Source organism: Alphaproteobacteria bacterium, from assembly GCA_016699735.1.
Classification (GTDB): Bacteria; Pseudomonadota; Alphaproteobacteria; order Micavibrionales; family Micavibrionaceae; genus JAGNKE01.
The window spans coordinates 515,162-745,847 of sequence record CP065008.1; the positions used below are offsets into that span (position 1 = coordinate 515,162).

General features: G+C 53.4%; 220 protein-coding genes, 4 tRNA genes, 1 pseudogene, 1 CRISPR repeat array and 1 riboswitch (2 of these 227 cut by a window edge). Of the genes and pseudogenes, 141 read left to right on the forward strand and 84 right to left on the reverse strand.

What is annotated here, in order from left to right; genetic code table 11:
- Positions 1-956, forward strand: the 3' portion of a protein-coding gene (locus tag IPN28_02510; protein QQS57714.1) for a hypothetical protein. Its footprint begins 106 nt before the window's first position; the window shows 956 of its 1,062 coding nt (coding positions 107-1,062); its start codon lies beyond the left edge, outside the window; the stop codon is at positions 954-956.
- A gap of 13 nt (positions 957-969) precedes the next feature.
- Here the strand turns inward: IPN28_02510 and clpA are convergent, their stop codons facing one another.
- A complete protein-coding gene (gene clpA, locus IPN28_02515) occupies positions 970-3,300 on the reverse strand; it encodes an ATP-dependent Clp protease ATP-binding subunit ClpA (GenBank protein QQS57715.1) in 2,331 nt (776 codons plus the stop codon).
- A 186-nt stretch (positions 3,301-3,486) separates the two neighbouring features.
- Between clpA and IPN28_02520 the strand changes: the two genes are divergently transcribed.
- Together IPN28_02520 and IPN28_02525 are read left to right on the forward strand one after the other, a co-directional pair.
- Entirely contained in the window at positions 3,487-5,814 is a 2,328-nt protein-coding gene (locus tag IPN28_02520) for a fused MFS/spermidine synthase (protein ID QQS57716.1), read from the forward strand.
- A gap of 110 nt (positions 5,815-5,924) precedes the next feature.
- Entirely contained in the window at positions 5,925-6,686 is a 762-nt protein-coding gene (locus IPN28_02525) for a hypothetical protein (GenBank protein ID QQS57717.1), read from the forward strand.
- A 25-nt stretch (positions 6,687-6,711) separates the two neighbouring features.
- Here the strand turns inward: IPN28_02525 and clpS are convergent, their stop codons facing one another.
- Positions 6,712-7,113: an ATP-dependent Clp protease adapter ClpS gene (gene clpS, locus IPN28_02530; protein QQS58513.1), complete on the reverse strand. Its 402-nt coding sequence runs from the start codon at positions 7,111-7,113 to the stop codon at positions 6,712-6,714.
- Between the two features lie 199 nt (positions 7,114-7,312).
- Here clpS and IPN28_02535 point away from each other — a divergent pair, with 199 nt between their 5' ends.
- On the forward strand, positions 7,313-7,837 hold the full coding sequence (locus IPN28_02535; GenBank protein ID QQS57718.1) for a hypothetical protein: 525 nt from the start codon (positions 7,313-7,315) through the stop codon (positions 7,835-7,837).
- Here IPN28_02535 and IPN28_02540 read toward each other — a convergent pair.
- Positions 7,834-8,994, reverse strand: coding sequence for a glycosyltransferase family 4 protein (locus IPN28_02540; GenBank protein QQS57719.1), 1,161 nt, complete (start codon positions 8,992-8,994; stop codon positions 7,834-7,836). The genes IPN28_02535 and IPN28_02540 overlap by 4 nt on opposite strands.
- A gap of 185 nt (positions 8,995-9,179) precedes the next feature.
- Between IPN28_02540 and IPN28_02545 the strand changes: the two genes are divergently transcribed.
- Together IPN28_02545 and IPN28_02550 are read left to right on the forward strand one after the other, a co-directional pair.
- On the forward strand, positions 9,180-10,091 hold the full coding sequence (locus tag IPN28_02545) for a sulfotransferase (protein ID QQS57720.1): 912 nt from the start codon (positions 9,180-9,182) through the stop codon (positions 10,089-10,091).
- 1,012 nt (positions 10,092-11,103) lie between these two features.
- Positions 11,104-11,265, forward strand: a complete 162-nt coding sequence (locus IPN28_02550; GenBank protein QQS57721.1) for a hypothetical protein — start codon at positions 11,104-11,106, stop codon at positions 11,263-11,265.
- A gap of 5 nt (positions 11,266-11,270) precedes the next feature.
- On the opposite strand, the gene IPN28_02555 is transcribed toward IPN28_02550, so the two are convergent.
- The gene (locus IPN28_02555) at positions 11,271-11,819 is read right to left on the reverse strand and encodes a hypothetical protein (GenBank protein QQS57722.1); all 549 of its coding nucleotides are present in this window, start codon (positions 11,817-11,819) and stop codon (positions 11,271-11,273) included.
- A 376-nt stretch (positions 11,820-12,195) separates the two neighbouring features.
- On the opposite strand from IPN28_02555, the gene IPN28_02560 reads away from it, so the two are divergent.
- Together IPN28_02560 and IPN28_02565 are read left to right on the forward strand one after the other, a co-directional pair.
- On the forward strand, positions 12,196-14,394 hold the full coding sequence (locus IPN28_02560; GenBank protein ID QQS57723.1) for a hypothetical protein: 2,199 nt from the start codon (positions 12,196-12,198) through the stop codon (positions 14,392-14,394).
- The gene (locus IPN28_02565) at positions 14,394-15,137 is read left to right on the forward strand and encodes a hypothetical protein (GenBank protein ID QQS57724.1); all 744 of its coding nucleotides are present in this window, start codon (positions 14,394-14,396) and stop codon (positions 15,135-15,137) included. Before IPN28_02560 ends, IPN28_02565 begins: the two co-directional genes overlap by 1 nt.
- Positions 15,138-15,430: 293 nt before the next feature.
- Here the strand turns inward: IPN28_02565 and IPN28_02570 are convergent, their stop codons facing one another.
- The gene (locus IPN28_02570; GenBank protein ID QQS57725.1) at positions 15,431-15,580 is read right to left on the reverse strand and encodes a hypothetical protein; all 150 of its coding nucleotides are present in this window, start codon (positions 15,578-15,580) and stop codon (positions 15,431-15,433) included.
- A 40-nt stretch (positions 15,581-15,620) separates the two neighbouring features.
- Here IPN28_02570 and IPN28_02575 point away from each other — a divergent pair, with 40 nt between their 5' ends.
- Complete coding sequence (locus IPN28_02575; protein ID QQS57726.1) at positions 15,621-16,688, forward strand: hypothetical protein; 1,068 nt, start codon at positions 15,621-15,623, stop codon at positions 16,686-16,688.
- Between the two features lie 749 nt (positions 16,689-17,437).
- Here the strand turns inward: IPN28_02575 and IPN28_02580 are convergent.
- Entirely contained in the window at positions 17,438-19,174 is a 1,737-nt protein-coding gene (locus tag IPN28_02580) for a ShlB/FhaC/HecB family hemolysin secretion/activation protein (protein ID QQS57727.1), read from the reverse strand.
- A gap of 699 nt (positions 19,175-19,873) precedes the next feature.
- Between IPN28_02580 and IPN28_02585 the strand changes: the two genes are divergently transcribed.
- The 14 genes from IPN28_02585 (at position 19,874) to IPN28_02650 (ending at position 36,002) form a co-directional block, all read left to right on the forward strand.
- Positions 19,874-25,381: a right-handed parallel beta-helix repeat-containing protein gene (locus IPN28_02585; GenBank protein ID QQS57728.1), complete on the forward strand. Its 5,508-nt coding sequence runs from the start codon at positions 19,874-19,876 to the stop codon at positions 25,379-25,381.
- A 206-nt stretch (positions 25,382-25,587) separates the two neighbouring features.
- Positions 25,588-26,208 (forward strand): hypothetical protein, encoded by a 621-nt coding sequence (locus tag IPN28_02590; protein QQS57729.1) that lies wholly within the window; start codon positions 25,588-25,590, stop codon positions 26,206-26,208.
- A gap of 69 nt (positions 26,209-26,277) precedes the next feature.
- On the forward strand, positions 26,278-27,501 hold the full coding sequence (locus IPN28_02595) for a UbiH/UbiF/VisC/COQ6 family ubiquinone biosynthesis hydroxylase (protein ID QQS57730.1): 1,224 nt from the start codon (positions 26,278-26,280) through the stop codon (positions 27,499-27,501).
- A 139-nt stretch (positions 27,502-27,640) separates the two neighbouring features.
- Positions 27,641-27,775 carry a 50S ribosomal protein L34 gene (rpmH, locus tag IPN28_02600; GenBank protein QQS57731.1) on the forward strand — a complete coding sequence of 45 codons (135 nt, stop codon included), beginning with the start codon at positions 27,641-27,643 and terminating at the stop codon, positions 27,773-27,775.
- A gap of 35 nt (positions 27,776-27,810) precedes the next feature.
- The gene (gene rnpA / locus IPN28_02605; protein ID QQS57732.1) at positions 27,811-28,176 is read left to right on the forward strand and encodes a ribonuclease P protein component; all 366 of its coding nucleotides are present in this window, start codon (positions 27,811-27,813) and stop codon (positions 28,174-28,176) included.
- A 10-nt stretch (positions 28,177-28,186) separates the two neighbouring features.
- The gene (yidD, locus tag IPN28_02610) at positions 28,187-28,486 is read left to right on the forward strand and encodes a membrane protein insertion efficiency factor YidD (GenBank protein QQS57733.1); all 300 of its coding nucleotides are present in this window, start codon (positions 28,187-28,189) and stop codon (positions 28,484-28,486) included.
- 24 nt (positions 28,487-28,510) lie between these two features.
- Positions 28,511-30,454, forward strand: coding sequence for a membrane protein insertase YidC (gene yidC, locus IPN28_02615; protein QQS57734.1), 1,944 nt, complete (start codon positions 28,511-28,513; stop codon positions 30,452-30,454).
- A gap of 29 nt (positions 30,455-30,483) precedes the next feature.
- Positions 30,484-31,119 (forward strand): YihA family ribosome biogenesis GTP-binding protein, encoded by a 636-nt coding sequence (locus tag IPN28_02620; GenBank protein ID QQS57735.1) that lies wholly within the window; start codon positions 30,484-30,486, stop codon positions 31,117-31,119.
- A gap of 122 nt (positions 31,120-31,241) precedes the next feature.
- Entirely contained in the window at positions 31,242-32,513 is a 1,272-nt protein-coding gene (locus tag IPN28_02625) for a DNA recombination protein RmuC (protein ID QQS57736.1), read from the forward strand.
- A 70-nt stretch (positions 32,514-32,583) separates the two neighbouring features.
- Positions 32,584-33,126, forward strand: a complete 543-nt coding sequence (locus IPN28_02630) for a peptide deformylase (protein QQS57737.1) — start codon at positions 32,584-32,586, stop codon at positions 33,124-33,126.
- Positions 33,126-34,067: a methionyl-tRNA formyltransferase gene (locus IPN28_02635; protein QQS58514.1), complete on the forward strand. Its 942-nt coding sequence runs from the start codon at positions 33,126-33,128 to the stop codon at positions 34,065-34,067. Before IPN28_02630 ends, IPN28_02635 begins: the two co-directional genes overlap by 1 nt.
- 8 nt (positions 34,068-34,075) lie before the next feature.
- A complete protein-coding gene (gene truA / locus IPN28_02640; GenBank protein ID QQS57738.1) occupies positions 34,076-34,846 on the forward strand; it encodes a tRNA pseudouridine(38-40) synthase TruA in 771 nt (256 codons plus the stop codon).
- 2 nt (positions 34,847-34,848) lie between these two features.
- The gene (locus IPN28_02645; GenBank protein ID QQS57739.1) at positions 34,849-35,172 is read left to right on the forward strand and encodes a hypothetical protein; all 324 of its coding nucleotides are present in this window, start codon (positions 34,849-34,851) and stop codon (positions 35,170-35,172) included.
- Between the two features lie 68 nt (positions 35,173-35,240).
- Positions 35,241-36,002, forward strand: coding sequence for a hypothetical protein (locus tag IPN28_02650; protein QQS57740.1), 762 nt, complete (start codon positions 35,241-35,243; stop codon positions 36,000-36,002).
- Here IPN28_02650 and dapE read toward each other — a convergent pair.
- The 3 genes from dapE to dapD all read right to left on the reverse strand — a co-directional run bounded on the left by dapE (position 35,990) and on the right by dapD (position 39,207).
- Positions 35,990-37,117, reverse strand: coding sequence for a succinyl-diaminopimelate desuccinylase (gene dapE, locus IPN28_02655; GenBank protein QQS57741.1), 1,128 nt, complete (start codon positions 37,115-37,117; stop codon positions 35,990-35,992). The genes IPN28_02650 and dapE overlap by 13 nt on opposite strands.
- A gap of 11 nt (positions 37,118-37,128) precedes the next feature.
- Entirely contained in the window at positions 37,129-38,235 is a 1,107-nt protein-coding gene (locus IPN28_02660) for a hypothetical protein (protein QQS57742.1), read from the reverse strand.
- Between the two features lie 123 nt (positions 38,236-38,358).
- Positions 38,359-39,207, reverse strand: coding sequence for a 2,3,4,5-tetrahydropyridine-2,6-dicarboxylate N-succinyltransferase (gene dapD, locus IPN28_02665; GenBank protein QQS57743.1), 849 nt, complete (start codon positions 39,205-39,207; stop codon positions 38,359-38,361).
- Between the two features lie 74 nt (positions 39,208-39,281).
- Here dapD and IPN28_02670 point away from each other — a divergent pair, with 74 nt between their 5' ends.
- From IPN28_02670 to IPN28_02705, 8 genes are all read left to right on the forward strand, one after another.
- A complete protein-coding gene (locus IPN28_02670) occupies positions 39,282-40,268 on the forward strand; it encodes a GNAT family N-acetyltransferase (GenBank protein ID QQS57744.1) in 987 nt (328 codons plus the stop codon).
- A 22-nt stretch (positions 40,269-40,290) separates the two neighbouring features.
- Positions 40,291-41,109, forward strand: coding sequence for a DUF3108 domain-containing protein (locus IPN28_02675; protein ID QQS57745.1), 819 nt, complete (start codon positions 40,291-40,293; stop codon positions 41,107-41,109).
- An 18-nt stretch (positions 41,110-41,127) separates the two neighbouring features.
- Positions 41,128-42,492, forward strand: a complete 1,365-nt coding sequence (gene glmU / locus IPN28_02680; protein QQS57746.1) for a bifunctional UDP-N-acetylglucosamine diphosphorylase/glucosamine-1-phosphate N-acetyltransferase GlmU — start codon at positions 41,128-41,130, stop codon at positions 42,490-42,492.
- 1 nt (position 42,493) lies between these two features.
- The gene (locus IPN28_02685; GenBank protein ID QQS57747.1) at positions 42,494-43,417 is read left to right on the forward strand and encodes a hypothetical protein; all 924 of its coding nucleotides are present in this window, start codon (positions 42,494-42,496) and stop codon (positions 43,415-43,417) included.
- 653 nt (positions 43,418-44,070) lie between these two features.
- Positions 44,071-44,955 (forward strand): hypothetical protein, encoded by an 885-nt coding sequence (locus tag IPN28_02690; GenBank protein QQS57748.1) that lies wholly within the window; start codon positions 44,071-44,073, stop codon positions 44,953-44,955.
- An 87-nt stretch (positions 44,956-45,042) separates the two neighbouring features.
- Positions 45,043-46,872, forward strand: coding sequence for a glutamine--fructose-6-phosphate transaminase (isomerizing) (gene glmS / locus IPN28_02695; protein ID QQS57749.1), 1,830 nt, complete (start codon positions 45,043-45,045; stop codon positions 46,870-46,872).
- Positions 46,873-47,027: 155 nt separating this feature from the next.
- Positions 47,028-48,056 carry a DNA cytosine methyltransferase gene (locus IPN28_02700; GenBank protein ID QQS57750.1) on the forward strand — a complete coding sequence of 343 codons (1,029 nt, stop codon included), beginning with the start codon at positions 47,028-47,030 and terminating at the stop codon, positions 48,054-48,056.
- A 90-nt stretch (positions 48,057-48,146) separates the two neighbouring features.
- Positions 48,147-49,139 (forward strand): restriction endonuclease, encoded by a 993-nt coding sequence (locus tag IPN28_02705; protein ID QQS57751.1) that lies wholly within the window; start codon positions 48,147-48,149, stop codon positions 49,137-49,139.
- 66 nt (positions 49,140-49,205) lie between these two features.
- Here IPN28_02705 and IPN28_02710 read toward each other — a convergent pair whose 3' ends face one another.
- On the reverse strand, positions 49,206-50,012 hold the full coding sequence (locus tag IPN28_02710) for a hypothetical protein (protein ID QQS57752.1): 807 nt from the start codon (positions 50,010-50,012) through the stop codon (positions 49,206-49,208).
- 449 nt (positions 50,013-50,461) lie between these two features.
- Here IPN28_02710 and IPN28_02715 point away from each other — a divergent pair, with 449 nt between their 5' ends.
- On the forward strand, positions 50,462-51,331 hold the full coding sequence (locus IPN28_02715) for a hypothetical protein (protein ID QQS57753.1): 870 nt from the start codon (positions 50,462-50,464) through the stop codon (positions 51,329-51,331).
- Here the strand turns inward: IPN28_02715 and IPN28_02720 are convergent.
- Entirely contained in the window at positions 51,328-52,146 is an 819-nt protein-coding gene (locus tag IPN28_02720; GenBank protein ID QQS57754.1) for a 50S ribosomal protein L11 methyltransferase, read from the reverse strand. The two genes, IPN28_02715 and IPN28_02720, sit on opposite strands and share 4 nt — an antisense overlap.
- A gap of 110 nt (positions 52,147-52,256) precedes the next feature.
- Positions 52,257-52,730: a TIGR02300 family protein gene (locus IPN28_02725; protein ID QQS57755.1), complete on the reverse strand. Its 474-nt coding sequence runs from the start codon at positions 52,728-52,730 to the stop codon at positions 52,257-52,259.
- A gap of 157 nt (positions 52,731-52,887) precedes the next feature.
- Between IPN28_02725 and IPN28_02730 the strand changes: the two genes are divergently transcribed.
- From IPN28_02730 to IPN28_02750, 5 genes are read left to right on the forward strand one after another with little or no spacing between them, the layout of a single operon-like run.
- Positions 52,888-54,030, forward strand: coding sequence for a thiolase family protein (locus tag IPN28_02730; protein QQS57756.1), 1,143 nt, complete (start codon positions 52,888-52,890; stop codon positions 54,028-54,030).
- A 39-nt stretch (positions 54,031-54,069) separates the two neighbouring features.
- Positions 54,070-54,828, forward strand: a complete 759-nt coding sequence (locus IPN28_02735) for a hypothetical protein (protein QQS57757.1) — start codon at positions 54,070-54,072, stop codon at positions 54,826-54,828.
- A gap of 16 nt (positions 54,829-54,844) precedes the next feature.
- Positions 54,845-55,108: a hypothetical protein gene (locus IPN28_02740; protein ID QQS57758.1), complete on the forward strand. Its 264-nt coding sequence runs from the start codon at positions 54,845-54,847 to the stop codon at positions 55,106-55,108.
- Positions 55,101-55,874: a DUF2806 domain-containing protein gene (locus IPN28_02745; GenBank protein QQS57759.1), complete on the forward strand. Its 774-nt coding sequence runs from the start codon at positions 55,101-55,103 to the stop codon at positions 55,872-55,874. Before IPN28_02740 ends, IPN28_02745 begins: the two co-directional genes overlap by 8 nt.
- The gene (locus IPN28_02750; GenBank protein ID QQS57760.1) at positions 55,861-58,275 is read left to right on the forward strand and encodes a 3-hydroxyacyl-CoA dehydrogenase/enoyl-CoA hydratase family protein; all 2,415 of its coding nucleotides are present in this window, start codon (positions 55,861-55,863) and stop codon (positions 58,273-58,275) included. Before IPN28_02745 ends, IPN28_02750 begins: the two co-directional genes overlap by 14 nt.
- 4 nt (positions 58,276-58,279) lie before the next feature.
- On the opposite strand, the gene IPN28_02755 is transcribed toward IPN28_02750, so the two are convergent.
- Positions 58,280-59,416: a hypothetical protein gene (locus tag IPN28_02755; protein ID QQS57761.1), complete on the reverse strand. Its 1,137-nt coding sequence runs from the start codon at positions 59,414-59,416 to the stop codon at positions 58,280-58,282.
- 199 nt (positions 59,417-59,615) lie between these two features.
- Here IPN28_02755 and IPN28_02760 point away from each other — a divergent pair, with 199 nt between their 5' ends.
- Together IPN28_02760 and IPN28_02765 are read left to right on the forward strand one after the other, a co-directional pair.
- Entirely contained in the window at positions 59,616-60,197 is a 582-nt protein-coding gene (locus IPN28_02760; protein ID QQS57762.1) for a hypothetical protein, read from the forward strand.
- Positions 60,198-60,285: 88 nt separating this feature from the next.
- Positions 60,286-60,930 (forward strand): ceramidase domain-containing protein, encoded by a 645-nt coding sequence (locus IPN28_02765; protein ID QQS57763.1) that lies wholly within the window; start codon positions 60,286-60,288, stop codon positions 60,928-60,930.
- Here IPN28_02765 and IPN28_02770 read toward each other — a convergent pair.
- The 3 genes from IPN28_02770 to IPN28_02780 all read right to left on the reverse strand — a co-directional run bounded on the left by IPN28_02770 (position 60,927) and on the right by IPN28_02780 (position 62,228).
- Positions 60,927-61,304 (reverse strand): hypothetical protein, encoded by a 378-nt coding sequence (locus IPN28_02770; protein ID QQS57764.1) that lies wholly within the window; start codon positions 61,302-61,304, stop codon positions 60,927-60,929. The two genes, IPN28_02765 and IPN28_02770, sit on opposite strands and share 4 nt — an antisense overlap.
- Positions 61,305-61,371: 67 nt before the next feature.
- Positions 61,372-61,827 carry a hypothetical protein gene (locus tag IPN28_02775; protein ID QQS57765.1) on the reverse strand — a complete coding sequence of 152 codons (456 nt, stop codon included), beginning with the start codon at positions 61,825-61,827 and terminating at the stop codon, positions 61,372-61,374.
- Positions 61,828-61,829: 2 nt separating this feature from the next.
- A complete protein-coding gene (locus tag IPN28_02780; GenBank protein QQS57766.1) occupies positions 61,830-62,228 on the reverse strand; it encodes a hypothetical protein in 399 nt (132 codons plus the stop codon).
- Positions 62,229-62,370: 142 nt separating this feature from the next.
- On the opposite strand from IPN28_02780, the gene IPN28_02785 reads away from it, so the two are divergent.
- From IPN28_02785 to IPN28_02795, 3 genes are all read left to right on the forward strand, one after another.
- Positions 62,371-64,161, forward strand: coding sequence for an acyl-CoA dehydrogenase C-terminal domain-containing protein (locus tag IPN28_02785; GenBank protein QQS57767.1), 1,791 nt, complete (start codon positions 62,371-62,373; stop codon positions 64,159-64,161).
- Between the two features lie 81 nt (positions 64,162-64,242).
- Positions 64,243-65,907, forward strand: coding sequence for a sel1 repeat family protein (locus IPN28_02790; protein QQS57768.1), 1,665 nt, complete (start codon positions 64,243-64,245; stop codon positions 65,905-65,907).
- A 111-nt stretch (positions 65,908-66,018) separates the two neighbouring features.
- On the forward strand, positions 66,019-67,932 hold the full coding sequence (locus IPN28_02795; protein QQS57769.1) for an AAA family ATPase: 1,914 nt from the start codon (positions 66,019-66,021) through the stop codon (positions 67,930-67,932).
- 162 nt (positions 67,933-68,094) lie between these two features.
- On the opposite strand, the gene IPN28_02800 is transcribed toward IPN28_02795, so the two are convergent.
- Entirely contained in the window at positions 68,095-69,954 is a 1,860-nt protein-coding gene (locus IPN28_02800; GenBank protein QQS57770.1) for a hypothetical protein, read from the reverse strand.
- A gap of 181 nt (positions 69,955-70,135) precedes the next feature.
- Between IPN28_02800 and IPN28_02805 the strand changes: the two genes are divergently transcribed.
- The 3 genes from IPN28_02805 to IPN28_02815 are packed head-to-tail and all read left to right on the forward strand — an operon-like array spanning position 70,136 to position 71,373.
- Positions 70,136-70,462, forward strand: a complete 327-nt coding sequence (locus IPN28_02805) for an SCP2 sterol-binding domain-containing protein (GenBank protein ID QQS57771.1) — start codon at positions 70,136-70,138, stop codon at positions 70,460-70,462.
- Positions 70,463-70,511: 49 nt separating this feature from the next.
- Positions 70,512-70,925, forward strand: coding sequence for a hypothetical protein (locus IPN28_02810; protein QQS57772.1), 414 nt, complete (start codon positions 70,512-70,514; stop codon positions 70,923-70,925).
- Positions 70,915-71,373, forward strand: a complete 459-nt coding sequence (locus IPN28_02815) for a TIR domain-containing protein (GenBank protein ID QQS57773.1) — start codon at positions 70,915-70,917, stop codon at positions 71,371-71,373. The genes IPN28_02810 and IPN28_02815 overlap by 11 nt, the downstream gene beginning before the upstream one ends.
- Positions 71,374-71,432: 59 nt before the next feature.
- Here IPN28_02815 and IPN28_02820 read toward each other — a convergent pair whose 3' ends face one another.
- A complete protein-coding gene (locus IPN28_02820; GenBank protein QQS58515.1) occupies positions 71,433-71,924 on the reverse strand; it encodes an SCO family protein in 492 nt (163 codons plus the stop codon).
- A gap of 313 nt (positions 71,925-72,237) precedes the next feature.
- Positions 72,238-72,338: riboswitch (TPP riboswitch) on the forward strand.
- Here IPN28_02820 and thiC point away from each other — a divergent pair.
- From thiC to IPN28_02870, 10 genes are all read left to right on the forward strand, one after another.
- Positions 72,334-74,190, forward strand: coding sequence for a phosphomethylpyrimidine synthase ThiC (gene thiC / locus IPN28_02825; protein ID QQS57774.1), 1,857 nt, complete (start codon positions 72,334-72,336; stop codon positions 74,188-74,190). (Overlaps the previous riboswitch by 5 nt.)
- Before the next feature lie 2 nt (positions 74,191-74,192).
- Entirely contained in the window at positions 74,193-74,552 is a 360-nt protein-coding gene (locus tag IPN28_02830) for an alkylphosphonate utilization protein (protein ID QQS57775.1), read from the forward strand.
- Between the two features lie 23 nt (positions 74,553-74,575).
- Positions 74,576-75,136 carry a hypothetical protein gene (locus tag IPN28_02835; protein QQS57776.1) on the forward strand — a complete coding sequence of 187 codons (561 nt, stop codon included), beginning with the start codon at positions 74,576-74,578 and terminating at the stop codon, positions 75,134-75,136.
- Positions 75,133-75,369 (forward strand): hypothetical protein, encoded by a 237-nt coding sequence (locus IPN28_02840; protein QQS57777.1) that lies wholly within the window; start codon positions 75,133-75,135, stop codon positions 75,367-75,369. The genes IPN28_02835 and IPN28_02840 overlap by 4 nt, the downstream gene beginning before the upstream one ends.
- Before the next feature lies 1 nt (position 75,370).
- The gene (locus IPN28_02845; protein QQS57778.1) at positions 75,371-75,841 is read left to right on the forward strand and encodes a hypothetical protein; all 471 of its coding nucleotides are present in this window, start codon (positions 75,371-75,373) and stop codon (positions 75,839-75,841) included.
- Positions 75,842-75,957: 116 nt separating this feature from the next.
- Entirely contained in the window at positions 75,958-76,656 is a 699-nt protein-coding gene (locus IPN28_02850) for a hypothetical protein (GenBank protein ID QQS57779.1), read from the forward strand.
- The gene (locus IPN28_02855; protein QQS57780.1) at positions 76,653-77,294 is read left to right on the forward strand and encodes a hypothetical protein; all 642 of its coding nucleotides are present in this window, start codon (positions 76,653-76,655) and stop codon (positions 77,292-77,294) included. Before IPN28_02850 ends, IPN28_02855 begins: the two co-directional genes overlap by 4 nt.
- 83 nt (positions 77,295-77,377) lie before the next feature.
- Entirely contained in the window at positions 77,378-78,007 is a 630-nt protein-coding gene (locus IPN28_02860; protein QQS57781.1) for a LysE family translocator, read from the forward strand.
- Positions 78,007-78,219, forward strand: a complete 213-nt coding sequence (locus tag IPN28_02865) for a hypothetical protein (GenBank protein QQS57782.1) — start codon at positions 78,007-78,009, stop codon at positions 78,217-78,219. Before IPN28_02860 ends, IPN28_02865 begins: the two co-directional genes overlap by 1 nt.
- Positions 78,220-78,238: 19 nt before the next feature.
- A complete protein-coding gene (locus IPN28_02870; protein QQS57783.1) occupies positions 78,239-78,568 on the forward strand; it encodes a hypothetical protein in 330 nt (109 codons plus the stop codon).
- 11 nt (positions 78,569-78,579) lie between these two features.
- Here the strand turns inward: IPN28_02870 and IPN28_02875 are convergent, their stop codons facing one another.
- Positions 78,580-79,815, reverse strand: a complete 1,236-nt coding sequence (locus IPN28_02875; protein ID QQS57784.1) for an MFS transporter — start codon at positions 79,813-79,815, stop codon at positions 78,580-78,582.
- Between the two features lie 132 nt (positions 79,816-79,947).
- Between IPN28_02875 and IPN28_02880 the strand changes: the two genes are divergently transcribed.
- Complete coding sequence (locus IPN28_02880; GenBank protein ID QQS57785.1) at positions 79,948-80,433, forward strand: peroxiredoxin; 486 nt, start codon at positions 79,948-79,950, stop codon at positions 80,431-80,433.
- Positions 80,434-80,443: 10 nt separating this feature from the next.
- On the opposite strand, the gene IPN28_02885 is transcribed toward IPN28_02880, so the two are convergent.
- Both IPN28_02885 and IPN28_02890 read right to left on the reverse strand, forming a co-directional pair.
- Entirely contained in the window at positions 80,444-81,238 is a 795-nt protein-coding gene (locus tag IPN28_02885; protein QQS57786.1) for a hypothetical protein, read from the reverse strand.
- Positions 81,239-81,247: 9 nt separating this feature from the next.
- Positions 81,248-81,742 carry a hypothetical protein gene (locus IPN28_02890; GenBank protein ID QQS57787.1) on the reverse strand — a complete coding sequence of 165 codons (495 nt, stop codon included), beginning with the start codon at positions 81,740-81,742 and terminating at the stop codon, positions 81,248-81,250.
- A 142-nt stretch (positions 81,743-81,884) separates the two neighbouring features.
- Between IPN28_02890 and IPN28_02895 the strand changes: the two genes are divergently transcribed.
- The 4 genes from IPN28_02895 (at position 81,885) to IPN28_02910 (ending at position 84,721) form a co-directional block, all read left to right on the forward strand.
- Entirely contained in the window at positions 81,885-82,283 is a 399-nt protein-coding gene (locus tag IPN28_02895; protein QQS57788.1) for a hypothetical protein, read from the forward strand.
- A gap of 82 nt (positions 82,284-82,365) precedes the next feature.
- Positions 82,366-82,887 (forward strand): hypothetical protein, encoded by a 522-nt coding sequence (locus IPN28_02900; GenBank protein QQS57789.1) that lies wholly within the window; start codon positions 82,366-82,368, stop codon positions 82,885-82,887.
- 12 nt (positions 82,888-82,899) lie between these two features.
- A complete protein-coding gene (locus IPN28_02905; GenBank protein ID QQS57790.1) occupies positions 82,900-83,592 on the forward strand; it encodes an SCO family protein in 693 nt (230 codons plus the stop codon).
- 328 nt (positions 83,593-83,920) lie between these two features.
- Positions 83,921-84,721, forward strand: a complete 801-nt coding sequence (locus tag IPN28_02910) for a dihydrodipicolinate reductase (GenBank protein ID QQS57791.1) — start codon at positions 83,921-83,923, stop codon at positions 84,719-84,721.
- 64 nt (positions 84,722-84,785) lie between these two features.
- On the opposite strand, the gene IPN28_02915 is transcribed toward IPN28_02910, so the two are convergent.
- Genes IPN28_02915 through IPN28_02925 form a run of 3 tightly spaced genes read right to left on the reverse strand, consistent with a single transcriptional unit; the run spans position 84,786 to position 86,498 of the window.
- Positions 84,786-84,899: a hypothetical protein gene (locus IPN28_02915; GenBank protein ID QQS58516.1), complete on the reverse strand. Its 114-nt coding sequence runs from the start codon at positions 84,897-84,899 to the stop codon at positions 84,786-84,788.
- A gap of 39 nt (positions 84,900-84,938) precedes the next feature.
- Positions 84,939-85,715 carry a hypothetical protein gene (locus IPN28_02920; GenBank protein QQS57792.1) on the reverse strand — a complete coding sequence of 259 codons (777 nt, stop codon included), beginning with the start codon at positions 85,713-85,715 and terminating at the stop codon, positions 84,939-84,941.
- Positions 85,716-85,754: 39 nt separating this feature from the next.
- On the reverse strand, positions 85,755-86,498 hold the full coding sequence (locus tag IPN28_02925) for a PhoH family protein (GenBank protein ID QQS57793.1): 744 nt from the start codon (positions 86,496-86,498) through the stop codon (positions 85,755-85,757).
- A gap of 351 nt (positions 86,499-86,849) precedes the next feature.
- Here IPN28_02925 and IPN28_02930 point away from each other — a divergent pair, with 351 nt between their 5' ends.
- The 3 genes from IPN28_02930 to IPN28_02940 all read left to right on the forward strand — a co-directional run bounded on the left by IPN28_02930 (position 86,850) and on the right by IPN28_02940 (position 89,358).
- Positions 86,850-87,290 (forward strand): hypothetical protein, encoded by a 441-nt coding sequence (locus IPN28_02930; GenBank protein QQS57794.1) that lies wholly within the window; start codon positions 86,850-86,852, stop codon positions 87,288-87,290.
- 99 nt (positions 87,291-87,389) lie between these two features.
- Positions 87,390-88,601: a threonine ammonia-lyase gene (locus IPN28_02935; protein QQS57795.1), complete on the forward strand. Its 1,212-nt coding sequence runs from the start codon at positions 87,390-87,392 to the stop codon at positions 88,599-88,601.
- A gap of 76 nt (positions 88,602-88,677) precedes the next feature.
- Complete coding sequence (locus tag IPN28_02940; GenBank protein ID QQS57796.1) at positions 88,678-89,358, forward strand: histidine phosphatase family protein; 681 nt, start codon at positions 88,678-88,680, stop codon at positions 89,356-89,358.
- A gap of 32 nt (positions 89,359-89,390) precedes the next feature.
- Here the strand turns inward: IPN28_02940 and IPN28_02945 are convergent, their stop codons facing one another.
- Both IPN28_02945 and IPN28_02950 read right to left on the reverse strand, forming a co-directional pair.
- Positions 89,391-90,812, reverse strand: coding sequence for an ammonium transporter (locus tag IPN28_02945; GenBank protein ID QQS57797.1), 1,422 nt, complete (start codon positions 90,810-90,812; stop codon positions 89,391-89,393).
- A 179-nt stretch (positions 90,813-90,991) separates the two neighbouring features.
- Positions 90,992-92,071, reverse strand: coding sequence for a ribonucleotide-diphosphate reductase subunit beta (locus tag IPN28_02950; GenBank protein ID QQS57798.1), 1,080 nt, complete (start codon positions 92,069-92,071; stop codon positions 90,992-90,994).
- Positions 92,072-92,317: 246 nt separating this feature from the next.
- Here IPN28_02950 and IPN28_02955 point away from each other — a divergent pair, with 246 nt between their 5' ends.
- A complete protein-coding gene (locus IPN28_02955) occupies positions 92,318-92,713 on the forward strand; it encodes a hypothetical protein (protein QQS57799.1) in 396 nt (131 codons plus the stop codon).
- Position 92,714: 1 nt separating this feature from the next.
- On the opposite strand, the gene IPN28_02960 is transcribed toward IPN28_02955, so the two are convergent.
- The 3 genes from IPN28_02960 to IPN28_02970 all read right to left on the reverse strand — a co-directional run bounded on the left by IPN28_02960 (position 92,715) and on the right by IPN28_02970 (position 95,834).
- A complete protein-coding gene (locus IPN28_02960; GenBank protein QQS57800.1) occupies positions 92,715-93,140 on the reverse strand; it encodes an EamA family transporter in 426 nt (141 codons plus the stop codon).
- Between the two features lie 64 nt (positions 93,141-93,204).
- Positions 93,205-93,798: a peptide-methionine (R)-S-oxide reductase MsrB gene (gene msrB, locus IPN28_02965; protein ID QQS57801.1), complete on the reverse strand. Its 594-nt coding sequence runs from the start codon at positions 93,796-93,798 to the stop codon at positions 93,205-93,207.
- A 188-nt stretch (positions 93,799-93,986) separates the two neighbouring features.
- Positions 93,987-95,834 (reverse strand): ribonucleoside-diphosphate reductase subunit alpha, encoded by a 1,848-nt coding sequence (locus IPN28_02970; GenBank protein ID QQS57802.1) that lies wholly within the window; start codon positions 95,832-95,834, stop codon positions 93,987-93,989.
- Between the two features lie 360 nt (positions 95,835-96,194).
- Here IPN28_02970 and pyk point away from each other — a divergent pair, with 360 nt between their 5' ends.
- The 4 genes from pyk to IPN28_02990 all read left to right on the forward strand — a co-directional run bounded on the left by pyk (position 96,195) and on the right by IPN28_02990 (position 99,732).
- Complete coding sequence (pyk, locus tag IPN28_02975; protein ID QQS57803.1) at positions 96,195-97,610, forward strand: pyruvate kinase; 1,416 nt, start codon at positions 96,195-96,197, stop codon at positions 97,608-97,610.
- Positions 97,611-97,716: 106 nt separating this feature from the next.
- A complete protein-coding gene (locus tag IPN28_02980; protein QQS57804.1) occupies positions 97,717-98,325 on the forward strand; it encodes a hypothetical protein in 609 nt (202 codons plus the stop codon).
- An 89-nt stretch (positions 98,326-98,414) separates the two neighbouring features.
- Positions 98,415-99,062 (forward strand): DedA family protein, encoded by a 648-nt coding sequence (locus tag IPN28_02985; protein ID QQS57805.1) that lies wholly within the window; start codon positions 98,415-98,417, stop codon positions 99,060-99,062.
- Between the two features lie 61 nt (positions 99,063-99,123).
- Entirely contained in the window at positions 99,124-99,732 is a 609-nt protein-coding gene (locus IPN28_02990; GenBank protein QQS57806.1) for a hypothetical protein, read from the forward strand.
- On the opposite strand, the gene IPN28_02995 is transcribed toward IPN28_02990, so the two are convergent.
- The gene (locus IPN28_02995; protein ID QQS57807.1) at positions 99,719-100,399 is read right to left on the reverse strand and encodes an HAD-IA family hydrolase; all 681 of its coding nucleotides are present in this window, start codon (positions 100,397-100,399) and stop codon (positions 99,719-99,721) included. The two genes, IPN28_02990 and IPN28_02995, sit on opposite strands and share 14 nt — an antisense overlap.
- A gap of 51 nt (positions 100,400-100,450) precedes the next feature.
- Here IPN28_02995 and IPN28_03000 point away from each other — a divergent pair, with 51 nt between their 5' ends.
- Positions 100,451-100,780, forward strand: a complete 330-nt coding sequence (locus IPN28_03000) for a hypothetical protein (protein ID QQS57808.1) — start codon at positions 100,451-100,453, stop codon at positions 100,778-100,780.
- Positions 100,781-100,868: 88 nt separating this feature from the next.
- On the opposite strand, the gene IPN28_03005 is transcribed toward IPN28_03000, so the two are convergent.
- Positions 100,869-101,348, reverse strand: coding sequence for a GIY-YIG nuclease family protein (locus IPN28_03005; protein ID QQS57809.1), 480 nt, complete (start codon positions 101,346-101,348; stop codon positions 100,869-100,871).
- Complete coding sequence (gene fabG / locus IPN28_03010) at positions 101,349-102,086, reverse strand: 3-oxoacyl-[acyl-carrier-protein] reductase (protein ID QQS57810.1); 738 nt, start codon at positions 102,084-102,086, stop codon at positions 101,349-101,351.
- Positions 102,087-102,498: 412 nt separating this feature from the next.
- Between fabG and IPN28_03015 the strand changes: the two genes are divergently transcribed.
- Positions 102,499-102,930 (forward strand): hypothetical protein, encoded by a 432-nt coding sequence (locus tag IPN28_03015; protein QQS57811.1) that lies wholly within the window; start codon positions 102,499-102,501, stop codon positions 102,928-102,930.
- A gap of 6 nt (positions 102,931-102,936) precedes the next feature.
- On the opposite strand, the gene fabD is transcribed toward IPN28_03015, so the two are convergent.
- On the reverse strand, positions 102,937-103,884 hold the full coding sequence (fabD, locus tag IPN28_03020) for an ACP S-malonyltransferase (protein ID QQS57812.1): 948 nt from the start codon (positions 103,882-103,884) through the stop codon (positions 102,937-102,939).
- Between the two features lie 302 nt (positions 103,885-104,186).
- Between fabD and IPN28_03025 the strand changes: the two genes are divergently transcribed.
- The 6 genes from IPN28_03025 (at position 104,187) to alr (ending at position 108,788) form a co-directional block, all read left to right on the forward strand.
- Positions 104,187-104,501, forward strand: coding sequence for a hypothetical protein (locus IPN28_03025; protein ID QQS57813.1), 315 nt, complete (start codon positions 104,187-104,189; stop codon positions 104,499-104,501).
- Positions 104,502-104,678: 177 nt separating this feature from the next.
- Positions 104,679-105,062 (forward strand): 30S ribosomal protein S6, encoded by a 384-nt coding sequence (rpsF, locus tag IPN28_03030; protein QQS57814.1) that lies wholly within the window; start codon positions 104,679-104,681, stop codon positions 105,060-105,062.
- Positions 105,062-105,334, forward strand: coding sequence for a 30S ribosomal protein S18 (locus tag IPN28_03035; GenBank protein ID QQS57815.1), 273 nt, complete (start codon positions 105,062-105,064; stop codon positions 105,332-105,334). Before rpsF ends, IPN28_03035 begins: the two co-directional genes overlap by 1 nt.
- Positions 105,335-105,360: 26 nt before the next feature.
- The gene (gene rplI, locus IPN28_03040; protein ID QQS57816.1) at positions 105,361-106,095 is read left to right on the forward strand and encodes a 50S ribosomal protein L9; all 735 of its coding nucleotides are present in this window, start codon (positions 105,361-105,363) and stop codon (positions 106,093-106,095) included.
- A gap of 86 nt (positions 106,096-106,181) precedes the next feature.
- Positions 106,182-107,675: a replicative DNA helicase gene (locus tag IPN28_03045; protein QQS57817.1), complete on the forward strand. Its 1,494-nt coding sequence runs from the start codon at positions 106,182-106,184 to the stop codon at positions 107,673-107,675.
- 18 nt (positions 107,676-107,693) lie between these two features.
- Positions 107,694-108,788 (forward strand): alanine racemase, encoded by a 1,095-nt coding sequence (alr, locus tag IPN28_03050; GenBank protein ID QQS57818.1) that lies wholly within the window; start codon positions 107,694-107,696, stop codon positions 108,786-108,788.
- 48 nt (positions 108,789-108,836) lie between these two features.
- Here alr and IPN28_03055 read toward each other — a convergent pair whose 3' ends face one another.
- Complete coding sequence (locus IPN28_03055) at positions 108,837-110,045, reverse strand: hypothetical protein (protein ID QQS57819.1); 1,209 nt, start codon at positions 110,043-110,045, stop codon at positions 108,837-108,839.
- 190 nt (positions 110,046-110,235) lie between these two features.
- Positions 110,236-110,895, reverse strand: a complete 660-nt coding sequence (locus IPN28_03060) for a D-alanyl-D-alanine carboxypeptidase family protein (GenBank protein QQS57820.1) — start codon at positions 110,893-110,895, stop codon at positions 110,236-110,238.
- 107 nt (positions 110,896-111,002) lie between these two features.
- Between IPN28_03060 and IPN28_03065 the strand changes: the two genes are divergently transcribed.
- From IPN28_03065 to IPN28_03080, 4 genes are all read left to right on the forward strand, one after another.
- Complete coding sequence (locus tag IPN28_03065) at positions 111,003-111,842, forward strand: ABC transporter permease (GenBank protein ID QQS57821.1); 840 nt, start codon at positions 111,003-111,005, stop codon at positions 111,840-111,842.
- Positions 111,839-112,675 (forward strand): ABC transporter ATP-binding protein, encoded by an 837-nt coding sequence (locus IPN28_03070; protein QQS57822.1) that lies wholly within the window; start codon positions 111,839-111,841, stop codon positions 112,673-112,675. Before IPN28_03065 ends, IPN28_03070 begins: the two co-directional genes overlap by 4 nt.
- Before the next feature lie 108 nt (positions 112,676-112,783).
- Positions 112,784-115,375 carry a penicillin-binding protein 1A gene (locus IPN28_03075; protein ID QQS57823.1) on the forward strand — a complete coding sequence of 864 codons (2,592 nt, stop codon included), beginning with the start codon at positions 112,784-112,786 and terminating at the stop codon, positions 115,373-115,375.
- 29 nt (positions 115,376-115,404) lie between these two features.
- Positions 115,405-115,752, forward strand: coding sequence for a DMT family protein (locus IPN28_03080; GenBank protein ID QQS57824.1), 348 nt, complete (start codon positions 115,405-115,407; stop codon positions 115,750-115,752).
- A 6-nt stretch (positions 115,753-115,758) separates the two neighbouring features.
- Here the strand turns inward: IPN28_03080 and IPN28_03085 are convergent, their stop codons facing one another.
- From IPN28_03085 to IPN28_03095, 3 genes are read right to left on the reverse strand one after another with little or no spacing between them, the layout of a single operon-like run.
- The gene (locus IPN28_03085; GenBank protein ID QQS57825.1) at positions 115,759-116,403 is read right to left on the reverse strand and encodes a hypothetical protein; all 645 of its coding nucleotides are present in this window, start codon (positions 116,401-116,403) and stop codon (positions 115,759-115,761) included.
- A gap of 1 nt (position 116,404) precedes the next feature.
- Complete coding sequence (locus tag IPN28_03090) at positions 116,405-117,382, reverse strand: zinc transporter ZntB (protein QQS57826.1); 978 nt, start codon at positions 117,380-117,382, stop codon at positions 116,405-116,407.
- The gene (locus IPN28_03095) at positions 117,375-119,723 is read right to left on the reverse strand and encodes a mechanosensitive ion channel family protein (GenBank protein QQS57827.1); all 2,349 of its coding nucleotides are present in this window, start codon (positions 119,721-119,723) and stop codon (positions 117,375-117,377) included. Before IPN28_03095 ends, IPN28_03090 begins: the two co-directional genes overlap by 8 nt.
- A 221-nt stretch (positions 119,724-119,944) precedes the next feature.
- Between IPN28_03095 and IPN28_03100 the strand changes: the two genes are divergently transcribed.
- Positions 119,945-120,397, forward strand: a complete 453-nt coding sequence (locus tag IPN28_03100; GenBank protein QQS57828.1) for a hypothetical protein — start codon at positions 119,945-119,947, stop codon at positions 120,395-120,397.
- 77 nt (positions 120,398-120,474) lie between these two features.
- On the opposite strand, the gene IPN28_03105 is transcribed toward IPN28_03100, so the two are convergent.
- From IPN28_03105 to IPN28_03125, 5 genes are all read right to left on the reverse strand, one after another.
- Positions 120,475-120,984 (reverse strand): host attachment protein, encoded by a 510-nt coding sequence (locus tag IPN28_03105; protein QQS57829.1) that lies wholly within the window; start codon positions 120,982-120,984, stop codon positions 120,475-120,477.
- Between the two features lie 137 nt (positions 120,985-121,121).
- Positions 121,122-121,838, reverse strand: coding sequence for a VIT family protein (locus IPN28_03110; protein ID QQS57830.1), 717 nt, complete (start codon positions 121,836-121,838; stop codon positions 121,122-121,124).
- Positions 121,839-121,890: 52 nt separating this feature from the next.
- Positions 121,891-122,448, reverse strand: a complete 558-nt coding sequence (locus IPN28_03115) for a glutathione peroxidase (protein ID QQS58517.1) — start codon at positions 122,446-122,448, stop codon at positions 121,891-121,893.
- A gap of 162 nt (positions 122,449-122,610) precedes the next feature.
- Entirely contained in the window at positions 122,611-123,342 is a 732-nt protein-coding gene (locus IPN28_03120) for a hypothetical protein (GenBank protein QQS57831.1), read from the reverse strand.
- A gap of 112 nt (positions 123,343-123,454) precedes the next feature.
- Positions 123,455-123,883, reverse strand: a complete 429-nt coding sequence (locus IPN28_03125; protein QQS57832.1) for a hypothetical protein — start codon at positions 123,881-123,883, stop codon at positions 123,455-123,457.
- Between the two features lie 463 nt (positions 123,884-124,346).
- On the opposite strand from IPN28_03125, the gene cas3 reads away from it, so the two are divergent.
- Genes cas3 through cas2 form a run of 7 tightly spaced genes read left to right on the forward strand, consistent with a single transcriptional unit; the run spans position 124,347 to position 131,953 of the window.
- Entirely contained in the window at positions 124,347-126,629 is a 2,283-nt protein-coding gene (gene cas3 / locus IPN28_03130; protein ID QQS57833.1) for a CRISPR-associated helicase Cas3', read from the forward strand.
- Between the two features lie 10 nt (positions 126,630-126,639).
- On the forward strand, positions 126,640-127,296 hold the full coding sequence (cas5c, locus tag IPN28_03135; GenBank protein ID QQS57834.1) for a type I-C CRISPR-associated protein Cas5: 657 nt from the start codon (positions 126,640-126,642) through the stop codon (positions 127,294-127,296).
- Entirely contained in the window at positions 127,293-129,044 is a 1,752-nt protein-coding gene (cas8c, locus tag IPN28_03140; protein QQS57835.1) for a type I-C CRISPR-associated protein Cas8c/Csd1, read from the forward strand. Before cas5c ends, cas8c begins: the two co-directional genes overlap by 4 nt.
- Positions 129,044-129,961 carry a type I-C CRISPR-associated protein Cas7/Csd2 gene (gene cas7c / locus IPN28_03145; protein ID QQS58518.1) on the forward strand — a complete coding sequence of 306 codons (918 nt, stop codon included), beginning with the start codon at positions 129,044-129,046 and terminating at the stop codon, positions 129,959-129,961. The genes cas8c and cas7c overlap by 1 nt, the downstream gene beginning before the upstream one ends.
- A 26-nt stretch (positions 129,962-129,987) precedes the next feature.
- Positions 129,988-130,617, forward strand: coding sequence for a CRISPR-associated protein Cas4 (cas4, locus tag IPN28_03150; GenBank protein QQS57836.1), 630 nt, complete (start codon positions 129,988-129,990; stop codon positions 130,615-130,617).
- 3 nt (positions 130,618-130,620) lie between these two features.
- On the forward strand, positions 130,621-131,661 hold the full coding sequence (gene cas1c, locus IPN28_03155; GenBank protein QQS57837.1) for a type I-C CRISPR-associated endonuclease Cas1: 1,041 nt from the start codon (positions 130,621-130,623) through the stop codon (positions 131,659-131,661).
- A 1-nt stretch (position 131,662) separates the two neighbouring features.
- Complete coding sequence (gene cas2 / locus IPN28_03160; protein QQS57838.1) at positions 131,663-131,953, forward strand: CRISPR-associated endonuclease Cas2; 291 nt, start codon at positions 131,663-131,665, stop codon at positions 131,951-131,953.
- A gap of 203 nt (positions 131,954-132,156) precedes the next feature.
- Positions 132,157-136,119: direct repeats of the CRISPR family, unit length 37 nt; unit sequence CTTTCTGCCATCCTTCGGGGTGGCAGTGGATTGAAAC.
- Between the two features lie 63 nt (positions 136,120-136,182).
- On the opposite strand, the gene IPN28_03165 is transcribed toward cas2, so the two are convergent.
- From IPN28_03165 to IPN28_03210, 10 genes are all read right to left on the reverse strand, one after another.
- Positions 136,183-137,271: a tyrosine-type recombinase/integrase gene (locus IPN28_03165; protein QQS57839.1), complete on the reverse strand. Its 1,089-nt coding sequence runs from the start codon at positions 137,269-137,271 to the stop codon at positions 136,183-136,185.
- Positions 137,250-137,756: a helix-turn-helix domain-containing protein gene (locus IPN28_03170; protein ID QQS57840.1), complete on the reverse strand. Its 507-nt coding sequence runs from the start codon at positions 137,754-137,756 to the stop codon at positions 137,250-137,252. The genes IPN28_03165 and IPN28_03170 overlap by 22 nt, the downstream gene beginning before the upstream one ends.
- Positions 137,749-137,940, reverse strand: coding sequence for an AlpA family phage regulatory protein (locus IPN28_03175; protein QQS57841.1), 192 nt, complete (start codon positions 137,938-137,940; stop codon positions 137,749-137,751). Before IPN28_03175 ends, IPN28_03170 begins: the two co-directional genes overlap by 8 nt.
- Before the next feature lie 139 nt (positions 137,941-138,079).
- Positions 138,080-138,802, reverse strand: a complete 723-nt coding sequence (locus IPN28_03180; GenBank protein ID QQS57842.1) for a hypothetical protein — start codon at positions 138,800-138,802, stop codon at positions 138,080-138,082.
- A gap of 364 nt (positions 138,803-139,166) precedes the next feature.
- Complete coding sequence (locus IPN28_03185) at positions 139,167-140,393, reverse strand: tyrosine-type recombinase/integrase (GenBank protein QQS57843.1); 1,227 nt, start codon at positions 140,391-140,393, stop codon at positions 139,167-139,169.
- Between the two features lie 170 nt (positions 140,394-140,563).
- Positions 140,564-140,638 (reverse strand) — tRNA-Gly (locus tag IPN28_03190).
- A gap of 130 nt (positions 140,639-140,768) precedes the next feature.
- The gene (locus IPN28_03195) at positions 140,769-142,001 is read right to left on the reverse strand and encodes a CoA transferase (protein ID QQS58519.1); all 1,233 of its coding nucleotides are present in this window, start codon (positions 141,999-142,001) and stop codon (positions 140,769-140,771) included.
- 15 nt (positions 142,002-142,016) lie between these two features.
- Positions 142,017-142,082, reverse strand: a tRNA-Gly gene (locus tag IPN28_03200).
- 95 nt (positions 142,083-142,177) lie between these two features.
- On the reverse strand, positions 142,178-142,462 hold the full coding sequence (locus tag IPN28_03205) for a hypothetical protein (GenBank protein ID QQS57844.1): 285 nt from the start codon (positions 142,460-142,462) through the stop codon (positions 142,178-142,180).
- The gene (locus IPN28_03210) at positions 142,462-142,716 is read right to left on the reverse strand and encodes a hypothetical protein (protein QQS57845.1); all 255 of its coding nucleotides are present in this window, start codon (positions 142,714-142,716) and stop codon (positions 142,462-142,464) included. Before IPN28_03210 ends, IPN28_03205 begins: the two co-directional genes overlap by 1 nt.
- Before the next feature lie 182 nt (positions 142,717-142,898).
- On the opposite strand from IPN28_03210, the gene IPN28_03215 reads away from it, so the two are divergent.
- From IPN28_03215 to IPN28_03235, 5 genes are all read left to right on the forward strand, one after another.
- Positions 142,899-143,447: a prolyl-tRNA synthetase associated domain-containing protein gene (locus IPN28_03215; GenBank protein ID QQS57846.1), complete on the forward strand. Its 549-nt coding sequence runs from the start codon at positions 142,899-142,901 to the stop codon at positions 143,445-143,447.
- An 87-nt stretch (positions 143,448-143,534) separates the two neighbouring features.
- Entirely contained in the window at positions 143,535-144,506 is a 972-nt protein-coding gene (locus IPN28_03220; protein ID QQS57847.1) for a co-chaperone YbbN, read from the forward strand.
- 7 nt (positions 144,507-144,513) lie between these two features.
- Positions 144,514-144,684 (forward strand): Trm112 family protein, encoded by a 171-nt coding sequence (locus tag IPN28_03225; GenBank protein QQS57848.1) that lies wholly within the window; start codon positions 144,514-144,516, stop codon positions 144,682-144,684.
- A 19-nt stretch (positions 144,685-144,703) separates the two neighbouring features.
- Positions 144,704-145,672, forward strand: coding sequence for a hypothetical protein (locus IPN28_03230; protein QQS57849.1), 969 nt, complete (start codon positions 144,704-144,706; stop codon positions 145,670-145,672).
- Between the two features lie 80 nt (positions 145,673-145,752).
- Positions 145,753-145,983: a hypothetical protein gene (locus IPN28_03235; protein ID QQS57850.1), complete on the forward strand. Its 231-nt coding sequence runs from the start codon at positions 145,753-145,755 to the stop codon at positions 145,981-145,983.
- A 23-nt stretch (positions 145,984-146,006) separates the two neighbouring features.
- Here the strand turns inward: IPN28_03235 and IPN28_03240 are convergent, their stop codons facing one another.
- Positions 146,007-147,209 carry an acyltransferase gene (locus IPN28_03240; protein ID QQS57851.1) on the reverse strand — a complete coding sequence of 401 codons (1,203 nt, stop codon included), beginning with the start codon at positions 147,207-147,209 and terminating at the stop codon, positions 146,007-146,009.
- Between the two features lie 354 nt (positions 147,210-147,563).
- On the opposite strand from IPN28_03240, the gene IPN28_03245 reads away from it, so the two are divergent.
- The 9 genes from IPN28_03245 (at position 147,564) to IPN28_03285 (ending at position 156,601) form a co-directional block, all read left to right on the forward strand.
- Positions 147,564-149,147, forward strand: coding sequence for a 2-isopropylmalate synthase (locus IPN28_03245; GenBank protein QQS57852.1), 1,584 nt, complete (start codon positions 147,564-147,566; stop codon positions 149,145-149,147).
- 7 nt (positions 149,148-149,154) lie between these two features.
- Positions 149,155-149,388: a hypothetical protein gene (locus IPN28_03250; GenBank protein ID QQS57853.1), complete on the forward strand. Its 234-nt coding sequence runs from the start codon at positions 149,155-149,157 to the stop codon at positions 149,386-149,388.
- A 157-nt stretch (positions 149,389-149,545) separates the two neighbouring features.
- Positions 149,546-151,132, forward strand: coding sequence for a polyhydroxyalkanoate depolymerase (locus IPN28_03255; GenBank protein ID QQS57854.1), 1,587 nt, complete (start codon positions 149,546-149,548; stop codon positions 151,130-151,132).
- A 70-nt stretch (positions 151,133-151,202) separates the two neighbouring features.
- Entirely contained in the window at positions 151,203-152,585 is a 1,383-nt protein-coding gene (locus IPN28_03260) for a YdbH domain-containing protein (protein ID QQS57855.1), read from the forward strand.
- The gene (locus tag IPN28_03265) at positions 152,582-152,767 is read left to right on the forward strand and encodes a YnbE family lipoprotein (protein ID QQS57856.1); all 186 of its coding nucleotides are present in this window, start codon (positions 152,582-152,584) and stop codon (positions 152,765-152,767) included. The genes IPN28_03260 and IPN28_03265 overlap by 4 nt, the downstream gene beginning before the upstream one ends.
- 14 nt (positions 152,768-152,781) lie before the next feature.
- Entirely contained in the window at positions 152,782-153,108 is a 327-nt protein-coding gene (locus IPN28_03270; GenBank protein ID QQS57857.1) for a YdbL family protein, read from the forward strand.
- A 120-nt stretch (positions 153,109-153,228) separates the two neighbouring features.
- Positions 153,229-153,633, forward strand: coding sequence for a hypothetical protein (locus tag IPN28_03275; protein QQS57858.1), 405 nt, complete (start codon positions 153,229-153,231; stop codon positions 153,631-153,633).
- 129 nt (positions 153,634-153,762) lie between these two features.
- On the forward strand, positions 153,763-155,052 hold the full coding sequence (locus IPN28_03280) for a hypothetical protein (protein QQS57859.1): 1,290 nt from the start codon (positions 153,763-153,765) through the stop codon (positions 155,050-155,052).
- Positions 155,053-155,305: 253 nt separating this feature from the next.
- Positions 155,306-156,601: an RNA-directed DNA polymerase gene (locus IPN28_03285; GenBank protein ID QQS57860.1), complete on the forward strand. Its 1,296-nt coding sequence runs from the start codon at positions 155,306-155,308 to the stop codon at positions 156,599-156,601.
- On the opposite strand, the gene IPN28_03290 is transcribed toward IPN28_03285, so the two are convergent.
- From IPN28_03290 to IPN28_03300, 3 genes are read right to left on the reverse strand one after another with little or no spacing between them, the layout of a single operon-like run.
- Positions 156,602-157,393: a hypothetical protein gene (locus IPN28_03290; protein QQS57861.1), complete on the reverse strand. Its 792-nt coding sequence runs from the start codon at positions 157,391-157,393 to the stop codon at positions 156,602-156,604. It lies immediately after the preceding gene.
- A gap of 18 nt (positions 157,394-157,411) precedes the next feature.
- Positions 157,412-158,092 carry a uracil-DNA glycosylase gene (locus tag IPN28_03295; GenBank protein ID QQS57862.1) on the reverse strand — a complete coding sequence of 227 codons (681 nt, stop codon included), beginning with the start codon at positions 158,090-158,092 and terminating at the stop codon, positions 157,412-157,414.
- Between the two features lie 5 nt (positions 158,093-158,097).
- Positions 158,098-158,697 (reverse strand): NYN domain-containing protein, encoded by a 600-nt coding sequence (locus tag IPN28_03300; protein ID QQS58520.1) that lies wholly within the window; start codon positions 158,695-158,697, stop codon positions 158,098-158,100.
- Positions 158,698-158,967: 270 nt separating this feature from the next.
- Here IPN28_03300 and IPN28_03305 point away from each other — a divergent pair, with 270 nt between their 5' ends.
- Positions 158,968-159,405, forward strand: coding sequence for a DNA-directed RNA polymerase subunit omega (locus IPN28_03305; protein ID QQS57863.1), 438 nt, complete (start codon positions 158,968-158,970; stop codon positions 159,403-159,405).
- A 143-nt stretch (positions 159,406-159,548) separates the two neighbouring features.
- Complete coding sequence (locus tag IPN28_03310) at positions 159,549-161,708, forward strand: bifunctional (p)ppGpp synthetase/guanosine-3',5'-bis(diphosphate) 3'-pyrophosphohydrolase (GenBank protein ID QQS58521.1); 2,160 nt, start codon at positions 159,549-159,551, stop codon at positions 161,706-161,708.
- 13 nt (positions 161,709-161,721) lie between these two features.
- On the opposite strand, the gene IPN28_03315 is transcribed toward IPN28_03310, so the two are convergent.
- Complete coding sequence (locus tag IPN28_03315) at positions 161,722-162,270, reverse strand: adenine phosphoribosyltransferase (GenBank protein ID QQS57864.1); 549 nt, start codon at positions 162,268-162,270, stop codon at positions 161,722-161,724.
- A gap of 81 nt (positions 162,271-162,351) precedes the next feature.
- Between IPN28_03315 and IPN28_03320 the strand changes: the two genes are divergently transcribed.
- The 9 genes from IPN28_03320 (at position 162,352) to IPN28_03360 (ending at position 173,251) form a co-directional block, all read left to right on the forward strand.
- Complete coding sequence (locus IPN28_03320; protein ID QQS57865.1) at positions 162,352-162,753, forward strand: holo-ACP synthase; 402 nt, start codon at positions 162,352-162,354, stop codon at positions 162,751-162,753.
- Between the two features lie 50 nt (positions 162,754-162,803).
- Positions 162,804-163,664, forward strand: coding sequence for a signal peptidase I (lepB, locus tag IPN28_03325; protein ID QQS57866.1), 861 nt, complete (start codon positions 162,804-162,806; stop codon positions 163,662-163,664).
- A gap of 3 nt (positions 163,665-163,667) precedes the next feature.
- Complete coding sequence (gene rnc, locus IPN28_03330) at positions 163,668-164,345, forward strand: ribonuclease III (GenBank protein ID QQS57867.1); 678 nt, start codon at positions 163,668-163,670, stop codon at positions 164,343-164,345.
- Positions 164,342-165,247 carry a GTPase Era gene (gene era / locus IPN28_03335; protein ID QQS57868.1) on the forward strand — a complete coding sequence of 302 codons (906 nt, stop codon included), beginning with the start codon at positions 164,342-164,344 and terminating at the stop codon, positions 165,245-165,247. Before rnc ends, era begins: the two co-directional genes overlap by 4 nt.
- Before the next feature lie 168 nt (positions 165,248-165,415).
- Positions 165,416-165,946 carry a gcrA cell cycle regulator family protein gene (locus IPN28_03340; protein QQS57869.1) on the forward strand — a complete coding sequence of 177 codons (531 nt, stop codon included), beginning with the start codon at positions 165,416-165,418 and terminating at the stop codon, positions 165,944-165,946.
- Positions 165,947-166,301: 355 nt separating this feature from the next.
- On the forward strand, positions 166,302-167,516 hold the full coding sequence (locus IPN28_03345; protein QQS57870.1) for a hypothetical protein: 1,215 nt from the start codon (positions 166,302-166,304) through the stop codon (positions 167,514-167,516).
- A 25-nt stretch (positions 167,517-167,541) separates the two neighbouring features.
- Complete coding sequence (locus tag IPN28_03350) at positions 167,542-169,713, forward strand: prepilin-type N-terminal cleavage/methylation domain-containing protein (GenBank protein QQS57871.1); 2,172 nt, start codon at positions 167,542-167,544, stop codon at positions 169,711-169,713.
- Between the two features lie 18 nt (positions 169,714-169,731).
- Complete coding sequence (locus tag IPN28_03355) at positions 169,732-171,894, forward strand: prepilin-type N-terminal cleavage/methylation domain-containing protein (protein ID QQS57872.1); 2,163 nt, start codon at positions 169,732-169,734, stop codon at positions 171,892-171,894.
- A 40-nt stretch (positions 171,895-171,934) separates the two neighbouring features.
- A complete protein-coding gene (locus tag IPN28_03360) occupies positions 171,935-173,251 on the forward strand; it encodes a type II secretion system protein (GenBank protein QQS57873.1) in 1,317 nt (438 codons plus the stop codon).
- A 49-nt stretch (positions 173,252-173,300) separates the two neighbouring features.
- Here IPN28_03360 and IPN28_03365 read toward each other — a convergent pair whose 3' ends face one another.
- Entirely contained in the window at positions 173,301-173,756 is a 456-nt protein-coding gene (locus IPN28_03365; GenBank protein ID QQS58522.1) for a cold shock domain-containing protein, read from the reverse strand.
- Between the two features lie 268 nt (positions 173,757-174,024).
- Between IPN28_03365 and IPN28_03370 the strand changes: the two genes are divergently transcribed.
- Positions 174,025-175,719, forward strand: coding sequence for a long-chain fatty acid--CoA ligase (locus tag IPN28_03370; GenBank protein ID QQS57874.1), 1,695 nt, complete (start codon positions 174,025-174,027; stop codon positions 175,717-175,719).
- Here the strand turns inward: IPN28_03370 and IPN28_03375 are convergent, their stop codons facing one another.
- The 4 genes from IPN28_03375 to IPN28_03390 are packed head-to-tail and all read right to left on the reverse strand — an operon-like array spanning position 175,720 to position 179,673.
- Positions 175,720-176,187 (reverse strand): hypothetical protein, encoded by a 468-nt coding sequence (locus tag IPN28_03375; protein QQS57875.1) that lies wholly within the window; start codon positions 176,185-176,187, stop codon positions 175,720-175,722.
- Between the two features lie 9 nt (positions 176,188-176,196).
- Entirely contained in the window at positions 176,197-176,721 is a 525-nt protein-coding gene (locus tag IPN28_03380; GenBank protein QQS57876.1) for a GNAT family N-acetyltransferase, read from the reverse strand.
- A gap of 14 nt (positions 176,722-176,735) precedes the next feature.
- Positions 176,736-177,269, reverse strand: coding sequence for a GNAT family N-acetyltransferase (locus IPN28_03385; protein ID QQS57877.1), 534 nt, complete (start codon positions 177,267-177,269; stop codon positions 176,736-176,738).
- The gene (locus IPN28_03390) at positions 177,262-179,673 is read right to left on the reverse strand and encodes a phenylalanine--tRNA ligase subunit beta (GenBank protein ID QQS57878.1); all 2,412 of its coding nucleotides are present in this window, start codon (positions 179,671-179,673) and stop codon (positions 177,262-177,264) included. Before IPN28_03390 ends, IPN28_03385 begins: the two co-directional genes overlap by 8 nt.
- A 222-nt stretch (positions 179,674-179,895) precedes the next feature.
- Here IPN28_03390 and IPN28_03395 point away from each other — a divergent pair, with 222 nt between their 5' ends.
- On the forward strand, positions 179,896-180,855 hold the full coding sequence (locus IPN28_03395) for a hypothetical protein (GenBank protein QQS57879.1): 960 nt from the start codon (positions 179,896-179,898) through the stop codon (positions 180,853-180,855).
- Here IPN28_03395 and IPN28_03400 read toward each other — a convergent pair.
- Both IPN28_03400 and pheS read right to left on the reverse strand, forming a co-directional pair.
- Positions 180,852-181,292, reverse strand: a complete 441-nt coding sequence (locus IPN28_03400; GenBank protein ID QQS57880.1) for a GNAT family N-acetyltransferase — start codon at positions 181,290-181,292, stop codon at positions 180,852-180,854. The genes IPN28_03395 and IPN28_03400 overlap by 4 nt on opposite strands.
- Positions 181,289-182,401, reverse strand: coding sequence for a phenylalanine--tRNA ligase subunit alpha (pheS, locus tag IPN28_03405; protein ID QQS57881.1), 1,113 nt, complete (start codon positions 182,399-182,401; stop codon positions 181,289-181,291). Before pheS ends, IPN28_03400 begins: the two co-directional genes overlap by 4 nt.
- Before the next feature lie 98 nt (positions 182,402-182,499).
- On the opposite strand from pheS, the gene IPN28_03410 reads away from it, so the two are divergent.
- Together IPN28_03410 and IPN28_03415 are read left to right on the forward strand one after the other, a co-directional pair.
- Positions 182,500-182,757, forward strand: a complete 258-nt coding sequence (locus IPN28_03410; GenBank protein ID QQS57882.1) for a hypothetical protein — start codon at positions 182,500-182,502, stop codon at positions 182,755-182,757.
- On the forward strand, positions 182,750-183,259 hold the full coding sequence (locus IPN28_03415) for a putative toxin-antitoxin system toxin component, PIN family (protein QQS57883.1): 510 nt from the start codon (positions 182,750-182,752) through the stop codon (positions 183,257-183,259). Before IPN28_03410 ends, IPN28_03415 begins: the two co-directional genes overlap by 8 nt.
- A 10-nt stretch (positions 183,260-183,269) precedes the next feature.
- Here the strand turns inward: IPN28_03415 and IPN28_03420 are convergent, their stop codons facing one another.
- The 4 genes from IPN28_03420 to rpmI form a co-directional block, all read right to left on the reverse strand.
- Complete coding sequence (locus IPN28_03420) at positions 183,270-183,953, reverse strand: HAD family hydrolase (GenBank protein QQS57884.1); 684 nt, start codon at positions 183,951-183,953, stop codon at positions 183,270-183,272.
- The gene (locus IPN28_03425) at positions 183,950-184,717 is read right to left on the reverse strand and encodes a DotI/IcmL/TraM family protein (GenBank protein ID QQS57885.1); all 768 of its coding nucleotides are present in this window, start codon (positions 184,715-184,717) and stop codon (positions 183,950-183,952) included. Before IPN28_03425 ends, IPN28_03420 begins: the two co-directional genes overlap by 4 nt.
- Before the next feature lie 69 nt (positions 184,718-184,786).
- A complete protein-coding gene (gene rplT / locus IPN28_03430) occupies positions 184,787-185,164 on the reverse strand; it encodes a 50S ribosomal protein L20 (GenBank protein QQS57886.1) in 378 nt (125 codons plus the stop codon).
- Positions 185,164-185,412 carry a 50S ribosomal protein L35 gene (gene rpmI, locus IPN28_03435; GenBank protein QQS57887.1) on the reverse strand — a complete coding sequence of 83 codons (249 nt, stop codon included), beginning with the start codon at positions 185,410-185,412 and terminating at the stop codon, positions 185,164-185,166. Before rpmI ends, rplT begins: the two co-directional genes overlap by 1 nt.
- A 285-nt stretch (positions 185,413-185,697) precedes the next feature.
- On the opposite strand from rpmI, the gene IPN28_03440 reads away from it, so the two are divergent.
- Entirely contained in the window at positions 185,698-186,567 is an 870-nt protein-coding gene (locus IPN28_03440; GenBank protein QQS57888.1) for a DUF1223 domain-containing protein, read from the forward strand.
- 247 nt (positions 186,568-186,814) lie between these two features.
- Here the strand turns inward: IPN28_03440 and polA are convergent, their stop codons facing one another.
- Complete coding sequence (gene polA, locus IPN28_03445) at positions 186,815-189,619, reverse strand: DNA polymerase I (GenBank protein QQS57889.1); 2,805 nt, start codon at positions 189,617-189,619, stop codon at positions 186,815-186,817.
- Between the two features lie 80 nt (positions 189,620-189,699).
- Here polA and IPN28_03450 point away from each other — a divergent pair, with 80 nt between their 5' ends.
- On the forward strand, positions 189,700-190,905 hold the full coding sequence (locus IPN28_03450) for an NAD(P)/FAD-dependent oxidoreductase (GenBank protein QQS57890.1): 1,206 nt from the start codon (positions 189,700-189,702) through the stop codon (positions 190,903-190,905).
- 12 nt (positions 190,906-190,917) lie between these two features.
- Positions 190,918-191,649, forward strand: a complete 732-nt coding sequence (locus IPN28_03455) for an rRNA pseudouridine synthase (protein ID QQS57891.1) — start codon at positions 190,918-190,920, stop codon at positions 191,647-191,649.
- Positions 191,650-191,651: 2 nt separating this feature from the next.
- Here IPN28_03455 and IPN28_03460 read toward each other — a convergent pair whose 3' ends face one another.
- Both IPN28_03460 and rlmB read right to left on the reverse strand, forming a co-directional pair.
- A complete protein-coding gene (locus tag IPN28_03460; GenBank protein QQS57892.1) occupies positions 191,652-192,104 on the reverse strand; it encodes a hypothetical protein in 453 nt (150 codons plus the stop codon).
- Between the two features lie 421 nt (positions 192,105-192,525).
- A complete protein-coding gene (gene rlmB / locus IPN28_03465; protein ID QQS57893.1) occupies positions 192,526-193,335 on the reverse strand; it encodes a 23S rRNA (guanosine(2251)-2'-O)-methyltransferase RlmB in 810 nt (269 codons plus the stop codon).
- A 101-nt stretch (positions 193,336-193,436) separates the two neighbouring features.
- Here rlmB and IPN28_03470 point away from each other — a divergent pair.
- Positions 193,437-193,522: transfer RNA gene (locus IPN28_03470), tRNA-Tyr, on the forward strand.
- Here IPN28_03470 and IPN28_03475 read toward each other — a convergent pair.
- Positions 193,494-195,029, reverse strand: a pseudogene (locus IPN28_03475) (recombinase family protein). The gene IPN28_03470 and the pseudogene IPN28_03475 sit on opposite strands and share 29 nt — an antisense overlap.
- Positions 195,026-195,319, reverse strand: coding sequence for a hypothetical protein (locus IPN28_03480; GenBank protein ID QQS57894.1), 294 nt, complete (start codon positions 195,317-195,319; stop codon positions 195,026-195,028). The pseudogene IPN28_03475 and the gene IPN28_03480 overlap by 4 nt, the downstream one beginning before the upstream one ends.
- A 429-nt stretch (positions 195,320-195,748) precedes the next feature.
- Between IPN28_03480 and IPN28_03485 the strand changes: the two genes are divergently transcribed.
- The 4 genes from IPN28_03485 to IPN28_03500 all read left to right on the forward strand — a co-directional run bounded on the left by IPN28_03485 (position 195,749) and on the right by IPN28_03500 (position 198,774).
- Positions 195,749-196,237, forward strand: a complete 489-nt coding sequence (locus tag IPN28_03485; GenBank protein QQS57895.1) for a hypothetical protein — start codon at positions 195,749-195,751, stop codon at positions 196,235-196,237.
- 94 nt (positions 196,238-196,331) lie between these two features.
- Positions 196,332-196,631 (forward strand): DUF3768 domain-containing protein, encoded by a 300-nt coding sequence (locus IPN28_03490; protein QQS58523.1) that lies wholly within the window; start codon positions 196,332-196,334, stop codon positions 196,629-196,631.
- Between the two features lie 659 nt (positions 196,632-197,290).
- Positions 197,291-197,569 carry a helix-turn-helix transcriptional regulator gene (locus tag IPN28_03495; GenBank protein QQS57896.1) on the forward strand — a complete coding sequence of 93 codons (279 nt, stop codon included), beginning with the start codon at positions 197,291-197,293 and terminating at the stop codon, positions 197,567-197,569.
- Positions 197,566-198,774 carry a type II toxin-antitoxin system HipA family toxin gene (locus tag IPN28_03500; protein ID QQS57897.1) on the forward strand — a complete coding sequence of 403 codons (1,209 nt, stop codon included), beginning with the start codon at positions 197,566-197,568 and terminating at the stop codon, positions 198,772-198,774. Before IPN28_03495 ends, IPN28_03500 begins: the two co-directional genes overlap by 4 nt.
- A gap of 475 nt (positions 198,775-199,249) precedes the next feature.
- On the opposite strand, the gene IPN28_03505 is transcribed toward IPN28_03500, so the two are convergent.
- Positions 199,250-201,439, reverse strand: coding sequence for a copper-translocating P-type ATPase (locus IPN28_03505; GenBank protein ID QQS57898.1), 2,190 nt, complete (start codon positions 201,437-201,439; stop codon positions 199,250-199,252).
- A complete protein-coding gene (locus IPN28_03510) occupies positions 201,436-201,660 on the reverse strand; it encodes a DUF2933 domain-containing protein (protein QQS57899.1) in 225 nt (74 codons plus the stop codon). The genes IPN28_03505 and IPN28_03510 overlap by 4 nt, the downstream gene beginning before the upstream one ends.
- Positions 201,661-202,264: 604 nt before the next feature.
- Between IPN28_03510 and IPN28_03515 the strand changes: the two genes are divergently transcribed.
- From IPN28_03515 to IPN28_03540, 6 genes are all read left to right on the forward strand, one after another.
- The gene (locus IPN28_03515) at positions 202,265-203,563 is read left to right on the forward strand and encodes a TolC family protein (protein QQS57900.1); all 1,299 of its coding nucleotides are present in this window, start codon (positions 202,265-202,267) and stop codon (positions 203,561-203,563) included.
- Positions 203,563-204,522 (forward strand): efflux RND transporter periplasmic adaptor subunit, encoded by a 960-nt coding sequence (locus IPN28_03520; protein ID QQS57901.1) that lies wholly within the window; start codon positions 203,563-203,565, stop codon positions 204,520-204,522. The genes IPN28_03515 and IPN28_03520 overlap by 1 nt, the downstream gene beginning before the upstream one ends.
- Before the next feature lie 2 nt (positions 204,523-204,524).
- Positions 204,525-207,662, forward strand: coding sequence for an efflux RND transporter permease subunit (locus tag IPN28_03525; protein ID QQS57902.1), 3,138 nt, complete (start codon positions 204,525-204,527; stop codon positions 207,660-207,662).
- A gap of 4 nt (positions 207,663-207,666) precedes the next feature.
- A complete protein-coding gene (locus tag IPN28_03530; protein QQS57903.1) occupies positions 207,667-208,836 on the forward strand; it encodes a hypothetical protein in 1,170 nt (389 codons plus the stop codon).
- A 438-nt stretch (positions 208,837-209,274) separates the two neighbouring features.
- Complete coding sequence (locus IPN28_03535) at positions 209,275-209,580, forward strand: hypothetical protein (GenBank protein ID QQS57904.1); 306 nt, start codon at positions 209,275-209,277, stop codon at positions 209,578-209,580.
- 24 nt (positions 209,581-209,604) lie between these two features.
- The gene (locus IPN28_03540; GenBank protein QQS57905.1) at positions 209,605-210,105 is read left to right on the forward strand and encodes a hypothetical protein; all 501 of its coding nucleotides are present in this window, start codon (positions 209,605-209,607) and stop codon (positions 210,103-210,105) included.
- Positions 210,106-210,187: 82 nt separating this feature from the next.
- Here the strand turns inward: IPN28_03540 and IPN28_03545 are convergent, their stop codons facing one another.
- The 3 genes from IPN28_03545 to IPN28_03555 form a co-directional block, all read right to left on the reverse strand.
- A complete protein-coding gene (locus IPN28_03545; protein ID QQS57906.1) occupies positions 210,188-211,459 on the reverse strand; it encodes a relaxase in 1,272 nt (423 codons plus the stop codon).
- On the reverse strand, positions 211,456-211,836 hold the full coding sequence (gene mobC, locus IPN28_03550) for a plasmid mobilization relaxosome protein MobC (GenBank protein ID QQS57907.1): 381 nt from the start codon (positions 211,834-211,836) through the stop codon (positions 211,456-211,458). Before mobC ends, IPN28_03545 begins: the two co-directional genes overlap by 4 nt.
- A 268-nt stretch (positions 211,837-212,104) precedes the next feature.
- The gene (locus IPN28_03555) at positions 212,105-214,396 is read right to left on the reverse strand and encodes a fused MFS/spermidine synthase (GenBank protein QQS57908.1); all 2,292 of its coding nucleotides are present in this window, start codon (positions 214,394-214,396) and stop codon (positions 212,105-212,107) included.
- 442 nt (positions 214,397-214,838) lie between these two features.
- Between IPN28_03555 and IPN28_03560 the strand changes: the two genes are divergently transcribed.
- The 3 genes from IPN28_03560 (at position 214,839) to IPN28_03570 (ending at position 218,694) form a co-directional block, all read left to right on the forward strand.
- Positions 214,839-214,928 (forward strand) — tRNA-Ser (locus tag IPN28_03560).
- A 43-nt stretch (positions 214,929-214,971) separates the two neighbouring features.
- Positions 214,972-216,021 (forward strand): NAD(P)-dependent alcohol dehydrogenase, encoded by a 1,050-nt coding sequence (locus tag IPN28_03565; protein ID QQS57909.1) that lies wholly within the window; start codon positions 214,972-214,974, stop codon positions 216,019-216,021.
- A 174-nt stretch (positions 216,022-216,195) separates the two neighbouring features.
- Positions 216,196-218,694 (forward strand): HD domain-containing protein, encoded by a 2,499-nt coding sequence (locus IPN28_03570; GenBank protein QQS57910.1) that lies wholly within the window; start codon positions 216,196-216,198, stop codon positions 218,692-218,694.
- Between the two features lie 16 nt (positions 218,695-218,710).
- Here the strand turns inward: IPN28_03570 and IPN28_03575 are convergent, their stop codons facing one another.
- On the reverse strand, positions 218,711-219,205 hold the full coding sequence (locus IPN28_03575) for a hypothetical protein (protein QQS57911.1): 495 nt from the start codon (positions 219,203-219,205) through the stop codon (positions 218,711-218,713).
- A gap of 115 nt (positions 219,206-219,320) precedes the next feature.
- Between IPN28_03575 and IPN28_03580 the strand changes: the two genes are divergently transcribed.
- Positions 219,321-220,253 carry a cation transporter gene (locus IPN28_03580; GenBank protein ID QQS57912.1) on the forward strand — a complete coding sequence of 311 codons (933 nt, stop codon included), beginning with the start codon at positions 219,321-219,323 and terminating at the stop codon, positions 220,251-220,253.
- Between the two features lie 14 nt (positions 220,254-220,267).
- Here IPN28_03580 and IPN28_03585 read toward each other — a convergent pair whose 3' ends face one another.
- Positions 220,268-221,173 carry a transglutaminase-like cysteine peptidase gene (locus IPN28_03585; GenBank protein QQS57913.1) on the reverse strand — a complete coding sequence of 302 codons (906 nt, stop codon included), beginning with the start codon at positions 221,171-221,173 and terminating at the stop codon, positions 220,268-220,270.
- A 256-nt stretch (positions 221,174-221,429) separates the two neighbouring features.
- Here IPN28_03585 and rfaE1 point away from each other — a divergent pair, with 256 nt between their 5' ends.
- On the forward strand, positions 221,430-222,938 hold the full coding sequence (gene rfaE1, locus IPN28_03590) for a D-glycero-beta-D-manno-heptose-7-phosphate kinase (GenBank protein QQS58524.1): 1,509 nt from the start codon (positions 221,430-221,432) through the stop codon (positions 222,936-222,938).
- A gap of 66 nt (positions 222,939-223,004) precedes the next feature.
- Here the strand turns inward: rfaE1 and IPN28_03595 are convergent, their stop codons facing one another.
- Positions 223,005-223,658, reverse strand: a complete 654-nt coding sequence (locus tag IPN28_03595; GenBank protein QQS57914.1) for a hypothetical protein — start codon at positions 223,656-223,658, stop codon at positions 223,005-223,007.
- Between the two features lie 160 nt (positions 223,659-223,818).
- Between IPN28_03595 and IPN28_03600 the strand changes: the two genes are divergently transcribed.
- The 3 genes from IPN28_03600 (at position 223,819) to IPN28_03610 (ending at position 225,424) form a co-directional block, all read left to right on the forward strand.
- Complete coding sequence (locus IPN28_03600) at positions 223,819-224,055, forward strand: hypothetical protein (GenBank protein QQS57915.1); 237 nt, start codon at positions 223,819-223,821, stop codon at positions 224,053-224,055.
- Positions 224,056-224,155: 100 nt separating this feature from the next.
- Complete coding sequence (locus IPN28_03605; GenBank protein ID QQS57916.1) at positions 224,156-224,809, forward strand: hypothetical protein; 654 nt, start codon at positions 224,156-224,158, stop codon at positions 224,807-224,809.
- Between the two features lie 6 nt (positions 224,810-224,815).
- Positions 224,816-225,424 (forward strand): hypothetical protein, encoded by a 609-nt coding sequence (locus IPN28_03610; protein ID QQS57917.1) that lies wholly within the window; start codon positions 224,816-224,818, stop codon positions 225,422-225,424.
- 4 nt (positions 225,425-225,428) lie between these two features.
- Here the strand turns inward: IPN28_03610 and IPN28_03615 are convergent, their stop codons facing one another.
- Positions 225,429-226,910: a D-alanyl-D-alanine carboxypeptidase gene (locus IPN28_03615; protein QQS57918.1), complete on the reverse strand. Its 1,482-nt coding sequence runs from the start codon at positions 226,908-226,910 to the stop codon at positions 225,429-225,431.
- Between the two features lie 307 nt (positions 226,911-227,217).
- On the opposite strand from IPN28_03615, the gene IPN28_03620 reads away from it, so the two are divergent.
- A complete protein-coding gene (locus IPN28_03620) occupies positions 227,218-227,892 on the forward strand; it encodes a phasin family protein (GenBank protein QQS57919.1) in 675 nt (224 codons plus the stop codon).
- A gap of 79 nt (positions 227,893-227,971) precedes the next feature.
- Here the strand turns inward: IPN28_03620 and IPN28_03625 are convergent, their stop codons facing one another.
- Positions 227,972-230,107, reverse strand: a complete 2,136-nt coding sequence (locus IPN28_03625; GenBank protein ID QQS57920.1) for a M10 family metallopeptidase C-terminal domain-containing protein — start codon at positions 230,105-230,107, stop codon at positions 227,972-227,974.
- A gap of 161 nt (positions 230,108-230,268) precedes the next feature.
- On the opposite strand from IPN28_03625, the gene IPN28_03630 reads away from it, so the two are divergent.
- Positions 230,269-230,686, forward strand: partial view of a methylthioribulose 1-phosphate dehydratase gene (locus IPN28_03630; protein ID QQS57921.1) — the 5' portion only. 212 nt of this gene lie beyond the right edge of the window; 418 of the gene's 630 nt are visible here — the first part of the coding sequence; its start codon is at positions 230,269-230,271; the stop codon falls past the right edge of the window.

Consider the following 230,686-nt stretch of genomic DNA (forward strand, 5'->3'; position numbering starts at 1 on the left):
ATTATAGAAATCTGGATCCGGCCCAGCAGGAAGCATACGTCAACGAACTTGTACGCTTTGCGACCGCAACAGGAGGAGCAGGGAATATAACGGATAAAATACGTGTTATTGCTGATGCCGCACTAAGCAACCCGAATTACGCCGGCAATCAAGGTTACGAACAATACCATTTTGCGGTGGTCAATACTGAATACTCTCTTGTCGATTTTTTGATAAAAGATACTGACTTTTCACGAGATTACAGGGATGTAAATACTGAAACCTTGAGGGATATATACTCCTTTGACTTCAGTGAAAGGCAAAACGAGGTATTTACAAATTGGCTGGCCCATCACGAAGGCTCCCATGCTCTAGGCCTCTCGGAAGCGGGGGCGGATTTTTTCGGGGCCGCAAAGGCGCTTCAGATTAATCCTGATGGTGCCGAAACCCTGCAATTCATCGCCGACACAAGGATGATGCACACTCTGTTCTTTGATCCTGTTAGACTGGGAGAAGACAGCGAGGGTTTTTTTCAAAATTATCGTTACGGTTATAAAACCTCTCAGGCGATAGAGCAGGTGCTCGATATGCCCGCAGAGCAACTCGCCTCCATGTCGGATCAGGATTTATTAAGGGAGGCCTCTTCTTTCGAAGCCCGTATGCAAAGTCTCACGAATGCGGGTGCTACGGAATTCGCCGTGCATCAGGCGCTGTGGAATTATAATCCCCAAAACTCTGAATATCCCGTGGGAACCGAAATCATGCGGAGCGGTGATATGAATGCGATCCGAAATTTAGCACAACGTGTCCTTGAAACCTCTGACTTTGTTGCAGGCTCGCATGAGGAACAGCTTCTGAAAGATTTTATCGGCACCATGAACCGCAGAACGGGAATCGAATGTCAGAACACAAGAGAGAATGAACTATCAGCCCCGGCAAATGATGTAAGCGTCCCACAACCGAACAGGTTCAGATAGCGCACCAACCCCCCTACTCAGGCAGCTTCTCGGCCTCGAGCCTCTTGGAGCTTTTCTTCAGCTTGGCCTTGAGCTTGGCCGCTTCCTTGTCGTCCTGATATTTGAACGTCAGAGCCTTCCCGTCGAAATCGATATAAACCAGCCCGCCTTTTTCCAGCTTCCCGAACAGGATTTCCTCGGCCAGCGGCCGCTTGACCTTCTCCTGAATGATCCGCGCCAGCGGCCGTGCCCCCATGGTCACGTCATAGCCCGTCTCGGCCAGATATTTCCGCGCCTCGTGCGACAACTCAATGGACACGTTCCGGTCCGCAAGCTGCGCCTCAAGCTGAATGATAAACTTATCGACCACCTTCTCGACCGTCGCGGGCATGAGGTTCTGGAACGGCACGATGGCATCCAGGCGGTTGCGGAACTCCGGCGAGAACATCTTGGTGATCGCCTCGTTCTCCGCGTAATCCATGCTGCCGACCTCGCGCCCGAACCCGATGGGCTTCCGCGCCATGTCCTGCGCCCCCGCGTTGGTGGTCATAATCAGAATAACGTTGCGGAAATCCACGCTCTTGCCGTTATTATCCGTCAGCTTCCCGTAATCCATGACCTGCAGCAAAATATTAAACAAATCCGGGTGCGCCTTCTCGATCTCATCCATCAGCAGGACGCAGTGCGGATGTTGATCCACCTTGTCGGTCAAAAGCCCGCCCTGATCGAACCCCACATATCCCGGCGGCGTTCCGATCAGGCGCGACACCGAATGCCGCTCCATATATTCCGACATATCGAACCGGATCAGCTCGACCCCCAGCGATTTCGCCAGCTGCCGTGCCACCTCGGTTTTTCCGACCCCCGTCGGGCCGGAGAACAAATAACATCCGATGGGCTTCTCCGCATCGCGCAACCCCGCCCGCGAAAGCTTGATCGCATTCGCCAGCGCCTCGATAGCCGGCTCCTGATCGAACACCATGGTCTTGAGATCGCGCTCCAGCGTCTGCAACGCCTCGCGGTCATTCTTGTTCAGCGTGGTGGAGGGGATGCGCGCAATCGCGGCCACGACCTCCTCGATATCCTTGACCCCGATGGTCTTCTTGCGCTCGCCTTCCGCCACCAGCATCTGCGCCGCGCCGACCTCGTCGATGATATCGATGGCTTTATCGGGCAGCTTCCGGTCGCCGATATATTTCGCCGACAGCTCCACGGCAGCCTGAATCGCTGTATTGGTGTACTTCACATTGTGATGCTCTTCGTAATAGGGCTTCAACCCCTTGAGAATCTTGACCGCATCCTCGATGCTCGGCTCATAAACGTCGATCTTCTGGAACCGCCGCACCAGTGCCCGGTCCTTCTCGAAATGGTTGCGGTACTCCTTATAGGTCGTGGACCCGATGCACCGCAGCCGCCCGCTCGAAAGCGCAGGCTTCAAAAGGTTTGAGGCATCCATCGCCCCGCCGCTCGTTGCCCCCGCGCCGATCACGGTATGAATCTCGTCGATAAACAGGATGGACTCATCGATATTCTCAAGCTCGGTCAGCACCGCCTTGATCCGCTCCTCGAAATCGCCGCGGTACCGCGTCCCGGCCAGCAGAGACCCCATATCCAGCGCGAAGATCACCGCATCATGCAACACGTCCGGCACCTGCTTCTCAACGATGCGCTTGGCCAGCCCTTCCGCAATCGCGGTTTTCCCCACGCCGGGGTCGCCGACATAAAGCGGGTTGTTCTTGGACCGGCGGCAGAGAATCTGGATCGTGCGTTCAACTTCCTTCTCCCGCCCGATCAGCGGGTCGATCCGCCCGCCCCGCGCCTTTTCATTCAGATTGATACAATACGCGTCCAGCGCCTCGCGCCCCGTCTTGGTCCCGTCTTTCGGCGGCTCTTCAACGCCCGTCGGCGTCTTGTCCGTCCGCGCCTGCGTCGGGACTTTGGCAATGCCGTGTGATATATAATTGACCGCGTCGAACCGCGTCATGTCGTTTTCCTGCAGGTAGAACACCGCATGGCTCTCCCGCTCGGAAAACATGGCCACCAGCACATTCGCGCCCGTCACTTCCTCGCGTCCCGAGGATTGCACATGGATGGCCGCCCTTTGCAAAACACGCTGGAACGTATTGGTCGGCTTGGCCTCCTCGGTCTCGAAATTCACCAGATAGCTGAGGTCCGTTTCTATATAATGCATGATCTTGGATTTCAGATCGTCCAGATCGACCCCGCACGACCGCAGGACGGCCATCGCATCCGGGTCGCTCGCCAGCGCATACAAAAGATGCTCCAGCGTCGCATACTCATGATGCTTCTCATTGGCGACAGCCAAAGCGCGGTGGAGGGTCTGTTCAAGATTGCGGGAGAGCATGGTTTCCGCCTTTTATATACCTAACCAACAAGTCTAACTGATTAAGTATACTGCAAAAAGCCTTTAGGAAAAAAGAATTCACTAAAAACAGCTTGAATTAGCATGGAAGAACCGATAGTCCTAGTTAAAATGCCCCGTAAACCTCTAGAATAAAAAGAAATAATGACCCAAGAGACACTTCATTCGATGAAACGCAAATCGTCCTCAATCTATCTGATGGTTTTTTTTTCAGGGCTGGCGGCACTGTCATGGACCGTGATCTGGCAGATAGAATCGTCTCTGGCTCTTGGAGTTTCAGCATGGGGAGCGGCCTTGACCTTGGCGGTGACTATGGGAGGAATGTGTATCGGTGCGCTGGCGGCGGGTTATGCGTTAAGAGCCAATGAACGGATTAATCCCTCCCGTGTCTATGGGGTTCTCGAAATACTTATCGGAATATCAGGTCTTTTTCTCATTCCTGCCCTTCAAATCGCTGAGAATATGGATACGTCCGCCTATCGCCAGATGGCCGGAAGCCATTACGGCGTTCACCTGATAGGCATAATTTTATCTATGGGATTTCCGGCTATATGCATGGGAGCAACAACTCCTGTGTTTGGCTTGATGGCTCGACAACACGGAACTTCAATCTCGGTACTTTACGGCTTGAATACGATTGGCGCAGCTTCAGGCTCTGTAATAGCGGCCTTCGCGATCATTCCTCTGCTGGGAGTACAGGCAACAGCAGCCCTGATCGCTGCTGTAAATCTGATGGTGGGTATATATGCGATAATGTGCTTTAGCGAAAAATTCGATTTGTCCCTGGGGTTCGTGGACATGAAATCTGCCCCAGCTCAAAAGAATATCCCAGGCAGTCACGAATATATGCTGGTTTTTTTAACCGGATTCGCGACCCTAGCCTTGGAGGTGGCGTGGTTTAGATCTTTTACAGCTACTTTTTGGAGTACGACGGCGGCGTTTTCAATCATGCTCTCCTCGGTCCTCATTTCCTTGGGGTGCGCGGCGCAACTGGTCCCTCTTTTAAAAAGAAAGGGCGTCAGTCTGGCGCTGTGCGTTTCTCTGGCCGGTATTGCTATTCTTCTGGCAACGCCTGTTGTAGAACGTTTTGATTGGCTGACGACTACGAACAGCAGAAAACCGGCAATTCTTTTTCTGAATTGGTTCTTTCTGACACTGTATATCACGGGACTTCCGATGCTCCTCTTGGGGCTTGGCTTACCCTGGGTTCTGGACAATCAGACATCCACGCGTCGTTGGGGGACTCTCTACGGCGTGAATACTTTGGCGGCTGTTCTGGGTTCGATAACGGCGGGATGGATTCTTCTCCCCACCATCGGCTTTGCAAGGACGTCTTGGCTGATAGGTGCAGCTGTGACAATTTTAGGAATCCTGATCCTTCACAACTCGGCAAAAACAAGGATCAGGATTTTTCTTGTAGCTGCAGCTGCTTTGTCTTTGGCGGTGGTATTTGAATCCGGCGTGGGGAGGACAAGGATTCAATCACATCTTAAGCAAACTCCCGATAACACGATTTCAATTTTGTCCAGTCACGAAGGGCCGGACGCAACCGTATCCGTAATTGAGTTTTCCAAAAATAAGGAAAGAGCCCTCGTCATCGACGGATTCGTTGCGACTTCGCAGATGTCGGAAGGGAAAGAATCAACTCTTATGACCCAATACATGCTCTGGATGGGGCATCTGCCCATGCTATTGCATCCCGACCCCAAAAAGGCTTTGGTTATCTGTTTTGGCACCGGCCAGACGGCCAACGCTCTGCGCCGCGAAAATCCGCAGGCTTTGACCATAGTGGATATCAATAGAAATGTTTTTAATATGGCCCCTCTTTTTTCGAGTAATCAGGGCATTTTGGAAGATAAAAGAGTAACCCCGGTGGTGATGGATGGTCGGGCGTTTTTGCGCCGGACGCAGGATATATACGACGTCATCACATTGGAGCCGATGCCACCGACATTCGCTGGCGTCAACGCCCTCTATTCGAAGGAGTTTTATATTACGGCGAGGAAAAAAATGTCCCCGCAGGGCGTGATCGCACAGTGGTTACCCTTTCACCTTCTCTCTCCTTACCACACGGCCTCCATCTCAAGAACCTTTAACGAGGTTTTTCCGAATTCGGTCCTCTGGATCGACCCGCAATCAATGACCGGAATTCTTCTCGGCTCGAACGATGACAAAGCGACGTTGGGCGAAAACTTTCCCGGCTTTGAAAGAAATAAAATGGAAAGGCTTTTACCGGACGAAAAGGTCAAAAAATCAGTTTATCTGAAAAAAGAGGCTTTAAAAGCCTACGGCGAACAGGGCGGGGATATGGTCACGGACGACAACCAGCTGCTGGCCTACGGCTCGGCCAATTTTAGCACGCACGGAAACACAATGGAAATTACGAAGGAAAACTATGACAGCCTCAAGGCCTTTAAGGCTTCCTTTTACAAGACACAAGACGCAGCAGGGGATGGCGCTGACAAAAATGAACCGCCTCTCGCTTCTTCTCCATAATCGAAAGAAACACTGCTTTGATACGCCTATTCCTTGCCTTTAGTCTGCTTCTTTTCACGTTCCCGGCTCAAGCGGCGGAGAAAATCACGGCCGCTCCGGTGCAGACCCGTATGTCTCAGGACGTTGCGGCCGGAAAGCCGCTGGTCGCCCACGTCATCGTCGCCTTATGCGACAACAAATATCAGGGGATAGTGCCCGTCCCGGCGCATCTCGGCGATGGGGACGACCCGCGCTCGAACCTCTATTGGGGCGCTATGTTCGGCCTGAGGACGTATTTCTCGCGCATGGATGGCTGGTCAGAGGTCGAGATAACCGGACCACAGGATGAAGCCGTCCTTGACCGCGTAGCGTTCAAAGCGACCTTGAAACGGGACGGGAAGTCCGTCGATGCGATCGTCATTGCGGAAGCTTGGCGGGGAAGGCAAATCAAGGCGGCCACTGCGCGTTTTTTAACACTGTCGGGAGGTGAGTCCGCAGAAAAATACATAATCGGTTCCAGCGAAGACAAACACGAAATTGAGGCAGGCGGCGCTTCTCATTTGATCGCTTATATTGGGCACAACGGACTCATGGATTTCGCCCCGCCCCCTGTATCAGAACCTCAGGCAAACGCTGCTCCGCGCTCCTCCATGATCTTGGCGTGTTATAGCCGCAACTACTTCGCGGAACTTCTCCTAATCCGGCAAGCGCACATCTTGCTGACGACAAACGGCTTTATGGCCCCGGAGGCTTACACGCTGGAGGCGGCTGTTTCGTCTTGGTTTTCCGGGGGTTCGTCTGAAGAAACGCGCAACGCGGCGGGTGACTCTTACGCAAAATTCCAGAAGGCGAACCGGAAATGGTCGCGCAAATTGTTCGCAGCGGACCCTTAAGGGAAAGGGCCGCAATCCACACCCCTCACTCCTTCTCCATCGTGCACTGCAAGGGCTGCTCATTGGCCCGGGCGAAATCCATGACCTGCGCCACTTTCGTTTCGGCGACCTCAAACGTGAACACGCCGCACACGCCCACCCCGCGCCGATGGACCGTGAGCATGATATCCGTGGCCTCCTGCCGGCTCTTGTTGAAAAACCGCTCCAGCACATGGACCACGAACTCCATCGGCGTGTAATCGTCGTTCAGCAGCAGGACTTTATACATCGAGGGCTTCTTGGTCTTCGGTCGTGTCTTCAGGATAATGCTGGTGTCCGGCTGCCCGTTGTCCGGCCCGCGTCCCGGCGCGTTCCCGTCATCGTCGGAAAGCCGGATAATCCCCCGGATAACCTTCTGCTTGAAGCCGTATCGTTCGGCGGAGTGCATCGAAAAAATCTCCATGAACCTGAAACCCGCGAACCAAAAAACCCGAGTCCCTGAAAAAGAACCAGCGGATAATATATTATCGCACGGATTCTTTTCCAGCTAAAAAATGGCCTTCGGCGTCAGCAAGACCCGAAAATACCATTGGCCAAACCCTTGTTTTTATTATAAATACGCTCACGGAAAGAAAAGGAAACCCCTAATGTCGCAAGACGCTCAGCAGAAAAAATGGGAAGCCATGTTGCGCGGCCAGGTGATCGGCGCCACCGTCAACAAATTCGCCATCATCTTGCGGATGATCGACCAGAAGGCGCAGGTCATGATCTTCCTGAATTCCATCCTGATCCCCGTCTGCATCCGGGCGATCGAGGAGGGCGCCTTCGTCGAGGCCTCGAAAATCTCGATCACTGCGGCGGTGCTCAGCATCCTCTCCGCCATGATCTGCATCTACCCGAAGCGCAAATACCGCAAATCCGGCGACCGCCGTCTCAACCTCCTGCATTTCAACGATATCGGCCATTTGGCGGAGGAGGATTATCTGGACAGAATCTCGCAAGTCTTGAACGATCCCGCAAAACTCTCAGCGACCGCCGCCTATGATCTCTACGATACCGCCCGCTTTTCCATCATCCCGAAATTTTTCTGGCTGAAGATTTCCTACGCGACTTTTACGATTGGCAACTTGCTCGCCATCGTCGTGGCCCTGTACGGTATGAAAATCGCTTAAGCGGCCTTGTTCCCGACCACGGACGTCCGCCGCCCGGACGCGAAATCCAGCACGATCTCAACCCGCTTTTCCCATGTGAAGTTTTTCTTCAGGTCCGCGAACGCGCTCTCGGAAAGTTTCTGGCGCAGCGCCGGATCGTTTTTGAGCCGAGAGATGGCCTCGATCCACGCGATCGGATCGCCCGGGGGCACCAGCAACGCGTTCTGCTCGTTCGTCAAAAACGCCCGCAGGATCGGCAGGCTCGAGGCGACGATCGGCTTCTGCGCCGCCATATATTCGAACACCTTCATCGGCGAAATCCAGCGCGAGATATTTTTCCCTGACTTGATCAGCGCCTCATGCTGATAAGGCGCAAGAACGATATCAAAGGCTTTCAGGTAACTGGCAACATCGGAGTGAGGCTGATGCCCATAGAAAATTACATTCTCCGGAGGCTTGCCTTTTTTGTATTTGGCGATCTCCTCCTTGGAGCCACCCACGATGTGGAAATCGCAATCGGGCAGCTGCGGTGCCAGCTTCAGGATCATCGAAATCCCCTTGCCCTGATGCATGGTTCCCGCATAACCCACGCGGAAGGCCTTTTCACGCCCCTTCAGCGTCTGCGCGGGCGCGGCGGTGCCGGAGATGTTATGCGGAACCTCCGCTGCGTCGTGCGCCACAAAAATCTGCTCGGACCGCAAGGTGGGATATTTCTTGAGCAGATCCTGCTTCAGTGGGTCCGAAAGCGCCACGATCCCCGAAAATCCGGGTTTTTTAATAATGCGCGCAATCGCCGCGGACTGCGATTTGTTCTGCGGCATTTGCGAGGCTTCGAACACGATGGTCGAACGCGGCGGGGCAAAAAGCGCGATCGCGATGGGATCGCGCCCGAACACCATGTCCGGCTCACCCATCGCCTTGATCTTCTCCGAGATATGCCGCATCCGCTTGTACCCGGACAGCACGGGGATATTGACGTCATGAGAAAGCGAAAGCTTGAAGCAACCGCTCACGTCATAGCTCTTGAAAATCTTGTCGTGATCAAGCCGCGGGTTGCCCATGGCGAACAGCGTGACATCATGCCCGGCCTTGCCGAACGCCTCGCACATCTTCATGACATGGACCGAGCGGGACTCGGGCGAGGGGAACGACGCCCCGGAAAAATAATAAATTCTCATGGTTTCAAACCCTTAAACACAAACAGGGCGTACACCCGCCTCCGCTTTTTTGCAAGAAAATTCGCCCTCTGAAACAACCATACGCCCCCAGCCCCGTCAAAGAATTTCTCGGAGGCCGAATAGATTATTCTGGATTATTCAGGTCTTGCGCCGATCAGACGGTGGAATTTTCCGCTCCGCAGCGTATGATAACAACTGCGGTCGGTCAGTGCCGCGTAATTGTCCATGTCCGCAGCATTTTCGAACCCCCTATGTCCTTGTCCGTCCTGAAATCGATCCGCAGCCCCGAAAAAATCCCCCATGTGAACAAGGTTCTCGCGGGCTGCCTCTCCGCACCCGCTTCGTGGGAAATCGAGCAGATTAAAGCCTTGGCCATTCTCATCGGCGGCCAGTGGAGCGGCGGCACCCTCATCGGCGCGATGCTCGACGCCCACCCCGATATCGTGATTGCCACCGAATTCAACTTGCTCCAGCAATTCAAAAACGGCCTTTCCCTCAAACAGGCCGCCCGCCTCATGCTCTTCAACGCCCGGATGTTTGTCCGCAACGGCGCCCGCTGGACCGGCTATAAATATGACATCCCCGGCCAGTATCAGGGCCGCTACCGGACCCTCAAAATCATCGGCGACAAGAAGGCCCAATCCTCGGCGCAGCTTCTCTATGCGAATATCGGCCTGATCGGGGAGTTGCAGGAAAAATACGGCCGCCCCGTCCGCCTCATCCACGCCGTCCGCAACCCCTACGACACGCTGGCCATGATGGTCCTCAAGCAAGGGGTCTCGATGGATCAGGCCTTGGAATCCTTCGAAAAAATCTGCGACGGCGCCGCCTTCGCCTACCGCCGCTATCCGGGGCAGGTGCTCCTGATCCGGCAGGAGGATCTGAAGAAGGAACCGCGCCACACCATCCGCCGCCTGATGGCCTTTCTGGAGACCGAATGTATGGACGACTACGTCAAGGCCTGCGCCGCCAAAATCTACGCCGAACCCAGCCGCCCGCGCTTGTCCGTCCAATGGACCCAGGCCCAGCGCAGCCGCATCGACGACCTCATCGACCGCCACGAATTCCTGAACGGCTACGCCTTCGACGAACGCTGACTGTTTTCCCTCTCCCCACCTCCTATGTCATCCCCGCGCACGCGGGGATCCAGAAAATGGACAACATAGAACACGGGAAGAAAGAGGACGTCCGCATTTTTTCCCTCTCCCCGTTTGCGGGGAAAGGGATCAAGGGACAGGGGCATGAAAACACTGCAAACTACCTCCTCCCTTGTGATTCCCGTTTTTTATTGCATCCCCGTCCCCCTCTTGTTATCCCCCGCGCCCCCTTTGTCATCCCCGCGAAAGCGGGGATGCAGTAAAAAACTGTGAAGAACACAGGAACAGACAAAGATTTCCGCACCGTCGATCTCTGTCTTCCTCTGTCTATCTCTGTAGTTTTTTATAAGGTGGATTCCGGCCTCCGCCGGAATGACAGCAAACCAACCCCCCGTCACCCCGGCGCAGGCCGGGGTCCACGATGAAGCATTGACCGAAACGACACGATGTAGCGCCGCCCGCGTTGTGCTCGCCGTGGCCGTTGTGTTTTAAAAACCCTTCGCGTCTTCGCGATTCAAATGAACCCTTCACGTTCGTAGCCTTGAATCGCAAAGCCGCAAAGCATTCGCGCCCCTCTTTGTCATGCCCGCGCAAGCGGGCATCGAGTAAAGAAGCGAAGCAACACAGGAACAGACAAAGATTTCCGCACCGTCGGTCTCTGTCTTCCTCTGTTTGTCTCTGTAGTTATTCTAAAAATGGATTCCGACCTGCGCTGGAATGACGGACCACCCAACGTCACCCCGGCGCAGGCCGGGGTCCACGATGAAGCGCCGCCCGCGTCGTGATCGTTGTGGCCGTTGTGTTTTAAAAACCCCTCCGCGTCTTCGCGATTCAAATGAACCCTTCACGTTCGTAGCCTTGAATCGCAAAGCCGCAAAGCATTCGCGCCCCTCTTTGTCATGCCCGCGCAAGCGGGCATCGAGTAAAGAAGCGAAGCAACACAGGAACAGACAAAGATTTCCGCACCGTCGGTCTCTGTCTTCCTCTGTTTGTCTCTGTAGTTATTCTAAAAATGGATTCCGACCTGCGCTGGAATGACGGACCACCCAACGTCACCCCGGCGCAGGCCGGGGTCCACGGCCAAGCCTTCACCGAAAGGACAGGTTTAAGCACCGCCCGCGTCATGCCCGCCGTGCCCCCTGTGTTTCAAAAAAATCCCTTACCGTCTTCGTGATTCCTTCAGGATACAGGACCGGAAACCCTGACTCTCTCGGCTCCTTTAATCAGGATATAGACTTGCGTGACGACGACTCCCACGGGAAAGAGGACCGTAAATAAAACGGCGAAAACAACCCGATTATAGGCGCTGTGGAAAGCTTGGAATAAAAGAAACAAGAACATAAAATATGTATGAATGAATAGAAAATAAGTGAGATAGAAGACAGGCTGAAACATAATTGCGCTTCCGCCAAATAAGACAGTAAGTAAAAAAATCAGAAAAGGGCAAAGCAGGGCGAGGATACTAAGACTTTGAAACACTCTGCCATGCTTTTTCCCGATAGAAAGCTCGGTAAAATACGCCCAGACGAGCAAGGCGTACAACATGAAAAAATTCAAAAAAATTTGATTGATTGCGCCGTCCGAAACGGAATACCAGGGGAATTCTAGGGTCGAAAACGTATTTTGTTTTGGTAAGAAAGCGGCGGGGTTTAGAGTATCGACAACAAAAGGAGCCGCACAGAAAGCGAAAACCAGAAGCGTGGTAAAAAATTTTAGAAAACGATCCATCTTGCCTTGAAATTGCTCCGCACTCTGGAAGGGCTGAGGACAGAATATCATAAAAATAACGACAGAAAACGCAAAGACAAACGGAGATTTCTGCCCGTATGGTCTCTGTTTCCCTCTGTCTGTCTCTGTAGTTATTTAGAGAGGTTCCTGCTTTCGCAGGAATGACAAGATGAAGCGCAGACCACGTTGTACCCGTAATGCCCGCTGTGTTTCAAAAAGCCTCTGCGCCCTCTGCGTCTCTGCGGTTAAGCCCCCGCAGTTAAAAATATTCCTTGCATTCTTCAAAAAATAGACTTATATTCCTATCATAAGGGCCACGACTCCGTCCGCCCCGATCCCCTCACATAAAGACACTCTATTATTAAGGAGAGCCCTGATGCTGATCCGTTTAGGCCGCATGATGAATGTTGGCGGCCAGATTTCCGTTCCCGTTATCGACCCCGTCATCACCGACACGCTGGACTTCCTCGGCCCGTCCATGCCGTCCCCCTTCCAGTATTTCCGTTCCGACACCGTGGCGACCTACCGCGACTCCACCCCCAAATGGGTCAAATCCGCCGCCGCGAACGAACCGCGCTTCGACCATGACGCATCCGGCAACCCACTCGGCCTGCTCATGGAACCCACCCGCACCAACAAGACCACCCAGCGCAACTTCGCGCCGACCGATACCACGGGCATCACGATCATCTCCGGCACCGTCACCGCCTCGGCGGTCGATTACGCCCCCGTCTCCGCCGCCGCCATCGACGGCGTCTCCATATCCGGCCTCACCAACGGCAAGGCCATCCGTCTCGAAAACACCGGCGCAGGCAGCGCCGTGATCCAGCTCTCTGAACAGGCGGGCAACACCAACACCCATGCCTACCGTATTCTCGTCGCGGGTTCAGCAGGCGGCGGCGCCAGCCACGGCAACGTCGCACTGTCCGACGGCACGGGCATCACGAACTTCACGCCCTCCGCCGCCGATACGTTTTACGAACTCACCCGCGACAATGTGGTTGTCGGCAATTCCATCCGCTACCTGCGCTGGTCCCTCCCGGCGGGCCGGATCATCTACATCCTCGGCACCCAGTTCGAGGAGGGGGAATACGTAACCTCCCCCATCGTCACCGACGCCGCCACCGCCACTCGCGCCCACAACCGGATATTGCTGACCACGATCGCCAGCCTTGCTGCGTGGAACGAAACCGAAGGCGCAATCGTCGGCGAATTCACGCCAAGGCGCGATGGGCGCGACACGCTCACCTCCGACCAGTTTTTCCTCATTGCCTCGAACGGCACCGGAGTCAATGACGCCTTCGGCGTCAACATGATCACGCCCAGAGGAAAAGGCCGCGCCCGCGTCGCCGCCGCAGCCACCCAGTTCGCCAACAACGACATCGACGGCGGCTTCGTGCGCGGCAAAATCTACCCGGCGGGAATCTCCTGGCAGAACGGCGTGACCGCGAAGGCCTTCGTCGGGGCAGGGGTCTTTGAAAACTACACGATGTCCGCCCCGGCCACCGGCTTCACCCGGATGTATGTCGGCGGCCGCGACACGGGCAACTCTCTCGTCGGCCACGTCCGCAGGGTGAAAATCTACAACCTCTCACGCACCCTCGCGCAAATGCTCAGCGGCTGGATCACCACGAACGACCGCGCCATCGCCTTCGCGGGCCAATCCAACAGCGTCGGCTATTTCAGTCAGCAGACCAACAGCACGAACGGCGGCGAACGCGCGATGCAGCCCATACTGGATACAATCTGGAACGCAGGGACCAGAAACTGGCTGATTAACGGCGGCACCAACGGCACCAGCATCGCCGAATGGACCGCTCCGTCCGGCACCGCTATCGCACGCTGGAAGGAAATCATCGGCGCCTTCATGGAGGCGGGCGGGCAGCTCAAGGCCATCGTCTGGGATCAGGGCGAAGCCAATAACGGCGACAGCGTCTCCGCCCTCAAATCCGGCTGGCTGGCGGTCTTTAACGATATGCGCGCCTTCCTGGCCGCGAAGGGCGGCACAGGCAACGAACCCGTCATCATCATCCCCATCGGCCGCCGCACCGACAGCGACCACGATTACCGCAACCTCCGCGAAGCGCAAAAGCAGCTCGATGAGGAAAACGCATGGATTCACCGCGCCCCGGAAAAATTTCCCCGCGACCTCGCCGACGGCATCCACCTCACCGATCCCGCCTACGCCCTGCACGGCCCGCACGTCGTGCGAAAGGTTCTGAAGGTGCTGGGGGAGACAATCTCCGGCGGCGTGGACGGCCCGCGCATCACCAATGCCGTGCGCTCGGGAACAACGGTGACCGTGACCATCGCCCACGACGGCGGCACCGACTTCACCCCAACGACAGGCATCGAGGGTTTCACCGTTCTGGACGGCGGCACGCCCATAACAATAACAGGCGCCGTCCGCACCAACGCAACCACGATCACCCTGACTCTGGCCTCCGCCCCGTCCGGCGTGGCGGAGCTTTACTACGGCTACCGCGCCCTCTTTGGCGTGAACCCGGCCAACCTCGTGGTGGACAACGAAGCCACTTACCCCAAACCCCTCAGTTATTACGTTCAGGTGCTCTAATGCAGATAATATTATCAAAGGAAGAACAGGATACTTTTGCAACCCTCCTGAAGGACATCGCCGACATGAAAAGCGGCCTTGCCGAAATCCGCGCCCTCCTGCAGAACAACACAAACCCGCCGGACATAATCTGGCCCTACGGCAACTGGGAAAATTGTAAATACACCTTCCCCGACGCCTCGGAACGTCCCGCGCCAGATATCCGCAAAACCGATTTTGAAAATCCCTACATCAAATTCGCCCCGGACGGGTCCATCGGCTTCGATCTGCCCGAAGGCATGGACTTCACCCCCACCCCGAACGCGAAATATCCGCGCATCGAACGCCGCGAATACAAAAGAATTGCGGCAAAGACGAACTTCACGAAGGGCGACATCATCACCCGCGGCTTTGTCGTCATCTTCCACAAACTGAATCTCGGCGTGGCCGATGTGGTGTGGACGCAAATGCACGGAGAGAAAGACCCGTATTACAAGGTCGTAGCGGGCAAGAACGGCATCCGTGTGCAATGCAAGACGAAGGAGGCTCTCAGCGGCGATGATAGCGTCCGGCAACTTTTGCCGCACACGGAACTCGAATACGAACGCCCTTATCGTTTTGTGTCCGCATTCGACGGCGCGACCCTTAACATCGCCCTCGACGGAAATATGTTCACCATCCCCTTCGCCCGCACGGACGGCTACTACCCGAAGGACGGCGCCTACGGCCCCCCCGGCGCCAGCCTGACCCACAAACCCGCCTGACCTTTTCCCTCTCCCCATTTATGGGGAGAGGGACCAAGGGAGAGGGGCAAAAAAGACCTGACATAGATCATTTGACTCAGACAGAAATGAGAACTCCGCCCGCTTCGCGCCTTCGCGATTCAAATGAACCCTTCGCGCTTGTGGCCTTGAATCACAAAGCCGCGAAGACTCAAAATTTTCCGCGCCATCGGTCTCTGTTTTCCTCTGTCTGTCTCTGTAGTTTTAAAGATTCCCAACGTCCGCAGGAAGGACAAGGGATTCAAAAAAACTCTGCGCCCTCTGCGTCTCTGCGGTTAAAAAATATAGATTCCGGCTTCCGCCGGAAGGACGGAACGCACCCATCCGTCACCCCGGCGCAGGCCGGGGTCCACGATGAAGCATTGACCGAAAGGACTCGACGAAACGCCGCCCGCGTTGTGGTCGCCGTGCTCGTTGTGTTTCATTTTTCTGGCCCATCGCGGAAGGAGAGACTAAACTCTGCCCATGAGATTCCTCCTGCTCCTCCTCGCCGCCCTGACCCTCTCCGCCCCGCCCGCATGGGCCATGCAATGCGACGAGGAAGCGTTTTCAGAAGAAAACAGCAGAGAAAACATCGAAACCGCCGACTACATTTTCAGCGGAAAAGTTATTGAAGTTTCTCCGCCTCCCTATTTAGGCGAGAACCTTCCCGAAGAGTTAACGGGACTCTACCCGCCGCCGGGAAACCCGTATGTCATTAAAATAATTTATAAAATCGAAAAGCTCTACAAGGGAAAAGAAGGAACAGACACAATAACAATTTATGATGGTCTGACTGGGTTTTTTCTCAAAAATGACCCACAGGAAATGAAAAAAATAATAAAGCGTTACCCGGACCTCATAAATGAAAGCGAAAGAAAAATTTTCTATGCGTACAATTTCGGCGAAATGTGGCCTATAAATCCTGCAAAAGAACCTTTCTACACCATTCCTATGCTTTGTTTTCACGTGGATGAAAAACATGAAGCGCAAATAAAAAACGGCACATATAAATTTCCAGAAAAAGCCGAAAAACAAACGATTTACGAACCTGAAAAAACACAAGAAGACGAAAAATTCGAGAACCTTGAAAACCTGAAATCATGGAGTCAAAAAAACCACCCGAAAGCCGAAATAAAAACGATTAATTTCAAAGGCGAGCAAGTAATCTCAATATACGAATACGATCCCGGTCCGATTGAAGGTTACGAAGGTCAGGACGTTCAACAGTATTTTTTAGCCCTCTATCATCAGCAAAAGAACGGTTCCTATAAAAGGATAGGGGAGTACGACGGAACAATAAAAACAGCAGGGGCATCGTTAGCCGTCGAAGGCGATATCTTAAGAATGACGGCCGATGACAGGGGAAAGAAACAATACGTCGATTATGCCATCACCGACCTCCTCGGCCAGTCCTGCCAGAAGGATGAACACTGCCTCGACGGCTACTACTGCCTGAAGAACGACTATTTCAAACCGCGTGGCCTGTGCTCCCCCTGCGCGGATTCGGACCCCGCCACCCCGCCCGCCACCTGCAAGGTAAATAAGCCTTAAGCCGTTTAAAGCATCCCCGCGCACGCGGGGATCCAATAAAAATACCGGAGAAAGCTTATAGGCGCAGACGCACGACTAGGCTTAGGCCGCTTCGCGCCTTCGCGATTCAAATGAACCTTCGAGTTTGCAGCCTTGAATCGCAAAGACGCGAAGACTCAAAGATTCCCGCACTTAAAGTCTCTGTCTTTCTCAGTTTATCTTTGTATTTTTAAACAGATTCCTGCTTTCGCAGGAATGACAGTTCCTTTATTGAAACTCTGCGCCTCTGCGGCAAAAAATGGATTCCGGCCTCCGCCGGAATGACAACAGAATCACCGTCCGCGTTGTGTTCGCCGTGCTCGTTGTGTTTCAAAAAACCCTTCGCGTCTTAGCGATTCAAATGAAACCTTCGCGCTTGTGGCTATGAATCGCAAAGCCGCGAAGACTCAAAGCCTCCCGCGCACATTGTCATGCCCGCGTAGGCGGGCATCCAGAAAGCTAAACGACAGAGAACGCAGGGATAAACAGAGAGTTTCGCGCCTATGGTCTCTGTTTTCCTCTGTTTATCTCTGTAGTTTATTTAAAAACAGATTCCTGCTTTCGCAGGAATGACAACAGAAGCGCCGCCCGCGTTGTGCCCGTTGTGATCGCCGTGTTTCAAAAAACACACACCGACACCCGCCGGACTTAGTCCACATCGTGTTTCCTTTTCTTTCAACAACTTGAAAGAAAACAACCGGACCAACTGAGCCCGCTCAACCGGACTAACTTCAGAATTTGTGATTGACGTTCACATAATACCGCGGGTCGGTATCGTCCCGTGCATCCACATCGCGTGTGAGCGGAAACGCCACGGCCAGCCCGGCCTGTGTCTTCTCGGTGATATCGGCTCTTACGCCCAGACCCGTGGAGCTGAGCGACTCCCGCTTGTCCGCCGAAGACGTCGCATCCTCGTTCCACACCCGCCCGATATCGAAGAAGGCGTAAAGCTGGTAATCCTCAATACCCTTGAGGGCGTAAGGCTCGTTCCAGTGCAACTCGGCCTTGCCCGCAATCCCGTCGTCTCCGACGATCTCGGATGGATCGTAACCGCGGCCCAGATTGATGCCGCCCACACCAAATTCCTCCGAGGACAGCAGCGGATCGTTCGACCATTGCCCCTGTCCGGCCACGAGCAGATTAACCTTCGACGTCACGCGCTGCAGCCGCTGCAAATTCAGCTCCGCCTTGAAATAGCGCGGATCGCCCCGCTCACGCGTGAGGTTGGAATCGCCCTTGTCGCTGGCCCCGAACCACGACACGCCTTTGGAAACCTCAAGGCTGGCGGAATTCACGCCCACGCCCAGCAGCGTATCGACATACTGCACGTTGCCCCCGGCCCGCACGGAAGTGATGCGGTCCTCCCGCGTGGGTTCAAGATTGTTCTGGCTGTCCACCTTGCGTTGATCAAGGGTGGCATAGCCGTTAAGATTCAAATTCCGCGAACGGATAAACGGATGATTGATCGTGCCGGACAACAGCGAGGAACGCCCCTCGACATCGAATTCCCGCAGCGTATAGCCCGGTTCCGTAGAGGTCAGGCTGGTCAGAAGCCGCACACTCGTCCCCTCCGACCACACCGGAATTTCATAAGAGAGGGAGCCAAAAAGAAGCTCGTCCACTTCGTCCTTCTGGTCACCCGCCATCACGAATTGCGCCGCGATCCGGTCGTTATACCCGAGAAAGGAATTGATCGCCGCGCTGGCCTGCCCCTCATATTCCCCGAGGAATCGGCTGCCGAAATTATCGAACCCGATCGCGGCCTCAACCTTGTCGCGCTCGACGATCACCGTCAGATCTGCCGCACCCGTCGTGGTTTTGGAAGGGCTGAGCACGGACCGCGCCGTCACCCCCGGCAAATCGTTAATGAGCAGCAGGTTGCGCTCCAGATCCTTGACATTCATCGCCCCGCCGCCTTGCAGGTGTCCGGCCAGCCTCTGGATCAGGTTGACTTCCGTTTCCTTGTCCACGCCCTGTACATTGACCTTATCGATAAACCCTTCAACGACCTGCAGCCGAACCGTTCCTGTTTCAATGGTCTGCGGCGGCACGACGACCTGCGTCAGCACAAAACCGTCATTGCGGTATTTCGTGGTCAGCGCCCCGGCAATCGCATAAATATCCGCCAGACTGACATTCTTGCCCAGCTTGTCGCGGTATAGCGGGTCGATATCCTCGGCCTTGTAAGTCGTCACCCCGTCGATCTGCAGCGTTTGCAGATCAAACCGGATAGTCTCCGCGCCTTCGGGCGCCTGCGCCGGCGGCGCACTCTTCACTTCGACATTGGACGACACGTCCGGCAATTTTTGCCCCTCGAGGAAACGCTCCTGCGCCCGCCCCGGATCGGCACTGCCCGTGGCGTCCGCCACCTGCGCGAAAGCCGGAGCCGGAATGAACCCAAGCGCACCCAGAACGGTGCCGCCGATGAGAGCCAGCCGGACGGAGGAAAACAATCGTATGCCTGTCATATCCTTACACCTTAGCCATAACGCCCCGGCGCAAAAGCGAATCATCGGAGCGCATGAAAAAATTTTCCAAAAATAAAAATACGCAGGGGGATAAGTAGAATAAAGTGACGCAGAAGAAGGGGTTATAAAGAAAAGCTGATAAGCGACCCCAGCAAAACCGAGAATATCTATTTTATCGAAACTTGCAAGGGCTTTTCTTTTGACCCGCGGTTGGGTTTGCAAAAACGAGTCCAGAAAATAAAAAATTTTATATTTTCATAAACACAAAAACATTTTCTTCTAATAAAACGAAAACGCAGGTCTGGCGCGAAGAAAAAAGAATTTGCACGTCATTTGCATAAAGGTTGATCCGGTGCATAAACCACAGAAGGGCGTCTAAAGATTTGTTTGCATCCTATTGAAAGCTTTTAAAAAAGATGCAATATAAGCGCAATGCACTCAAAAGAGTTCTGGAAAGACTTCTCTGGCAAGGCCGCAAGCGGCGCAGACAGTTTGTAACAGAGCGGCTTTGAAGGCTTTTTCAAATCTGGCGCATAAACGAGTCATGCGCCTCCGCCGTTAAAAACGGCAGACCCTTACTGCGTAAACACTGCTGCGTAAAAACCTGAACCCATACTGCGTAAACAGAGCAACGCGACAATCTTCGCGTCCGGTAAACGCTATTCTTTTGTAAAGTTTTATAAATAGAGGGACCAAAAAATGACAAAAATATCCGTGACCGCCATTCGCAAAACCGCCAGACTCCGTTTTCTTTTGACAACCACGGCGGTCTTGGCCTCCGGTTCCCTCATAAGTGCAAACAGCGCCTTAGCGGTCGATGACCACGCGGACTGGGACGGGGTGTCGATTGTCGAAGGGCAGGGCACGGTCACGGACACGGGCGTCGGAACGACGACCATCGACCAGATCTCCAACCGCGCCATCGGCGAGGCGCAGGAACTGCACATCGGCAAGATGGGCGAAGTCACCATCAATCAGAATTCCAAGGACTCCCTCTTTGTCGGCCGCGTTATCGGCGACCATTCTGACCCGACCCAGATCCTCGGCAAGCTCTCCGCCGATGGCCGCGTCATGATTATCGACCGCAACGGCGTGTTTTTCGGCCAGGATTCCACCGTCGATGCCTCCGGCATTGCCGTGACCACGGGCGACGTCGCCAACACCGACATCATGGATGGAAATGAAAACTACACGTTCCAGAATTTCGGCAACGGCGAGATCGTCCTCGAAGGCACCGTGAACGTCAATGACGCGGGTCTGGCCGCCTTCGTTGCGCCGACCGTCAAGAACCGCGGCGTGATTAACGCCAAGATGGGTAACGTCGTGATCGCCGGCGGCGAGAAGGCCACGCTTGACCTTTATGGCGACGGGCTGGTTGAAGTGGCCGTGGACGGCGCACTCGGCAACACGCTTCTGGAAAACAAGGGCTCGATCAACGCCGAAGGCGGATCGGTCGTCATGACCGCGCAATCCGCGAAGGACGTCGTGGACAATGTGATTAACAACGAAGGCCTGATCAACGTCAGCGCTGTCACCCAGCAGGGCGGCAAAATTATCCTCTCCGGCGGCGACAAGGGCAAGGTCAGCAATACCGGCAAACTCGACGCCTCGGGCACCACGGGCGGTTCCGTCAAAATCACCGGACAGGCGGTTGAACTGGGATCGGCTTCCGAAATCAAGGCCAACGCCTCAGGCGGCGAAGCCGGAAAGATTGAAACCCTCGGCGCTGAAAAACTGGCCGTGAACGGCAAGCTTCAGGCGCAGGGCGAAGGCAAGAGCGGATTCATCGAAACCTCCGCGCCGGACGTCTCTGTGGACGCCGGAACGGAAATCCGCGCCGGTAAATGGCTTCTCGACCCCACCAGCATCGTGGTCGATAACGCCCTCGCAGGCGTGATTGAAGGCCAACTCACCGTCGGCGACGCCGAAATCACCACCCCGGCGGCGGGTGTTCAACTCGGCCGTATCGACTTTAACAGCACGGTGGACTGGGCGACGGCCAACACCTTCACCGCCAACGCCATCGACGATATTTTCTTCAACGGCGGTGGTGGCCTCAATGCCACGGGCGGCGGCAATATCGTCCTCAACGCGGGCGATGATATCCGGATGTTCAACACCAGCACCGGCATCAACACCAACGGCGGCGACGTGACCCTGAACGCGTTTCAGGAAGTCGCCCTGCGCGGCGGCGCGGGCATCGACGCCAATGGCGGCGATATCGTCATCAACAACCAGACCGGGGGATTCTACGGCTTCGCCAACTCCCTGAACACCACCGGAACCGGAACGATTACCCTCAACCAGTTCAAGGACAATATTGAAAACCCCCCCGGCACCGTCTCGACCATCCAGAACGCGATTGACGCGCTCAACAACACCGGAACGGGCCTCAACACCATCAATGTCAAATCCGGCACCTACAATGAGCAGGTGAACATCGACCACGACCACATCGCGCTGATTGGCAAACCCGGCGACCCGCTGGTCCCCGGCGCGGCGGCGGATGCGCCCCTCGTGCAAGGAACCTCACCGACCGACGGCGTCGGCTTTAATGTCGTCGGCGACCTCTCCGATGTAACGGTCAGCGGCTTTAGAATCGACAACTTCAAAACGGGCGTCCGCGCCGATATCGGCGGCGGCACTGTCCATCCCGGCACGGGCCTCAAGGTAAACAACAATACGATGACCAATGTCGATCAGGGCGTATTTTCGGACGAAGTTGCAGACGTGCTGATCAGCTACAATGACATCGACGCCAAGAATCTCGGCGTTCACCTCGAGGATTCGGGCAGCAGCTTCTCCTTGATCGACAACAACATCTTCAGGAACACCCGCGGACCGCTGACCGGAACCGCCGTGTCGATCCGCGATACCTTCTCGGACGACGAGATGGCGGTCTACGTCGAAAGAAACGACATCAGCGGCTTTGATACAGGCATCGCGCTCGAGGAAGTAACGGAACTCACGCCGGATCTGATAAGAATTTACCAGAACAACATCACGGGGAATGACACCGGAATCCTAGCCGTGATCGGCTCGGATGCCGGAACAGCAAAAGCGTTCAACAACAACATCTCCGGCAATTTCTTTAAAAACATAGACAATTCCGGTTCGGGCGTATTCGACGCTTCCGGCAACTGGTTCGGCACCACCGATGAGGCCAGCGTGATCGCAAGCAACCTCGGTCTTGTCGATGTCTCGCCCTATCTCGCCAGCGGCACGGATGCGGATCTTGGCCTGAATGGCTTTCAGGGAGATTTCAGCACGCTTTATGTCACCGATGAGGGCGCGCAGACCCACGGTATCATCGACGAAGCCATTGGCCTTGTGAATCCTCATGGCCAGATTTTCGTCAATGACGGCCTCTACACCGAAAACATTCTGGTCGATAAATCCCTCAAGCTGACGGGCCTCGGCACGGCGGTCCTCAACCCTGAATTTGCCGGCGAGGCGCTGATGACCATCACGGCCTCCGACGTGAATATCGACCCGCTGGTCTTTGATGGCCTCGGCATCGTCAAGCACGGCATCGTCTCCAACAACACGGGCAACCACGGCCTCATCGTCGAGGGCAACACCTTCCGCAACTTCAAGAAAAGCGCGATTTTGCTGAAAGCCACCCAGGGCGGCAATATGCTGATCCGCGGCAACACCATGGAAGGCTCAATGAATCAGGGCATTCAGACGGGAACCCTCCAGAAGGGAACCTACATGACGATCGATAACAACAATTTCGGCTCGGAGGCCGATCCCCTGAACTATATCGGGGTCGATATCGGACGTCTCCGCAACTCTTCGGTGTATATTTCCGGCAACTCTGTGTACGCCAAGGACCGCGGCATCAGCGTCACCAACACGAAGGGCAGCACGGTCGAAATCGACCACAACCTCGTCAGAAGCACTCTGGCCGCCGTGAACTTCCACGGCATCGAGGGCGGATCGGAAGTAGCCATCCACGACAACGATCTTGTCTCCTCCCACGGAACGGGCATCCAGTTTAATACCGGCCCGGTCAACCCCTCGAACAACGTTTCGGCCTCGACGGTTTCCGTTTACGATAATATCAAAATCGAAGGCAACGGTGGTTTCGGGATAGATTTCTTCCCCGGCGATCTGAGCGGCGGTGCGGTGATCAACATCACCAATAACGAAACCATCAAGGGCTTATTGGACGGCATTTATGTCGGCGATGACACGCTCGGCGGCGCCACTGTGAATATTACAGACAACGGCACAATCACCGATACGCCGGACGGTCTGGTCGGCTCGAACGGCATTACCGGCCTTCAGGGCAATGGTATTAGGCTGAACAATATCGCCTCCTCGAACATCTCTGGAAACTATATCCATGATGTCGGTCAGGACGGTGTTGGCCTGTTCAACTTTAATAACACCGAAATCGGCCACAACCTGATTGAAAACACCGGCGATGACGGCATCGAGGCCGTGAACGGCGGGACGGTCAATATACACGACAACACCCTGCGCAACATCGGCGGAACGCCGGTTCTCCCGATCGCCCCGGCGGCCAAGGCCGAGATTTCAAGTGGCGATGAATGGGGCGCGGATGGCATCCACGTCCGCAACGTCGGCCTTCCGGTCCTGATGGATAGTGCCCCTGAATCCTCAGCCGGCCCGTCCGAGATTCCCTTCTACCCGGTCCTCATTCAGGGCAACAAGGTGGATACAACCACGGATGACGGGATCCAGGTGCTCTACAGCGGCGACGCCTATATCGCCAACAACAACCTGAGCAACATCGGCAGCCTCTTCGTTCCCTCCGCCGCCGCGCCTGAAGGGGCCACGGAAATCTCCGGTGTCGGTTTCGATACCTGGGGGGCCGACGGCATCCATGTCATCGCTCAGGAATCTGTAATTCCCTCGACGATTGAGGCTGAGGAAACCGCTGTCGGAACAGTTAACAAGACTACGATCATCAACAACACGATGAACGGGGTTTTGGACGACGGCATCGAGACGGTCGGCGTCAACGACCTTCTGATCGACTCCAACACGGTCAACAATGTCGGCGATGACGGGATCAACATCCTCGGTTTCGGGGGCTTCAGTGTCGATCCGCCGACCTCTTCGGGAGGGGACTCTGAATTTCTGGTCCTGCCCGGATCGTCCTACAACGCGGTCGTGACCAACAACACGGTCAGCGACGCCGGGGGTGACGGCATCCAGTCTGCGGGTTATGACACGCTGGACGTCAGCGGCAACAACGTCAGCAACGCCTTCTTCAATGGCCTCTATATCTCCGGCCCCAACAATGGCAGCGTTCTGATGCAGGACAACACCTTCACTAACAACGGCCATGTCGAAAGCGATGCTTTGGTTGGCGCGGGCGCCCGTTTCGAAAGCGGCGATATCGACATGAGCGATCTCACTCGCCCCAACTTCTTCGTGAACACGACGGGAGGCAAGGCGCTGGGGATGCAGTTCGATCCCGCCGAGAGCGTCATATTTACAAGTGCGGAATACGGCGAACTCTTCGCCGAGCCGCTCGTTCCGGTGACTCTAGCCAACCTGACCATCGTCAACGAAACCCTGGGCGCGACCACGTTTGATGGCTACACGCCGGAGGACAGCTTCTACGTCCGTTTTGAAGACGGGGCGATTCTGAATGATCTGGGCGAAGTCATCGTCATCGATGGCACCGACGCCACCTTCGACGGGATTCTGCCGTCCTCGACTGGAGACATCCTCTCGGCCGACGACCTGAATTTCATCGAGCAGCGCCTCTGGGATGCCGATGACCCGCTGCTCGATGGCCGCGGCCAGATCTTCGTGGGCGACCCCGCACAGCTCAGCCTCAACAACATCCAGGATTTCTTTAATGATTTCCGGGCTGGCGAAGGGCAGGGCAACGGACTGAACGTCACCATTCTGGGACTTCCGCCCGTCGGGCCGCTCGCTCCGCAGAATCTGAGCGCCCCGAATATTAACCTTGCGGACATCAGCCCGCAGGCGGGTGGAAGCGGAGAGCAGCAGACTCCCGACCAGCCTGTTGAGGTCGCCAATATCGACCCGGCGGCCGGTGGGGAAAATGAAGCTCCCGCAGCCGGAAGCTCCGAGCAGGTGGGGTGCTGGTCCGACCTGACCAATGTTCTGGGAACCGGCAAACCGGCCTCCATCAGCGACGATGGTTCCGCCGAAACCGCTATGGAGCAGGCCGTGAGCTGCGGAACCCAGCAAATCTGATAATTTCATAGAAAAAAACACAAAAAGCCCGTAAATGCGGGCTTTTTCCTTTATTAACCTTTTTATGTGATAAAAGACTTGCAAAGACCCTGGAATTTGGGCTTAAGTTAAAAAAATTTTTGAATAACAGGGGGTTGCACTCGCGTTATTTTCTGTCAAAATAAGGCGTTTTAAGACCCTTGGTTCGAAGGTAAGGTTTTTCTGAGATGTATGAAGACAATAACTGGAATGCAGTAACGGGTGACGAACTGGCCGGGTTTCTGGATCAAATCAACCCGATCGACGGAAAATACCGCACCTCCCCGCAAAGCACACAAGTATTCTGGCGCACCCTTCCCTTTTATGAAACGGTGGCCCTCATCCGCGTCAAGGATCCGAACTGGGTCAACAAGAAACTCAATATCTATTATCTGACCGACCAGGGCAGCCTGTTCCGTCTGAACGGAACCTCGCCCCCGATCCATGAGGTCAACAGCAAGGCACCCGTCAAGCTGAACGAAGCCAACGTGATGGAATATCTGCGCTTCTTCTGTTTCTTCGTCCGCGGCGAGGAAGGCCCATTCTACATCGCCGAATCCATCGAAGACCCCAATATGCCCAAGGAGATGGACGAGGTCACCCGCTCCGTCATCGAGGGGACCGTTCGCCCCGCCAGCTTCGAGGGTCTGAACGAACACGGCCATTTCCTCTGCGATGCGGTGGTCTTCTACTCGAACGCCCTCTTTATCGCCAACTTCGCCATCCAGCACACCGGCATGATCGAAATGCTGAACGATGAGCCGATCGCGGGCGACCTGAAGGCGAAGATCGAAACCCCGATCGCTTAATCCTCCCGTTTTAGGACAGGACCAATCTTCCGTTGCCGCGAAAGCGCAGCGGTGCTATAGCCTTGTTCCATGTCCGCTCGAAAAAAATCATCCTCGAAATCCAGCAGGAAAACCTATGACATCGTCATCGTCGGGGGCGGCCTTGCGGGCCTTTCCCTCTCCTGTTTGCTCGGCGAGACAACAGACCTGACCATCGCCTGCCTCGACCGCGAAAGCGTGGAGCACCATCTCCAGAACGACTCGCGCACGACCGCCATCTCTTATGGCTCCGGCCAAATTCTGGAACGGGCGGGGATTTGGAAGGCTCTGGAGCCGCTGGGCTGCCCGATCCGCGATATCCGCATCCTCGACGGCGACACCCCCGTCCTTCTGCAATTCCTGAGCGGTGAAATGCAGGGCCGCTCCTTCGGCTGGATTTTCGCCAACCGCGACCTGCGGACCGTCATGCTCAAAAAAATAGCCACCCTCAAAAACGTCAATCACATCGCCCCGGAGCAGGTCACGGGCTTTGAGCCGGACGAAGATCAGGTGAACATCGACCTGCGTTCGGGCAAAACCCTCAACGCCCGCCTTCTGGTCGGCGCGGACGGGCGCGGCTCCTTTGTGCGCGAGGCTCTCGATATCCCGGTGCGCGGCTGGGATTACGGCCAGCGGGCGGTCATCTGCAACATCGCCCATGAATTTCCACACGAAAACCGCGCCATCGAGAATTTCTGGCCCGAGGGTCCGTTCGCCCTCCTGCCCATGAACGACGATCCGCAGGGGCGGCACCTCTCCGCGCTGGTCTTCACCGAACACGGCCCCAAGCGCCGCTCCCTGATGCGCCTGAGCGACGAGGACTTCCGGCGGGAAGTCGCGGATAAATGCCCCGCCAGCTACGGCAGAATCGAACTCGCCTGCCCGCGCCAGTGTTATCCCCTCTCCCTGATCCACGCCGCCCGCTACATCGGCCCACGTACCGCGCTGGTGGCCGACGCCGCCCATGGCATCCATCCCGTTGCGGGGCAGGGGCTGAATCTGGGCTTCCGCGATATCGGCGAACTCGGCGCCCTCATTCAACAGGCCGCGGAGCCAGGACAGGATATCGGGGCACCCGAGCTTCTGGAAACCTACCAGCGCCGCCGCCGCCCGGACAATACGGCCATGATCGCGGTCACCGACGCGCTCGTGCGTCTGTTCTCCAACAATCTGCCCCCCGTGCGCCTCCTGCGCCGCCTAGGGCTGAAGGCCGTGGCCAAACTCCCCCCCGCCAAGCGTTTTTTCATGGCCAACGCGATGGGCCGAGAAGAGTAATCCTTCAAAAAGGCGGGCGAACCCTCTGAACCGACGGGATTTGACAACCCCCGCCTGAAAGGTTATAAACCAGCTTCTTTTTAAGAAAAGACAGAGATTCCGCCCCTGAAAAGTGGGCCAATAGTTTGAAGGTGAAAATATGAAAAGAACATTCCAGCCCAGCCGCATCGTCCGCAAGCGCCGCCATGGCTTCCGCTCACGCATGGCCACGAAGAACGGCCGGATCGTTCTGGCCCGCCGCCGCTCCAAGGGCCGCAAGCGCCTGAGCGCTTAATCAAGGGCGCGGGCCTTGAACGGAGGCTCGCCCTCATGCACGCGACCAGAGAACAACTCAAATCCTTAAAGACCCTCAAAAAACGTAACGAATTTCTGAAAATGAGAGCGGGCCGGAAGTGGGTGTCGCATGGTCTGATCCTGCAGATTTGCAATAACGACCTCGGCATTACACGGATCGGCTACACGGTTACAAAAAAAACGGACAAATCCGCCGTAGGCCGCAACCGCATCAAGCGCCGTCTGCGGGCGGTCGCCGCTGACATCCTGCCACTTTATGCCCGAACAGGGGTGGATTATGTGCTGATCGGGCGGGAGCAGACCGCAACCCGCCCCTATCATTTGCTGCAGAATGATTTAAAGTGGTGCCTGCAAAAAACAGGCTACATCAAGGAAGAATGAGCGCTCAGCGATGGACCGGGCATTAACCCGTTTTTTTCAGTGTCTGATCCGTATTTATGCCCTCGCGGTGTCGCCTCTTATTGGGCGCAACTGCCGCTTTGAGCCGACCTGCTCGTGCTATGCCCACCAAGCTCTGGAGCGGCACGGAACGCTCAAAGGGCTATTACTGACTCTCCTGCGCCTGCTTCGCTGTCACCCCTGGTCGAACGCGGATTGGAGCGATCCAGTTCCCGAACGGTTTACACTCCGCTCTCTCTTGCGCTATAAACGCCAAGGCCCGACCCGGAGCGGACGGATCGAAATCGAATAACACCTACAGGGACGAGCTTTTCCGATGAACAACAAAGAACAAATGCACCCGGAAGATTTCCGCAATCTCGTTCTTTTTGCGGTTTTGTCCCTGATGCTCTGGTTTGTTTGGGATAATTATATCACCCGTCCCCAGATGGAAAAATTGGAGAAGGCGAAGAAAGCCAAAGCCGAATTGATCGTCAACGCACCTGAAGTCATGCAGCCTGTGACTTTGATCGAGCGGCAGGATGCGATTGACAAAACCCTGTCCGAGCGCGTGATTTTCGAAAACGATCATCTGATCGGCTCCCTGCAGCTTAAGGGCGGGCGGATCGACGACGTCAAACTCAAGGATTACTTCCAGACCCTTGAAAAAAAGGACAAGGTCATTTTGCTCTCCCCGGACCAGACCGAAGGGGCGCGCTATATTGACTATGGCTGGGTCTCTGAGGATAAAAACCTCAAGCTGCCGGATGCGGAAACGCTCTGGGCCGTCAAGTCCGGCGGCAAGCTTACACCCGGGCAGGCTTTGGTTCTCTCGTGGGACAACAGTCAAGGGGCTGTGTTCGAAAAGCACATCACGCTTGATGAGACCTACGGCATTAAGATCGAACAAAAAATCACCAATAACACGCAAGCGCCGCTCTCCGTCCTGCCATATGCATTGATCGCTCAGATTGGCATCCCGAAGGATTTTACCGGGCGCTGGACGGCCTACGAAGGGCCGATCGCCTTTGTCGGCGGGGAACTGGTCCACGCGGATTACGCGCATATGCTCAAGGAACGTAAAATCACGCGGGAGGCTGAAACCGGCTGGATCGGCATCACCGATAAGTACTGGCACACCGCGCTGGTGCCCACGCAGGCGCTGAACGTCAAGTACCGTTTCCTGTTAACACCCGACCCGATCCACCCGGAGATGAATCGCTATCAGACGGATTTTACGGGAAGTCCCAAGACTATCGGCGCGGGGCAGACCTTGGGCAGCGATTTCAATCTCTATCTGGGAACAAAAAAGCTTTCGGCATTGGAGCAATATGAAGCGGAGTTTAAGGTCGCAAACTTCGACTTGGCCGTGGATTTCGGCTGGTTCTGGTTCTTCACCTACCCGTTCTACTGGGCGCTGCATTTCCTTGGCCTGTGGGCGGGCAATATGGGCGTCGGGATCGTCCTCCTGACGATACTCCTTCGCACGGCCGTTTTTCCCTTGACGAAGACAACCTTTCACTCCTTTGCCAAGATGCGCGTGGTCCAACCCCAGATCGTCGAAATACGCGATAAATTCGGCAACGACAAGGAGCGGATGCAGCAAGAGATCGTTGAGCTTTACCGCAAAAACGGCGTCAACCCGCTTTCGGGCTGTCTGCCCGCTTTGGTCCAGATTCCGATTTTCTTTGCGCTGTATAAAATCATATTGGTTTCAATAGAATTACGTCATGCGCCCTTCTTCGGCTGGATTCAGGATCTCTCCGCCCCTGATCCAACCTCGGTCTTTAACCTTTTCGGCTTGATCCCCTGGACACCGCCGCATGCCCTGATGATTGGTGTCTGGCCGTGCCTGATGCTCGGTGTCATGCTGATCCAGAAACGCCTGACCCCGCCGCCGCAGGATCCCATCCAGCGCGATATGCGGAATTACTTTCCCTTCATCATCACTTACATCATGGCGCAGTTTGCTTCAGGTCTCGTTGTGTACTGGACGTTCAGCGGCCTCCTCTCGGCGATGCAGCAGGCCTACATTATGAAGTCAGTCGGCGTGCCGATCCATCTGTTCAGCAAGGACGAGGCCGAGAAGGAACTGGAAAAGAAAGTCGAGGAAGGCCCGGAGGCCCATCCCTTGATCGACATGGCGGAGCAGGACGCAGAACAAGCGCTGTTCGGTGAGGAAAACGAAACGCCCTCGGTTCTGCCCGGACCCGGCGACGAAGGCGGATCGAACGTGGTTTCACTGAAACCGCCCAGGCCGAAAAAGAAAAAGAAGAAATAGCGGCTACCCAAAGATAAGGCATCAGATATATGCAGCAGCCATTCACCGACCAGCAGATCGAGGCGGCGCGGATTCTCTTTTCCGGCCCCTGCGACTTCATGCTCGGCGTCGCGGGATTGGAGCAGTTGCCGGAGACGGACCGACCCGAAGTGGCCTTCGCCGGCCGTTCGAACGTCGGTAAATCCTCCCTTGTGAACGCTCTGACCGGACGCAAGACACTCGCCCGCACGTCAAACACACCGGGCCGCACACAGCAGCTCAATTTCTTCAACCTCGGCGATGCGCTGAACCTCGTCGATATGCCGGGTTACGGTTATGCCAAGGTGTCGAAAACCCAGATCGCGGACTGGACGAAACTGATTTTTAAATATCTGCGCGGCCGCGCGAATTTACGCTGCGTGTTCGTGCTGGTCGATGCCCGCCACGGCCTGAAGGACAGCGACGGGGAGTTGATGGATATGCTCGATGAGGCCGCCGTGTCTTACCGCGTTGTCCTGACCAAGATCGACAAGATCAAGGATCAGGAACGCGAGACAACAGCGCAGGAAACTCTGGCCGCCCTGAGCAAGCGCGCCGCCGCCTTTCCCGGAATTTCCCTGACCAGCGCGGAAAAGGGAACGGGAATCCCCGATCTCCGGGCTGTGATTGCGGGTTATGCCGGATAACGGAAGATTATCCACAACAAACGTTCACTCTTTGTTTCCTTTTTCGCAAAGCTTGTGTAGGATGGGGGCAGGGAATCGAATCTCTCTCCCGGACCGATAGACAATTAAATCAAACGGACACCATGGACTCCTTCGCGCAACAGATCGCCCGCCTGCAGGAAATAATGAACGCGCATCCCGAAATCGGGATGGCGGTCGGTGGCTTCGGCCTCGGACTTGTGATCGCCAGCCTGTTCGCGCTTCTCTCGCGCCAGAAACTTCTAGCCCGCGCCATTTCCGCAGAGGCGCAGTTGGAGGCGCAGAAGGACGCCCTGCAGCAGGCCGGGGAAATCCTCGACCAGCGGTTCCGCGTCGCCGCGCAGGATGCGCTGATGACCAGCAACGAACAATTCCTGCAACTCGCCCGCGAACGCCTCGGCGCCCAGCAGACCGAAAGCGCCCACGATCTCGAAAAACGTCAGAAGGCCATCGCCGAACTCATCAATCCGGTGCAAGAACACCTCAAGGCGCTCTCCGGCGCGATCGAGCAGGTCAAGGGCACGGACCTCGCCCTGCGCGAAGACCTCAAAAACCTGGGCCGCGAAACCGCGAAGCTGGTCGGCGCATTGCGCGACCCGTCCGCGCAGGGACTCTGGGGCGAATTCATCCTCGAAGGGGTTCTGGATAAATCCGGCCTGATCAAGGGAGTCCATTACGAAACGCAGGTCACAATCCATTCCGAAACGGGACGCCAGCGGCCCGATGCCGTCATTCGGATGCAGGACGGATTCAACATCATCGTGGATGCCAAGGCGCCCATCAACGAATTCGTCCAGCGCCTCTCCGAAGATCTGAGCGCGGAGGAAACGCAAGCCGTCATGCATAACCTCGCCCGTCAGGTGCGCGAACACGTCAAGGCGCTGGGCGGTAAAACCTATTGGGAGAATATCGAAAGCCCGGATTTCACCGTCATGTTCCTGCCCTCCGAGCATCTCTATTCCATGGCTCTGCGCGCTGATCCCTCCCTTGTTGAATACGCCGCGCAGAAGGACGTCATCATCGCCTCCCCGACTCTCCTGATGTCCCTGCTGCGGGTTGTCTCGCTGAGCTGGCGGCAGGTCGAACTGGCCCAGAACGCGCAGGAGATTTCCGAGCGCGGTCTTGATCTCTATAAGCGCCTCGTGACCTTCTCCGGCCATATGGAGAAAATCGGCAAAGGACTGAAAAACGCGCTGGAGGGTTATAACTTCGCGGTCGGCTCCCTGGAACGCAACGTCCTGCCCGCCGCCCGCAAGTTTAAAGACCTGCAGCGCCAGACCCACGGCGCCGAACTGCCCGCCTTCGAGCCGCAGGACGACAATATCCGCCACCTGACCCTCGCCGCCGAGGACGAGCCGGAAAAGAAGCGGGCGTAACGCCTTCTATTCCGGCCTTTTCCCCGCGAATTCTTGACCTTAAAGGCAAAAACCGATACGTCTTTTCCCCATGACCACGATCAAAACCTATGAAATCATCACGGTCCCCGACCCGGTCCTGCGCGAAACCGCGCAGCCCGTCAGCCGCATGGACGACGCCATCCGCAAACAGATGGACCGGATGCTCCAGACCATGTACGACGCGCCGGGCATCGGCCTTGCTGCCAATCAGGTGGGGCTTCTCAACCGCGTGCTGGTGATGGACCTCAGCAAGCGCGAGGAAAAGGAAACCGGCAAAAGTAATCAGGTGCCGATCTTCATGGCCAACCCGGAAGTGATCTGGGAATCCGAGGAAATCAGCGTTCTGGAAGAGGGCTGCCTCTCGATCCCGCAGCAATACGCCGAAGTCGAGCGCCCCGCGCAGGTGCGCGTCAAATATATCGACTACCACGGCAAGGAGGCGGAACTGACCGCCGAAGGCCTGCTCTCCCATTGCGTCCAGCACGAAATCGACCACCTGAACGGCGTTCTGTTCGTGGATTATCTTTCCCGCCTCAAGCGCAACATGATGCTCCGCAAGGTCGAGAAAATGAAAAAGCAGCAGGTTCTGTGATGGACAAACCCCTGCGGCTCGCCTTCATGGGAACGCCCGCTTTCGCCGTTCCCGCCCTTGAGGCGATTGTGAACAGCCATCACAAAGTCGCCTGCGTCTATTCCCAGCCGCCGCGCCCGAAGGGAAGAGGAAATAAAATCCAGCCCTCCCCCGTCCACGCCTTCGCGGAGGAACGCGGCATCCCCGTCTACACGCCCGTCAGCCTCAAGAAGGCGGACATCCAGAAGGAATTCGCCGCGCATCAACTGGATATCGCCGTGGTCGCCGCTTACGGTTTGATCCTGCCTAAGGAAATATTGCAGACACCAAAATATGGCTGCCTGAATATCCACGCCTCGCTTCTGCCGCGCTGGCGCGGCGCATCGCCGATTCAACGCGCCATCTGGGAGGGCGATAAATATAGCGGTATTACGATCATGCAGATGGACGAGGGGCTGGATACCGGCCCGATGATCGACCACACCTCTATCCCGCTCAAAGACGACATGACGGTCGCGTCCCTCCAGGACTCTCTCGCCAAAATGGGCGGAGAGCTGATTGTAAAGGTTCTGAATAAACTGGCGAAGGAGGGCGAATTGAAATCAACGCCTCAGGATAACGCCAAGGCGACATACGCTCATCTTCTGAAAAAGGAAGACGGAAAAATCGACTGGCAGAAGGATGCGGCATCCATCGACCGCCAGATCCGCGCCCTCAATCCGTGGCCGGGGACATGGACGGAATGTGGCGAGCGGAGATTTAAAATTATCTCCGCCCACAAGACGAAGCAGACGACGAAAGAAAAGCCGGGAACCATCATCGACCGCCTCGGCGATGTTTCCTGCGGTAAGGGCACCGTCCTCAAAATCCAAAAACTCCAGCCCGACGGCAAGCAGGCGATGGACTTTATCTCCGCCCTCAATGGCGGTTATATCGGCGATCAGTCGAAGGTTTTTAAATAAGGCCGCCGATGCCCACGCGCTGGAAATTCACGATTGAATATGACGGCAGCGGATTTTCCGGCTGGCAGCGGCAGGAGGAGGGCATCCCGACCGTCCAGAACGCTATCGAGCAGGCGATCAAAGCCTTCAGCGGCCAGAGCGTGACCCTTCATGTCGCGGGCCGCACCGACGCGGGCGTCCATGCAAGGGGGCAGGTCGCGCACGTCGATTTGGAGGAGTTCTCAAAGAAGATGGAACCCTTCGAGGTGGCCAAGGCGATCAACGCGCTTCTGCGCCCGCAGGCGGTCAGCATCCTGCAGGCCGAGCCCGTTGCGCCGGATTTCGAGGCGCGCTACCACGCGAAAAGCAAGACCTACCGCTATCGCATCATTAACCGTTATCCGCCGTTGGCGCTGGATCGGGACTTGGCCTGGAATATCAAAAAGCCGCTCGATGTCGCCGCCATGCGCGAAGGCGCAAAGCTTCTGATTGGCCATCACGATTTTTCCACCTTCCGCGATGCGGAGTGTCAGGCGGCCTCCCCCGAGAAAACCCTCGATAAAATCGAGATCACGGATCGTGAGTATGACTCTTGCGGCGGACGGGAAATTTTTTTTGAATTGAAGGCCCGCTCCTTTCTTCACCACATGGTGCGTAATATCGCAGGAACGCTCTCTTTGGTCGGCGAAGGGAAATGGAAGCCGCAAGACGTCAAGAAGGCTTTGGACACCAGAGATCGAACGAAAGGCGGACCCACGGCCCCCGCTTACGGGCTTTATCTCATGCGTGTGGAGTATTGAGCATGAAATGGCTGGACACCTATCGCCTGACGGTTTTTGTACCCGAAGAGGCGCTTGAGAGTTTTGTTAAAGCCGTCAGCCCGAAAATTCCAGCCTTTCTTGGAAATTACGATCATGTCTGCTGGTGGTCGGAGCGGGGGACCGAGCAGAGCCGTGAGAGCGTGCAGGGCAAGATCGAAAGGGTGCCGTGCGTGAAATTTGAATGTTCCCTGCCGAAGGATACCAACCTGCTCGAACGTTTTATTGAGGAAAGAGTAAGGCCCGCGCACCCGTGGAAGGAGCCGGTGATCCTGATCGCAGAATATAAAATTATGAAAAACAAATGAGTCGGGAATTGTTTTTTACTGGCCGATCCGATATGAATGAAGAACCACCCCAAAACAGGATGAACCCCATGAAACATCTTCTTCTCTGCGCAGCGGCACTTGGTTTTATCTCTTTTTTATCCGGCCCGGCTTTCGCGGTAAGCTACACGGCGACTCCGCAAGAATCTGAATCCGAGTCCAGTTTGGATGCATCAGATCAGAAAAACGAGGAGGAAGAAAGGAAGAGTACCGAAGGGTTGACCTTTGAAGAGAAGATGAAGGAATTCAATTCGACCAAGGCGTTTTTGACCGAGTCAAGAAAGCTTTTCGCCGGACAAGTCAGCGACAACGAAGACCGGGCGATAGGGGAAATAAAGGACATTATCATAGCAGAAGGGGGAGAGGTTTTGGGAGTAATGGCCGTTTTGGGGAGGCTTTCCATGGGGAATGCCTATTTAAACGCACAGGATATGAAACTTGAGGGCGCACAAAAGGGCTATAAAATTGGCTTTTCCGGGGATGACGTAAAAAAAATATTTATAGAGATGCCCAATAAACCGCCACAAAGCCCCGAAGGAAAAATTCTTTCGGCTAAGGCCCTCTACAAGCAGGATGTAATCACTCTTAAAGGGGATAGTTTCGGAGAAATCGTAGATATACTCTTTTCAGAGGACGCTATGCGAGTAGAAGCGGTTTTAACCGAGGTGAATTTTGGACCTGTAAGAAAAACCTTGGTCGCAGTCCCTGTAGAGGCTTTATCATTTAGTCAAAAGCGCACGAAGCCGATCTTCACGATCGATTCAAAAATGGCGGCCAAAGTTATGGACTTCGCAATCGCTCAAAAAAAATAAAGCATCAAAATCCGCTCATAAATCCGGGTAAGGTCTTCAAGGTCTTTGACGGAAGCGTGTTCGTCGATCTGGTGGATGCTGGCGTTGATCGCGCCGAACTCGACGACCGGGCAGTAATTCACGATAAACCGCGCATCCGACGTGCCGCCGTTGGTCGTGTATTCGGCCTTTTTCCCGGTAATATCCTGAACGGCTTTTAAGACAAGCGCCGACCAGTCTCCCGGCCGGGTGATAAAACTCTCCGCCCCGCAGGACAGCTCCAGTTCATAGGGGTGTTTGACCTTGTCGAGGATATCGACGATTTTTTGACTGATGGTTTCCGAACTCCAGCGGTCGTTAAACCGGATATTGAACGTGGCCCTGCCTTCGGAGGGGATCACATTGCTGGCGGGATTACCCACATCGATCGTCGTGACCTCCAGATTGGTTTGCGGAAAATAGGCCGAACCTTTGTCGAATACGTGATCGCTGAGCGCATCCAGCATTTTGATCAGCGGAGGCAGCGGATTATGCGCCAGATGCGGGTAGGCCACATGGCCCTGTTTTCCGGCAACTCTTAAAGTTCCCGAAAGCGAGCCGCGCCGCCCGATTTTGATTTCCTGTCCCAGCGTATCGGGATTAGTGGGTTCGCCCACCAGCGCAACATCGGGGAGATGCCCGTGTTCCTTCATCCATTCCAGAACCCGCACCGTGCCGTTGACAGCCGGCCCCTCTTCATCTCCGGTTATAAGCAGGCTGATGCTCCCGTCGAAATGTTTCTTCCGCTCGATAAATGAAACGGCGGCGGCGGCGAAGGCGGCTACAGCGCCTTTCATATCGGCGGCTCCGCGTCCGTAGAGAATGCCGTTATGGACTTCAGCGCCGAACGGGGTGTGGGTCCATTTTTGCTCCGGCCCCGTCGGCACGACATCGGTATGTCCGGCAAAGCACAGATGCTTGCCCCCTGTGCCGTAGCGGGCGAACAGGTTCGGTACGTCTTCGAACTGTAAATGCGAACAGGAAAAACCGACAGCGGAAAGCTTTTGAGCCAGAAAAGCCTGCGCCCCCGCATCTTCGGGGGTCACGGACGGGCAGCGGATCAGACCCTGCGCGAGAGAAAGGACGTCATAACTCATGCACGGGTAGCTTAACGGTTAAAGTCGGGAATGTCATCAGTGCCGGTTCGGGAACCGGCGGCTCCGCCTGCTGAGTCGCCAGACCCTGAACCGGAACCTTTTGAGCCGCCGGAACCAGAAATTATTCCGCGGTCAATATCTGCGTCTTTTGCCGGAGTTTTAGCCAGATGAGTTTCGGGATAGGTGTGCCGGATGCGCTCGGCGGCGAAGATCAACGGATGAAAACCTTTCGGAAGCTTCTTAAAGCCTTTATCCGGCATTTCGCTTCGCAGATCGTTATCATCCGTGATCTTCTTACCCGTATCGACGATATAATAACGGCAGACCTGTGATTCCTGCTGGATAACAAATTCAAGAGCCTTATAGATTTCCGCCTGAGAGGGAAAGGCCAGAGAAGCATCGCGCACATAATCGCTTTGGAGCTGAAGAGTTTTGGCAACATAAAAAGTCATCCTCATTTTATCTTCCGGGCCTTCGTTTTCCTTCACGCCGATCAAGGTCATGATGTTATGGGCGCGGTCAATCATCTTGGCAACGGACGCGTTTCGCATCTTCTGAATGGCCAGATAATATTCGTAATCGTTTTTGTAGCGTGGCGTACCCGTTTTTCCATATCTTTTGGAAATAACATCAAAATTTTCAAGGAATTCGTCTATCGCTGAGCTATCCATAAACCCCTTTTCGTTACGGAGATACCGTGAGAGATCTTCTGGGATGACGCCGAAATCTTCACCCAGGTCATGGGAGAAAATCACGGCGAGGATGCCCTCAGGGTCATCGACATGAAGCCCGTCCTCAATACAGCTGATGAACCAGATGGCCTGGGTGATTTCGTGCAGAGAACTCGGCGTTTTACCGTCTTTGCGGACAAGGCCGATTTTGCGATCAAGGGTAAAGTCGAGCAGGGCTTCGGCAAAACTATAATGTTTGGCGTGCAGCCAGCCGCGTAAATCTTTTACGAGAGGCATAAAATTCTTAATGACGTCATCTTCGGAATTATAACGGCCCGTGCTGGTCAGGTATTCGGCAAAGGTGTCACGCCACCGAAACAAATCGCCGCTTGCTACGCGCCGGAAAAACGCAGGCAGACTCTGCCAGTCAGGAACATTTAAATTCATAAAATAAACAACCTAAAATAAACCCGTTCTCGCTCGAGGCTGAGAATGGATATCACATTGAAATATTATTATCCAGAAAAACGTTGTGCAATGCAATAAAATAATTGCAAATCAAGAGGTTATCTAGTCTCTGAGCAGATCGTTTACCGCCGTCTTACTGCGGGTTTTTTCATCCACCTGCTTGACAATCACCGCGCAGGCAAGACCGGGTCCGGGGCTGCCGTCCGGAAGAGGCTTCCCCGGAAGGGTTCCGGGGATCACAACGGAATAGGCCGGAACGCGGCCCATATGAACCTTGCCGGTGGCGCGGTCCACGATTTTGGTCGAGGCGCCGATGAAGACGCCCATGGACAGCACCGCGCCCTGTTCGACGATCACACCCTCGGCCACTTCGGAGCGGGCGCCGATAAAGACGTTGTCCTCGATGATAACCGGCTCGGCCTGCAGAGGCTCCAGAACGCCGCCGATCCCGACGCCGCCGGAAATATGACAGTCCTTCCCGATCTGGGCGCAGGAGCCGACCGTGGACCATGTGTCGATCATCGTGCCGGAATCGACGTAGGCGCCGACATTCAGAAAGCTGGGCATCAAAACGGCCCCGGGCGCAACATAGGCCGAGCGGCGCACAACGCAATCCGGCACGGCACGGAAACCCGCCGCCTTGAATTCTTTCTCGCCCCAGTTCTTGAATTTGCTGTCCACCTTGTCGTACCAGTGCCCGCCGCCCGCGCCGCCGGAAATCAGCTTGGTGGCGTTCAACCGGAAGGAGAGAAGTACGGCTTTTTTCAGCCACTGATTGACGACCCACGCGCCGTCATTTTTCTGGGCAACCCGCACTGAGCCGCTGTCCAGCAGGGAAAGCACCTCCTCGACGGCTTCCTGAATCTTCCCGCCCGTATCGGGTCCGATATTGGCGCGGTCGTCCCATGCTTGATCGATTGTGGTCTGCAAATGAGCATGAAGAGCGGACATGGCGGCAACCTTCCTGTGAATGATGGGCGTAATCCGATTGAATTGACCATGCCGGACCTGCAAAATCAAGCATCATGCAAGAAAAAAAGGCACATTCGGTTACCTTGTCTGAGGCTTCATCCTGCCGCCTGATCTGGAGTTCCGGCGTAACGCCGGAAGGGGAGAAGATTTTCAACCGCATCCCGCGATCAAACCTGTTGCAGAGTTCGGCCTACGGGCAGGCGATGGCCCGCCTGAACAACCAGCGCCTGCGGCAGGCGGTCATCCTGCTGGATGGTGAGCAGGCCGGGATCGTTCAAATTCTGGAAGCAGGGTTGTTTAACAACAGGATTCTGGGTGCCCATCTCGACCGCGGACCGCTCTGGCTTGAAAACAAGGGCAGACCGGAACATTTTGAAGCGTTTTTAGAGGCGCTCAGACGGGATTATCCAAAAAAATTCGGCCGAAAGATGCGCTTCATTCCCGAATGTGAAGACATCCCTCCTAACACTAAGATTTTGGAAGAGAGAGGGTTTAAAAGAGCCTCGGCCCCCTACCGGACCCTTTGGCTTGATCTCCGGCCTTCTATGGAGAGGCTTCGCGCCAAAACGGCCAAAAATTGGCGCGGCGCCCTGAAAAAGGCGGAAAATCAGGGGATTGAACTCGTAGGGGACGGGCAGGGCAAGCTTCTGCCCTGGTTTGTCGCCGGATATAGGCAGGATAAGGCGGAAAAGAAGTATGACGGGCCGTCCCCGCGCACCCTGTCGGTTCTGACTCAAGCCTTTTTGAAGAGAAAAAGTGCATATATCGGCTGTGCAAGTCTGGACGGGGAGCCGCTGGCAGGTGTATTAATCATGTGTCACGGGAAAAGCGCGACCTATCAGGCAGGCTGGACGACACAGGCCGGACGTGAGCGTTGCGCGCACCATCTCTTGCTGTGGGAAGCATTGAGAGTATTAAAGGAGAGGGCAATAGATGATTTCGATCTGGGCGGCATTAACGAAACGCAATCCAAGGGCGTCAAGACCTTCAAGGAAGGATTGGGCGGAACCCTCGTTCAGACTCCGGGCCTTTGGACTTAGGGCTTTAACCGCTCTGGCTCTGGTGTCGCCATCCGCATCGGCCCAAGCGCAACAGGCCAAATCCCCCGACGTGCAGCGCATGAAGTACGAAGTCTATGCCAGCGGTGTGGACGCGGTCTCCGCCGAGATGCAGATCGACCTGCGCGAAAAAAATTACTACCGCATGATCTTCGGCGCGGCCACGCAGGGCTTCCTCGCCAGCATGGTCCCGTGGGAAGGCACTTTTGAGTCAAAGGGATGGATGATGCAAGGCGGCAAGCGCCAACCCGAGATGCATGAATCCATTGCCTCCTGGAAAAAAGAGCGGGAGGTCAAAACCTACCGTTACGGCAAGGACGGCTCCTTCATCGATCTGATGACCAGCTACACGACGAAAAAACCGAAGAAGGAAACGCCTGACAAAAAGCTGACCGACCAGACCACGGACGTCCTCAGCGCCACGCTGGTGATGATGGAGGAACTGGCCCGCGGCAAGAAGTGCGACGGCTATTCGGAGATCTATGACGGCAAGCGCCGCTATGGCATGGCTTTCCAGCATCAGCGTTACGTCATGATCAAGCCGACCCGCTACAATGCTTACAGCGGCCCCGCCGTGGAATGCGTCGTCGAGGTCACGCCCCGCGGCGGTGAATGGCACAAAAAGCCCCGCGGCTGGCTCTCGATCCAGGAGCAGGGGCGCGAACGAGGAACCATGCCAACCGTGTGGTTCGCCATGATCGGGGAAAACAACAACATTGCCGTTCCGGTGCGTGTACGCGTCAAGACCGCTTATGGTACGCTCTTCATGCATCTCACCTATTTCGAGCGCGGGAATCTGGTTCTCACGCAGAAAAAGGACTGAGAAAACTCTTTTCAAGGGATGACCGGGGAAACCATGACCAAACGACCCCTCGCCTGCGTAATTCTGGCTGCCGGACGCGGCGTACGGATGAAATCCAAAAAGCCGAAGGTGATGAACGAGCTTCTCGGCTGGCCCATGATCAAATGGCTGCTCGAAAGCGTCCGCCATCTGGAGCCTGAGCGCACGATCGTCGTCGTTGGCCCGGGCATGGAGGATCTGGTGGAGGCCGTCCACCCGTGCGAGGCGGTTCTTCAGCCGCAGCAGGACGGTACGGGCAGCGCCCTCAAATGCGCGATGAATCTTCTGCAGAAATTCAACGGGGACGTTCTCGTTCTGCTGGGCGATACGCCGATGATCTCCCCGCAAACCCTCTGGAACCTGATACAGGCGCGCCAGCAATCCTCCGATACCGGCATCGCCGTTCTCGGAACCGAACTGTCCAACCCCACGGGTTATGGCCGCCTGCTGCTGGATGTGGAGGGTAATGTCGCCGCCATCCGCGAAGAGAAGGACGCCACCCTGCCGGAAAAAATGGTCCGCCTGATCAATACCGGCGCCTTCTGCATGGACGGCAAGCGCCTTGAGCGCTGGCTCGGCAGCCTCACCAACCGCAACGCGCAGAAGGAATATTACATCACCGACCTGCCCGAAATCGCCGCCCGCGATGGCTACAAAACCCGCGTGCAGATCACTTTCGATGCCGACGAAGTACGCGGCTGCAATACCCGCGCCGATCTCGCCGCCCTCGAACGGATCGCGCAAAAACGGATGCGCGAGCATTTTCTTGAACGCGGCGTGACGTTGCAAGACCCCGAAAGCGTCTTCTTCCACTTCGATACGATTTTGGAGGAGGGCGTGGTTGTGGAGCCGAACGTCTATTTCGGCCCCGGCGTGGAAGTGGGCGAAGGCTCGCGCATCCGGGCCTTTTCGCACCTTGAGGGCGCGAAGATCGGCAGCAAGACCACCGTCGGCCCCTTCGCCCGCCTGCGTCCTGGCACGGTTCTGGGGGATAACGTCCGCATCGGCAATTTCGTTGAGATCAAGAAGTCCACCATCGGCGACCGCAGCAAGGTCAGCCATCTGGGCTATGTTGGTGATTGCGAGATGGGCGAGGATGTGAATTTCGGTTGCGGCGCGATCACCGTCAATTACGACGGCTTTGAAAAGCACACCACGATCATCGGCAAGGGCGTGATGGTCGGATCAAACGTCAACCTCATCGCCCCGCTGATCATCGACGATGGCGCGTTTATTGCCGCCGGTTCGACGATCACGCAGAATGTTCCCGCCGACGCGCTCTCTCTTTCCCGCGCCAAGGAAGAGGTCCGCAAGGGCTGGGCCGCCACCTACCGCCAGCGCAAGGCCGAAAGAAAGAAGAAATAGCATGAGATTCATCCTGCTCCTCCTCGCCGCCCTGATCCTCACGCAACCTGCATTCGCGTGTTCATGTATGCCGGACGCCTTCACCCCCGAAGCCAGCAAAAACAATATCGCGGAAGCCCGCTATATTTTCGAGGGCAAGGTGGAGAGCGTCGAACCCGTGACGGCCACTCAACCCGATAGCGCAGGCCAGGTGCTGCCCCTCGCACAAAACCCCAACTTTTCACGCATCACCGTAAACGTGCAGAAGCTCTATAAAGGCCCACCGGAAACCAAAACCGTGACTTTTTACGCCGACACGGGCACAAGCTGCGGCATCGTGCCGGAGAATGTCAAAAACCTGACCTTCTTTATGATCCGCGAATTCAACGGCGATCGGGTTCTCGCCCAGCATTGCGGCGATTATATGACCGACGAGGACAGAAAAGCCGTTCTGGCCGGAACCTACCAGCAGGCCGCATCGCCTGCGCCCGCGCAGGCGGCCACGATGGAACTCTATAAAGACGGCAAGCCCTTCGATCTGCCCGCCGAGGCGAACGCAGACCTGACCGCGCGTCTCGATCGTATCGCTCGGGATTGCTGGCTCTATATGGGAAAAAGAGCGCAGGCCGATTGGGACAAGGCGCAGAAGGAACAGGCTTACATCGCCATCCGCTACCCGTCCCCTATCGAAACGCCTAAACTGGTGGGCATCGGCGACAGTAAAAATCCCGAGCGCGAACGCTTCGAGGAGGCGCTCTTCACCGCCCCGTCGGACGGCGCCATCCTCCTCGGCCCTCTGGCCCGCGACGGTTCGCGCTTCTACAGCCTCGGCAAATGTTCCGGCGCCCACCTCATCGCCTTTCAGTGCCGCCCCGAACTCGCGGAATTCTTCGGTGCAGGCTATAAAAAAAGCTGCCACCTCGTGAAGGACTGGAAACTGGAGTGAAGACTGAGTGCCCCAATCAGCACTTCATACCTTCTGATCGCTGCCTCCCCTTGTCATCTCCGCCTCTCCTTGTTCTCCCCGCCTCCCCTTGTCATCCCCGCGAAAGCGGGGATCGCGAAAAGTAAAAAGCAGATATAAGAGAGTCTCCGGCTTATAAGCGCAGACACAACGGTGGGCGCAGAACGCTTTGCGGCTTAGCGATGAAAGGCCAAGGGTGCGGCGTGGAGCGTCTGAATCGCGAAGACTCAAAGACGCGAAGCGTTCTGTGTCGGTTGTTACACGCTCGTTGTCATTGCAGCGAAGGCTGGAATCTGTGAAAAAACAGGTCTGGATTCCCGCCTTCGCGGGAATGCGGGAACGGTTTGAAATATCCCCTCTAAAGCATCCCCGCGAAAGCGGGGATCCAGTAAGAAAAATGTCAGAGAACACAGCAAGAGACAGCGATTTATGCGCCCTTTCCCTCTCCCGTCCACGGGGAGAGGGATTAAGGGAGAGGGGCGTGAAAAGCCTAAGAACCGGATTCCTGCTTTCGCAGGAATGACAATATAAGATCGGGCCGCGTCATGTTCGCCGTGATCGTTGTGTTTGATATAAAACCGCCGCTTTGACAAATTGTCTTCCCCGCCGCCCGCCTGTGCGGCTAAACTGAGCGCATGAGATTGGTCCTGCTCCTCCTCGCCGCCCTGACCCTCGCTGCGCCGCACGCGTGGGGGTGCAGTTATGACATTGGCGGCCCATTAACACTGGCCATAAAAGACCCGGTGTTAAGAAAAAGAGCTGAAGAGCAGGCAAAGGAAATCTTTCAAAAAGCACATTACATTTTAAGAGGAAGAATTCTAAAACTATTCAAAGATCAGGAATTTAAAGCGATCATTCAAACGAGAGAAAGATTCAAAGGAAATCCTCCCAATATTTTTGAAATTACCTACCATGCGGGTTCATCCGCATGCGGGTACGAATTCAGACCCAACCAAGAACCTTTGCTTGTTTTGTTTGAAAAAGAAGGGAACTTTTATTCTGGCGGACCAGCCGTCGCTGGAATTTTTGCGGAAGGGGGAGCAGAGTTAACATTTCTAGAAAAATTATCGACCGAGCATAAAGCACCTCAGAATAAATCTAACAAAAAGCCCAAATTTATTGAAAAATCCGAATTTCTTACGCCAATGAAACCACGGAACAAAGATGAAAAACCTATAAGTGAGCAAGCCTATATTCAAAAAGTTAAGAGTACTCTTAAAAATTGCAAATCATCAAAAAGCATTGAAAAAATAGCTCAAACCGACATTCGATTTTCTAGGCGTAACTACATAAACCTTACTTACGCAGAAAAAGTAAGACTATCAGTAGCTGGTAAGGATGAGAATATCTTGAATATTTGGATTCCATATTATAGCCAGTTTCGAGACGATATAACTCTTAAAGATCAGTTTCTTGAACCACTGCTAGAAACGGCAGACGGAAAAACTTTAATATTAGAAGGATGCGAATTTCCCGACCCCTCCGCTTTCTTCGAACCCGCCACCCCGCCAGCCCAATAACCCCCCTGCAACAATCCGCAAAACTTCGTGATTTGCGCTGCAACCCCCGCCCGCTATAGTGAAACCTGAGAATCTTAAGGAGCCCTCATGTGCGGCATAGTCGGCATTATCGGTGAGCAAAAGGTCGTCCCCTTGCTGGTGGAGGGCTTAAAACGCCTCGAATATCGCGGCTACGATTCCGCCGGGGTCGCCACGCTGTCCAACGGCCATATCCAGCGTTGCCGCGCCGAAGGCAAGCTCGAACGCCTCGAAAGCAAGCTGGCCGAACAGACGCTGCAGGGCACGGTCGGCATCGGCCACACGCGCTGGGCCACCCACGGCGCGGCGAACGAGAACAACGCCCACCCCCACGCGACCGACCGCGTCGCCGTCGTCCATAACGGCATCATCGAGAATTACGCGGAACTCAAACGCGAGTTGCAGGAAACGCAAGCCCGCTTTACCTCGGATACCGATACCGAAGTCATCGTCCACCTCGTCACGCGCTATCTCTCGCAGGGCATGAAACCCGTGGAGGCCGCCAACGCCGCCTTCGACCGCCTGCACGGCGCCTATGCCATCGTCATGATCTTCGCGGGCGAGCACGACCTGATGATCGGCGTCCGGCAGGGCACGCCGTTGGCCGTCGGCTACGGGGAGGGGGAGATGTATCTGGCCTCGGACTCGTACGCGCTCGCGCCGCTCACCCGCAAAATCTGCTTCCTTGAGGACGGCGACCGCGTGACCGTCACCCGCACCGACGCAAAAATCACCGGCAGGGGCGGGCAACCCGTCGAACGCCCCGTCCGCATCACCGCGCAATCCGGCGCGACGGCCGGAAAGGGCGAATACAGACATTTCATGCTCAAGGAAATCTACGAGCAGCCCGCCGTGATCGCCGATACGCTCAATTCCTACGTCAACCCCGCGACGGGCCACATCGCGATTCCGCCGGACGTGCTGAAAGTGCTGACCGCCGCCCCGCGTATTACTTTAATCGCTTGCGGCACCGCCTATTACGCGTGCGCCGTGGCCAAATACTGGTTCGAGCAGGTGGCCAGAATCCCCTGCGAGATCGACGTGGCCAGCGAGTTCAGATACCGCGAGGCGCCGATGCCCGCAAACGGCACGGCGATCTTCGTCTCCCAGTCCGGCGAGACCCTCGATACGCTCGAAGCCCTGCGCTACTGCAAGCGCCAGAAGCAAACCATCATCTCCATCGTGAATACCATCGAGAGCACGATCGAGCGCGAGTCCGATCACGTCCTGCACACGCTGGCCGGGCCGGAGATCGGCGTCGCTTCGACCAAGGCGTTTACAACCCAGCTGGCAACGCTGGCCTGCATGGCCCTCGCCGCCGCGCTGAAAACCGGCGCGATCAGCGAAGCTCAGGGCGCGGAATATGCAACCGCCCTGCGCCATGTGCCGACCCTCGCCGCGCAGATTCTCACCCACGACGGGCAGATCAAGAATATCGCCCGCGACGTCGCCGAGGCGCGGGATGTGCTGTATCTCGGGCGCGGCAGCCTTTACCCCATCGCGCTGGAGGGCGCGCTGAAACTCAAGGAAATCTCCTATATCCACGCGGAGGGCTACGCCGCCGGGGAAATGAAGCACGGCCCCATCGCGCTGATCGACGAAACCGTGCCCGTCGTCGTCGTCGCGCCGGGGGGTGACCCGCTGTTTGAAAAGAACGCCAGCAACATTCAGGAAACCGTGGCCAGGGGCGGAAAAGTGTTTCTGATCTCCGACGAAAAGGGCGCGAAAGAACTGGAGCAGTTGGTGACCTGGAGCGTGGCGACCGGGGCGGTCCACCCGTTTGTGGCCCCGATTCTCTATGCGATCCCCGTGCAGCTTCTCGCCTACCACGTCGCGGTCATGAAAGGCACGGACGTCGACCAGCCGCGCAACCTCGCGAAATCCGTGACGGTGGAGTAGGGTTGTACGAAACATTTAAAAGTGCGGATGTTTGATATTCAAGGGAAAGTTATGGATATCTTGCATAGTTCTTAGTTTGTTCTCATTTAATGATTGTACGCAAAAACATCTAAAGCTATAATTTTTAAACTAAAAACTACAAAGGCTCTAGAAACATGAGAACACAAGCTCTTTTGGACATAAATACATCAATTATAACAAGCGCTTGCGATTTAAACATCAATATTAAGGAAAACAATAAACTCCCCGAACTTTCCGTCTCCAAAACTCATACTGTTGTATCAATGTTTTCTGGTTGTGGTGGAATGGATTTAGGATTCAGAGGTAATTTTTCTGCGTTTGGTCGTAAGTATAAAGAAAATCCATTTAATATTATTTGGGCTAATGATTTGAACGCTGCCGCTTGCAGAAGTTATGAACGAAACCTAGGGCACAAAATCCATTGCGGCAACGTATGGGACTTTCTAGATACTTTGCCTATGACCGCAGATGTACTGATCGGCGGCTTTCCATGTCAAGATATCTCAGTAAATGGCAAAGGTGCAGGTGTAAAAGGAAAACGTAGCAGCTTATACAGAGCTATGGTTGAAGCTGTAAAAATGATAAAGCCAAAAATATTTATTGCTGAGAACGTAAAGGGTCTTTTGATGCGCCATAATGAGGATTCTCTTAGGCAAGTCATCAAAGACTTTAAAGAGCTAGGATATGATATTACTTACGACCTGTACCATGCTGCTGACTATGGAGTTCCACAAACAAGAGAAAGAGTTTTTATAGTTGGCCGCTTGCCGCACATCAAACCATTTACACCTCCCAAAAAAGAGCGGTTCCAAGGTGAATGGATGACCGCAAAGGAAGCGTTGCACGACTTAATTCATCTCGAAGAAGATATAGAAATAAATCATATTTGGAGTAAGGCAAAAAAAAGCGCTGAACAGGGAAGCAGAAAGCTAAAAGCCGACAGGCCCGGCTATACGATGAGGGCTGAGTGTCACGGTAACATACAATTTCACTATGAGCTTAATAGAAGAATTTCCATGAGAGAGGCTGCAAGAATCCAATCTTTTCCTGACAACTTTATTTTTGATTCAAAGCTAAGAGAAACAGAGCGACAAATTGGTAATGCCGTTCCCCCGATTTTGGCATGGTATATCGCCAAATCTGTAGTGAACTGTCTAAAATAGACAATCTCACTTTTTTTGACTAAAAGCTGAAAGCGCATAAATATAAAGTTTATACCGCTGCTCGAGGCTATGTGAGTTTATGGGTATTAAATGAAACAAAGCGAATTTGAAAAGCTTCTTGACCAAATTGCTGAAAGTCTAACCTCTCAGGCCCAAAAGGGCACTTTTGCAACATCCAAAATTTTTGAAGATCGGGTCCGTGAGGTGCTAACAGAGTTTATGGTTGTTGATTTGACACCACACCCTCACGCCTTCCCTGACATCGTTTTAGGAGATTACGGAATTGAAGTTAAATTCACCACAAATGATACATGGAGAAGTGTTGCTAACAGTGTATTTGAAAACACACGCAGTAAAAGCGTAGAGCACATATATGTTGTTTTCGGTAAGATGGGCGGAACACCGGAGGTTAGGTGGGGAAGATATGATGATTGTGTGATGCATGTCAGAACTTCTCATGTGCCGAGATTTGAAGTTGAAATAGGAGCAGAGACATCGCTTTTTCAAAAAATGGGTCTTTCATATGAAGTTTTTCGCAACCTAAGTGAAGAAGACAAAATGCTTCACATTCGCCTGTATGCGCGAAGACGACTGAAAAAAGGCGAACGACTATGGTGGCTGGAAGACAAGGAAGACTCGCAACACTCTCTTCCATTACAAGCTAAGCTATACACTTCTTTGGAACAGGAAGAAAAACGAAGACTGCGAGCGGAGTCGGTTTTGTTGTGCCCACAGGTTCTTAAGTCTTCACGCTCCAAAAACAAATATGATGATGCCGTCCTTTACATGCTTACTTATCGAGGGATTCTTTGTCATCAAGCAAGAGATTTATTTTCTGCAGGAAGTGTAGCCTTAAGAGCTAGCTCTGAAAGGGGAGGCGTATATCTTTTAAGAGCCTTGCAAGATATTGAACATGAAATTCTCATAGCAGCTTCGACATTAGAAGACAGGCTTTTTGAGGAGTATTGGGGGAAAAAAGTCCAAAAAGAGCATAGAATTGGAGAATGGCTAAAAATGGCAGACGGCCATGCGTCTGGCTGGAAGCCATCCGAATATCTATTTAAGGACTATAAATTTCAATAAATGACCCCCTCACCCAACAAACCCGCCATCTTTCCCCTCCTCGCCAACGGGAGGAGTGCCTAAAGCTTAATGCTCTTTCGCCACCGTACGCGCCGCGACGAAATCCAGCACCGCCTGATGCAGGACGAAATAGGAATCGAGATATTTCTTATCGAACCTGTATTCGATGTCCAGCATCCCTGTGCCCTGTGACTTGTCCGTGCAGACGCGCAGACAGGTTTTGCACGCGTCCTCGTTTTCGCAGGGCTTTTGATTATAACCCCGCCCGAACGGAGTGATGCAATGCGTGTCCGGCGTACATTCAAGCAGGTTTTCGATTTTGCCGCCTTCGTTTTTATGAATATAAAAATCCGGTTCACCGCTCCGTTGCCCGGTAAACTCAAGCACTTCAAATTCCATGTGGCGGCCGGCGGGTTTGTATGAGGATTTATGACCAAAAGTAAATCGCGATAAATCAGAATCAAAATGTTTCTGCCGATTTTCTAAAAGCTCACCCTTGGTCAGCGCCTCATAATGCGGTTTAATCGTAATCATAATTTCTTCGTCATCGGCAAAAGACGGATCAATATCCCTGTAAGAAACATCGAGTAAAGCGAAGGGAAAAATCTTATAACCATGCATATAATGCATCTCGAAAGAAGACAGCTCCTTTTCCGGCCGTGGCAGGGAAACGAGAGTCCATTTATAAAGGAAGCGCCGCTCGATTTTAAGGTCCGCGTGCCACAGATCGACGGTGATGGTGCGGTTGATGAAGCCCGGAGGTTCGATGTAAAGCTTCAAAAGCCCGACGCACAAAGTCGGCAATAAAATCAGGCACAAATTGATGAAAGCTTTTCGCCGTTGCTGCGGACTGTAATCAGCACGCCGCCACATTAGCGGCTTAAAAAATTTATAGGCAATGAACAACGGAACGAGGTAAACCGGAATAAGCAGCGCAAGAAAAAATAGTGAAAGCGGAGCACTAAAAATCGCCGGATAAAATTTAGCAGGAAAACTGACAAAGGGAGCAGATAAGTAATAAAAACTGAAGATAAACAAAAAATACGCAGCAAAAGGAGTAAACTTCATAAAATAGGAGGATAAAAATTTCCCCTTAAAGGTTTGGCCGCAATCCAATACAGTGATTGAACCGTGTGCCCAGCCGCACTCGGGAATCAAATCGACGATAAAATTCAGAAAACATCCCAAAAGAATAATATTGGCCAGCCACACCCCGCCGATCCCATAAAAAACCCATTTTATAAGAAATAATAATCTGTCTTCCTTCTTCATCCCTGTATAATACGCAAGACTTTTGATTTTAAAGAATAAAACTTGCGGTCATGACCCCCGTGCCCAACAAACCCGCCATTCTTCTGATCTTCGCTCTCGCCGCGCTGGGCTTCGGCGCCGCCGCCTGGATCAAATACGGCAAGGCGCAGCAACCCCCGGCGCAGCCATTGACACTCGAACAGATTTTCAGGATGGACCCGAGGGGAAAAATCGAGGAACCCTGCCCCCCCGACGCGCTGACCTTTTTCGTGATCGGCCAGAGCCACGCCGCCAACTCCATGCTCCCGCGAACATCGGCGGAAAACAACCCGCACCTGCTGAATTATTTCAAGGGTAAGTGCTACCGCCTCTCGGATCCCATCCTCGGCCCTGCGGATTTCCGCGGCTCGCTCTGGCCCGTCTTCGCGCAGGCTCTTTACCCGCACGTCAACAAACCCGTCGTGATTATGAGCTATGCCCTCAACGGCACATCGGCGCAGGAATGGCTGCCTGGTGAAGAGGGCGTCGGCCTGATGGAGCGGGCACTAGCGGAAGCCCGCCGTTACACGCAGGCGGACGGCACGATTGAATATATCATCTACGATCAGGGCCAGCGCGACGCCATGGACCTGACGCCGAAGGAAATTTACGCGCAGCACCTCAAAACCATTTTCGATCACCTGCAGAATGAAATCACGGGCGACCAGACGTTCCTGATGTACGGCCAGTCCTGGTGCACGGCTTATAACCCGCCCGTACCCTATATCATAGAGGCGCAGCAGGAATTCGCCGCCGCCCGCCCCGACACGGTGATGGTCATGAACATGGATGATCTGGATGACACCTACCGCCACGACGACTGCCACTTCAACGGCAAGGGCCGCGCCGTGATTGCGCAGAAACTGGTCGAGGCGGTTTTGAAAAAAGAACAGAAAAATTAGAGGCGCTTCTGCAACGCCAGCGCGGTCCAATCGCCCAGATCGTAGCGTCCCGTAAGCGTCAGACCCAGCCCTTCATAAGCGGAAGTCACCAGATCGGCCTGTTCCTTCAGCATCCCCGAAAGAATGACATACCCGTTCTCGTCCAGAACGCGCACGGCTTCGGGCGCCATTTCGATCACAGGGCCAGCCAGAATATTCATGATGATGAGTTCATAGGGCTTGTGCGAGTCCACCGCCGGAGTCTTGAACCCGTCCCCGCACACGGCCAGCAGGCAGCCCTTCCCAAGCGTCACGCCATTCATCGCCGCATGGCGTTCCGTCACCCGCACAGCCTCGTCGTCGTTATCCACGGCCAGCACAGGGGCGCTCCAGAGCTTCCACGCCGCCAGCGCCAGAATCCCCGAACCCGTCCCCATATCCAGAATATTCCACGGGCACACGCCCTTGCCCTTGAGGTCGAGCAGTGCCTGCAGGCAGCCCTTGGTGGTTTCATGCTCGCCGGAGCCGAACGCGGTTGTCGCGTCGATCTGCAGCCCGATCTGCCCTTGGGGAACATCAGCCTCAGGCTGACCCAGATGATGGCTGCCATAGATATAGAACGGTCCGATGGAGAAGGGTGGAAATTCGCGGTAGCATTTCTGCAGCCAGTTCTCCTCGGGCGTTTTTTGAATCTCCAGATTTTCGCTCACCGAGGGCAGGCCGGAAAGGTCATACGCCGCCGCCTGCAGAATAATCCGCGCCACGACATCTTCATTTTCCGGCGGATTTTCCACAAGCCACTCGATGACCACCGACTTATCTTTCTTGCGGAACACGCTGGACGCCAGACAGGAATCGGCCAGCGCCTGCCCGAGGCACTGCGCCTGCTCGTCGCTGAAATGGGGCGGAAGTTTATACCGGACCGTATACAGGGGCGTGGGCCTTCCTAATCTTCGTCCTCTTCCTCTTCGAGAACGTCTTCTTCGTCGTCATCGAGATCGTCGTCTTCGAGATCGGGCAGGTCGTCAAGCGTTTCCTCTGCGATGACCTTGACGGGAGCCTCGTCTTCCTCCTCATCGGCGTCGTCTTCCTCGACATCTTCGAGGCTCACGACTTCCAATTCCTCGTCATCCTCCAGAGCCTCCTCGTCGTTGGCCACGACCTGCGGCTTTTTCGCTTCCTCCTCCACACGCTTGATTTCGGCGGAAGCGCGGCCCTTGCGGCCCCTGATCCGGTATTCCGGGTTGAATTCCGTCGAGCAGGACGGGCAGATGATCGGGCGCTTGGCGAAATCGTAATAACGCGTTCCGCAGCTCGTGCAGATTCTCTTGAAGCCCAGATTTTTCTTTGCTGCTGCTGCCACCGTAAAAATCTCCTTATTATTGTTCTGACTGCGAAAAAAGTATCTGTCTGACTGCATGATTTTTTGTGTTCTGTCAATTCAAAAGACAGAAGCACTGGAGAATGGGAGCCCGAAAGAAGGCCGTGAAATCGCATGGACCCAGCCGCCGGATCATTGTAAACTCACGGCGGAAAACAAAAAACTTTTCATCACCACGATCAAAGAGACACCCCGAATGCCTGCAAACCCCCTCGCTAAATCTGTTGTAATCTGCGGCTTTAAACGCTCACCCATGCATTTCGCCAATAAGGGCGCGCTGGCCAAAGTCAGGCCCGACGACATGGCCGCGGAAATCGTCAAAGCCCTCGTAAAAGCAACAGGCGTGAAACCTGAAGATATCGAGGATCTGATCATGGGCTGCGCCTTCCCCGAGGCTGAGCAGGGCTTTAATATCGCGCGTCTCGTAGTGAATCACGCCGACCTGCCGATTTCCATAGGTGGCGCGACTGTCAATCGCTTCTGCGGCTCCTCCATGACCGCCATCCACAACGCGGCGGGCATGATTCAGATGGGCGCGGGCGAGGTCTTCATCTGCGCGGGGATCGAGAGTATGAGCCGAATCCCTATGGGTGGCTTCAACCCCATGCCCAACCCCGCGATTTTCCAGAAATACCCGCAAGCCTATATCGGGATGGGCGAAACGGCTGAAAATCTCGCTAAAAAATATGCGATCGACCGCAAGGCGCAGGATGAGTTCGCCGTCTCGTCCCATAAAAAGGCCGCCGCCGCCGCCGCCTCTGGCAAATTCGACGAGGAGATCGTCGCCATCGGCGATGTTAAGGCCGACGGCACCATCCGCGCCGACTCAACCCCGGAGGCTCTGGCTAGCCTGAAACCTGCTTTCCTGAGCGACGGGACGGTGACCGCCGGAACCTCTTCGCCCCTCACCGATGGGAGCGCCGCCGTGCTGGTCGCCTCCGAAGAATATGCGGACAAGCACAAGCTGCCCAAACTCGCCCGGATAAAATCTGTGGCCGTCTCCGGCTGCGCGGCGGAGATTATGGGAATCGGCCCCGTCCCCGCCACCAAAAAGGCGCTGGAGCGGGCCGGACTGACCCTCAAGGATATTGATATTATCGAACTGAATGAGGCCTTCGCCGCCCAATCGCTGGCGGTATTAAAGGAACTCGGCATCGACCCCGCGAAGGTGAATCTGGACGGCGGCGCAATCGCGCTCGGCCACCCGCTCGGCACGTCGGGGGCGCGCATCACCGGCAAGGCCGCAAGCCTCCTGAAGCGCGAGAAGAAGAAATACGCTCTGGCCACCATGTGCATCGGCGGCGGGCAGGGCGTGGCGACCGTGCTGGAAGCTATTTAGGATAACTGTGTAAACATAAATTGAGTAAAGGAGGCGGCTGTGCCCAACCATTTTTCGGCGATAGGATTTAAAATCAAAAGCGAGGAGGAGTTCAACACCCTCATCGGCGGGCTTCTCAAGGGCGACCTCGACCAGTGCGTCACCCCGCAGGGCATCTACCTGCGCTGGCGTCAGGACGAAAATTTCGGCCCCGAAGTCTGGTTTCAGGTGGTCAATGACAACGTCGTCTCCGTAGACCCCTTCTTTCGCGGCAAATCCGAAACCGTGGTGGGCATCACCGACAAGGTGAAAGTTCCCGGCGCCACGCCTCTTGATGCGCTCCTGCACGCTTGGGCGGAGCCGGAAAGCGCGGAGAAAATCGACTCCGGCGCGTACCCCTTCGCCTTCGACATGATCGCCCTGCAGGCTTATGAAAATATCGCCATCCCCGGCCTCGAAACACTCAGCCTCTGTGCGATGGCGCAGGAGGTGGACCTTTATGACAGCGAGGAAGCCTATAACGCCGCGCAGGATCCCGAGACCCCTTCACTGGCCTCCGAAAGCTTCATCCCGACGGGCCTGTTCAGCGCGGAGGGTGGCCAGACGAACCAGCCGCGCCCCGAAGCCGTCTTCGCGGGAAAGATTCTTGAAACCAAAAAAATGAAAAACGCCCATACGGGCAGCGAATTCCACTGGGTGCTGGTCAAGACGCTGGGCGCGACTCTGGATGTGGTGATCGACCCGGTCTATGTGAAGCAGCCGATAAAGGTCGGCGGCATCATCGCCGGCTCGTTCTATCTCTGCGGCGATTTCAGATAGGAAAACGGAGCGGCGCGTGAGCGAGCTGGACACCATCCGCGAACGCAACGCCAGGGTCGAGGCCGACAAGGCGTGGGAAACCTCCTGGACCCGCCGCCTCATCATCGCGGGCGGCACCTATATTGTGGTCAGCGTCTATTTGAGTTTTTTAGGCGTACAGGGCGCACTGCTTCACGCCCTCGTCCCGCCGGGCGCGTACCTGCTCTCGACCCTGACGCTTCCGGTGTGTAAGCGGGTGTGGTTGGAGAAATTTTATACGAAAGATAGTCAGTATGAATAACCCGCTGATTAAAATTGATAATATTAATATTGAGCAGCAAATTTCAGACAAAAGTCAGGAAGAAGTTATTAAAGCTCTGAAAATAGCTTTAGAGCCTTTCGGAATAGCGATGGCTATGATCTCTGATCGTTTGACGCTTTGGCGAATGTCCAACTTAATAAAAATAACAGACAAAGCAAAAACCATGCTGGTAGGCAAAGGATTAAAAGCCGAAGCAGTAGAAAAAAAATTTCTGTCGGGATTTATCGAAGAATCATCCCACGAAGATGATCCTGATTTACAGGAAATGTGGGCAAGGTTGCTAATTAACGAAAGCATTAATTCTGACCCAGCTAACATCACGTATATCAATACATTAAAAAACTTAAATCCCGACTCGGCAAAATTATTAAAAATGGTCTGGCAAAGTGCAAAAGACAAAGGATACGATTATTTTGAAGCGGTTATTGACAATCATACACAGGATGCAACTTGGTCGGAGCTTGACTTAGGAAAAAATGAAACTATGGCGCAAAGAAAAGACGCTATGCAAATTTCTTTTTCTTCTTCTGGCAAGATGAATAACGTTTTTTTTCAAAACAACATGAAAATTTTAATTCACTTAAAAAATCAAGGTTTAATAGACATTATAACTACAATAGGTGAAACGCTTACGGGTCAAGATAACTCGTTTAGTGTCTGGGCCATCATAAGTCCATATGGATATGATTTTGTTTCTACTTGCGAAACAATAAAAGAAAACGAGGGTCAAAATGAAAATCAATAAAATCGCCGTCATCGGCGCCGGAGTCATGGGCAGCGGCATCGCCGCGCAGGTCGCCAACGCGGGCTATCCCGTTGTGCTGCTGGATATCGTCCCGCCCGACCTCACAAAATTCAATGGGAACAGAAACGCTTTCGCGCAGGGCGCGGTCGAGAAAATGCTCAAAACCGACCCCGCGCCCTTCATGCTGCCCGCCAACGCCAAGCGTATCACCTGCGGCAATCTGGAGGATGATCTGAACCTGCTGGCGGACGTGGACTGGATCATCGAGGTCGTGGTCGAAAATCTCGACATCAAGCACAAGACCTACGCCAAGCTCGAACAGCACCGCAAGAAAGGCTCCATCGTCTCCTCCAACACCTCCACCATCCCGCTGCACAAGCTGGCGGAGGGGCAGAGCGAGAATTTCAAAAAGGATTTCATGATCACCCACTTTTTCAACCCGCCGCGCTATATGCGCCTGCTGGAGCTGATTACCAGTAAGGAAACGCGCAAGGATGCCGTGGAAACCATCCGCGCCTTCTGTGATATCGAACTGGGCAAGGGCGTAGTCGTCTGTCACGATACGCCGGGCTTCATCGCCAACCGCCTCGGCGTCTTCTGGCTGACGGCCGGAATCAACGAGGCCATCAAACAGAAAGTCTCCATCGAAACCGCCGACGCGGTGATGAGCAAGCCCGTTGGGATTCCAAAAACCGGAGTCTTCGGCCTGATCGACCTTGTTGGCATCGACCTGATGCCCAAACTCGCGGACTCGCTGCTCGCTAACCTGCCGCCCGCCGACCCCTATCGTACCCTGCACGTCGATTACCCCTTCGTGCATCAGATGATCGCGGCGGGCTATACGGGCCGCAAGGGCAAGGGCGGCTTCTACCGCCTCGACCCCGCCTCGAAGGACAAGGCCAAACAGGCGCTGACTCTCAGCCCCGACAACTTTAATGAATCGCAATACAAAGCCGCCGCGAAGGAAAAACCCGAAGGCGGTGAGGGCGGGAAAAAAGGCCTCCGCGCCGTGGTGGAAGAGGAGTCTTCTGCCGGAAAATACGCCTGGGAAGTCCTTAAGAAAACCCTGCACTATTCCGCCCTGCTGGTCGGGGAGATCGCCGACACCGTCTTCGATATCGATGAGGCGATGAAGCTGGGTTACAACTGGAAAAGCGGCCCGTTCGAGATGATCGACGCGCTCGGCCCCAAATGGTTCGCCGCGAAGCTGAAGATCGAGGGCATGGAGGTGCCCGATATCCTCAAAAAAGTGGGCGAGGGAACCTTCTACCGCATCGAGGGCGGCAAGCGTCAGTATTTCGGCACCGACGGCAAATACCATGACGTGAAACGGCCCGAAGGCGTCCTGCTCTTGAGCGATATAAAACTTTCAAGCGAACCCGTGTTGAAAAACGCTTCCGCAAAAGTCTGGGATATCGGCGAGGGCGTTCTGTGCTTCGAGCATCAGACGAAAATGAATACCTTCGATGAGGAGATTTTCGCCCTTCTCGAACAAACCCGCACCACGATTGAAAAATCCGCAGGAAAATACAGGGCGCTGGTCATCTATAACGAAGGCTCGCATTTCTCCGCCGGGGCCAATCTCGGCGTGGCGATCTTCATGATCAACATCGCCATGTGGCCACAGGTCGAAAGCTTCGTCGCACAGGGGCAGAAAGTCTTCATGAACCTGAAATACGCGCCCTTCCCGGTGGTGAGCGCGCCGAGCGGCATGGCGCTGGGCGGCGGCTGCGAAATCCTGCTGGCCAGTGACGCCGTGCAGGCCCACGCGGAAACCTATTGCGGCCTCGTTGAGGTCGGCGTTGGCCTCATCCCCGGCTGGGGCGGCTGCAAGGAGATGATCCTCAGGTTGCAGGAACGCGAACGTAAAAAATTCGCCGAAGACATGGGCAAGATCGGCAAGAAAAATGTATGGTTCTCCCCCGACACCACGCCGATGGGCGCGGCGCGTCAGGCCTTCGAGACCATTGGCACGGCCAAGGTCGCCAAATCCGCGCACGAAGCGGTGGAGATCGGCTACTTCCGCGAAACCGACGGCATCAGCATGAACCGTGACCGCCTGCTCTATGATGCACGGCAACGCGCCTTGAAACTCGCCGCAAACTACAAGGCGCCGGAGAAAATCACGGACATAAAACTGTCGGGAAAGGGCGGAAAACTGGCCCTCGACATGGCCGTCACGGACCTGCAGAAATCCGGCAAGGCGACGCCTTACGATGGTGTGGTTTCCGCCCACCTCGCGCAGGTTCTGACCGGAGGTGGCGCGGACCTGACGGAAAAACTCACCGAAGACGACCTCCTGAAGCTCGAACTCCGCGAATTCATGAAGCTCGTCCGCAACGAAGGGACTCTCGCCCGCATCGAACATATGCTGGATAAGGGCAAGCCGTTGAGGAATTGAAAATTTAAGGCCGTGGACCGGTTGACGGAAGTGGGGTCATAGGCCTGTCCGTCGTTGCTACAGGAGGCGCAGTTTCGTTAGCTGGCGGTTCCTTGCCCGGATCGGACGTGTTGCCCGTAGGCACGACCCCGTTTCCAATTCTTATAGAGAGGGAGTCAATCACGGAGCGATCCGTACGCAAGTCGATATGGGCCTCAGGATCGGGTGTGCGATCGGCGATCTGCCTTTGGTAGGCTCCAGAATAAGCCACGATATATTCTCGAACATGAGGATTATCGGAAACTTGATCGAACGCACCCTCATCAATAAGGCGCTCAAGATGACTATGAAACGCGCCGGGATGCTGACGTTGTAAAGAGATGACATCAAAAAAAGCAAGGCCAAGATCTTGCCCGACGACCTGCATCAGCGCCCCCTGAAACTCCGTAGATGCGCGAACGTGCTGCACTGTGGCTTCCGTCCCCGGCTCATCGGCCAGAATAGCCGTCGCAGAATGCCCACGGTCAGCAAATGCATTCAAGGCGCGGAAATCGATGACGGCCTGAGCAATATCGTCCTGCCCTTCGGATCGCAGCCAGTCCAGACCGTTACGGTCGGCGCTCAACTCGGCGTTTACCGCCAGCACTTCGTTTTTACCGGGATCTTCAAAGTTGAATGTGTTACCGCTGGCAAGATGCTCAAACCCGGCGTGATCTCCCTCATGCCCGCCCCAGAACCCGGACCAGTAATACTCCGCCTGCGGAGAACTGGCAAAAAGAGCACGTTCAAAGTCGCCGGCTTGCCTGTTATTCCCCTCAAGATTGATAAAGGCGAAACGGAAAGGCTCACTATCCGGTTCACCCGGCCTTGACGGGACGGACTGCTGGAGGCTGAAATGCCGGCCATCCATAGAGGTTTCTGCAAAATAACGGATAGCCTCTTCGGGATAGCGGGAACTGATTCCGGCAATCTGCGAATCCATCATCCCGCGGACGACGTCCAGATCACTGGGGTTAATTGTTTTTTGATGAGAGATATAATAGTCACGATCAAGAGCGTTGGGGTTCAGGAAAATCAAAGGCACGGTCGACGTCGCCTGCGCCCGTTCCATGTATATGCGGTCTATATCTGTGACGGTTGGATCGTCTTCGAATGCACCCATATTCACCCGCCCGGCAATAATAACACCCTTATACTGGACATAATGCATAAGCACTGTGCAAGGAGTCAATTTATTAATTTTTTTGATGGCGTACGAATCAATGGCACATGAGGCTGTAAGGATATGCAAAACAAGAGCAAGCCCCTACAGAACTAGGGAAAACTTGCGGAAACCCAAAAATTTCGGCTAAATCTTCGCCATGAGTAAAAACCTGACCCAAACCTACCGCTTCGATATCTCCTCCGACGAGCAGTTTTACACCCTCGCCAATGCCTTCACCCACGCGCTCAGGGCCGTGGAGCAGCAGGGCTACGCGGTCGAATTTAATGGCGAAACCCTCCACCATCCCGGCCAGATCGGGGTCCGCGGCCGCTCCGGAATCGGTAAGAGCGATTTCTTTAATACCGCCATGGCGGCCTTTCTGCCGGCGGAGGTCAAGCCGTCGGAAAAACTGCAGCCCAGCGCCGATCAAACCCGCATGGTGCAGGTCTGGAAACAATGGCTGCTGGCCGGACAGAAAAAGGAATACCGGATCGAGGATGTTCATGCCGGAGCGGCCCTGACACATATGCCCGAGATGCACTTGCCCATCCGCGAGTGGGCGGGGGTGTCGATCTACGAACACGCGGACGAGCCGGAAAAATATTGTGATATGGTTCTCGATATGCGCTATGACGCGCAGGGTCGCCGCACCGCCGAAATCCGCACCACCGACGCCGTCGCGCAATCCGACGATTTTTCGGCGGGATTTTTGCCGCAGGTCCGTGATATAACGCTCTAGCCTCTGCGTTCTCTTCAAACGATAATCAAGGCGAACCGACGATGGTCTTCCCCTTTATATCAGCCGGCTCTAAGGCCTCAGCGAAACGATGAACAATTATATCGACATCTACTGCGAACGCCTCGAACCGGGCCTGTGGGCCGAGCCGGTGAACGCGGTGACCAATATCGCCTTTTTTATCGCGGCCTTTTTCTCATACAGACTGGCCAAAAGGGAACGCGCCCTGAACAGCCAGACACGGATTCTGATTATTCTCCTGTGCGCCATCGGCCTAGGCAGCACGCTCTTTCACACCCTCGCCACGCCCACGGCGCAGCGCAGCGACGTCCTGCCCATCGTGCTGTATCAGATTTTCTTTGTCGTTTTTTATGCACTGAACGTGATGCGGCTGAACGCATTCGTAACCACGGTGCTGTTTGTTGTATTTCTAGGATCAAGCGCGGTGATGGATCAGATTCCAGCCGACATTCTCAACGGCTCCGCGGGGTATTTTCCCGCTCTTGTGTTTCTCTCCGGCTTCGCCCTCTGGCAGGCGCGGCACGGCAAAGTGGAACCCAAAACCCTGCAATATGCAGCGTTGACCTTTATCCTGTCCCTGATCTTTCGCACAATGGATAGGGAAGTCTGCGCCAGCTTCCCGCTCGGCACGCATTTCCTCTGGCATTCGCTGAACGGCGTCGTCCTCTACCTGACGACCCGTGCGTACATCCTCAACCAGCAGAAAAAGCCTTAGCCGTTGAAATTATGCGCGGTGACTTCGACATCCGATCCGTTTTGCCGGACGAAAACCGCAGGCCTAACACGGTAAGAGCCGTTGGGCATGATTTCCGGAGCATCATGGGTGGACAGGCCGCCAGTATCCAGATGGGCTTTCAGGCCCGAGGCGATGTCCGCCGCACTCTTACCCCTGAAATGAAGGGACAGAGGGAAATGTCTGAAATGGGAATTATGATCGTAAGTATCCATCCCGGTATCGTCGCTCAGAACAAATTCGATGGACGCATCATAATCGTCGATCACCGGACGGTCCCCGCGCACCATACTGAACGCGCCATGGCTGCGCCCGAATTCGATTAACAGGTCTGCGGCTTGTTCTTCGTCAATCATTCACGTTACCCCAATTTATTAACATAATATAACAGAAAGAGGAGGCCAAAACAACAGGACGCCAAACCTAGGTCGGTTGCGTGATCGGCGCGGATTCGCCCATCATCTGCCAGTTCTGCGTATAATCATAGGGCGGGGCCATTGTAACTTCGAGGCGGTAAGAGCCCTCGCTCTCCTGAAGATAAACGCCCTGCGCGAACTCCAGAACCCCGGCGCGGTCGGTCGGCAAAGGCGCGTTATGGGTTTCGTAACCCAGCCGCCCCAGCCCCTCATGGATATCGGCAAACAGCGCCTGTCGCTCCGCCTCATCGCCCTGCACCGGAAAAAGGAAACTGACCGGATAGGAGATACCGGAGGGCACCGTTTGAAGGCCGCGCCGCCCCTGCATCTGCTTGTCGGCGCCTAGCGCCTGTGCATCCAGAACCATAAAGCCGCCCGCCTGGATGCTGGTGGGCGCGTGCTGTGACATTTGCAGAAATACGCTGCACAGCCCCTTGATTTGCGTTTCATAGGAGGAGTTCATGGTCACGCCAAGTCAATCGCTTGAATTTCTATAATAACATGATCGGGGTTCTGCCCCGACCGCATCGAGGCGTTGTTCGCCAGCCCCGTTGGATGTTCCGGTGAGAGCTGCTCGAAACAGTCGAAGGAAAGGCAGGGGGGATGTTCACCTTTAAAAAGCCCGAGGCCAAATATTTCGGAAATAAAAAGTTTGAGGTTGGCATCGCCCGTGATCTCGCGGGAAAAAGTCATGGTCAGCTTGCCTTGTTCCCAGTCCACGTCGCCGTAATGGTCTTCGGCCATTCTCCGGGCCTGCTCCAGAGGATAATGGTCCCTCGCCCGGGGAACAGGCGCAACGCCTTCACCCTCAGAAGCCGCGGCGGCTTTCCTGTATTGGTCAATCGGGATAACTTTATCGGCCACCAGACCCTCCCTGTATTTATTTTTCAAAAATTATACGTCAAACGCAAAAAAATGACAAAAACTTCCTGAAAAAGGGTTTTCAGGCAGCGCCAGCGGACTTTTTGGATATAATGGTAAAAAACGATAGACAGGTCTCAAGCCCATGCCCTCATACCGCCCCCCGATAGATGATATCCGCTTTATCCTTCACGATGTCCTTAAGGCCGAGAGTCTTTCCAGCCTGCAGGGATATCAGGATTTTTCGCAGGATTTGATGAACCAGATCATCGGAGAGGGCGCCAAAATCTGCGAGGAGGTTCTCTTCCCGTTAAATCAGAGCGGCGATGCCGAGGGCTGCATCCTTGAAAATGGTGTGGTCCGCACCCCCAAGGGCTTCAAGGATGCCTATGAGACGTTTACCCAAGGTGGCTGGTGCGGCCTCAGCGCCGATCCCGAATATGGCGGCATGGGGATGCCGATGCTGCTCAACACCGTCATGCAGGAAATGATCTGCGCCGCGAATATGTCCTTCGGGATGTATCCCGGCCTCTCGCAGGGGGCTTACGAGGCGTTGCATCATTTCGGCACGGACGAGCAGAAGGCGCTCTACCTGCCTAAACTCATATCCGGCGAATGGTCCGGCACCATGTGCCTGACCGAGCCGCATTGCGGCACCGACCTCGGCCTGATCAAAACGAAGGCGCAACCGCAAGCCGACGGCTCCTGCACAATCGACGGCACCAAAATATTTATATCGGCGGGCGAGCACGACCTCGCGGAAAATATCGTCCATCTGGTGCTGGCCAAGCTTCCCGATGCCCCCGAAGGCGTGAAGGGAATCTCCCTGTTCGTCGTCCCCAAATTCCTGCCCAAGGATGACGGCAGCGTCGGCCCGCGCAACGGCGTCTCCTGCGGCTCCATTGAGCATAAGATGGGCATCAAGGCTTCCAGCACCTGCGTTATGAATTTCGACGGCGCAATCGGCTGGCTGGTCGGCGAACCCCATAAAGGCCTCAAGGCCATGTTCACCATGATGAACGCGGCACGCCTCGGCGTGGCCATGCAGGGGCTGGGCATCGCGGAGGTGGCCTATCAGAACGCGGTGATCTACGCAAAAGATCGCCTGCAAATGCGAAGTCTCAAGGGTGCGAAGAATCCTGAAAAGCCCGCCGATCCCATCATCGTCCACCCCGATGTGCGCCGGATGCTGCTGACCGGAAAAGCCTTCGTCGAAGGCTCCCGTGCGCTCTCCTATTGGGTCGGGATGAATCTCGATATCTCGCACCGCCACCCAGACGCGCAGGAAAAACAGAGGGCGGACGATCTCGTCGCGCTATTGACGCCCATCGTGAAAGCCTATCAGACCGACATGGGCACCGAAGTGGCGATCCTCGCGCAGCAGGTCTATGGTGGCCATGGCTATATCTGGGAATGGGGCATGGAACAGTATGTCCGCGATGCCCGCATCGCGCAAATCTATGAGGGCACCAACGGCATTCAGGCTCTCGATCTCGTCGGCAGGAAAATGCCGCTGGGCTACGGCCGCCTCTTGCGCCGATTCTTCCACCCCGTGCAGGAGTTCATCAACGCCGAACAGACAAATCCAAAGCTTCAGGAATTCGTCTTCGCACTGGCCAAGGCTTTCGCCAAGTTGCAGCAAAGCACGGCCACTATCGCGCAGAAGGGGCTGAAGAACCCGGAAGAGGCCGGAGCGGCGTCAACGGATTACTTGCGCCAGTTCGCGCTGGTGGCGCTGGCCTATATGTGGTGCCTGATTGTGAAAACGGCTCAGGAAAAGCTGGAGCAGGGCAGCGCGGATAAAGCGTTTCTGGAGGCCAAACTCAAAACCGCCCGCTTCTTCATGGAACGGATGCTCCCCGAATCCGAGGCGCGGTTCCGCATGGTCATGGCCGGGGCGGCAACGCTGATGGATATGAAAGAAAGCGAATTTTAGTATATAAAATGATATAAATTTGACTCTCCAATAAGAATTAAAGTATAGTAATGCATAAGCGTATATAACAAAGAGGCGCTTATGACCGCAACGAATGAAGAGTTCATCCGGCTTCGTAAGGACTTTCAGGACTTCAAAAAATATAAAAGACTTCGCAATCACTCAACCTATTCCGATTTGTTAAAGAAAATGACGTCCTGCGCTATCGCGCTGGCGGAGGATCACGGCGATTTAAAACCAATATTCTGGCTATCGGAGGAAAGCATTTTCGGATCGGCCTATACACTTCTGGAACCACCCCTGATAGAGACCTATCTGAAAAAGGGCGTGGAGCAGGGCGACAGCGAGGCGACAAGAGTTTATGCCGAATATTTGTGGAAAGGCGGGAACGGGCGCTACCTCTCCCTGCGCCGTAAGAACCGCCCGAAAGCAATAGAGCTGATCGAAAAACACGTAAACTCCGATGAAGGGAATAACAGTTCACGCCTGTTTTTAGCGGAAGCGCTTGTTTTTTATGATCCCACGCCTGAAAACATTTCCCGCTCCCGGGAGATGTTTCTCGACCTGATAGGAAAGGAATACACCCCGGCCTACGACAGGTATTACAGGTATTTTCTCTTTGAGGCCGGGGCGGTCAGGGATCGTCCAGACGAAGCGTTCATCTTGCTCTCTAAGGCTTACGAGCGGATTGCAAAACAAACCGGAGAAAACTGGAAGCCTGTCATGGGCAAAATCAGCTTTCATCTCGGCCTCTGCTATGCGGAGGGGATCGGCTGTTCAAAGAATATGGAGAAGGCTAAGAACCTGATCCGCATCAGCTTGTCGAAGGAAAACCGCGATGCTTATTATTGGCTCAAAAACAGAAAGCTTTATCCGCGGCTTGGAGCCTCTGAAAGCACCGACGATCATTATGACGTCAAAAGTTTCACCCCAGAAAGGTTCAAGCAACTCAAGAATAAAATCAGAGAATGGTCGGCGTCAAAGCAGGCGAAAAGCCTCAGTACGCTCATGCCACTGGAATCCGAAGCCGTGGCTTGTGCCAAATACCTTGCCGAAAGGAAATCCAACATCGACGCGCTTTTCTGGCTATCCGATAATTATTTCGGCCCGGGCGTGAAAATGAGAACGCAACTCGACGAAGGGCAGTATGAATCTTATCTCTGCCGAGCCGCCGAAAAAGGGCATCAGGGAGCACAGCAGGTGCTGGCGAGATATTATGCAGGCCTCTCGCCTGTAATCTCCCCGCTGCAGGTGGACCTCATCCGCGCCGCCGAATGGATGGAAAAAGCGGCCGCAACGGGGGGAGCGTGGGCAAGGAGCGATCTGGTTTTTCTGCTTCTTGATTACAGGGCCGCACACACACAGGATTCCTTGAAGCGCGCCGAACGTCTGTTAAAAGGGCTGATCGCCGAAGGCGATTTATGGGCGTTGTTCGTGTATTACGACAAATATTATTTTCAAAACGAAAAGATCAGGTCGCAGCCTGAAGAAGCCTTCGCACTGCTGCAAAAGGGGAAGGACAGGATTGAAAAGGAAAACCGCATGGACAAATGGAGCCAGAGAATATTCCTGCTTCTGGGGCTTTCATATGCCGAAGGTGTCGGCTGCAAAAAAGATATCGGCAAGGCGGCTGAATATATGCGTAAAAGTGTAGCCGCGTGGCACGAAAAGGGCGAGGCATACTGGTGGCTGCAAGCAAGGAATCTTCTGGAAGATGTTAATACTGAAAAAGCCCGTAAAGCCTAGGAGAAAAAAGGAAAAATGAAAAGCCGAAAAAACCGAAAGATCACGTATCGGATAAGTTTGTATTTTTTTTCAAATAAGAGCAGAATGGCAAAAAAACAACGAGGTTGATCCATGGCCGCTGAGTTTACGGTTGAGCGCTTTTTCTCACTCCGCGACGAATATGAAAGACTATGCAAGGCCCACGACAAGGGGCCGGACGGTTTCACGCGCCTGGAGTCCATTGAGGACCAGGTGCTCTCCTGCGCCAAATATCTGGCCGAGCATGAGGAAAATGTCGATGCCAGGGTCTGGCTCTGCGACCAGCGCCTCTACGGCACCTGCCGCACGGAGTTGAACCCCGACCAGTTTGAAAAATATCTGGTCTTCGCGGCGGGAAAGGACCATCTGCAGGGCACCCGCCTGCTGGCCAAACATTATTACGGCTGGGATAAAATCATCTCCCCCGCGCAGATTGATCGCACAAAAGCGATGGAACTCTTCGAAAAGGCCGCCGCAACCGGCGACCTCGAAAGCCGCTATGACCTTGCGCTCGTCCTTCTGGAGGCAGAGGAGGGCAAAACCGATACTGCGCGCGCCCGACGGATACTTCAGGATTTGATGGACGAATCCTACCCTCCCGCCTTTTTCTCCTATTTCGCAAAATTTTTCCTGATGTCCGGTTCGATCAAGGAAATCCCGAAGGAGGGTTATGCTCACCTGAACAACGGAATTCAGGCTCTGAAGGACGGCAAGCACGAATGCGCGGACTGGTTCCGCGAACGCCTCACCTATTACACCGCCCTTTGCAATGCTGAAGGCTATGGCTGCGAAAAGGATGTAGAGAAGGCCATCCACCTCATGAAACAGAGCGCCGAGATCACCCCTTACGGCGATGCCTATTTCTGGCTCAAGAACAAGGGTCTGGAGCGTCTGGTCGAATTGCCCCCCGTCCCGGGGCAGGATCACGCGGAAACCCCGCCGGACACAAAACCCACCATATTCTCGCCCGGCTCCTTCGGCGGCGACGGCGTGGCGAAATCTTCGACCGAGGGCGACTCGCCCGAATTTTACGAAACGCGGATCGACCTCGAAAAGCCGCTGACCTTTATTAATTTCGGCGACGCCAAGGGCCGCGAGGCCGGAAAACGGGCGCTGGATATCCGCCCCGACCTGACCAAGGACGACCTCGATAAAATCCTTCTGCCCTTCGAGAAGATGGTGGGGCTGGAGAACGTCAAGGAGCAGGTCCGCGCCCTGTTCTACATGGTGTTGGCCGACAGCCGCCGCCGTTCACAAGGCATCGTCAGCGGCTACCGCCCCTCCCTGCATATGGTCTTTTCGGGCAACCCCGGCACGGGCAAAACCACCGTCGCCCGCCTCGTAGGCGAAATCCTCAAGAAACTCGGCTATCTCAAGCGCGGCCATGTGGTGGAAGTGGACCGCTCCAAGCTCGTCGGCGAATATATCGGCCAGAGCGAGCATATCACCGCCGAAATCCTCAAACGCGCCCGCGACGGCGTTTTGTTCGTCGATGAGGCCTACGATCTGGAGGTGCCGGATTCCTACCGCGATTACGGCCACCACATCATCGCGATGATCATGAAGGCGATGGAGGACCAGCGCAACAACATGGTCGTCATCTTCGCGGGCTTTAAGGACGAAATGAAATGGTTCATCGAATCCAACGCCGGTCTGCGCTCCCGCATCAGCGCCTTCGTCGATTTCCCCGATTACGCGGATGACGAACTGCTGGACATCTTCAAAATCTACTGCAAAAACCTGTCCTACACCCTCGCGGACGAGGCTGCGGACAAGATCAAAGGTGTCCTCAAGGCCATGGAACCGGGCCGCAAGGACAAGTTCGGCAATGCCCGCGGCATGCGGAACCTCTTCGACGAAACCGTCATCAAACAGGCCCGCCGCGTGGTCGAGCAGGACGTGACCGACAAGGACGCACTCGTCCTCATCCTCCCCGAAGACGTCCCCGGCACCTACACCCCCGGCAGCACCGACGGCAAGATCGCGTATCTGGCGTCGCGCCGATAGAAGCGCGTACAAAAAAGAAAAAAGCCGATCTATCACAATCGGCTTTTTTCGTTACGCAGCTTTATAACTCAGGTAGTAAACGCAGGAGCTGTTTTACGCAGAAACTAAACGCAGCAATCAAACGCAGTGAACGCAGGGTACGCAGTAAAAGACGCAGTATTCCTAGGGTGTTTCCAGCTGGGCTTCGAGAAGGCGGATGCGCTCCTCGTATTTCCGCTGGATGCCCTGAAGCTCGGACTGGGCACTGGCCAGCTCCTGCTCCATGGCTGAAAGTTTGGCGAGTTGGGACTGCTCCGTGACCTGCGGGTCGAACAGCATCGTCTCCAGCTCCTGTTTTTCCGTGGTGCACTGCTGGCGCGCGGCCTGCAGCTGGCGGCCCAGACGCTTGATCTGGCGCTCCGCCTCGTTATAGCGCATCGTAGCGCGCTCAAGGTTCCAGTTATCCGAAGAAACGGACAGGCGCTCGTCCTCCGAGTCCTTGAGCGAGGTCTTCAGTTCCGTATCCAGAAGGCTGTTTTCCTTGGACAAGCGCCCGACCTCCTGCTCCAGCTCGCGGATTTTATCGCGCATCTGGATAAAATCCTCTCCGGCCGCACCGCTGCTCGGTTCGATGGCGGACGGGGCATCGGGGGCTTCGTCTGTAAAGGAGGCTTGCACGAACGCGGCATCGTCCACGGCGGGCGCTTCATCGGGCGCAGGCGCATCGGCGGCGATATCGGTGAAATCAGCCTCCATCTTGGTCGTTTGCTTGGTCATTTTATAGGCCGGAATCGTCACAGACGTATGCTCAGGCGCGGATTTCGCTTCCTCAGAAGAGGCGGCAGGGCTGGCGCTCTTCTTTTTAGGCAAAACGCGCTCACCCTTGAAATGGATGATCTCGCCCTTCGGCGCAGCAGCATCAGGCGCAGGTGAAACTTCGGCGCTGGCCGAGGAGGTCTCCTCACGCGGCGGCAGGGCCGCAGGACCGTTATCGTCTGAGGAAGAAGGCGGGGACTTCATGGCGCGGGCGGGTTCGCTGGAAGAAGACGAAGGCTCCCCCTGCTCTTTCAACTGGCGGGCCAACTTCTCGGTATAGCGTTCGCCCTTCACGGGTTTGATCGCGGCAGGTTCGGGCGCAGACTCTCCCAGCAGAGGCGGCAATTCGTCGGGAATATTGGCGCGGGAATCCTGCGGAATGGAATCGGAAATATCACCGGCAGGAATCGCATCGCTGGACGCAAAGGCATCCGGTGCGGCGGGCTCCGGCGCGGCGGAAGCCTCCGCAGAACCACCCTTGAATTCGTTCGCCAACGAGTCGATCTTCGCCAGAATGTCTTTCTTGTCGCTGGTTTGCTCGTCCTGACTCAGGATCGGCGCCTCATCCGCCGGAGGTGAAGAAATTTCAGGCGGGGCAAGTGTGTCGGAAGAAGAATCGGAGGCCATAATCACAGCCTCTTCAGCGGGAGAAAGCGAAGCTTCGGCTTCTTGCGCGGCTGCCAGCTCCGGCGGGTTCTCAACCTCATCGATCGCGGCCATGGCCGGAGCGGGCGGGTTGATGCAGGTGTTATACTCGTCCATCGCCTTGGCGAAGCCCGTGAGGTAAAGCCGGAACTGGTTGCTCTGGATGGAGAGGTCAAGCGTCGCCGCGTCTTGCAGCGCCGCCGCGAAATCGGCCTTGGAACTGATAGAGGAACTCAGCACACTGCCTTTGGCGGCGGTGGCCTGAAACACCTCGCGGGAACCGCCGGGGACGCTGTAGACGATCTCGTACTTGCGGCCCGCCTCGAAACTGGACTGCCGGAAATCGAGGTCCAGCGTGTCGAACCCGTCGCGGTCACCGGAAATTTTAATCGCAAACCCGTTATTGAAGGAATTGGACAAGGCGCAAGTGGGCGCGCTCTCATCCCCGCCTTGCGCGGCGACGCTCCAGCGCTGCGTGGGATAGAAGTAAAGCTCCGGGTCTCCGGCGAAGGCCAGTGTACCGATACAGGTGGTCACAAGGCATCCCGCAAGCAGGGAAGTCGCTAGTCGTCGTTTCGCCATCGTCAGTACCCTAGAGAGAAAATTTTGAAGTCGGATCAGGCAGTAAAGAGAAGACAAGAAAGAAGCGGCCGGACGGCCAATAGAGGAGAGGTGATTCGCTCACACACATGATATTGTCCCTGTTTTCAACAGGAAGGAAAGCGTTTCTCACTTTCTTTGTGCTTATTTTTGGGGAAAAAATATGTATAGTGTCGGTATGAGCCTCGAAGACCTGCAGCAAAAGATTATGACCAAGCTATCCCTCGCCCCGCCTTTGGGCGCAAAAATCAGGTTCGACTGCGGCGAAGACGGGCTGATTTTGCTCGACGGCACCGGACCGGCCCCCGTCTTTTTCACAGGCGCGGCGGCGGAAGCCGAGGCGGACACCACGATGCACTGCACAGCGGAGACCCTGCGCGGCATCGCGGCGGGCACGACCGACCCCACCCTGGCCTATATGACCGGCAGCCTGCGGATCGAAGGCTCCCTCGGCTACGCCCTCAAACTGGCGGGGATTTTGGGGGATTGAAAACCGTCTCTTGATCTAGGTTAAGGAATCATTTTTATGGTTATTCAAAATGGCCGATAGACGTTTACATCTGGAAATGATCCAAGGGATAATCAATAGATTATCAAACAATTCTTTTCTATTAAAAGGATGGTCAGTAATTTTAGTTGCAGCTATTTTTAGTCTTGCAGATATAAATCATAGTAAACAAATGTTTATCTTGGCATATTTTCCAGCTTTCGCATTTTGGGGATTGGATGCTTATTTTCTTAGGCAAGAGAGATTGTTTCGCAAACTATACGATAGCGTTAGAGAAAAAAAAGTTGATGTAAGTTATTCGATGAATACGTCAGAATTTGAAAACGAAGTAAGTTACTCTGACGCATTTATATCAAAAACTATGTTGTGGTTTCATGGGACACTATTGATAACTCTTTTTATTGTAACACTTATAACTTTTATCGGAGATGCAAATGGCACGTAGAGTTTTTTTTAGTTTTCACTATCAGCGTGACATATGGAGAGTAAATCAAATTCGTAATATCCCGCAGGTAACTAGTTGTGCAGCCGCAGGTTTTCAAGATGCTTCCTTATGGGAGGCGGCAAAATCGAATAGCGATGAACAGATAAAACGTATGATTAATGATGCGCTTAATAATACCTCTGTCACGGTTATTTGTATTGGGGCAAAAACAGCCGGACGGAAATATATAAATTATGAGATTAGGCAATCGCTGGATCGTGGTAACGGCTTGGTAGGTATACAGATTCATCATTTAAAAGATAAGGATGGTAACGTAGACTCTTCAGGAGAAACGCCATACATGATCGAAAATGCGGGATACCAAGTGTACAAATATGTAGATGTTGAGAAACTTGCTTACAGAATTGAGGAAGCAGCTCAAATTGCGATTGCCAAGAAAAAAGCCTAGAGCCAGACCTATGATTATGGGAACGATTTAAGTAGCACATCTAAAGAACATACAAAAACCTAAATCTTCCCCTTCAAATCCTCCGCAATCTGCTCCGCCGTGTCCTTCGCGGGATAAATCGCAAGATTCGCCCCGTCCGGCCCCATGAGATAGGTAAAGGCGGAATGATCCATCATGTACCCCTCCATCCCCTCCATCTGCACTTTTGAGGCATAGACGCGATAGGCCTTCTTGACCGCCTCGATCTGCTCCGCCGTTCCCGTGAGACCGACCAGCTTCGGGTGAAACTCCGCGACATAAACCTTCAGCGCCTCGGCCGTATCCCGCTCGGGATCGACCGTGATAAAGATCGGCTGAATCTTCGCGGCCTTCTCCTCGCCCAGAATCTCCAGCGCCTGCGCCATCTTCTGCAACTCGGTCGGGCAGACTTCCGGGCAGGTCGCAAACCCGAAGAACACCAGCGTATAGGAACCCGCGTAATCCTTCTCGGTCACCGCTTTGCCGTTATGGTCGGTCAGGCTGAACGCCCCGCCGATGGAAACCCCCGGCATGGCGGGGTCGGCTGTGGTCTCGGTCGGCTTGAGGATCGTCGCCGCGCCGTCATCCTCCGCTCCGGCCTCACCGCTGGCGGTAGAGAGCGAGGAAATCTCCTCCTCGGTCTCGATATCCTGCTCCATATTCCGGTTTTTCTGATAATTGACGATTCCAAACCCGATCAGAAGCCCGATGGCCAGAAACGTAACAAGGCGGATGGCGCGCAGCATATGAAAGCTCCCTGGTGCGAATAAAAGGTGAAATCCGCACCTTTATAAAACCTTCGATCCTTCTTGACAATTCCTTTCAATCCGCCCACCTTGGGGCCATTCAAGTCCTTAGGGGTGCGCTTTTTCAAAAAAATGGCGCTGAGATCAGACCCTATGAACCTGTGGGTTAACACCTTCGAAGGGAAAGGAAAGCGAAATGTCGCCCAAAGACCATAACACCTCAACACGTTCCCCCGGCCTCTCCGATATCGCCGGAGCCACTTATGTCACGGAAAAAGAAGAGAAGGCCGCCGCCGGAACCTGCCCCTCGACGACGCACGTCACACGCGGCCCGTTGCCCGCCAGCCAGAAAACCTATGTCGGCGACCTCAAAGTCCCGATGCGGGAAATCAGCCTGACCAACGGCGAGAGTATGACGGTCTATGACACCTCCGGCCCGTATACGGATTCTGACGTTGAGTTGGACATCATGCGCGGCCTGCCCAAAACGCGCCTCAAATGGATTCTCGCCCGCGGCGATGTCGAGGAAATCGAGGGCCGCACGGTCAAGCCGATCGACAACGGCTACAAAACCGAAGCGCAGCTCAAAAACAGAAAAATCAAACACGAGAAATTCCCCGCCAGCCCGGAAAAGCCTCTGCGTGCAAAATCCGGCGCGAACGTCACACAGATGCACTACGCAAGGAAGGGCATCATCACGCCGGAGATGGAATATATCGCCATCCGCGAAAACCAGCGCCGCGCCGAAGTGCATAAGGAAAGCAAAAACGGCGAGAATTTCGGCGCCAATATCTTGCCCTTCATCTCCCCGGAATTTGTTCGCAAGGAAGTCGCGGAAGGCCGCGCGATCATCCCCGCGAATATCAACCACACGGAACTCGAGCCGATGATCATCGGCCGCAATTTCCTTGTGAAGATCAACGCCAATATCGGCAACTCCGCCGTAACATCCTCCATCGGCGAGGAGGTGGACAAGATGGTCTGGGCGATCCGCTGGGGCGGGGACACGGTGATGGATCTCTCCACCGGAAAGGACATCCACGACACCCGCGAATGGATCATCCGCAACGCCCCCGTGCCCATCGGCACCGTGCCGATCTATCAGGCGCTGGAGAAAGTCGGCGGCGTGGCCGAGGATTTGTCGTGGGAGATTTTCCGCGACACGCTGATCGAGCAGGCGGAGCAGGGCGTAGATTATTTCACCATCCATGCGGGTGTGCGCCTGCCCTATATCCGCCTCACGCAGGACCGCGTGACGGGGATCGTCTCGCGCGGCGGCTCGATCATGGCGAAATGGTGCATGACGCATCACCGCGAGTCTTTCCTCTACACCCATTTCGAGGAGATTTGCGAGATCATGAAGGCGTACGACGTTTCGTTTTCTCTGGGCGATGGATTGCGCCCCGGCTCAATCGCCGACGCCAACGACCGCGCACAGTTTGCGGAGCTGGAGACTCTCGGCGAACTGACCAAAATCGCATGGAAACATGACGTGCAGGTGATGATCGAGGGGCCGGGCCATGTTCCCATGCACCTCATTAAAATCAACATGGAAAAGCAGCTCAAGGAATGTCACGAGGCGCCGTTCTATACACTTGGCCCGCTGACCACCGATATCGCGCCGGGCTACGATCATATCACCAGCGGCATCGGCGCGGCGATGATCGGCTGGTTTGGCTGCGCGATGCTGTGCTACGTCACGCCGAAGGAGCATCTGGGCCTGCCCAACCGCGACGATGTGAAAACCGGAGTCATCACCTATAAAATCGCCGCCCACGCCGCCGACCTCGCCAAGGGCCATCCGGGCGCGCAGTTCCGCGATGATGCGCTCAGCAAGGCGCGGTTCGAGTTCCGGTGGGAGGATCAGTTTAATTTAGGGCTGGACCCGGACACGGCGCGGGAAATGCACGACGAGACGCTTCCGGCGGAAGGCGCAAAACACGCCTCCTTCTGCTCCATGTGCGGGCCGAAATTCTGCTCCATGAAAATCACGCAGGACGTGCGGGAGTTTGTGGCGAGCAACCCTGAAACCGATAAAGAAAAGGCCGCATAAGAATGACTGAATCTCTTCCCCCCTGCCCGAAATGCAAATCGCCCTACACCTACGCGGACGGGCCGCTGCTCATCTGCCCCGAATGCGCCCATGAATGGAGCGCCGCAGGAGGAGGGGACAGCGAAGGCGGCGGCGAGGAGACCGTGATTAAGGATTCCGTCGGCAACATCCTGCAGGACGGTGATAATGTGACGGTCATCAAGGATCTGAAATATCGCGGCGGCGTCGTAAAGGTCGGCACGAAGGTCAAGGGCATCCGCCTCGTCCCCGGCGCGTCGGACGGGCACGATATCGACTGCAAAATCCCCGGCATCGGGCAAATGGGCTTGAAATCGCAATTCGTCAAAAAACAGGTGGATTGACTGAAAGCATTGAGAGGGGCGGAATGTTCAAGACCAAGGAACGATCACAGGCCTTGCGCGAAGCGCTGAAGGCGCATCTCTTCCCCGCGCTCGTCAAACGCGGCTTCACCGCGCAGAAACACTCCTCCCTGTTTTATAATTTTTTCCGCACGGATGAAAAACGCGTGACCGGAATCGCCGTGCAGTGGGACCACTATCATCGCCCCAAATTCGTGGTGAATTTCCACTTCGCGCCGCTGGTGAACGATGCCGCCGGGCGCCCCGGCTTCATCCCCCTGAGCGGCGAGCAGATGGGACAGTGGCAGGAGGCGGAGAAAATCACGAAAGTCTGCGGCATCCATTCCGGCCGCCTCCACGCCGGAACGGGAAAAGAAAGGGGATACGAGCGCTGGTTCAAATGCCCGTTTCTGAACTATTCCCTCAATAAAAACGTCTGCGAAAAAGTGGCGCAACGCTGCGCCGCGCTCCTCCCCGTCATGGAGGAATGGATCGAGGCGGCGGATGATGAACGCCTCGCGAACGAATGGTTCAAGGATCATATCTCCTATTTCGGGACAGGCGCAGCAAAGGACAAGGCGGCGTGATAAACGATAGTGAAAAAATAGACGGTTTGATCCTCTCGGCGTGCAGTAAAAATTTCCTCAAGGTCGCGTGGATCATCGGCGATGTGTGCACCGCGCTGGGAGAAATACCCTACGATGATAACGGGCTGATCATTGAAAAGCGCATCCGCGTACTGATCGAACAAGGAAAGCTGGAAGGCGCAGGGGATTTAAGCCGCTGGCGCGAAAGCGAAATCCGATTATTGGTAGAGTGAAATGAACCTCAGCGATTTCGAGCGGCGTTTTCTGGACCGCTTTCAAAAGGAAGTGGCGGCGGATTTTGAAATCGGGCGCAATGATTACGGGATTCTCACCCTCACCAAAAAAGCCCCGTGCGAGGAAATTGGCACGCTTAATGTATTTGTAAAACCGCACGACATCATGATCAGCTGTAAGGTGACACATACGCATTGCGCTGTAGGCTTTATTGATCAGGATAGGCGCACGGACGACCCCGAACATGACATGATCACGGAGGCGATCGGCAAGGTCAATGATTTCATCAACGACCGCATTGTGGTGAGCGAAACTCGTGCGCCGAACGGGAACTTGATTGGCTCCGGCTGGAGCCCGCTCTCCGCCGTCAATTTTGAAAACCCCGAATACCAAAAGCTGATCGAGGACATGCACGGCACCCCCATCACCGAACACAAATGGACTTGGAGCGGCCCGTTCAAGAAAAATTGATCGGGAAGGACCGGAGGGTGTGGTATTTTAGACCGATCCGAAATTTTGCAGCATGAAGATTTAGAAGGTCAGGGGTTTTAGTGGCGAAGACTGAAACGGCTGAAACCAGGTAAAAAATGGATATGACTCCCCCAGAAGACACAAAAAAAAATAAAAGCTCATTTATCTTTACAGCAATAAGTACGCTTCTAATTGTGATTTCTACATGTATCTTAGGATTTTCTATTCCTTCTATCGAACAAAGCGTTTCTAACTTAGAATCTAAAATATACGATAGACAAACAAGATTAGATAAATCTTTTGATGCGTGGGAAATAAGCGGGAGGCGCATGGAAGATGCTGAGCTTTTGCTTATCATGATTAATTTAAGTAAACCCACTGAAGTGCCTGAGTATATGCTTAGACACGCTGCAAAACAAATGTTTACAGCTGTAACACAAAGATACTTAGCTGCTCGAACAGATGGGCTAACTGAAAAAAAACAAAAAGAAATTCAAAATCTAGTTGATAATTCAGTTTTTGGTGGGGAAGAAGATGACCGTAAATTGGCTCAGTTTTTAGATCAGCTGGCAGATGATTTTGAGCATCTTGGCAATAATGTTTTAGCAAAAGAAAAAAAAGATTTTCAAAATGAAGCAAGAGATCAGAAAACAAGGATAAAAACGCTAAGAGATGCTTCGGTAATTATGCAAATAATAAGTTTGTTTTTGCTCCTTTTAAAAGAGTCTTGGGGTGATTTCGTATTATCTTTTAAAGATATAAGAGTATCTGTAAAAAAATCACTACAAAAAATAAAGAAGATCTTACTACTATGATAGTTTATAAATATTATTCTTCTCAATACGATTACTCAATAAAAGCAGGTTTTTTTTATCTTAATACGTTTGAGAATATTAGAAGACATGACAGCTCCCAACTCATCGGAGATCCACAAGAAGCTGTCGCAACTCATAGCGTTAATATAGACATTTTTTCAGATTCTCCAGCCACAACTGCAAGGCTAAATGCAGCTACTTTGGGCATGATCCAAATTAGTGGTTCCTATGGCACTATTATAAGAAATAGTAATTTTTCATCCATACTTCCTAATGCTTATATGTTTTGTGTAACACAAGTAAGAAATGATGATTATTGGCAACGTGTTTGTAATTACAACAGGTGTCTAAGAATAGAAAATTTTATAGATTTCTCTGGACAGATATCCATAGCACTCTCAGAACAGCAAATAAGACATGCCTTTTCTATTCGAGAGTGTACTTACAATCAGAGAACAGGCCGAGTCACAAACCAAGAGTTTGAGGTCGACACACCTTGTTACTTTAAAAAAACGCCTGCTCATTTAGATCAACAAGAGTGTAGGTCTGTTTTTGTCCCTGTGCCAGCCCAGACACAGCATACACTGACTCCCATAAATCTTTATCTAGGTATAAATGGTATTTCTTTTATTTATTAACTATATGTATTGTTAAAGACTTATGCTCGTACAAAATTCAAGGTAAGTTTATCATTCATATTTTTAAAATCAAACCTTAACCCATGACCTCAACCCAACTCCTCCTCGCGGCGCTGCCGTTTTTCTCCTTCTTCCTCGTCGCCTCCATCACGCCGGGGCCGAACAATTTCATGCTGGCCGCCTCGGGCATGAATTACGGCACTCGCCGCACCGTGCCGCATATGCTGGGCGTGGCGGTGGGCTTCTGCTCGCTTATGCTGCTCTGTATGCTGGGTGTCGGCGCGGTGTTCCAGACCTTTCCGGCGCTGCAATTCGCCCTAAAAACCCTCGCCGCCCTCTATCTTCTCTATCTCGCCTATCAGATGGCGCGGGAGGCGCTCTCCCAACCGTCCGGCGCGGACGGCCCGAACGAAAATCCGGCCCGCAAGCCGATGAGCTTCACACAGGCCGCGCTCTTTCAATATATCAACCCGAAAGCGTGGGTGATGGGCATAACCTCCACCGCCACCTTCCTGCCCGCCGCCGCGCTGCTCTCGGAAAAAACCGCCTTGATCGTGCTGGCCGTGCTGTTCATCGGCGTGCCCTGCATTATCATCTGGACCCTGTTCGGAACGGTGATGGCCGTACTTTTTACCTCCGATAAAACCCGCAAGCTCGTGAATTTGACGCTCGCCCTCCTGCTGGTCGCCACCATCCCGATGATGGTGCTGTGATGCGTTTCTTAATCCTCCCCGCCATGCTTCTCCTGTGCGCCTGCGTGACAGACGACATCCGCGCCCCGTCCCTCTCCGGCAACCCCTCGAAGATGAGCGCCGATACCCTGTGCTACCGCGCCGCCTACGCAAAGGAAGACCCGGCCTTGATCGAAGAGGTCAAGGCGCGTAATCTCGACTGCGGGGAGATACTGGACTCCCAGCCCTTCTGAGTTTAAAGGACCGCGCCGCATGGATGAGGAATTGCAGATGGAACAGGAAGCCGAAGCCCCCGCCGCCCCGTGGCGCTGGGATCAGGGGCCGCACGCCCCCGCGCTCACCACCTATCACGTTCTGAACGGCTCCCCCATCCTGCGCGTCACGCACTACGCCGACGATAGCTCATGGGCCTTCCTCTGCGGCAAGACCGACGACATCGCCGACGCGCTGCTCGTCCCCATGGAACGCGCCGTGAGCCTCGACCCCACGCTGTCCGCAGTGATCGACCTCGAACCCGGATGGACCGCGTTCCGTTCCGCCATCGGCGGCCCATGGTCCCGCGAGAAAAACGATTTTGAGTGAGCGGTAAGCGCCTACGTCTCAATCCGCAGCGCCCGGAACTTCGGCGACAGCGCCGCCACCGCCCCCACCACCGCGATCGTCCCCAGACCGCCCAGAATGATCGACGGCACCAGCCCGAACAGTGTGGCCGCCGCGCCGCTCTCGAACGCACCGATCTCGTTGGAGGAAATGATGAACATTGAATTCACCGCCGAGACCCGCCCGCGCATATGTTCGGGCGTCAGAAGCTGCATCAGCGTCCCCCGGATCACCATGGAGACGCTATCGAACGCTCCCGACAGCGCCAGGAAAAAAACCGCCGCCAGAACGCTGGTCGAAAGCCCGAACCCGACCATCGACACGCCGAACCCGCCCACAACGATCAGCAGCCGCCGTGCCGTAACGATCTTAAGCGGCCGTCCCGCGAAATAAAGCGCGGTCAAAATCGCCCCCATGGCGGGAGCCGAGCGCAGGAACCCCAGTCCGACGGGACCGGTATCCAGAACCTGATCGGCGAACGCTGGCAAAATCGCCACCGCCCCGCCGAACAAAACCGCCAGCATATCCAAAGACATGATGGAGAGCAGCGTGCGGTTCTCCAGCAAAAACGCCCAGCCTTCGCGGATGCTCTGCATGACCGGGGGGCGGTCGGATTTGTCCTTCGCCGGAACATCGGCCTGTAAAAGCGTGACCATCACCACCGCCAGCCCCATCATCAAAACCGGAAACATCCACGCCCCCGACGCCCCCGCGACGGCATAAATAAGCCCCGCCAGCGTCGGTCCGCCGATCGCCGCAACCTGAAACGCCGCCGTCTGCCACGAGGAGGCGGAGGAAATACCCTCGCGGCTGACGATCTGTGGGAGCAGGGCGAAGGCGCACGGCATGATAAAGCTCCGCGCCAGCCCGGAGATAAAAATCCCGCTATAGATCACAACCAGAAGCGCCGTTTTTTCCATCGGAATAAAACCGCCCGCCGTCGCCAGCAGCATCAGCGTATTCAAAAACAGCCCGGCCAGACACAGCCGATAAATGCGGCGCGGCGAACTGACATCCACGATATGCCCGGCATAAAACGCGCAAGCGATAGCGGGCACGGCCTCGGCCAGCCCGGTCAGGCCCAGCATCCACGCGCTGCCCGTCAGGGAATAAACCTGCCAGCCGACGATGATCGCCTGCGCCTGCATCGCCGTCACCGCGCACATCCGCGTCAGCACCAGCAGACGGAAATCCCGGTTTTTCAGGAGAGAGAAATCGTAACCCTTCACGCGCTCACCCCGCTTGCGTAAACCTCTACTTCTAGACCGAAGCGGCCCAAATGTATACGCACCATTTTTGCGTGAAAGCCGCGCCGCTTCGTGCTATGAATCCGCAGGTTCCAGGAAAATGAGGGAAAAACCATGACCATCAAGATCGGCGATAAAATTCCGTCCATTAATCTCAAGCGCCTCGGTGAGGGCGGCATGGAAGACCTCAATATCGCGGATTACATCGCGAACAAAAAGGTGGTTATTTTCGCGGTCCCCGGTGCCTTCACGCCCGCCTGTTCGCAAAAACACCTCCCCGGCTATATCGAAAAGGCCAAAGACATCAAGGCCAAGGGCGTGGAGGAGATCATCTGCATCGCCGTCAACGACCCCTTCGTGATGAAACACTGGGGCGAAGCCAATGGCGCGAAGGACAAGGTCACCATGATCCCCGACGGCAACGGCGAATTCACCAAGGCTATCGGCCTCGATTTCGACGGCTCCGGCTATGGCCTCTCCACCCGCTCGAAGCGTTATTCGATGGTCGTCGAAAACGGCAAGGTGACGAAGCTCAACGTCGAAGCCAAACCCGGCGACGTCGAACTCTCCGGCGCCCAGGCGTGTGTGGTGAGTTTGTAAAACTCATTTGTCATCCCCGCGCAGGCGGGGATCCAGACCCTTTCTGATCGAACTTCCGGCGCAACGCATAAACCGCAAGCGCCAGAATTTCACCGATCCATATAGTTGGAACGATAAGGAAAAGAAGGGCTGTCAGTCTGACTTGATAAAGTCCAATCACCTGAATTAGAAAAAGCCAGGAGCACACCCAGACAAAAATCTGCCATTTAACCGGATGCTTTTCTGTTTTCTCACGATAAAGATACTTGACCTTAAAATCTTTGACCGAAAGATAGAGTGTAATAACAGCGATAAAAAAAATAACAGCGTCTACACAAAACCAAAACCAAGAAAAAATTGAAGACATAAATTTCTTGGAAAGCCAATATTGACGGGCCTCTTCAAGAGTTTTGAAATCAGTTTTTTGAGGGGTGTTGACCGTATCAAAAAAATCTGTAGCGCCGTTTCTCTCATAATGATCTCCCCGCTCGAAAATACCTTTTTCCTTTGGTTTACGGCTTGAAAAGTCCAGAACACTCGGAGCAAAGTCCCAATCATCTACAGCTTCGGTATCATAAAGCTTTTTCAGCCCTTCTGGCGTAGCCTCTTCAAAGCGGTAAGGATTTTCGCAGATGCCATCGGTAATAAGAACGATAAAACCCTTTGAGCAGGTGACTTCATCGCATTCCATCAACACGCGAAAAGAAGGGGCGCATGACATTGCAAGCGCTAGCGTGGCAGTGAAAACCACGCTAATCAGAAACCAAAAGAAAATAAAAACAAACCTCATACTATCAACATAACAGACGGCCTGAAATCGACTCAATTCAAACCCTCAATACCTATTGATCCATAAACAATCCCCGCCCGCCGTCAGCATCTGCCCAGGCACGCAGGGGAAAGACCCGCCCGTCCGTGTCTGTAAACTCAACGCGGACGCCAGCAGAATCATGCTCAGCGCCCCGGCGGTAAACACCAGAAGATGCACGCGGTATTCCTGCAGGGCGTCGTAAACAAACACGAGCGCATTAAAAATTCGGTCCCCCGCCAGAACAAGAATGGCCACGACATAAAACCCGTGAGTAACAAACAGGTCTTGAGTGGCTCGAAAGAAGGGCCAGACAAGGCCGCTCCAAAGACCATGCGCCAGAAACCCGAACGGATCGGGCGAACTGTAAGACGCCACACGGTACCCCGTAACCAGAAAATACATACTGAGCATCCCGCACAAAAACACCCCGCACGCGACCGCCGAGATCAACGCGACCTGCGAGGCGGCAATTTTAGGGATTTTCTCCTCGGCGGCGGTCTCCTCCATGTCCATCATCATGCTCTCCCTGCGTAAAAAGACGGTTCTTCATTAAGGCATTTTAGTGCCGGAAAACGGTCAAAACTCCGTGAAAATTCTGCAAAATCCTTGTAAAAAAGCACTCTGGAAAATCCCCGCAAAACCGTGTAAGAGATAGGGCAAGATGAAAGCAATTCCGGCAAAAGCCCTGCACCTTTTTTTCATCCTGACCTTCGTGCTGGCCGGGATATCCCCCGCCTGTAAATTCATCTCCGGCGAAAAATCCTTCATGGAGGTCTGCTTCTCCGATGGCAGCCTGAAGCGTGTCGAGGTTCCGGCGGAATACAACGCCCTTCTCGCCAAGGCCGGACAGACGCAGCAAAAGCAGCAGGACGGCCACCACAAAAACGCAGATTGCGCCTTCTGCTTCGCGCAATCCTCGCTCTCGAAAAACACCGCCTCTTCGTCCGTCATCCTGATGAATCCGCCGGGGGAAACTCTCGCGCTCGGCGCAGGCACCTTTGTTCTCCGGGGAACGCAACCTTCCCCCTTCCAGTCCCGCGGCCCGCCCGCATTGTCCTGATATCCGATCAAACGTAATCGTGCTGCACGGACCTGAAAAAATCCGCGCAGCTCAGGACAATATTCAATACGGGACAAATAAAATGGCAGACGCCGCAGATATAGCTGACTTAGGGCACCCAAAACCAACATTAAGTCAGGCATTCAACAAGCTCAACCACTTTCGCCACACGATCATGGATTTCAGTATGCTCTTCGTGGCTATCGGTGCGGTGGTCGCGGGGGCGGGGCCGCTGGTCGGCATCCTCGATCCGATCACGCCCTTCATCAAGATGCATTTTCAGGGCTGGCTGATGGCCCCGGATGTGCTCTCAAATTTCGTCCCGGACGCCATGAGCAACCTCAGCAACGGCACATGGCTCTCGGGCATCGACGCCGCGCCGATGCATGAAATGCACGGCATGGTCTCCTCGGCGGGGGCGGCGGACACGCTCGGCCACGCCGCGCATATGGGCATGGAGGCGCAAGGCGCGCAGTTCGCCGACTGGGTCAACGGAATGTCGCCCGAACAGCTCTCGGAAATCAGCGCCGAGGCGAAGGATGTTTATGGGATGTCCCTCAGCGAGTACCACCGCTCCAACTTCCTCAACCACGCCGGACCGTAAGGAGCATAAATCATGAAAAGACAGGATCTCTTCGCCCTCAGCCTCGCCGCCGCCATGAGCTTCCCGGCGTCAGAGGACGCCAGCGCGCAAAGCGGATGGAAAATCTGGGAGGAAAAGCCGCCCGTCGTAAATTCTCTGGTTCTGCCGGGCAGCGAAAAGGTCGGCGGCTCCCTCAGCGCGTTGACCCGTAACGGCCAGCCGGTAGGCAATGCCCTCAACGGAAAATATCTGCTGGTCTATTTCGGCACCCCTTACCGCCTGCCCAACTGCTCCGCCGACCTTGGTGTGATCACGGAGGGGATCAAAATGCTCGAACAGCGTTACGGGCGGGAGGTCGCCTCCCGCGTGACCCCGGTCTTCATCTATCCCCCGCACGACTCGGCCAGACAGCCGCCAGCAAGCAACCTGAGCGGTTACATCAACGCGCCGGGTTCGCGTTATGTGGGCCTGACCGGAACGCACGCGCAGGTGATGGAGGTCGCCCGCCAGTACCGCGCCCGTTATATGGACGGTGACGGGGCGCAGGGCGGCACGTTCGGCAACCACACGCGTTTTACCTATCTGATGGCGCCGGACGGCAAAAATCTGGCGATTTTCCCCGGCGACACGCCCTATATCTTCATCGCCGACCAACTGGCGCTGAACCTGACCCGCGACGGCATCATCCGCCCGCAGGCGGGAGTCACGCCGGGAGCGGACCGTTAAACCCTGTTGTCATCCCCGCGAACAAGAAATTAGATCAAAAAAATAGGAGCTTTCACGTAGTAAGCCACAGATGAAGTTCAATTTTAACAAGATATTATTTGCTTTTCTTGTATTGGCTGCAATAGACTGCCCATAACCTGCCTTGTTAGAACTAATTATGGAGAAGATGATGAAAAGAAATATTCTCAGTATCGGTTCAAAACATAAAGTTTTGTCTCGTTGCCCGTTTTTTGTAGCCCTTTAGAGACACTTTTTCCTCAGCACAAAGACGAAAGATATGGAAGACATACGCAAGTATGTCTAAAAACTTTTTCATAAGGAGATAAAAATGGATATCGGCTTGATGGGCTTCGGAAAAACAGGACGCGCTGTTGCCTCTATTCTGCTGGAAAGCAAGGAAACAACCCTGCAATGGGTAATAAGAAATTCAAAAAATCTTGAACACAGATCTGTCCCGGAGTTTCTCGGCGTAGAATCTTGCGAACCAGGCTTTATTTATTCAAGAGACGAGTTTTCTGCCGAAGAACTGATTGATAATAATCCAGTAGAAGCAATTATTGATTTTTCCTCCGAATCCGGAATTGAATATTACGGAGAAGAGGCAAGAAAGCGCAGAATTGCAATCATTACAGCGATCTCATCCTACAACCCTGAAAAAATGGAGTATCTAAAAGAGATATCCAAAGATACGCAGGTGGTTTGCTCACCAAACATTACAATAGGCATAAATTTTTTGATTATCGCGGCCAAGATTCTTAAAAACATCGCACCCTACACAGATATAGAAATTATAGAGGAACACTTCAAAGACAAGCCGGAAATTTCGGGCACGGCGAAACGAATTGCCGATAGCCTTGAGTTACCGGAAGATTCCATAAAAACGGTCAGGGCAGGCGGGATTATCGGCGTCCATGAAATTCTTTTCGGATTCCCGCATCAGACAGTCCGCCTGAAACATGAATCAATTTCGAGGGAGGCTTTCGGGAATGGCATTCTGTTCATTGCCAGACACATTCGGGATAAAAAAAATGGTTTCTACACGATGGAGGATTTGCTCTTGCCCTATTTCAAGATCAACACGCCGGCAGAAGAACTATCGAGCAAGCCGTGGTGGAAAGTCTGGAATTAAGAGTATAGAAAAAAAATCCAGCTCACGACTTACACAAAAAGCAAAACCCTAAAAATATATTACCCTACAAAACCTCCAGCATCTCAGCCACCAGCGGGTGCCGCACGATATCCCCGTGTGAAAGCGTGCACACGGCCACGTTCGAAAGCGCCTCCAGCCGCCGGGAAATCTCCCGCAGGCCGGAAACACGCCGGGGGCGGAGCGTTAAACCCTGTTGTCATCCCCGCGCAGGGGGGGAGCCAGACTTTTGCTGATTGTACCTCCGGCGCAGCGCATAAAAGCCTAGGGCGAATACTTCGCCGATCCAGATAAGCGGAACGATAAGGAAAAGAAGATAGGAAAAATATAACGGAGACTCTCCATAGAGCCCAAGAAGGTTTATAAAAGTAACAAGCCAGATAATGACAGGCAAAAACCAAAAAAATCTTACGCTATAATCCTGATCCAGATATCTTTTTTTGAAAGTCACAGCTGAACGAAATAAAACGGCAAGACAGACCGATAACACGGCTATATCCAGAAAAAAAAGGCTCCATTTAACCATATACGCATAAAAAATTCTGCTTTGCCAAAAATTCGAAGCATCTTGGAGGGACCGAAAACCACTATCAGGCGCAACGACTTCATACTCTTCTCCAACGCCCCCATAATGATCAATTTCAACAACTCTGGGCGTAACAGAAAGTTTACTATGTGTATTATTACCTTGTGGCGATAAAGATTCAAAAAATCCCTCGGACTTTAGATGGCTGTGTACGCCTGCAAGTTCGTCTGAATTTAAGGAAACAATCTGAACGGGCGCTACTACGCAGTATGCGGCCCATGATAAAATAACCTTAAAACCCCCTTTGCAAAGCTCTTGCTGACACTCCAAAAAAATTCTTTCTGAAGGGGAGGACTCGCATTTCGCTAGCGCTCTGCCTGCCAGCATTAAGACCAGCAGGAAAAGAATCACAAAAACACGGCCATGCGCGACACTTACGTTCATCGCCACAATATAGCAGAAAACTGGCCGATCAGATGAACGGCAGGATCAAAGAACCTCCAGCATCTCCGCCACCAGCGGGTGCCGCACGATATCCCCGTGTGAAAGCGTGCACACGGCCACGTTCGGAAGCGCCTCCAGCCGCCGGGAAATCTCACGCAGCCCCGAAATCCCCTCCAGCAAATCCGACTGGTCCGGGTCGCCCGTCACCACCATCGTTGAATGCCAGCCGAGCCGCGACAGGATCATCTTGAGCTGGGCATAGGTGCAGTTCTGCGCCTCGTCGATCACCACGAAGGAGTTATTGAGCGTCCGCCCGCGCATATACCCGATGGGCGCGATCTCGATTGTCCCGTCCTCGATACAGGACCGCACACGCTTGCCGCCCATCCGGTCACCCAGCGCATCGTAAAGCGGGCGCAGATAGGGCGCCATCTTCTCATGCATATCGCCGGGCAGGAAGCCGATGGATTCCCCGGCCTCCATGGCGGGGCGTGAGAGGACGATCCGCTCGATCTTCCCCTGTTCCAGCGCCTCGACCGCGGCGGCAATCGCAAGATACGTCTTGCCTGTCCCCGCCGGACCGATAGCCAGCGTCAGACTGTAACTCTTGATCGCCTTGAGCAGCGCCTCCTGCCCCTCCGACCGAGGCTTGATGTTTTTGACATATTTCTTGTCGCGCCGCCCGTCGATCTCCTCATCGAGCGGGTGCCAGCCGTGATTGTCCTGAACGGCGGGCGCCGAATTGAGCATATGGATATTGCGGTGGGCTTTGCGGGACTTTTTAGACATGGGACGAAGGCTCCTTTTCCGTGGATGGGGGTTAAGAGAAGAAGGGTGTCTAGTCTGGTTTAAGGGGGTGTTTGTAAGGCAGACAGAAAGAAACGCAGTGCATGAAAATCACTCGTGAACAAAAGGACAGAGATGGAGTAAGGTTAAAGAAATCGGGTCAATCGGAGCGGATTGAGGGGGGGAATAAGCCGAAACTACGCGTTGACCAGCCATTTCAAGAGAGAGAATATCAAAATTGCCCGACCTAGCCAAATAAATACGGGCTGCCTGCCATTCTTATACCATTTTGCAAATATCAGAGAAAAGAGTTATGATAAAACCTGTTTCTAGGATGATAACGGAACAATCGGAATGACAAGAAAATTTCTGCTTTTGGGATTTATGACCTTAGGTTTTGGCGGGGTATTCTCCTTCGGTCACGCCTATGCCGTAAACTACACGGCTCTCCCCGGAGAATCATTAAAATCAGAAAAGTCGAGGGTGAAAGACTCCAAGAATACTCAGAAACAAGGCGCATATGAGGATAAGTGCAGCGAAAAAGACATAAAGAATATTAGGAAGTACGATAAAAAGTTTAAAAACTTTGTTGAGGATCAGGATGACCTTATAAAGGGTGCGGGTATAGAAACACTGGACTCCGATGCATCTAAAAGATCGGACCTTGAACAACTATTCGAATCTTTTACCGAATACCTGACCTCTGAGGAACACGAGGCGGTTGTAGCAAGCTACAAGGAGTGTAAGCTCGAAATGCCGATACTTCCTGATCAGAGGCCATTCTGGTTGCCTTGATAAAATTTGTAACCGTTCAAACCCGCGCTCTATCAAAACCATTGCCATAAACTCTAAACCTCTGTACGTTACCCCTTTGTTTTTCAAGGGGTAAAATCCATGGCCGTGACATTCGAAGATGTCGTGAAAGCCCGCGAGGCGATCAGAAGCTCGACCATCCTGACGCCGACCGTCAAGGCCGTGCGCCTGTCCCTGCACATGGGCATTAACCTCTACCTCAAACTCGAAAATCTGCAGCATACCTGCGCCTTCAAGGCGCGCGGCGCTCTCAACAAGCTGCTCACCCTGACCGATGAGCAGAAACAGCGCGGCGTCATTGCCTGTTCCGCCGGAAATCACGCGCAGGGCGTCGCCTATCACGCCACCCGCCTGGATATCCCATCGATTATCGTGATGCCTAACCTCACCCCCTTTAACAAGATCAAAAAAACCGAGGATTTTGGCGCTAAAGTCATGCTCTACGGTAACAGCTTTGATGAATCCGTGGGCGAGACCATGCGCTTGGCACAGGAAAAGGGCATGACCTTCATCCATCCCTTCGACGACGAAGCCGTTGTGGCCGGACAGGGAACGCTGGGTCTGGAGATGCTTGAACAACGCCCGGATCTGGACGTAGTTGTGGTCCCCATCGGCGGCGGCGGTCTGATCGCGGGCGTCGCAACGGCGGTTAAGGGTCTGAAGCCTGAAATCGAGGTGATCGGCGCACAATGCGAAGCCTATGACGCCGTGAAAGCCCGCCGCGAGGGTCGCAATTTTCAGGGGGGCGGCGCCACGCTGGCTGAAGGCATCGCGGTTCGGGAACCTTCAGAAAACAATATAAAAATCATCGACAAGCTGGTCTCCCGGATCGAATCCGCCTCCGAATACGAGATCGAAGCGGCCATATTCGATCTGCTCAGCGACGAAAAACTGGTCGCCGAAGGCGCGGCGGGCGCAGGTCTGGCCGTCATCCAGAAAAACATAGAGCATTTCCGCGGTAAGAAAGTGGGCCTCGTTCTTTGCGGTGGGAATATCGACTCCCGCCTGCTCTCGACTCTGATCCTGCGCGGCCTCGTCCGCGACGGCCGCATCACAAGACTGCGCTTCGAGATTGACGATACGCCCGGCCAGCTCTCCGATATCTCCCGCATCATCGGCGAGGCGAGGGCCAACGTGATCGAGGTCATCCACCAGCGCATGATGCAGGCGATTTCCCTCAAACGGGCAGAACTCGACGTGGTGATCGAGGCCCGCGACGCCCAGCACGTCGAGGAAATCGTGAAAACCCTTGAATCCAAGGGTTTTAAGGTTGACGCCACCCGCGACGTATAACCGCATCCCGCATCCGTTTTCCCGCAAAAACCTTTCTAATCTTCTTTCGCACTTGCAGCATTTCCGTATATAGTGAATGAATAAAGTCCACGATGAGGAAAACGGCTTGGACACAGCCCCCAGCATAGTCGGCGTGGCCGAAGACGCCTTTAAGGGAGCGCAGCCCGGTCTGGGTTCGCAAAAACGCCTGATCCTCATGCGCCACGGCAACCCCGACAGCCGTGAGGAACTGGGCAATCAGGTCGCTCATAGTCTTGCGGAGCTTTTTGCGGCCTACCCTGACCAGAAGTTCGATGCCGTTCTTTATTCACCTGTAAAACGGACAGTCATGACCGCAGCAGCGGTTTATAACCAGCATGTCAATAAAGCGTCAGTTGCTACTCCAGGCTTCGCCTTTCCGTTTGAGAAACAGCCATGGCTGAAGGATACAGCCGGAGCGGAACTGGGGTATGAAGGATTGCTGGACAAAGTCAGGAAACTCGACGACTCTTGGAACACAGTCCTTTTGGTCACGCACTCCACGGTTGCACCTCTGCTCGCCAAGGTTTTAAAAGCCCCGGCAACGGATAAAGAATTGGTCTTTACCATGTCGGACTATGCCTCCGTGCTGGTTCTGGACATACAATCAGACCGCTGGGCGGATGCCGGCTTGACGCCGGCACGGATCAGCAAGGTGATTTCGCAAACCCAGACGCTGGACGCCGCCCAACTCACAACAGCCACCGACAATTTTATGCAGAGCCTGCGGACGCCCTGAAAAAACCAGCGGTAGATATCTAAATGACTTATTTAGGCCGCTTTCGCCCGTTCTTTCTCCGCCGGAAGAAACACAGGAATGTCCTTGCTGTGTTTTTGCGCGTAAACCTCGCGGTCATACTCGACGGCGGTCTCCCCGTGGAGCGCAAGGTCGAGTCCGTGATATTCCACGCGGGCATCGACACGCAGCCCCATCGTCGCCTTGATGATCGCCAGCAGCACGAAGGTCGCGGCGCCAGAATAGGCGCAGACCACGACAATCGACAGCGCCTGCGCGATCAACTGCGTTTCGCCGCCGTAAAGCGTTCCGGCAACACCGCCGATCTGAGGGTTCGCGAGAAATCCGGTCAGCAGAGCCCCGGCGATACCGCCGACACCGTGCAGGCCGAAAACATCCAGCGAATCGTCGTACTTGAACCAGGTTTTGAGGTAGGCCACGGAGACATAGCACACTGCCGCAGAAGCGATACCAATCACCAGAGATCCGGCGAAATCAACGAACCCGGCGGCGGGCGTAATCGCTACCAGTCCGGCGACAAGCCCCGACAGGGTGCCCTGAACACTGGCCTTTCCCTTATGCATCAGTTCGATAATCATCCACACCGTCGCGGCCATGCCGGCGGCTGTATTCGTCACCAGCATCGCGTAGCCCGCTGAACCTCCGGCCGTCAGAGCCGACCCAGCGTTGAACCCGAACCAGCCCACCCACAGAAGTCCCGCGCCGATAACGCTCAGGATCAGGTTGTTGGAGGTGGAGGGGTCTTTATCCGCCTTCAGGCTGCGCCCGAGAATGATTGCGGCCACAAGTCCGGCCACCCCGGAAGCGATATGAACGACAAGTCCTCCCGCAAAGTCGATCGCCTTGCCCATGCCGAGCAGGCCGGTATAGTCGCTCATGCCCACCCCGCCGATGAAACCGCCCGGCCCCCAGACCCAATGCGCGATCGGGGCGTAGACGAAAAGAACCCAGAGCGGCGTGAAGACCATAAGTGAAGTGAACTTGATCCGGTCGGCAACCGCACCGACCAGCAGCGCGGTGGTTATGATCGCAAACGTCATCTGGAACATGATGAAGACGGTCTCGGGAATCGTCCCGCTGGCCGAGGAGGGGGTAACCCCGTTGAGCATGGCCTTATCCAGTCCGCCGATAAAACTGTTCCCCTCGCCAAAGGCGAGCGTATAGCCGATCACAGGCCAAAGGACGCTGACAATCGCGCAGATCGCCAAGGATTGCATGAGCGTTGCCAGCACGTTATCGCGCTTGACCAGCCCGCCGTAAAACAGCGCCAGCCCAGGCACGGTCATCATCAGCACAAGGAGAGAGGAGACCAGCATCCACGCCGTATCCCCGCTGTTGAAGGCAGGAGGCGGGGTCGCAGAAAGCTCCTCGGCGAAGGCTGTCCCTGCTGTCAAAAGGCCACACAAAACCGTTAGAAAAAATGCTTTTCTATTCATCGAAGACTCCCTGTTCTGTTCAATCGCTGCGATTTTCGCACCGCAGCATTATTTTCTTTATAACTAGGTTTACGAATATGAAAACGCAAGCATTTTTTGCATCGCAACAAAATAAATCCAAAAAAAATCCGCCAGCATAAACCTAATGCTGGCGGAAAAAAATACAGGATCGACGAAAATTAAGCCGCCTCGCTCTCGTCGCTACCCTTCGGCGCGGCCACCACCCCGCCGATTTTCTTGCCATAATTTCCGGCGAAGACCTCCTCGGAGAATGCCGCCTCCCACGACCCCTGCGTTGAGGCCTTGGCGTACTCGGTTGCGCGGTTTTCGAAGAAATTGACGTGTTCCGCGCCGTTCAGCATCTCATCCATCCACGGCAGGGGGTTTTTGTCGATGCCGTAGATCGGCTCAAGATTAAGCTGCTGCAGCCGGCGGTCGCCGATATAGCGGATATAATCCTTGACCTCCTGCCCGTTCAGGCCTTCGACGCCACCCATTTCAAAAGCAAGGTCAATAAAGGCGTCCTCGAATCCGATAATCCGGCGACAGGAGTCAGTAATCTCCTGTTTCAGCTTCGAATCCCAGATATCCGGATTCTCCTGAATGAAGGCATTGAACAGCCGGATCATGGAAATGCAGTGCAGGGTTTCATCCCGCACCGACCACGTAATGATCTGGCCCATCCCCTTCATCTTGTTAAAGCGCGGGAAGTTCATCAGGATGGCAAACGAGGCAAAGAGCTGCAGCCCTTCGGTAAACGCGCTGAACAGCGCCATCGTCTTGGCGATATCGCGCCGCGAATCCATGCAGGCCGTCTGCATATAATCGTACTTGTCCTTCATCTCCTTGTAACGCATGAAGGCCTGATACTCGATCTCCGGCATCCCGATCGTATCCAGCAGGTGGGAGTAGGCGGCGATATGGATCGTTTCGATATTCGCGAAGGCGCCGAGCATCATCTGCACCTCGACCGGTCCGAACACCCGCGAGTAATGCTTCATGTAGCAGTTATTCACCTCCACGTCCGCCTGTGTAAAAAACCGGAAAATCTGCGTCAGCAGGTTGCGCTCGGAGGGGGTGAGCTTTTTCTTCCAGTCACGCACGTCCTCGGCCAGCGGCACCTCCTCGGGCAGCCAGTGAATCCGCTGCTGCGTCAGCCACGCCTCATAACACCACGGATAAAGGAAGGGCTTATAGACATGCCGTTCCACCAGCAGGGGGGATTTGGCATTTTCAAGATCGTTGGCGGGCTTGGCCATGGGATGGTACTCCTTGGGAAAGAATCGGTTTAGTGTAGTGTAGTGTAGAGCGATCCCCGCCCGTGCCGAGTCTTTTTATAACACGACCTTGAGGAAAACGGGGATAGTTCGTGAACACTTAAGAAAATCTACATTTAGTAGACACAAGAAAAAATGACACAACATATTGTAGTTTACAAGATGAATTCTCAATATTTTTCACAAAACTTTTTTCTGAATTTTTGCAAGGCCTTAACGGCCGCCTTCGTGTCGATGACGCTTCTGATGCTTTGCAGCGTCCCCGCCCGTGCTGGAGAATCGGGCGTTAGGCACTTCACCGTCTTCCTCAATAACATCCCCCACACGACCAGCGGCACGGTGCGCCCCTGTACACCCTTCAGGGCGCGCTTCGAACACCCGGATGCCGCCGTCACCCGCGTCAGGATGCGCTACCCCCACAACCACAACCTCTTTATGTTTTTTCCCATGAATGAGGAGGTGAATATAAGCCTGCACGAGGATTACATGGAAAAGGGGGAATGGAGCCTGAGCGATTTTATCGCGGAGGATGAATCCGCAAGGGCTTACGGCCAGATGACCCTGACCTTCCAGCCGCTCGACCCGCTGAACAAGGGCGTATGCGAATCCTTTCCCGATTCCTGAATCACTTATTCACAACAAGGAACACGGCAACAAACGAAAGGACCAGCCCGAGAATTTGGGTCATCTTCAGCGTTTCATGAAAATAGAAAACGCCAAGAATAACGGCCAGAACGGCGGGCAGAAAACGGGCGATCGGCGTGGCCAGAGACATCGGCGCCCCCGCCTTGAACATATAAAAAATGCCTAAGTGCGCGAGCATGATGCACACCCCGACCAGCATATAAAGCACCGGTCCCTTGCCGAAATTGATGTTCTTGACCAGCCCGTCCTGCGCCAGAGGCAACAGGCATAAAGACAAAAGGAAAGCCGTAGCGGTCGTGATCACCAGCGCGATGATGGGATCGATCGTATCCTTCGCCAGTTGTGAAAAAAAATGAATCCCCGTGGCAGAGAAAACGACGAGCGCAGTGAAAAATGACCAATGCATGAACCAACCCCACAAGGTAAAAGGAAAGTCCAGCTATAACGGAATTGAAGGGCGTACCGAATAACTATTTTTTCGTCTCTTTAGGTTTTTCGCCCGTGCCATGCCCTTCAAACAGTTTCAAAAACTCCCCGTACCCTTCCTTCTCAAGATCGGCCAGCGGAATGAAGCGCAGCGCCGCCGAGTTGATGCAATACCGCATCCCGCCCTTATCCTTCGGCCCATCGTCGAACACATGGCCCAGGTGAGAGTCCGCCCCCGTGGAACGGACCTCCGTGCGCGGCACCCAGAGTTTCGTATCGGTATGTTCCTTCACAGTCTCCTGCTGGATCGGTTTGGTGAAGCTCGGCCAGCCCGTGCCGGAATCGAATTTATCGAGCGAGGAAAACAGCGGCTCCCCTGAAACCACATCGACATAAATCCCCGGCTCCTTGTTATCCCAGTACTCATTGTCGAACGCGGGTTCCGTGCCGTCATGCTGGGTGACATATTTTTGCATCTTGTTGAGATGATCTTTCTTCATGGCCTCTGTCCCTTCCTGTGTCGGCGCTGTCTGATCCTCCGCCTGCACGCCGGAGGTTGCGTTTAAAACAATCCCGCCCGCAACCAGCAGGGCGCACACGATAATAAGCGATAAAGCCGGAAAACCCTGTTTGTCCATGGTCTTGCCTTTTCCTAGGTTCAAAAGTTTAACATAAGCCTATTCGCTGGCCGGCAACGGGGCGTTACAACCCCCGAAAAGAAAAGAGGCCCGCAAGGGAGCCTCTTTTCATTACACAGATGAAGACCGAACGCAGTAAAAAAGCTGTAAGTCTTACGCAGTCTATACAGGGTACGCAGTGAAACCTCTTACTGGCACGCCAGACACTCGTCATACTTGCCGGATTCGTTAAAGCTGCCCTGTTTGGCTTCCGCAGCAGCAGCTTCCGCTGCAGGCGCTTCGGCTTGCGAACGCTTCCACGATGCGTCGCTCTCGGCGCGCTGGATGGATTTGGAGCGGCAGTAATAAAGCGACTTCACGCCCTTCTGCCACGCTTCCCAGTGGATGCGGTGCAGATCCGATTTATCAACGGTGGCAGGCAGGAAGATATTGAGCGATTGCGCCTGACAGACGAACGGGGTGCGGTCCGCCGCGTGCTCGATCAGCCAGCGCTGGTCGATCTCGAACGCGGTCTTGAAGACGTCTTTCTCCTCGGGCGTCAGGAAATCGAGATGCTGCACGGAACCTTCGTTGGTGAAGATCGAAGACCAGATATCTTCGCTATTCTGTCCACGCTCCTCCAGAAGATTTTCAAGGTACTTGTTCCGCACGGCGAACGATCCCGACAGCGTCTTGTGCGTATACGCATTCGCCGCGTTAGGCTCGATGCCAGGACTGGTCCCGCCGCAGATGATCGAAATGGATGCGGTCGGCGCAATCGCCATCTTGTTGGAGAAACGCTCCATGATCCCGTAATCGGCGGCATCGGGGCACGGTCCGCGCTCATGAGCCAGCTTGACGGACGCATCGTCCGCCTGCCGCTTGACGTGCTGGAAGATTCTCCGGTTCCACACCTTCGCCATGACACCCTCCATCGGGATCATCTTGGACTGCAGGAACGAATGGAACCCCATGACGCCAAGCCCGACGGACCGTTCGCGCATGGCAGAGTATTTCGCACGCTTCATGCTATCAGGCGCCTTCTGGATGAAATCGCTCAGCACGTTATCGAGAAATCGCATGATATCCTCAATGAAGGTCGGATGACCCTGCCACTCTTCGAACTTCTCAAGATTAAGCGAAGATAGGCAGCACACGGCCGTCCGGTCGTTGCCCAGATGGTCGCGGCCCGTAGGCAGCGTGATCTCGGAACACAAATTCGACATCTTGACGTTCAGGCCAGCCATCTTGTGGTGGTCGGGAATGGCGTCATTCACATGATCGACAAAAATAAAGTAAGGCTCACCCGTCTCGATCCGTGCGGTCAGCAAGCGAATCCAGAGATCGCGGGCGCTCACGCGGTCCACGACGTGGCCGTCTTTCGGCGATTTCAGCGCCCACTCTTCATCGTTGCGGACAGCCTCCATGAAGCGGTTGGGAATCAGGACGCCCTGATGCAAATTCAGCGCCTTGCGGTTCGGATCGCCCCCGGTCGGGCGGCGGATTTCGATGAACTCCTCAATCTCGGGGTGCCAGACGGGCAGATAGATCGCCGCAGAACCGCGACGCAAAGAACCTTGCGAAATGGCAAGCGTCAGCGAGTCCATGACGCGGATGAACGGAACGATCCCTGAGGTCTTGCCGTTGCGCCCGACCTTCTCGCCGATCGAACGCACATTCCCCCAGTAGGAACCGATGCCCCCGCCCAGCGAAGCCAGCCAGACATTCTCGTTCCAGAGCGAAACAATATCTTCAAGAGAGTCATTCGTTTCGTTCAAAAAACAGGAAATAGGCAGACCGCGGTTGGTTCCGCCGTTCGAAAGAACGGGCGTCGCCGGCATGAACCACAGGTTCGAGATATAATCGTAAAGGCGCTGCGCGTGGGCACTGTCATCGCCGTAATACATCGCCACGCGGGCGAACAGATCTTGATACTGCTCTTCAGGCAGTAGGTAACGGTCGGTAAGCGTGGCTTTTCCGAAGGAGGTGAGATAAGAGTCGCGGTTCCGGTCGATGCGGACGCGATTTCCCCTCTCCATTTGCGCGATGTCAAACATGAGTAGTGCCCTAACTCTTTATTGGTGTTTAGTAATGAACTAGAATTGGGTTGAAGCGAAACTATGAAAAACCACTAGACCTAGCGGTTAATCTCAGGTGAAAATACTATATCCGGTATTGGGAACCAAATTGAATTTATTCCTACCCAACTCCGATTAAATCAAAAACCGTCTGTTTTATCTTCTTAAAACAGACATATCCCGTTTTTTATCCCCCGGTGAAAAAATCGAAAATTGAAAGAATATTACGCAAAAATGTGCTCCCCCTGTACCCTCATTAAACGAGTCTTAGAGGCTTTCAGTTAGAGTAAAAAGCAGGGAAGATATTGGAATATCATACAAAAAATCAGAGAATCGCCCATGAAGAAAAATCGGCAGACGAAAATCATCGCCACATTGGGTCCGGCGACCGCAAGTCCGGAAATGATCGAGGCCTTGCTGGAGGCCGGAGTCGATGTCTTCCGCATGAATTTCTCGCACGGCACCCACGAGGGCCATCGGCAGGTTCTGGACCGGATTCGGGCCGCCGAAGCCAGAAGAGGCCGACCTGTAGGCGTGATTGCGGACCTGCAGGGGCCGAAACTCAGGATCGGCACATTCAAAAACGGCAAGATTTTTCTTACCAAGGGCCAGAGCCTTCGATTCGACCTCGATCCGGCCCCCGGCGATGAAACCCGCGTCTGCCTGCCGCACCCCGAAGTAATTCAAATCATTGAAGTTGGCGGAAAAATTCTTCTCGATGATGGCAAGGTACGGGTACGCATCGTGGAGAAAGGCGAGGGATGGCTGCGCGGGGAGATCAAAACCGGAGCGGAACTCAGTGATAAGAAAGGCTTTAACGTGCCCGGCATCGTCTTGCCCATCCCGGCCCTGACAGATAAGGACCGCAAGGATATGGAAGCAGCGCTGGAGATGGGTGTGGACTGGGTCGCCCAGAGCTTCGTGCAGAAGCCCGAGGATGCGAAGGAGGCGAGGGAGCTGATCGCCGGCCGCGCCGCCCTCATGATCAAGCTCGAAAAGCCCTCGGCCCTGGCCCGTTTGACGGAGCTTCTGGAGTATGCTGACGGCGTGATGATTGCCCGCGGCGATCTCGGTGTCGAAATCCCGCCCGAGGACGTCCCCCCCGCGCAAAAGCGGATCATCCGGCAGGTCCGCGAGACCGGTAAGCCCGTAGTCGTCGCCACCCAGATGCTCGAATCGATGATCCTGAACGCACGGCCCACCCGCGCCGAAGCCTCTGATGTCGCCACGGCGGTCTATGACGGCGCCGATGCGGTGATGCTGTCCGCCGAAACCGCTACGGGCGAATACCCCGTGCAGGCCGTGGAGATGATGGATCGCATCGCCCGCAAGGTGGAGGAGGACGAAAACTACCAGCTCATGATGGAGGCCGAGCGCCCCGACGCCATCAACAGCAGCGCCGATGCGATCTCGACCGCCGCCTATTATGTCGCGCAGGATGTCGATGCCGTCCTGATCGTGAACTACACCATGTCCGGTTCGACCTCTTTACGGACAGCGCGTCAAAGGCCTGAGGTGCCCATTCTTTGCCTGACGCCCAACCTGAATGTCGCCCGCCGCCTCAAGCTCTCTTACGGTGTCTTTCCGGTCCACGAGGACGAAAATCTGGACGATTTCACCGGCCCGGCCCGCCACGCTGCCGAAATCGCCATGAAATACGGCTTCGTAGAAAAAGGCCAGCGTTTCGTGATGACAGCCGGCGTCCCCTTCGGCAAACCGGGGACAACAAATATACTGAGAATAGCGAAGGCGTAAGGATAAAATTTGTGTCTAAAATGTGTCTAAAATGTGTTAATATCAGAAGCAGAAACATTGTGTATTAGAGACAGGCTTAGTAATGATTAGTTATAGGAATCTCAGGTTGTGGGCACTTTTCGCCATCATATTTTCTCTCTCATTCCCAAATGCCCAGGCGCACGGGAAAAGAAGCAGTCAACCGCCCGTTCAGTACACAAAGCTATACACGGTAGAGGAAGCCTATGCGTTTTTTAATCACGAACGCACACCCTTTGATCCTAAAAAATCGAAATTGACGCAATACGAGGTAGCCTATCTTGAACATTACTTTGAGTTGACGGACAGGGCTATGGAGCTACGCACAAATATGATGCAATATTACTTTGCAGGCACTCAGGCCCACAAAAAACAACTGGCCGCGTACATAACGGAAATAGAGAAAGTGATCGATGGTTTCGCCTTTGTCCGTGCGCCCACGAAGGATTTGAAGGACATTGAGAACCTGACAGCCCTGGCGATCGGAGAACAGAGGGACTTTTTCAGGGCTTGGTCAAGCGCAAATGGTCGGGATTTCCTTAAGCTGAGAAAAACCTACAATCAGCACGAACTCGTCCAGTCTTCGCACCTTAAACTGCAAAGCGCATATACTCAGTTAATGCTAATATTCCCACACGAAGACGATTATAACCAAAAGGCCTTCTATAACCATCTTTGTGCTCTGGACTTCATATAATTTAACCTCGGCTTTCTTATTCAGTTTGCCTTTTAAGCACGGCATGGGCTAGAGTGCAGCGTGTTTAGACGGAAATAAGGCAAAACCAGATGCTCGGGCCGGATTTAATCCCCTTTGTCAAATCAATCGGATATCTGGGGATTTTGATCTCTATTATTCTGGAAAACGGGGTCATCCTGTTCTTCTTCATGCCCAGCGACAGCCTCCTGTTTGTCACGGGTTTCCTCGCTTCGCAGGGCTATCTTGATCTTTGGCTCGTCATTCTGATCTGCTTTGTTGGCTCGATCATCGGCTATTGCGTCGGCTACTGGCTGGGCGAAAAGGCGGCTCCGGCCATCCGGGCGGGCAAGGCCGGCAAGCACATGGACGAGGAAATGCTCGACCAGGCCAAGGAATTTTACAACAAATACGGTAGCTGGGCTTTGGTCATTGCCCGCTTCTTCCCGATCCGCGGCTTCGTCAGTCTTCTGGCCGGCGCCTCCGAAATGTCCTACCGCACCTTTATGGTTTATAATGTTATCGGCGGCGCCATCTGGTCCGTCAGCCTGACCCTGCTCGGCTACTACTGCGGCGAATTTCTCGCACCCGAAGATCTGGATAAATTCTTTATTGTCATCTTTATCGGTTTCCTGCTGACCCTCGGAGGGATGCTGACCTTCCTGCACATCCGCAAGGCGAAAATCGACAAGGCCAAAAAGGCCGCCGCCGCCGTCGCCCCCCGCAGCAGCGCGGAATAGCCTAAGAGGCTTGAAACGGGGCTGATATACTGGGTCGGTCAATCGGGCAGGGATGCTGTGCATGAATGATTTCGTTCTTTGGGTTGTCGGACAGTTTGTGGCGCTGGTCGTTCTGGCGGCCATGCTTCCGTTCATGACAAAAGAGATGCAACAACCAGTCTCCACGCCGACTTACTGTATTCAATCCCACCCGGATTACGATAAGCAAAAATGCGAAACTGAAGACCCGCTGCACAGATGGCGGCGCCTGCAGGAAGAGCGGATAATCAGGCAATCAGAATGGCGGGATAAAGGCTGCAAATGCTCAGAAATTCCCGAAAATGAACGGGATAAAAACGATCCGTTTTCCTACTCTGAACGAGAGGAGTGTGAACAAGCGTGCGGTTTAAGACCCTATCCTGAGTATCAATTTGAAAATGCTCAAACAGACTCAGAATGTGACCCTGCAAGCCCAGATTACAACGAAGAAAACTGCGAACCCGAAGACCCGCTGCGCGAGTGGCGCCGTTTGCAGGAAGATATTGCGAACAAAAATCAATATGCTTTTGACTCTGACTGTTTAAGCGAATGCTTAAAGCCTCTGGGTTCAGAGAGTGATCCATTGGTTCGCTGGCGTAAGTTGCAGTGCAATCGAGTTTGTAAAAACACAAGCAAGCCTAAGCCGGATTGATCCTTGCAATCGCTTCCGCCACCTCTCCAAAAACCCACGCCGCCCCGGCTTTCTTGAGCGCCGCCGCCTGTTCCTCCGGCGCGTGATGCGTGCCTGTAAAGCCCCAGACCGTCGCCCCCGCCGCCACGCCCGCCGTCACACCCACGATGGAATCCTCAAGGATCAGCGTCTCCGCCGCAACCCCGCCGAGCCGCTCCATCGCCAGCAGGTAAAGGTCCGGCGCGGGCTTGGCCGCCGCCATCAGCCCCGTGAAAATCTCCTCGTCTTTGAAATAGCGCCGCAATCCCGTCATCTCCAGCGCCATCAGCACGTTGTTGCGCTCCCCGTTTGAAACCACGCCGCAGCAAAAACGTGAAACCGCAGCCCGCACCAGTTCCTCCGCCCCGGTGATTTTTTTCATATGCGTGGGCGCCAGCCTGCGAACGGCGGAGAGATACCCCTTGGCGGCATCGGGCGGAAACACATAACCCGTGTCACGGTTGATATTCTCGAGAATCTGGCTGAACCGCAGCCCTGTGAAATGCGCGACGGCATAATCCAGCGTATATTGCGCCAGCCCGAACCCCTGCAACACCTCGACCATCGCCATATTGTTGAGCAACTCGCTGTCCACCAGCGTCCCGTCGCAATCGAAAAGCAGGAGTTTTATGGGAAAAATTTCTGTCATCCTGTACAGTGTGGTATTATAAAGACCGCTTAAATACAACAGAAAGCCGCCATGTCGGAAAATACAGGCGACATTGCAAATCTGCGCTTTGTGCCGGGCGATCTCTACCGCGGCTTCTGCCATCAGGCGGACAATAACCGAACGGCTTTGGTGGGAGAAACCGGAACCGCAATATTAGGGCCGCTAGGCTTTGCGATGCTGAACCACGCCGTCGATTGGGGACAGCAATGGGCCGCAGACGATAAAACCGGCGCGGCCATTTTAACGCTCACCGCTATGGCCTTCGTAACCGCACCGATTGCCGCCCTGAACCAGATGCGTCAGGCCGGACAGGAAGTCAGGATCGAAAGAAACGAAGAGTTGGTCAAAACCTTCGATTAAGAGTCTGCAAATCAAATGATTGCCATGTTGTTGAGCAGTTCGCTGTCCACCAGCGTCCCGTCGCAATCGAAAAGGAGGAGGGAATAGTTCATCTATTCCAAACAGGCTTTAGAAGTCTAATAAGATTATTTTCAAGTTCACGACGAACATACTTATCGAAATCTGTTTGATAAAACCATAAAGATAGCTGTTGTTCCTGAAGAAACGCTAAATAGATAAGATTATTTATCCGGCAATTTGTCTCTTGGCCTCCAACAAAACAATTTCGGGGTGATATACCACCATAACCATTAGAGCTAAATCTTTTTGCAAGATTTTCGCATTCCCCAACATACAAAACGGTTTGGTTCACTTTTATTAAATATATTCCTGAAGTTTTGGCTTTTTTAGCAATTTGAAACCTGCAGAAAGGTCCAGTTCCGTACTTGTTCAGCGGTGTAGATTTGTAATTCTTATATCTTGATTGCGGAAACTCACCAATTATTACTCCGGCATGGTCCTTAATCGGGTCAATTTGACCGACAAGCTGAAAATCAAAATCCAAATATTTATTTGTTTGAATTGCCATCTAAATCATCGCCATGCCGCCATTAATGTGCAAAGTCTGCCCGGTCACGTAAGAAGCTTCTGCGCTGGCCAGAAACGCCGCCGCCGCCGCGATATCCTCGGACGAACCCATGCGCCCCATCGGGATGTTCGCGTTGATCTTCCCCTTCTGCTCCTCGGTCAGCACATCGGTCATCGGCGTGGCGATGAACCCCGGCGCGATGCAGTTCACCGTGATGTTCCGGCTGGCAATCTCGGCGGCCATCGCCTTGGTCCAGCCGATCATCCCCGCCTTGGAGGCCACATAATTGCATTGACCCGGATTGCCCGTGACCCCGACCACGGAAGAGATATTGATAATCCGCCCCCAGCGCCGCTTCATCATCCCCCGCTGCACGGCCTGCGCCAGCCGGAACGGCGCGGTCAGATTCACATCCAGCACGTTCTGCCAGTCCTCGCGGCTCATCCGCATCGAAAGCCCGTCCTTCGTCAGTCCGGCATTATTCACAAGAATATCGATCTGCCCCATGGCCTCCTCGGCGCGTTTGACCAGATCGCCGATAGCTTCATCATTGGAGAGATCGGCAGGCAGAACATGGACCCGCTCGCCCAGAATCTGGGCTAGGTCCGCCAGCTTGTCCCCGTTGCGCCCGGACAGCCCGACCTCGGCCCCCTGCGCGTGCAAAGCCCGCGCAATCGCCGCTCCGATTCCCCCTGTGGCTCCGGTCACAAGTGCTTTTTTTCCATTTAAATCAAACATATAGAAATCTTTCTCATAAGGGCGTATTTCACCTTATGTCTAAAGCCTCCAAATAATCTTGTAAAGGCCGTTGGATTGGAGCAATATGGTGCCGCCACGAAAAAAGAATGGAAAACGATAACTGCGAATGGGTTGAAGGCGCCTGAGGCGCAAAGAAGTGGATAGATTTATCGCTTTACCTCTGCCCGTTCCAAAGCTACATTTTAGTTAAAATGTGTTATAGAATTAAGCATTTGGAGAAAAAATACGGGTAAACTGTAGATCATGATCTCCGCAGCAGAAGTAAAGCAGACCTTCTTTTTGGCGTCCTTGCGCGATCCAAGTTTGCATCGGCGCCCGACGATTGCTATAGATGTAAGGGCATTGTTACAGGTGTTAAGTCCGTTGGCCAAGTTTATAATTCAGGACGAAGATGATGACAACTAGGGCAAGCACAGAAGAGCATATACTTCAGGCTCGTCAGTTGCTGGAGTTCCTAAGAGGAACGGTCGTAGAAGCTTTTTCGGGGGAGTACTTTCCTGAAATGGCGGATGTCAGAAATTCAATGATTAATGCTCTAAATGGAATGCAGGAGAAATGCGTTCCGAGCGGCGATGAAAAAATACATATTGATGCCGATGACATACACGTCTTTGTATCTAATCGGCAGACGATATTGGATGCCGCAGATAAACTTCAGCGTGAATATGGCAAGGAAGGCCTGGCTGCGGGCTTGCGAAATGTGGTAAGGAGCATAGAAGCCCTGCAGTCGAACCTCTGGCAGCCTCTGCCTCATGATCCTTCACACGATCTAGATTTGGACGAAAGACCTGAATTCCAGCCGCACACAGCCGCCTCCCTCTGATCATCCTTAGCTTGTTTTAATTTGCTCCAGCAGGGTATCGACATCCTGCGGAGTTTCCGCGTTCCGGCAGACGATGTTTTTATCAATCCGTCTTACAAGACCGCCCAGAACCTTGCCGGCCCCCAATTCCACAATCTCCGTAACGCCTTGCGCCGCCATCCACAACACCGACTCGCGCCAGCGCACGGTTCCGGTGATTTGTTCGACCAATAAAGACCGCAGCCTGTCCGGGTCGCTCTCGGCTTGCGCGGTGACATTGGCCACGACCGGAAGGGAAGGGGGAGCGAAGACCGTTTGCGCCAGTGCCTCTTTCATGGCCTCTGCCGCGGGCGCCATCAGGGCGCAGTGGAACGGCGCACTGACAGGCAGCATCACGGCCCGTTTCGCCCCCCGCGAAATCGCCAGGGCAACAGCCCGCTCGACAGCGCCTTTATGACCGCTCACCACCACCTGTCCGTCGGAATTATCGTTGGCGGCCGCGCAGACCTCGGCCCCGGCTGCTTCGCTGGCGATGGCCTGAACGTCGGGCATATTCAGCCCCAGAATTGCCGCCATCGCGCCGATTCCGACAGGGACCGCCTTCTGCATCGATTCGCCCCGCAGTTTGAGAAGCTTCGCCGTATCCTCGATCCGCAGCGTCCCCGCCGCCGTCAGCGCCGAATATTCGCCCAGCGAATGTCCGGCGACATAAACACCCGTTTTGGCCAGATCGACGCCCTTGCCCTTGAGAACATTGACCACCGCCATCGAGACCGCCATTAGCGCCGGCTGGGCGTTTTCGGTCATATTAAGGTCTGCTTCCGGCCCCTCGAAAATCAGCGCACTCAGTTTGCGTGAAAGCGCATCATCGACAGTTTCAAAAGTCTGGCGGGCTTCGGGGAAGGTCTCGGCAAGGACTTTGCCCATCCCGACGAATTGCGATCCCTGTCCGGGGAATACATAGGTACGTTTCATGATCGTCCTGAAGAAGAGATAAGGTTCATCGCAGCATTAAATGAAGTTCCGCGGTCCGCCTGTCAATACAAATTCCATCCACAGGAAGGCGCACAGAAAAAAGGCCTTGCGCTGCTCCGCAACACACGAAAAGTTTGCAATTTGTGGCAATTTTGTGCAACCATGAACGTCTGCGTGTCCGTAAACGTTGGTTTTTGAACACACAGAACCAGGCCAAACAGAGGCCAACCGTGTGGAGAAGGTATAGTACTTAAATGTATTTTGACAAGTGATTTTTTAGGTATTTGAGGGGAATTTCTGACATGATGACCAAGATAGACGACTCGATGCACAGCGAGGTTCTTCATATTATTGAAGAGACCAGTGCGGCCTACCACTCCTTCTCCCAGCACGACTATACCAACTCGGACTATGCCGATTTCGCGGCCATGGCGCTCTCCCAGTTCAAGAACGCCTTGCGCGACCCCGGTCTGACCCGGGAGCAACTGGAAAAAATCCTCCGCAAGGGTATGAAAAAGCACCGCGCTCTGGACCCCGAATCCAGCTGGTCGGCCTTTATGGCGTCCTATGTGACCCGGGCCACCAACGGCAACCCCCCTGTGGAAAGCGGCCATTAAGCCGCAAGACCCGCTGAATTGCGATTTTACAAAAAACCTTGCATTTCCCCCTGAAATGCACAATAGTGCGCCCACATTGAAACCAACCTCGCTGGCGGCAAGCCCGTCAGCTAAGCTTCGGGAAAGGGCGATCTGGTTTTGCCCGGCCTTTGAAGCGTAAACCGAGAGGAAGCACAAATGCCTTTTTACGAAACCGTGTTTATTGCACGGCAGGATCTCAGCGACACGCAAGTCAAGGATCTGATCGCGCAATTCTCCAAAATCATCACCGATAACGGGGGCAAAATCCACAAGACCGAGCATTGGGGTCTGCGGACACTCGCCTACCGCATCAAGAAAAGCCGCCGCGCTCATTACGCGCTGATCGAGTCGGATACTCCGGCCCCGGCCGTTCATGAGATGGAACGCCGGATGCGCCTGAGCGAGGACGTCCTGCGCTACCTCACCGTGCGTGAGGAAGCCCTCTCGACCGGACCGTCCGCGATCCTTGACCGGGGTGGCCGCGAAGACTACAGCGAAAATACCGAAAACACTTCATCAGATGACAAGGAGGCCGCATAATGAGCGCCGATGTACCCGCAGTAAAACGTCCATTTTTCCGCCGCCGCAAGACCTGCCCGTTCACGGGACCGAAGGCGCCGACCATAGATTGGAAAGATGTAAGACTCTTGAGCCGCTATATCTCTGAGCGCGGTAAGATGATCCCCAGCCGGATCACCGCCGTGTCCCAGACGAAGCAGCGCGAACTGGCTCAGGCCATCAAGAGGGCGCGCTACATGGCGCTGTTGCCCTACGTGCGTAATGAGTCGGACGGTCCGACAGGCCGCCGCTAAGGAAAAAATGTAAGGAGATTCATGATATGTCCGCAACAAAACTGATTTTGCTGGAGCACGTGGAAAATCTGGGGGAGATGGGCGACGTTGTGACCGTCAAGCCCGGCTATGCCCGCAACTTCCTCCTGCCGCAGAAGAAAGCTCTGCGCGCAAGCAAGGAGAACGTCGCTTATTTCGAGGCGCAGAAAAAGCATCTCGCCGCCGAAAACGAGAAGCGCAAGAAGGAAGCCGAAAAACTGGCGAAGAAGATCGAAGGATTGAAAGTCCCGTTGATCCGTCAGGCCTCCGAAGGCGGCCAGCTTTATGGGTCCGTCAACGCCCGCGACATCGCGGACGCTATAAACGCGGAATCCAAAGCCTCCATCCAGCGCAACATGGTGCGCTTGAACCAGAACTTCAAGTCTCTGGGACTCTTCCCCGTGGATATTATGGTTCACCCGGAAGTCAAGGTGACGGTGACCATCAATATCGCCCGCTCGCTCGAAGAAGCCCAAACCCAAGCCAGAACCGGACAGGCACTGGTCGCTTCTGAAACCGGCCAGCGGGGCGGCACGGAAGAAATCCAGTCCGAGGAGGCGTTAAAGCAGCTTCTTGATGAGGAGGGCTTGGAAGCCCAAAAAGCCAGAAAGGCGCACGAGGACGAAGAACAGGCCGATGAAGGCGAACGCGCCGAAAAATCCAAGGAACGCGCCGCCAAAAAAGCCAAAAAGCCGAAAAAGGAAGAATCCGCAGCGGATGAATCCGAAGAGGACGGCGAATAAGCGCCAAATCCTCTCTATCCCCGTGATTCACACGGCCAAACATTCTAGGAGCTAGCGGATGCCTAAGGCGTTTGCTAGCTTTCTTCATGGCCCTAGAAAAACTCCTCGACCCTACCAGACTGAAAAAGAATCAGCATGAGCAGGAAACTCAGCGTCCCTTCCGCGTTCTCCCTTTTAATGAGGAAGCCGAACAAGGGCTGCTGGGTGCGCTCCTGATCGACAACCGTGTCCTTGAAAAAATAAGCGATTACCTGAAATTCGAGCATTTTTATACCCCCGCGCATCAGCGTATCTACCGCGCAATCAGCACGTTGATTGACCGGGGGCAAACCGCAACGCCCGTAACCCTCAAGGGCTATTTCGAAAAGGATCAGGATCTGGCCAATGTCGGCGGGGCCGAGTATCTCGCCGAACTCGCCGCCAGCATCGTCAGCACGATAAATGCCAGCGATTACGCCCGCACGATCTACGATCTTTTTCTGCGCCGTGAGCTCATTACTCTTGGAGAGGAGGTCGTGAACGAGGCCTTCGACCAGCGTCTGGAAGTCGAGGCGCAGGATATGATTGAAGCCGCAGAGGCACGCCTGTTTTCACTGGCCGAAACAGGCCAGATTCAGGGCGGATTCGTCACCTTGCGCGATTCGGTCCTGACCGCCATCGACCTCGCCGAAAAGGCGTTCAAGACCGAGGGCAGTGTCACGGGCGTGACCTCCGGTCTGCGCGATCTCGACAAGCTTCTGGGCGGCTTGCAGAAATCTGACCTCCTGATTCTTGCCGGACGCCCTTCGATGGGCAAGACGGCCTTGGCGACGAATATCGCCTTTAACGCCGCGAAAGCCTACGCCGAAAACAGAGGCGATCAGGGCGCCCGCGTCGGCTTCTTTTCCCTTGAAATGTCGGCGGACCAGCTGGCAACGCGGATTCTGGCTGACTGCTCGAACATCTCCGGCGATGCCATCCGCAAGGGCAATATCAAGCAGGAGGATTTCCGCGCCTTCGTCGAGGCCAGTCAACGCCTGAGTCAGGTGCCTTTGTATATTGACGATACGCCCGCCCTCTCGATCAGCGCGGTCCGCACCCGCGCCCGAAGGCTCAAGCGCCAGCACGGTCTGGATATGCTGGTGGTCGATTACTTGCAACTCCTGCGCGGCAACGGCTCCCGTCAGGGGCAGGAAAACCGCGTCCTCGAAGTCTCCGAAATCACAAGGGGATTGAAGGCGATCGCCAAGGAACTTGAAATCCCCGTCATGGCGCTTTCGCAGCTTTCGCGTGCGGTTGAGCAGCGCGAGGACAAACGCCCCATGCTCTCCGATCTCCGGGAGTCCGGCTCCATCGAGCAGGACGCCGACGTGGTCATGTTCGTCTTCCGAGAGGAATATTACCTCTCGCGGGCCGAACCCGAACCCGGCACCGAAAAGCATATGAAATGGCAGGAAAGCATGGAACGCGCCCATAGCATCGGCGAATGCATCATCGCCAAGCAGCGCCACGGCCCCATCGGCACCGTGCGGATGCATTTCGACGGCCGTCTGACCCGCTTCCGCGACCTCGACCAGATTCACAGTCCGCAGGATTATTAAGGATTCTAAACGCAGACCATGAGCGCTCTGACCGGAAATCTGGTGATCGACCTCGCCGCCGTGCGCCGCAATTACGCTATTCTGGATTCCTTATCGGCTCAATCCTGCGAAACCGCCGCCGCCGTCAAGGCCAACGCCTACGGTCTGGGGATCGGCCCCGTCGCAAATACTCTTCAGGAGGCGGGCTGCAAGACCTTCTTTGTCGCTACCGCGGAGGAGGCGATTGAACTGCGCGCTGCCATAGGCAAGGCGGGCGCGATTGCCGTCCTGCACGGCTATGATCCAACCTACGAAACCGAATACCGCAAATTCGATTTGATCCCCGTCCTCAATTCATTGAACCAGATCGCCGAATATCGGAAAGCCGTCGGAAAAGGGAAAACGCAACGCCGCGCCATTCTGCATTTCGATACGGGAATGAATCGAATCGGAATCGAGAACAACGAAGCCGAAAAATTAAGTCAGAACAAAGACCTGCTGACGGGTGTAGAAATTGCACTTGTCATGAGTCATTTCATTTCTTCGGAGGAGGAGAGTCCCCTCAACCCTCTGCAACACGAAAAATTCAACAAAATCGCCAAGGTCTATAAGGGAGTCAGGCGGTCCATCTGCAACTCCTCGGGCATTTTCCGCGCGAAGGACTATCATCTGGACCTCACCCGCCCCGGCATGGCTCTCTATGGACTCAATCCGCAACCCGGAAAGGCCAACCCGATGGTGTCGGTCGTGAATTTGACGGTCCCGGTCCTGCAGGTCCGCGACGCGCAGGCAGGCGAAACGGCCGGGTATAACGCAACGCACCGCTTTAACAAAAAAACAACACTGGCCGTGGCCGCGCTCGGATACGCCGACGGGTTTTTCAGAAGCCTCGGCAATCGCGGCGCCCTGTATTGGAAAGGCCGCCCCCTGCCGATCCGTGGGCGCGTCTCTATGGATCTGGTCATCTGCGATCTTGAAAATCTTCCCGAAAAAGATTGGCCGACCCCCGGCGATGCGCTCGAAGTCCTCGGCCCGAACCAGAGCGCCGACGATCTTGCCGCCGCCGCCGGAACCATCGGCTACGAAATCCTGACCAATCTGGGCCGTCGATACAAGAGAATATACAGAAAATGAAAGACCGCGGGATCACCGCGGCCTTTGATAAAGAATAACAGTAATTTATTATTGCGGGGTCGTGGCCGCCACGCGTGTCGTTGGCTGTGCGTTGTAATCCGTAACGTTAAAGCTGAACTTAACCGGATCGTTCCGGATATCAGCAAAAGCCGCCGAATGACTACGCTCGGCCTGCTGCCATCCCTGATAGAGGGTTGTCATGTGCGTCGCCATCTGCCGACTGGTAGTGGCTATCTCTGTAGCTCGATCATTATAGCCTTCAGACTGCTTAAGGCCATCAAGCCCCCTGTTGGCCGCCTGACGCAGCTTGGTTTCGAATGCCGAATCATTGAACTCCCAATATCCAACTTTAGCCTGAACGTCATTCCAGGACATCCGATAGGTCTGCCCGTCAACGGTCAAAGTCATCGTTTTATCCTTTAAACCGTTTAACAAAGTTTCGTTTTGACTGCCAAGGCTTCTGATTTTGGCCCCCAACTCGTTATAGGATGTTATGCGATTGTCATACGCCGACTTGGCCCGCTCACGAGCATTGTAGATATCCATGTAGCTTTTGCCACCTTCGAACTTGTCGGCATTCGCATGAACACGCCACTGCGCCGTCCAAGCTTGCAAGGCGGCCTTCTCCTCTTCGGATTGAACATCTTTGGCTTTGATGGCCTGAATTTCATCGAAAGTATAGGTTCTCTCAACCCGGCGTGTCGGGAGAGCCGGAGCTGCAGACTGCGCTGTCACAGCCGGAGCAGCAGGCGTTGAAGCCGCCGCCGCAGGGGCAGCCGGTGCTGCCGCAGCAAAAAGCGCACTCAGCGGGCGAGCCGCAGGGACAGTCGACCCCTTGGCAGTATTTGCAAGCAAACCCCGACTGGCACCTTTAAGAGCTTCAAAGTCGGCAGGACCCCTAATATATTGCTGGTCGAAAACCGATTCCTGCTGGCCGCTGGCAACAGTGTCCAGCGCCTGTATGGTTCCGGTGAAAAGATCGTTTCTATCCTGACCGACGCCGCGGTCCTTCATGTACTGTCGCACGAGAGCGATATTCGCTTCGGAATACCCGCGGGTGATGTTATCTTCGGTGCGCCCCGCATGAAGCTGGGCGAGAAGCACCAACTGCTCAAGAGCCTCGCTCATCCCGGCGTTAATAGGACCACTGGAACTGGGGGCACCGATACCGTCCCTGGAAACCGTAATCCCAAGGCGCTCTCGTTCGGCGAGCAGAACATTACGGAGATTCTTAAAATGATCGGCGTTGGTCGTCATATCACACCCTATATTTTCTTAACTATGGCCCGTATTTTCTAAAATGTTAAGACTGCCAAGAATTAACATAAACGTCATTTTTTCCCATTCTAGTCGAGATTCCATATTATTGCAAGTTTTTCAGCAAGATTGTTACGCACTCTAACCTACTAAAAAACAATATAAATCAGTTATTTAAGATATAAAGACTTCAAAGAAGCCGAAGATCCGGGGGCAGATCAGCCTCGGAAAGCGGCGCATACTGAATGAAAAATTCGGTTGGAAGCCGATAATCCCACCATTCTTGCGGAAGAGGAAAAAGCACCCGTCCGGCTTTCTTCGCCCCCTCCAACATCACCCGATCCAGAATATCCCGGTGGGACTGTACCGCTTCGGTTTGCGGATGGTCGCGGTGGGCGGGATTATGGGCGGCATCGGGATTTTCGGCCAGAAAATCGAAGACGGTTCCCATATCTAAAGCCTGTCCATCACTATCAAGCAGACTTAAATCGACCGCCATCCCTCGCGGATGCCCCCCCTCGCCGGGGCGGGAGAGCAGGCGCGGGATATTCTCAACCCAATGCGGGTTCTCCTTCACCCGCCGCGTCTCAAGCATTTTCTGCTGCGCCTCCACGGTCCGCAGCCCGTCATAAAGCACAAGCGTCAAGCCGTGTCTCTGAAACGCAAGTTCTGCAGCGTGGACGACAACATCGGCCAGAAGCTTGTGGAGGTAAAGCTGGGCGTCGGTCCGGTAGAGTCTCTCCCCGAACAAAAAATTATCCGCCCGCGCATAGGCCAGATCGACGCGCAAAGGAACCTTCGCCGCCAGCGCATTCATGCAAACCAGATCCTCAGGCGGGATGATTTTCATCGGCTAAGTTTTGGCGGTTCGGGAAAAAATGTAAACCGTTTTTTAGGCAAGTTTGCGTCTGGACGTCAAAAGTCATTTCCTCTAGTGTTTTCCGCTTGAGAGGAAAAATGTCGGCGCCCGCGCAACAGGTTGAGTCAAGTCAAAGCACGGAAGGGAAAAATCCCCTCACGCTGCTTCTGAACTTCTGCCAGTATCTGGGCGGGGGTATTCTGGCCTTCACGGAGGCGATCGGCAATCTGACGTTTTTCATGGTCCGGGCGCTGGGCCATTGCTTCTCCCCGCCCTTTTTCCCATCGCAGATGGCGCGGCAACTCATTGACATCGGTTATTATTCGCTTCCCGTTGTCGGCATGACCGCCCTCTTTACCGGGATGGTTTTGGCCCTGCAAAGCTATACGGGCTTCACCCGCTTCAACGCCGAAAGCGCGATAGCGGGGGTCGTGGTCCTCTCGATCACCCGGGAACTGGCCCCCGTTCTGGCGGGCCTGATGGTCGCCGGACGCGTCGGTGCCTCCATAGCAGCGGAAATCGGCACCATGCGTGTAACCGAGCAGATTGATGCGCTGCGGACTCTTTCCGTTAACCCGTTCAAATACCTCATCGCCCCGCGGGTGATCGCCGGAACGATCATGCTGCCTATCCTCGTGCTGATCGGCGATATCATCGGCGTGATGGGCGGATATATTGTCTCGATCTACCGTCTCGGCTTCAGCCCGGAAAATTATCTGCACCAGACCTGGGATATTCTCGAATATATGGACGTCATGTCCGGCCTTTACAAGGCCGCAGCCTTCGGCTTCATCGTCTCGGTCATGGGCTGCTACCACGGATTTTATTCCCAGCGCGGGGCGCAGGGCGTCGGCGCCGCGACAACCAACGCGGTCGTCTCAGCCTCCATCCTGATCCTGATTTTCAACTACGTCCTCACGCAGGTCTTTTTCTCATGAAATCGGTTGGAGAAAAATCAAGCGCCTCTCAAAGAAATGAAGCACCGTCACAGAAACCGAATGCGGCGGAAAACAAGATCATCCTGCGCGACGTGAACAAGGCCTTCGGCAAAAACCATGTCCTGAGAAACTTTAACCTGGAAGTGCCAAAAGGCCGGTCCCTCGTGGTCATCGGCGGATCGGGAACCGGAAAATCGGTGATGCTCAAATGCGTCCTCGGCCTGCTGGAGCCGGACTCCGGATCAATCCTGATCGACGGCGAGGAAAGCGTCAGGGTGAGCGCGGCCAAGCGCGACGAGTTGATGCATAAATTCGGGATGCTTTTTCAGGGCGGGGCGTTGTTTGACTCTCTTAAAATTTGGGAAAACATAGCCTTCGGCCTGATTCACGGCCGACAAATGCCCAAAAAGCAGGCCCGCGAAATCGCCATGGAAAAACTCGCCGCCGTAGGCTTAAAACCGGAAATCGGCAACCTTCTGCCCGCCGAGCTGTCCGGGGGGATGCAAAAGCGAGTCAGTCTGGCGCGGGCGATTGCCACCAGCCCGGAGGTTATCTTTTTTGATGAGCCAACCACGGGCCTTGACCCGATTATGGCGGATGTCATCAACGAACTGATTATCAAATGCGTGAAGGAATTGGGGGCGACCGCCCTGTCGATCACCCACGATATGTCATCCGTCCGCAAGATTGCCGATGAAGTGGCGATGATCTACGAGGGGAAGATTGTCTGGTGCGGCCCGGTCAAACAGCTTGACCATTCCGGCAACCCCTATGTGGACCAGTTCATTCATGGCCGCGCCGAAGGCCCGATCACCAGCCACCAGAAAATATAGAATATTATTGCCATAATTTCCGGTTTTCTTTTCAAAAGAGGATGTGCTAGAACGCTCCTTCTGCTAGGATGACCAAGGCATAAAATCGGCGGAATCCGCAAGTAAACCATGAAATATCTCAGGAACGTCTTTTTGGGGCTTCTCTCCCTGTTTGTCATAGGCGTGATCGTCGGGGTCGCAGGCGTAGCCTATATCATCAGCTACTACAGCAAGGATCTGCCTGACTATACCCAACTTCGCAATTACGAGCCGCCGATTGTCACCCGCCTGTACGCCGGAGATGGGCGATTTTTGGCGGAGTTCGCCGAAGAAAAGCGGATTTTCATCCCCATCGAATCGATTCCCGACATCATCAAGAACGCTTTTATCGCGGGCGAGGACAAGAATTTCTACAAGCACAGCGGCATTGACTTTGTCGCCACAGCCCGCGCCCTGATAACCAATTTAAGGAATAAGGGCACCGGCAAAAGATCTCAGGGTGCCTCGACCATCACGCAGCAGGTGGCCAAGAACTTTTTCCTGAGCAATGAAACCACCTACGAACGAAAAATCCGTGAGGCCATCCTCTCCTATAAAATGACACAGATGATGAGCAAGGATCATATCCTTGAACTCTACCTCAACCAGATTTTCCTTGGCGGCGGAGCCTATGGCGTTGCCGCCGCCGCCGAGCATTATTTCAATAAATCTCTCGAGGAACTGACGATTGCCGAGGCCGCTTATCTCGCGGCACTTCCGAAGGCACCGAACAATTATCATCCGGTCCACAACCACGATAAGGCGGTCGAGCGCAGGAACTACGTCATCAAACGGATGCAGGAAGATGGTTACATCAAGCGAGCACAAGCCGAATTGGCGATCGCCTCGCCGCTTGTCATGGCCAAAAAGGATCAGAGCGCCGTGGTGGACGCGCCTTTTTTCGCCGAAGAAGTCCGGCGTGAACTGGGCGAAAAATATGGCCAGGAAAGCCTCTACACCGGCGGTCTTGTCGTAAAAACCTCCGTCGATCCGAAATTACAGGACATTGCCGAGCGTACCCTGCGCGAGGGTCTGATGGCCTACGATACGCGACACGGCTGGCGCGGGGCCATAGTCAGGTTCGAGAGCATGGAGGATTGGCGCACCCAGCTCAAGCAGGTGGCCCGCCCGCCCGCTATGCTGGATGAATGGGAACTCGCGGTAGTCCTCGAAAGCAACAAGGAATCGGCAAAGCTTGGCTTTCTCACAGACAAAGAGGGCGAACTCAAACTGCAGGACGTCAAATGGGCGCAGAAATACCTGAACGAAGGCTATTCTCTCGGCGCGGCGGTCTCTTCCGTCAAGCAGGTCGCAGATGTCGGCGATGTGATCATGGTCGAACCCAAGCCGCCGAAGGAAAAGGAACTGACCGCCGAGGAAAAGGAAGCCGGAAAAACACCGGAAATACAAACTTTCGAGGGCATCTATCTCCTGCGCCAGATTCCGGACGTGCAGGGCGCGCTCATCGCCATCGACCCGCATACGGGCCGCATCCTCGCCATGCAGGGCGGCTGGAAATACGGTACCAGCGAATATAACCGCGCCACCCAGGCCCAGCGCCAGCCCGGCTCCGCTTTCAAGCCCTTCGTCTATCTGGCTGGCCTCGATAAGGGCTTCACCCCTGCAACCCTGATCCTCGATTCGCCCATGTGCTTCGAGGACCGCCCCGGCCACCAATGGTGCCCGAAAAACTATTCAGGTGAGTCCTACGGCCCTGTAACCCTGCGCGTCGGCGTGGAAAAATCCAAGAACCAGATGACCGTGCGCCTCGCCAATTTCCTTGGAACCGAACTTGTGGCGAAATATTCCGACCATTTCGGCATTACGGATAAAATGAAACCCCTGATGTCCAATGCCCTCGGCGCTTCCGAAACCACACTCCTGCGCCTGACGACCGCTTACGCCATGCTGGTCAATGGCGGCAAGAAAATCCGCCCGACCTTTATCGACCGGGTGCAGGACCGCCACGGCAAGACGATCTTCCGCCATGACGACCGCAAATGCGAATTTTGCGGCCCGTTGATGAAATGGGAGGGGCAGGGCGCCCCGGAAATCGCCGATACCCGTGAGCAGATCGGCGACGAGCGCACCGCCTACCAGATGGTCTCCATCCTTGAGGGCGTGGTCCAGCGCGGCACCGGAACCAAGATCAAGGAATTGAACCGTCCCCTCGCCGGAAAGACCGGAACCACCAACCGCTCCAACGATGCATGGTTCATCGGCTTCTCTCCCGATTTGACCGTCGGTGTGTTCGTCGGCTTCGATAATCCGCGCTCACTGGGCAAGAAGGAGCAGGGCGCCTCGGTCGCCGTTCCCATCTTCAAGGACTTCATGGAGGAGGCGCTGGAAGGTCAGCCCCCCGTGCCTTTCCGCCGCCCATCGGGCATCCGCAACGTGATGGTGAATGCCAAGACGGGCGCCCGCGCCAATCCCGGTGACGGCAACGTGATCTGGGAAGCCTTCAAGGCTGGAACCGAGCCGACGGATGAAATGTATATGCTCGACGAGGGCGGAATCAGGGTTTTGCCCTCTTACAATTACGACTACGCCGACTCCTACACCCCCGCCAGCGGCGACTACCCCGGCGAGGATATCCCGCCCTACAATCCCGACGCCCCCTACAAGCCACCCCCGGCTCAGGAATCGCCCGGCGTGGATACCGGAACGGGGGGCATTTACTAACCCTCCCTCCAGCCGAAAGGTTTTCTGTGATGATCCCCGCGCCCGTTTTCACGATCCTTCTTTTGCTCGGATCGAATATTTTCATGACCTTCGCCTGGTACGGCCATCTGAAATACAAGGCCGCGCCGCTCATAACCGTCATCCTCATCAGTTGGCTGATCGCCTTTTTCGAATACTGCCTGCAGGTTCCGGCCAACCGCATCGGCCACGCCCATTTCTCCGCCGCCGAACTCAAGACGATGCAGGAAGTGATTACGCTCCTCGTGTTTATGGTGTTCTCGGTCCTCTATCTGGGCGAGCAGGTGCAGTGGAATCACATCGTGGGATTTGCCTTCATCGTCGCAGGCGCGTTTTTTGTGTTCCACAAGTGGGTTTAAACAGCATTATCTCAATACTAACGACATAAAAAAATTAGATAAAAGGCCTATAATTATTATCGCGCTCGTAACAAAGGATCCCAAATTCAAGGCATGAACAACTTCACCGATATGTCTACCGCGGTTCAGGAAAATTTTTGCAAACGCCTTACTGTATTTTAGGCAGAGACAAAAAAGAAGAACCAGCCCCAAAAAGAAAAAGTCTATAATACCTAGCGGATGGCGGCTATGAACAATAAGTCCCATAGAATCAAAATAGAAAAAAATAAGATTTAATAATAGAAAAAAAGTAAACAAAGGAAAAAGCTTTAAAGAAAACCCGGATCGTTTTTTTCCCACAACTCCCTTGCATAAAAAACCAAGAGAAAGAACATCTTCAATAACGGCGACAGGATTCTTGACGGACCAGAATACGATATGCTTGGGATACTCGGCCACATTATGTTGAATGAGAACACCGCGTCGAAAAGTCTCCAAGTTTACCACTTGTTCCGGTGAAAAACTGTAGGTGCCAAAAATCAAAACTCTGAGGGTAACCTTGTTTTTTTTTGCTTTTAAAGTTGCAAAAGGCCAAGTGGCATTCGCTAAACCAATGCGTGCACCACCTAAAAAAGAGATTTCATCCTCCCATTCATAGGTAAATTCGTTCATATCAAAACCACTTCATTTTTTTGAACACCGCGATCTGCAGCCCCACGACCCCCGCAACGATGAGGAGGAAAATCCAGAACGCGAAAGGGTTCTCCGCCCCTGGAATCCCAGCAACGTTCATCCCCAAAAGTCCGGTCATGAAATGCAGCGGCAGAAAAATCGCCGCGATCACGGACAGCACATACATATTGTGGTTCATCCGGTCGGAAAGCATATTGACCAGCTCGTCCTTGATGATCTGCGTCCGCTCACGCAGCGAGTCCAGATCCTCGATATACCGGATCACCCGGTCCAGCGTTTCCTGCAGCTGACGTTTGTGCAGCGCCTCGATCCACGGCAGCGGCGAACTCCGCAGTCCGATCAGCACATCCCGCTGCGGCAGAAGGTAGCGCTTATAGATAATCGCCTCCTTCCGCAGTTCGATGATCATCTGCCGCTCCTCGACTTCCGGACTCTCGATGATTTCTTCCTCCAGCGTATCCGTCCGCTCCTCGAGATCGTCGAGGACGGGTTCCATGCGCTCAAACATCTGATGCGTAAGCGCAGAAAGAAACGCACCCGCATTTTTCGGCCCCTTGCCGGAGCTGAGGGCTGCGGCGATATCCTCGACGGCCTTCACCGGGCGACGCTGGACGCTGATGATCCGGTAAGGGTCGATCCACAGCCGCAGCGAGACCATGTCCTCGGGATCGGCGTTAAGGTTGAAATTCATCCCGCGCAGGATCAAAAGCAGCCCGTCGGAATGCTCGACCATCCGTGGCCGTGTCTCCTCCGCCAGCAGGGCGTCGATAATCAGGGAGTCCAGATAATCGATCTCACGCGCCAGCCACTCCCGCGCCTTCTTGTTGCGGGCGTCGAGGTGAACCCAAGAGAGTTCGCGGCTTCTCACGGCCTCGGAGAGAATGCCGTTGCCAAGGGCTTCCGCCGTGCCATCGGGGAGGATTTTAAACGCGTGAAGGATGCCTTCGGGATTATCCATTGTTGATTAGTCCTTTCTGCGCGGCGGAGAAAAGCTCCATCACCTTTTCGAATTCGTTCGGGCTGATATGCAGGTCGCTCTGCGGGAAAGGGATGTCGATCTTCTCGTCCTTGAAACGGTCCCAGATCATCAGGCGCAGGTCGGTGGAAACATCATAGATGTCACGGATATTGCGGATAAAGATTCGCAGTTCAAACAAAAGGGCGCTGTCCCCGAAATCCTTGAAATAGACCGAAGTCGTCGGATGCGAGAGCACGGAAGGATGTTCCTTCGCGCATTCCAGAAGAATTTCGCGCACCCGCCGCGGGTCGGATTTATAGGAAACGCCGACAGGAATGACAACGCGCCCGATCCGGTCGTTATAGTTCCAGTTTTTGACCGCCGAGGAGATCAACTCCGAATTCGGCACGATAATGGATGTACGGTCGAACGTTTCGATCTCGGTGGCGCGAACGCTGATCTTCCTGACGATCCCCTCGCCGGAATTCAGGATCACCCAGTCCCCGACCTTTATGGGGCGTTCAAACAACAGGATCAGGCCGGAGACGAAATTGCCCACGATGCTCTGCAGTCCGAAACCTATACCTACGGAAAGTGCCCCAGCGATCAGTGCGAGGTTGCTCAGATCGAACCCGACCGCCGAGACGCCCGCCATCATGGCTACGCACAGGCCGAGATAGCCCAGAATTTGCACAAGGGATTGCCGGATGGAAGAGTCCAGACGCGTCTTGGGCAGGATTTTTTCCTTCAGCACACGCTGAAAAATCCGTGTGAAAAATAAAAGCAAAAGAAAGACGGATAGCCCGATCGCCATATTGGCGATCGAAATATTCACGTTGCCGATGCTGAACCCCCAAAAAGCATGGGTGGCCCAATCCTGCACTTCCTGCCAGTCCACGCCGATCAGTCCGGCAGCCAGCGGCAGGCAGAGGAAGAAAATCACTAGATCGAGCGTCAGGCTGAGCCAGAAAAGCATCAGCCGCTCGTCCTCCTTGCCCGACTCGGGATCAGGTTTGTGAAAAAGCCCGTCGATCTGTCGCAGGAAGGACCGGGCGGCCGAGCGGATCATCAGCATAAAGACAAGGAAGGACGCAAGAACGGTGAAACGCTCGAACACCATGCGCGTCAGGGCCGCGTAGCCGAAAAGGTTCGCAGCGAGAAGAAAAACGCCGATCCCGGCAAAAAGGAGAAAGCCCCATGGGGGAATAAGAAACTTCATACCCTTGCCGCAGGCGCGGAAAGCGAAAAGGGAACCGATAAAAATCACCGCGGCAAAAAGGCTGGTGACAAAGTAGCTCTGCAGGACGGCGATTTCCACTGCGGCGCCGACCGTTCCCCCGAACTCCAGCGCAATCTGGTCGATCGCGTAAAGAAAGGCCACGAAGCAGGACAGAAATTTTGTCACGGGGCGGATGATGCCCGCGACCGTAAGCCGTGCGGTGACGATAAAACTGAAAATCAGAAAGCACGACAGCAGGATCAACTGGTTGGAAAAGGCGAGATTATTCTCGTGAATCACACCCTGCGCGACAAAAGACTGGTGGATGAACGAAAACCCGACCAGAGTGATCACCATGCTGACCAGGGAGGACAGGGAGGCTTTGGCAAATCGGCTCTCCTGACCTTGTTGAGGGCTTTCCGTGATTTTCCGGGTCAGGGACCGCAGGGACAAGACTCTGACAAGGATAAGCACGGCGATAAAAGCAAAGATCGTGGCAATCAAAGCAGCATAAGAAGGATTCTGCTGCCGGATCGTTTCAAGAGAGGAACTAAGAGTTGCATATTGTGTTTCTATATTTTCTTTGGCGGCGGCCCAAAGCTCCGGGGCAAAGGGGGAGGGCTGCTTCTCCAGAATCCGGCTGAGAAACTTATCCCTGCGAAGCGTCACAATGCGTTCCTGAAGCCGCAGGGATTTGGAAATCAGGGCGTCTGCCTGAATCGCCAATCCTTCAAGCGCACTGGATTGTTCGCTGAGTTGTGTGCGAAGCTGCTGGATATTCTCAGGTTCGGGGATGAAGGGAACCCCTTCAACCGACTGGGGAGGCGATCCAAGGTCATTGAGATCGGCAAGAATGGCGTCTCGCGCAGGCTTGATGGAATCCGCCAAGGCCTGAACTTCAGCCCTTAAATCTTTTATGGTTTGACGCTTTTCAAGGAGCGTAGGGGTTTCAAGAGAATCACTGTTGAAAAGAGCCTCAAGTTCCTCGAACTGCTTCTGTTTCTCGGTCAGAGTTTCATGCAGCTTCTCGGGGGCGTTGGCAGTCTGTGCCAAAGCATGAAAAAACATGAAAGGGCAGAAAAACACGAGTGCAGTAACCAGAAAGAAGTGCCGAAAAGACATATTTTAATATCCGGGGGAAAAATCAGAAATCATTGTGCCTTTTTTTAGAAGGGTCGCAAGAAATATACTTTAAAATTTACTGCAAGTCCCAGCAAAGCATAAACCGAAAACCCACATCATTTACATAAAAAATATTACTTTAAATAATCGCCAGACTGGGAAAGAGAGCATTTGCAAAGTGATTCCAAATAAGACATGATGAGGGCGCAAGTTTCATAGGCTTGGCAAAAGCCTTATCATATAAAATAATATATTGGACTGACAGGAGAAACAAAATGTCGAATAATCCGAACAACTACCCCGACCCTCAAAGCCCGGAAGGAAAAAGCCGAGCTGGACGGCTCTATTTCTCTCTGCTTGTTGTTTTGTTTATTTTTCTCGGAACGGTCATTTTGATCCACCAGTTTGGAAACAATATTGTAGAAAAAGTTCAGCTTATAAAGTTTATACCGATTGCTCAAAAGGCTCCCCCGGCGGAAGCAGTTGAGGGCCAGGGCGAGGCTGCGGTAACCCAGACGGAAGGAGCAGATTCGGCTGCCGACGCGGAACAGTCTTCGGAAGGACAGACGCAGACCGCCGAAACCCCCTCTGAAAGCGAAGCGCCTGCTCAAGAAGCTCCTGCTCAAGAAGCTCCTGCGGATGGAGAGCCCGCACCCGAAGAGGGCGCACACTAACCAACGGTATCAGGAACAGAAAAAGCCGGAAATTTCCGGCTTTTTTAATATCTTGACGAATGAGGTATCCAAAAAATTCATATAACAGCATTGACTTTAGAGCTTAAAGCTTTGCTCCCAAGCTTTGTGTAATCCTTGTCCGCCTCGTAGGCGATCCGTCGGCCTACAGGATCGGAAAGCGCAGCCCGCAGATAGCCCAGCATCCGCGGTGCGGCAAAAAGCACCAGCTTCTCGAAAGCCTCCGCCTTCACGGCCTCTTCAAGAAAAACGGCCAAATCCTTGGCAAAGAGCACAGCATCCTGCCGTCCGGCCTCCATATGCGGCTCGTATTTATGCATCACCGTGCCGCCGCCGCCCGAACTCACCACCCTCCCGACATTCGCATTGCTCAGGTCGCCCTGCAGGCTCTCCTCCGGCACGGCCTCGCCGATCAGAATCAGTCGACCGCTCTCCCGCCGGAAAAACTTAGCAATCCCCTCATCCGCAGTGATGACCCAGAGACGCGGCGGCTTTTGCCCGCGCAGGAGCGTCGCCTCCGCCTCGGCGGCGCTGAATCCTTGCTCAAAAAGCGGTCCTGTGAGTTTCATGATCGGTCCTTTCATGTAAATAAATCGGAAAGACCCGACCACCAAAGCATAACGCGGCGTTCTCCGCATTGACCGGAGTCAAGGGCGGACATTTTTAACGATTTCGCTTACGGAAACCCCTACCCCTTTTAGCGTATTCACAAAGTTTGATTGAACAAATGCCCGATCAGCGCAGTAAACCCCATGGCCGCAGCGCCCCAGAACATGATGCGAAGGGACGGCTTAAGCACCGGCGCCCCGCCCGCCCGTGCGGCCAGAGAGCCCAGAAATCCCAGCAGAAGAAGACTCAGAAAGGAGCAGGCGGGAACAAAAATCGCTTCCGGCAAAAGGAAGATCGAAACAACAGGAAAAAGCGCCCCGCAGGAAAAAGCGGCGGCGGAGGCAATGGCCGCCTGTAGCGGCCGGGCGGTCGTAAGCTCGGAAATCCCAAGCTCCTCCCGTGCGTGAACGCCAAGCGCATCCTTCGCCATCATCTGCCGGGAAACCTCACGGGCCAGTTCAGGCTCAACGCCGCGCCCGATATAAATATCTGCCAGCTCCTGCAATTCAAAATCCGGTGTTTCGGCAAGCTCCTTGCGCTCGCGCTCCAGATCGGCATTCTCCAGATCGGATTGCGAACACACGGAAACATACTCGCCCGCCGCCATGGACATCGCCCCGGCCACAAGACCGGCCACCCCTGCCACCCAGATTTCAGAAGGGTTCGCCGCCGCCGCCGCAACGCCGATCACCAGGCTGGAGACCGAGATGATCCCGTCATTGGCCCCAAGCACAGCGGCACGCAGCCACCCGGTGCGGCTCACATAGTGGCGTTCCTCATGCTTGTAGACCAGCCGTTCTTTGAATGAAAACATGGGCGTGCGCTTTATCCTTTCGTGACCGTGAAGCAGTATAGATCAAAAGACATCAGGGATCAGAAGTAAGTTCCTTCTCGATCGCCTCAATCATCACCGAGGAAGTAGGTACAGTCGCCGTCGAAAACCATCCGGCGAAATGCCCGTCCCGCCCGATCAGGTATTTGTGGAAATTCCATTGCGGGTGGCCCCAGAAACCGGCCTGTTCCCCCGCCCAGACATAAAACGGATGCGCCTCGGAGCCGGAAACTTTTGTAATCGAGGTCAGCGGGAAGGTGATCGTGTACTCCTGTTCCGTGAAGCTCTGCACCTCTTTTTCGGTGCCGAACTCCTGCCCGCCGAAATCGCCCGACGGCACACCGAGCACGACAAACCCCTTGTCCTTATAAGTCTCATAAAGTGTCTGCAGATCCTTGTACTGCGGCGTGAACCCGCAATGCGAGGCGGTATTAACCACCAGGACGACTTTGCCCTTGAACGACGAAAGCGGCAGGTCGTTTCCTTGAATATCTGTAAAACTAAACGAATAGGCGGAAGAGGCGGAACTAAGCGGCGCATCTTCAGCGTGGAGTGCTGCGGGAACAAAGAAAAGCGTCACCAAGCCCCACATAAAAACGCTTCGTCCTAGCTGCATGGAATCTCCTCAAGTTTATAGCTAAGTCAAACTATAGAGTTTACTTGCCGCCTTTAGGTACAAATTATGTTCAAGCCGATCGAAGAACCATCCCTGTTCGGTGCGCAATACCAAATCTCTGCCCATAAGCACACTCTATCAGCTCTTTTCTTCCGGTTGAGCCTCTTTTTTGGGAAAATGCTTACGCTCGAACGCGGCGTAATCGGCGAGAACTGCCGCTCTTTTGAACGTAAAGGCAGGTCTGGACAAAAGATCGCCAATCTTTGCATCCATGCCCTGATATTGTCTATCCAGCCATCGAGAAACAAAGTGGGTGCAGGTTAAGCAGACCAGAATGGTCAGGATGTGGCTAAGAGGAAGAAGCTCGCTTAAACTGCCCTCAAGCACTGGCCCATCCGGCTCGGTGATGAGAATGGCCGCAGAATAACCGGTAATGGTGACGGCGGTCATACGCCAGAGATACCGGAACCGCCGGTATAACTTTACCGTAGCAAGATTGCCTTCAATCTGAATGAAAAAGGTGAATATAATGAACCCCGGCATCATAAAAACCAGCAGGTAAACCGTTTCATTCACCATGGGGTCGTAAAAAATATTGTAGAGAGCCAAATAGATCAGAAAAGTAAAACCGCCGGCGAGGGGAAAAAGGCAGAGAGAAATCGCAAGCAGAACGCTCGACAGCATAAGCATAAGTATAATGAGAAACCCCCCGCCCATGGAGGACGCACCCATGCCCATGGCATCGGCAGTATCCTTAAAATAGGCCCCTGTGCGCCCTTCTCTTTCCGCCAGGCCGCGCTGATAGTCCGCAGAATGCTGCCCAGTGTAATGGGTTCGGCCGTCTAGGCCTGCCTGATAATCGTCCTGCACTGCCTTTGCTTCCTGCTTGTACAAATTTGATTGGAGAGACTGACTTTACAGAAGTTGATTCATAAAAACAACGGCGACGCAAGAACGGCCAAGGCATCTCCAACACCTAAAATCAGGTCTGACGTTCAAAAACGTCCTCACTTTGCTTTATTTTACGTTCTTCTCTTTTTTTATGCCCGGAGCGGTTCATAACAAAAGGACCGGACCATGATTTATGTTCTATTGAGTTCCATTGTCCTTCAATTTTTGTGAACGCGCTGTTCACTGTACCTGCATATCTCAGTTGATGCCCTAGATCAGGCAATGACTCATAGGTTTTTATAAAAATAACGGACTGACCGTCCCGCAAACCTGAGAGTTGAGCGCATAGCCTGTCAACGGCTGCGGGAGTGATCGTGTTCGGTTCGTCGGTCTCGCCGGAAATCGAACCGGTAATATCTATAATAATGGCGTTAAAGGGCACGGCATCATCGACATTGCCCGGATAATCATAGACTCCGGTCCAAAACCCGGAGAGAGACGAAAATTCGCTGTCTTCCATGTCTCTTTTATCTGACCTCTATTGATGGGGATTATACCCTTTTTAATAAGCGGTAACTGGATTTGATTGGCAGTTTTACAAGAAAAGCGAAAACCTCTGAAGCTCAAGGTTTTCTGGACATTTTCGGATTATATCGGGTGGATAAATGGAGCAGTGAAGGGCTTCATAAATGAACGATAGTAAATTGAATAAAAAGAAAATAATATAATTCGAAGTTTAAAATGCCCCCAATAATGCCCCCAAAGCTATTTGTTAAAGCGCCTTTTTATAAAGATGCCCCCGCTGGAAAACCAGACGGGGGCAGAAACTTTGCGGTGTCTTTTGGACACCTTATCATAGCAACGTATCCGACACGGCTACAATATGATGAAAAAAGGTTGCATCTTCTCAGTGAACAAGTCAAGAAAGCGATTTTTTGATAAACAATTTACAGCGCTAATATTGAATGTATTGAAATAAGCTCATGAAAGATAGATCGACCAGAACTGCAGCAGCACATATTAACCCCAATAACAACACAGAGATTCATCTTCTGGACGATCATTTGGAGTGTGTTGCCAAAAAAGCGTCTGAATTTGCCAAGTCCTTTGATTGCGGCGATTGGGCCTATATAGCTGGAATGTGGCACGACATTGGGAAATTTCATCCTGAATTCCAAAACTATATATATCAGGATTCAGAAGCGCACCTTGAAGATCAAAACACAAAAAAAGGAAAAGGGCGCGTCAATCATTCCTCTGCAGGAGCATTATATGCGATTGATAGTTTCGAAAAAAGGGGGCGAATTCTTGCATACTTGATTGCAGGACACCATACAGGTCTTTTGGATTGGCATGGTACAGAACCCTCAGGTAAAACCTGCCTGCAACACAGATTGGCAGAACCGGAAGAAAAAGAGCGTTTGAAATATTTAACTACTTTAAATTTACCTGCCTTGAATCAACACACTCCCTCTTCGCGTCCACCAGCTTGGGCAACTGCAGATTTTGGACATTCACTTTGGGTTCGAATGCTCTTTTCCTGCTTGGTTGATGCGGATTTTCTGGATACTGAAGCATTTATGAATGTACAAAAATCCAACCAGCGGAAGGTGAATTTTTGTTCTATAGCAGAATTACAAGAAAAATTGAGTAAACATCTTATTTCTTTAGCAGGTATGCAAGGTGAGTTGAATATTCTCCGTGCGAATATATTGGCGCAGTGTCGTGCGAAGGCATCAGAAAGATCAGGACTGTTTTCTCTCACGGTCCCAACAGGAGGGGGGAAAACATTATCGTCCATGGCCTTTGCCCTGGATCATGCTTTGAAGCATAAAAAATCAAGAATTATCTATGTCATTCCCTATACAAGCATCATCGAGCAGAATGCCAAAGTTTTCAAAGATATATTCGGAGAAGAAAACGTCATCGAACATCATAGCAATTTCGACGATGGGAGCAGCGAAACATCACGCAGCCGCCTTGCCAGCGAAAACTGGGACGCGCCTATAATTGTAACAACGAATGTTCAATTTTTTGAGTCTCTGTTTGCCGCACGAACGAGTCGTGTACGGAAATTGCACAATATCGTTAATAGCGTTGCTATTCTGGACGAGGCGCAGCTTCTTCCCGTAGATTTGCTGCTTCCAACACTTAAGGCAATAGAACAGCTTGCCCTTTCTTATAAAGCGACTTTGGTATTTTGCACAGCAACCCAGCCGGCATTGACCCGCTCAAGTGCTGTGCCAGCCCTCAAAAAGCATGGGCTGAATGATATGCTTGAAATTATAGATGATCCTGTAAGCCTGTCCAAGAAACTGGAGCGTGTGGCCTACCATTTTCCTGAAGATTTGAATAAGACCAGAGAATGGGAGGATATTGCACAAGAAATGGAGACGCACAAACGCGTCCTATGCGTTGTCAACCGCCGCGATGATGCGCGGAATTTATATAAACTTCTGAAACAACAGTACGGGGATACCGGGTTGTATCATCTTTCTGCCCTGATGTGCCCAGCGCACAGAAAAAAACTTATCAGTGAAATTAAAGAGCGGATAAAGTCTGAAAACCTGCCCACAAGGGTTGTCAGTACGCAGTTGATTGAGGCGGGAGTAGATATAGATTTTCCGATAGTTTACCGCGCTATGGCTGGGTTGGACTCGATTGCACAAGCGGCAGGGCGGTGTAACAGGGAAGGAAAGCTGGGACATAAAGGCGGACAAGTTTTTGTATTCGTTCCGCCTAAACCTGCTCCGATCGGAACTTTGCGGAAAGCGGAATCTGCTGGGAAAAATATTTTGCGGTTGGCTAAGGAAGATGGAGAAAAATCTATAACGCTCGATATGTTCAAGGGGTTTTTTGACAGTTATTACAATGAGGTAAATACTCTGGATAAGAATGGTATTCTTGCCGATCTGAAGTCAGATTGCTTTCAATTTGAATTTCAGGCAGCGGCAAGGAAATATAAGATCATAGATGAAACTGCAAATGCTTCTATCATTGTAACTTATAAGCCTGAATACGATGATATTCAAAAATGGCTGAATATATTGAAAAACGAACCACAAACGCGATGGGTATATCGTAAGCTGCAGCCATATACCATTAATATACCAATATCATGGTTTGATATGTGCGCCAGAAATGGCGACATAGAAGAAATAATTTCTGGAGTATTTTTTGCTAAAAATGTATCGTCTTATGATAGCGAATTGGGATTTATTGGAAATGACATAAATTTATCCGCACCGGATAATTTTGTGTTTTAAGAGATTTGATATGAGGATTTTTTGTCTGCATGTTTCGGGGGAATACGCCTGCTTCACCCGCCCCGAAATGAAGGTTGAGCGCGTTTCTTATGATGTCATAACGCCATCTGCCGCGCGTGCAATTTTTGAAGCGATTTTGTGGAAACCTGCAATCGCATGGAAAATACATAAAATTGAAGTTCTAGAGCCCATCAAATGGTTTTCTGTCCGCCGCAATGAGGTTGCCTCTAAAATTTCCGTTCGAAATGTTCAGACCGCCATGAATGGTGGTGGAGTAGAAGCATTGGGCCTAAATATCGAAGATGATAGGCAGCAACGAGCAGGGCTAATTCTCCGAGAAGTTGCCTACCGCATTTACGGCTCCTTTTTCATGACGGATAAGGCGGGTGCGGATGATAATGTGGCAAAGTTTGAAGCCATGTTTGAACGCCGCGCCGCGCAAGGGCAGAGTTTTCACCAGCCCTATCTGGGGTGCCGCGAATTTCCGTGCTCATTCTCTCTGGTCACGGCGGCCAATGATGGCAAGCCTCCCATAGGCAACTGCGAAGATTTGGGCTGGATGCTGTATGATATGGATTATACGCAAAATCCGCCAACGCCTCGGTTTTTCCGCGCCTACATGAATAAGGGGGTGGTTATGGTTGATGGCGCGGAGGTGCGCGGATGATCTTGCAATCCCTCTATGAATACTATCAACGAAAATCGGCCTTGGACGCAGACAGCATTGCGCCGGAAGGTTTTGAGTACAAGGAAATCCCGTTCGTTATCGTTATTGATAGGGACGGAAAATTTATTGATTTGCAAGATACCCGCGAAGCAGAGGGCAAGAAACTGCGGGCAAAATCTTATCTTGTGCCTAAAGATGTAGGGCGTGCGGGTAGAAAAGCTGTCGCTAATTTATTATGGGATAATACGGAATATGTTCTTGGCATTAGTTTACGCGGTGAAGAAGAAGAAAAAGTCCAAAAACGTCACTTGGCATTTTGTAATCTATTAACAGAGGTTTTTGGAGAAAAACTAATTGAACCCATAGATGCTATATTATCCTTCTTATCTGATGCAAACCAAAAGCAGAAAGTGCAGGAGCATTCAGAATGGAAGAAAGTAACAGTAGAGAAAAGCACGAATTGTACCTTCAAAATTTTAGGCGATTTTGGGATCATTGCAGAAAAACAAGAAGTTCAAGAAATTGTCCGCAAAGCCGTTTCATCTCAATCAGATCAAAGCATAGGTCTTTGTCTTATAACAGGAGAACGGCAGGAGATAGAGCGGTTACATCCAGCAATCAAAGGGATAAAGGATGCAAAATCAACTGGCGCAAAGATTGTTTCGTTCAACGAACGAGCTTATGAATCTTACGGGTACATAGAGCAACAAGGTTTGAATGCTCCTGTAGGAAAAACGGCGGCTTTTGCTTATACAACGGCATTGAATATGCTGCTGGGTAAGGATTCAAAGCAGCGCATTCAGGTGGGTGATACGTCCACGGTATTCTGGGCGGAAAAAGATACGCCGTTCGAGGATTTTTTTGGTGATCTTATCACAGATTCGAAAGATAACCCGGACCGACAAGTGAAGGCGGTGGAAGCTTTGTACCGTTCGCCGCAATCAGGCGCAAAACCAATAACTGATGAAAATACGAAATTTTATATCCTCGGCCTTGCGCCGAACGCGGCGAGAATATCGGTGCGATTCTGGCACGTAACGACTGTTGCGGAAATATCCGGCCATATTAAACAGCATTTTGACGATCTGGAAATATGCCGTGCCCTACATCTTAGCCCATACCTCTCCATTTTCCGCTTGTTGTCCTCCATCGCCACGCAGGAAGACAGTAAGAACATTCCGCCCAATCTGGCGGGAGATACCATGAAAGCAATTATTTCGGGAACGCCGTATCCCGCAACACTGCTGCAAGCCGCCATTCGCCGTAACCGCGCCACGCAGGATGTATCCTACGCCCGTGCCGCGCTGATTAAGGCGTGCTTGAATCGGTCTAATCGTTATTATCATAACTCTGAAAGGGAATTAACCATGGCTCTTGATCCTGAGAATGCCAATATAGGCTATAATCTGGGAAGGCTTTTTGCTGTTCTGGAGAAAATACAGGAAGAAGCAAATCCGGGACTGAATGCCACAATCCGTGATCGCTATTACGGGGCAGCAAGCTCTTCTCCTGTATGCGTATTCTCAACACTGATGAAACTCAAAAACCACCATTTATCAAAATTGGATAACAAAGGACGGGCTTATAATTTGGAAAAAGAAATTGCTCAAATTCATGGCCACATTAAAAGTTACCCCAATATCCTGAGGTTGGAAGATCAGGGGCAGTTTGCCATAGGTTATTACCACCAGCGCCAACAATTTTTTACCAAGAAATCCGCCAACACCGAAGAGAAGGAAGCCGCATGATGTCTAACACAAACCCTGTAAACCGTGCCGAATTTGTTTTGATTTTCGATGTGAAGGACGGCAATCCTAATGGTGATCCCGATGCCGGAAACCTGCCGCGCATGGATGCGGAAACGGGTAAAGGCTTGATTACCGATGTATGTCTGAAACGCAAAATCCGTAATTATGTCGGAATCGTGAAGGGTGAACAGCCGCCTTTTGAGATTTATGTCAAGGAAAGGGCCGTTTTAAACAAAACGCATGAACGCGCTTACAAAGCCATCGGCGTTGACATTTCTGAGGGTAAGGAAGGAAAACGCAAAGGCGGCGGTGATGACGTTGCCAAGGCGCGGGACTGGATGTGCCAGAATTTTTATGATGTTAGGACTTTTGGAGCAGTAATGTCCACGGGCGTAAATTGCGGACAGGTGCGCGGCCCTGTTCAAATAACCTTTGCCCGCTCGGTTGACCCGATTGTCGCATTGGAGCATTCAATCACCCGCATGGCGGTGGCCACAGAGAAAGAAGCCGAAAAGCAGGATGGAGACAACCGCACCATGGGACGTAAGCATACTGTTTCCTACGGCCTATATGTCGCGCATGGCTTTATCTCTGGCCATTTGGCACAACAAACAGGCTTTAGTCAGGGGGATATGGATTTACTGTTGGAGGCACTAGCAAATATGTTTGATCATGACCGCTCTGCCGCGCGGGGGGAGATGACCACACGCGGTCTTTATGTGTTCCAGCATAATAACCTGCTGGGCAACGCCCCAGCACACAGCCTGTTGGACCGTATTCAGGTCAGCCGTCGAAGTGGCGTCGATGTCCCACGTTCCTTCGCGGATTACGATGTGAGTATTGATGACAATAACCTCCCCCAAGGTGTGACGTTAAAGCGTGTTGTTGAGCTTCCTGCACTGAAGAAAGCTGCATAAACAAGCCAATCAGCGGAAGAAGCAAAATGACCAACTCTTTTGCTTCTTCCGAATCCATATTTCTTTCAGCAATTGAGCATTACAGCTATTGTCCGAGGCAATGGGCGTTGATCCATCTGGAGCAGCAATATGCCGAAAACGTCCACACCATGCGGGGCGGTGCCGCACACAGGCTGGTGGATGACCACAGCATCAAACAGGAAAAGCATATCCGTATTGAGCGTTCCTTGCCGCTCTATTCCTTAAAATACAATCTGGTGGGCAAGGCGGATGTCGTGGAGTTTCATTCCGACGGCGCAATCTATCCCGTAGAATATAAACACGGAAAAAAACGCGCAAAGGTGCACGATGAATTACAACTCGCGGCGCAGGCTGTTTGCCTTGAGGAAATGCTGGGCAGGCCCGTGCCGATGGGAGCCATTTACCATGTCTCCTCCAGGCAACGGCGGGAAGTTGAGATTAATGAGGCTTTACGCGCAAAGCTTCTGGAAATACTGGAGATGATGCGGAAACATGAGCGGACAGGAACGATGCCGCCGCCCGTGCGAGATACGCGTTGTAAGGAATGCTCTCTGATCGAAATATGCCAGCCTTCGGCTGTAAATGCGTGTAACGCCGAAAATATATCAACACTCTTTATAATAGAAGACGAATAATCTATGCCACAGATATTGAATACGCTCTATGTCACGCAAGAGGCGGCATATGTCCGCCTCGAAAATGATACGTTGTGTGTAGAGGTAGATCATCAAAAAAAAATTCAAGTCCCTTTGCATCACATTGGCAGCGTCGTTTGCTTTGGAAGTGCGGGGATGTCTCTTCCAGCCATTCATCGGTGCGCCGATGATGGGGTTTCGGTCATTTTACTTGACCGGAATGGCCGATTCAAAGCGCGTGTGGAAGGCTCGACTTCTGGAAATATTCTGCTCCGTCAGGCACATTTCGCCAAAGCGGGTGAGCCAGATTTCTGCCTGAAAATTGCGCGGAATATGCTGGCCGGAAAAATCCGCAATACGCGACATTTAATGGTGCGCGGAGTGCGTGACAATAAAGACATTCCGCCGGAAGACGTAAAACGCTTAAGGGAAGAAGCCCTCTATTTCGGCCATGTTGTCCGCAAGTTGCCGCATCTGGATAATATGGATACCCTGCGCGGGGCAGAAGGCGATGCTGCCGCCCGCTGGTTTGGTGTTGTCTCGAACCTTCTGAGGATTGAAGATAAAGAAGCTTTCACTATGAATAACCGAACCCGCAGACCGCCGCTGGATCGTTTTAATGCCTTGATATCTTTTATCTACGCCTTGCTTTTGAACGATTGTCGTTCAGCTGTTGAGTCTTCCGGCCTCGATCCTCAGCTCGGCTTTCTGCATACCACTCGCCCAGGCAGGGCATCACTTGCTCTTGATTTGATGGAGGAGTTCAGAAGTATCTGGGCAGACAGAATGGCTTTAACATTAATTAACCGACAACAAATTCAAGCCAGAGACTTCACAGTAAGCGAAGGTGGTGCAGTTTTGCTTAAAGACGAAGCACGACGCACGGTTATTATTGCTTATCAAGAACGAAAGCAGGAGGAAATCCTTTATCCTTTGACAGGACAGAAAATCCCACTCGGAATTGTCCCAATGGTTCAGGCACGTATCCTCGCACGAGTTATTCGCGGAGACTTAGAAAATTATGTCCCTTTCCTTGTGAGGTAAAATGCTGGTGATTATTACTTATGATGTTTCAACGCTAACCAAAGCGGGACGTAAGCGTTTGCGCCGCGTTGCAAAAATTTGCGAGGCTGTTGGACAGCGTGTTCAACAATCTGTTTTTGAGTGCCGCGTCAATCCAATGCAATATGAGGAACTGGAACGCAAACTCCTAAAAGAGATAAACGAGAATGAAGATAATTTGAGATTTTACCGTCTTACTGAACCTGTTGATTTATATGTCAAGGAGTACGGGTGTTTCAGGGCAGTAGACTTTGAAAAACCATTGATTGTCTGATAAAATCCCACTTGTCTAGGGGGAGGAACGCATAATTATAGCGGTGTTGTTTTCTCGGACTGTCTGCGAATTTTATATCGTACTGAAATACAAGCATTATTACACCTGCGGTGTTGCTATTATTGAAAAGGACTATAACTTATGACTACGTCTGCGCTTTTTCCTCTAAAAGGCAATATTTTTCAGGAAGCTGGGCGCAGAGGCTTTCTGCCATCCTTCGGGGTGGCAGTGGATTGAAACTATGTAAGCCGTCTTGACCGCCAATTTCGTATCGGCTTTCTGCCATCCTTCGGGGTGGCAGTGGATTGAAACTCGTCTTCCTACGAGCTTCCTACCGGATGCTCGTCCTTTCTGCCATCCTTCGGGGTGGCAGTGGATTGAAACATCTGGAATAGTGATAAAGCCATCGCCCTGAGTACTTTCTGCCATCCTTCGGGGTGGCAGTGGATTGAAACGATAATCATTTGCAGGATCGGCTTCCACTTGCACCTTTCTGCCATCCTTCGGGGTGGCAGTGGATTGAAACCTCCAGATATTCGACGTTGTGTTTCAGTTCGGTTTCCTTTCTGCCATCCTTCGGGGTGGCAGTGGATTGAAACCTGGTGAAGACCGTACAAAGCGTTCCACTTTCCGGCTTTCTGCCATCCTTCGGGGTGGCAGTGGATTGAAACCTCGTAAATCCAGCCCGAATTCGAATTCCTGATCCTTTCTGCCATCCTTCGGGGTGGCAGTGGATTGAAACCGCCTGCCGGATCGACAATGATGAAGCGCCAGAGCTTTCTGCCATCCTTCGGGGTGGCAGTGGATTGAAACCGCCATCTCTTGACCATCTCTGCGATTGTTTGGCCTTTCTGCCATCCTTCGGGGTGGCAGTGGATTGAAACCATCGCCGAATTTCTTGGGTTTTTGCTTGGCGAGACTTTCTGCCATCCTTCGGGGTGGCAGTGGATTGAAACGCGTCTTTGAAAACGATCCTGTAGTTCATGGTTTCTTTCTGCCATCCTTCGGGGTGGCAGTGGATTGAAACCTGATCTGCTCAAGCATGAGAACAACGTGCGCGGCTTTCTGCCATCCTTCGGGGTGGCAGTGGATTGAAACATATGATTGCGGATAAGTCGGGGAGAGCAGCCGCCTTTCTGCCATCCTTCGGGGTGGCAGTGGATTGAAACATGTGAAACTCCGTTGCTAAATCGGATCGGTCGGCCTTTCTGCCATCCTTCGGGGTGGCAGTGGATTGAAACTTCTTAAACGCCTCGTATGCGGCGAGGGCTTCAAGCTTTCTGCCATCCTTCGGGGTGGCAGTGGATTGAAACTTCCATTTCAGCGGCCTTGTTTTCGAAAGAGATGTGCTTTCTGCCATCCTTCGGGGTGGCAGTGGATTGAAACCATCGCCGAATTTCTTGGGTTTTTGCTTGGCGAGACTTTCTGCCATCCTTCGGGGTGGCAGTGGATTGAAACGCGTCTTTGAAAACGATCCTGTAGTTCATGGTTTCTTTCTGCCATCCTTCGGGGTGGCAGTGGATTGAAACCTGATCTGCTCAAGCATGAGAACAACGTGCGCGGCTTTCTGCCATCCTTCGGGGTGGCAGTGGATTGAAACCTCGTAAATCCAGCCCGAATTCGAATTCCTGATCCTTTCTGCCATCCTTCGGGGTGGCAGTGGATTGAAACCGCCTGCCGGATCGACAATGATGAAGCGCCAGAGCTTTCTGCCATCCTTCGGGGTGGCAGTGGATTGAAACCGCCATCTCTTGACCATCTCTGCGATTGTTTGGCCTTTCTGCCATCCTTCGGGGTGGCAGTGGATTGAAACCATCGCCGAATTTCTTGGGTTTTTGCTTGGCGAGACTTTCTGCCATCCTTCGGGGTGGCAGTGGATTGAAACGCGTCTTTGAAAACGATCCTGTAGTTCATGGTTTCTTTCTGCCATCCTTCGGGGTGGCAGTGGATTGAAACCTGCTGTTCAGGTCGAAAGCGAATTGACTTCGTCTTTCTGCCATCCTTCGGGGTGGCAGTGGATTGAAACTTGTGGTGGGCAATCGCCGCCGCCCAGAACAGGCTTTCTGCCATCCTTCGGGGTGGCAGTGGATTGAAACCATTGTACGTGACCACGACTTAAACCTATCGGCCTTTCTGCCATCCTTCGGGGTGGCAGTGGATTGAAACGCGCTAGCTCAATGGTGAGCCGATCAGCGGCCATCTTTCTGCCATCCTTCGGGGTGGCAGTGGATTGAAACTCTTTCGCGGCCGAAAAGCTCGAAAGTGCCCTAACCTTTCTGCCATCCTTCGGGGTGGCAGTGGATTGAAACTCGTATTTCGCATATTTTGAGATCAGTTTTCCGCTTTCTGCCATCCTTCGGGGTGGCAGTGGATTGAAACAGGGCTTAGGGTTATTGACTGCATGGGCGTCTCCTTTCTGCCATCCTTCGGGGTGGCAGTGGATTGAAACATTGGGAAATGAATACAAATATTGAAAAAGTATTCTTTCTGCCATCCTTCGGGGTGGCAGTGGATTGAAACTTGCCGCCTGCGCTAGCGATGCCGCCTGCGCGGCCTTTCTGCCATCCTTCGGGGTGGCAGTGGATTGAAACTAAGATCGGCTCTTGAAAGCGGCGATTGTTTTACCTTTCTGCCATCCTTCGGGGTGGCAGTGGATTGAAACCATATGGTGGCGTACGCACGAAATGGAAGGGCAGCCTTTCTGCCATCCTTCGGGGTGGCAGTGGATTGAAACATGCACTCATACGTGCCCAGGCGCTACTCGCTCCCTTTCTGCCATCCTTCGGGGTGGCAGTGGATTGAAACACATCAACTTCAGCATATTGTCCGGTTTTACCACGACTTTCTGCCATCCTTCGGGGTGGCAGTGGATTGAAACGCTAAAATTATCAAACCCAGCAAGGAAGCCGCAGACTTTCTGCCATCCTTCGGGGTGGCAGTGGATTGAAACCACGTGTAATAAGTATTCGTGCTTGTCCCGTCTCTTTCTGCCATCCTTCGGGGTGGCAGTGGATTGAAACTTGCTTCCGGGCTGCTTCAGCAGCGGCGGCTTTTCTTTCTGCCATCCTTCGGGGTGGCAGTGGATTGAAACTTGAAAAGAGGTTTTTAAGAGCCTGAACAGCGGGCCTTTCTGCCATCCTTCGGGGTGGCAGTGGATTGAAACAAGAGCGCGTAGACGTTCGCGTCTATCTCGTTTCGGGTCTTTCTGCCATCCTTCGGGGTGGCAGTGGATTGAAACGAGCTTGGTTAGAGAGTAGCGACGAAAAGCGCCAGCTTTCTGCCATCCTTCGGGGTGGCAGTGGATTGAAACAGGCTAAAGTCACGGTTTCTACCGATGACGGTAACCTTTCTGCCATCCTTCGGGGTGGCAGTGGATTGAAACCTTACATTAAGCGGTATTGTGGGTTAACGGGAAGCTTTCTGCCATCCTTCGGGGTGGCAGTGGATTGAAACATACATAGGCGTGTACCCAAAGACACCATCAGGAGTCTTTCTGCCATCCTTCGGGGTGGCAGTGGATTGAAACTAAGGCAGCAGAAGGATCGGAGCCTCCATCAAAAGACTTTCTGCCATCCTTCGGGGTGGCAGTGGATTGAAACATGATTCACCGCCTTCCGCCTTGGCGATTGCTGCCTTTCTGCCATCCTTCGGGGTGGCAGTGGATTGAAACCTGTGTGGAGAGTGTTCACAATCCGCAGGTGGTTCTTTCTGCCATCCTTCGGGGTGGCAGTGGATTGAAACTTGTCTTTTGCCATGCTGAGATTTCCTTTTTGCTCTTTCTGCCATCCTTCGGGGTGGCAGTGGATTGAAACTTGACGATATGGGGAAGACCAGCGCGGGGACAGACTTTCTGCCATCCTTCGGGGTGGCAGTGGATTGAAACTCAGGCGTTCGACTACGGAATCGCAATGACTATACTTTCTGCCATCCTTCGGGGTGGCAGTGGATTGAAACGAACTGGAGACCGTACAGGTGATTGTTGTCGGTCTTTCTGCCATCCTTCGGGGTGGCAGTGGATTGAAACTGCCTTTAGAGGGGTCTTTTAAGGCTGTTGATCGCTTTCTGCCATCCTTCGGGGTGGCAGTGGATTGAAACATGTGCTCCTCCTCTCTCTTGAGAACCTTGCGCCCTTTCTGCCATCCTTCGGGGTGGCAGTGGATTGAAACGCTCTCAAGTTTGCCGCGATTAGTAACGACAGACTTACTCGCAGTATGTATGGTGCAAAACATTCACTTACACGCTCTGCGGCTCACTTCCTTCAAAAGCTCCTCCATAGACACATTCTGCAAATCGGCATGACCTTCCCCAATGCCTAAAATCGCATTGCGCTGGGTTTGTATATTGAGTGTCCCGTATGCGTTATAGGTCGTCATAGCGTGTTCGTGCCCGATATTCTGGCTGATCGCTTTAACCTGAATCTGGCTGCAATTCTCCATCGCCCAGATGACCAGCATTTTGCGGAATGAATGGGGTCGATAGTAGGGCAATCCAGCCTTTAAAAACGCCTCTTTGAATATGCCCCTCACCGGGCTCGCATTGCTCCAGTGTTCCCGCGATAATCCGGCTGAGACGAATATCATTTTTTCAGGATCAGAGATAACCAGCTCTTTCGGGAAGATAGGATCATGATCCTTGAACCCAAGCGTATCCCGCGCATAATTAAGCCAGTCTGTAAATATCTCCTCCCAGAGCGGATCAAAAGCCATAAAGACGGTCGTAATACCCTTACGGTTCTTGGTTTTAACATGGCGCGGGTCTTGCCAGATTTCGCGCTTTACAAGGTCTATGTCTTTCATTTTGAGGCTGATAAGAGCAGCGTCCCTAACTCCTGTTAAAGCCACAAAAGCGATGATAGCCCGGTTGCGCCGTTCAATATCCGCCCCATACGGCATGGATAGAAGGGCTTTTCGCACCTCCTCGATAGTGGGCACAGGCAGTTCCCGCGTGGCGCGTCCAGACCGCTCATCATTATTGGAGAGGCGGAGATAAGCCACGGCCTGCCCATCAACTTTGCGGATACATTGAGGATGAACGGCCAGCCATTTGAAGAACTCGCGCACATTGCTTAAAACATGGCTGATGGTTGAGACGCTCAAAGGCTCGGCGTTCTGATTTATCTTTTTCATAAGCCAGCGTTTAAAGTCTTTGGCTTGCTGGGCGTTAAAGGTCGTAAAGTCCTTCTTCCCGGTGAATTCTTCAAACAGGTTAATCGCCTTCCACGCGGCATCGACGGTGCGCTGTTCCTTATGCGCCCCATGGAGTAAGGCATCCTCATACTCCTTTTTCAGACGCTCGTTTAAGGGGTTAAATTCAAGCATAGTTGCTCACCCTCCTGAAGTTGACATTTACGATGCGAGGAGTGCTTTCCATTATGTTGCTTCATGGCATCGTGAAGATATGCGGCCAAAGGGTGTTTTTCTGACCAATCCTCCAACTTTATCGCCTTGTTAATTTTGCCTTTGCAGCCCGCACATTTGGCTTGGAAAAAAAGCGCTCCGTTGGGCTGGCTTTTAATTTTTGCACTGCCTTTTTTGGGCGTACGCGAGACTCGACATTTGCAGCAATACACTTCATCAGGCAATGTAGGTTTTTTGCGCTTGGCCTTCTTTTTGGTCAGGAAAGACTTCAGGGCGCTGCTATGGATGAGGAAGGGGCGGGTTTTGGGAATCCTCTCCAATCCTTCATCCTTAATCCAGCGGCGCACGGTGGCAACGTCTATACCAAACAAATCGGCAATCTGCTCGACGGTGTAGGTATAGTTCTCCTTGACCAAGCGCACGTTGTAGGTGCGTTTCTTAACCATGGCTTTTGATCAGTTCCCGAATATCTTCAACCCGCCACGCCGTAATTTTTTCGCTCAACTTGACGCCTTTTGGAAAGCGCCCATCTTTCACGCCCGCCCACCATGTGGATTTGCTGACTGGAAAAACCTTTAAAACTTCTGGCAATCGAACAAAGCCAGTTTCAGGAAGAATTTGGTTATGCATCGAGGTTCTCCTTTGTTTTATTAAAACCAAGGAAAGCCTAAGCGGTATCACATAATCTGAGATAGATGGGCAGGTTACGAAAACTAACCCCATCAATATTGTTAAACCCTACCTATGAATTTCAGGAAACAACCATAATTTAGAATGGAATCTCATCAAAAATTTCATCAAGATCAGCAGCTATAGAACCAAAAATCTTTAATTTTTGCGGCTTTTGAGCGGGGGTGGGTGAGTTATCCTGAACTATACTGTGGTTAGGCGTCTTAGCTGCCCCTCCCTCAGGCTTCCAGTTCGCAATCTTACATATTTCCTGAATCCCCGTTTCATTCGGGGTTCCGTCTTCTTTAGTCAGCCCATACTTATTCGCATTTTCTCTCAGCCATTTCTCTAAGGCTTGTTTTGGAGTCCTTCCACTTAGAGCAGATTGATCCTCAGTAATAGCCTTCCAAGCATAAATAGATGCAGCAAGCTTAGGAGCGAAAAAAGAATTCCTCGGATTAAGATAGTCCTCAAAAATACTACCTTCTGGAAAGAAAAAACCTTCCTTTAAGCCTCGTTGACCTAAATATTCACGTAGAGAATCTACCAATAAAATTGATAGATCAATATCGAGGATGGGCTTATCCAAAAGGTTGCCGCGATAGTCAAAATTTTCATAAGCTAAAGTGCCCACTATATGTTTTGACAAAGCCGCATTTATCAGAGCTGTTTTCAAAGCGCCATAGCCTGTTGGAAGGCTTGCACGTTTATGGTTTTCAACTTGGTAACTAGTTTGATTTTCAGGATCATAACCCAATATCAGCATAATTGACTGAAAAATGGACAAATGGTCACATAGTCGCCAATAATCTGAGCTTTGCATTCTAAAACCGAGTTTTTTACTGACCTTGCAATACTAGGCTTTTTTTCGAAATTTTCCAACTATTACGGTCCATTAAGATACTATGTTGTGCAAAATAAAACTTGGCTTTACAATCAACAAATGCAAGACAACAACGCTGTAAAATCGCCAACTTACAAAAACATCCAAAAATGGGTAAAGGATAATTATGGCTTCATCCCTAAGACATGCTGGATAGCCCACTGTAAGGAAATGTGTAATCTTCCTGTCGCCAAGGCTCCCAATCGTCAAAACACTGCTAGGATGGTGCCGTGCCCAAAAGAAAAGCAAGAAGCGATTAAATCTGCCTTCAAGCATTATGGCCTGATATAGCCTGCCAAACAGGTTAGCGGCGTAAAGCTATAAATTTCGCCTCGATAATTTTACCGCCCTGTGCAATGTTATCCAGATAATCCGCCCATTCCTGCATCATCTTTTTCCGCTCATCCAAAAACTGGGCGCGGTCATAAGCACGTTGCACCATGCTTTGCGGGGCGTGGGCAAGCTGACGGTCGATAACCTCATGGCGATAGCCGAGCTTTTCCTTAATCGTCGTCATCGCCAAAGCACGAAAGCCATGCCCGGTCATGCGTCCTTGAAAACCCATGCGGCCAAGCCCCTTCAAAATTGTATTATTGCTCATGTGCTTGCGCGGCGAATGATGCCCCGGAAATACCCATTCCCATTTTTCATTACGCTCTTTGAGGTCTTGAAGCATCTCTAAAGCTTGGCGGGAGAGGGGGACAATATGCTCGTTTCGCATTTTCATGCGTTCAGCAGGAATCACCCATAGCGCATTGTCTAAGTCAAACTCACTCCATTTTGCCTCGATCAGTTCTTTGGTCCTTACAAACGTCAACATCAGAAGTCGAATGGCTAAACGTGTATCGTTGTGAAGCCGTGCATCGTTGGCGTTCAGCGCGTGTAAAAGTTCAGGAATTTCCTTGATTTCAAGGCAAGCATAATGGCCTTTTTTCACAGGCTGTAAAACGGCCCCGATTTCTGCGGCTGGATTTGAGTTGGCAACCTCATGAATGAGGGCATGGCGGAAGATTTGGCTGCAATATTGCCGTAAGCGGTGGGCAGGTTCATAAGCTCCACGGTTTTGCACCTTTTTGAGTGCGGCTATAACATGAGAGGGCTTGATTTCGGTAATCGGCATACTGCCAATTTCAGGAAAAATATCTCTTTCAAGGCGGTGCAAAACCGTATCTGCATGGCGTTTTGTCCATTTGTGCTTATGAGTCTCATGCCACTCTACGGCTAAAGCCTTAAATGTGTTTTCCGCATTTCGTGCCGCCTCTTTCTTACCTTCCTGCTTTTGGCTGGAGGGATCGACTCCTTGGCTAAGGAGTTTCTTGGCTTTCTCACGTCCATCACGCGCTTCAGCCAAGCTGACCGTAGGGTAAATGCCCAGAGATAGGCGCTTTTCTTTACCGTGCATCCGGTATTTCATGCGCCAAAGTTTGCTGCCCGTTGAGGTGACTTCAAGATAGAGTCCTCCCCCGTCTGCAATTTTATAGGGTTTATTTTTGGGTTTTGCTGATTTACACGCAGTATCTGTAAGCTTCATCTTGCCTCCTGCCCGATGCCCCCACGCATTTTCAGAATGCCCCCAAAAGTGCCCCCTTTTTGTTCGTATTTGGGGGCATCGCATTGGATTGCATAAGACGAAAGTGTAAAGAGAAAACCTTTGAAGCTCAAGGTTTTCTGGACGTTTTCGGATTATATCGGGTGGATAAATGGAGCGAGTGAAGGGCTTCGAACCCTCGACCTATACCTTGGCAAGGTATCGCTCTACCCCTGAGCTACACTCGCTTGAACGCCAGTTAGACGGTCATAAGACCCCTATATATAAAATCTTTCGCGGGAATTGCAAGCCTGAAATGAGAGAAGGCGGAGAGTGGCCTAATTCAGGCCGCCCGCGCCGGGGAGGGTATAAAAAGCGTTAGGGCGTCTTCGCTCTTTCGATGACCCCGGCCTTTTCCAGCTCGTCCAGCCGTTCCGCGCTCAAATTCAAAACTTTTCCAAGCACGTCCTGCGTATCCTGACCAAGGACGGGCGGGGGAAATTCATAAGAAACAGGGGTTTGCGAAAATTTGAGGGGACTCCCGACCAGTTTTATAGGTACGGAATTCTGGATATGCTCCATGGAAATTTCCATTTCACGGTGCTGGACCTGCGGCATCGCAAAAACTTCGTCAATCCTGTTCACCGGTCCGCCCGGAATATCCGCCGCGTGCATTTTCTCAACCCAGGCGGCGCTTGTCTCACTCTTCAGTGCCTCTTCGATCATCGGGACAAGCGTATTCCTGTTAAGCACACGGTTTTTATTCTTCGCAAAACGCGCGTCGAGCGCCCATTCGGGTTTTCCGATCATCATGCAGAACCGCGCAAATTGTTCGTTATTGCCAACGGCGACCACGATATAGCCGTCTTTCACCTGAAAGGCCTGATAGGGGACGATCGTGCTGTGCGCGTTGCCCAGACGCGGCGCGATTTGGCCATGTGTGAGAAAGTATTGTGCGAGGTTCGTGAGCGAGGCAAGCGTGCAATCAACCAGCGCCACGTCGACAAGCTGTCCTTCACAGGTGCGTTCGCGGTGATGAAGCGCCGCCAGTATTCCGATCGCGGCGTTCAGGCCTGTGATAATGTCACTGAGCGCCACCCCCACCTTCATCGGCGGCCCGTCCGGTTCGCCCGTCACACCCATCAACCCGCCCATCGCCTGCGCCATCAAATCGTAACCCGGCTCCTCCGCCAGCGGTCCGCCCCGGCCGAACCCTGTGATCGAACAATAAATCAGCTTCGGATATTTGTCCTTCAGCTGCGCGTAACCCAGTCCGTATTTCTCCAGCCCGCCAACCTTGAAATTCTCGATCAGAATGTCCGATGTTTGAAGCAGTTGATGAATAATCTGCTGGCCTTCCTCGGTTTTGATGTCCACGGCCACCGATTTTTTATTGCGGTTGATGGAAAGGTAATAAGCACTCTCATTCGTGTCGTTGCCGTTACGGTCTTTTAGAAACGGCGGCCCCCACAGGCGTGTATCGTCGCCCGCGCCGGGTTTTTCGATCTTGATGATCTCCGCGCCAAGATCGCCCAGTATTTGCGTACAATACGGCCCCGCCAGAACACGGGAGAGGTCAAGGACGCGGATATTTTGAAGCGATTTCTTCACGGCCATATCGTGTGAATCAATGAAGGGCGTCGAACCCTCGACCTATCCCCTGGCAAGGGTTCGCTCTCCCCCTGAGCCACACACATATTTAAAGCCATCGGATGGTCATAAGACCCCTATTTATAAAATCTTTCGCGGGAATGGCAAGCTTGAAATATGAGAGAGCAAGAAAGCGGTTAGTAAAGCCCGCCAACCTGCACCAGCGGCACGCTGTACCCGATCGGCTCATGGTTGGGGAAGAGGGAATAGATCATGATATTCGGGCTGGCCTCTACGCGGTTGGTCATCGGCGCGGGCACTTCGTAATGCATCAAATCCTCGTCCTGCTCTTCATCGAAATAGACCAGCATGAACAACCGCTGGTCGCGGTAATATTCCACCCGGCATACGATATCCGGCAGGGGTCGGTCACTGACCATCATCACTCCCCCGTCATGCAACAGTCCAAGCTCGATATTCATCACGTCAACCCCGGAAGTTTGGCGGTGATCGCATACTGGTCATCAGTCCTGGGAGTTTTGGGGGCGGCTTCAGGTTCGGGCAGGGACTCGCTCAAAGCCTTCTCGATCATCGTTTCCCGCCCCTGCAGGCGTCCGGCGAGAGAGACGGAGTCAAATCCGCGGTCAAGGCTGTTGGCAAGAGATTGGTTGTCAAGGGGCGCCACGCCCACTTCGGCCATGCGCTGAAGATAATCTTCAGATCCTTGAAAAGTCATCACAAAATTCCCCACTCACACGATTCTTGTGTTGAATTATGACGCCAAAACCTTAAAAAAGGGCTAGGACGGAAGCGTCCGGGCCTTAAAAGTTAATTTTGTCATAATAATTTATTCTAGCGTGCATCATTATGGAATTGCACGAAAAAAGTAAACAATAGCAAATAAAAAGGGAATTACCCGTGCAAGCACAAGAAAATCAAGGCTTACAGGAGGAGGCGCTACCCACCTCCCCGGAAAAACTCTTCGAAATCCTCAAGAATCTGGGAATTTCCTACGAACTCCATCTCCATGCGCCGATTTTTACCGTGGAGGAGGGTGAGCATCTGAAGGCCTCCATCCCCGGAATCCATTGTCGTAACCTGTTCGTGCGCGACAAGAAGGAGGAGATGTTCCTCGTTGTCGCCGCCAACGAAACCCGAATCGATATGAAAAAACTGGCGGATGTTCTGGGCTGCGGCCGCCTCTCCTTCGGCTCCCCGGACCGCCTTTGGCGCCATCTGGGCATCCGCCCCGGCTCGGTCTGCCCGTTCTGCATTATCAACGACACCGACAAAAAGGTCAGGATCATGCTCGACAAACAGATGATGCAGGCGCAGCGCATGAACGTCCACCCGCTCGACAATGCCATGACGGTCGGCCTGTCTCCTGCAGACCTGATCCGCTTTATCGAACACGTCGGCCACAAGGCGGAAATCGTCGATCTTGCCCCCGCCGCTCCGGACGCTTGAATTCCGCACAAGACTTTTGCTTTTTGCCCGCAGATGGTTTAGCTTCGCGGAGAAAATGAAAAGAAGAAATTCAAGGAGACTCCCCGCATGATCTTCAGCGGAAACTGGAAAGCCAAACCCGTCAAAAAAGCCGAGGAGAAAATGGACCCCGTTCCTCTTCCCCCTGTAGGTGGAATGCTTGATCCCGTTTACGATGTCTCGACCCCGGAGTTCGAGGACAAGGTCATGCGCGCCTCTCTGCAGGCGCCGGTGATCGTCGATTTTTGGGCGCCGTGGTGCGGCCCCTGCAAGCAACTCATGCCGATCCTTGAAAAAGTCGTGCGCGAAGCCAAGGGCGAGGTTTTGCTCGCCAAGGTCAATATCGATGAGAACCAGCAACTCGCTGGTATGCTCCGCATCCAGTCGGTCCCGACCGTCTACGCCTTCTTTCAGGCGCAGCCCATCGACGCCTTTCAGGGCAACATCCCCGAAAGCCAGATCCGTGAATTCGTCAGTGCGCTCATCAAGCTGGGCCGCAACAACCGACCCGACGCCATCGACATTCCCAAGGCGCTCGAAGCCGCCGCCGCCGCCTTGGCCAAGGGCGAGATTACGGAGGCGCAATCCCTCTATATTGATATCCTTCAGCAGGATCCTGAAAACGCGCCCGCCTATGTCGGCATGGTGCGCTGCTTCCTTGCCGCCGGGGATATTGAGCAGGCCGAAGGCATGATCGCAAGCGCCCCCGAAGCGATTAAAAAGGACCGTAATTTTGCCGAAGCGAAATCCGCTCTCGAGATTGCCCAAAAGGCGCCCGTCGGTGCGCTCGGCGAACTGGAGGGCAAAGTCGCCGCCAACCCGAAGGATCATCAGTCCCGTATCGATCTCGCTCTGGCTTTGTACGGGGCAGGAAAAAAGGAATCCGCAACCGATCAACTCCTGGAGGCGATCGCCATCGACCGCAACTGGAACGAACAGGCCGCCCGCAAGGAACTGCTTAAACTCTTCGAAGCCATGGGCCAGACCGACCCGGTAACAATCGAGGCGCGCAAGAAGCTCTCCTCAATTCTGTTTTCGTGAGGGCAAGATGGACGTCGACCCGAAGCTCCTTGAAATCCTCGTCTGCCCGATGACCAAGGCGCCGCTGCGCTACGACCGCGAAAAGCAGGAGTTGATCTCCGATCAGGCCAAGTTGGCCTACCCGATCCGCGACGGCATCCCCATTATGCTCCCAACCGAGGCGCGGGCGCTGGATTAATTATTAAGAACAACATTTTATGAGATATTGGCTAAAAAGAAAAATTGAGGATAAAACTGTTAGCTTACTGATAAGCGAACTAAAAATGGTTTTGAAAAATATGCCTCTATCCAAAAGGGCGCAAATATTTGCAATTAGCCAACTTGAACGGGTAAGACATGAAGCTTCTGGATTTCCTGTAGGAGTTTTCGAACAGCCTTTCAATTTTTCACGCGACAAACTGTATGAAATATTTGATGGACTAAATTCTGAACGTATAAATGCTTCCCTGCAAAACAAACGTGTTTTAAAAAACTTAAAAACGCGAATGGGTAGGTATGCAAGCCAAGTTATATCTGAGAACCCGGAAGCGTTTGAAAAGCCAAACTACCCCATCCGCGCACTAGAATTATGGATGTGTACTGTTGGTGGCGGTATTCTCCCTGAACGTAGAGCGGACATAACAACTATTTGGAATCTTTTTCAAGAGAGTTTGCCGCAAATAGAAGAAGCTATTAACCAGTTAATAACTGAAAGCAAAGCCAATATCGCAATATTTGGAGAAGAAGGTTACTACGATAAAATAGACCCTGCGGCTTGGAGGTCGTGGTGTGATTTCGTTCCAAAGCCATACAATACTGAATTATTTTCGGCTGTTGATACATTTGGTGACACATACGTCTACAGAATTTTTGACTCAATTTTGGCTATTTTCTGCAAGCATCTTGGGCAGGAAAAAGGTGAGGAAGCCATGCTCTGTTTCTCTCTATTCAATAGAGGCCTTCCTATTTCCGAAAGATTGGATTTTGATGCTCTAACCGAAACATACATAAAAGCTCAACTAACTCCAGAGGAAGCCGCCTTGTCAGTAATTAGTAAAACAGCAAGTTTATTTAAAGAAAAAAGAAACAGCAAAAATTTAACACAAGATCAGATTAAGGTAGCTGACAGCTTTTCGCTTTCATTAAAAAAGGTTCTCGAAGCAGAAAGCCACCAAAAGATTTATTAAAAAACCCTGTATTTTTGCCTTTTTCCGCTTTTTGTGCTGAAATAGAACAAAGGGCAGAAAAATTAATCGGGTGAATCTCTATGATCGAAGGCCTCGGCAACTCCCTCCGCGCATTCTGGCAACGTCATGTCCGGCGAGTGACTCCCGTTGCGGGCGTCGAGAATGAGGGCGTCGAAACCGGAGAAAGCCGGGAACGCGAACGCTTTTCATCCCGCAAGGCCGCCGAGGCGGAAACCCATTATCTTTACGGCCCGGACGGAAAACAAAAACCCGTCGAACCCGAAGGCCACAATCTCGATGAGATCGGGTAGCAGGCGCACACCATCATCCCGGATCAGCGCGCAAGTTTTTGTGGTTCGGGATGTTCTGTTCCCTGATCAAAAACCATTATGGCACCTTCCGGCGCCGACACTAAAATTTGGCTGCGTGTCTTGCTTTCAACGACTGGATCCAAAACTCCATAATTACTGACCAATGCAGGCGCTGCGGATCGTGTAAGCCGCTTACCCAAATCCTGAAACGGCTTTTCGATCAAAGCATATGAAAGGGCCGACACGGCAGCCGTTCCCAGCAAAGTCATCCCGAGAAGAGCCAGAGAAAACATCCATGTCGCAAGAGCCATAGGCAACAGCACCCACAGAGCGCCCATCAGTACAAGCATATGCGAGAGATAAACGGAGTACGAAACCCGTCCCAGCCATTGCAAAGGCGGAAGCAAGGCAAGGGTCGAAAGCCAGAGCGCCATCCTGCTGGTTTTCTCATGAGCTGAGATTGCTACGGCCGTGGCCGTAAACCAGAGGCAATAGGGAACAAGAGCTAAACTATTCTGCAAAACGCAGAGACCTGTAAGGACCGCCCACGTCGATCCGACCGGAACCTTTGCCGCAAGGCTCTCTCCCGTCCGCGCTTTGATGAAGAAGGCCGTGGCGATCCCCACGGCAAAAGGAGCGGCAAACTTGCCGATAAAGCCGAAACCCATGACAGGATTAAGCGCCGCTACAATCAAGGTCGCAACCACTCCGGCAAAAAGCTTCATTCGGTCAACCGGAGAGGTAAAGACTGCAACGATAAAAGGCGCGATCAGATAAAACTGCCACTCAAGGGAAATGCTCCAAGCCTGACCGATAAACGCAAAATCCGAGGAAGGGAGCAGGGCAGGAGGAACAAGGGAGTGGAGACCCGTAACATGAAAAAAAGCATGAAGCCAGAAATACTCGATGGAGTTTTGTGCGATCTCCATCCGCGCAGCCTTCATGGCCCCTTCGGGCGCAGCCTCCCACAAACCAAGACTCCATGAAGCCAAAGCCATGGAGATCGCAAGATAAAATAGATAGACCGGAAAAATTCTGAAAAACCTGCGCGTGATATAACTCTTGTAGTTTTCCTGCTTGTTCAGGATAAGCGAAGCAATGGCAAACCCGCTTAAAATAATAAAGACCTCAACAGCATACTCGTTGAAAAACCGACGCTGAAAAACAAAGTTCGAAAGAGGAACGGTCGAAGCCCAATGCCCCAGAAGAACCCAAAGGGCCATCATTCCGCGTAGAGCGTCAAATTCCTTAATGTGCCTCAAGACACACGCTCCAATTCCACACAATGACTCTCGCACAGGGACTGACCTTAAACAAGCGGCGACAAGAGCCTCCAATCCCTCGGTACAGAAAAATATTGATTTTCTTGAGGTTTATAGCTTTAATGCCCTTATGAAGAACCAGAACACCCGTCTTCTGCTCCTAACCCTCCTCCTTATGAACCCCTGAGCGGGCATGAGGCGCCACGGTGCGCCTGCGCTTCAGGGGACCGGAAAAATTTCCAGAACATTGAAAAAGAACGCAAGGCGCTGTAAAACCCTGTCCGGGCCAGCGCAAAAAGCCAAGGAGCCAGATATAAAATGACCAGAGCTTACGACATCGTCAAAAAAGACCCCAACCGTGTCATTATCTTCGACACCACCTTGCGCGACGGCGAACAATCGCCCGGCTGTGCCATGAACCTTGAGGAAAAGCTGAAAATGGCCCGTCTGCTCGACGAGCTCGGCGTGGACATCATCGAGGCCGGATTTCCCGTTGCCTCCCCCGGCGATTTCGAGGCGGTGAACCAGATTGCCAAAACCGTGAAGAACGCCACCGTCTGCGGCCTCTCCCGCGCACGTAAAGGCGATATCGAAGCCTCCGGCGAGGCGATAAAGCCTGCAAATAATAAGCGCATCCATACCTTCATCTCCACCTCGCCTCTGCACATGAAACACAAATTGCAGATGGCGCCCGAAGACGTGTTAAATGCTGTGAAAGAAAGCGTCAGCTTCGCCCGCAACTACACCGACGACGTGGAGTGGAGCGCCGAGGACGGTTCCCGCAGCGAGGATGATTTCCTCTGCCGCTGCGTCGAGGCCGCCATCAATGCCGGTGCGACCACAATCAATATCCCCGACACCGTCGGCTACGCGGTGCCGGAGGAATATGGCGCGAAATTCAGGATGCTCATCGAGCGCGTCCCGAACATCGACAGGGCGATCCTCTCCGTCCATTGCCACAACGATCTGGGCCTCGCCGTCGCCAACTCTCTGGCGGGCGTGAAGGCCGGAGCGCGGCAGATCGAATGCACGATCAACGGCATCGGCGAACGGGCGGGCAACGCGGCGCTGGAGGAGATCGTCATGACCATCCGCACCCGCAAGGATTTGCTGCCCTACACGCACAATATCGAAACCACGAGGATCATGAAGATTTCCCGCACCCTCTCCACCATCACGGGCTTTAACGTCCAGCCCAACAAGGCCATCGTCGGCGCCAACGCCTTCGCCCACGCCAGCGGCATCCATCAGGACGGAATGCTGAAGAACGCCAACACCTATGAGATTATGACGCCCGAATCCGTTGGTTTAAGCGAATCCAAGCTGGTCCTGAGCAAACATTCCGGCCGCCACGCCTTCAGGAAAAAGCTGGAGGAACTGGGCTTCGAACTCGGCGATAATTCGCTCAATGATGCCTTCGCCCGATTCAAAAACCTCGCCGACCGCAAGCGCGAGATATTCGAGGACGATCTGATCGCCCTCGTCGAGGATGAAGTGATCCGCGAGAACGAGTCCATCCGCTTCGTCTCCCTGCACGTCGTGGCGGGCACCAGCGGCCCGCAGACCGCCGATCTTGTGGTCACGATCGACGGCGAGGAAAAGCAGGCCAAGGTCGAAGGGAACGGCCCCGTGGACGCCATCTTCAAATCCATCCGCGCCATCGTCCCTCATCCCGACGCCCGCCTGAAACTCTATCAGGTGCACGCAGTGACGGGCGGCACGGACGCGCAGGCTGAAGTCTCGGTCAGGCTGGAGGAGAACGGCAAGACCGTGAACGGGCAGGGGGCCGACGCCGACACGCTGGTCGCCAGCGCACGCGCCTACATCCACGCGCTCAACAAGCTTCTGGTCAAGCGCTCCTCAATCAACCCGCAGACGGGCGAGACGGCGGCGAGTGTTTAAAGGCTTCATGCCATACAAATTCGAAATTGGCGAAAGGGTTATTGTATCTTCTGAAGGCGGCTGGAAAAACAACTGCCCCGGCGTAATCACGGGCGGCCCCGAATGGGTAATAACTCTGGAGGGCAATGAGGATTATTTTTGGGTAACTTTCGACACGCCGCAGGAAGACATCAACGACGACCACAAATACGCTAAAGCACAAATCCTCAGCCGCTATATTTCAAAGACAACACAAAAATGAAGTGCCGTGCTTTTCAGGCACTATAATGCTGCAAAGCAGCAATTTTATAACTTTCTGACGCAATTATCAGAAATTTTGTTTGTCAAAAGCCCTGATCATAAGTCTATAATGGCAGACGAAATAAACGTGAATCAAAAACCTTTAAAGGGGTGTGTTTATGGTCTTGCCGTTCAGTGCTGCTCGGGATTCAGCCTTTTCGCCCGATAAAACGGCGACCCACGTTCTGCGCGGCATGGCTTATCAGGTCGAGGAGATCACCCGCCAGTGGGGCCATGCGATGGCCACAACCGCCCGTTTCGCCTTCGGCAACCCGTTTAACCCCGTCGCCCACACCATGCCGATGCGCGTAACGCAGGGGTATCTGGAATTTCTCGAACATCTCACCGACCCGCACAAGAAACACGAATTCGATTTTTCCACGATGGACGCGGAGCGCCGCACCGACATCGCCGAGGAAACAGGCATACCCGCTGACAAAATCAATCCGCGCACGATTAACGAACAGCCGGTGGATGTGCAGATTGAAATTGTCGATGAACTGCCCTTCGGTCGCCTGAAGCATTTTAATATTGTGGACGGCGAGGGCTATTCGCATGAAACCCCACGCCCGCCGATGCTCATCATCGCGCCGATGTCCGGCCATTTCGATACCCTGCTGACCGGAACCGTCTACCGTCTCATGCACGATTACGACGTCTACATCACTGACTGGACGGATGTGAAGGACGTGCCGCTGGAGGCCGGAAAATTTGATCTCAACGATTACATCTCTTATCTCAAGGATCAGTGGCTGCCGCTCATCAACGCGCGCCATCAACCTGAAAACGCAAGGCAAATCCGTCCGACCGTCCACACGCTGGCGGTCTGCCAGCCCGGCGTGCCGCTCCTCGCCGCCGTCTCCATGATGGCTGAGGATCAAAGCCCCGACACGCCGCTCAGCATGACCCTGATGGGTAGCCCGATCGACACGCGCATCAGTCCCACCAAGGTCAACCAGACCGCAACCGAGCGTCCGTATGGATGGTTCGAGGAAAACGCAATCTCCGAAGTCCCGCTGGGCTACCCCGGCGCAGGACGAACCTATTATTCCGGTTTGGGACAGGTCTTCGGCTTCACGATGATGAACGCCGATACCCACAGCCACGCCTATCAGGAAATGATGATGGGCATGACCTTCGGTCCATGGAACGAGGCCGTCGAGAAAATGAATTTTGAGCATTTGATGCTGGGCAACCGCGAAACGGCCGAACGCCGCCGGGAGTTTTATAAAGAATATCGCACGGTCATGGACGTTTCTGGACCCTATTATCTGCAAACGATAAAGGTTGCGTTTCAGGAACACCATCTCGCGCGCGGGATTTTTGAATATGAGGATCCGCAGACAGGGGAAAAACGAATCGTCGATCCCTCATACATCGACCGCACGGGCCTGATGACGATCGAAGGCGAGAAAGACGACATTACTGGAAAAGGTCAAACCTATGCCGCCCACGGTCTTGCGGATAATATTCCGGCCACGATGCGCCACCACCGCGAGCAAAAAGGGGTCGGGCATTACGGAACATTTAACGGCAAATCATGGCGCCGCGAAATCGCCCCGGACATTATAACCTATACCAACGGCATCGACCGCATCAACGGCCTGAATTACCCCATGCGTCTGGAAACCGTGCGCTCCCTCAAACTGGCGGGGCTTTGGCATGACGAACGTGCCCCTTCTGTATCCATCGACCCGCAAGCCTAAACAAATAAGGCTTGATTTTAGAGTGTGAGGAAGGGTGGCATGATGTATGACTTCGCGCTAAACTCCTCACATGAAAAAAACGCTCATAGTCCTGTTCATGATCCTCTCGACGCCTGTCTTTCTGGGCGGTGCGGCGATGATCCTCGTGCCGTGGAAAACATTCCTTTCCGATTATCTGTCCAAGGAACTGCAGGCCAACGGACTTCAGAACGCAACGCTCTCAGTTGACTCCTTCGGCTGGAACGAGGCTCGCATAAAAAACCTCACCTTCGGCGATACCGAAGACCCACTCACCATCCCCGAACTCACCGCGCAGTATGATGTAAAGGAGCTTCAGGAAGGCAAGCTTCAAATCCTGACCCTCAGCGGTATAAAACTGACGGTGTCGAAGGGCGAAGACGGCTGGACTCTGGAAGGATGGCCCAAGCCGAAGCAAGAAGAAACAGAAACAGAAACTCCTGTGGTCCCCCCGCTGACCGAGAACTACAAAGACAAAATCCCCGCCGAAAGCATAATACTTGAAAACGCAGCCTTGACGGTCAGGACGCCCGACGGGATGCTGACTCTGCCGTTGTCGGGACAATGGCAAAAAAACGAAAATCCCGACTTTAAACTCAACGAAGCGCCTTTGAATTACGAAGGCAAGGGCGTCAAACTCTCCGGCCTTCTCGAAGCCTCTGCCGCGCGGAACACCGACAAGAAAAAATGGGAAGGATCATGGAGCCTCAAAAAACTGGAAATACGGCAAAAAGACGCGCAGGAGGATATCCCGCGAGCCGACCTCTCCGGCACCTTGTCCGCCGATGATCAGACCCTGACAGTAGACGGAAAAATCGGCGGCAAGAACAAGGCCTATAAAGGTACATTCCGCTACACATATCCTTTTGATGCGCCGGAGAAGGCCGCATTGACCCTGACGGATTTCTCCATGCCCTGGCAGGAGGGTACTCTTTCGACAAAAAACATGAATATCCCCCTCTCCGGCAACAAGCCTTACACCCTGAACCTCAAAGTCACCAAGGCCTCGATCCCCAAGCTGATGCAGGATTTCACGGGGGAATACGTCAAGGGAACCGGCACGATCTCCGGCTCCTTCCCCCTGATAATAGGTCAGGACGGAAAAATAACCGTCGGAAAAGGCACGTTGATTGCCGACGAACCCGGCCAACTCTCCATGCCGCCCGAGGCTATCCCCGGTGAGGGAGCGCAGATGCAGCTCACCCGCGATATCCTCCAGCAGTTCGATTACAAGCTTCTGAGCCTATCAACCGAACAGGACGCGAAAAAGGGTCTGGCGGTCCTCCTGAGGTTGGAAGGAAATAATCCGAAGGTTGAGAACGGCCGCCCCGTAATATTGAATATCAGGCTGACCGGAGACCTGCTGGACTTTATAACCAGCAGTGCTATAGTTCTGACCAGCCCGCAGACCCTCATCAAACAGGGAAACAAATGAAAAAGATTTTTTTGATAGCCCTTTCGGTTCTCCTTCTTCCCGCCTGCACCCCGACGGTGAAGGTTGAGGCGCCCGACAAGCCGATCGAGATCAACATGAACGTGAACATCGAACACCGTGTGAAGGTGGAGATCCAGCGCGACGTAAAAGACGCGATCAACAAAAACGAAGACATTTTCTAGTATAGGAGAAAAACATGAAAACAAGATTTTTCGCCCTGATTCTTCCGGTCTTTATTCTCATCGCGCTTCCCGCTGTGGCGCTGGACCTTCAATCCGCGCGTGATCGTGGATACGTCGGGGAGCAGCGCGATGGCTATGTCGGCATCGTAAAGGACTCACCCGGCGTTGCCGAATTGGTGAGTGATATCAACGCCAAGCGCAAGCGGGAGTATCAGAAAATTTCCGATAAGAACGGCCAGCCCGTGAACGTGGTGGCCGGCGTCGCCGCCGAAAGCATTATCGCCAAGCTCAAACCCGGTCATTATTATCAGGGGCCGGACGGCAGTTGGAAGCAGAAATAAAGGCTCCGAATAACGAAAACCCGCCAGAATTCAGGCGGGTTTTCTCTTTTTTCTTGCCTTGGGCTTTAAGGTTCGTTTAATCTTTAACCATCAAGTAACAACAATAAAAAGGGATATCTAATGGGCGATAATTTGAGAACGGAGTTCGGCTTTTCCCACGGTGAATGGGAAAGCAAGAGGGGTTCAGCCACCGTAACCATCGAAGGCGGCGGGGCGATCCCCAACCGTATGGCGCTTGATATGATCGCGGCCTCGATGCTGGAAATGGGTGTCGGCGGCAAGATGAGAAAGGACGGCGTCGTGAATTTCACGATTGACTCAGGCGTCCAGAATTGGAGAACCGGTCCAGATGGCCAGCTTCAGGATGCGGGGATGACTGGATACAGAGTCTCTGCAGAACGCTATGAAGGCAATTCCAACGCCGACTATGTTGGCCGGATTGAGCAGGTCGAAAGGGGCCGTATCGTAGAGGTTGACTACTTCTCCGCGAATGTCGAACAGGCGCCCAAACCTTTAAAAATGTAAGCAAGACGCAATACGGAACCACAAACCCGCCAAAATTCTGGCGGGTTTTTGCTTTTTTAAAGTCTTATAAATATTGGCAAATGCGCCCCGTGACTGTTAAAATGACTCCTTCAACACAAAGAAGCGGCTATGAGTGAACCTGCAGCAAGCACCAACAGCATCACCCTCGATCAGATCGAGGCGCGCATGGTTGACCCCTCCATCATCCGCAAGATGGTCCGCGGCTATTTCGAGCGCGTGAGCAAGGAGCCGCCGCAGATCGACCAGAATATCCTCACCATTTCCTGCATCGATTCCCGCCTGCCTCCCGCCCGCGTGCTGGGACAGGGGCACGGACAGGCTTATGCGATCCAGACCGTGGCCAATGTCGTGCCGCGCTTCGATCCGGGCGTATCGCTTCAGGATCAATCCATAGAAGTGGCCGCAGGCATCCAGTACGCCGTCGATCATGTCGGCGTGAAGGAGATCATCATTCTCGGCCATACCGATTGCGGGGGCGCGGAAGCACGGGTCGTTCAGGATTCCAGCATGACCAGCGTCAACAGGTGGATGAGCCATGTCTGCACCCACCAAGAACATCTGCACGCGCAGGGCAGCATTTCCATTCCGATGCTCAGGCTGCAGCACCCGCAGGCTTACGAAGCCTTGCGCCGGGTTTCCGAGCGCGAGGGGCTGACCACAGGTCTGAAAAACATTCAGGATATGCCCTTCGTGGCGCAAGCTGTCAAAAGAACACGCCTGTCACTCGCGGCTCTCATGTGCGAGATGCAGGAAGGACGACTGGAACTGATCGACGGCGATATCCCCGCCTTCAAGGCCTCGGCCGAGCTTATCCGGCGTTTTCAGACCTTCAAGGAGGAGGCATGGGGCCAGGACGGCTATATGCATGATCTTGTGGCCAACGGCCAGCGTCCGAAGGCGTTGATTGTCACCGGAATTAGCCCCTACATCGCGCCGGAAAATGTGTTCGGCATCGAACCCGGCGATTCTTTCGTTCATCGCCGTCTCGGCGGCCATTACCAGCGCCGCGAGAAATCGGACGGTCTGGATGCCACCATCGAATTCGCCGTCGCGGTCAAGCAGGTGGAATCGCTGGTCTTTGTCGGCCACCGTCACGACGTCAATCAGGACTACGCTGAAGGCAAGATGGATAGGCACTCCTTGGTGTCGGGCTTTCTGGAAAAATGCGTCCCCGACATCCGCCAGCAAAGATTGGCAGGAATGAACCCCGACGATATGCATGAACAAAACCTCCGCACGACTTATTTCAACGCCCTCAAGCACCCCACGGTCGAGCAGGCGGTCAGGGACAGGAAACTGTCGATTGCACTCGTTCTCGTGGATTACGAAAACAAAAGCATGGAATTCTACGACCCCCAGAACAACGAATTCCGCGAAGTTGTTCCCCCGTCTCTTTGAGCGTGCGCCAAAATTCTGGCGGGTTTTTGTTTTTTCAATTATCCTCGCCTCCAGACGGCCGGTTTATGCGAGATGTTCCCAATCAATAGCCTGACTATGACGGGAACTCTGCGGGGCATCCCCGCGGATTGGATCAAAACTGGACATTTCACGCCTGTACGCCAAGTGCGCTGACACGCACTGCGCGTACAAGCACGACGAGACGGGTCGCAGGATCGGCCGTTTTTTGATTTCTGAAGAGGGAGAAAGCGCGTTGCAAAATCTTGCCCGGACATCGCGTCTGCTGGCGGCCTCCATCATCGACGGCCCTTGGGAAACCGGGCCGCTTGCCCGCCGTATCGCCCATGCGATCAGCCTGCGCGGCTTCAACCCCGAACGTCTGGCCCTCGCGCTCGTCCGCCGCTTCGGCAAGGGAAAAACCCCCGTCCTGAGGGACTTGACCGCCGCCATCGCCGCCAATGAGCATTTCGCCGTCTGCTTTGAAAGTACCGGAAGGCCTGCCTGGTTTCGCATGGGCGTCGAACCCCCGCAAATGACCAGACCGCCATCCAATCTGGTCACCTTCCCTTTGCCTGTGATTGAAACCGCAAAAGAGCTCAGCGCGTGGCTAAATGTGGACCTGAGCACACTGGAGTGGCTGGCTGATACCCGCCGCCGGCAAAAGAACGCCAAGGATTTCCGGTTTGTCAATTACAGCTACATCTGGAAAAAACGTCCCGGAAAACCCCCGCGCCTGATCGAAAGCCCGAAAAGCAAGCTCAAGGCGACCCAGCGCAAAATCCTTACGGAAATTTTAAACAAAATCCCCCCGCACGAGGCCGCGCACGGCTTCTGCCGCAACCGCTCGATTATCACCCACGCGCTTCTGCATACCGAAAAGGACGCCGTCGCCTGTTTCGACCTGAAGGATTTTTTCCACTCCATCCCGCCCGCCCGGATCATGGCGATGTTCCGCACAATCGGCTACCCGCAGGAAGTCTCACGGCGGCTCACGAATCTCTGCATCCACACGCCCAACCCGGAATTTTTGGGAAAGACTCTGGAAACCTTGCCATGGGCGGTCAGAAAAAAAATCCTGATTCCCCATCTGCCGCAGGGCGCGCCGACCTCCCCCGCGCTGGCGAACCTCTGCTCATTTCATCTGGACACGCGCCTGCAAGCTTTGGCCGAATCCATGAACCTGACCTATTCGCGCTACGCCGACGACCTGACCTTTTCCGGCGGTAAAGAGTTAAAGAGCCGCTTTTCTTACCTGCGCGGTACGGTGCAGGGGATAGCGCAGGACGAGGGCTTCACGATCAATCCCGAAAAAACCCGCCTGATGACGCAGGCGCAGCGGCAGGTGGTGACGGGGGTGGTGGTCAACAAGCGCCCGAATATTTCAAGAACGGAATACGACCGCCTGAAAGCGACTTTGTATACTTACTCAAAAAGCACTGGATTAGACGGCCTTATAAAAGCGCAACTGAGGGGAAAAGTAGAGTTTGTAAGAGCCTTGAGCCCGCAGCGGGGCGAAAAACTCTTCGAACTCTGGAAAAAAATACCGTAACTAAAATCCCCCTTGCCCGCGCACATAATCATGCACCTTCTGCAAACTCTCCCGCGTGACAGGGTAGCCCCCCGCATCGCCCACCACACTGTGCAGCCCGCATTTCGGGCAGAGCGCCGTTTCCTCGCGTCGCACAGGCGGGCCGAATTCTTCGTCCGTCTCCTCTATCGGAAGCCAGTTCTTGATGTCCGCAGGAGCAAAAATCTCCAGACAATGAAAGCATCCGCATTCGGCGCTGCGCTCGATCATCGAGCGGTTACAGAGCGCGAGATCGTCCGGCACGAAACGCTCGGGATAAAGACCGCGAACGATCGTCTCGACTTTTTTCAGGAACGAGTCCAGCCCGCTGATCATCGTCGAAAGCTGCACCTTTTTCCCGCCTTTGAGCAGGATCACGATATAACCCATCGCGGTCGGCCCGTCCCCGTCGGCGATCTCCTCCCACGCCACCTGTTTTGTGCCGAACAGATTTTTAAACACAAAACCCTGGGTATCATACGTCAGGCGCGTAAACGCGACCTCCAACACCAGCCAGATATAACCCGCGGCCAGAGTAAGAGACACCAGCGCCGCCATGAATTGCTGATCCGCCCGCGCCTGCGAGGCGGCGTAAAGAATGAAAAGCGTCACAGCACCCAGAAGGAGTGTCACAATTTTCATCCCCCGGCTGTAGGCGACAACCCGCAAAGACCCTTTTTCGCCGGCCTCCGTACGTACGGCAAACCGGAAAATCAGCCAGACGCAAAATGTAGCAACTAAACCGGAAACAACAGGACTGAGAAAGGAAAGCATGGAAATCTCGCAAATTTTTTACGAGATTAGCAGGCTTTGAATGGTCTTGAAAACATCCTCGAACATCGCCGTCGTGAGCCGACCCGTATTCGTATTGTAGCGCGAGCAGTGATAGGAATCGATCAACGTCAGGCCGTTGCCCAGATCATGCCGTGCCCCGTGCGCGAATTTAAAAGCGGAGATTTTATGCCCCGTCGCCCGCAGAACGGCATTGTGGGAAATGAGGCCAAGACTGAGGATCACCCGCAGATTGTCCATTCCCGAAATCTCCTGCGTGAGAAACGGCAGGCACTTCGTGATCTCGGCCCCCTCCGGCTTGTTTTCCGGCGGCACGCATTTGACCGCGTTCGTAATCCGCGCATCTATCAGCTCCAGCCCGTCGTCGATCCGTGCCTGATAACCCCCCCGCGCAAATCCGAATTTCAGTAAAGTCGCATACAGAAGATCGCCCGCGTAATCGCCCGTAAAGGGCCGCCCGGAAAAATTCGCGCCCTTCAGCCCCGGCGCCAGACCGACGATCAGCAGCCGCGCATCCTTGCGACCGAAAGAGGGAACCGGCGCATTATATTTGTCAGGAAAAATTTTTCTATTCTCGGTGCGGAAAATTTTTAGGCGCGGACATAACCCGCACTCGCGCCCGGGCAGGAGCTCAAAGGAATCAGAAGAGTCAGCAGGAGGACAGCGATAAGAAAGAGTCAAAACCCTCAACTCGTCTTTCTCTTGGGCGGCGGATAATGGCCATTATCATCGTCATGATCGTGAGTCTGCGAACGGGCGCCGTGCCGTTGGATATGCGGCGCCAGAACTTCCAGCTCCAGGAAATGATCGGCCTGACGGCGCAATTCATCAGCCACCATCGGCGGGCTGGACTTGATCGTGCTGACGATCGTCACGCGCACACCCTTGCGCTGCACGGCCTCAATTAACCTTCTGAAATCCCCATCGCCGGAAAAGAGCATGATATGATCGACGTTATCGGCCATCTCCATCATGTCGATGGCCAGTTCGATATCCATGTTGCCCTTTATCTTCTTGCGGCCCTGCGCATCGATGAACTCCTTTGTCGGTTTGGTGACCATCGAGTAGCCGTTATAATCCAGCCAGTCCACAAGCGGCCGGATCGGGGAATATTCATGATCGTCGATCAGGGCGGTGTAATAGAAAGCGCGGACTAGACGCCCCTGCGAGGCAATCCACTGCAGGAGCTTTTTGTAGTCGATGTCAAACTCCAGCGCCCGAGCGGCCGCATACAGGTTCGACCCATCAATAAAAATGGCAACCTTTTCTTCTGTGTAGAAGGGGATGCTGTTAATCATATTTCTTTCGGACATAATATATTTTTTATTCCAGTTTTCAGCGTAAGGAAACCCCGAAAATCATGGAACCCCTAATAATTAATGAGCTAAGGAAAACACAGAGCATTAAATTAGATTTATTTAATATAATATAGGCCGTAATAGCAAGTATTTTCTTTAGGTCGGGATGGGGTAGCAGTTAAGCCAATAACCTGTTGCATTTCCGGCGGTGAGGCTCTATACAAGCATCTCTAAAAGAACAAATCCGAAGGACAGACCATGGCGCGTGTAACCGTTGAAGATTGCATCGAAAAAGTGCCCAACCGTTTCGAACTTGTGATGCTGGCTACCCAGAGAGCCCGCAAGATCGGCTCAGGCGCAGCCCTCACCATCGACCGCGACAACGACAAGAACCCTGTAGTCTCCTTGCGTGAAATTGCCGAGGAAACGGTTGATATCGCCGCCCTGAAAGAGGAAATCATCACCTCAAACCAGCGCTTCCTGCCGCAGGACGAGGAAGAGGAGAAAATCGACCTGATGGACGGCGAAAAAGAGTGGGCGGAAATCGCCAGCGCCGCCAATCGCGAAGCCAGATTCTCGGATGAAGATGCCGACGCTGACGACGACGACGAAGGCGATGATGAGGAAGACGACGACGAGGATTTTGCCGAAGAGGAATCTGAGCCGGACCTCAAAGACCTGGCCGGGAACGTATAGTCTTTGGTCCTCCAAACCGCTTCAAAAGCCGCTGTCAGCGGCTTTTTTGATTTTTTGCAAATGATTTCTTAGCGGTTTCGTGCTACGGTCAGGGTTGAAAGAAAAAAAAGATGCAATCCAGCCAGGTCAGTCAACTGCCGTCCATGCAGCCCTTCGCCGAACTCCTGACAACCCTCAAGGGCCACGACCCCAACGCGGATGGCGTTGCGCTGGATAAAGCCTACGAATACGCCAAGAAAATGCACGAGGGCCAGACACGCGCCTCCGGCGAGCCCTATTACCTTCATCCTTTGGCGGTCGCACAAATCCTGGCTGATATGCGGATGGATTCTACAACGGTAACAACGGCGATCCTGCATGACACGCTGGAGGATACCAAGGCCACCTACGAAGACCTCACCAAGAATTTCGGCAAGGAAGTGGCCGATCTCGTGAACGGCGTCAGTAAACTGACACGGATCGAAAGCCAGACGCTCGAAGGCAAGCAGGCGGAAAATTTCCGTAAGCTGCTTCTGGCAATGTCCGAAGATATCCGTGTTCTTCTGGTCAAACTCGCCGACCGCCTCCACAATATGCGGACGATAGAGGGCATAGAAAAGCTCGACAAGCGCAGACGCATCGCTCTGGAAACTCTTGAAATATATGCCCCCTTGGCCGAGCGTGTGGGGATGCACCGCATCAAGGAGGAACTTGAGGATCTCTGTTTCGAGCAGATGAACCCGGAGGCGCGGGAGAGCATCACCAACCGCCTCGGGTTTTTACGCAGCGAAGGCGGTGCGGTGGATGAGGAAATCATCGCCGAGCTTAAAACCAGTCTGAAAGAATCGGGGATAGACGCGGAAATCATAGGGCGCGAAAAAACCCGCTATTCCATCTGGAAAAAAATGCAGCGCAAGAACGTCACGTTCGAGCAGCTTTCCGACATCATGGCCTTTCGCGTCATCGTGGACTCGGCCGAGCAGTGCTATCAGGTTCTGGGTGTTTTGCACAGCCGCTATCACAGCGTTCCCGGCCGCTTCAAGGATTATATCTCGACGCCAAAGCCCAACGGCTACCGCTCGATCCACACCACCATCATGGGCCCGAAGCGTCAGCGCATTGAAGTGCAGATACGGACTCAAGAGATGCACAGCGAAGCCGAATACGGCGTGGCCGCGCACTGGAGTTATAAGGCTGGTGCAAAAGCCGATATTAAGGACGTCAAGAAATACCGTTGGCTCCGCGACCTTCTGGATATTCTGGAGCAGGAGCAGAAACCTGAGGATTTCTGGGAAAACACCAAGCTGGAGCTGTTTCAGGATCAGGTCTACGTCTTTTCGCCCAAAGGCGACCTGATCGAAATGCCCAATGGCGCAACGCCAATCGATTTCGCCTACGCGATCCATTCCGACATCGGCAACCGTTGCGTCGGCGCCAAGATTAACGGGCGCATCGCGCCTCTGAACACCAAGCTCGCTAACGGCGATCAGGTGGAGATCATCACCGCCGCGGCCCAGAAACCATCCCCGACATGGGAAAGGTTTGTGGTGACGGGTAAGGCCCGCTCCCATATCCGCCGCTTCATCCGCAACGAGCAACGCGACGAATTTATCACCCTCGGCAAGGCCATGATCCAAAAAGTTTTCCGGCAGGAAGGATACGAATTTACCGAAAAAGCCGTAACAAGCGTTCTCAAGCAGTTCCGCATGGACAGCAGCGACGATGTCTACGCCGCGACAGGCTCGGGCATTCTCGTGGCCCGCGACGTCTTCAAGGCCATTTTCCCCGCCCACAAGACGGAGATCGTGCGCCGCCCTGCCGAGGACATGGACACAACGATCCGTGTCAAGACGCTTAGTGCCGACCAGCCCATGCCGATCAAGGGTCTGATCCCCGGTATGGCGATGCACTTTGCCCGCTGCTGTCACCCGGTCCCCGGCGACCGCATCGTCGGCATCGTCACGACAGGAAAGGGTGTAACGATCCATACCATCGATTGCGAGACTCTCGAGACCTTCGCTGATACCCCCGAGCGCTGGCTGGATGTGTCCTGGGGCGACAATAGCCCGGGGGCGCCGGAAGTGCACGTGGGCCGCCTGGAAATCACCCACGCCAACGAACCCGGCGCGATTGCCTCTTTCACCACCGTCATCGCCAGAAACGGCGGGGATATCACCAACTTCAAGGTCACGAACCGCAGTACGGAATTTTGGGATGTCACCCTTGATATCTGCGTCAAGGATATCAAGCACCTCAATAACATCATCGCCGCGCTGCGGGCCACGCCCGTTATTGTGAATGTCGATCGCGCCCGCGGGCGTTAGGGAATCTGAAAAATCAGACGGCGCGTGCAATTCCGGCGGAGAAGGGATCGAGCGGCGCCTGAACCAACTCGGCAAAAGGGAAGTCAAGCTTTCCACGGCCGTTCAGTTCATGCAGTTCGATGATGCAAAGCCCCAAAGCCACCGTTCCCCCGATTTTTGTCGCAAGGTCTCCGGTCGCCCGCATCGTTCCGCCTGTGGCCAGAAGATCGTCGGCGATCACGACCTTCATCCCCTGTTCGATCATCCCTTGCTGGATTTCGATTGTATCGGTGCCATACTCCAGAGCGTAATCCTGCCGGATAACCGCGCCGGGAAGCTTGCCTTTCTTTCGGACCATGGCAAAGGGAAGCGAGAGACTCTGGGCCACCGACAAACCCGTCAAAAACCCGCGGGATTCAATTCCAAGAATGATATCCGGCTTTGCGGATTGCGCCTTTTGAGCCAGTCTTTCGGCGATACTGTCCCAGAGCGCAGGGTTCCTAAGGAGGGATTGAATATCGTAAAAATTAATCCCCGGCTTCGGAAAATCGGGCACAACGGCGATGTGTTCGAGGATATTCATGGCATTCTCCAGAACTAAGACCTCTCAGGATTATGCGTTTTTCCGCTTCATGGCAACACCCGTTTGCGATAAAGTGCCCGCATGATCATCGGAATTGGCAACGATCTGGTGGATATCCGCCGCATTGAAAAAGTACTCAAACGCCACGGCACGCGCTTCGAGGAGCGTTGCTTTACCCACACCGAACGCGCGCGGGCGGATATCCGGCGCGGTGCAGGCCTGCATGGCCCCGTCTTTGCCAAGCGCTTTGCCGCCAAGGAGGCTTGCGCCAAGGCGCTGGGAACCGGGTTTTCAGGAGAGGTTTACCCACGGGATATCGGAGTGATCGAGGATGAGTCCGGACGCCCGTTTCTCGAACTGACGGGAGGGGCGCTTGAACACCTGAAAAGCCTGATCCCCGAAGGAAAGCGCCCGGTCTTGCATCTGAGCCTGAGCGATGAGCCGCCCTTCGCGCAGGCCTTCGTGATCATCGAGGCGCTGTAGTGAAAATCCGCACTGGAAATTAAGGTCTGGATCAGGTAAACCGATACACGATGTCTGAAAACGAGCAAAAAAGCGAGGCCGGAAAGGCCGAAGAAAAGAAACCCGTCCTGATCGAAAAGGGGGAACTGGGGGAGTTGGCAAAAACCGCTCTTCTGGCGGTTGTTATCGCTCTTCTGATCCGCACCTTTTTATTTGAGCCGTTCAATATTCCCTCCACGTCCATGAAGCCGACGCTTCTGGTCGGCGATTATCTTTTTGTTTATAAACCCTCTTACGGGTATAGCCGCCATTCCTTCCCCTTCGGCCTCGCACCGATCGAGGGGCGTATGTGGGGCAAGGAGCCGCAGCGCGGCGATATTATCGTCTTCGCCCTGCCTAAGGCCGGCATCAATTTGATTAAACGCCTTGTCGGCCTGCCAGGAGAGCGGATCCAGGTTAAAAAAGGTCGACTCTATATCAACGGCGAGATCGTCCCGCGGCAATTTGTCCGCGTCTTCGACGAAGACAAAGGACCAGCGGAAGGTATGGTCAAGACATACGAATATCTCGAAACCCTTCCTGGCGGCGTTGTGCACACCATCTATGAAGAGGGCGATGATAAAACGTACGATGATACGGAGGAATATACCGTCCCCGAGGATCATTATTTTATGATGGGCGATAACCGCGACAATTCGCAGGACAGCCGCGTACAGGAAATGGCAGGCTACGTTCCTTTTGAATATTTTGTAGGCCGGGCCGACTTCTTGTTCTTCTCGACCAACCAGTTTGCCGCTCTGTTTGAATTCTGGAAGTGGCCTTGGACGATCCGCTACGAGAGGCTCTTCATGGACCTTGATCCCGTCCGTCCCGCTGCGGCACCGGGGGAGGCTCACGCCCTGCCAGCAGACGGAAAGAAATCCGAAGGCTGAGACATGACCCGCCCGGCCGCAGAGCTTCAGACGCTGATCGGGTATACGTTCAAGGACGAACAGCTTCTCAAACTTTCTCTTACCCATTCCAGCGCCAAAAAGAAAAGTAACTACGAGCGCTTGGAGTTTCTGGGCGACCGTGTTCTTGGCCTCATCATGGCCGAACTGATTTATCACAGGTTTCCCGAAGAATCCGAAGGCGATCTGGGCCGACGTCTGGCGCCTCTGGTTCAGGGGGCGACGATCGCGCAGATATCGGCCAAAATAAACTTGGCCGACTTCATCATCCTGTCCGAGGCGGAAAAAGCAGCCGGAGGAAAGGCCAACGACAATATCCTCTCCGACGTCTACGAGGCGCTGTTAGGCGCACTCTATCTGGACGGCGGTCTGGAGCCGTGCCGCAAACTGATTACAAATCACTGGAGCGGAGTGCTGGATGTGATGATCCGCCCGCCCATGCATCCGAAAACCGAAGTGCAGGAATGGGCGCAGGGGAGGGGTTTGCCGCTGCCGCTTTATGAAATCGTCAGGCAAAGCGGTCCCGACCACGCCCCGTCTTTTGAGATCGAATTGCACATTGAGGGTTTTAAGCCAGCAAGAGCCGAAGGTCGTTCCCGTCAGGACGCCGAAAAAGAAGCAGCCCTCAAATTTATTTCTCAAAACATCAGGGAGAAAAAGTGACCCAGGAACCCGGAACCCGGTGCGGTTTTGTCAGCGTGATCGGCCTGCCGAACGCGGGAAAATCAACGCTGGTCAATGCGCTGGTTGGCGCCAAGGTCTCGATCGTCAGCCAGAAGGTCCAGACCACCCGTACCCGCATTTTAGGCATCCTGACCGAAGGTTCCACACAGATCGCCTTGGTGGATACCCCCGGCCTCTTCGCCCCGAAGCGTGCGTTGGAGAGAGCCATGGTTCGCACCGCCGTCAGCGGAATGGAGGAGGGCGACCTGATCCTTCATATTGTGGATGTATCCAGAAAAAACCCCCTGGAGGACAATGCTGCAATCCGCGAAATGCTGAAGAATAAAGCGCCCGCGGTGCTGGTCTTGAACAAAATCGATATCATCGCCAAGCACCGCTTGCTGGACCTCACCGCGCAGATGAACGCGGCCTTCCCTTATAAGGACACCTTTATGATCTCGGCCATTAAGGATTCCGGTGTTGAGGATATCAGGAAATATCTGGCCGCAAACCTGCCCGAAGGTGTATGGCTCTTTCCGGAGGATCAGATGAGCGATATGCCCATGCGGATGCTGGCCGCCGAAATCACCCGCGAGAAAATCTTCCAGCAGCTTCACGAGGAACTCCCTTACGCGATCTTCGTCGAGACGGAGGCTTGGGAGGAGTTTGACAACAAAAGCATTAAGATCAGCCAGACGGTCTTCGTGGAGCGCGAAACGCAGAAGGCAATCGTCCTCGGCAAGGGGGGCAGCAAAATTAAGGAAATCGGCAGCGCCGCCCGCGAGGAACTGAAAAAAATCCTGGAGACAGACGTGCATCTGAAAATTCATGTCAGCGTGCTGGAAAAATGGACGGAGCGTCCGGCGTATTTCACGCGCATGGGCTTGGATTCTGCGGGGTAAGAGGCGGTAAAAAATTATGGTATGTGGAAAAAGAATTTTTTTAAAAATTTCACATGGCATTGCCCAAACCGGACTGATAGAGTGAAACCTTCTTGAGCACATAAGTATTTTATTGAAGGTCAGCGCCGGAACGCTGGCTGGTTTTATTGAATTAGTGTGGAGGATTTCATGAGTTGGACCGACGAACGCGTATCCCTGCTAAAACGACTCTGGAGCGAAGGCCGCACGGCAGCAGAAATAGCAAAAGAGTTAGGAGGGGTTACGCGCAACGCTGTGATTGGCAAGGCGCATCGCCTCAAGCTCTCCAACCGTGTCTCCCCGATCCAGCAGAACAACAAAAAGCCCGCAGTGTCCAAACCCGCCGAGAGGAAGTTCGAAAAACCCGTGATGGTTTTGCCGCCGGTCAAGCCAGTCGAGGTGAAAAAGGAAAGGGAGGCGGATTCACTCTTCAGCCTCCTTGATCTTAAGCCCCGGATGTGCCGCTGGCCTGTCGGCGATCCGCACGATGAGAGCTTTGGCTTTTGCGGGGAGGAGGTCATTCTTGGCCTGCCCTACTGTTGCGATCACGCCAAGACGGCCTATCAGGCGGCGACAAGGAATAAGATCCTTCAGGCGGAAAATGCAATGACTTTGGTACAGGCTGTACCCGCCGATAACCTAAAGGCGTATGACGAGGAAGGTCAAAAAGCTGCAGGTTGACCAAACTCATTCGGCAGGTAAGTTATTTTAAAGGTCTAAGAGCAAAGCAGGGAAGCGACACCCTGCTTTCTATCTTTAGGCTTCGTTAAGCTGAAAATTTATCCCGAAAGCCAAAATTATACACTCATTTTGTTTTTTTGAGCACATAAAAATCTTTTGAAAATAATGAGTTAGTGCTAAATTACACCCCGAAGTCAAATCCTTGGGCACCCTCCGTGCCGTCCAAAAACAAGGGATTTCTATAAAATTTTAAATAATTTTTCATATTTCGGGTGCTACCATGGCCCTAGGGAATATCTATTTTTTTAATAATTTTACGACAAAGTAGAGTTTTACGAACCAAGTGGTGCAAGCAATGACAAACGAAAAAGGTTTTTCACTTCTGGAAACGGCCCTTCTGCTTTTGATCGTGGGGATCATCGCCGGTCCAATGCTTGAGGCCTATAATCTATATGTCAAAGAGCGGAACACCTCCAAGACGTATGCCGCAGGTTCGACGATCCAGAACGCCATCACGGAATTTTATGAGTTGCATGACCGCTATCCTTGCCCCGCCATTCCCGAGCTCGCGGTGGGCGATCCTTTGCACGGCATTGAACAATGCCCCGGCAGGGATATGGACGGCGATACCACAATTATGGCCGCGATGGTCATGGAAAGCTGCGTGACCGGGTACTGCCGTGTCTCCGGACGCGATGCCGATGGCGATAGCGCGGACGATGGCGTACTGATCGGCAACATCCCCTATGTGACCTTGGGCGTACCCTATAACGAGGCGTTGGACGGCTGGAAACACAGGTTCACCTATGCGGTGACCGAAACGATGACGGATTCCGCGACCTTCATCCCCACCCGCGGCGCCATCATGGTCTGGAAGGCCGACGGCTCGACGCCCTTGAGTTTCGGGGATCCGGCAAATCCGAACGCGAACCCCAAACATCAAAACGGCCAGGGGACAGCCCACTTCGTCTATTTCTCTCACGGGCAAAACGGACGGGGTTCCTATTCGATTGAGGGAATCCGGATTGGTGAAAACTGCGACAACGGCGTTTTTACCGCAGCTGAAGTGGCGGCAGCCGGCAAGGATTACAATGAAATAGAAAACTGCGACAATGATTACGAGTTCACCTGGGACTCCGAAGCCTATTCAACGCAGCAGGGCTACGATTATTACGATGATATCTTCTACTTCCAGGACGGCCTGCCCTCAGGCGGCACCTGGAACTATTCCGGCGTTCAGGAAGACGTCTTCACCAGTTTCGGTGGCAATTTGGGCATCGGCACGGCCGACCCGCAATTCGCGGTGGACGTGAACGGCAACATCCGTGCGGCAAGCCTGACCCGAACGACCGGATATTGTGACGAAACGGGCAACAACTGCATGGAAGCGCAGGTGATCGGCGGCAGCGGCATGAGCTGCAGCGGCAGCCCGATGGCCGGTATAGAGCTCAACGATGGGGTTTGCGAGGTGGAATTGCCTGCAGGAAGCATCAGCGGCGAGTGTTCAAGCGGGGAATATGTCACGGGAATTGACGGTTCCGGCAATGTCATCTGCGAACCGGTCAGTTAAAGCGAAGAGATAAAGAGGCAGACCTATGGCCATCCATAAAGACTATATTTGCAAGAGCAGAAACTCTCAATCGGGTTTTACGTTGATAGAGATGTCGATCGTGATGATGATTTTCGGGATAGCGCTGATCGCGGGATTGAAGCTGTACGATAATTACATGGTGCATAACAAGGTGGTGGCGACGGGCTCGAGTATTTCGTTGACGAGTCGGGCGGTGAGTGATTTCCGTGCGCGTTTTGGGCGTTATCCGTGTCCGGCGTCGTTGACGGCGGTCCGGGGGACGCCGGATTACGGGCGCGAGGGGGATTGCAATGCGAACGGTTTGGCGCGGGATGGCGTGACGCCGGGGGACGAGGCGCCGGCGGACAATGCGGCAGCGGGGACGTTTGCGGACGGATATTTTGTGGAGCAGAGTGCGCGGATGGTGGACACGGACGGGGACAGCGTGGCGGAGACGCGTCCTTTGGTGGTTCGGGGGTCTGTTCCGTTCCGGGATTTGAATTTGCCTGAGGATTATGCGTATGACGGGAACGGGTATCGTTTGGATTATGCGGTGACGCAGAGATTGGCGGTTCAGGATACGTTTAACCCGCAGCACGGGGGGATATCGATAGTGGACACGCAGGCAACGCCGCAGTCTCTGCTTGAGGTGGCGGATTCTGGATTGTTCGTGATCCTCAGCCACGGCGATGACGGCGCAGGAGCCTATACGCGCGAAGGGCAAAGGGTGGAAACCTGTCCCACGGGCAGCGACATCGAGAAGGACAACTGCGATGTGAGCAGCGCGGAGGCGAGGTACACGCATATCAGCCGTGATTCACAAACGAATACCAGCCATTTTGACGACCAGCTGGCCTATTATACGGGAACGGACGATTCCCTGTGGGAGGTGGCGGAGGCCGATTCTGCGGATATCATTCTGCGCCAGGACGGGCGTGTGGGCGTGAACATCAAGATCACCTCCGGCGTATTGCCTGAGGATTCACTGGCGGTGAACGGGGTAATCCGGGCCACGAGCGATTACCGGGCGCAGCAGATCTGCGACCAGAACGGGAATGATTGTTTCATGCCGGACGTGATCGGCGGCTTGATTGCCGACGGCGGCGGCATGGAATGCCCGCCGGGGCAATATATGCAAGGCATCGATACCGCCGCTCCGGAATGTGTAAATATCCCGGCCGTAAGCGAACTGCGCTGCCCTGCGGGTCAGATCATGATCGGTATGGACACCAACGGCACCCTCAAATGCTCCGATCCGCCATCCATGTGCGATCCGGCAAACAAAACGATTTGCGGCGCAACCCAGACTTTACCGTCCGCAATACTGAGCACCCAGCATATTTTGACGGGGGGAAGCTCCAGACAGGAGCGCTATCAATGTAAAAATATCAGCGGCGTTGTCCGCTGGGAAACTAACCCGAACTGGACCACCGGCGTCTGCACCTGCGATCCCGCGCAAACACAGAGCGGCACGGCAGGATGCGGCAACGGCTACACCGGAACACGGCCACGCACAAGAACACGCGTATGTCCGGCAGGAACTTGGAGTGCTTGGGTTTACACCAACCCCTTTAACTCGGACTGCACCTGCACCGGATACACACAGTCAAGGGATAACGCGTGCGCCTCAGGCTACAATAGCGGTGTGGACCGCGAGATCAGAGTCTATACCTGCGGAGGGTCCAATAACCTGGTCACCACAGGATGGGCGGATGACCCCTCGAACCCCACCCCCTGCGCGTGCGTGGAGCAGAATGTGTCCGAGACGAATCTGGCCTGCACGGGCGGTCTGGACGGCAGCTACAGCCGGACCAACCATCTGAGCTGCCCGGGCGCAACCTGGGATGGTTGGGTCTACGATTACAGCGGCTGTACCTGCGACGCGTCCAAGACCCGCACCCGCGTGGTCTCCTGCCCGGCGCCGCAGATCGGCACGATCACCGAACAGGATACCTTTACCTGCACCAGCGGGACCACGGGCTACTGGAACGATACCTGGGTACAAATCTTCGACGATTGCTCAACCCCTCCGCCCACCGTTTGTACCTGGAACCCGATCGGGACGCCCGTTCAGGTGGTCACCCAGCCCGCCGTGCCAAGAGCAGGAGCGGAATGCACCTGCGGCACCGGAACCTCGGGCTGCTTCGAGTACGGCGACCCCAACTACCTCAAATACAACATGTGTACCTGTGAGTAACGGCAGAAGGTGAAAGCCATGACCATGATAAGGCATAACAAAAAAAATCATCAATCTGGTTTTACCTTGATTGAGATGTCGATTGTGATGATGATTTTCGGGATAGCGCTGATAGCGGGATTGAAGCTGTACGATAATTACATGGTGCATAACAAGGTGGTGGCGACGGGCTCGAGCATTTCGTTGACGAGCCGGGCGGTGAGTGATTTCCGTGCACGTTTTGGGCGTTATCCGTGTCCGGCGTCTTTGACGGCGGTCCGGGGGACGCCGGATTACGGGCGCGAGGGGGACTGCAATGCGAACGGTCTGGCGCGGGATGGCGTGACGCCGGGGGACGAGGCGCCGGCGGACAATGCGTCTGCGGGGACGTTTGCGGACGGATATTTTGTGGAGCAGAGTGCGCGGATGGTGGACACGGACGGGGACAGTGTGGCGGAGACGCGTCCTCTGGTGGTTCGGGGGTCTGTGCCGTTTCGTGATTTGAATTTGCCAGAGGATTATGCGTATGACGGGAACGGGTATCGTTTGGATTATGCGGTGACGCAGCGTCTGGCGGTTCAGGATACGTTTAACCCGCAGCACGGGGGGATATCGATAGTGGACACGCAGGCGACGCCGCAATCGTTGCTTGAGGTGGCGGATTCTGGATTGTTCGTGATCCTCAGCCACGGCGATGACGGCGCAGGAGCGTACAGCCGTGAGGGGGCGATGGTTCAGGCGTGTCCGGTAGGCGGCGACATTGAGAAGGACAACTGCGATATCAGCGGCGCAGAGGCCAAATATGTTCATATTGCGCGGCAGAGCCCGAACGATATCAGCCATTTTGACGACCAACTGGCTTATTATTCAGGGACAGACGATTCCCTGTGGGAGGTGGCGGAGGCCGATCCTGCGGATATTATTCTGCGTCAGGACGGGCGTGTGGGGGTGAACATCAAGATCACCTCCGGCGTATTGCCGGACGACTCGATGGCGGTGAACGGGGTGATCCGGGCGGTGAGCGATTACCGGGCGCAGCAGATCTGCGACCAGAACGGGAATGATTGTTTCATGCCGGACGTGATCGGCGGCTTGATTGCCGATGGCGGCGGCATGGAATGCCCGCCAGGACAATTTATGGAAGGAATAACCAACGCCGCGCCGGATTGTGCGAGTGCGCTCCCGGTCACCGAGCTGCGCTGCCCGGCGGGTCAGGTCATGACCGGCATGGATACGAACGGCACATTAAAATGTTCCGATCCTCCGGGAATTTGTGACCCTGAAGACCGAACGATTTGCGGCGCAACCCAGACGCTCCCCATGGCAACCATCGGCGCCCAGTACATTCTCTCCGCCGGTGCTTCACGCTTGGAAAGATACGAATGTAAAAATATCAGCGGCGTTATCCGCTGGGAAATCAACCCGAACTGGGTCACCGGCGTCTGCACCTGCGATCCGGCCCAGACGACGACAGGAGTCGGTGGTTGCGGTCTGGGCTATACCGGAACGCGGCCTTACACGCAGACCATGCAATGCCCGTCCGGCATATGGGGACCGATCGTCTATGATAATGCCTTTGGAACGGACTGCACCTGCGTCGGCTATGACGATTACCGCGATCTCGCCTGCGGGGCGGGGTATAACGAGGGTGTGGACCGTGAGGTCAACCATTACACCTGCGATGTGTCTGGCAATCTGGTATCTTCGGGCTGGATGGACGATTCAACCAACCCGACTCCCTGCGCGTGCGTGGAGCAAAACGTCTCGGAGACCAATCTGGCCTGCACCGGTGGCCTGGACGGCACCTACAGCCGGACCAACCATCTGAGCTGCCCGAGCGCGACCTGGGATGGTTGGGTCTACGATTACGGCGGCTGTACCTGCAACGCGTCCAAGACCCGGACGCGCGTGGTCTCTTGCCCTGCGCCGCAGATCGGCACGATCACCGAGCAGGATACCTTTACCTGCACCAGTGGAACCACGGGTTACTGGAACGATACATGGGTGCAAATCTTCGATGATTGCTCCACTCCGCCGCCCACCGTTTGTACCTGGAACCCGATCGGGACGCCCGTTCAGGTGGTCACCCAGCCCGCCGTACCGAGAGCAGGAGCGGAATGCACCTGCGGCACCGGAACTTCGGGCTGCTTCGAGTACGGCGACCCCAACTACCTCAAATACAACATGTGTACCTGTGAGTAATTTTAAGAAATAACATGATCCATACATTCGAGGCAAAATCATGAAAAACGAAAACCTGCACCGCCAAACTCTGTCTCATGAACGGGGTTTCAGCCTTCTTGAAATGGCCATCGTCATTTCGATTATGGGATTGATTATTGCCGGATTGGCGCAGTTTTATTCCCTTTATTTAAAGCAGTCGAAAGACGACACCAGTTTCGACAACATCCAGCTTGTAAAAACGGCGATTGCCGAATTTTATACGGACCGGAGCCGCTATCCGTGTCCGACTGACCCAAGCTTGCCGACAACCCACGCCAACTACGGTATTGAAATGTGCCCGGGGCGTAACGTGGCGGGAGTGGCTGTCCCCAATATAGCCGTCGGAACCTGCTGGGGCCAGTTATGCAGAGTGCTTTCAGACCGGGCGATCGACACCAACGGTGACGGTACAGACGACCCCCAGACCGTTCTGGTCGGTGCTTTCCCGATAAGGAACGTGCTCAGGGATATGATAGCAGACCCGTCCGACCTCGATCCGAGCGACGGCGTCGATATGATGCCCGTGGATATCGATTTTCCGGGAACCCAAACGCTGGACGCCTGGCGTAATAAATTTGTCTATGCCGTCACGGAATCCATGACCGATCAGACCACATATAACAACAACCTTGGCGCCATCACCGTCAACGATGAATTTGGCCGCCCCCTGGTCGATCCCGTGGACAGCGCGCATTATGCGGTCGTTTCCCTTGGGGAAAACGGGCGCGGAGCTTATAACGCGATGGGCAACCTAGTCGGAGACAGTTGCGACCCGGCAACCGTACCGGCGGTTTACGACCCGATGTATCCGGGCATAACAAGCCAGGCGAGTATCGAATACGAAAACTGCAATTCGGACTCGGTCTTTATCAGCGCCCTGAAAAACGAATTGATGGGCGATGCTTTCAACGACGACATGACGGCCTATGAAACCTGGGCTGCAACCGATCTCTGGGCACCCTCTCCGGTCAACCCAGTGCACGTCTATAACGTAAATATCGGTAACGTCGGCGTAGGAGTAACCGATCCGGTGCAAAGGCTGGACGTGCAGGGCGATATTCAGGCCGCGAACGCGCTGGCACAGCGCTTCTGCAACGTTTCGACCGGGGCGGGATGTTTTGACACCGCGGTCATCGCCGGTGAAATCGCTAACGGCGACGGCATGAAATGCCCAGCCGGCTACGCCATGACGGGAATCGAAAATGGAGCGCCGATCTGCGCCTTCGAGGTGGTTCCCTCGGGGACCAGCTTTACCGGAACCTGCCCGGCCGGACCGCCCAAACAATATGTGGTCGGCGTCCGCAGCGACGGATCATTGATCTGTGAAGCGCTCTGATAAAAAAGGCCTGTGAAAACAGGCCTTTGCTTTTTTATATCAGGGTAAATCACCCGATAATCTGAAGATCGACGGCCTCGCGCCCCTTGGAGACCGATTTAAGCGTGACCCGGACCCGCTGTCCGGCCTGAAGTTCATCGACACCCAGAGTTTCCAGCAAGGATTTATGGATAAAAATATCCTTCATCCCGTCATCGGGGATAATGAAGCCGAAACCTTTCTCGGGCTTGTACCACTTGACCAGACCGCCCATCGAAACCGTGCCGGTTTCCTCGTCTTCTTCGGGCATGGTCGAAACGGCACCCTTACTGATAACTTCAAGGACTTCCCTGACCTGATGCCCTTTCGGTCCGGCAAAAACCCGGCAGAGCAAAACCGCTCCCTCTCCAATCGAATAAACGCCAGCCTTCTGCAGAGTGGTTATATGCAAAAACGCATCGTAATTCCCCTCTTCGGGAACCACAAAGCCGAACCCCTTCGTGCCGTTGAACCACTTGAGATGCATCCTGACGGTCGAAAGGTTTTCTTCCGGTTGAATCTGATCAAGTCGAGTGTGCAAAGCAGAAACGCCTTAAATAAAAAAACAAATGACAAAAACACGCAGAAAAACGAGTGCGAAACCCAGAATCAATACTGCCCGAATTTTATATTCAAATCCAGAATCAACACCGGACTTTTCCCAGACATTTTTCAGGAGATATTAAATTGATTTCAAAGGATCGCTTCTGAAGCTTGCTAACATATGGTAAAATAAAGAAAAACAGGAAGTACATATGCCTCAGAAAAATTGGCCGTGGTTGAAATCTTATCCACAGGATGTGAATTGGCACGATCAAATCCAGCCAAAACCTCTCTACACGCTGCTGGAGTCCGCTGCTGCGAACTACGGCGGGCGACCCGCGCTCGACCATCTTGGAAAAAAATATGACTGGAACACGCTCTGGGAGATGGCGCGCAAATTCGCCAGGGGTTTGCAGGCACAGGGCGTGAAGAAGGGCGATCACATCGGCTTGTTTCTGCCGAACTCACCCTATTATGTTGTCTCGTATTACGGCGTACTCCTGGCCGGGGCGTGTGTTGTGAATCTCAATCCTCTCTACGCGGAGGAGGAACTGAAAACCCTGATCGAGGACAGTCAGGTCGAGATCGTGATCTCCGTCGATCTGCGGATGCTTTATGAAAAAATGCACAGGATGCTTCACGAAACGCGGCTCAAAAAGCTGATCCTCGGCAGTTTCGCGCAGACTCTTCCCTTTCCAAAGAATATTTTGTTCAGGACATTCAAGGCCAAAGAGATTGCGAGGGTAGAAAGTTCGCCGCGCATACTCTGGTATGACACTCTGTTGGAGAATGACGGCAAGCCGGAGATTCCGCCCATCGATCCCCGCAACGACCTCGCCGTCATACAGTACACGGGGGGCACGACCGGAACGCCCAAGGGCGCGATGCTCACGCATGAAAATGTTTATGCCAACACCATGCAGTGCCTGTCATGGTTTTACGTCATCGACGATACCCCCGCTAAAATGCTCGGCGTTCTGCCCTTCTTCCATGTCTTCGCCATGACGGCGGTGATGAATTTCAGCGTGGCGCGGGGTCTGGAAATTATCGCCCTGCCGCGTTTTGAATTGAAGGAGACGCTCAAAATCATTCATAAAAAGAAACCGCGTTTTTTCCCGGCGGTTCCGGCGATCTATAACGCCATCAACCATTCTCATTTGACGGACCAATACGATCTTTCATCGCTCAAGGTCTGCCTCTCGGGCGGTGCGCCTCTGCCCGTGGAGGTCAAAAAGACCTTCGAGCAAAAAACCGGCTGCGTGGTCATCGAGGGCTACGGACTTTCGGAATCCTCCCCTGTGGCAACCGTTAACCCCGTGCAGGGCGAAAACCTTGCCGGGTCCATCGGCCTGCCCGTACCCGCAACCATCATCGAAATCATCGACCCCGCCGATAAGAAAACCCCCATGCCGCTCGGTGAGCGCGGCGAACTCTGCATCCGCGGGCCGCAGGTCATGAAGGGCTACTGGAACAAACCCGAGGCCACGGCGGATGTTCTTAGGCCGACCGGGGAGGGCGATAGGCGCCTGCATACGGGCGACATCGCGGTCATGGACGCGCAGGGCTACACCTACATCGTTGATCGGCTGAAGGACATGATCATCACCAACGGCTATAAAGTCTACCCCAGGAACGTGGAGGAGGCGGTCTACAAACACCCGAACGTCGAGGAATGTATCGTCGCCGGCCTGCCGGATGAAAAACGCGGCGAGATCGTGAAAATCTGGATCAAGCCTAAAGAGGGCCGCGAACTCGCCCCCGACGACCTGAAGGAATTTCTCAAGGATAAAATCTCCCCCATGGAAATCCCCAAGCTCTATGAATTCCGGGATAAACCATTGCCCAAAACCATGATCGGCAAACTCTCCCGCAAGGATGTGGTCAGGCAGGAATTGGAGAAGAGGTAATCAACACCCACTGAGAGGGTGTTGAGATAAACTGCATGTAAGTGGTGTATCGTATAAGTCTCTTTCACCAAAAGGCTTAATATTCAACACTTTTCCGGCCATGTCATAATAAAAAAGATGTCTCCAAGACCCTTTTTCTCCGCGAAACAAGGTGCGTGGTTCGACATATGAAACAAGAAAATATAATCTATCGCGGTCATCATTCGACCCATCTCTGCCGATCCGCGCCCCCGCTTTATCAATCAGAATATGCTCCACATAAGCCCGCGACGTTCCCTGCGGAAACATCCGCCGAAAGGCTTCGCGGTCTTCGTCTTGCGAAGCAAACGGCGAAAAACGGTAGCCGTCATATTTCTTATCCCATTGGGCCTTCTGGGCTTTAGAATCGCTCTGCGGTAAATAGCCGCAGGAGCAAATCGGCAGGATCAGGATTAAAAGTATTAATTTCAAAATTGATTTCTGAATCATTCTTGCAACTTATATCTTTTTTCTCAACCTCGCCAAATCCATCTCATACATAAACTCCTCCATTCTCTGCCCGTCCGGCCAGTCTTTTTCCACCTGCCCGATAAGCGTAAACCCATGCCGCAGGATCGCCCGCTTTGAGGGCTCGTTATCCGCCCGGTGGGAAACGGAAAGCCGCGTCCACGGCAAATGCTTCATCCCGAAATCCATCCGCGCCTTGTAATAGAGGTCGGCATACCCCCGCCCGCGATATTCGGGCGCGATAAAACTCATGGCAAAAACGCCCGTCCGCCCCGAGGGATCGTCGCGGCAGGTGAAGACGGCCGTAATCCCGATCAATTTGTTCTCGTCAAACAACCCTGAAACCTGCTTGCCTGACCCATCCAGCATCTCCCGCCATTCTTCGGGCGGGCGGGACTCGGCGTCCGCAAGCGTGCCGGAATAAAACCCCGGATGCTTCGAAAGCGCCCGCAGCCGCAGGCTCCGGAAAATATCCGAGTCATCGGGAACAAGAGGGCGCAGATAAACCTCTGTCATAAAAATCTCCGGCTTTAGTTGGTCTGCCTGACCCGTAGCGCATCAAGGTCCATCATATACCGGATTTCCGTATCCTGCGACCCGTCGCTCCAGAGCGTCTGGCGCGTACTATCCAAAAGAAAACCGTGCCGCACGATCGCCCGCCGCGAAGCCTCGTTTCCTGCCCGGTGCGAAACCGTTAGCCGATTCCACGGAAGATGCGCGGCAGCAAACCACAGCCGCGCTTCATAAAACCACGCCGAATAATGATGGCAGCGATAGGCGGGCTCGATATAGCTCATCGCCAAAACGCCCGTCTGCCCCGTGGGGTCTTCCCGCCACGTGAAAATTCCGCTCAGCCCGATCAGCCTCTCTCCTGCAAAAAGACCGAACACCTGCTTGCCCTCGCCGTTCAGTTTGATCTGCCAGTGCGAATCCGGATAGGCGGTTGATTGCTCAAGATTTGAGCAGAAATGACCCTTATTCTCAGCCAGAGACTTCAGCCGTAACCGGCGGAAATTGCGGAAATCTTCGGGATGAAGAGCGCGGAGAAAAATGTCGTCATCCACGCAGGACACCGCCGGCCTTTTCCGCGACGGCGTCGATAATTTTTTGCGAGACGGCTTCGATCTCGGCATCGGTGAGCGTCTTCTCGGCGGGCTGAATCGTGACCGCCAGCGCGATGGATTTCTTGCCGGGATCGACGCCTTTTCCGGTATAGACGTCAAACACCCGCGCCTCGGTAATCAGCGCCTTGTCGGCGGAAAGCGCCGCCCGCACCAGCGTATCGGCCTCCACCTTCGCATCCACGACGAACGCGAAATCCCGGGATACGGGCTGGAAAGGAGAGAGTTTCAGCAACGGCTTACCCGTGCCGTCCTTCTTGCGCGGAGCAGGAATTTTCTCGACGAACACCTCAAACCCGACGACGGTCGTATTCTTGATACCCATCTCATCCAGCACGGCGGGATGAATCTCGCCAAAATAAGCAAGCGCATTTTTGCCGAGGGTCAGCGCACCCGAACGCCCCGGATGATAATAGGATGGCGCCTCGCGTGTCACCCGCGCGCTGTCGGCCGGACCGCCGCAGGCAGACAAAACGGCCAGAGCGTCCGCCTTCGCATCGTAAAGATCAACGGCGCGGCCTTCCTCCGCCGAGGCCCAATGACTCGGACCTTTTGCGCCGATCCGCACGCCCGCAGCCACCATATCCTGCCCGCCGACCTTCTGCGTTTTGAACGCCGGACCGACTTCGCACAGCCCGATATCTGTAAAACCGCGGTCCGCATTGCGCCCCGCCGCCTCGATCAGATTGGGCAGCAGGGAAGGGCGCATCTGATCCAGTTCGGAGGAAATCGGATTGGCCAGCGTCAGCGCCGGATTATCGTTCGATCCGAAAACTTTCGCGCGGCTTTTGGGCAGAAACGACCACGTCACGCACTCCTCAAGCCCGCGCACCGTCATTGCCGCCCGCGCCCGCCGCACGCGATTCAGCGTCACAGTTTCCGCCGGGGCCGTCACCGCACCCGCACTCCGCACGGAGACCGCTTCGATATTCTCGAACCCTTGAATACGCACGACCTCCTCGCACAGATCCGCCGCGCCTTCGATATCCCCGCGCCACGAGGGCGGCTGCACGGAAAATCCCGTTCCCTCTTTGGTTACTGAAAACCCCAAATTCTCAAGGATATTCACCTGCTTTTCCGTAGGCACATCAACGCCGCACAGTTTTTTAACCAGAGCGGGTTCGTGCGAAATCGTTCGTTTCCACGAAGGCACCGCTCCGGCGGTGACGACATGACTCACTTCGGTCTTATCCGTTCCGCACAACTCAAGAATCAGCCGCGTGGCAATCTCGATGCCCGCCCGCGTAAATTCCGGGTCCGCGCCGCGCTCGAAACGGTAACGCGCGTCGCTCTCAACCTGCAGAGCGCGTCCGGCGCGTGCAATCCGCATCGGTTTGAAATACGCACCTTCGAGAAACACATTGACCGTCCGCTCATCGCAACCCGTGGATACGCCGCCGACGATCCCGCCCAGGCCGATCAATCCGCTGCCATCGGTAATGCCGACCAACCCCTCCGGCACGGTATAGCTCTTGTCATTCAGCGCATCGAGGCTTTCGCCCTCTTCGGTCTTGCGAACCACGATATCGCCTTTCAACTTGTCTGCGTCAAACACGTGCAAAGGCCGCGCATATTCAAGGGTCATCAGGTTGGTGATATCCACCAAAGCCGAAATAGGTCTTAAGCCGACGGATTTAAGCATATTCTGCAGCGATTGCGGCGAGGGGCCGTTTTTGATGTTGCGGAACAGTCGTCCCAAGAAGAGGGGACATCCATCCGTATCCTCGATTTTCACGCGGATCGGCGAATCAAACGTGCCCTTGACCGGACTCTCATCAATCACCTTCAGAGTTCCGACGCCCGCCGCGGCAAGATCACGCGCAATCCCGCGCACGCCCGAACAATCCACCCGGTTGGGCGTCAGCCCGATCTCGATAAGCTGGTCCTGAAGGCCGAACACTTCGGCCATCGGCGTACCGACCTCGTATTTTGCATCGACCTCAATAATCCCCTGATGCTCCTCTGAAAGGCACATTTCCCGCTCCGAAACCAGCATCCCGTTAGATTCGACCCCCCGGATTTTGGTTTTTTTGAGGGTTACATCCAAACCAGGGATGTAGGTGCCTTCGGGCGCGAAAATGCCCTTCATGCCGGTCCGGGCATTCGGCGCGCCGCAGACGACCTGCAAAGTGCCCTTTTCCGTCCGAACCATACAGACGCGCAGCTTGTCGGCATCGGGATGCGGCTCCGCCGATTCGACATAGGCGACCTTAAAAGGGGCGTATAGGGCGGCCTTGTCCTCAAAACTCTCGACTTCCAGCCCGATAGCGGTGAGTTTATCGCAGAGGCTTGGCCCGTCGGCCTGCGTTTCGAGGTGCCTTTTAAGCCAGGAAACTGTGAATTTCATGAAATCTGCCCTTTTTATGCGCTTTTCGCGGTTTCTTTAGCGTTGAATCGGGAACCTATCTAAGCCCAAAAAACGTAATTTTCCAAGGCATTAGTGCAAATTAAGATATGTTTGCGTATAAAAGCGGTCCTGTGCTATGATTTTTTAGGTTCAAAAAACAATGGAATCACATGACGGGTTGTACTTTTTAGGTGCGATCAAAAAAATAGAGGGGAATAGATTATGGCAGAAATAGAAGCACCAGCAGTACTCCAGGAAGCAGACGCACCTCAACAGACAGCTCCTGCTACCGAGCCAGAGAAGCCGTCCTTAGCTGATGCCGCGATGGGCAGATTGGACAACGATCTGGCGAATGGAAGTGTAAGCGATGCCGACCTGAGACAGGCCGCAAAGCGGGCATACGAAGATCTTTTACAAAAAACAGGTGGGCCAAATCAGGCCGCAGCTTCTCTAAGCTTAATTCAGCAATCTGGTGCTTTGAATGAGGGTATTGCTAACCAGTTTCGCGGCGCTATGACGATCGCTAACGGCAATTCGGATAAATTTGCAGAAGAAATTGTCAAACGAAGACAAGACCTGTCCCAGCTCATGCTGGCAACAACCCCGGCGGCTCAGCCTGCAACCGCCGCTGCAGGAAGTACACCGACTACAGGCGCAAACTTTTCCTTTTCTGATATGCTTAACAGCGATTTTATGAAACCTTTTAAGCAGTTTCTAGAATCTATGTTGTCGGCTTTCAGCGGCGGAAAGAAGGTAAACTTGGATACTTTATTTGCTGGTAACAAGCCTGCTACGGCTAATCCGAACGCTCCGACGACCACTGCCGGGGCAACGCCACAGACGGCTTCAACTACTGGACAAACTCCTGCACCTGCGGCAATCACTCCACCGCCGCCGGCGTCAGCAGCGGCCACAACCCCTCCCACTCTAGCAGAGCAACCCGGAGGAGTGGCGTATGACGTTGCTAATCCATCAGGAGGCGGCGCAATATCTGTCAACCAAGATGCTCGTCTGGTAACGATTGGCAATACCTCTGCGCCAGGTTACTTTAACGGCCTGTCTAACCCTGATCCAGGTTTGATCACTACAAGATTGTCAACTGAACTTCCGGCCGCAGAAGTTCAGACGACTCTCGCTTCTAATACTGCAACTCCATCGCGTTACCAACCAGTCTGGACCTAACTGATCGGTAACACATAAAAAGCGAAATCAAGTTTAATGCCAAGGTTCTTATACAGAGCCTTGGCACTTTTATTATCTTCAGGCGTCAGCCAGTACATCCGCGCCCAGCCCTCGTGTGTCCCGCGCCGGATGACGTCCTCGACCAACCTGCGCCCGATTCCGCGTCCGCGCTGTTCCGGCAAAACAAAAACATCCTGAAGGTAACACACAGGCCTCAGATGGCCCGTGGTAGGATGAAGAATATAATGCGCGATACCCAGAATCTTGCCGTTCTGCTCCGCGCAAATCCCGTAAACCGGCTCGTCCTCGGCCAGAATACGCCGCCATGTTTCCTGCGTAACGGCGTCATCGCGCTGACCGAGATTATTGGCATCCCAGAGCGGCAGCCATTCGGCGAAATCGGGATAAGCCAGCGGCCTGAACTTGATCTGGTTCATGAGGGTTTTTGAACGCCCGTCGCGTTATTGGGTCGATCCAGCGGATCGAATCCGTAATGCCGCAGCCAGCGCACATCGCTCTCGAAAAAGGTCCGCAGATCAGGAATCCCGTATTTGAGCATCGCCATACGCTCGATCCCCATACCGAACGCGAAACCCTGATACTGGTCCGGGTCGATCCCGCAATTCTTCAGCACGTTAGGATGCACCATCCCGCAACCCAGAATTTCCATCCAGCCGTCAACCGACCCGTCTGCATTTCCGCCCAGCCGCAAACCCCCGCCCTTGCGGGAGCAGGCAATATCCATTTCCGCGCCGGGCTCAACGAAAGGAAAAAAGCTGGGACGAAGCCGCACGGGAAGATTATCAATCTCAAAAAACGCCCGCACGAAATCCATCAGGCAACCTTTCAGGTGGCCCATATGGATATCCTTATCGATCAGCAGCCCTTCCATCTGGTGGAACATCGGCGTGTGCGTCATATCGTAATCCGAACGGTACGTCCGCCCGAAACAGATGATTTTGTGCGGCGGCTTGTGCGACTGCATATGCCGGATCTGAACCGAAGACGTATGCGTCCGCAAAAGCTTCTTGGCGTATTCGCCCTTTTCCTCGGGATCATCGGGCAGGAAGAACGTATCCTGCATCTCGCGCGCCGGATGGCCCGGGGGAAAATTCAGAGCTGTGAAATTGTGGTAATCATCCTCGATGTCCGGCCCTTCGGCAACGGCGAAACCCATATCGGCAAAAATGGCGGTCAGTTCCTCGATTGTCTGGCTGATCGGATGGATATGACCCTGAACAGAAGGTCGGGGCGACAGCGTCACGTCAAGCGTCTCCGAAGCCAGCCGCTCATCCAGAGCCTGCCGCTTGAGCGCGGCCTCCTGACGTTCGATCAGAGCGGCGATCTCATCCTTGAGGGCATTGAGTTCCTGCCCCTTCGTTTTGCGCTCCTCCGGGTCCATCTGGCCCAAACTCTTCATCAGGGCGGTGATGCTGCCCTTTTTACCAAGAACCGTCACCCGGACGTCATCCAGCGCCTTGAGATCATTGGCGGCAACGATTTGATTGGCGATTTCGGTCTTTAAACTCTTGATTTCCTGCGACATGCGTTGTTTCTAACACGCGAAGCGCCTGAAAATAAAGTGGTTTTCGTGTCTTTTAAAACAGATTATGATAACGTAAGCACTTAAAAAACAGGCGGGCCATGAACGACGATAACGAAAAGGGTGATATGAAATCCGGTTTTGAGGGAAAAACCGCTCGGAATGCCCCTGCTTTGACTGAAGCGGAGCGCGAGCGCAAAGGGCTTGAAGTGATCGAAGCCCTTGATCGGTTGCGCGAGGAAGCCCTTAAGAACGGCCTCACGCCCGAAATAGCCACAGAAATCCTCGAAGAGTATTACGCTGAAAAGCGCGCCGCCAAAGACGCCTCCTTGACGAAGGAGAAATCAGGCGATGCCTAAAAAGGTCGTGATCGACACGAACGTATACGTCAGCTATCTGATGGCTTCGAGAAGCGACACGGCGGTGGCGCAAGCAGTAAGATACGCGCATGGCCGCCACCATCTTTATCAAAGCCCCGAAACCTTTGCGGAATTGGAAGAAGTTCTTGCGCGTCCGAAATTCGCCCGCTACTTCTCGCCCGACGCGGCGCAGGGTTTATTGGATAAGATCAAGGCCAGCGCCACCTTTCTTGAGCCGACGACAAAGCCGCAGATATCCCCCGATCCCGACGACAATAAATTCTTCGCCCTGGCGGAGGCCGCCGACGCGGATTTTCTGCTCTCCGGCGACACAAAGCACGTTCTGACAATTTTGGATTACCGGAACGCCCAGACAATAGCCCCCGTCGACTTTATCGATCCGCGCAACCGGACCTTGTATTTCTCACACATGGCCTCTCCGGCCAGAAAAGACAGCGGCCTGTTCGAGCCGGTCATATTTGAAACTTTGGCACAAGACTGACTTTTCCGTCTCAGGATGAAGACCATTTCTTTGAAATGATCGGAATGGCTTGCGGAAGGGAGTCGATCAGGTGATCCGGCCGCGCCTTCCGCAGTCGCGCTTCGGTAATACACCCGCCTGTGATTCCGATGGACATGACGCCCAGTTTTCGCCCGATATCCGGCTCTTCCATACTATCGCCGATGATAAAGGAATTATCGGGATGATAGCCCCGTTTGACCAGAAAGCTTGAGAGCCTTTCAAGTTTGTTAGTGGCGTTCAGAATTGTGGTCCCATCGCAATTATTGGCCGAAACATGACTGAAATACTTAGCGATTTTTAATCTTTCAAGCTGTGGCTCAATCTTGAGCGTCAGGTAATTGCTGAGGATAATACACGCAATCCCGTGCGCCTTAAGCCACTCCAGCAATTCTCTTGCGCCGCGGCGTGTTCGGACATTCGCCGCCAAAGCCTCGTAGCGGGTCTGAAAAATCGCATTGGCCTCTTCCTTCGTGGCCAACACCCGGTCGATATCGCATCCGTTGCGCTTGTAATAATGGATCACTGGGAAATCGAAAGTTTCCCGCTGTCTCTGTAATGTAATCGGCGACTTGCCGTAAAATTCAAGACAGGCGTTCGAAGCAACCCAAGCCATGCGCGTGTCGGCGATCAACGTACCGTTCCAGTCGAAAACGGCGAGTCTTTGTAACGTCATTCGTCAATAGAGTCCTGATCAGGACTCTTTTCCACGGCAGAATTCTCACTCTTGGAAGGAAAATCTTCCTCAACAGAATCTTCTCCATTACCGGAACTATCTTCTTCTTTTTTGCCTAAGTTTCCGTCCTTATCTTCTTCTAAGCCCATTTTGTCCTTCAACGCATCATGAAGGCTGGCATTTTTCTTCTGCTTCCCTCCGTCATGGCAAGGACAAAAAATAGGATCCTCGTCAATAAATGAGAGCCACCTGTCCACTGCAAGCCTTTTACCCCTGTCCTCACCAGAGGGAATTTCCTTGATATCAACTGAAATCTTAAGAAACTGAAATAACGTACTGCCTTCAGAGCTATACTCAATAACGTAGTTGAAAGTAGAGGTCCAAAAAAAAGTCGACCGGACAATTTTAGGCTCACTAATCTGAATAGGCGAAATAATATAGCCATGAATAGTTTGTTTTTTACTGATAATACTTTTGAGAAAACCCGTCTCATTCATGGCACCATAAAAAGATCGAAAGCCTGCAGTGGAAAAAAAATCCTTTATTGCTCCGAGTTTCTCTTTGTAGTTTTCATGATTAAACTCAAAAAAGCTGTTTGAAACACTTGAAATGAAGCCTTTCACGGCAAATTCATCAAAATCGGGGCCAGCGCCTATCACTTCGCGTACCGAGGGTGGATCTACAATGACTTCCGCGTCAGCTTCAAAGGCAGAAAGAGCAAGGAAAGTTAAAAAAAGAAGAAAAAGCTTTGAATATTTTTTCATGTGACACACCTTACAAAAAGCTCCTCCTGAACTATCATAAGGAGGAGCTAAGGAACGCAACAAAATAAATCAAGCAGCCCTATTCTCAATTTTGGCTAATGCACTCTGCGCTTGCTTGACCAGAGCCTCAAACTCCGCTGGATTCCGGATCGCCAGATCGGAGAGAACCTTACGGTCCAACTCAATGGCGCACAGTTTCAGGCCGTGAATGAACTGGGAGTAGGTCAGTCCGTGCTGACGCACACCGGCATTGATCCGCTGTATCCACAAAGCGCGGAAGTCACGCTTTTTGACCCGGCGGTCACGATACGCATACTGTCCGGCTTTTTCGACGGCCTGAACGGCGGTGCGGAAGCAATTCTTCCTCCGCCCGTAATAGCCTTTGGCTTTCTTGATTACCTTGCGGTGTCTGGCGTGGGCGCGAGCCCCTCCTTTAACGCGGGCCATTATTGTGCTCCTTCTTCTTTTTTAGCGGCAGGCTTTTTCTTGCGCTTGCGGCTGTTGGGCAGGAAATTGCGAAGAACGATCGTCGCATCGGCATCGCACAGCGTATCCATCCCACGCGCCTTGCGCTTCATGGATTTCGGCTTGTTCATCATCATGTGTCGGGAATGGGACGGTTTAGCTTTGACTTTGCCCTTAGCCGTCACCTTAAAGCGCTTTTTGGCGCTCGAGTGCGTTTTCATTTTCGGCATTTTCATCTCCAGAATTATTATTGAACCATGCGATCGAGGCATGCCGATTTCAGCCAGACCGCTCTTTAAGAAGCGCTATATAACAGCGGCCTTCGACGTAAATCAAGCTTTTTTTGAACGCGTCCGGAAAAGATTAAAACGCCTTACTTCAAATTTTTTCGATTGTAGGCGCATTTTTGTGAATTGAACTAAATTATTGAAAATAAACAAAAAACATAGGACTTGTGGCGTCTATATGCTCACACTACACTGGCTCGTCCTTACCGAATCGCACAAAGGAAATTCATGACGAACCCAGAAAAAAAGCAGCCTATAGGCCTTCTCCTGTGCCTCTTGATGGTCGTAATCGGCTTTATTTCTCCTGTATATGCGGAAGATAAGCCCCCTGCCGTTCCGGTTACGGAGGTGCAGGTAGAGACGCTTGAGCCGCCTCCCGGCCTCGCCGCTCCCGATAAACAGCAAACCGCGGCATTAGAGAGGCCACAAGGTCAAACAACGCCAAATGCGAATACTCTTGTGGTCGTTGAGCTATTCTCATCGCAGGCCTGCGTCTTCTGCCCTAAGGCGGACGCCTTGTTGGGCGAACTGACAAAGGCGGAGAATGTATTGGCGCTGTCCTGCCACGTGGATTATTTCGATGTCAAAACTGGGTCGCTCTCGCACCCGTTCTGCAGCACCCGCCAGATCGCCTACGAATCAACCCTCCGCGCTGGGCCGAAATACACGCCGCAGATAGTCATAAACGGGCGCTACGACGCCGTAGGATACCTTAAGGAAGATGTTCTGACGGCCATACGTCGGGCCCGAAAGGCGCAGGTGCTCATTGAGCCGGAGGTGCGGCAGGAGTCGGACCTCCAGACCTTTACCCTGATTCTCCCTGAAATGGCGGCAGCACAAGATTCGATCTATAAAATCTACATTCTGAACTTCGATAGCCCGCATGAAATAAAGGTCGCGGAAGGCGGAAATAAGGATAAGGCGATGACGTATTATAACATCGTCTCAAATGTCGGTATTCTTGGGGATTGGGCCGGAGAAGCCAAATCCCTGAAATTTAATCCGAAAATGAGCGAAAAGGCCTCTGGATTTGCGGTTCTCATCAACGATCAGAAATCGGGAGTAATTATCGGCGCCGCTCAATACCGGCGGTCTTAGCTTCGATCAGCCGCACACATAGCGAAACCGCCCCAAGCCTAAGCAAGGAGCGGTTTGCTTTCCGTGTGTGGGGAACTTGTGTATCCCTCTGCGGATAATCTGGAACTTCGGCAGTTGCGTGTGTGGGGATGGCTACCGAAGCGAGGGCGGTTGTAACACGGCCTTCCAAAAACTGTCAACAGAAATATAGAAAATATGGCGTTAAGTGCATAAAATATTCATTATTTCCTAATATTGAATATGCAGCCTAATGCGCCGCCCCCCAGCTGCTTCCGGCCCCGGCTTCTACAACCAGCGGGACGGAGATATCTATTCCATTGATTTTAAATGAATTTTCCATAGTTCTGCGAACGATCACCTTGGTCTGCTCGATTTCGCCCTCGGGAACCTCAAAGATAAGCTCGTCATGAACCTGCAGGAGCATACGTGCCTTAAGCCCTTCCTTTTTCAGAGCCGCAGGAAGCCGCCCCATGGCGATTTTGATGATATCCGCCGCCGTACCCTGCAGCGGGGCGTTGATCGCCTGCCGCTCGGCGCCACGGGCGCCGGCGGGGTTCTTGTCCTTGATTCCGGGGATCACGCATTTCCGCCCGAACAAAGTACCGACATGGCCGTTTTTCTTGGCTTCGGCCTTAGTAGCGTCCATATAGGTCTGGATTTCCTTAAAACGGTTGAGATAACGGCGGATGAACTCGCTGGCATCGGCCACGGGAATACCAAGCTGCCGCGCCAGACCGTAACCGGAAATCCCATAGATAATCCCGAAATTGACCGCTTTCGCCTGCCGCCGGATATCCGGTGTGACCTGCTCCAGAGGAACCCCGAAAACTTGCGAAGCGGTCAGCGCGTGAATGTCCTCACCGTCGCGGAACGCTTGCTTTAAGGCTTCGACCCCCGCCATATGTGCAGACAGCCGCAATTCAATCTGCGAATAATCCACTGACAGCAGAACGTGACCCTCCTCAGCGATAAAAGCTTCGCGGATTTTCCGCCCTTCCTCGGTGCGGATCGGGATGTTCTGCAGGTTCGGATCGGTGGAAGCCAGCCGCCCCGTGCTGGTCCCTGTCAGGTGATAGGATGTATGCACCCGCCCGGTCGCCGGGTTGATCTCATCCTGCAAGGCATCCGTGTAGGTCGATTTCAATTTGGCCAGTTGCCGGAACTCCAGAATTTTTTTGACGATCTCATGGCCCTCGGCGGCAAGGTCTTCGAGGACGTCCACGGATGTACTCCAGTCGCCCGTCTTGGTCTTGCTCCCGCCCTTTAGCCCCATTTCGTCAAAGAGGACTTCGCCCACCTGCCGGGGGGAGGCGACGTTAAAGGGCCGACCCGCCAGAGCGTGAATCTCCTCTTCAAGAACCATAAGTTTCTTGCCGAATTCATCGCTCATCTTCTTGAGGACTTTTGGATCGACCTTGATCCCGGCAAGCTCCATATCCGCGATCACGGAGATCAAAGGCCGCTCGATCATCTCATACACGGTCGTCATTCTCTCCCGCGCCAGTCGCGGCTTGAAAATCCGGTACAGGCGCAGCGTCATTTCCGCGTCTTCAGCGGCGTAATTTGTCGCAGCTTCCAGCCCGACTTTATCAAAAGTCACCTGCTGCTTGCCTTTGCCCGCCACCTCCTCGAACCCGATCATCTTATGCCCGCAGCACATCTGGGCAAGGTTATCGAGCGAATGGCTGTGCGCCGACCCGTCCAGAACATAAGACATCAGCATCGTATCGTCGCACGGCGTGATCCGAATGCCGTGCCGCGCTAAAATCTGCCAGTCATATTTCATGTTATGACCGATTTTAAGCACGCTCTCATCCTCAAGCACGGGCTTCAGCAATTCAATCGCCGTCTTCAAATCCATTTGTTTGACGGTCGAGGACGCACTATCCCCGAACAGGTCCGTTGAAAAACTGTGACCAACGGGGATATAGGCCGCCTTGCCGATCCGTGACGCCAGCGAAATCCCGACCAGATTGGCCTTCGCGGGAGTCAGGGCGGTCGTCTCCGTATCCACGGCCAGCAGCCCGGTTTCGTAAGCATCCGCGATCCATTCTTCGAGCGCCTCCGCATCCGTAATCATCGTGTAGATATTATTAGAGGCGGGCGGGAGCTTGTCCTCCTCGATGTGTGTTTCTGCAGACACATCGCTAGTGACAGTTTTCGCCGCGATCGGCGTCCCGCCCAGCCTGCGGATGATCGAGGAAAAAGCGTGCTTCTCAAGAAAAGCCATCAACTCCGGCTTGTCCGGATCGTGGGTTTTCAAATCCTCCAGCGCCATAGGGACCGGCGCGTGATCGTCCAGAGCCACCAGCTTCTTGGAAATCCTTGCCGCCTCGGCGTGTTGAGTCAGAACTTCACGCCTTTTAGGCTGTTTAATTTCCCCGGCCCGCTCCAGAAGGTCTTCCAGCGTTCCATAGGTATTGATCAGCTCAGCGGCGGTCTTCACCCCGATCCCCGGAACACCCGGCACGTTATCGACTTTGTCGCCCGCCAGCGCCTGCACGTCTACGACCTTCTCCGGCCCGACCCCGAATTTCTCTATAACATCGGCCAACTCCAGCCACTTGTTTTTCATGGGATCCAGCATCCGCACGCCCGGACGTATAAGCTGCATCAAATCTTTATCGGAAGAAACGATCACGACCTTCTTCCCCTGTTCCAGCGCCAGCCGCGTATAGGTGGCGATCAGATCGTCCGCCTCATAGCCTTCCATCTCCAAAGCCGGGATATCGAAAGCCAGCGTGGCCTCACGAACAAGAGGAAATTGCGGGATCAAATCTTCCGGCGTCTCGTCCCGGTTGGCCTTGTATTGCGCGTAGATTTTATTGCGGTAGTTCTCCCGCGCCGCGTCGAACACGACGGCCAGATAAGGTGCGTGATAATCCTTGAGCATCTTGAGCAGCATACTCGTATAACCATACACGGCCCCAACGGGAACACCCTCGGGATTGGTCATCGACCCGCGCCCGGAATAGGCCAGCGCGTAATAGGCCCGGAAAATGAAGCCCGACCCGTCGATCAGGAACAACTCGTCTGTATGGTTCTCGCTCATGCCCTGTAAACTGAACGAGTCGAACGCCCCTGTCCAGAGCCGAGCTTGTCTTTCGCCCCGTAATCCTGTCTATTGGCGCGATGAAAACGGCGGATGTCATAATTATAGGGGCAGGGGCGGCGGGCCTCATGTGCGCGGGTGAGGCGGCGGCAAGAGGCCGCACCGTCAGGGTCATCGAGCATACAGGTAAAATTGGTGAAAAAATCCGCATTTCGGGAGGAGGGCGCTGCAACTTTACAAACCTCCACAGCGGCCCGGAAAATTTTATTTCTCAAAACCCCCATTTCTGCAAATCGGCCCTCAGCCGCTTCACGCCGCAGGATTTTATCGAGATCGTAAAACACCACGGCATCGCCTTCCACGAAAAACCCTATGAGGATTACGCCGACCAAACCGCCCGCGGCCAGCTTTTTTGCGACGGCTCCAGCAAACAGATCATAGATATGCTCATCAGCCGCTGTATCGACAACGGCGCAGTCATCGAAATTCAGACCAAAATCAAATCCATAAGCAAGAACGGCAAAACCTTCCACCTTAAAACCGATCAGGGCGAATTCGAAAGCGCGTCTCTGGTGATCGCCAGCGGCGGCCTTTCCATTCCTAAAATCGGCGCAAGCAACTTTGGGTATGAGCAGGCTAAAAAATTCGGGTTGGAAATCGTCCCACCCCGCGCGGCGCTGGTGCCGCTGACCTTCGATCAAAAAACATTGGAACGCACCGCGCCGCTCTCCGGTCTTTCGATAGATGCAAGGGTATCGTACGAAAAAACATCGTTCCGCGAAGGCTTGCTCTTTACCCATCGCGGCCTCTCCGGCCCTTCGATTTTGCAGATTTCTACTTACTGGGAGGAGGGAAAAGCCATCACCGTCGATCTGATTCCTGAAAAAGACGCCCTTGATTTTCTGAAAACGGCGCGGAAAAATTCCCCGAAGCAAAAACTACGGACAATTCTGTCCGACCTTCTGCCGCAACGCCTCGCACATCTTCTGGCCGAAGAAAGCGGCCACGATGAACGGATGGCTGATCTTTCGGATCCGAAGCTTGCGGAAATATCGGCGCTCGTCAAAAATTGGAGCGTTCTTCCCGCTGGCACCGAAGGATACCGGACGGCGGAGGTAACCCTGGGCGGTGTTGACACCAGCGCGATCTCCTCGAAAACATTCGAGGCGAAAAAAATTCCGGGTCTTTATTTCATCGGCGAGGTTCTGGATGTCACCGGCCATCTGGGTGGCCATAATTTCCAGTGGGCATGGGCATCGGGCTGGTGCGCCGGACAGGAAGTCTAAAAAGGAAAAAACATGACAAAGGAAAAATCAGTGCGGCTGGACCGCCTTCTCTCCAATCTCGGCTACGGCAGCCGCAAGGAAATGACCATGGCCGTCAAGAACGGCTGGGTCGATGTGGACGGGCAGCGCATGACCGACCCCGGCTTTTCCGTGGCGCCGGAAATGGTCCGCGAAGGCCGCGTCCTGCTGGACGGTGAAAAGCTTGACCCCCTGCCGCCTTTGAACATCATGCTCAACAAGCCCGCGGGCGTGACCAGCTCGCATAAAGACCCCGGCAAGGTGGTTTATGATCTGCTGCCCGAACGCTTCGCCCGCCGCAGCCCCAAGCTCTCCATCGCCGGACGGCTGGATAAGGACAGCACCGGGCTGGTGATCCTGACCGACGACGGCGACCTGCTCCACCGCATCACCCACCCGCGCCGCCACGCAAAGAAGCATTATCGCGTGACCCTGCGCGACCCGCTGAAGGGCAACGAGGCGGAGATTTTCGCACGCGGCGATATGATGCTGGGCGGGGAGGATAAACCCCTCAGACCCGCGCAATGGACGCCGGAAGGCAAAAAGGCGGGCGTCATGATTCTGGAGGAGGGCCGTAACAGGCAAATCCGCCGGATGTTCGAAAAACTCGGCAACGAGGTGGTCACCCTCCACCGCTTTCAGGTCGGAACCCTCACCCTCGGCGAACTCGCAGAGGCAGAGTGGCGGGGCTTAACCGAGGCTGATTTGGAAAAACTGACAAGTTAGTCTTAATTATCAAACCTGTTGCTGTCCGGAAAAGTTTCTACACCTAGACTAACCGACATATCCGCCATTTTCCCCAATAATTCGGGAGCCAAAGTATCACCTTGGTTCCTTTTTCCGGGCAAATTAACGATAAGCATGACCGTGCCTCCCTCAGAGACTATTTGCCTAAAAAAATCCCTGAAATGGGCATGAAGTTTTACGACCATTTTACCCATCATTTCAAAGAAACGCACATCATCGAAGAAATCCTCGACGTAATTCCAGCGCGTGTCCCGGGCAATACCCATCTCTGTTCCCTTGGGCGTAAAACTCATCTTTCCGGCCATAAATGAGGTATAGGGCTGAATTCCAATCGCTCCCAGCGTACGTGTAATCACATCCGGATCCATGTCGGGGTGAATGATTAAAAGCGTAATGCTGTAAGTGTGTTTAACTCTGTCGTCGTCTTCAGACATCAAATTCCTCAATCCCCTTACCACAAAAAAAGAGACCCCGGCGATAAACACTGGGGCCTTTGAGGTTGGGGTGATAAGCTAACGAAATTACCAGATAATTTCGCTAGCAGCGGGTTGAAACTATTTACAGGATGCAGACCCCTCTTGTCTATGATTATTTTTAGGGATACGCACGGTAATTTTTTTTGTCTTCCGCACAGCCGCCATCTGCACGACAAGCGCGGCAGAAAGAACGAAAACTGTTACGGCGATAAACATTTGAAACCCTTTCGAAACGGCCCCTTTAGCGGAGGCGCTCATTGTTATTCTTACTAAAGACAGTGTACCAGCTTCGTTTCCCGTCTGTCAAAATTTTAAATGTTTTTTAGGGGATATTTTTCCCTTGACAAAAACACCCGAAAAAAGCGGCCAAATCAGCGGGTTATATTCTGGAAACCGCGTAGAAAGCCACCGCCGCCGCGTTCGAAACATTAAGGCTCTGGATGGGTCCGGAGGCCGGCAAACGGCATAAAACATCGCAGTTTTCACGAATCAGGCGCCGGATTCCCTCGCCCTCGGACCCCAGAACCAGCACGATTTTGGCCGAATCACCGCGTGTCGTCGGCAGTGATTCGCCGATGTCCTTCTCGCCCCGCTCATCCAGCCCGACGACCCAGAAGCCGTCTTCTTTGAGTTCCTCCATCGCCCGCGACAGATTCGTGGCATTAACGATCGGAAGATGCTCCACCGCCCCGCAGGCCGTTTTGGCCACCACGGCATCCAGCTCCGGCGCGTGCTTTTTCTGCTGAATCAGACCGTTCAGGCCGAACACGCAGGCGCTCCGCAGGATAGCCCCCAGATTATGCGGGTCAGTCACCTGGTCCAGCATCACCAGAACCGTGCGTGGCCGCCCCCGCGCCGCGATCAACAAATCAATAAGGTCGTGTTCCTCTAGAGGCGCGGCGCATAAAGCCACCCCCTGATGCACCGACCCGTAAGGCAGGGACTTATCGATCAGGGCTTTGTCCACCGTTTCCGGCTCCGGCCGCTTCAGCTTCTTCTCCCTCGCCTCGGCCAGCGTGGCCGCAAACCCGCCCGCCGCCTGTGGCGTGAGGTATAACGCCTCGATCACCCGCTCAGGGTTCAGCCACGCCTCCCGCACGGCATGAAACCCATAAAGCGTAGGCTTGCGCTTGAGTTTATGCTCAGACGGTCGGTTCTTTTGAGGCTTAAAGCGTGTATCTTTTTTCATGCGGGGACAATTGCACACTTGACATCAAAAGCAAAATCTCTTTTGTTCACGGGACACTATTTTGAAGCGGGCTTGTCATTCAGGCAGTCCCGTTCCAGCGTGGAAGGGTGGCCGAGTGGCTAAAGGCAGCAGACTGTAAATCTGCCCTCTCCGGAGTACGTAGGTTCGAATCCTACCCCTTCCACCATTTCCTTCCTCCCCAGTGACAACTCCTGTAAAAGCCTGACGGGCAGCGAGGTTTCAGCGGTTCGAAAACCCGTTTTCTTGTCATAGGCCAGTTTGTTGGTAAAGGTGAGTTTTATCACGGCGCGTTTGTGTTCGAGGTTGCCTTTAGCCCATATTTTCTGCGGGTTTGAGAGGAAAGAGAACGCGGTTCGAAAGGTTTCATCGAAGGAAGCCAGCGGGCGACCGCATTGCGCGATTTTTTCATCCAGCCTGATCTTCTCTTCCTCCAGCATTCTGATCTGGTTCTCATAGGCGGCGATCAGTGTAGGATTTTCATTCTGTGCAATCCGCTGGAAAAAATGAACGCTCTTGCGGTCAAGCAGGAGTGCTTGCTGGCGCAAGGTTTCCGTATCTGTCTTAACCGCCTCGCGTTTGGCATTCCAAAGGTCCGTAAACATGGCGGCAGCCATAAAGAACACATGCTCCGAAGGCTTCAGATCGGCAAGCAGGCTCTCAAAATCGCCTTCGACCTGTTCACGGCGTATGGATTTCCCGTCACGTTCACAGCCTTTGGTCCTACAGAGGTAGTAAGGATGCTTGCCATTGCGTCCCGTGGACCAGCAAGCGGCCATCGGCTTTTCACAGCAGGCGCATATGACGAATCCTCTTAACGGGAAGTCCTCATTGATATTCAGCTTTGCAGGGGCTTTGGCCTGCCCGTGGAGACGGTCTTGTATCTTGCGGTAGGTCTCATAGCTGATAAGGGGTTCGTGCTTGCCCTTAACCATCGACAACCCCCATTCGGGTTTGTTGATGTAGCCAGCATAAAAAACACGATCCAGTATATCCCTGACCTGTGAGAAATAGATTTTGCCTTTGCGGTCGCGCTGAAAATGCGGCGTACCCATAAAGAAATGCCGCAGTTCAGAAATCGTTTCAAACCGACCGCAGGCATATCCTTCCAGCCCCTCGGCAATGATTGAGGCGAGAGGCTCATCCCGCACCAGAATTTTCCCGCCGGAGCCTTTTTCCTTGGTGTAGATGTAGCCGGGGACCGGATAAAAGGTCCAATAACCATTTTGCATTCGGGACATCATCCGGTTTTTGACCTGTTCAGCATTTTTCTCGCGCTGGTGCGCGGCCACAGACGCCAGCAGATGCTCGACCAAACGGCTGTCAGAATCCTCACCAAATTCGATAGAGGGGCTTTCTAACTTGCCGCCCGCATCGGTAATAGAGGCCCGCAAGCGGATGTGGGTTTCAATGTCCCTGGCCAGCCTTGAGATGTCGTCTATGATAACGACAAATTGCTCGTGTTTATGTTTCTTGAGATAGGACAGCATCGCTTTTAAATTCGGGCGATCCAAGAGCTTGCCCGACAAGCCTTCGTCCCGAAACACGTCGATAATTTCATAGTTCTTGTGCTTGGCATAATCACGGCATCGTGTTTCTTGGGAGGCAAGGCCATTTCCTTCAGTGACCTGCTTCGCCGAAGAAACCCGCGCATAGATGACAGCTTTTTGAATCATGGGTTATTCTCCTGTGTTTCCACGCCTGCGGCGGCGCAGAACGTCTCTTTCATTTGGGGATGATTAATGTCTACCACATTGCTCAGAATTTGCCGAGGTATATTGATCGTTCTGGGCCATGTGTTGATGATTTTTTGTGTCCGTGCCACTTGCACAGGGTGCTGATTAAAAGCCGAGGCCACGCATTCGCGCAAAATGCCCCATGCGAAGGCGATGATTTCATCTTCATGGTCTTTGGCAAGGCCAAGGGGACGCAGGAACGCTCTGTATTTTTCCGTGTCTGGTTGCATGAGTCTCTCCTGTGCAGGCAAAATCTTTTGCCCGCATGGTGTTGTGTTTCTGATTTTTTGAATTGTACCAACGCCAAAAGCCGCCCTTGGGCGGCTTTGCGATTATTTGTCTGATGATACATTGGTGGCGTGTATGAACATACAGATATCAAAATCCGATCAAAAATGCCAGAAAAAATGGCGGCTGACAGAGTCACATCTGCGCCGACCTTGTATAGTCCAGCCTTGCAAAACTTCGTAAAAATCTAAGCCCTCGTAAGACCGTCAGGGACTATGCCTGCCTTTTCGTGTTTGACGATGGAGGCTGGGCGAAGGCGGCGCAAAAGCAATAGCGCGGCCCGCTCCGAAACTCCGTGTTGGCTATTGCTTTTGCGCCTGGTGCCCTTCGCCCGTGTGGCTCTCCATCAACACAAAAAGGAGGCACACGCCATGAATACGATCCGATATTTTCACGACCTGCATACGGTGGAGGACATTAAAATCCGATACCGCGACCTTGCCAAAGCTCACCATCCCGACCTTGGCGGCGATGAAAACACGATGAAAGAGATCAACGCCCAGTATCAGGCGGCTCTGAAATCCTGCCACGGTCAGCGCACCGAAGAGCGCGAATACACCTACAAGGCCGACATCGAACAGGAACTCATGGACAAGCTGTTGGAGCTTCTCAAACTCCGCAATCTGGACATTGCCCTGATCGGGTACTGGATTTGGGTCTCCGGCGATACCAAGCGCAACAAGGACGCCCTGAAATCCGCAGGGCTGCAATGGAACCCGCAGCGCCGCTGCTGGTACTACAAACCCAAAGACTGGCGGCGCAGTTTCAAGAGCAACGGCAGCTTTCAAGACCTTGCCCAGAAATACGGCTATCGCGGCTATCAAACCGCCGAAACTGAAAACCTCCCCGCTGCCGTATAGGCGGGGACTTCCCCTTAACCCTGATGTTTAACCGATGGAGATAACCATGAATACGATAATTGCTAAACTTAACGACCAGTGCCGCCAATATGTGATGATGCCCATTTTTGGTAAACCCGACGTGCCGTGCCGCATCTGCATGACAAGCGGCATTATGGCGCTCTCGCCCGAAGACCAGATCATCATTGTCGCAAAAGTACGGGCCTATGATGACTTTACCGAGGACAATGATCCGCACGGCGAACATGATTTTGGGAGCTTCAAGCACAATGGTCTGAGCATCTTCTGGAAGATCGACTATTACGATCTCAACCTGAAATACGGCAGCGATGATCCGGCGGATGTTACACAAACCATCCGTGTCTTGACGATCATGCTGGCCGAAGAATATTGATCTGCCGATCCTCGACAGGCGGTTTCAGGGCAACCAGAAACCGCCTTTTCCTTATCCTGCCACAAAAGACAAAAGCGGTTCGCAGAACTCCCTCAGGGCAGGGGTTCGCCGCCTCAAAAACCGCCTCCCCACGATCCGCAAGCTGTGTGGTGTATTACACCACGCTTGGCAAGGGGAAGGAAAAACCTCCCCCGTTGCATCCCCCTCCCGTGGCGCTCCCGTTCATCACTCTTGCGCCATGCACCGTCTGGCCGTTGCATCACCAGTCAGGGGAACCTTCAAGCTCCCCCGATACCCCCATGATGATGTCATCAAGACCAAGGAGCCTTCGTGCCCCTTGGAACCCAGACCAACCGTCCGCCGATTGGATACGCGCCAAAGGGCATTCCATAGCCCCTGTGGAACCCTCGACCGATTGTTCCGGCACTGGCTTCGGGCAAAGGTTTAACCTTATGCAATCCCTTCTTTCGTTCATTAAAAAATTCGCTATATCTATACCATGAGTATAGATATTCGGTTCTGGCCAATCTGAAGGCATACTTTGGATTAGACGGAAATTATGAGTTATAAAATGTCGTTTTATAACTCATAACGTCCCTATGTCTTAATATATGCAAAAACATATTTACTTTTCCGCGTATATGTATTAACATATAACCATGAGCGGTATCATAGAACAGCTAAAATCCGCCCGCCGGCAGCAGGGCATGAAGCAATCAGAGCTTGGAGAGAAGCTCGGCTTGCCCCAAAGCCATGTCTCAAAAATTGAGCAGGGAGCGAACGATCCACGCCTATCGACCGTCACGGACATGGCACGGGTACTGGATCAGGAATTGGTACTGATCCCGCGCCAGATGGTTTCCGTTGTCCGTTCATTGCTGAAAGGTGAAGGGGAGGATGAACGCCGTTTCCAGCCTGATGAGGGAGAAGATTCATGACCAGTCTTTTGCGCGTCAGTCTGAATGACGATCCTATTGGAACGCTGACCTTGTTGCCCAGCGGCGGCGTGTTCTTTGCTTTTGATGAAGCCTATTTGAACGCTGCCAACCGCCCCGTTTTAAGCCAGTCTTTTTTCCGGCCATCCGGGGAAATTATCCCTGAAAGCAAATCTTCGGCTGGAAAATTGCCGCCGTTCTTTTCTAACCTGTTGCCCGAAGGTCATATGCGGGACTATCTGGCGCAGCGCGGTGGGATCAAGCCTTCTAACGAATTTAAGCTGATTGAGCTACTGGGTCAGGACCTGTCCGGAGCGGTGATCCTCACCCCATTGGAAGGGGTTCCTGTTGATGTGCCATCGCCAGAAGAAGCAGAGGCCAGTAAAAACCTTCACCCTTTAAGGTTCTCTCTGGCAGGGGTTCAGCTTAAATTCTCCGCGATAGCAGAGCGGCGCGGAGGTTTGACCATTCCCGCCAGCGGTATGGGGGGTGACTGGATTGTTAAACTTCCAGCCCAGAATTACGCCCATGTGCCTGAGAATGAATATGCCATCATGGACTTGGCAGCGCGTATCGGTATCCCCGTGCCAGAAACAAAGTTAGTGCCTTTGGCTGAGATTATCAATCTGCCAGAAATGGGTATTCTGGCAGGGAAACGGGCATTGGCTGTCAAGCGCTTTGACCGTACCCCCAGTGGGAAACGCATCCATATAGAAGATTTTGCCCAAGTTTATAATATTGCCCCTGATAAAAAATATGAAGGGGTGAGTTACGGCAGCCTTGCAGGGATGGTCTGGACGCTCACAGGCGAAGCAGGTCTGACGGATTTTATCCGCCGCCTGACATTCTGCATTGTCACGGGCAACGGCGATATGCACCTGAAAAACTGGTCTTTCATTTATGAAGACGGCAGAACCCCGACATTCGCCCCTGCCTACGATCTGCTTTCGACCATTCCATATATCCCGCAAGACGGTCTGGCGCTTAAATTGTCCGATACCAAGGACATGAAGTTAATCGGCATGGAGCATTTTAGAAAGCTGGTGAAGAAAGCCGGAGTGCCTGAGCATATTGTACTACAGACCGTGCGTGACACCGAGGACGCAACTCGCACGGCATGGGCAGAGCATGGCAAGCACTACGATCTTCCCGCAGACATCAGTGACAGTATTCAGAAGCACATGGATGATGCGGACATCAGCGACTAACCAACGTTCCTATAATTCCATTAAAAAGATGCTGATTTAAGTAGTGTGGTTACCAAAAACCCACGGAATTTAATACTGGCTTAAATTTTTAGCAGCTTGTATGAAAAGGTCTTTATCAGGCTGCAGATTCATAACTTACGTAGGCTCCATTATATGCAATTTTTCGGCTCACGCGCTCTTTAATGGCGATCTTGCGGCCTTGAAACGCATGGGTGTCGAGACAACGTATGAAGTCCTGCTCAATGCCAAAACTTCTGCCATACATTATGCCAAGAATATTCTTCTGGATTAAGTAATGCCCAGTATTACCGTTTGAAGACCGATGCCAAAAAGCTGGAGCAAAATTATAGATGTCCACGCTTTCGTGTTCTGGCCCGCATCAACGCTCAATTAAAAGAGTTTATTACAGTTATCCACGATGACATTGTCGATCAAAGCCTTGTTCGTCCAAACACTCATTTATTTAGCTAAAATCTCAAATTTTTATAAGCTTCAAGCGAAGCGCGTTTCCGATGACAGAGACTGAACTAAGGGCCATGGCTCCGGCAGCAATCTCTGGAGAGAGTAAAATGCCATAAAACGGATACAGGATACCAGCGGCTATCGGAACACCTGCAAAGTTATAAACGAAGGCAAAAAACAGATTTTGGCGAATATTACTCATCACGGCTTTTGATAATTTATGGGCTTTTGTGATGCCCATTAAATCGCCTTTGAGCAAAGTCACGCCTGCGCTTTCCATCGCTACGTCGGTTCCCGTTCCCATCGCTATGCCAATATCGGCCAAAGCAAGGGCAGGAGCATCGTTCGTGCCGTCCCCCGCCATTGCAACAACAGAGCCTTCATTCTGGAATTTTTTGACAATGCGGGCTTTATCTTCTGGTAAGATTTCAGCCTCTACATCCGTAATGCCGAGTTGCTGCGCCACAGCTTGAGCTGTCGTTTTATTATCGCCTGTAAGCATGATGACACGGATTCTAGCCTTTTGAAGAGCCTTGATAGCGTCAGGCGTTGTTGCCTTGATCGGATCGGCAATCGCCAAAAGGCCAGCAGGTTGAGACCCAGCAGCCATAAAAATCACGGTCGCACCACTTGTTCTTAACTCGTCGGCCTTTGATTTCAGAGTGGAAACATCAATCTTCAAATCATCCATAAGTTTGCTGTTTCCAAGTGCAATGGATTGACCTTCGATTTTGCCCACAACACCCTTGCCTGTGGGGGAGTCAAATTCCGATGCAGGTTGCAAGATAATCCCTTTTTCTTTCGCTGCCGCGACAATCGCATTGGCTAAAGGATGTTCACTGCCTTGTTCAAGCGATGCCGCCCATGACAAAAGCTGATCCTCTGCATAGCCTTCCTTGGCAACAATCTTGGTTACTTTAGGTTTGCCCTCGGTCAGCGTTCCGGTTTTATCCACCAAAAGCGTATCAACCTTTTCCATACGCTCTAAGGATTCAGCATTTTTGATAAGAACACCCGCCCGCGCCCCACGCCCGACACCCACCATGATGGACATCGGCGTCGCAAGCCCAAGCGCACAAGGACAAGCAATGATGAGAACACTCACCGCCGCAATCAGGGCATAACTGAACGCAGGAGAGGGGCCGACAAGCAGCCATAGCACAAACGCTAAAACAGCAATCAAGATGACAGCAGGCACAAACCATGACGCCACAAGATCAGCCAAACGTTGAATCGGTGCGCGGCTGCGCTGCGCTTCGGCAACCATGTGAACGATCCGCGCCAGCATGGTTTCTTTGCCAACGTGTTTTGCCACCATAATGAAGCTGCCCGTCTGGTTCATGGTGCCACCAATAACGGCAATGTCCTTTTCCTTCATCACAGGCATGGATTCACCTGTGACCATGGACTCATCAACCGCACTGCGCCCTTCAATGATGACGCCATCAACCGGAACAGCCTCGCCCGGACGCACCCGCAAATTATCTCCGGCCTTTACATCTTCGACTGGGATGTCTTCTTCGGTTCCATCTTTGTTGATACGCCGCGCGGCTTTCGGGGACAAGTTCAATAGGGCGCGAATAGCATCCCCTGTCTTTTCCCGCGCCCGAAGCTCCAAAACCTGACCCAAAAGCACAAGGACTGTGATAACCGCTGCGGCTTCAAAATAAACCGGAACAGAGCCATCCGGCCTTTGAAAATCGGACGGAAAGAGTTGTGGCAGGAGTGTGCCAACAACGCTGTAAACCCAAGCAATGCCCGTACCAATGGCAATCAGGGTAAACATATTCAAATTGCGCGTGACAAGGGATGACCAACCACGCTCAAAAAAAGGCATACCCGCCCATAAAACAACAGGCGTTGCCAGTGCAAACTGAACCCAGTTTGACCTACTTCCCATGAGGAAATGCCAATCCATGAAATGTGCGCCCATTTCCAGAAAAAACACAGGGAGCGTGACGATCAACCCAAACCAGAAGCGGCGCGTCATGTCCGTTAGTTCGTGGTTTTCTGCCTTCTCACCTGTGACCATTTCAGGCTCAAGAGCCATACCGCAAATAGGACAGGTTCCGGGTCCCTCTTGACGGACTTGGGGATGCATCGGACATATATAGATAACACCCTCACCATCAACAGGAAGGGAGGATTCTATGGCTTTATGTTTATGCTCGCTGTGGCAACAATGCGGTTTTTGCTCATTCATTTTTTATCATCTTGCTTGTGATTGTGATGACCATGACCAAAAATATGCATCAATGGACACGCAAGCAAGAACAAGTAAGGGAGGGCCAGAGCAAGATGCGCGAGATGAACGGTCAGCAAATAGTAGCTTACCGCAGCCAAGATTATCGTCAAAATAACACCGCGCCACGACAGATACCACTTCACAAACCCTTTGGCTTTGCAGTTTTCTTTGTGTTCCATAATATCCTCATGTTTTGGTTATGTTACTGTTTTTGACACTAACATATTCGCTGCTTTGTGATTCTAAGATTACATATTTTTAAGTTCTTATAAAAAAGTAACTTTCAAAGGTATTGGCTCGAATAAGGTTATTATTGTTTTAAGTCTTTACATGCTATATTTTGGATAGAATGAAACGCACCGTGATATTATGGCTGGCTTTGGTGTTTTTGGGGGTCTGTGTGGCTCCCATGGAGGCTATGGCGCATAATGGTGAACACGAAGAGGTCTCTACTGAGAGCGTCTATGCAGGTCCAGCGCACTCAGAACCATCGGTTTCTTCTAAAGCAGATAGCATAAAGTCTTTCGTTTCTGCCCCGTCCGAAACTTTCACAAAAAGAAATTGTAACGGCACATGCTGCGGCATGAGCCTTTGCTGTATGTCAGGTGTAATTCCTAGCAGTGGCTGGAACCTCTTTCCAAACCAAGAGCGTCAGGTGTTAATTTTTAATCAGCAGGCCATGACGCAAGGCCCACTTTATCCTCTTTTGCGCCCCCCACGTCTCTCAGTCTGAAATTTTTGAGCAGCTGATGGCTTCGTCGTTTACGGATGTATCGCATCCGTATGGCAAGCAATCCCGATAATCAAATTTCTCATGCGGAGATTTTTATGAACTTGAGAGCAGTAGTATGCCTTCCGGCTATCGCGATTATATTTGCCAGCCCAGCGCAGGCTAAGGAAGACCAAAAAAAGATTACTTTGGGTGATTATGTTCAGCATGTTGCAGAACATAGCCCGGAAGCCGCCAATATCATGGCCGACACATTGCGTTCTGAGGCGGACGTTGTTGAATCCATTCAATGGAATAATCCTGAAATTCAGATTGATTCCACGGTTGCCAAAGATAATGCTGGCCGCGATCTTGAAATAGAAGTGGAACAACCTTTGCGCGGTTCTGATTTCGGCGCACGGCTTGGGTTTGCACAAGCTGTGCAAACACTGAAAGAGCCTGAACAAAAGGCCCGTTTGCTTGATTTGTCTCATCAGGCAACGCGTGCATACATGGATTTATGGCTGGCACAGGAAAAAGTTAATCTTTTGAGCCGCATCGTGAAAGATGCAAAAAGGCAATCCAAGACCGTCATAGATGCCGCCGCGCAGGGCTTAACCGACAAGGCGGAAAGCTCAATTTTCACAACAGAAGCCGAAGAACTTACTTTGCAGCGTTCAGCCCTTGCGGCAGAGTATAAGAGATTTCTTATCGCTTTTGTCAGATTATCCGGCCTGTCTTCTGGGAACTATGTTCTTGCAAAGCCAGAGCAGAAAATCTTGCCAAAAAGTGCAGGTGAACTTCTGTCATTGTCGGAAAATGAATCTTCCGTAAAAGCCATCCTTTCAGGCCGACAAAATGTTGCAAGCCAACGTATGGCGGTTGCCAAGGCTGATGCAGCCCTGCCGGAAGTGACGCCGCGTGCTGTCTTGAACCGGAATTTCTCGGAAGACAGCACAGCGATGTCTTTTGGGGTGCGTTTCGCGCTTCCTGTCTGGTCGCAAAATCAGCCTGAAATCTTAAGAGCCAAAGCAGATTACCAATCCACCTCTGCGGCACTGCAAGCCTTATCGGAAAATGATTTTCCTTCTGTTCTGGCTCTTGCATGGGAAACGGCAAAGGAAAATCAGAAAATTGCTGATAAATATGAAAAAGTAGTCGTGCCATCATGGCGCAATGTTCAGAAATTAACAGAGAACAAGTTAGGGCAGGGCCAAGCTAGCGTTTTTGATCTGTGGAAAATACGTGCCCGTGTTCTTGAATCAGAAATGCAAGCTCTTGAATCCAGACGCAGTGCCGTTGAATCCGTTCTTAGTCTTGAAAATTTAAGCGGCACGGCATTTTCAGACTCAATCGTTAAAGGAGATAAATAATGCAACCAAATATTTTGCTTCTATTTGCTGCGGCAATGACTTTGTTTTCTGCCCCTGTTATGGCGCACGAAGGACACGGTGATACAAGTACCTTTACAAGCGGTACAGGACCAGCCAACGCACCAGTGACCTTGACCGATGAGAGCATTGCCAATCTTGGTGTTAAAACCATTCCAGCAGCTTTAGAGCCTTTGGCTGAAATAATTTCTCTTCCGGCAGTGGTGACACTTCTCCCTGAACAACAAGCCTTTATTACAACGCGGTTCGATGGACAGGTGCGGGATATTAAGGTCAAGGCCGGAGAAAAAGTTACAAAATGGCAAGATTTGCTTGTCGTTGAACCTTTGAATGTCGGGGTGCAACTCGTGACACTGAAATCACCCATCAGCGGCACAATCATCCGGCAAAATGTTGTGATCGGCCAGCCCGTATCTTTTGAAAGCATCCTTATGGAAGTGGGGGATAATTCCCGCATGTTGGTCAAAGGAACACTTTATGAAACTTCAACTTTATCACGTCTCAAAGCGGGCCAGAAAGCCTCAGCAAAAATTGGCATCTATGACAATAAAACCTTTGAAGGCACTTTGGAGCGGGTTGATGCTGGCCCGGAAACTGAAAGCCGTGCCTTACACACCTATGCCATATTTGATAACGCTGATGGCGCATTGCGCCCAAATTTGCGCGGAACGCTCAATATTGAGATAGGCGGTGAAGACACACCCACCATCGTCATTCCAGCCTCCGCCGTTCTCGAAAACAATGGCACATCCTTCGTCTTTGTGCGGGATGGTAATAATTTTGAAAGACGGGAAGTCGCACTCGGAAGAAAAGAAGGGGACAAGGTCGAAATCATCAGCGGTGTTCTCCCTGATGAGGATGTTGTTTTTCAAGGCAATTACCAAATCCAGTATTTGAAACCCGCTGCCAAGCCTGTTACCGCGCACACGGAAGGACATTAACCATGTTTGATATGCTGATTGGATTTTCACTTAAAAATCGACTGTTTATTGTCGTTTTGGCACTCGTCATTACGGTCTATGGCTTGCTGACCCTCAAACAACTCCCCGTTGATGTATTTCCTGACCTGAACAGGCCCACCGTCACGATATTCAGTGAAGCCGAAGGTCTGGCACCGGAAGAGGTTGAAACACTTGTCACACTACCCATTGAGACCGCCATGAACGGTGCAAGTGGTGTGATGCGGGTTCGCTCTGCGTCCGCCATCGGTCTCTCTATGGTCTGGGTTGAATTTGACTGGAATATGGATGTCTATAAGGCTCGTCAGATTGTGGCAGAAAAACTGCAACAGACAACCGAAAATTTGCCGCAGAATGTTCAACCTGTGCTTGGCCCTGTGGCCTCAATTATGGGAGAAATCATGCTTGTGGGTCTGTCCTCAGAAGATGGCACGGTTGATCCACTGGAATTGCGAAGTATTGCCGATTGGACACTGCGCCCACGTCTGCTGTCGATCCCCGGCCTATCGCAAATAACGGTCATTGGCGGTGACATGAAGCAATATCAGGTTTTGCTTGATCCCGAAAAAATGCTCTATCACGATGTCACGTTGGAAGATGTAAAAACCGCCCTTGAAAACGCCAATGTCAATTCGACGGGCGGGTTTTTGTTTGAATCCTATAAAGAACGGCTAATCCGTAACATCGGGCGCATCAAGAGTCTTGATGATATTCGGCAGGCTGTATTGCCAAAAAGTGTGAAGAATGACGCCCCTGCTTTATCTGTCGGCGATGTTGCAGATGTAAAAATCGGCGGCCCTATCGGTAAGCGCGGAGATGCAGGAATTGGCGGGAAGCCGGGGGTTATTCTTTCCATTCAAAAGCAACCGGGCGCAGATACGATTACTCTGACAAAATCCATTGAGGCAGAGTTAGACCGCATTTCCAAGGAATTACCCAAAGGCGTTACGCTTCATAAAGATATTTTTACGCAAGCCCGTTTTATTGATCGTGCCATTCATAATGTTTTGGATGCCTTGCGGGATGGGTCAATTCTTGTCGTGATTGTCCTGTTCCTGTTTTTGCTGAACGTACGCACGACATTCATTACCGTGACGGCTATACCTTTGTCTTTGATTATCACGGCCCTTGTTTTCAAAGCCTTTGGGTTGTCGATCAATACCATGACGCTGGGCGGGCTTGCTGTGGCGGTGGGGGAGCTGGTTGACGATGCCGTGGTTGATGTCGAAAACGTCTTTCGTCGCCTCAAAGAAAACAGCAGAAACCCAAATCCCAGACCTGCCAAGGATGTGATCCGCGATGCCTCGGTTGAGGTCAGAAGCTCCATCGTGTTTGCAACCATCATCGTGGTTCTTGTCTTTGTGCCTCTTTTCGCGCTGGGCGGGATTGAGGGACGTATTTTCATGCCTCTGGGAATTGCCTATATCGTCTCGATTTTTGCCTCATTGTTGGTGGCAGTCACACTCACGCCTGCATTGTGTTCTTATCTTTTGTCGGCAACAAAAAACAACGATACCCATAGCGATAGTTGGCTTGTTCAAAAGCTAAAGACTTTACAAAAAAAGGCTTTGGCTGCGGCTCTCGAAATACGCTGGGCAACTTTGGGCATAACGGCTCTGGCTTTTGTCGCATCGTCTTTATTAACATTTACGTTTGGAAAAGAGTTTTTACCGCAATTCAATGAAGGCAGCGCCACGATAAACCTTTTGTCTGCTCCCGGTACATCACTGGCAGAGTCTGACAGAATAGGTGCGATTGCAGAAAACCTAATTATGCAAGTCCCGGAGGTATCCCTAACAGGGCGGCGCACAGGACGCGCAGAAATGGATGACCATGCCGAAGGGGTCCATTCCTCCGAGATTGAGGTGGAATTTAAGGATGATGGACGCGCCAGAGCCGAAGTGCTTGAGGACATCCGCCATCATCTTTCAACTATCCCTGGCATTGTGGTGAACATAGGACAACCCATTTCCCATCGCATAGATCATATTTTATCAGGAGTACGGGCACAGATTGCCGTCAAGATTTTCGGCGAAGATTTGGTTGCCCTCCGGTCTTATGCGGAAGAAACACGCAGTGTCATGGCAGAGGTCTCCGGCGTGGTTGACTTGCAAGTGGAGCAGCAAGTTACCGTGCCGCAACTTCATATCAATATCGACCGTGCAAAAGCACTCGATCAAGGTGTCATGGCCGGAGAGATTGCCGATATGAGCGAACTGGCCTTGCAGGGAAAACGTGTCGGGCAGATTGTTGAAGGACAGCGTATTGCCGATATGGTTATGCGTTTGAACGATGATAGCCGCGCCAGCATTGAGGCTATTGCAAATATCCCGATGGATACGGTCAGAGGCACCACAGCCCCCTTGGGCTTGATTGCTGACATTCAAAAAGGGGAAGGACCAAACATTATCAACCGTGAAAACGTGCATCGCCGCATCGTCATTTCCGCAAACGTGGCCGGACGTGATTTGGTCAGTACCGTCAATGAAATACGAAAGACCATTGATGAAAAGGTTCATCTACCACAGGGCTATTACATTGTTTATGGCGGTCAGTTTGAGTCTCAGGAATCGGCATCCAAACTGATTTCAATTTTGGGGCTTGTGTCACTCATCGGTATGTTCATTGTCCTTTATAGCCACTTCAATTCAGCAAATCTTGCCCTACAGGTGATGATTGGTATTCCGCTTGCTTTCATCGGAGCCGTGATCGGCGTTTGGCTCACAGGCGCGGTGTTTTCGATTGCGACAATGGTGGGTTTTGTCACACTCACGGGTATTGCCGCCCGAAACGGGATCATGATGATTTCCCATTATCTCCATTTAATGCGAGAGGAGGGTGAAGGCTTTACCCTCGACATGCTCTATCGCGGTTCGCAGGAACGGCTTGTGCCAGTTCTGATGACAGCACTGACGGCTTTGATGGCCCTTACGCCTCTCATTATGGCAGCCGCAGAGCCGGGCAAAGAAATTTTGCATCCGGTTGCCGTTGTTATTTTTTCCGGTCTTCTGACCAGCACCATTCTGAATCTTGTGGTTACACCGCTTGTGTTCTGGATGTTCAGTCGCAAGACCATCTCGCGTTTAATACCTCAAACCCTCAACCACGAAAATCAGGAGTAAATTTATGAAAACATTATTATTAACATTTTTAGTCGGAACATCCTTATCTATGGCTTCACCCGTCTTTGCACATGGCGATGAAGATGTTAGCAATCCGGCCCACGAGCATGAATCTTCTGAGCAAGAAAGCTCGGCAGCATCAGGCAGCATTTCTAAACTGGAAAGCGGTTATGCCGCCTTGGCAGACGTTGTTAAGGGCGGTAAATTCGATCAAATCCACGAATTGGTTGAAGGTATTGAGCCAACTTTAAAAGCACTGGCAGACACGCACAAAGATGATGCCACCATTACCGGAGCAGTAACACAGCTTGCAAAAGTTCTCACTGATTTGCATGAGGCAGGCGATGCCAAGGATGCAGGCAAGGCAGAAACAGAACTGAAAAAGCTGGAAAGCGGCATAAAACTTCTCAAGGCCCGTGTCCCGGCAGAAGTGGATCATGAAAGTCATCATACAACAGCAAATAGTCTTCATGCCGAAGCGGTAGGGCTGGATACACTTAAAAGCGGTCAAGAGAGCACACTCACACTCAAGCTGACCGATGCAGAAGGTAAGCCAGTTACAATGACTGGTCTTGAAGAGGTTCACACCAGAAAAGTACACCTGCTGATCGTAGATGATACTTTGAGCGATTATCATCATCTTCACCCAACAGAAGGTGCTGAGGCCGGAACCTATATAACGCCTTTCACTCCGAAAAAAGAAGGAGCATATAAGGTTTGGGTCAATGTCGTACCAGTCGGCATGAGCCAGCAATATATCCCTGTTGAACTAAAAGGCGAAAAACCATGCGCCGAGTCCTGCATTGAAAAGACTGTCATAACCGAGGGAGTACAAGATGGCTTGAAAGCAAGTCTTTCTTTTGAAAAGCCGCTTATGGTCGGCACTGCTGATTTGGGTAAAATTAGCATCACGGACAATGACGGAAAGCCTGTCACAGACCTTGAGCCTGTCATGGGTGCTTTTGCTCACATTGTCGCCTTTTACGATGACTTTGCCACCGTGGCCCATGTGCATCCGATGGGCGAAGAACCCAAAAGTGACGATCAACGCGGCGGTCCAGAATTATCATTTCACTTACAACCAGAAAAAGCAGGTTTCTTGAAAATCTACGTTCAGGTTAAACGTGGCGGGAAAGACATATTCATTCCCATGGGCGTAAATATTGAAGGATAATAATATGGCTTTTCCTGCAATTTCTTAAGATTTTGCAGGGAAAATGCCAAACTGCTTCGACACATCGGAGGCATAATTCTCATGAAAGCAGTAATCCTGCCCGTGTATCCGTGACCAGACGCAGTGCGCGTGTCTGCGCCCTTGCTTTTCATGGAAGACAATTACACGCGGCTGTCCCTTTAAGCCCAACCTATCTTCCATCTCTGAAATCGCCTGTTTAAATGCCTCTATTGCCAGAGAGAGTCTAGCCTATACGGATTTGTGATCAAGCTGGAACAATTAGCGCGTGACAAATGTGCAACAAGCAAAAAAGAAAATTAGAGGCTTGCTGCGGAATTTTATTGCTGGATAAGTATTTTTTTATACGTTTCATTATCCAGTTCGTAAAGTCTATCCAGTTCGTAAATTCATAGTATGTAAGCTTTAAGGGTCTTTTGAATGTTCTCAGATTTTTTTGCCGCGCTCCGTATTGCGATCCCGCCTCCGAGAAAACAGGAAGGCGACCTTGTAGACATACTCATGAATCCTAAAATATCCCAGAAAAATAAAGCTTGGACACTTTATCTTGCAGGTGTAACCGATGAGCAATTAGATGAGTTATTCGAAGAAGTCCTAAGAAGAGAAAATCCCCACCTGGATTTTAAAAATGATTTTTGGAAAGATGATAAAATTGTTAATGAGATACTTGAAGAGCTAGACAAAAAGGTTGCTGCAAGGGAACTAGCTGCAAGAGAGCCTTCTTAGTTAAAAGTGATTTTTAAATCTAAAATGTGCCAAGATCGAGAAACAGCCAGAAAGTTAGAAGAGCTATTTCATTCAGGCGTTTGGAAAGCCCTTTGTGAAACAAACTTAGATGAAACAAGAGAAATCGCTTTCGACCCAACCTCCTATGATGGCGTAGTAAATGGTATAGCCTACTGTCTTTTTCATCAGAATAAGCATACGCTACACGATCAACTCAGAACCAGAAAAAACCTAACAGCACAAGACATAGAAGACTCCCTTCGGCGGTTTCGTGGGCGTCATTTGGGGCCGCAGGCTAAAATAAACAGAGATGAATTGAGGTCTTCAGCCAAGCAGCTTTTAGAAAAAGTAACTTTCCAGAAAGTTAAAAATACACGAGAAAATCGTTCTTTAAAGGAGAGGCTTCACGACTTTAAGGAGCGGAGTTTATCAACTGAAAAAATAACAAAGATAGAGTTAATTCTTCGCATAATTGGGTATGTAGCAACAGGCATTATCGCTGTAACGGCATTTTTTGGTCTATAAAAACTTTCTTTTTAATGTTGAAAGCCTTTTATTGAACACAAGATTAATTTTGAAATTTCAATTTTCCAAGAGTGGCGAATCATCATTGGCTTTCCATATCCTGTTCGTATCTGCGGTTTGACGTGCCCTGAAGAAGTATAAATTCCTTCATCTCCCCATACCGCGCCATATCCTGCCGCAGGTTTTGCATACTCCGGTAATACGCCGTGCGGTTTTGTTGGATTTTGGATTGCAGGCGCTGGCGTTCTTCAAGCTGGCGCAGGATCAGGGCTTGCTTTTCTGCGAGGTCGCGTGAAAGGGCATTCTGGGCTTCGATCTCATTTTCCTTGTAGATTTTTTGGTATTTTCTCGTAAAGCGATGCCACAGGCCAAACAACCCGCGTGGCAGGCGGTCCATTCTGGCCTTGTCCTCCTCTTGCCTGCGCATGGTTTGCTGACTGTCCAGCGTTTGCCGTGCGGCGCGGTGATGGTCGCGCATGGTTTGGGCGGCGTGTTTAATGGGCTTGAAGTCTTTTTCTTTCTTGCGTTGAAGCTCGGTAATATACTCGCGGAGCTTCTCGCTCATACCCTGTGCGATTTCAGATTTGACCTCGTGCAGGGAGGGCAAAGTTTCCGCATTCCCCAGCCGTTCTTGCAAAAGCTTCGGCTTTACCCCCGCCCAGCGGGAGAGAGAATAGATTTCCCCTTTATAATCCACGGCGACAAACCCCCGCCGTTCGCCTCGTGCCAGCCAGAAACCATGCGCTTTCAGGGCATGGGTGAAGGCCTTTGCACCGTCAGAGGATTCCCACGCCCGAATAAACATGCTTTTCAAAAGGCGCGGGTCTTCATCCGTCCGTTTGGCCTGTTGCCATTCCTCCCGCGTGAAGTTGAGCGGGTTCCGATAGGCTTTATCAATAAACCCTTGTGGAATCTCCCAGCCCTGATTCAGATACATCTCTTTTGAAAGCTCATTAAGTTTGCGCTTATAATGCGGCAGGTTAATCGCTGTCATGGTCTGCGGATCAATCCTTGACCAGACGCAATGAGCGTGTCTCCGACCCTCTTTCTCGTGGAAGACAATCACGCGGGGCTGGCCCTTCAATCCCAGCCTGTCTTCCATCTCTGCAATCGCCTGTTCAAAGGCCTCTATGGGAACATCCGCCTTGTGCGGCGGGTTGAAGGACACAGAAAACATATATTGCCTGCATTTAGTGCCGCAGGAAGAGGCTTTAATCTCCTGAAACGCGCCATGCACGGTATCGGAGACAAAACCTGAGATTTCATGGACTTCAACGTGATCGTTATCTTGTGTGTTCAGCAAATGACGGGCCAGTTGTCCGGCTCCGCTGCGCTGGTTGCCTTCAAGAATCATGGGCGTCCTCCGTTTGATAGCCCTAAGGCCTGTATCAAAAGATCACGTATCAGGAGGATGGCTGTGCAGGCTTCCTTTATCATCTCCTCAGTCTCAACCGAGACAATCAGAGAGCCTGTGTTCAGGCTTCTGGCAATCTGGTTCAAATTGCTGGCCATCCGAGAAGCCCCGAGAAGGGCAAGTATTTGCGCCAAGGGTTTATGATCCTTGATGGGGGCTTTGAGGCGGTGCTTTCTGGGACAGGGAGCCAGAAGCACAGTGCAGCGAATATACTCGCTCAAACTCATGGAGCCAGCGTTCTGGGCAATCTGCGCCCGTTCCTCCGGCGTCAGACGCAGAGAGATCGTGCAGCGGCGATGTCTGTTGTTCTGTGGCATGGGGTTTAAGTCCTTGCGATCAAGTACAGGATAGCGTCACCGCGCCAGAAAGCTGGGCGGGGAACGATCATCCTGTGGTGATTGGAAAAATAAAAAGCCGGACCTAGGGGCAGGTCCGGCGCAGAAAATTCTATAAAAGTGATGGTTCGAAGGTTTATGACGGTCCAGAACAAACTTCAGGAAACCCCTTGAAAACCTTCTCCCATTCCTCTAAAAGCGAGAAAATCTGGTTCGTCAGGTGGGGGGCGATGTCCACCATTTCTTTCCCCTATTCACTTTTTCTCCCCAGTACTGACTTGATCATATCCTGATTTTCTTTATCGGCGTTTCTGGCTCTGCGCAAAAGCTGAGCGGCTTTGCCGTAGGAAAGCTTTTGGTTGTCGTCAGTGATTAACTCACCAAGGGCACCATATTTTTTCATTTGGTCGCGGTAGAGCACCACGGCCTTCACTATTTGCTCTTTTGTGAGTAGTCGCTGGATTTTTGTGCGCTCAAGCCCTGGCCAATTTTCACCCAGATTGCCATTATCATCCATAGACCCCAGAAGAATACCGGTGCCGGAAGCCGGATCGTTCCAGAGAATTGCATTTGGAAAAACCGTCTGGAAAGTCTTAGCGATCGATGCGCTGTATTTTGCCGGAACCAGATGGTAGGGAAGCCACTGGGCAATAATGCCGTTCGGTGTCATTTTGCTGCGGGCGAGTTGATAGAATTCAAGAGAGTAAAGAGCATTCACACCCGCGAAAGTCGGAGGCATCGGTTCCAGCGTAATTACATCGTATATCTTGTTTGTTCGTCTCATATAAGACCGCCCGTCCATAACGATAGGGTTAACTCTCGGATCGTTGAGAACACTCTCGTTCGCGGTGAAATAGTCGGCCAATTTATAGACATTCTGATTAATATCCACGATACTGAGACTGTTCGGGTTCTCTTTCCGTACGGCGTTTGCCGTTTGTCCCGTTCCAAAGCAGATGACCAGAGCGTTCTTCGGGTCGGGATGGAGGAGCATGGGGAGATGTCCCATCCAGTCCATATATTGCCCGGTATAAGCCATACCCTTAACCTCGACCGATCCCGCCTGTTCAGTTGTAGAAAATCCGTCGATAAAGAGAATTCTGCGCCCTCCCTGATACTCGACCGCAGAGATTGTCGAATCCGGACCTTCATAAAACTGGATGATTTTTGTCGGAATTCTAACTTTAAAATCGGAGGCGCCCTGAACCCTTGTTCGGCCTAAACCCGATTCGAAAAAAAACGTCAGGCCGAGGGAGATCGCAACTAAGGCTGTGAGATTTATACGTGATTCCTTTTTTGTTAGAGCGATTCCAACCGCCCCCACAAGCAGCCCGGCAATCCATGCGGTTCGGGCCAATCCCAGATTGGGCAACAGAATCCAACCTGCGGATAGCGCACCCAATATCGCCGCAAACGAGTTGAGTCCGTAAAGTGCCCCCCATTTCCAAGGCCTTTCTTGAGCGTCAAGAACCCAGGGAAGAGAAAGTCCCAGAAGCAAAACAGGTAGTCCGATCACGTACAATGTCAGGAAAAACCACTGAACGAAAATAATGATTTCATAGTGAGCGATAAGCTTCACATACAAATCAAAACGCTCAATCAAAGGGGTGGCAAGTAAAATTGCTATTCCTGCCCATCCTAATAAAGCGGGTAAGGACACATTCCTTCTTGTGGATATAAACGGAACAAGCCTGGCTCCCAATCCAAGAGACACGAGAACACAGGCCAGCATGATTGCAAAAGCATCTGTTGTGCTCATGAAGGCAGCGGTCAAAGATCGAAACCAGGCCACTTCAAGCATAAAAGTCGCTGCGCCTGTCGCAAATACGACAATCATAGCCTTGGGAAAGCTAAGTTCAAGATATTGAGCGGGTTTTGGGTTTGTATACGGGTCGGCGGCAAAACTCTTTCCCCCCATAACTATAGCTATGAGCCCAACGGTAAGATTAATAGCTGAGTTGAGCCAAATAGTATGCAACAGGCCCAGGGCAGGAATAAATAAAAACGCCGACAGGAGGGCGCCCACCGCCGCGCCTAAAGTGTTCATTCCATAGAGCGTTGCTATCGGGATTTTCGTTTGACGCGCCATAAGCCCTATCACCGGAACGGTCGCACCAAGACAGAGCGTTTGTATGCCTAAAGAAAGAGTAATGCCAAGCAAATAGAACGCAGGAGCCATATCAGGCGCCGTCTGATAAACGGCGATGTCTAAACGTTCTATATAGGCAAACGATGCATTTAAAGAAAGTCCGGCCAAACCGACGGCACATTCAATCGCTCCGTAAAGCCGCAACGGTTTTATGCTTTTTATGCGCTCAAGAATGCAGCCTGTAATAAGGGCTCCTATGCACATTCCGCCCATCGTGACGGCAAGTGTAACCGCAGTCCCCCAAGCCGAAACGCCCAAAGCAAGAGACGCCTTAAGTTGCCACAAAACCTGCCAGGACAGTGCGGCCAACCCTGATAGCGCGACCAGAAGCGTTATAATATTTTTTGGGGCATGATCCGCGGTAATACAATCGTTAATGTGGAGCTTTGGCAAGTTGATTTCCTGTCGATGTGTGTTTTGCGGAGTCCTCGGGGCGAATTGAAAATACGATCCTAACGCCCGAAGCTTTGCCTTCTAACCCGCTTAACTGAGCGCAGCCAAGTATTTATCTTATAAGGGTTTGACAAACACAAAGACAATTAAAATTATCTATGTAAACCTTTCGCTTAAGTAGACTAGAATACACAACGCGCAAAGACTGTCGTGTCAGGCAAGCCGCAAATTCTTGTTCCCTCTGGCTGTTTATTGATCGGATCAGGAGTCGTCGGTCCAGGAGTGGTAAAAATTAGCCTCAAATTAGCCTCCTTCAACCGGAGAGCAAAAAACTCCGCCCCCTGATTGCCACTAGACAGCACAGCACAAATATCGCTAGAAAGTGAGGGGTCGGCGCTAAGGCTCTACCGCAGTCACAGGGATAACCAAAGCGCGGGAAACCGGAAGGGTGGTCGAGTGGTTGAAGGCTCCGGTCTTGAAAACCGGCGTGGGCGCAAGCTCACCGTGGGTTCGAATCCCACCCCTTCCGCCATTGTCCGCCCATACGCCCTTATTTTTTATAGAGAGAAAATGCCATGATCAAAGCCAGATCCTATGCCGCGCAAAACGCCAAATCCGCCCTTGCCCCATGGTCGTTCGATCGGCGGGCGGTCGGGGACAATGACGTTCTCATCGATATCGCCTATTGCGGCGTCTGCCACTCCGACATCCATCAGGCTCGCAACGAATGGGGAAATTCGATTTTCCCGATGGTGCCGGGCCACGAGATCGTCGGCATCGTTTCCAAGGTCGGTAAGAACGTGAAGAAATTCAAGGCAGGCGACAGGGTGGGGGTCGGCTGCCTCGTCGATTCCTGCCGGACCTGCCCGCAATGCAAGAAGGGGCTGGAGCAATTCTGCCCGGATATGTCGGTCACCTATAACGGCTATGAACAGGATAAAAAGACGCCCACCTTCGGCGGCTATTCCGATGTGATTGTCACGCATCAGGATTTTGTTCTGAGCATCCCAGATAATTTACCGCTCGATGCGGCGGCTCCGCTGCTCTGCGCCGGCATTACGACTTATTCTCCGCTGCGGCACTGGAAGATCGGCAAGGGCCATAAGGTCGGAATTATCGGACTGGGCGGTCTCGGGCATATGGGCGTGAAATTCGCTTCGTCCTTCGGAGCGGAAACCCTCGTCATTACGACTTCGGCCAGCAAGGCAGCGGATGCCAAGCGTCTGGGCGCCGCAGGCGTGGTGGTTTCAAAGGACGAGGCCGACCTGAAAAAACACGCGGGGAGCTTTGATTTCCTGCTCAATACCGTCGCCGCAACCTACGATCCGGGCCTGTACCTTAACCTCCTCAAAGTGGACGGCACCATGGCGGTGGTGGGAGCACCAGACCAGCCGCTCAACCTGCATCTCTTCTCCGTCATCATGGGACGCAAAACCCTGGCGGGTTCGTTGATTGGCGGCATAGCGGAAACGCAGGAAATGCTTGATTACTGCGGCAAGCACAATATCGTCTCGGACGTTGAGGTCATACCGATGCAGGAGATCAACGAAGCCTATGAGCGGATGATCAGGAGCGACGTGCGCTACCGCTTCAGCATCGATATGGCGTCTCTGAAAGCGGCTTAGCGCATAAACGCGGAAGCTTTTTTTGGATCAGGGGGGCTGTTCAGCGACCCTGTTTTTTCCGTGCATTTTCTTCCTAAAAAAGGCATTCTGTGGCACAATATGGCACTGAAATGAACGAATAAACAGAAAACAGCTTAAAAACAGGGGCTTGGGGCCGACTGGTTGGTTGCAACAATGAGTAAGCCATTCGATTATAAGGCGGCAAGGGACTCTTTTCGGGCAAAAGAGTCGGCTTTTCTGGGTGAGTTGCGCGGCGGAACGATGACCGCCCGAGAATTCACCCGGGCGATGAGCGACCTTACAGACGGCGTGGTCAGGCAGGTCGCCGACCATTATCTCAAAGCGCACGAATCGCAAGTTTCTCTGGTTTTCTCGGGGGGCAATGGCCGGGAGGAAATATATCCCGGTTCCGATCTGGATTTTCTTCTGATTGTCCCTGAATCCATGAGTGAAACACTTGACCCTGAACTTGAGCGGAGTTTCAGCAGCTTTCAGACAACCCTCTGGGATATGGGGTTTAAGACCGAACCCATTGTGCGGACGGTGAAACAATGTTCGCAGGCCTCATTAGAGGACATCATCAACTGGTCAAGCCTTCTCGACCGACGCTTGGCTTGGGGTGCGCTTGGACCAATGCAGGAGTTGGATGCGGAAATGACCGCTCTGAATGCAGCGCAATGGGAAGAGTTTATTGATCAAAAACTGGCGGAAACCGCAAAGCGCCATGAAAAGCAGAGCGATTCGCGCTACTTCCTTCAGCCGGATATCAAGGAAGGCAAGGGCGGTCTGCGTGATTTCCAATCCATGATGTGGATTGCCGAAGTCGCGTTTGGCTATGAGACGGTTTCCGATCTGGAAGAGAAAGGCTTAATCTCCGGCCCTGAAGCAAAAAGTATTCAGCAGGCGTACGATTTTCTGTTGGAAGCGCGCTGCCATTTGCATACCCGGAACACGGCACAAAAACACAACAACGTCCTGACCGCTGAGTTGCAGCCGATCATTACAAAGATTATGACGGATTATGAGCCTGATCAGCGTCAGGAAGCTGTCGAGGATTATATGCGGCGGTACTTCCGCCATGCACGGGATATTGGCTTCTTAACCAGCGTTGTCAGCGCTGCCGCACTGGATAAGAAAGCAGGGTTCGCCGCCCCGGTCAAAAGGGTTGATGGGTTTCAGATCCGGGGTGACAAAATCCACTTCGACACCGACACACCGATCCCTCTGGAAATGATGAAGATTTTCAGGGTCGCGCAGCAGGAGCATGTGGAGGTTCACCCTGATGCCTTGCGCCAGATACGCAGAAACCTCCGCAAGTTCGATGAAGTCGCACGCAATGATCCCGACACGAACAAGACGTTCATGGACATCCTGACGGCAAAGGAAAATGTCGCAGATACTTTACGCAAGATGCAGGAAGCGGGCATTCTGCCCAAATTCCTGCCTCCTATGGACGGGATCGACATGAGGATGCAGTTCGATCCCTACCACGCCTACACGGTGGACGAACATACCTTCCAGGCGATCGGTCATTTGGGAAATCTGGAAGCCAAGGGATACGAGAAGGAGGCCAAATTGGCCGGAGATTTGGCCGCGGAGCTATCTGATTCTGAGCGCAGGATCATGGCTGTGGCTCTCTTGACGCACGATGCGGGCAAGGACAAGGTGGAAACGGGCGATGAGGAGGAGCATCCTGTCCGAGGTTCTGAAATGGTCAGAGAATACGGGAGGCGCCTCGGCCTGGAAGACCACGAGACAAAAAGAGCGGCATGGCTGGTCGAAAACCATCTCTTGTTGGCGCACACAGCTCTGAGGCGTGATCTTGCCGACCCTTGGACGGTAGAAACTTTCGCCAAATACGTCGGAACTAAAAATAATCTTCGCTTGCTCACCGTCCTGACCACGGCCGATATTATGGGCAACGGCCCAAAAAGTTGGGAGCCGAATGCGGCCGTCCGCATCGCCAACCTCTACCACCGAACCATGGGGTATATGCAGGGTCAATCTTTTGAACCGTCGGGAGAGTTCGAAGCTGAGGACAGGGAAAAAGGCACAACAATAAGTCTGAAAACCGACTTTATGAGAAACGCAACGGTAATCGAAGTTCTTACGCCTCAGACAAGCCGTTTATTCGAAAGGCTGACGGGTGCATTGGCAAAAAAACACGCCAATATCGTCGGACTCGACTTTTCCGCAAACGGGGACGGGTCCACAGCCCAAAGTACGGTCATTGTTCAATCGGAAAGCAATTCATCAGCCTTCGATGAGGAGCGCCATTCGGAACTGCAAAAGGCAATCGAAAACGCTTTGTCGGGAGATAGGGGACTGGATGAAAAGGTGCCGGATGCCTCACCGTACAACGCGCGCAAAGTGGTTCCCTATAAACTGGATCCTGAAGTCTACCTCTCCAACGAAGACAGTAGCCAGAGCACATTGATCGAAGTCATCGCCCCCGACCGCCCCAGCCTGCTGAATAACGTCGCCAGAGTCTTCAATGAACAGGGTCTGGAAGTTAAACACGCACGCGTCTCGACCCTCAGTCGGGGCTTCAAGGCGCATGATACGTTTTATGTCATAGACCGTGAAACCGGGGCGCAGGTAGACCCTAACCGCTTCGAAGACATCCGGCAGGCTCTGCTCGACAGTCCGGCTTTAAGAGCCTTTGAACAATAAAGAAATCTGCCAAGCGTTACTCCGCCCGCATGACTACGGCCTGAGGGCTGGCGGAAACGGTACCGGAAATTTCAGCATTTTCCCCCACGCTGTATCCTTCGCCGGCACCCTCAGGAAACAGCACAACAAGATCATAGCGTGCATCACGGGAATCTTCCCCGCTCTCCGCGATCGTGAGCCTGGGTTGAGCGCACATTCCTCCCGAAGAGGGGCAGGCATCCTCCCCGATCAAAACAGAAACCACAACCCCGCGGACCGCAACCTTTTTCTCATGCAGAGCCGTCCGGTGTTCGACAAGAAACCGAACACTCACAGCTTCAGACGGAAGGGCTTCCAAGGAAAGATCGGGCAGAAGTAACCCCTGGGCTCGGTCAGGATAAATCACTCCCATTTCAACAACGCCGCTGCTTCCTTGTATGCTCTGAGCGCCCGGAATTTCAGGCGCGGACTCCTCAGCAAAAGCGGGTGAAAAGCAAAGAAGGCAAAACAGGCTCAGAAAAAGAAATCGCATAGGACTCTCCCTTGAAAACAGAAATATACAACAATCAGCGAAATCGAAGCAAAGAAACAGGAGGAAAAAACGAAAGAGGGTTTGTGCGGGATATAAACGCAGCTAATATGAACCCATGTCTGAAACGGAAAGCCTGCAACAACCGATAGAACCGCGCTATGCGATTTATGCAGGTTATGCCTCGATAGCTATCGTCATCGTTCTGATTTTCGCCAAATCTCTGGCTTATTACGCCAGCGGTTCCTCCAGCGTCCTGTCCTCTCTCACGGATTCGGTGATGGACTCCTTTGTCTCCCTTATAGCCTTGGGGAGCATATACTACGCCCAAAGGCCCGCTGACGAGGACCACCGCTGGGGGCACGGCAAGATGGAGGGTGTTTCGGCACTTTTTCAGGCCGCGGTGATTTTTGCGGGCGCCTTCTTTCTGGTGCTGGAGGCCGCCAGCCGCTTCCTCGCGCCCGCCCCCATCGGGCATCATGTGCTGGGCATCGCGGTCATGGTGTTTTCGATCCTTCTTTCAGTTCTGCTTGTCTGGATTCAGCGTCTGAGCCTCAAAAAGGCGCCGTCCCTGGCGGTTGAAGCGGACAGCGCCCATTACGGCAGCGATATTCTTATCAATGCAGGCGTGATGCTTGTGCTGATCCTGACCGCTAACGGCGCACCGATCTGGATTGACCCGCTCTTCACCGTGATAGTCGCGGCGATGATGGCAGCAATATCAAGAAAAATCGGTGGCAAGGCGGTCGATATGCTCCTCGATCGGGAGTTGCCGGATTCCGAACGCCGCCGCCTGATCGAAATTATCGCAGGACACGAAGGCGTGAAGGGCTGGCATGATCTGCGGACCACCCGCCACGGCATGGGGGTCGTCGTCTCGGTGGATATCGAAGTCGCGGCGGACCTGTCTTTACGGGCGGCGCATGATATCGCAAGGCAGGTCGAATCGAAAATCCTTCTGGCCTTCCCCCACGCCGAAATTCTGATCCATGTTGATCCCGAAGGTGACACGGACGACACACGGCACAAGGTGCAGGGCATCCATACCTGAGTATAATTGGATTGTTACTTCGCCGAAGCGACCAGCGTGCTGTCCGGGGCCGTGTGCAGCCACCAGAATTCGCGGTTGATCGAGAAGATCGGGCGGTAGCGGGTTCGCAGCGAATCCGCGCCCAGAACCTCTTTATTCTGGTTATCCAAAACAACGGCGCCTTCGGAAGTATAGACTACCAGAACGGCATGAGGGATATTTTTGACCTTGTCATGCACGATGGCAATCCGCAGACGTTCTTCACCGACTCCAAGGGCACGCAGCGCCACATACTTGGCGATCGCAAAATCTTCGCAATCGCCGCCGTTGGTCAGAAATTCGATCGGGGTCGCCCAGTAATCGCTCTTCCCCCAGTTCCGGTTGTCCAGAATATAACGCTTCTGGTTCATCATGCTGTTGACTTTTTCGGCCATGGCGGACAGCGATAAATCCTTGAAAGCTTCAAGATCACGCTTCAATTCGGCGATGACGTCCTGCGAGGAAGAATCCTTCAGCGCCCGGTCAAACCGCTTGAACATGTCCTCCCATTTCGTAAAGGCGGTGAGGTTGCTCGAGCGTTTTTCCTCCGACCCGAACAGGGCGGGGTAGGACTCAAGCCCTTCGAAAGTCGCAACGCTGGCAAGGCTGACCTTGGCTGGAACATCCATGATCTCGGCATCTGCGCGTTTGGAGAAAATCCCGAGAGTTAGAAAGAACAGCATCGTGCCCGCGACCACGCGCAACGCCTTCTGCCGGAGCAGGATCAGGGCCAGAGTCCGTTTGCTGAGAACATTCCGTTCGATCAGGATTTGCCCTAGGGGAATTTTGCGGGATTTATGCTCCTCCAGTGCATGGCGTAATTCGGAGCAGGTGATGACCCCCTTGAGAACCAGAAGCTCGCCGATTTTGCTGTTATTAAGGGCCGCATGAAGGGACCGCATAAGTCCGCCTCCACCCTTCACAGGTGATTCGACACAGCGAATAGTGTTACTCTGACTCACGTACTAGCCCCCTGATAACGGCTCAAATCCTAGAGTTTTGCCCTGTTTTCTCCCCTTCATTTAACCCGATAAAGATTGACGAATCCCTAACAAAAGCGCATAAAAGCAAGGATTTTGGCGTTTTTATTAAAAAAACCTTAAAAAGGATCACAAAATGGCCGAAAACCAGCACGATGACACCGATCTGGTCCGCAACATGGCGCAGGCCGCCGTTCTTGTGGCCGGGGATATCATGCTCGACCGCTTCGTCTACGGCCACGTAGACCGCATATCCCCGGAAAGCCCGGTACCGATCCTCACCATTGACCGCGAAAACATAATGCTCGGCGGCGCGGGTAACACGCTCTCGAACCTGATTCACCTTAAATGCCGGGGAAAAATCCTCTCCATCGTCGGCGACGACGAGGCCGGACGGCAGGTTTGCGACAAGGCCGAACACTATGGCATAGACACAACAGGCCTCCTGACGCTCACCGACCGCCCGACCATCGTCAAGACGCGCTTTCTGGCGGGACACCAGCAGCTTCTCCGCACGGATTTTGAGCGGGTCAGGGAGATTTCAAACGAGACCGAGCAGGACTTGCTCCGGGCCGCCGATAAGATTCTCCCCACTGTCAACGCCCTGATCCTCTCCGATTACGGCAAGGGTCTGCTGACGCCCTCCCTGATAAAAGGTCTGATCGACCGCGCCAAAAAATACCGCATCCCCGTTTTGGTCGATCCCAAGGGCGCGGATTACTCGAAATATGCCGGAGCCGATGTCGTCACCCCCAACCGCAAGGAACTCTCCCTGGCCACCGGCGGCCGCACGGTCGATGACGACGAGCAGGTCACGCAGGCGGCGGAGGACATCATCAAACGCTGCAAGATCAAGACGGTTGTCGCCACCCGTTCAAGGGACGGTATGAGCGTGATCGGCAAGGACGGCGCCGTTCATATCCGCAGCGCCACTGACATAGAGGTCTTCGACGTCTCCGGCGCGGGCGACACGGTGATCGCCACCATCGCCGCTTGTCTCGCCGCCGGGGCGGACATCGTTCAGGCCGCGGCGCTCGCCAACCTCGCCGGATCGATCGTTGTCTCCAAGGTCGGCACGGCCCCCATAAGGGCGGAGGAATTGATCGAAGCCCTCGAGAATATCGATATGCACGGGCAGGATCTGGCGTCCTTCTCCGCCCGCGCCAGCGTTCAGGACCGCACCCGCGAGGCGCCCGTCGCCCGCACATGGGAGGAGGCGAAGGAGAATATCGAACGCTGGAAGGCGAGGGGGCTTTCTGTCGGCTTTACAAATGGATGTTTCGACATCATCCACCCCGGCCATGTGAAATATCTCAACGCCGCCCGCCATCGCTGCGACCGCCTCGTGGTCGCCCTCAACGTCGATTCATCGGTCAAATTTTTGAAGGGCGAGGGCCGGCCTGTGCATGATGAGCAATCCCGCGCCGCCGTTCTGGCCGCGCTCGGTGCCGTCGATCTTGTGGTGCTGTTCGGCGCAAAGGAAAAGGGGCAGGACAACACCGCCACCGCCCTGATTAACGTCCTCCAGCCGGACCTGTATTTCAAGGGCGGCGATTACACGGCGGATCAGATCCCTGAGGCTCCGGCAGTCATCGCCTACGGCGGGCAGGTCGAGATTCTGGATATATCGGAGGGCCACAGCACCACAGCCTCGATCAAAAAAATCAAGGCGGGAAAGGCAGCATAATGCATTTAGCAGCCATCCCAAATCGAATCCATCGTCAGAAGGGCATTTAAGAGCTTTTTATCCATCTCAATTCCTTTTCGTTTTGAAATTCCCGCTGTGCAGGCTTAGCGGTGCATTCCTTGAAGTCATACCTCCATGCAGGTAATGCCCTTTGAGTGAATTCAGCCAAGGCAGCCAGGTATCAATAACTCCTTCGGTCACAGGATCGTTAGTCCTTTCAATCGTGATGGCCTTGAGAGATACGCCGTCGCCAAATATGTCTTTCATATTGTCTGTGTTGACGGACAAGATCGTTTTCGGGTTATTGATATCGGTGAAGGCGACCAAGCCGTACGTAGTCGCTTTCAACTCCGCCTTCTCACCGACTTTCAGGCGGTTGTAAAACTCGATTTGCTTCATGACGTCATTGTCAGAAGAAGGAAAGGCATCAAAGAACTCTTGATAACTGTTCCAATAGATAAGGCGAAACAGAACGCCGCGTTGCCCCAGATCGACAACGACAGCTTCTCCTGAGACCTGAAATTTCATCGCGGGCGCATCTGGATTGAGCGCCATCGGGTTATAGGCACTAACTTGCCTGACAACGCTTCCGGTCTTCGTTCCTTCAGGCGTCTCCACCGAAACCGTGATCCGGTAATTCCAATGGGACGAAAACAGATATTCGTTGCCGACAAACAGACCGCATACGAACAACACAACAAGAGCGATCCAAAACCGCAAAAGACTCTCCCACACACCAAACAGCGTCTGAACAAACTCGAATGGTATCACATATCCAGCCGGGGATAATCTCTCCTTTTCCCGATCAAACTCTTGACTCCTATCTCATAAATGCGAATAATTATCAATCGCAATTAACCCTGCAAAAAGGGAGGAAACAATGCTCAGGGATTTTTGGCTTCTGGAAACCTATTTTGGCCCAACCGACGCCGCGCAAACGGTGGAGGAGGTGGTCAAACGCTACGGCGCTGAGCGTTTCCGGGACGCGCTTCAGGCCGGACATATCACATTACGCTCGGTCTTCCTGCAGCCGCACGGGGGCCGCACACTCTGCGCCCTCTCCGAAAAGGGACGGCAGACGGTAAAAGCCCCGCGCCCCGAAGACCAGCCTGTTTAAAACTCCCCGCACCCGCCGCAAAACCTCTGGCCCCGCCTGAATCAAGCTGTTAAGATTCGCCCGGTAAAACTCCTCTGGCGTGTTCACACAAGGCTGTCCCATGCGTTATTCCAGCACTCTATCCGCCCTCGCTTTCGCCCTCGTTCTTGCGGGCTGCGGCAAAACCAGCCTCATCGGCCGGGGCTACAGCTCCTTCAAGGAACCCTATAAATCCGAGGCCGGATTGAAGGCCGCCCCCATCGGCTACCGTTACAGCGCCGCCTATAACGAGCAGGTCGTGAACGATATGCGCTTCGCCGCCAAGGATCTGGTGTCGCAGATGGAAACCGGACACGCCGTCGATGTCGAGAGAATCTACCTCACCCCCGGTGGCCCGTCCGCCTTTTATACCGCCTTCGACCACGTCCTGCGCGATGAACTGACCTACCGCGGTTATGAACTGGTCACGGTGCCCGAGTCGGGCGCTCTGCCGGTGACCGTGGCGGCCTCTGAAACAAACGGCGAAAATGAAAAGGGCGCGAAAGCCTCCGCCTACCGCGAACTGGATGTCGCACTCGTCAACGCCGAAAAAACGCTGGCCCGTGGCACCTATATCCTCCCGGCCTATGGTTTCACGCGCAGCACGGCCTCTCTGCCGGAAACCGTAAGGGATGAATCGGAAGACGCATCCGCCCCCGTTCCGATCGCCGAAGTCAGCGCCGAGCCGCTCGCCGAACTTCCCGAGGCGGCGGTCTATTCAGGCGCCAAAAAATAATCGGCCATGAAAGAGCAGGGCGCAAAGGCGGGAATGGGCAGGAGGAAAACCCTTCTGGCTTTTGCGCTTCTGACCTCGTGCTTAAACCTGTCCGCCTGCGGCCTCAGCAATTTTGAGGTGGTGACGGGCGCAATATCAGCCGCGACTCAAGGCATCTTCAGCGACCCGAAGGTCAATCTGCGTGAAAAGAACTACGCCGCCGCCGACTACCTGCTCCAGCAAAGCGGTAACTATCTCAACCGAACAGGCACCATTCTGGCCAAGCCATTGGTCGAGGCGGATAACCCCGCCGCACCCTCGCCGTTGGGGCGTAGAATCTCTTCGGACGTGGGCGCCCGTCTGGCCGAACTCGGATACACCGTGAACCTGTCGGACGTTGCCAGCCGCTCCGACCAGAAGTTTTACAAGGCGCAGCAATCCGTCCCGGAATTCCTTCTGACCGGAGCCACCCTGAAGAAAAAGGAAAAGATTGAGGTCTCCCTGCGCCTCGTCGAGGCCGCTTCGCAGCGGATCATTTCCTCCTTCGATTACACCATGCCCTACGACAGCGAACTGCGAAAACTCTCCGAGTCCGACACGCAGATTTTCCGCACCGGGCATCCTCATCCGCATTAAAATCTCAGGGATTATCCGGCGGGATCGGGATGCACTCCTCCAGATAGGTACACGCTTTGGCTGCGCTTTCGTGCGTATAGCCTGACAGCCGCCCCCGGTAAACCCACCCCTCGGGCGTTTTCAGGGGCGCTACGATGACCCGGGCGCTGCGTAAATCCTGCGGAAGTTTGCTCAGGCTTGTCGCCAGGGCTTTATCTGTGCGCTCCCGGGTGCTGAAAGCGCCGATCTGAATCGACCAGTCGGACTGGGAAAGTTGGAGTGCCGTTTCCCGCACCTGCGCGGTAATATCGTTAGGTTTCGCAGAAGGCACAGGCTCACCCCTGCTCATGAGGGGACTGCCGAAAACATCGTCGGGAATGGACGCTCCGGTGAGTGCCGACACCGCAATCAATCCCGTCTCAAGCCTTTTGCGGACAGTAGGGTCGGCATCGCCTTCGCCCATGATCCGGCCAAGGCTGCCACCCGGGGCATCCAGCGCTGCCCAGCGGTCGATGGCCTGCGGCGAGGAGCTTTGCAGCAAATCCTCAATCCCGTTGGCAGCAGGCGCTTCTCCGGTCTCCGCAATATGATAAGAAACTTCAGGCTTGCGGAGAGGTTTCGGGGTATCGGGACGGGCAATGCGGAGCTTCTGAGCCTTGACGAACCCTTCATTCAGTAACTCTTCCATTTTCAGGTTGCGGGCCTTGGCATTCCGCCCCCCGAAAACCACGCCGATCAGTCGCCGCTCACCGCGTACCGCCGACGCGACAAGATTATAGCCCGAGGCCTGAATATATCCGGTTTTCAGCCCGTCCATACCGGGATAGGTATCCATCAGTCGGTTGTGGTTTTTGTAGGTTTTCCCGAGGTAGGTAAAGCTCTTCTTGGAAAAATATTTATAATACCGTGGATAGTCATAAATCAGGATATGCGCCAGCTTGGCCATATCCGCGGCAGAAGTGATCTGCCCGGGGTCGTGCAGGCCTGAGGCGTTCTTGAAAACTGTCCGCGTCATACCCCGCTTTTGCGCGGTCCGCGTCATCATGCGGGCAAAATTGCTCTCGGTCTTGCCCAGATGTTCGGCCACGGCCACGGCGATATCATTGGCGGATTTGGTCACCAGCGCGTAGATCGCGTCCTCGACGCGGATAGTGGCGCCGGGTTTAAGGCCGATCTTGCTCGGCACCATGCTGGCCGCCCGGTCCGAAATACGGATCCGGTCGTTAAGCCGCAGCCGGCCCTTGTCCAAAGCTTCGAACAGCATCATCAGAGTCATCATTTTGGTCAGGGAAGCCGGATGGACCGTGCTGTGCGCGTTCGATTGGTGAAGAATAACCCCGCTTTCGGCGTCAATCACCAGGGATGTATAGCGTGGCTTTGAGGCGGCTTCTGCCGTAAAAGAGCAAAAAAACAGAAAGGCAAACGCCAGCACCGGGAAAAACGCCCGGTGAACCGCAAGCTTTCCAAAAAAACCTTGCGCCCTAGTGTTAACCATTTGTTTTGGCATGAGAAAATCCAAGAAAAACCAAAAACCAAAGCGAACAGAAGTATGATCGCTTCAAGCAACGCTGACCTCCGAAAATTATAGCTCAGCCTAAGGAATCTGTCTAGAAAACCGTTTTTTGTGCATCGCACAAAAATCTCTTGACTTAACAACCCGCCCAGTGTTAAACCTTCCCCAGTTGTGCGATGCAATAGGATGTGGTAAGCATAGAACGTAATTTATACCCCTCTCAGGCATCCGCCGTAACCAAAATCTCTGTGTAAACTGACAATCGTGTAAAACGCTTTCACACACCCCTCGGGAGGTGCAAATGACGGAAGACAGTAAGTCCGCAAACAATAACGGGTCTGGAAATCAGGCCTCCGCAGCGAAGCCGAAGCTTTCAGCGAACGTAAGTGTTCTGAAAGCCAAGCCGAAGGCGGAAAGCCTGAAAAATGAAGCTAAACCCAGGGCGGAGGCAAAAATTGCAGTAAAAAAGACTGACAAGGCAACCGTCGCTAAACAGGAAGGCAAAAAGAACATAGAGCAAGGTTCAGAGGACACGGCAAAGAAATTTTCAACCAATACCATTAAGGAGAAGACAATGGCAAAAAGCACCAACAACTCAAACAGCAACATCAACGTTCCTTTTGACAGTTTCGCCAAGGAAGCCGCGGAAATCAGCCGCGACTATTCCGAGGCCTGTGTCAAATCCGGCACCATCTTCATGAAGGGCATGGAAGACTTCGTCGGCGTAGTCATGGCGCTCGCGCAAAGCTCTGCCGAAAAGCAGGCCCAGTTCATCAAGGAAGCGATGAGCAGCAAGACCATCAACGAGTTCGCGGAAGTGCAGAACAAGATCGCTCAGGCGAACTTTGACGACTTCATGGCTGGCGCCACCAAGCTCACGGAAATCAGCACCAAGCTGATCACCGAAAGCGCGGAGCCTGTCAACGCCCAGATCGGCAAGGCGATCAAGAAAGCCTCCCAGTCTTTGGCCGCCTAGGCTTTTAAGGCTTCGAATCAATTCCAAAAGCCCCGCTCTAAGCGGGGCTTTTTTTTAACGAAAGAATTGAAGAAAAATTTTAGACCGCGATCAACGTCCCGCCGGAAAGCAGATCGGCCTCATCGGTCAGCCCCGTGACATTCAGAAGCACGGAAACCGTAAGATACGAATTGCCGCCACCGTTCTGATCGACCGCCAGAACGCTGTTGGAGCCGCTATCGGTAATCCGCACAAAATCGTCTATGGAGTCGCTCAGGGGATCAAAACCGCTCAGAAGGTCAGAAATATCGATCTTGTCGCCTTGAGCGAGATTAAAATCAAGAATTCGGTCCACAGGCCCGCCGCCCCCGATATCTTGCAGGACAAAAAGGTCAGAGCCATTCCCGCCATGAAGTTGGTCGTAACCGTATCCGGCATACAACGTATCGCTTCCGTTCTCACCGCGCAGGTAATTATTGCCTGCATCCCCGCGCAGGGAATCATTATGGCTCGAACCCGTCACCGCCTCAATGTTGAAAAGCTGGTCGCCCTGGGCATCGCCGCCCGTATGGACATTCGTTTCAAGATTGATATGAACGGCCGAACTCGACCGGGTATAGCGGGCATAATCGAACCCGGCCCCCCCGTCGATAGTATCGCCCCCGCCATCGCCCTCAAGAATATCGTTTCCGGCAAGGCCAGTAAGGATATTCTTCTGATTACCGCCATAGAGAGTATCGCGCTTGCTGGCCTCATCCGAGCCTGTGACGTTCTCGATGGAGACCAGCGTGTCACCCTCGGCAAACCCGCCCGACGCCGTGCCTTTGAGCAGATCGACTTTCACCTCGATGGGGGAATTGCTGTAATCTACGGTATCGTTGCCGTCGCCGCCGTCGAAAATCTCCGCCGCCGAAGTGCCCGTGAAAACATCGTCTGTGACGATACCGAAAGACAAAAGCTCATCCAGCGTCATCGCCGCATACCCGGCGAACGAGAAAAATTCGATCAGATCGATATCGTTAAAAGTAATCCGGTTCACGCTGGACAACAGCGTCAGAATATCTCCTGTAACCGTCACATCGCCGGGATCCCAGACCGCATCGAAGGACACCGTGTCGATCCCGGTTGCTTCCGTGACGGCATCCTGCCCGCTCGTGAAGATGTAGGTATCGTTACCGGCTTGCCCGTAATAATTGTCGTCGCCGCCGCCGCCTGTAAGCACGTTGTTAGCGGAGTTCCCGTAAAGGGAATCATCGCCGCCTCCGGTCACGGCCTTTTCGATCTGTGTGCCATAGGCAATCGCCAGCGTATTCGTATCGCCGATGGAACTGAACCCGCCTTCCTCAAGATGGATAATGACATCAGCGCTCACGCTGCTGGTGTTGATCGTATCCGCCCCTCCGGCATCCCACAGCGTCTGCGGGGAATCATCGGAAATATTATAGAGAGTGTCTCCGGTGTTATAAGCCGTATTCGCACCATAGATTTCTTGCAACGCCGCGATATCGTAAAGCATATAGCTCTCGGCATATTGCGAGGAACCCCATGTTGACCAGTCATAGGCCATGACGGTGAATTGCTCGGTATTCTCCGCACCCGTAAGTCCGGCGGTAAAGGAGTGCTGCAAGCCAAGGGCGTGTCCCGTTTCATGCATCAGCGTAAAGAACCCATAGGTTCCAACCGTGACGTTCTGAGTCGCGGAGGCGTATTTGATATTCGTCCAGACATCGCCGCTGAAATTCCCCTGATCGGGATAATAAGCCCACGCGCCGGGATCGGAATTGGTGCTGGTCAGCCACGCCTGCCCATACGTGATATCGCCGACCCCGCTGACCTCGCTGAAAGTAACATTCGCAAAGCTTTCGATGGAATCAAGGATATCCCGCACCGCCTCTTTCATAGCATTGGTGAAAGGCTGGAAGTTTGTGCGTTCCTGCGCGTTCGAAGCGTAATAGGAGGGTACTGCATTCAGAAAGCTGTAGCTCACATTGGCCGCAACGCCTCCGCCCGGACCCCATTCATTCCCGCTGAGAAGCTCACCCGCATTGTTCAGGCCGATCGATGGCGGGGTCACCGTACCCCCGCCGCCCGGAAGAACCGCAAGATCGAAAAACGGGGTGCCATCCTGATGAACGGTACCCGAATCGTTTTGACAGACGGGGCAGCCGCATCCGCGGGGAATATCTGTGGAAAGTATCGTAGACAGCTCAGTTACGCGGGTTCCATTAACAGTCATAACGAAGGACTCCCTCGGAAAATAAAATAAAAAATAAAATTGAGTCCCTCATAATGCAATATCGGGGCCACAGTTCAACAACAAAAGAAGACAAGAGGACTCTTAACGCCGACGCAGGATAGTATTTGCCCCCGGAAGGGCTTTTGCCTATAAGAAACAGCATGAAGACAGGCTTTGACCGCGCCGCCGAAGAGATCATCCGGGCTGGAAACAGGCTGGACACACTAGGCCTTGCCCCTGCGACGGCGGGGAATTATTCGATGCGCCTTGAATCGGGCGAGATCGCCATTACAGTGTCCGGCGCCCATAAAGGCACTCTTGAGAAAAAGGACATCATGCGCCTGGATATTCAAGGAATCGCGCTGGAGGATAAAAAGCCGTCCGCAGAAACCTTGCTGCACACGCTTCTCTACGCGATGTTCCCGCACGTGCAGGCCATCCTGCATAGCCATTCCATCCCCTGCGTGGTCCTGACCCGCCTGTTTCCGAAGGAAAAATTTCTCACGCTGCAGGGCTATGAATTGCAAAAGGTCTTTCCAGGGGTAACCACCCATGAAACGCAGGTCATGCTGCCTGTTT

Excerpts from the sequence above, each read along its gene's own strand:
- clpA (QQS57715.1), bottom strand. The coding sequence starts at position 3,300 with ATGCTCTCCCGCAATCTTGAACAGACCCTCCACCGCGCTTTGGCTGTC.
- IPN28_02520 (QQS57716.1), top strand. The coding sequence starts at position 3,487 with ATGAAACGCAAATCGTCCTCAATCTATCTGATGGTTTTTTTTTCAGGG.
- IPN28_02525 (QQS57717.1), top strand. The coding sequence starts at position 5,925 with ATGTCTCAGGACGTTGCGGCCGGAAAGCCGCTGGTCGCCCACGTCATC.
- clpS (QQS58513.1), bottom strand. The coding sequence starts at position 7,113 with ATGCACTCCGCCGAACGATACGGCTTCAAGCAGAAGGTTATCCGGGGG.
- IPN28_02535 (QQS57718.1), top strand. The coding sequence starts at position 7,313 with ATGTCGCAAGACGCTCAGCAGAAAAAATGGGAAGCCATGTTGCGCGGC.
- IPN28_02540 (QQS57719.1), bottom strand. The coding sequence starts at position 8,994 with ATGAGAATTTATTATTTTTCCGGGGCGTCGTTCCCCTCGCCCGAGTCC.
- IPN28_02545 (QQS57720.1), top strand. The coding sequence starts at position 9,180 with ATGATAACAACTGCGGTCGGTCAGTGCCGCGTAATTGTCCATGTCCGC.
- IPN28_02550 (QQS57721.1), top strand. The coding sequence starts at position 11,104 with ATGGATTCCGACCTGCGCTGGAATGACGGACCACCCAACGTCACCCCG.
- IPN28_02555 (QQS57722.1), bottom strand. The coding sequence starts at position 11,819 with ATGGATCGTTTTCTAAAATTTTTTACCACGCTTCTGGTTTTCGCTTTC.
- IPN28_02560 (QQS57723.1), top strand. The coding sequence starts at position 12,196 with ATGCTGATCCGTTTAGGCCGCATGATGAATGTTGGCGGCCAGATTTCC.
- IPN28_02565 (QQS57724.1), top strand. The coding sequence starts at position 14,394 with ATGCAGATAATATTATCAAAGGAAGAACAGGATACTTTTGCAACCCTC.
- IPN28_02570 (QQS57725.1), bottom strand. The coding sequence starts at position 15,580 with ATGAAACACAACGAGCACGGCGACCACAACGCGGGCGGCGTTTCGTCG.
- IPN28_02575 (QQS57726.1), top strand. The coding sequence starts at position 15,621 with ATGAGATTCCTCCTGCTCCTCCTCGCCGCCCTGACCCTCTCCGCCCCG.
- IPN28_02580 (QQS57727.1), bottom strand. The coding sequence starts at position 19,174 with ATGACAGGCATACGATTGTTTTCCTCCGTCCGGCTGGCTCTCATCGGC.
- IPN28_02585 (QQS57728.1), top strand. The coding sequence starts at position 19,874 with ATGACAAAAATATCCGTGACCGCCATTCGCAAAACCGCCAGACTCCGT.
- IPN28_02590 (QQS57729.1), top strand. The coding sequence starts at position 25,588 with ATGTATGAAGACAATAACTGGAATGCAGTAACGGGTGACGAACTGGCC.
- IPN28_02595 (QQS57730.1), top strand. The coding sequence starts at position 26,278 with ATGTCCGCTCGAAAAAAATCATCCTCGAAATCCAGCAGGAAAACCTAT.
- rpmH (QQS57731.1), top strand. The coding sequence starts at position 27,641 with ATGAAAAGAACATTCCAGCCCAGCCGCATCGTCCGCAAGCGCCGCCAT.
- rnpA (QQS57732.1), top strand. The coding sequence starts at position 27,811 with ATGCACGCGACCAGAGAACAACTCAAATCCTTAAAGACCCTCAAAAAA.
- yidD (QQS57733.1), top strand. The coding sequence starts at position 28,187 with ATGGACCGGGCATTAACCCGTTTTTTTCAGTGTCTGATCCGTATTTAT.
- yidC (QQS57734.1), top strand. The coding sequence starts at position 28,511 with ATGAACAACAAAGAACAAATGCACCCGGAAGATTTCCGCAATCTCGTT.
- IPN28_02620 (QQS57735.1), top strand. The coding sequence starts at position 30,484 with ATGCAGCAGCCATTCACCGACCAGCAGATCGAGGCGGCGCGGATTCTC.
- IPN28_02625 (QQS57736.1), top strand. The coding sequence starts at position 31,242 with ATGGACTCCTTCGCGCAACAGATCGCCCGCCTGCAGGAAATAATGAAC.
- IPN28_02630 (QQS57737.1), top strand. The coding sequence starts at position 32,584 with ATGACCACGATCAAAACCTATGAAATCATCACGGTCCCCGACCCGGTC.
- IPN28_02635 (QQS58514.1), top strand. The coding sequence starts at position 33,126 with ATGGACAAACCCCTGCGGCTCGCCTTCATGGGAACGCCCGCTTTCGCC.
- truA (QQS57738.1), top strand. The coding sequence starts at position 34,076 with ATGCCCACGCGCTGGAAATTCACGATTGAATATGACGGCAGCGGATTT.
- IPN28_02645 (QQS57739.1), top strand. The coding sequence starts at position 34,849 with ATGAAATGGCTGGACACCTATCGCCTGACGGTTTTTGTACCCGAAGAG.
- IPN28_02650 (QQS57740.1), top strand. The coding sequence starts at position 35,241 with ATGAAACATCTTCTTCTCTGCGCAGCGGCACTTGGTTTTATCTCTTTT.
- dapE (QQS57741.1), bottom strand. The coding sequence starts at position 37,117 with ATGAGTTATGACGTCCTTTCTCTCGCGCAGGGTCTGATCCGCTGCCCG.
- IPN28_02660 (QQS57742.1), bottom strand. The coding sequence starts at position 38,235 with ATGAATTTAAATGTTCCTGACTGGCAGAGTCTGCCTGCGTTTTTCCGG.
- dapD (QQS57743.1), bottom strand. The coding sequence starts at position 39,207 with ATGTCCGCTCTTCATGCTCATTTGCAGACCACAATCGATCAAGCATGG.
- IPN28_02670 (QQS57744.1), top strand. The coding sequence starts at position 39,282 with ATGCAAGAAAAAAAGGCACATTCGGTTACCTTGTCTGAGGCTTCATCC.
- glmU (QQS57746.1), top strand. The coding sequence starts at position 41,128 with ATGACCGGGGAAACCATGACCAAACGACCCCTCGCCTGCGTAATTCTG.
- IPN28_02685 (QQS57747.1), top strand. The coding sequence starts at position 42,494 with ATGAGATTCATCCTGCTCCTCCTCGCCGCCCTGATCCTCACGCAACCT.
- IPN28_02690 (QQS57748.1), top strand. The coding sequence starts at position 44,071 with ATGAGATTGGTCCTGCTCCTCCTCGCCGCCCTGACCCTCGCTGCGCCG.
- glmS (QQS57749.1), top strand. The coding sequence starts at position 45,043 with ATGTGCGGCATAGTCGGCATTATCGGTGAGCAAAAGGTCGTCCCCTTG.
- IPN28_02700 (QQS57750.1), top strand. The coding sequence starts at position 47,028 with ATGAGAACACAAGCTCTTTTGGACATAAATACATCAATTATAACAAGC.
- IPN28_02705 (QQS57751.1), top strand. The coding sequence starts at position 48,147 with ATGAAACAAAGCGAATTTGAAAAGCTTCTTGACCAAATTGCTGAAAGT.
- IPN28_02710 (QQS57752.1), bottom strand. The coding sequence starts at position 50,012 with ATGTGGCGGCGTGCTGATTACAGTCCGCAGCAACGGCGAAAAGCTTTC.
- IPN28_02715 (QQS57753.1), top strand. The coding sequence starts at position 50,462 with ATGACCCCCGTGCCCAACAAACCCGCCATTCTTCTGATCTTCGCTCTC.
- IPN28_02725 (QQS57755.1), bottom strand. The coding sequence starts at position 52,730 with ATGCAGTCAGACAGATACTTTTTTCGCAGTCAGAACAATAATAAGGAG.
- IPN28_02730 (QQS57756.1), top strand. The coding sequence starts at position 52,888 with ATGCCTGCAAACCCCCTCGCTAAATCTGTTGTAATCTGCGGCTTTAAA.
- IPN28_02745 (QQS57759.1), top strand. The coding sequence starts at position 55,101 with ATGAATAACCCGCTGATTAAAATTGATAATATTAATATTGAGCAGCAA.
- IPN28_02750 (QQS57760.1), top strand. The coding sequence starts at position 55,861 with ATGAAAATCAATAAAATCGCCGTCATCGGCGCCGGAGTCATGGGCAGC.
- IPN28_02755 (QQS57761.1), bottom strand. The coding sequence starts at position 59,416 with ATGGGTGCATTCGAAGACGATCCAACCGTCACAGATATAGACCGCATA.
- IPN28_02760 (QQS57762.1), top strand. The coding sequence starts at position 59,616 with ATGAGTAAAAACCTGACCCAAACCTACCGCTTCGATATCTCCTCCGAC.
- IPN28_02765 (QQS57763.1), top strand. The coding sequence starts at position 60,286 with ATGAACAATTATATCGACATCTACTGCGAACGCCTCGAACCGGGCCTG.
- IPN28_02770 (QQS57764.1), bottom strand. The coding sequence starts at position 61,304 with ATGATTGACGAAGAACAAGCCGCAGACCTGTTAATCGAATTCGGGCGC.
- IPN28_02775 (QQS57765.1), bottom strand. The coding sequence starts at position 61,827 with ATGAACTCCTCCTATGAAACGCAAATCAAGGGGCTGTGCAGCGTATTT.
- IPN28_02785 (QQS57767.1), top strand. The coding sequence starts at position 62,371 with ATGCCCTCATACCGCCCCCCGATAGATGATATCCGCTTTATCCTTCAC.
- IPN28_02790 (QQS57768.1), top strand. The coding sequence starts at position 64,243 with ATGACCGCAACGAATGAAGAGTTCATCCGGCTTCGTAAGGACTTTCAG.
- IPN28_02795 (QQS57769.1), top strand. The coding sequence starts at position 66,019 with ATGGCCGCTGAGTTTACGGTTGAGCGCTTTTTCTCACTCCGCGACGAA.
- IPN28_02800 (QQS57770.1), bottom strand. The coding sequence starts at position 69,954 with ATGGCGAAACGACGACTAGCGACTTCCCTGCTTGCGGGATGCCTTGTG.
- IPN28_02805 (QQS57771.1), top strand. The coding sequence starts at position 70,136 with ATGTATAGTGTCGGTATGAGCCTCGAAGACCTGCAGCAAAAGATTATG.
- IPN28_02810 (QQS57772.1), top strand. The coding sequence starts at position 70,512 with ATGGCCGATAGACGTTTACATCTGGAAATGATCCAAGGGATAATCAAT.
- IPN28_02815 (QQS57773.1), top strand. The coding sequence starts at position 70,915 with ATGGCACGTAGAGTTTTTTTTAGTTTTCACTATCAGCGTGACATATGG.
- IPN28_02820 (QQS58515.1), bottom strand. The coding sequence starts at position 71,924 with ATGCCGGGGGTTTCCATCGGCGGGGCGTTCAGCCTGACCGACCATAAC.
- thiC (QQS57774.1), top strand. The coding sequence starts at position 72,334 with ATGTCGCCCAAAGACCATAACACCTCAACACGTTCCCCCGGCCTCTCC.
- IPN28_02830 (QQS57775.1), top strand. The coding sequence starts at position 74,193 with ATGACTGAATCTCTTCCCCCCTGCCCGAAATGCAAATCGCCCTACACC.
- IPN28_02835 (QQS57776.1), top strand. The coding sequence starts at position 74,576 with ATGTTCAAGACCAAGGAACGATCACAGGCCTTGCGCGAAGCGCTGAAG.
- IPN28_02845 (QQS57778.1), top strand. The coding sequence starts at position 75,371 with ATGAACCTCAGCGATTTCGAGCGGCGTTTTCTGGACCGCTTTCAAAAG.
- IPN28_02850 (QQS57779.1), top strand. The coding sequence starts at position 75,958 with ATGGATATGACTCCCCCAGAAGACACAAAAAAAAATAAAAGCTCATTT.
- IPN28_02855 (QQS57780.1), top strand. The coding sequence starts at position 76,653 with ATGATAGTTTATAAATATTATTCTTCTCAATACGATTACTCAATAAAA.
- IPN28_02860 (QQS57781.1), top strand. The coding sequence starts at position 77,378 with ATGACCTCAACCCAACTCCTCCTCGCGGCGCTGCCGTTTTTCTCCTTC.
- IPN28_02865 (QQS57782.1), top strand. The coding sequence starts at position 78,007 with ATGCGTTTCTTAATCCTCCCCGCCATGCTTCTCCTGTGCGCCTGCGTG.
- IPN28_02870 (QQS57783.1), top strand. The coding sequence starts at position 78,239 with ATGGATGAGGAATTGCAGATGGAACAGGAAGCCGAAGCCCCCGCCGCC.
- IPN28_02880 (QQS57785.1), top strand. The coding sequence starts at position 79,948 with ATGACCATCAAGATCGGCGATAAAATTCCGTCCATTAATCTCAAGCGC.
- IPN28_02890 (QQS57787.1), bottom strand. The coding sequence starts at position 81,742 with ATGATGATGGACATGGAGGAGACCGCCGCCGAGGAGAAAATCCCTAAA.
- IPN28_02895 (QQS57788.1), top strand. The coding sequence starts at position 81,885 with ATGAAAGCAATTCCGGCAAAAGCCCTGCACCTTTTTTTCATCCTGACC.
- IPN28_02900 (QQS57789.1), top strand. The coding sequence starts at position 82,366 with ATGGCAGACGCCGCAGATATAGCTGACTTAGGGCACCCAAAACCAACA.
- IPN28_02905 (QQS57790.1), top strand. The coding sequence starts at position 82,900 with ATGAAAAGACAGGATCTCTTCGCCCTCAGCCTCGCCGCCGCCATGAGC.
- IPN28_02910 (QQS57791.1), top strand. The coding sequence starts at position 83,921 with ATGGATATCGGCTTGATGGGCTTCGGAAAAACAGGACGCGCTGTTGCC.
- IPN28_02925 (QQS57793.1), bottom strand. The coding sequence starts at position 86,498 with ATGTCTAAAAAGTCCCGCAAAGCCCACCGCAATATCCATATGCTCAAT.
- IPN28_02930 (QQS57794.1), top strand. The coding sequence starts at position 86,850 with ATGACAAGAAAATTTCTGCTTTTGGGATTTATGACCTTAGGTTTTGGC.
- IPN28_02935 (QQS57795.1), top strand. The coding sequence starts at position 87,390 with ATGGCCGTGACATTCGAAGATGTCGTGAAAGCCCGCGAGGCGATCAGA.
- IPN28_02940 (QQS57796.1), top strand. The coding sequence starts at position 88,678 with ATGAATAAAGTCCACGATGAGGAAAACGGCTTGGACACAGCCCCCAGC.
- IPN28_02945 (QQS57797.1), bottom strand. The coding sequence starts at position 90,812 with ATGAATAGAAAAGCATTTTTTCTAACGGTTTTGTGTGGCCTTTTGACA.
- IPN28_02950 (QQS57798.1), bottom strand. The coding sequence starts at position 92,071 with ATGGCCAAGCCCGCCAACGATCTTGAAAATGCCAAATCCCCCCTGCTG.
- IPN28_02960 (QQS57800.1), bottom strand. The coding sequence starts at position 93,140 with ATGCATTGGTCATTTTTCACTGCGCTCGTCGTTTTCTCTGCCACGGGG.
- msrB (QQS57801.1), bottom strand. The coding sequence starts at position 93,798 with ATGGACAAACAGGGTTTTCCGGCTTTATCGCTTATTATCGTGTGCGCC.
- IPN28_02970 (QQS57802.1), bottom strand. The coding sequence starts at position 95,834 with ATGTTTGACATCGCGCAAATGGAGAGGGGAAATCGCGTCCGCATCGAC.
- pyk (QQS57803.1), top strand. The coding sequence starts at position 96,195 with ATGAAGAAAAATCGGCAGACGAAAATCATCGCCACATTGGGTCCGGCG.
- IPN28_02985 (QQS57805.1), top strand. The coding sequence starts at position 98,415 with ATGCTCGGGCCGGATTTAATCCCCTTTGTCAAATCAATCGGATATCTG.
- IPN28_02990 (QQS57806.1), top strand. The coding sequence starts at position 99,124 with ATGAATGATTTCGTTCTTTGGGTTGTCGGACAGTTTGTGGCGCTGGTC.
- IPN28_02995 (QQS57807.1), bottom strand. The coding sequence starts at position 100,399 with ATGACAGAAATTTTTCCCATAAAACTCCTGCTTTTCGATTGCGACGGG.
- IPN28_03000 (QQS57808.1), top strand. The coding sequence starts at position 100,451 with ATGTCGGAAAATACAGGCGACATTGCAAATCTGCGCTTTGTGCCGGGC.
- IPN28_03005 (QQS57809.1), bottom strand. The coding sequence starts at position 101,348 with ATGGCAATTCAAACAAATAAATATTTGGATTTTGATTTTCAGCTTGTC.
- fabG (QQS57810.1), bottom strand. The coding sequence starts at position 102,086 with ATGTTTGATTTAAATGGAAAAAAAGCACTTGTGACCGGAGCCACAGGG.
- IPN28_03015 (QQS57811.1), top strand. The coding sequence starts at position 102,499 with ATGATGACAACTAGGGCAAGCACAGAAGAGCATATACTTCAGGCTCGT.
- fabD (QQS57812.1), bottom strand. The coding sequence starts at position 103,884 with ATGAAACGTACCTATGTATTCCCCGGACAGGGATCGCAATTCGTCGGG.
- IPN28_03025 (QQS57813.1), top strand. The coding sequence starts at position 104,187 with ATGATGACCAAGATAGACGACTCGATGCACAGCGAGGTTCTTCATATT.
- rpsF (QQS57814.1), top strand. The coding sequence starts at position 104,679 with ATGCCTTTTTACGAAACCGTGTTTATTGCACGGCAGGATCTCAGCGAC.
- IPN28_03035 (QQS57815.1), top strand. The coding sequence starts at position 105,062 with ATGAGCGCCGATGTACCCGCAGTAAAACGTCCATTTTTCCGCCGCCGC.
- rplI (QQS57816.1), top strand. The coding sequence starts at position 105,361 with ATGTCCGCAACAAAACTGATTTTGCTGGAGCACGTGGAAAATCTGGGG.
- IPN28_03045 (QQS57817.1), top strand. The coding sequence starts at position 106,182 with ATGGCCCTAGAAAAACTCCTCGACCCTACCAGACTGAAAAAGAATCAG.
- alr (QQS57818.1), top strand. The coding sequence starts at position 107,694 with ATGAGCGCTCTGACCGGAAATCTGGTGATCGACCTCGCCGCCGTGCGC.
- IPN28_03055 (QQS57819.1), bottom strand. The coding sequence starts at position 110,045 with ATGACGACCAACGCCGATCATTTTAAGAATCTCCGTAATGTTCTGCTC.
- IPN28_03060 (QQS57820.1), bottom strand. The coding sequence starts at position 110,895 with ATGAAAATCATCCCGCCTGAGGATCTGGTTTGCATGAATGCGCTGGCG.
- IPN28_03065 (QQS57821.1), top strand. The coding sequence starts at position 111,003 with ATGTCGGCGCCCGCGCAACAGGTTGAGTCAAGTCAAAGCACGGAAGGG.
- IPN28_03070 (QQS57822.1), top strand. The coding sequence starts at position 111,839 with ATGAAATCGGTTGGAGAAAAATCAAGCGCCTCTCAAAGAAATGAAGCA.
- IPN28_03075 (QQS57823.1), top strand. The coding sequence starts at position 112,784 with ATGAAATATCTCAGGAACGTCTTTTTGGGGCTTCTCTCCCTGTTTGTC.
- IPN28_03080 (QQS57824.1), top strand. The coding sequence starts at position 115,405 with ATGATCCCCGCGCCCGTTTTCACGATCCTTCTTTTGCTCGGATCGAAT.
- IPN28_03085 (QQS57825.1), bottom strand. The coding sequence starts at position 116,403 with ATGAACGAATTTACCTATGAATGGGAGGATGAAATCTCTTTTTTAGGT.
- IPN28_03090 (QQS57826.1), bottom strand. The coding sequence starts at position 117,382 with ATGGATAATCCCGAAGGCATCCTTCACGCGTTTAAAATCCTCCCCGAT.
- IPN28_03095 (QQS57827.1), bottom strand. The coding sequence starts at position 119,723 with ATGTCTTTTCGGCACTTCTTTCTGGTTACTGCACTCGTGTTTTTCTGC.
- IPN28_03105 (QQS57829.1), bottom strand. The coding sequence starts at position 120,984 with ATGAAACTCACAGGACCGCTTTTTGAGCAAGGATTCAGCGCCGCCGAG.
- IPN28_03110 (QQS57830.1), bottom strand. The coding sequence starts at position 121,838 with ATGTTTTCATTCAAAGAACGGCTGGTCTACAAGCATGAGGAACGCCAC.
- IPN28_03115 (QQS58517.1), bottom strand. The coding sequence starts at position 122,448 with ATGTGGGGCTTGGTGACGCTTTTCTTTGTTCCCGCAGCACTCCACGCT.
- IPN28_03125 (QQS57832.1), bottom strand. The coding sequence starts at position 123,883 with ATGGAAGACAGCGAATTTTCGTCTCTCTCCGGGTTTTGGACCGGAGTC.
- cas3 (QQS57833.1), top strand. The coding sequence starts at position 124,347 with ATGAAAGATAGATCGACCAGAACTGCAGCAGCACATATTAACCCCAAT.
- cas5c (QQS57834.1), top strand. The coding sequence starts at position 126,640 with ATGAGGATTTTTTGTCTGCATGTTTCGGGGGAATACGCCTGCTTCACC.
- cas8c (QQS57835.1), top strand. The coding sequence starts at position 127,293 with ATGATCTTGCAATCCCTCTATGAATACTATCAACGAAAATCGGCCTTG.
- cas7c (QQS58518.1), top strand. The coding sequence starts at position 129,044 with ATGTCTAACACAAACCCTGTAAACCGTGCCGAATTTGTTTTGATTTTC.
- cas4 (QQS57836.1), top strand. The coding sequence starts at position 129,988 with ATGACCAACTCTTTTGCTTCTTCCGAATCCATATTTCTTTCAGCAATT.
- cas1c (QQS57837.1), top strand. The coding sequence starts at position 130,621 with ATGCCACAGATATTGAATACGCTCTATGTCACGCAAGAGGCGGCATAT.
- cas2 (QQS57838.1), top strand. The coding sequence starts at position 131,663 with ATGCTGGTGATTATTACTTATGATGTTTCAACGCTAACCAAAGCGGGA.
- IPN28_03165 (QQS57839.1), bottom strand. The coding sequence starts at position 137,271 with ATGCTTGAATTTAACCCCTTAAACGAGCGTCTGAAAAAGGAGTATGAG.
- IPN28_03170 (QQS57840.1), bottom strand. The coding sequence starts at position 137,756 with ATGGTTAAGAAACGCACCTACAACGTGCGCTTGGTCAAGGAGAACTAT.
- IPN28_03175 (QQS57841.1), bottom strand. The coding sequence starts at position 137,940 with ATGCATAACCAAATTCTTCCTGAAACTGGCTTTGTTCGATTGCCAGAA.
- IPN28_03180 (QQS57842.1), bottom strand. The coding sequence starts at position 138,802 with ATGCAAAGCTCAGATTATTGGCGACTATGTGACCATTTGTCCATTTTT.
- IPN28_03185 (QQS57843.1), bottom strand. The coding sequence starts at position 140,393 with ATGAAGCTTACAGATACTGCGTGTAAATCAGCAAAACCCAAAAATAAA.
- IPN28_03205 (QQS57844.1), bottom strand. The coding sequence starts at position 142,462 with ATGAATATCGAGCTTGGACTGTTGCATGACGGGGGAGTGATGATGGTC.
- IPN28_03210 (QQS57845.1), bottom strand. The coding sequence starts at position 142,716 with ATGACTTTTCAAGGATCTGAAGATTATCTTCAGCGCATGGCCGAAGTG.
- IPN28_03220 (QQS57847.1), top strand. The coding sequence starts at position 143,535 with ATGATCTTCAGCGGAAACTGGAAAGCCAAACCCGTCAAAAAAGCCGAG.
- IPN28_03225 (QQS57848.1), top strand. The coding sequence starts at position 144,514 with ATGGACGTCGACCCGAAGCTCCTTGAAATCCTCGTCTGCCCGATGACC.
- IPN28_03230 (QQS57849.1), top strand. The coding sequence starts at position 144,704 with ATGAGATATTGGCTAAAAAGAAAAATTGAGGATAAAACTGTTAGCTTA.
- IPN28_03235 (QQS57850.1), top strand. The coding sequence starts at position 145,753 with ATGATCGAAGGCCTCGGCAACTCCCTCCGCGCATTCTGGCAACGTCAT.
- IPN28_03240 (QQS57851.1), bottom strand. The coding sequence starts at position 147,209 with ATGATGGCCCTTTGGGTTCTTCTGGGGCATTGGGCTTCGACCGTTCCT.
- IPN28_03245 (QQS57852.1), top strand. The coding sequence starts at position 147,564 with ATGACCAGAGCTTACGACATCGTCAAAAAAGACCCCAACCGTGTCATT.
- IPN28_03250 (QQS57853.1), top strand. The coding sequence starts at position 149,155 with ATGCCATACAAATTCGAAATTGGCGAAAGGGTTATTGTATCTTCTGAA.
- IPN28_03255 (QQS57854.1), top strand. The coding sequence starts at position 149,546 with ATGGTCTTGCCGTTCAGTGCTGCTCGGGATTCAGCCTTTTCGCCCGAT.
- IPN28_03260 (QQS57855.1), top strand. The coding sequence starts at position 151,203 with ATGAAAAAAACGCTCATAGTCCTGTTCATGATCCTCTCGACGCCTGTC.
- IPN28_03265 (QQS57856.1), top strand. The coding sequence starts at position 152,582 with ATGAAAAAGATTTTTTTGATAGCCCTTTCGGTTCTCCTTCTTCCCGCC.
- IPN28_03270 (QQS57857.1), top strand. The coding sequence starts at position 152,782 with ATGAAAACAAGATTTTTCGCCCTGATTCTTCCGGTCTTTATTCTCATC.
- IPN28_03275 (QQS57858.1), top strand. The coding sequence starts at position 153,229 with ATGGGCGATAATTTGAGAACGGAGTTCGGCTTTTCCCACGGTGAATGG.
- IPN28_03280 (QQS57859.1), top strand. The coding sequence starts at position 153,763 with ATGAGTGAACCTGCAGCAAGCACCAACAGCATCACCCTCGATCAGATC.
- IPN28_03290 (QQS57861.1), bottom strand. The coding sequence starts at position 157,393 with ATGCTTTCCTTTCTCAGTCCTGTTGTTTCCGGTTTAGTTGCTACATTT.
- IPN28_03305 (QQS57863.1), top strand. The coding sequence starts at position 158,968 with ATGGCGCGTGTAACCGTTGAAGATTGCATCGAAAAAGTGCCCAACCGT.
- IPN28_03310 (QQS58521.1), top strand. The coding sequence starts at position 159,549 with ATGCAGCCCTTCGCCGAACTCCTGACAACCCTCAAGGGCCACGACCCC.
- IPN28_03315 (QQS57864.1), bottom strand. The coding sequence starts at position 162,270 with ATGAATATCCTCGAACACATCGCCGTTGTGCCCGATTTTCCGAAGCCG.
- IPN28_03320 (QQS57865.1), top strand. The coding sequence starts at position 162,352 with ATGATCATCGGAATTGGCAACGATCTGGTGGATATCCGCCGCATTGAA.
- lepB (QQS57866.1), top strand. The coding sequence starts at position 162,804 with ATGTCTGAAAACGAGCAAAAAAGCGAGGCCGGAAAGGCCGAAGAAAAG.
- rnc (QQS57867.1), top strand. The coding sequence starts at position 163,668 with ATGACCCGCCCGGCCGCAGAGCTTCAGACGCTGATCGGGTATACGTTC.
- IPN28_03340 (QQS57869.1), top strand. The coding sequence starts at position 165,416 with ATGAGTTGGACCGACGAACGCGTATCCCTGCTAAAACGACTCTGGAGC.
- IPN28_03345 (QQS57870.1), top strand. The coding sequence starts at position 166,302 with ATGACAAACGAAAAAGGTTTTTCACTTCTGGAAACGGCCCTTCTGCTT.
- IPN28_03350 (QQS57871.1), top strand. The coding sequence starts at position 167,542 with ATGGCCATCCATAAAGACTATATTTGCAAGAGCAGAAACTCTCAATCG.
- IPN28_03355 (QQS57872.1), top strand. The coding sequence starts at position 169,732 with ATGACCATGATAAGGCATAACAAAAAAAATCATCAATCTGGTTTTACC.
- IPN28_03360 (QQS57873.1), top strand. The coding sequence starts at position 171,935 with ATGAAAAACGAAAACCTGCACCGCCAAACTCTGTCTCATGAACGGGGT.
- IPN28_03365 (QQS58522.1), bottom strand. The coding sequence starts at position 173,756 with ATGCATCTCAAGTGGTTCAACGGCACGAAGGGGTTCGGCTTTGTGGTT.
- IPN28_03370 (QQS57874.1), top strand. The coding sequence starts at position 174,025 with ATGCCTCAGAAAAATTGGCCGTGGTTGAAATCTTATCCACAGGATGTG.
- IPN28_03375 (QQS57875.1), bottom strand. The coding sequence starts at position 176,187 with ATGATTCAGAAATCAATTTTGAAATTAATACTTTTAATCCTGATCCTG.
- IPN28_03380 (QQS57876.1), bottom strand. The coding sequence starts at position 176,721 with ATGACAGAGGTTTATCTGCGCCCTCTTGTTCCCGATGACTCGGATATT.
- IPN28_03390 (QQS57878.1), bottom strand. The coding sequence starts at position 179,673 with ATGAAATTCACAGTTTCCTGGCTTAAAAGGCACCTCGAAACGCAGGCC.
- IPN28_03395 (QQS57879.1), top strand. The coding sequence starts at position 179,896 with ATGGCAGAAATAGAAGCACCAGCAGTACTCCAGGAAGCAGACGCACCT.
- IPN28_03400 (QQS57880.1), bottom strand. The coding sequence starts at position 181,292 with ATGAACCAGATCAAGTTCAGGCCGCTGGCTTATCCCGATTTCGCCGAA.
- pheS (QQS57881.1), bottom strand. The coding sequence starts at position 182,401 with ATGTCGCAGGAAATCAAGAGTTTAAAGACCGAAATCGCCAATCAAATC.
- IPN28_03410 (QQS57882.1), top strand. The coding sequence starts at position 182,500 with ATGAACGACGATAACGAAAAGGGTGATATGAAATCCGGTTTTGAGGGA.
- IPN28_03415 (QQS57883.1), top strand. The coding sequence starts at position 182,750 with ATGCCTAAAAAGGTCGTGATCGACACGAACGTATACGTCAGCTATCTG.
- IPN28_03420 (QQS57884.1), bottom strand. The coding sequence starts at position 183,953 with ATGACGTTACAAAGACTCGCCGTTTTCGACTGGAACGGTACGTTGATC.
- IPN28_03425 (QQS57885.1), bottom strand. The coding sequence starts at position 184,717 with ATGAAAAAATATTCAAAGCTTTTTCTTCTTTTTTTAACTTTCCTTGCT.
- rplT (QQS57886.1), bottom strand. The coding sequence starts at position 185,164 with ATGGCCCGCGTTAAAGGAGGGGCTCGCGCCCACGCCAGACACCGCAAG.
- rpmI (QQS57887.1), bottom strand. The coding sequence starts at position 185,412 with ATGCCGAAAATGAAAACGCACTCGAGCGCCAAAAAGCGCTTTAAGGTG.
- IPN28_03440 (QQS57888.1), top strand. The coding sequence starts at position 185,698 with ATGACGAACCCAGAAAAAAAGCAGCCTATAGGCCTTCTCCTGTGCCTC.
- polA (QQS57889.1), bottom strand. The coding sequence starts at position 189,619 with ATGAGCGAGAACCATACAGACGAGTTGTTCCTGATCGACGGGTCGGGC.
- IPN28_03450 (QQS57890.1), top strand. The coding sequence starts at position 189,700 with ATGAAAACGGCGGATGTCATAATTATAGGGGCAGGGGCGGCGGGCCTC.
- IPN28_03455 (QQS57891.1), top strand. The coding sequence starts at position 190,918 with ATGACAAAGGAAAAATCAGTGCGGCTGGACCGCCTTCTCTCCAATCTC.
- IPN28_03460 (QQS57892.1), bottom strand. The coding sequence starts at position 192,104 with ATGTCTGAAGACGACGACAGAGTTAAACACACTTACAGCATTACGCTT.
- rlmB (QQS57893.1), bottom strand. The coding sequence starts at position 193,335 with ATGAAAAAAGATACACGCTTTAAGCCTCAAAAGAACCGACCGTCTGAG.
- IPN28_03480 (QQS57894.1), bottom strand. The coding sequence starts at position 195,319 with ATGCAACCAGACACGGAAAAATACAGAGCGTTCCTGCGTCCCCTTGGC.
- IPN28_03485 (QQS57895.1), top strand. The coding sequence starts at position 195,749 with ATGAATACGATCCGATATTTTCACGACCTGCATACGGTGGAGGACATT.
- IPN28_03490 (QQS58523.1), top strand. The coding sequence starts at position 196,332 with ATGATGCCCATTTTTGGTAAACCCGACGTGCCGTGCCGCATCTGCATG.
- IPN28_03495 (QQS57896.1), top strand. The coding sequence starts at position 197,291 with ATGAGCGGTATCATAGAACAGCTAAAATCCGCCCGCCGGCAGCAGGGC.
- IPN28_03500 (QQS57897.1), top strand. The coding sequence starts at position 197,566 with ATGACCAGTCTTTTGCGCGTCAGTCTGAATGACGATCCTATTGGAACG.
- IPN28_03505 (QQS57898.1), bottom strand. The coding sequence starts at position 201,439 with ATGAATGAGCAAAAACCGCATTGTTGCCACAGCGAGCATAAACATAAA.
- IPN28_03510 (QQS57899.1), bottom strand. The coding sequence starts at position 201,660 with ATGGAACACAAAGAAAACTGCAAAGCCAAAGGGTTTGTGAAGTGGTAT.
- IPN28_03515 (QQS57900.1), top strand. The coding sequence starts at position 202,265 with ATGGCAAGCAATCCCGATAATCAAATTTCTCATGCGGAGATTTTTATG.
- IPN28_03520 (QQS57901.1), top strand. The coding sequence starts at position 203,563 with ATGCAACCAAATATTTTGCTTCTATTTGCTGCGGCAATGACTTTGTTT.
- IPN28_03525 (QQS57902.1), top strand. The coding sequence starts at position 204,525 with ATGTTTGATATGCTGATTGGATTTTCACTTAAAAATCGACTGTTTATT.
- IPN28_03530 (QQS57903.1), top strand. The coding sequence starts at position 207,667 with ATGAAAACATTATTATTAACATTTTTAGTCGGAACATCCTTATCTATG.
- IPN28_03535 (QQS57904.1), top strand. The coding sequence starts at position 209,275 with ATGTTCTCAGATTTTTTTGCCGCGCTCCGTATTGCGATCCCGCCTCCG.
- IPN28_03540 (QQS57905.1), top strand. The coding sequence starts at position 209,605 with ATGTGCCAAGATCGAGAAACAGCCAGAAAGTTAGAAGAGCTATTTCAT.
- IPN28_03545 (QQS57906.1), bottom strand. The coding sequence starts at position 211,459 with ATGATTCTTGAAGGCAACCAGCGCAGCGGAGCCGGACAACTGGCCCGT.
- mobC (QQS57907.1), bottom strand. The coding sequence starts at position 211,836 with ATGCCACAGAACAACAGACATCGCCGCTGCACGATCTCTCTGCGTCTG.
- IPN28_03565 (QQS57909.1), top strand. The coding sequence starts at position 214,972 with ATGATCAAAGCCAGATCCTATGCCGCGCAAAACGCCAAATCCGCCCTT.
- IPN28_03570 (QQS57910.1), top strand. The coding sequence starts at position 216,196 with ATGAGTAAGCCATTCGATTATAAGGCGGCAAGGGACTCTTTTCGGGCA.
- IPN28_03575 (QQS57911.1), bottom strand. The coding sequence starts at position 219,205 with ATGCGATTTCTTTTTCTGAGCCTGTTTTGCCTTCTTTGCTTTTCACCC.
- IPN28_03580 (QQS57912.1), top strand. The coding sequence starts at position 219,321 with ATGTCTGAAACGGAAAGCCTGCAACAACCGATAGAACCGCGCTATGCG.
- IPN28_03585 (QQS57913.1), bottom strand. The coding sequence starts at position 221,173 with ATGCGGTCCCTTCATGCGGCCCTTAATAACAGCAAAATCGGCGAGCTT.
- rfaE1 (QQS58524.1), top strand. The coding sequence starts at position 221,430 with ATGGCGCAGGCCGCCGTTCTTGTGGCCGGGGATATCATGCTCGACCGC.
- IPN28_03600 (QQS57915.1), top strand. The coding sequence starts at position 223,819 with ATGCTCAGGGATTTTTGGCTTCTGGAAACCTATTTTGGCCCAACCGAC.
- IPN28_03605 (QQS57916.1), top strand. The coding sequence starts at position 224,156 with ATGCGTTATTCCAGCACTCTATCCGCCCTCGCTTTCGCCCTCGTTCTT.
- IPN28_03610 (QQS57917.1), top strand. The coding sequence starts at position 224,816 with ATGAAAGAGCAGGGCGCAAAGGCGGGAATGGGCAGGAGGAAAACCCTT.
- IPN28_03615 (QQS57918.1), bottom strand. The coding sequence starts at position 226,910 with ATGCCAAAACAAATGGTTAACACTAGGGCGCAAGGTTTTTTTGGAAAG.
- IPN28_03620 (QQS57919.1), top strand. The coding sequence starts at position 227,218 with ATGACGGAAGACAGTAAGTCCGCAAACAATAACGGGTCTGGAAATCAG.
- IPN28_03625 (QQS57920.1), bottom strand. The coding sequence starts at position 230,107 with ATGACTGTTAATGGAACCCGCGTAACTGAGCTGTCTACGATACTTTCC.